199 protein-coding genes, 3 tRNA genes and 1 other annotated feature (1 of these 203 only partly in view) are annotated in these 222,631 nt (G+C 51.4%); of the genes, 124 read left to right on the top strand and 78 right to left on the bottom strand.

From position 1 onward, the window contains the following. Positions 1–437 precede the first annotated feature (437 nt). Positions 438–512, bottom strand: a tRNA-Arg gene (locus tag HMPREF3119_RS13315). A 192-nt stretch (positions 513–704) separates the two neighbouring features. Then, on the bottom strand, positions 705–1,670 hold the full coding sequence (gene dsdC, locus HMPREF3119_RS13310) for a DNA-binding transcriptional regulator DsdC (protein WP_004239828.1): 966 nt from the start codon (positions 1,668–1,670) through the stop codon (positions 705–707). A gap of 217 nt (positions 1,671–1,887) precedes the next feature. On the opposite strand from dsdC, the gene dsdX reads away from it, so the two are divergent. Beyond that, a complete protein-coding gene (dsdX, locus tag HMPREF3119_RS13305; RefSeq protein ID WP_036417779.1) occupies positions 1,888–3,225 on the top strand; it encodes a D-serine transporter DsdX in 1,338 nt (445 codons plus the stop codon). Positions 3,226–3,237: 12 nt separating this feature from the next. Further along, entirely contained in the window at positions 3,238–4,572 is a 1,335-nt protein-coding gene (locus HMPREF3119_RS13300) for a D-serine ammonia-lyase (protein WP_070579990.1), read from the top strand. A 65-nt stretch (positions 4,573–4,637) separates the two neighbouring features. On the opposite strand, the gene proC is transcribed toward HMPREF3119_RS13300, so the two are convergent. Next, positions 4,638–5,447: a pyrroline-5-carboxylate reductase gene (proC, locus tag HMPREF3119_RS13295; protein ID WP_070579988.1), complete on the bottom strand. Its 810-nt coding sequence runs from the start codon at positions 5,445–5,447 to the stop codon at positions 4,638–4,640. 182 nt (positions 5,448–5,629) lie between these two features. Here proC and mlaA point away from each other — a divergent pair, with 182 nt between their 5' ends. Beyond that, a complete protein-coding gene (gene mlaA, locus HMPREF3119_RS13290) occupies positions 5,630–6,388 on the top strand; it encodes a phospholipid-binding lipoprotein MlaA (protein ID WP_070579986.1) in 759 nt (252 codons plus the stop codon). 73 nt (positions 6,389–6,461) lie between these two features. On the opposite strand, the gene fadL is transcribed toward mlaA, so the two are convergent. Then, a complete protein-coding gene (fadL, locus tag HMPREF3119_RS13285; protein ID WP_004235077.1) occupies positions 6,462–7,802 on the bottom strand; it encodes a long-chain fatty acid transporter FadL in 1,341 nt (446 codons plus the stop codon). A 338-nt stretch (positions 7,803–8,140) separates the two neighbouring features. Here fadL and HMPREF3119_RS13280 point away from each other — a divergent pair, with 338 nt between their 5' ends. The 4 genes from HMPREF3119_RS13280 to sixA all read left to right on the top strand — a co-directional run bounded on the left by HMPREF3119_RS13280 (position 8,141) and on the right by sixA (position 12,823). Next, a complete protein-coding gene (locus HMPREF3119_RS13280) occupies positions 8,141–8,437 on the top strand; it encodes a YfcZ/YiiS family protein (protein WP_004235078.1) in 297 nt (98 codons plus the stop codon). 211 nt (positions 8,438–8,648) lie between these two features. Next, positions 8,649–9,941 carry an acetyl-CoA C-acyltransferase FadI gene (fadI, locus tag HMPREF3119_RS13275; protein ID WP_070579984.1) on the top strand — a complete coding sequence of 431 codons (1,293 nt, stop codon included), beginning with the start codon at positions 8,649–8,651 and terminating at the stop codon, positions 9,939–9,941. 12 nt (positions 9,942–9,953) lie between these two features. Next, positions 9,954–12,107, top strand: coding sequence for a fatty acid oxidation complex subunit alpha FadJ (fadJ, locus tag HMPREF3119_RS13270; protein WP_070579982.1), 2,154 nt, complete (start codon positions 9,954–9,956; stop codon positions 12,105–12,107). Between the two features lie 245 nt (positions 12,108–12,352). After that, positions 12,353–12,823 (top strand): phosphohistidine phosphatase SixA, encoded by a 471-nt coding sequence (gene sixA, locus HMPREF3119_RS13265; protein ID WP_036417769.1) that lies wholly within the window; start codon positions 12,353–12,355, stop codon positions 12,821–12,823. Here sixA and smrB read toward each other — a convergent pair whose 3' ends face one another. Beyond that, positions 12,824–13,369, bottom strand: a complete 546-nt coding sequence (smrB, locus tag HMPREF3119_RS13260) for an endonuclease SmrB (RefSeq protein ID WP_004235084.1) — start codon at positions 13,367–13,369, stop codon at positions 12,824–12,826. It abuts the gene before it with no gap. 194 nt (positions 13,370–13,563) lie between these two features. Here smrB and prmB point away from each other — a divergent pair, with 194 nt between their 5' ends. The 7 genes from prmB (at position 13,564) to HMPREF3119_RS13225 (ending at position 18,588) form a co-directional block, all read left to right on the top strand. Next, positions 13,564–14,493, top strand: a complete 930-nt coding sequence (prmB, locus tag HMPREF3119_RS13255; protein ID WP_015422786.1) for a 50S ribosomal protein L3 N(5)-glutamine methyltransferase — start codon at positions 13,564–13,566, stop codon at positions 14,491–14,493. Between the two features lie 79 nt (positions 14,494–14,572). Continuing rightward, complete coding sequence (gene aroC / locus HMPREF3119_RS13250) at positions 14,573–15,661, top strand: chorismate synthase (protein WP_004235086.1); 1,089 nt, start codon at positions 14,573–14,575, stop codon at positions 15,659–15,661. A 52-nt stretch (positions 15,662–15,713) separates the two neighbouring features. Beyond that, positions 15,714–16,514, top strand: coding sequence for a sulfite exporter TauE/SafE family protein (locus tag HMPREF3119_RS13245; protein WP_004235088.1), 801 nt, complete (start codon positions 15,714–15,716; stop codon positions 16,512–16,514). 25 nt (positions 16,515–16,539) lie between these two features. Further along, a complete protein-coding gene (locus HMPREF3119_RS13240; protein ID WP_070579980.1) occupies positions 16,540–17,091 on the top strand; it encodes an elongation factor P hydroxylase in 552 nt (183 codons plus the stop codon). A 36-nt stretch (positions 17,092–17,127) separates the two neighbouring features. Beyond that, positions 17,128–17,409, top strand: a complete 282-nt coding sequence (locus HMPREF3119_RS13235) for a YfcL family protein (RefSeq protein ID WP_036415102.1) — start codon at positions 17,128–17,130, stop codon at positions 17,407–17,409. Beyond that, positions 17,406–17,933: a GNAT family N-acetyltransferase gene (locus HMPREF3119_RS13230; protein ID WP_036415099.1), complete on the top strand. Its 528-nt coding sequence runs from the start codon at positions 17,406–17,408 to the stop codon at positions 17,931–17,933. The genes HMPREF3119_RS13235 and HMPREF3119_RS13230 overlap by 4 nt, the downstream gene beginning before the upstream one ends. Before the next feature lie 391 nt (positions 17,934–18,324). Next, the gene (locus HMPREF3119_RS13225) at positions 18,325–18,588 is read left to right on the top strand and encodes a hypothetical protein (RefSeq protein WP_004239841.1); all 264 of its coding nucleotides are present in this window, start codon (positions 18,325–18,327) and stop codon (positions 18,586–18,588) included. 95 nt (positions 18,589–18,683) lie between these two features. Here HMPREF3119_RS13225 and glsA read toward each other — a convergent pair whose 3' ends face one another. Continuing rightward, positions 18,684–19,691 (bottom strand): glutaminase A, encoded by a 1,008-nt coding sequence (gene glsA / locus HMPREF3119_RS13220; protein ID WP_004235095.1) that lies wholly within the window; start codon positions 19,689–19,691, stop codon positions 18,684–18,686. Between the two features lie 244 nt (positions 19,692–19,935). Continuing rightward, on the bottom strand, positions 19,936–21,963 hold the full coding sequence (gene mnmC / locus HMPREF3119_RS13215; RefSeq protein ID WP_070580002.1) for a bifunctional tRNA (5-methylaminomethyl-2-thiouridine)(34)-methyltransferase MnmC2/FAD-dependent 5-carboxymethylaminomethyl-2-thiouridine(34) oxidoreductase MnmC1: 2,028 nt from the start codon (positions 21,961–21,963) through the stop codon (positions 19,936–19,938). Positions 21,964–22,158: 195 nt separating this feature from the next. Here mnmC and fabB point away from each other — a divergent pair, with 195 nt between their 5' ends. The 4 genes from fabB to HMPREF3119_RS13195 all read left to right on the top strand — a co-directional run bounded on the left by fabB (position 22,159) and on the right by HMPREF3119_RS13195 (position 24,718). Continuing rightward, positions 22,159–23,373 carry a beta-ketoacyl-ACP synthase I gene (gene fabB, locus HMPREF3119_RS13210; protein WP_004235099.1) on the top strand — a complete coding sequence of 405 codons (1,215 nt, stop codon included), beginning with the start codon at positions 22,159–22,161 and terminating at the stop codon, positions 23,371–23,373. A 118-nt stretch (positions 23,374–23,491) separates the two neighbouring features. Then, the gene (locus HMPREF3119_RS13205; RefSeq protein WP_004235101.1) at positions 23,492–23,761 is read left to right on the top strand and encodes a YjbD family protein; all 270 of its coding nucleotides are present in this window, start codon (positions 23,492–23,494) and stop codon (positions 23,759–23,761) included. Between the two features lie 202 nt (positions 23,762–23,963). Continuing rightward, positions 23,964–24,260: a hypothetical protein gene (locus tag HMPREF3119_RS13200; RefSeq protein ID WP_004235102.1), complete on the top strand. Its 297-nt coding sequence runs from the start codon at positions 23,964–23,966 to the stop codon at positions 24,258–24,260. 8 nt (positions 24,261–24,268) lie between these two features. Then, the gene (locus HMPREF3119_RS13195) at positions 24,269–24,718 is read left to right on the top strand and encodes a colicin-like pore-forming protein (RefSeq protein ID WP_072144569.1); all 450 of its coding nucleotides are present in this window, start codon (positions 24,269–24,271) and stop codon (positions 24,716–24,718) included. A 627-nt stretch (positions 24,719–25,345) separates the two neighbouring features. Here HMPREF3119_RS13195 and HMPREF3119_RS13190 read toward each other — a convergent pair. Further along, entirely contained in the window at positions 25,346–26,275 is a 930-nt protein-coding gene (locus HMPREF3119_RS13190) for a DMT family transporter (RefSeq protein ID WP_070579978.1), read from the bottom strand. Positions 26,276–26,376: 101 nt separating this feature from the next. Between HMPREF3119_RS13190 and HMPREF3119_RS13185 the strand changes: the two genes are divergently transcribed. From HMPREF3119_RS13185 to HMPREF3119_RS13135, 11 genes are all read left to right on the top strand, one after another. Beyond that, positions 26,377–27,153: an AraC family transcriptional regulator gene (locus tag HMPREF3119_RS13185; RefSeq protein ID WP_004235108.1), complete on the top strand. Its 777-nt coding sequence runs from the start codon at positions 26,377–26,379 to the stop codon at positions 27,151–27,153. Positions 27,154–27,297: 144 nt separating this feature from the next. Beyond that, a complete protein-coding gene (pdxB, locus tag HMPREF3119_RS13180; RefSeq protein ID WP_064483615.1) occupies positions 27,298–28,428 on the top strand; it encodes a 4-phosphoerythronate dehydrogenase PdxB in 1,131 nt (376 codons plus the stop codon). A gap of 72 nt (positions 28,429–28,500) precedes the next feature. Further along, positions 28,501–29,511, top strand: coding sequence for an aspartate-semialdehyde dehydrogenase (locus HMPREF3119_RS13175; RefSeq protein WP_004235112.1), 1,011 nt, complete (start codon positions 28,501–28,503; stop codon positions 29,509–29,511). After that, a complete protein-coding gene (truA, locus tag HMPREF3119_RS13170; RefSeq protein WP_070579976.1) occupies positions 29,511–30,332 on the top strand; it encodes a tRNA pseudouridine(38-40) synthase TruA in 822 nt (273 codons plus the stop codon). Before HMPREF3119_RS13175 ends, truA begins: the two co-directional genes overlap by 1 nt. Before the next feature lie 45 nt (positions 30,333–30,377). Continuing rightward, on the top strand, positions 30,378–31,049 hold the full coding sequence (locus HMPREF3119_RS13165) for a DedA family protein (protein ID WP_024473359.1): 672 nt from the start codon (positions 30,378–30,380) through the stop codon (positions 31,047–31,049). A 101-nt stretch (positions 31,050–31,150) separates the two neighbouring features. Continuing rightward, positions 31,151–32,101: an acetyl-CoA carboxylase, carboxyltransferase subunit beta gene (gene accD, locus HMPREF3119_RS13160; RefSeq protein ID WP_004235120.1), complete on the top strand. Its 951-nt coding sequence runs from the start codon at positions 31,151–31,153 to the stop codon at positions 32,099–32,101. Then, a complete protein-coding gene (gene folC, locus HMPREF3119_RS13155) occupies positions 32,094–33,392 on the top strand; it encodes a bifunctional tetrahydrofolate synthase/dihydrofolate synthase (RefSeq protein ID WP_024473357.1) in 1,299 nt (432 codons plus the stop codon). The genes accD and folC overlap by 8 nt, the downstream gene beginning before the upstream one ends. After that, positions 33,382–34,074 (top strand): cell division protein DedD, encoded by a 693-nt coding sequence (gene dedD, locus HMPREF3119_RS13150; protein WP_046024472.1) that lies wholly within the window; start codon positions 33,382–33,384, stop codon positions 34,072–34,074. The genes folC and dedD overlap by 11 nt, the downstream gene beginning before the upstream one ends. Before the next feature lie 179 nt (positions 34,075–34,253). Beyond that, a complete protein-coding gene (gene cvpA / locus HMPREF3119_RS13145; RefSeq protein ID WP_004235126.1) occupies positions 34,254–34,760 on the top strand; it encodes a colicin V production protein in 507 nt (168 codons plus the stop codon). A 15-nt stretch (positions 34,761–34,775) separates the two neighbouring features. Next, positions 34,776–36,293, top strand: a complete 1,518-nt coding sequence (gene purF / locus HMPREF3119_RS13140) for an amidophosphoribosyltransferase (RefSeq protein WP_004235129.1) — start codon at positions 34,776–34,778, stop codon at positions 36,291–36,293. A gap of 23 nt (positions 36,294–36,316) precedes the next feature. Then, entirely contained in the window at positions 36,317–36,910 is a 594-nt protein-coding gene (locus HMPREF3119_RS13135; RefSeq protein WP_036417761.1) for a UbiX family flavin prenyltransferase, read from the top strand. Between the two features lie 40 nt (positions 36,911–36,950). Here the strand turns inward: HMPREF3119_RS13135 and HMPREF3119_RS13130 are convergent, their stop codons facing one another. Further along, the gene (locus tag HMPREF3119_RS13130; protein WP_004239855.1) at positions 36,951–37,862 is read right to left on the bottom strand and encodes a TIGR01777 family oxidoreductase; all 912 of its coding nucleotides are present in this window, start codon (positions 37,860–37,862) and stop codon (positions 36,951–36,953) included. A gap of 258 nt (positions 37,863–38,120) precedes the next feature. Here HMPREF3119_RS13130 and yfcD point away from each other — a divergent pair, with 258 nt between their 5' ends. Both yfcD and HMPREF3119_RS13120 read left to right on the top strand, forming a co-directional pair. After that, a complete protein-coding gene (gene yfcD, locus HMPREF3119_RS13125; protein ID WP_004235136.1) occupies positions 38,121–38,696 on the top strand; it encodes an NUDIX hydrolase YfcD in 576 nt (191 codons plus the stop codon). Between the two features lie 350 nt (positions 38,697–39,046). Continuing rightward, positions 39,047–41,128: a M48 family metallopeptidase gene (locus HMPREF3119_RS13120; protein ID WP_070579974.1), complete on the top strand. Its 2,082-nt coding sequence runs from the start codon at positions 39,047–39,049 to the stop codon at positions 41,126–41,128. A 119-nt stretch (positions 41,129–41,247) separates the two neighbouring features. On the opposite strand, the gene pta is transcribed toward HMPREF3119_RS13120, so the two are convergent. Continuing rightward, positions 41,248–43,395: a phosphate acetyltransferase gene (gene pta, locus HMPREF3119_RS13115; RefSeq protein ID WP_004239858.1), complete on the bottom strand. Its 2,148-nt coding sequence runs from the start codon at positions 43,393–43,395 to the stop codon at positions 41,248–41,250. Positions 43,396–43,467: 72 nt separating this feature from the next. Continuing rightward, on the bottom strand, positions 43,468–44,670 hold the full coding sequence (locus HMPREF3119_RS13110) for an acetate kinase (protein ID WP_004235141.1): 1,203 nt from the start codon (positions 44,668–44,670) through the stop codon (positions 43,468–43,470). A 367-nt stretch (positions 44,671–45,037) separates the two neighbouring features. Here HMPREF3119_RS13110 and yfbV point away from each other — a divergent pair, with 367 nt between their 5' ends. From yfbV to HMPREF3119_RS13090, 4 genes are all read left to right on the top strand, one after another. Then, positions 45,038–45,493 (top strand): terminus macrodomain insulation protein YfbV, encoded by a 456-nt coding sequence (yfbV, locus tag HMPREF3119_RS13105; protein ID WP_004235143.1) that lies wholly within the window; start codon positions 45,038–45,040, stop codon positions 45,491–45,493. 214 nt (positions 45,494–45,707) lie between these two features. Continuing rightward, the gene (locus HMPREF3119_RS13100; RefSeq protein WP_004235144.1) at positions 45,708–46,202 is read left to right on the top strand and encodes a YfbU family protein; all 495 of its coding nucleotides are present in this window, start codon (positions 45,708–45,710) and stop codon (positions 46,200–46,202) included. 30 nt (positions 46,203–46,232) lie between these two features. Further along, the gene (locus tag HMPREF3119_RS13095; RefSeq protein WP_070579972.1) at positions 46,233–46,901 is read left to right on the top strand and encodes a sugar phosphatase; all 669 of its coding nucleotides are present in this window, start codon (positions 46,233–46,235) and stop codon (positions 46,899–46,901) included. 116 nt (positions 46,902–47,017) lie between these two features. Next, complete coding sequence (locus tag HMPREF3119_RS13090; RefSeq protein WP_015422780.1) at positions 47,018–48,847, top strand: SLC13 family permease; 1,830 nt, start codon at positions 47,018–47,020, stop codon at positions 48,845–48,847. Between the two features lie 32 nt (positions 48,848–48,879). Here HMPREF3119_RS13090 and yfbR read toward each other — a convergent pair whose 3' ends face one another. After that, positions 48,880–49,461: a 5'-deoxynucleotidase gene (gene yfbR, locus HMPREF3119_RS13085; protein WP_004235147.1), complete on the bottom strand. Its 582-nt coding sequence runs from the start codon at positions 49,459–49,461 to the stop codon at positions 48,880–48,882. A gap of 114 nt (positions 49,462–49,575) precedes the next feature. Then, positions 49,576–50,790: a pyridoxal phosphate-dependent aminotransferase gene (locus HMPREF3119_RS13080; RefSeq protein WP_004235148.1), complete on the bottom strand. Its 1,215-nt coding sequence runs from the start codon at positions 50,788–50,790 to the stop codon at positions 49,576–49,578. A gap of 740 nt (positions 50,791–51,530) precedes the next feature. Between HMPREF3119_RS13080 and hexA the strand changes: the two genes are divergently transcribed. The 14 genes from hexA (at position 51,531) to nuoN (ending at position 68,039) form a co-directional block, all read left to right on the top strand. Then, a complete protein-coding gene (hexA, locus tag HMPREF3119_RS13075; RefSeq protein WP_004235149.1) occupies positions 51,531–52,442 on the top strand; it encodes a transcriptional regulator HexA in 912 nt (303 codons plus the stop codon). A 678-nt stretch (positions 52,443–53,120) separates the two neighbouring features. Next, the gene (locus HMPREF3119_RS13070) at positions 53,121–53,567 is read left to right on the top strand and encodes an NADH-quinone oxidoreductase subunit A (protein WP_004235150.1); all 447 of its coding nucleotides are present in this window, start codon (positions 53,121–53,123) and stop codon (positions 53,565–53,567) included. A gap of 18 nt (positions 53,568–53,585) precedes the next feature. Next, a complete protein-coding gene (locus HMPREF3119_RS13065) occupies positions 53,586–54,260 on the top strand; it encodes a NuoB/complex I 20 kDa subunit family protein (RefSeq protein ID WP_004235152.1) in 675 nt (224 codons plus the stop codon). Positions 54,261–54,338: 78 nt separating this feature from the next. After that, on the top strand, positions 54,339–56,135 hold the full coding sequence (gene nuoC / locus HMPREF3119_RS13060; protein WP_036406509.1) for an NADH-quinone oxidoreductase subunit C/D: 1,797 nt from the start codon (positions 54,339–54,341) through the stop codon (positions 56,133–56,135). A gap of 2 nt (positions 56,136–56,137) precedes the next feature. Further along, positions 56,138–56,686 carry an NADH-quinone oxidoreductase subunit NuoE gene (gene nuoE / locus HMPREF3119_RS13055; RefSeq protein WP_004235157.1) on the top strand — a complete coding sequence of 183 codons (549 nt, stop codon included), beginning with the start codon at positions 56,138–56,140 and terminating at the stop codon, positions 56,684–56,686. Then, on the top strand, positions 56,683–58,035 hold the full coding sequence (nuoF, locus tag HMPREF3119_RS13050; protein WP_070579970.1) for an NADH-quinone oxidoreductase subunit NuoF: 1,353 nt from the start codon (positions 56,683–56,685) through the stop codon (positions 58,033–58,035). Before nuoE ends, nuoF begins: the two co-directional genes overlap by 4 nt. 49 nt (positions 58,036–58,084) lie before the next feature. Continuing rightward, the gene (gene nuoG, locus HMPREF3119_RS13045) at positions 58,085–60,817 is read left to right on the top strand and encodes an NADH-quinone oxidoreductase subunit NuoG (protein WP_070579968.1); all 2,733 of its coding nucleotides are present in this window, start codon (positions 58,085–58,087) and stop codon (positions 60,815–60,817) included. Continuing rightward, a complete protein-coding gene (gene nuoH, locus HMPREF3119_RS13040; RefSeq protein ID WP_036417753.1) occupies positions 60,814–61,791 on the top strand; it encodes an NADH-quinone oxidoreductase subunit NuoH in 978 nt (325 codons plus the stop codon). Before nuoG ends, nuoH begins: the two co-directional genes overlap by 4 nt. Positions 61,792–61,805: 14 nt before the next feature. Beyond that, entirely contained in the window at positions 61,806–62,348 is a 543-nt protein-coding gene (gene nuoI / locus HMPREF3119_RS13035; protein WP_024473345.1) for an NADH-quinone oxidoreductase subunit NuoI, read from the top strand. Positions 62,349–62,361: 13 nt separating this feature from the next. Then, on the top strand, positions 62,362–62,898 hold the full coding sequence (nuoJ, locus tag HMPREF3119_RS13030; RefSeq protein ID WP_004235166.1) for an NADH-quinone oxidoreductase subunit J: 537 nt from the start codon (positions 62,362–62,364) through the stop codon (positions 62,896–62,898). Then, complete coding sequence (gene nuoK / locus HMPREF3119_RS13025; RefSeq protein WP_004235168.1) at positions 62,895–63,197, top strand: NADH-quinone oxidoreductase subunit NuoK; 303 nt, start codon at positions 62,895–62,897, stop codon at positions 63,195–63,197. The genes nuoJ and nuoK overlap by 4 nt, the downstream gene beginning before the upstream one ends. Next, the gene (gene nuoL, locus HMPREF3119_RS13020) at positions 63,194–65,035 is read left to right on the top strand and encodes an NADH-quinone oxidoreductase subunit L (protein WP_070579966.1); all 1,842 of its coding nucleotides are present in this window, start codon (positions 63,194–63,196) and stop codon (positions 65,033–65,035) included. The genes nuoK and nuoL overlap by 4 nt, the downstream gene beginning before the upstream one ends. A 19-nt stretch (positions 65,036–65,054) precedes the next feature. After that, entirely contained in the window at positions 65,055–66,575 is a 1,521-nt protein-coding gene (gene nuoM / locus HMPREF3119_RS13015) for an NADH-quinone oxidoreductase subunit M (RefSeq protein ID WP_024473343.1), read from the top strand. A 6-nt stretch (positions 66,576–66,581) separates the two neighbouring features. Beyond that, on the top strand, positions 66,582–68,039 hold the full coding sequence (nuoN, locus tag HMPREF3119_RS13010) for an NADH-quinone oxidoreductase subunit NuoN (protein WP_070579964.1): 1,458 nt from the start codon (positions 66,582–66,584) through the stop codon (positions 68,037–68,039). 43 nt (positions 68,040–68,082) lie between these two features. Here the strand turns inward: nuoN and HMPREF3119_RS13005 are convergent, their stop codons facing one another. After that, positions 68,083–69,069: an alpha-xenorhabdolysin family binary toxin subunit B gene (locus tag HMPREF3119_RS13005; RefSeq protein ID WP_004239871.1), complete on the bottom strand. Its 987-nt coding sequence runs from the start codon at positions 69,067–69,069 to the stop codon at positions 68,083–68,085. 14 nt (positions 69,070–69,083) lie between these two features. Further along, positions 69,084–70,283, bottom strand: a complete 1,200-nt coding sequence (locus HMPREF3119_RS13000) for an alpha-xenorhabdolysin family binary toxin subunit A (protein ID WP_004239873.1) — start codon at positions 70,281–70,283, stop codon at positions 69,084–69,086. 184 nt (positions 70,284–70,467) lie between these two features. Between HMPREF3119_RS13000 and HMPREF3119_RS12995 the strand changes: the two genes are divergently transcribed. The 6 genes from HMPREF3119_RS12995 (at position 70,468) to menE (ending at position 77,599) form a co-directional block, all read left to right on the top strand. After that, positions 70,468–71,799, top strand: a complete 1,332-nt coding sequence (locus tag HMPREF3119_RS12995; protein WP_070579962.1) for an isochorismate synthase — start codon at positions 70,468–70,470, stop codon at positions 71,797–71,799. A gap of 126 nt (positions 71,800–71,925) precedes the next feature. Beyond that, on the top strand, positions 71,926–73,596 hold the full coding sequence (menD, locus tag HMPREF3119_RS12990) for a 2-succinyl-5-enolpyruvyl-6-hydroxy-3-cyclohexene-1-carboxylic-acid synthase (RefSeq protein ID WP_070579960.1): 1,671 nt from the start codon (positions 71,926–71,928) through the stop codon (positions 73,594–73,596). Further along, on the top strand, positions 73,593–74,366 hold the full coding sequence (gene menH / locus HMPREF3119_RS12985; protein ID WP_004239877.1) for a 2-succinyl-6-hydroxy-2,4-cyclohexadiene-1-carboxylate synthase: 774 nt from the start codon (positions 73,593–73,595) through the stop codon (positions 74,364–74,366). The genes menD and menH overlap by 4 nt, the downstream gene beginning before the upstream one ends. Before the next feature lie 13 nt (positions 74,367–74,379). Beyond that, positions 74,380–75,237, top strand: a complete 858-nt coding sequence (gene menB / locus HMPREF3119_RS12980; RefSeq protein ID WP_004235182.1) for a 1,4-dihydroxy-2-naphthoyl-CoA synthase — start codon at positions 74,380–74,382, stop codon at positions 75,235–75,237. Further along, a complete protein-coding gene (gene menC, locus HMPREF3119_RS12975) occupies positions 75,237–76,208 on the top strand; it encodes an o-succinylbenzoate synthase (protein ID WP_070579958.1) in 972 nt (323 codons plus the stop codon). The genes menB and menC overlap by 1 nt, the downstream gene beginning before the upstream one ends. Next, positions 76,208–77,599 carry an o-succinylbenzoate--CoA ligase gene (gene menE, locus HMPREF3119_RS12970; RefSeq protein WP_070579955.1) on the top strand — a complete coding sequence of 464 codons (1,392 nt, stop codon included), beginning with the start codon at positions 76,208–76,210 and terminating at the stop codon, positions 77,597–77,599. Before menC ends, menE begins: the two co-directional genes overlap by 1 nt. Positions 77,600–77,660: 61 nt before the next feature. On the opposite strand, the gene HMPREF3119_RS12965 is transcribed toward menE, so the two are convergent. Then, complete coding sequence (locus HMPREF3119_RS12965) at positions 77,661–79,103, bottom strand: catalase (protein WP_015422776.1); 1,443 nt, start codon at positions 79,101–79,103, stop codon at positions 77,661–77,663. Positions 79,104–79,399: 296 nt separating this feature from the next. Between HMPREF3119_RS12965 and HMPREF3119_RS12960 the strand changes: the two genes are divergently transcribed. After that, complete coding sequence (locus HMPREF3119_RS12960; protein WP_004235190.1) at positions 79,400–79,939, top strand: YfaZ family outer membrane protein; 540 nt, start codon at positions 79,400–79,402, stop codon at positions 79,937–79,939. A gap of 64 nt (positions 79,940–80,003) precedes the next feature. On the opposite strand, the gene satP is transcribed toward HMPREF3119_RS12960, so the two are convergent. Continuing rightward, positions 80,004–80,573, bottom strand: coding sequence for an acetate uptake transporter (satP, locus tag HMPREF3119_RS12955; protein ID WP_004235192.1), 570 nt, complete (start codon positions 80,571–80,573; stop codon positions 80,004–80,006). 913 nt (positions 80,574–81,486) lie between these two features. Here satP and HMPREF3119_RS12950 point away from each other — a divergent pair. Together HMPREF3119_RS12950 and HMPREF3119_RS19420 are read left to right on the top strand one after the other, a co-directional pair. Next, on the top strand, positions 81,487–81,687 hold the full coding sequence (locus HMPREF3119_RS12950) for a hypothetical protein (RefSeq protein ID WP_004235196.1): 201 nt from the start codon (positions 81,487–81,489) through the stop codon (positions 81,685–81,687). A 76-nt stretch (positions 81,688–81,763) separates the two neighbouring features. Continuing rightward, a complete protein-coding gene (locus HMPREF3119_RS19420; protein WP_155275476.1) occupies positions 81,764–81,934 on the top strand; it encodes a hypothetical protein in 171 nt (56 codons plus the stop codon). A gap of 6 nt (positions 81,935–81,940) precedes the next feature. On the opposite strand, the gene HMPREF3119_RS12945 is transcribed toward HMPREF3119_RS19420, so the two are convergent. After that, positions 81,941–82,117 (bottom strand): GhoT/OrtT family toxin, encoded by a 177-nt coding sequence (locus HMPREF3119_RS12945; protein ID WP_004235197.1) that lies wholly within the window; start codon positions 82,115–82,117, stop codon positions 81,941–81,943. 1,085 nt (positions 82,118–83,202) lie between these two features. Here HMPREF3119_RS12945 and HMPREF3119_RS12940 point away from each other — a divergent pair. After that, positions 83,203–84,657: an alanine/glycine:cation symporter family protein gene (locus tag HMPREF3119_RS12940; RefSeq protein WP_004235201.1), complete on the top strand. Its 1,455-nt coding sequence runs from the start codon at positions 83,203–83,205 to the stop codon at positions 84,655–84,657. A gap of 164 nt (positions 84,658–84,821) precedes the next feature. Beyond that, positions 84,822–85,472 (top strand): CatB-related O-acetyltransferase, encoded by a 651-nt coding sequence (locus HMPREF3119_RS12935; protein ID WP_070579952.1) that lies wholly within the window; start codon positions 84,822–84,824, stop codon positions 85,470–85,472. Positions 85,473–85,507: 35 nt separating this feature from the next. Here the strand turns inward: HMPREF3119_RS12935 and HMPREF3119_RS12930 are convergent, their stop codons facing one another. Next, on the bottom strand, positions 85,508–86,119 hold the full coding sequence (locus tag HMPREF3119_RS12930; protein ID WP_004239895.1) for a glutathione S-transferase family protein: 612 nt from the start codon (positions 86,117–86,119) through the stop codon (positions 85,508–85,510). A gap of 193 nt (positions 86,120–86,312) precedes the next feature. Here HMPREF3119_RS12930 and HMPREF3119_RS12925 point away from each other — a divergent pair, with 193 nt between their 5' ends. Beyond that, positions 86,313–87,140, top strand: a complete 828-nt coding sequence (locus HMPREF3119_RS12925; protein ID WP_004235209.1) for an N-acetylmuramoyl-L-alanine amidase — start codon at positions 86,313–86,315, stop codon at positions 87,138–87,140. Positions 87,141–87,195: 55 nt separating this feature from the next. Here the strand turns inward: HMPREF3119_RS12925 and brnQ are convergent, their stop codons facing one another. From brnQ to HMPREF3119_RS12910, 3 genes are all read right to left on the bottom strand, one after another. Then, positions 87,196–88,518, bottom strand: a complete 1,323-nt coding sequence (gene brnQ, locus HMPREF3119_RS12920) for a branched-chain amino acid transport system II carrier protein (protein ID WP_070579949.1) — start codon at positions 88,516–88,518, stop codon at positions 87,196–87,198. Between the two features lie 157 nt (positions 88,519–88,675). Then, positions 88,676–89,482: a sugar-phosphatase gene (gene yidA, locus HMPREF3119_RS12915; protein ID WP_004235219.1), complete on the bottom strand. Its 807-nt coding sequence runs from the start codon at positions 89,480–89,482 to the stop codon at positions 88,676–88,678. Between the two features lie 240 nt (positions 89,483–89,722). Then, positions 89,723–90,106, bottom strand: coding sequence for a helix-turn-helix domain-containing protein (locus tag HMPREF3119_RS12910; RefSeq protein WP_015422774.1), 384 nt, complete (start codon positions 90,104–90,106; stop codon positions 89,723–89,725). A gap of 207 nt (positions 90,107–90,313) precedes the next feature. Here HMPREF3119_RS12910 and HMPREF3119_RS12905 point away from each other — a divergent pair, with 207 nt between their 5' ends. After that, positions 90,314–90,460 carry a PhoP/PhoQ regulatory lipoprotein MgrB gene (locus tag HMPREF3119_RS12905; protein WP_025154858.1) on the top strand — a complete coding sequence of 49 codons (147 nt, stop codon included), beginning with the start codon at positions 90,314–90,316 and terminating at the stop codon, positions 90,458–90,460. Positions 90,461–90,599: 139 nt separating this feature from the next. Beyond that, a complete protein-coding gene (locus tag HMPREF3119_RS12900) occupies positions 90,600–92,000 on the top strand; it encodes an amino acid permease (RefSeq protein ID WP_036417741.1) in 1,401 nt (466 codons plus the stop codon). 55 nt (positions 92,001–92,055) lie between these two features. Here HMPREF3119_RS12900 and pagP read toward each other — a convergent pair whose 3' ends face one another. Beyond that, positions 92,056–92,661 carry a lipid IV(A) palmitoyltransferase PagP gene (gene pagP / locus HMPREF3119_RS12895; RefSeq protein WP_004235223.1) on the bottom strand — a complete coding sequence of 202 codons (606 nt, stop codon included), beginning with the start codon at positions 92,659–92,661 and terminating at the stop codon, positions 92,056–92,058. Positions 92,662–93,139: 478 nt separating this feature from the next. On the opposite strand from pagP, the gene cspE reads away from it, so the two are divergent. The 3 genes from cspE to rluF all read left to right on the top strand — a co-directional run bounded on the left by cspE (position 93,140) and on the right by rluF (position 95,315). After that, the gene (gene cspE, locus HMPREF3119_RS12890; RefSeq protein ID WP_004239901.1) at positions 93,140–93,349 is read left to right on the top strand and encodes a transcription antiterminator/RNA stability regulator CspE; all 210 of its coding nucleotides are present in this window, start codon (positions 93,140–93,142) and stop codon (positions 93,347–93,349) included. Positions 93,350–93,572: 223 nt separating this feature from the next. After that, positions 93,573–94,370 (top strand): bifunctional hydroxymethylpyrimidine kinase/phosphomethylpyrimidine kinase, encoded by a 798-nt coding sequence (gene thiD / locus HMPREF3119_RS12885; RefSeq protein WP_036415055.1) that lies wholly within the window; start codon positions 93,573–93,575, stop codon positions 94,368–94,370. 48 nt (positions 94,371–94,418) lie between these two features. Then, positions 94,419–95,315, top strand: a complete 897-nt coding sequence (rluF, locus tag HMPREF3119_RS12880) for a 23S rRNA pseudouridine(2604) synthase RluF (RefSeq protein ID WP_070579946.1) — start codon at positions 94,419–94,421, stop codon at positions 95,313–95,315. Between the two features lie 143 nt (positions 95,316–95,458). Here the strand turns inward: rluF and fbaB are convergent, their stop codons facing one another. The 3 genes from fbaB to yegQ form a co-directional block, all read right to left on the bottom strand. After that, entirely contained in the window at positions 95,459–96,508 is a 1,050-nt protein-coding gene (gene fbaB, locus HMPREF3119_RS12875) for a class I fructose-bisphosphate aldolase (protein ID WP_004235228.1), read from the bottom strand. A 63-nt stretch (positions 96,509–96,571) separates the two neighbouring features. Next, positions 96,572–97,465 (bottom strand): lipid kinase YegS, encoded by an 894-nt coding sequence (yegS, locus tag HMPREF3119_RS12870; RefSeq protein WP_004235229.1) that lies wholly within the window; start codon positions 97,463–97,465, stop codon positions 96,572–96,574. Positions 97,466–97,706: 241 nt separating this feature from the next. Then, positions 97,707–99,098 carry a prephenate-dependent tRNA uridine(34) hydroxylase TrhP gene (gene yegQ, locus HMPREF3119_RS12865; RefSeq protein WP_036417738.1) on the bottom strand — a complete coding sequence of 464 codons (1,392 nt, stop codon included), beginning with the start codon at positions 99,096–99,098 and terminating at the stop codon, positions 97,707–97,709. A gap of 218 nt (positions 99,099–99,316) precedes the next feature. On the opposite strand from yegQ, the gene HMPREF3119_RS12860 reads away from it, so the two are divergent. Next, complete coding sequence (locus tag HMPREF3119_RS12860; RefSeq protein ID WP_032098393.1) at positions 99,317–100,078, top strand: hypothetical protein; 762 nt, start codon at positions 99,317–99,319, stop codon at positions 100,076–100,078. Positions 100,079–100,118: 40 nt separating this feature from the next. On the opposite strand, the gene baeR is transcribed toward HMPREF3119_RS12860, so the two are convergent. The 5 genes from baeR to HMPREF3119_RS12835 are packed head-to-tail and all read right to left on the bottom strand — an operon-like array spanning position 100,119 to position 109,657. Beyond that, positions 100,119–100,838, bottom strand: coding sequence for an envelope stress response regulator BaeR (baeR, locus tag HMPREF3119_RS12855; RefSeq protein ID WP_004235233.1), 720 nt, complete (start codon positions 100,836–100,838; stop codon positions 100,119–100,121). A gap of 14 nt (positions 100,839–100,852) precedes the next feature. Next, positions 100,853–102,214, bottom strand: coding sequence for an envelope stress sensor histidine kinase BaeS (gene baeS, locus HMPREF3119_RS12850; protein WP_070579943.1), 1,362 nt, complete (start codon positions 102,212–102,214; stop codon positions 100,853–100,855). After that, complete coding sequence (gene mdtC / locus HMPREF3119_RS12845) at positions 102,211–105,303, bottom strand: multidrug efflux RND transporter permease subunit MdtC (RefSeq protein ID WP_070579940.1); 3,093 nt, start codon at positions 105,301–105,303, stop codon at positions 102,211–102,213. The genes baeS and mdtC overlap by 4 nt, the downstream gene beginning before the upstream one ends. Then, the gene (locus HMPREF3119_RS12840) at positions 105,300–108,440 is read right to left on the bottom strand and encodes an MdtB/MuxB family multidrug efflux RND transporter permease subunit (protein ID WP_070579937.1); all 3,141 of its coding nucleotides are present in this window, start codon (positions 108,438–108,440) and stop codon (positions 105,300–105,302) included. The genes mdtC and HMPREF3119_RS12840 overlap by 4 nt, the downstream gene beginning before the upstream one ends. Further along, positions 108,440–109,657, bottom strand: coding sequence for an MdtA/MuxA family multidrug efflux RND transporter periplasmic adaptor subunit (locus tag HMPREF3119_RS12835; protein ID WP_070579935.1), 1,218 nt, complete (start codon positions 109,655–109,657; stop codon positions 108,440–108,442). Before HMPREF3119_RS12835 ends, HMPREF3119_RS12840 begins: the two co-directional genes overlap by 1 nt. A gap of 286 nt (positions 109,658–109,943) precedes the next feature. On the opposite strand from HMPREF3119_RS12835, the gene HMPREF3119_RS12830 reads away from it, so the two are divergent. Next, positions 109,944–110,303 carry a hypothetical protein gene (locus HMPREF3119_RS12830; RefSeq protein WP_004239914.1) on the top strand — a complete coding sequence of 120 codons (360 nt, stop codon included), beginning with the start codon at positions 109,944–109,946 and terminating at the stop codon, positions 110,301–110,303. Positions 110,304–110,352: 49 nt separating this feature from the next. On the opposite strand, the gene phoC is transcribed toward HMPREF3119_RS12830, so the two are convergent. Further along, positions 110,353–111,102: an acid phosphatase PhoC gene (gene phoC, locus HMPREF3119_RS12825; protein WP_004235240.1), complete on the bottom strand. Its 750-nt coding sequence runs from the start codon at positions 111,100–111,102 to the stop codon at positions 110,353–110,355. 401 nt (positions 111,103–111,503) lie between these two features. On the opposite strand from phoC, the gene HMPREF3119_RS12820 reads away from it, so the two are divergent. Beyond that, positions 111,504–111,926 carry a DoxX family protein gene (locus tag HMPREF3119_RS12820; RefSeq protein ID WP_004235241.1) on the top strand — a complete coding sequence of 141 codons (423 nt, stop codon included), beginning with the start codon at positions 111,504–111,506 and terminating at the stop codon, positions 111,924–111,926. A gap of 62 nt (positions 111,927–111,988) precedes the next feature. Here HMPREF3119_RS12820 and HMPREF3119_RS12815 read toward each other — a convergent pair whose 3' ends face one another. The 5 genes from HMPREF3119_RS12815 to speG form a co-directional block, all read right to left on the bottom strand. Then, on the bottom strand, positions 111,989–113,338 hold the full coding sequence (locus tag HMPREF3119_RS12815; RefSeq protein WP_070579933.1) for an MFS transporter: 1,350 nt from the start codon (positions 113,336–113,338) through the stop codon (positions 111,989–111,991). Between the two features lie 670 nt (positions 113,339–114,008). Beyond that, a complete protein-coding gene (mgtE, locus tag HMPREF3119_RS12810; protein WP_004235243.1) occupies positions 114,009–115,472 on the bottom strand; it encodes a magnesium transporter in 1,464 nt (487 codons plus the stop codon). 56 nt (positions 115,473–115,528) lie between these two features. Then, a complete protein-coding gene (gene ppx / locus HMPREF3119_RS12805; RefSeq protein WP_004239919.1) occupies positions 115,529–117,061 on the bottom strand; it encodes an exopolyphosphatase in 1,533 nt (510 codons plus the stop codon). An 11-nt stretch (positions 117,062–117,072) separates the two neighbouring features. After that, positions 117,073–119,145, bottom strand: a complete 2,073-nt coding sequence (gene ppk1, locus HMPREF3119_RS12800) for a polyphosphate kinase 1 (protein ID WP_015422771.1) — start codon at positions 119,143–119,145, stop codon at positions 117,073–117,075. A 65-nt stretch (positions 119,146–119,210) separates the two neighbouring features. Beyond that, positions 119,211–119,801 carry a spermidine N1-acetyltransferase gene (gene speG / locus HMPREF3119_RS12795; protein ID WP_004235247.1) on the bottom strand — a complete coding sequence of 197 codons (591 nt, stop codon included), beginning with the start codon at positions 119,799–119,801 and terminating at the stop codon, positions 119,211–119,213. A 205-nt stretch (positions 119,802–120,006) separates the two neighbouring features. Here speG and HMPREF3119_RS12790 point away from each other — a divergent pair, with 205 nt between their 5' ends. After that, positions 120,007–120,309: a helix-hairpin-helix domain-containing protein gene (locus HMPREF3119_RS12790; protein WP_004239921.1), complete on the top strand. Its 303-nt coding sequence runs from the start codon at positions 120,007–120,009 to the stop codon at positions 120,307–120,309. 36 nt (positions 120,310–120,345) lie between these two features. Here the strand turns inward: HMPREF3119_RS12790 and purN are convergent, their stop codons facing one another. Both purN and purM read right to left on the bottom strand, forming a co-directional pair. Next, the gene (purN, locus tag HMPREF3119_RS12785; RefSeq protein ID WP_070579931.1) at positions 120,346–120,978 is read right to left on the bottom strand and encodes a phosphoribosylglycinamide formyltransferase; all 633 of its coding nucleotides are present in this window, start codon (positions 120,976–120,978) and stop codon (positions 120,346–120,348) included. Further along, complete coding sequence (purM, locus tag HMPREF3119_RS12780) at positions 120,978–122,018, bottom strand: phosphoribosylformylglycinamidine cyclo-ligase (RefSeq protein WP_015422770.1); 1,041 nt, start codon at positions 122,016–122,018, stop codon at positions 120,978–120,980. The genes purN and purM overlap by 1 nt, the downstream gene beginning before the upstream one ends. Positions 122,019–122,271: 253 nt before the next feature. On the opposite strand from purM, the gene upp reads away from it, so the two are divergent. The 3 genes from upp (at position 122,272) to hda (ending at position 125,128) form a co-directional block, all read left to right on the top strand. Then, complete coding sequence (gene upp, locus HMPREF3119_RS12775; RefSeq protein WP_004235255.1) at positions 122,272–122,898, top strand: uracil phosphoribosyltransferase; 627 nt, start codon at positions 122,272–122,274, stop codon at positions 122,896–122,898. A 69-nt stretch (positions 122,899–122,967) separates the two neighbouring features. Next, positions 122,968–124,257 (top strand): uracil permease, encoded by a 1,290-nt coding sequence (uraA, locus tag HMPREF3119_RS12770; protein WP_004235257.1) that lies wholly within the window; start codon positions 122,968–122,970, stop codon positions 124,255–124,257. A gap of 154 nt (positions 124,258–124,411) precedes the next feature. Continuing rightward, complete coding sequence (hda, locus tag HMPREF3119_RS12765) at positions 124,412–125,128, top strand: DnaA inactivator Hda (protein WP_004239923.1); 717 nt, start codon at positions 124,412–124,414, stop codon at positions 125,126–125,128. Between the two features lie 3 nt (positions 125,129–125,131). Here the strand turns inward: hda and HMPREF3119_RS12760 are convergent, their stop codons facing one another. From HMPREF3119_RS12760 to HMPREF3119_RS12740, 5 genes are all read right to left on the bottom strand, one after another. Further along, a complete protein-coding gene (locus HMPREF3119_RS12760; protein WP_004239924.1) occupies positions 125,132–125,524 on the bottom strand; it encodes a hypothetical protein in 393 nt (130 codons plus the stop codon). After that, positions 125,517–126,848, bottom strand: coding sequence for a dual specificity protein phosphatase family protein (locus tag HMPREF3119_RS12755; protein WP_070579929.1), 1,332 nt, complete (start codon positions 126,846–126,848; stop codon positions 125,517–125,519). The genes HMPREF3119_RS12760 and HMPREF3119_RS12755 overlap by 8 nt, the downstream gene beginning before the upstream one ends. A gap of 65 nt (positions 126,849–126,913) precedes the next feature. Further along, positions 126,914–128,680 (bottom strand): bifunctional alpha/beta hydrolase/class I SAM-dependent methyltransferase, encoded by a 1,767-nt coding sequence (locus tag HMPREF3119_RS12750; RefSeq protein ID WP_004235262.1) that lies wholly within the window; start codon positions 128,678–128,680, stop codon positions 126,914–126,916. Between the two features lie 2 nt (positions 128,681–128,682). Then, on the bottom strand, positions 128,683–129,312 hold the full coding sequence (locus HMPREF3119_RS12745; protein WP_032098383.1) for a CDP-alcohol phosphatidyltransferase family protein: 630 nt from the start codon (positions 129,310–129,312) through the stop codon (positions 128,683–128,685). A 191-nt stretch (positions 129,313–129,503) separates the two neighbouring features. Then, the gene (locus HMPREF3119_RS12740; protein ID WP_004239928.1) at positions 129,504–130,061 is read right to left on the bottom strand and encodes a two-partner secretion domain-containing protein; all 558 of its coding nucleotides are present in this window, start codon (positions 130,059–130,061) and stop codon (positions 129,504–129,506) included. 262 nt (positions 130,062–130,323) lie between these two features. On the opposite strand from HMPREF3119_RS12740, the gene HMPREF3119_RS12735 reads away from it, so the two are divergent. After that, positions 130,324–135,615 (top strand): DUF637 domain-containing protein, encoded by a 5,292-nt coding sequence (locus tag HMPREF3119_RS12735; RefSeq protein ID WP_070579927.1) that lies wholly within the window; start codon positions 130,324–130,326, stop codon positions 135,613–135,615. A gap of 2 nt (positions 135,616–135,617) precedes the next feature. Then, entirely contained in the window at positions 135,618–136,124 is a 507-nt protein-coding gene (locus HMPREF3119_RS12730) for a contact-dependent growth inhibition system immunity protein (protein ID WP_004235272.1), read from the top strand. A gap of 39 nt (positions 136,125–136,163) precedes the next feature. Here the strand turns inward: HMPREF3119_RS12730 and arsC are convergent, their stop codons facing one another. Together arsC and HMPREF3119_RS12720 are read right to left on the bottom strand one after the other, a co-directional pair. Next, positions 136,164–136,517, bottom strand: coding sequence for an arsenate reductase (glutaredoxin) (gene arsC, locus HMPREF3119_RS12725; RefSeq protein WP_036415028.1), 354 nt, complete (start codon positions 136,515–136,517; stop codon positions 136,164–136,166). Positions 136,518–136,528: 11 nt separating this feature from the next. Continuing rightward, positions 136,529–137,992, bottom strand: a complete 1,464-nt coding sequence (locus tag HMPREF3119_RS12720) for a beta-barrel assembly-enhancing protease (RefSeq protein ID WP_070579925.1) — start codon at positions 137,990–137,992, stop codon at positions 136,529–136,531. 136 nt (positions 137,993–138,128) lie between these two features. Between HMPREF3119_RS12720 and HMPREF3119_RS12715 the strand changes: the two genes are divergently transcribed. Further along, on the top strand, positions 138,129–139,211 hold the full coding sequence (locus HMPREF3119_RS12715; protein ID WP_004239935.1) for an AI-2E family transporter: 1,083 nt from the start codon (positions 138,129–138,131) through the stop codon (positions 139,209–139,211). A gap of 61 nt (positions 139,212–139,272) precedes the next feature. On the opposite strand, the gene HMPREF3119_RS12710 is transcribed toward HMPREF3119_RS12715, so the two are convergent. The 3 genes from HMPREF3119_RS12710 to HMPREF3119_RS12700 form a co-directional block, all read right to left on the bottom strand. Beyond that, positions 139,273–140,607 (bottom strand): two-partner secretion domain-containing protein, encoded by a 1,335-nt coding sequence (locus tag HMPREF3119_RS12710; RefSeq protein ID WP_070579923.1) that lies wholly within the window; start codon positions 140,605–140,607, stop codon positions 139,273–139,275. Positions 140,608–140,773: 166 nt separating this feature from the next. Then, positions 140,774–141,244 (bottom strand): thioredoxin-dependent thiol peroxidase, encoded by a 471-nt coding sequence (gene bcp / locus HMPREF3119_RS12705; RefSeq protein ID WP_004239939.1) that lies wholly within the window; start codon positions 141,242–141,244, stop codon positions 140,774–140,776. A 37-nt stretch (positions 141,245–141,281) separates the two neighbouring features. Continuing rightward, the gene (locus tag HMPREF3119_RS12700; RefSeq protein WP_004235282.1) at positions 141,282–141,824 is read right to left on the bottom strand and encodes an ACT domain-containing protein; all 543 of its coding nucleotides are present in this window, start codon (positions 141,822–141,824) and stop codon (positions 141,282–141,284) included. Between the two features lie 317 nt (positions 141,825–142,141). On the opposite strand from HMPREF3119_RS12700, the gene dapA reads away from it, so the two are divergent. From dapA to HMPREF3119_RS12685, 3 genes are all read left to right on the top strand, one after another. Continuing rightward, complete coding sequence (gene dapA / locus HMPREF3119_RS12695) at positions 142,142–143,041, top strand: 4-hydroxy-tetrahydrodipicolinate synthase (RefSeq protein ID WP_004235284.1); 900 nt, start codon at positions 142,142–142,144, stop codon at positions 143,039–143,041. A 17-nt stretch (positions 143,042–143,058) separates the two neighbouring features. Next, on the top strand, positions 143,059–144,108 hold the full coding sequence (gene bamC / locus HMPREF3119_RS12690) for an outer membrane protein assembly factor BamC (RefSeq protein WP_004235286.1): 1,050 nt from the start codon (positions 143,059–143,061) through the stop codon (positions 144,106–144,108). Positions 144,109–144,385: 277 nt separating this feature from the next. Next, positions 144,386–145,414, top strand: coding sequence for a glycosyltransferase (locus HMPREF3119_RS12685; protein WP_036417723.1), 1,029 nt, complete (start codon positions 144,386–144,388; stop codon positions 145,412–145,414). A 21-nt stretch (positions 145,415–145,435) separates the two neighbouring features. Here HMPREF3119_RS12685 and HMPREF3119_RS12680 read toward each other — a convergent pair whose 3' ends face one another. Together HMPREF3119_RS12680 and HMPREF3119_RS12675 are read right to left on the bottom strand one after the other, a co-directional pair. Beyond that, positions 145,436–146,590 carry an MFS transporter gene (locus tag HMPREF3119_RS12680; protein WP_070579921.1) on the bottom strand — a complete coding sequence of 385 codons (1,155 nt, stop codon included), beginning with the start codon at positions 146,588–146,590 and terminating at the stop codon, positions 145,436–145,438. 51 nt (positions 146,591–146,641) lie between these two features. Continuing rightward, entirely contained in the window at positions 146,642–147,439 is a 798-nt protein-coding gene (locus HMPREF3119_RS12675) for an inositol monophosphatase family protein (RefSeq protein WP_049246305.1), read from the bottom strand. 86 nt (positions 147,440–147,525) lie between these two features. Here HMPREF3119_RS12675 and HMPREF3119_RS12670 point away from each other — a divergent pair, with 86 nt between their 5' ends. From HMPREF3119_RS12670 to HMPREF3119_RS12650, 5 genes are all read left to right on the top strand, one after another. Beyond that, positions 147,526–148,296: a DeoR/GlpR family DNA-binding transcription regulator gene (locus HMPREF3119_RS12670; RefSeq protein WP_015422764.1), complete on the top strand. Its 771-nt coding sequence runs from the start codon at positions 147,526–147,528 to the stop codon at positions 148,294–148,296. Between the two features lie 139 nt (positions 148,297–148,435). After that, positions 148,436–149,149, top strand: a complete 714-nt coding sequence (gene purC / locus HMPREF3119_RS12665) for a phosphoribosylaminoimidazolesuccinocarboxamide synthase (RefSeq protein WP_004235306.1) — start codon at positions 148,436–148,438, stop codon at positions 149,147–149,149. Between the two features lie 161 nt (positions 149,150–149,310). Then, entirely contained in the window at positions 149,311–150,198 is an 888-nt protein-coding gene (locus HMPREF3119_RS12660) for a KPN_02809 family neutral zinc metallopeptidase (protein WP_004235308.1), read from the top strand. Positions 150,199–150,301: 103 nt separating this feature from the next. Then, positions 150,302–150,754 carry a DUF441 domain-containing protein gene (locus tag HMPREF3119_RS12655; protein WP_004239954.1) on the top strand — a complete coding sequence of 151 codons (453 nt, stop codon included), beginning with the start codon at positions 150,302–150,304 and terminating at the stop codon, positions 150,752–150,754. Between the two features lie 8 nt (positions 150,755–150,762). Next, positions 150,763–152,769: a tRNA(Met) cytidine acetyltransferase TmcA gene (locus HMPREF3119_RS12650; protein ID WP_062771501.1), complete on the top strand. Its 2,007-nt coding sequence runs from the start codon at positions 150,763–150,765 to the stop codon at positions 152,767–152,769. Here the strand turns inward: HMPREF3119_RS12650 and HMPREF3119_RS12645 are convergent. After that, positions 152,756–152,953: a YpfN family protein gene (locus HMPREF3119_RS12645; RefSeq protein WP_004235313.1), complete on the bottom strand. Its 198-nt coding sequence runs from the start codon at positions 152,951–152,953 to the stop codon at positions 152,756–152,758. The genes HMPREF3119_RS12650 and HMPREF3119_RS12645 overlap by 14 nt on opposite strands. A gap of 1,531 nt (positions 152,954–154,484) precedes the next feature. Between HMPREF3119_RS12645 and mdlC the strand changes: the two genes are divergently transcribed. Both mdlC and HMPREF3119_RS12635 read left to right on the top strand, forming a co-directional pair. After that, a complete protein-coding gene (gene mdlC / locus HMPREF3119_RS12640; protein ID WP_062771503.1) occupies positions 154,485–156,113 on the top strand; it encodes a benzoylformate decarboxylase in 1,629 nt (542 codons plus the stop codon). Positions 156,114–156,294: 181 nt separating this feature from the next. Further along, entirely contained in the window at positions 156,295–156,711 is a 417-nt protein-coding gene (locus tag HMPREF3119_RS12635; protein ID WP_015422762.1) for a DUF454 family protein, read from the top strand. Here HMPREF3119_RS12635 and HMPREF3119_RS12630 read toward each other — a convergent pair. The 3 genes from HMPREF3119_RS12630 to HMPREF3119_RS12620 are packed head-to-tail and all read right to left on the bottom strand — an operon-like array spanning position 156,708 to position 158,905. Continuing rightward, entirely contained in the window at positions 156,708–157,385 is a 678-nt protein-coding gene (locus HMPREF3119_RS12630) for a M15 family metallopeptidase (protein ID WP_004239964.1), read from the bottom strand. The genes HMPREF3119_RS12635 and HMPREF3119_RS12630 overlap by 4 nt on opposite strands. After that, the gene (dapE, locus tag HMPREF3119_RS12625; protein ID WP_070579918.1) at positions 157,382–158,512 is read right to left on the bottom strand and encodes a succinyl-diaminopimelate desuccinylase; all 1,131 of its coding nucleotides are present in this window, start codon (positions 158,510–158,512) and stop codon (positions 157,382–157,384) included. Before dapE ends, HMPREF3119_RS12630 begins: the two co-directional genes overlap by 4 nt. A gap of 15 nt (positions 158,513–158,527) precedes the next feature. After that, a complete protein-coding gene (locus HMPREF3119_RS12620) occupies positions 158,528–158,905 on the bottom strand; it encodes an ArsC family reductase (RefSeq protein WP_070579915.1) in 378 nt (125 codons plus the stop codon). A gap of 162 nt (positions 158,906–159,067) precedes the next feature. Between HMPREF3119_RS12620 and HMPREF3119_RS12615 the strand changes: the two genes are divergently transcribed. Then, the gene (locus HMPREF3119_RS12615) at positions 159,068–159,625 is read left to right on the top strand and encodes a hypothetical protein (protein WP_036425756.1); all 558 of its coding nucleotides are present in this window, start codon (positions 159,068–159,070) and stop codon (positions 159,623–159,625) included. A 29-nt stretch (positions 159,626–159,654) separates the two neighbouring features. Here HMPREF3119_RS12615 and HMPREF3119_RS12610 read toward each other — a convergent pair whose 3' ends face one another. Further along, entirely contained in the window at positions 159,655–160,284 is a 630-nt protein-coding gene (locus HMPREF3119_RS12610) for a LuxR C-terminal-related transcriptional regulator (RefSeq protein ID WP_070579909.1), read from the bottom strand. 453 nt (positions 160,285–160,737) lie between these two features. On the opposite strand from HMPREF3119_RS12610, the gene maeB reads away from it, so the two are divergent. The 3 genes from maeB (at position 160,738) to htpX (ending at position 164,684) form a co-directional block, all read left to right on the top strand. Further along, the gene (maeB, locus tag HMPREF3119_RS12605) at positions 160,738–163,017 is read left to right on the top strand and encodes an NADP-dependent oxaloacetate-decarboxylating malate dehydrogenase (protein WP_004235329.1); all 2,280 of its coding nucleotides are present in this window, start codon (positions 160,738–160,740) and stop codon (positions 163,015–163,017) included. Between the two features lie 53 nt (positions 163,018–163,070). Beyond that, the gene (locus tag HMPREF3119_RS12600; protein ID WP_036425755.1) at positions 163,071–163,460 is read left to right on the top strand and encodes a VOC family protein; all 390 of its coding nucleotides are present in this window, start codon (positions 163,071–163,073) and stop codon (positions 163,458–163,460) included. Between the two features lie 342 nt (positions 163,461–163,802). Next, positions 163,803–164,684 carry a protease HtpX gene (gene htpX / locus HMPREF3119_RS12595; protein ID WP_070579906.1) on the top strand — a complete coding sequence of 294 codons (882 nt, stop codon included), beginning with the start codon at positions 163,803–163,805 and terminating at the stop codon, positions 164,682–164,684. A gap of 244 nt (positions 164,685–164,928) precedes the next feature. On the opposite strand, the gene HMPREF3119_RS12590 is transcribed toward htpX, so the two are convergent. From HMPREF3119_RS12590 to hxpB, 3 genes are all read right to left on the bottom strand, one after another. Continuing rightward, positions 164,929–166,323: an L-cystine transporter gene (locus tag HMPREF3119_RS12590; RefSeq protein WP_004235333.1), complete on the bottom strand. Its 1,395-nt coding sequence runs from the start codon at positions 166,321–166,323 to the stop codon at positions 164,929–164,931. Between the two features lie 234 nt (positions 166,324–166,557). Next, positions 166,558–167,115 carry a metal-dependent hydrolase gene (locus HMPREF3119_RS12585; protein ID WP_015422761.1) on the bottom strand — a complete coding sequence of 186 codons (558 nt, stop codon included), beginning with the start codon at positions 167,113–167,115 and terminating at the stop codon, positions 166,558–166,560. A gap of 165 nt (positions 167,116–167,280) precedes the next feature. Beyond that, positions 167,281–167,946 carry a hexitol phosphatase HxpB gene (gene hxpB, locus HMPREF3119_RS12580; protein WP_004235335.1) on the bottom strand — a complete coding sequence of 222 codons (666 nt, stop codon included), beginning with the start codon at positions 167,944–167,946 and terminating at the stop codon, positions 167,281–167,283. A 179-nt stretch (positions 167,947–168,125) separates the two neighbouring features. On the opposite strand from hxpB, the gene HMPREF3119_RS12575 reads away from it, so the two are divergent. Continuing rightward, on the top strand, positions 168,126–168,665 hold the full coding sequence (locus HMPREF3119_RS12575; RefSeq protein ID WP_004235338.1) for a YniB family protein: 540 nt from the start codon (positions 168,126–168,128) through the stop codon (positions 168,663–168,665). Between the two features lie 71 nt (positions 168,666–168,736). On the opposite strand, the gene HMPREF3119_RS12570 is transcribed toward HMPREF3119_RS12575, so the two are convergent. The 5 genes from HMPREF3119_RS12570 to HMPREF3119_RS12550 form a co-directional block, all read right to left on the bottom strand. Continuing rightward, positions 168,737–169,600, bottom strand: a complete 864-nt coding sequence (locus HMPREF3119_RS12570) for a fructosamine kinase family protein (RefSeq protein ID WP_004235340.1) — start codon at positions 169,598–169,600, stop codon at positions 168,737–168,739. Between the two features lie 193 nt (positions 169,601–169,793). Further along, entirely contained in the window at positions 169,794–170,648 is an 855-nt protein-coding gene (locus HMPREF3119_RS12565) for a metal ABC transporter permease (protein WP_004235342.1), read from the bottom strand. Continuing rightward, positions 170,645–171,520, bottom strand: coding sequence for a metal ABC transporter permease (locus HMPREF3119_RS12560; RefSeq protein WP_070579903.1), 876 nt, complete (start codon positions 171,518–171,520; stop codon positions 170,645–170,647). Before HMPREF3119_RS12560 ends, HMPREF3119_RS12565 begins: the two co-directional genes overlap by 4 nt. Continuing rightward, entirely contained in the window at positions 171,517–172,401 is an 885-nt protein-coding gene (locus HMPREF3119_RS12555) for a manganese/iron ABC transporter ATP-binding protein (protein WP_004235346.1), read from the bottom strand. Before HMPREF3119_RS12555 ends, HMPREF3119_RS12560 begins: the two co-directional genes overlap by 4 nt. Further along, complete coding sequence (locus HMPREF3119_RS12550) at positions 172,398–173,327, bottom strand: metal ABC transporter substrate-binding protein (RefSeq protein ID WP_004239974.1); 930 nt, start codon at positions 173,325–173,327, stop codon at positions 172,398–172,400. The genes HMPREF3119_RS12555 and HMPREF3119_RS12550 overlap by 4 nt, the downstream gene beginning before the upstream one ends. Positions 173,328–173,564: 237 nt before the next feature. Between HMPREF3119_RS12550 and HMPREF3119_RS12545 the strand changes: the two genes are divergently transcribed. The 6 genes from HMPREF3119_RS12545 to rplT all read left to right on the top strand — a co-directional run bounded on the left by HMPREF3119_RS12545 (position 173,565) and on the right by rplT (position 179,744). Then, positions 173,565–174,245: a transglycosylase SLT domain-containing protein gene (locus HMPREF3119_RS12545; protein ID WP_036417709.1), complete on the top strand. Its 681-nt coding sequence runs from the start codon at positions 173,565–173,567 to the stop codon at positions 174,243–174,245. Between the two features lie 453 nt (positions 174,246–174,698). Next, positions 174,699–176,252 (top strand): phosphoethanolamine transferase, encoded by a 1,554-nt coding sequence (locus HMPREF3119_RS12540; RefSeq protein WP_246829279.1) that lies wholly within the window; start codon positions 174,699–174,701, stop codon positions 176,250–176,252. 331 nt (positions 176,253–176,583) lie between these two features. After that, positions 176,584–178,515 (top strand): threonine--tRNA ligase, encoded by a 1,932-nt coding sequence (thrS, locus tag HMPREF3119_RS12535; RefSeq protein ID WP_004235354.1) that lies wholly within the window; start codon positions 176,584–176,586, stop codon positions 178,513–178,515. Between the two features lie 3 nt (positions 178,516–178,518). Continuing rightward, positions 178,519–179,058 carry a translation initiation factor IF-3 gene (gene infC, locus HMPREF3119_RS18840; RefSeq protein WP_071592720.1) on the top strand — a complete coding sequence of 180 codons (540 nt, stop codon included), beginning with the start codon at positions 178,519–178,521 and terminating at the stop codon, positions 179,056–179,058. A gap of 91 nt (positions 179,059–179,149) precedes the next feature. Next, complete coding sequence (rpmI, locus tag HMPREF3119_RS18835) at positions 179,150–179,347, top strand: 50S ribosomal protein L35 (protein ID WP_004235358.1); 198 nt, start codon at positions 179,150–179,152, stop codon at positions 179,345–179,347. A 40-nt stretch (positions 179,348–179,387) separates the two neighbouring features. Continuing rightward, a complete protein-coding gene (gene rplT, locus HMPREF3119_RS12525; RefSeq protein WP_004235362.1) occupies positions 179,388–179,744 on the top strand; it encodes a 50S ribosomal protein L20 in 357 nt (118 codons plus the stop codon). A 74-nt stretch (positions 179,745–179,818) separates the two neighbouring features. Here rplT and HMPREF3119_RS12520 read toward each other — a convergent pair whose 3' ends face one another. After that, a complete protein-coding gene (locus HMPREF3119_RS12520) occupies positions 179,819–180,103 on the bottom strand; it encodes a hypothetical protein (protein WP_070579900.1) in 285 nt (94 codons plus the stop codon). Next, positions 179,890–180,012, top strand: a sequence feature (Phe leader region). Its footprint overlaps the gene before it by 123 nt. On the opposite strand from HMPREF3119_RS12520, the gene pheS reads away from it, so the two are divergent. The 16 genes from pheS to sodC all read left to right on the top strand — a co-directional run bounded on the left by pheS (position 180,102) and on the right by sodC (position 197,402). Beyond that, a complete protein-coding gene (gene pheS / locus HMPREF3119_RS12515; RefSeq protein WP_004235365.1) occupies positions 180,102–181,085 on the top strand; it encodes a phenylalanine--tRNA ligase subunit alpha in 984 nt (327 codons plus the stop codon). The two genes, HMPREF3119_RS12520 and pheS, sit on opposite strands and share 2 nt — an antisense overlap. A gap of 14 nt (positions 181,086–181,099) precedes the next feature. After that, a complete protein-coding gene (pheT, locus tag HMPREF3119_RS12510; protein WP_070579897.1) occupies positions 181,100–183,487 on the top strand; it encodes a phenylalanine--tRNA ligase subunit beta in 2,388 nt (795 codons plus the stop codon). A gap of 4 nt (positions 183,488–183,491) precedes the next feature. After that, complete coding sequence (ihfA, locus tag HMPREF3119_RS12505) at positions 183,492–183,788, top strand: integration host factor subunit alpha (protein WP_004235369.1); 297 nt, start codon at positions 183,492–183,494, stop codon at positions 183,786–183,788. A 111-nt stretch (positions 183,789–183,899) separates the two neighbouring features. Continuing rightward, the gene (btuC, locus tag HMPREF3119_RS12500) at positions 183,900–184,910 is read left to right on the top strand and encodes a vitamin B12 ABC transporter permease BtuC (protein WP_004239981.1); all 1,011 of its coding nucleotides are present in this window, start codon (positions 183,900–183,902) and stop codon (positions 184,908–184,910) included. Next, entirely contained in the window at positions 184,910–185,683 is a 774-nt protein-coding gene (locus HMPREF3119_RS12495) for a vitamin B12 ABC transporter ATP-binding protein BtuD (protein WP_070579894.1), read from the top strand. Before btuC ends, HMPREF3119_RS12495 begins: the two co-directional genes overlap by 1 nt. Before the next feature lie 143 nt (positions 185,684–185,826). Beyond that, positions 185,827–186,972, top strand: coding sequence for a UDP-4-amino-4-deoxy-L-arabinose aminotransferase (gene arnB, locus HMPREF3119_RS19505; protein WP_004235375.1), 1,146 nt, complete (start codon positions 185,827–185,829; stop codon positions 186,970–186,972). Further along, complete coding sequence (gene arnC / locus HMPREF3119_RS19500; RefSeq protein ID WP_004239985.1) at positions 186,973–187,962, top strand: undecaprenyl-phosphate 4-deoxy-4-formamido-L-arabinose transferase; 990 nt, start codon at positions 186,973–186,975, stop codon at positions 187,960–187,962. Further along, complete coding sequence (gene arnA / locus HMPREF3119_RS12480) at positions 187,962–189,947, top strand: bifunctional UDP-4-amino-4-deoxy-L-arabinose formyltransferase/UDP-glucuronic acid oxidase ArnA (RefSeq protein ID WP_070579891.1); 1,986 nt, start codon at positions 187,962–187,964, stop codon at positions 189,945–189,947. The genes arnC and arnA overlap by 1 nt, the downstream gene beginning before the upstream one ends. Then, positions 189,947–190,840, top strand: a complete 894-nt coding sequence (gene arnD, locus HMPREF3119_RS12475) for a 4-deoxy-4-formamido-L-arabinose-phosphoundecaprenol deformylase (protein WP_004235382.1) — start codon at positions 189,947–189,949, stop codon at positions 190,838–190,840. Before arnA ends, arnD begins: the two co-directional genes overlap by 1 nt. Before the next feature lie 6 nt (positions 190,841–190,846). Beyond that, positions 190,847–192,508, top strand: coding sequence for a lipid IV(A) 4-amino-4-deoxy-L-arabinosyltransferase (gene arnT / locus HMPREF3119_RS12470; protein WP_004235384.1), 1,662 nt, complete (start codon positions 190,847–190,849; stop codon positions 192,506–192,508). 6 nt (positions 192,509–192,514) lie between these two features. Beyond that, positions 192,515–192,865: a 4-amino-4-deoxy-L-arabinose-phosphoundecaprenol flippase subunit ArnE gene (gene arnE, locus HMPREF3119_RS12465; protein ID WP_046893562.1), complete on the top strand. Its 351-nt coding sequence runs from the start codon at positions 192,515–192,517 to the stop codon at positions 192,863–192,865. Continuing rightward, complete coding sequence (gene arnF / locus HMPREF3119_RS12460; RefSeq protein WP_210388502.1) at positions 192,862–193,257, top strand: 4-amino-4-deoxy-L-arabinose-phosphoundecaprenol flippase subunit ArnF; 396 nt, start codon at positions 192,862–192,864, stop codon at positions 193,255–193,257. Before arnE ends, arnF begins: the two co-directional genes overlap by 4 nt. A gap of 194 nt (positions 193,258–193,451) precedes the next feature. After that, positions 193,452–195,149 carry a lipid IV(A) 4-amino-4-deoxy-L-arabinosyltransferase gene (gene arnT / locus HMPREF3119_RS12455; protein ID WP_051456258.1) on the top strand — a complete coding sequence of 566 codons (1,698 nt, stop codon included), beginning with the start codon at positions 193,452–193,454 and terminating at the stop codon, positions 195,147–195,149. A gap of 91 nt (positions 195,150–195,240) precedes the next feature. Further along, positions 195,241–195,726, top strand: coding sequence for a C40 family peptidase (locus HMPREF3119_RS12450; protein WP_004235392.1), 486 nt, complete (start codon positions 195,241–195,243; stop codon positions 195,724–195,726). Between the two features lie 56 nt (positions 195,727–195,782). After that, a complete protein-coding gene (locus HMPREF3119_RS12445) occupies positions 195,783–196,799 on the top strand; it encodes a lipoate--protein ligase (RefSeq protein WP_004235393.1) in 1,017 nt (338 codons plus the stop codon). A 75-nt stretch (positions 196,800–196,874) separates the two neighbouring features. Beyond that, a complete protein-coding gene (gene sodC / locus HMPREF3119_RS12440) occupies positions 196,875–197,402 on the top strand; it encodes a superoxide dismutase family protein (protein ID WP_004235395.1) in 528 nt (175 codons plus the stop codon). 52 nt (positions 197,403–197,454) lie between these two features. Here sodC and HMPREF3119_RS12435 read toward each other — a convergent pair whose 3' ends face one another. Then, entirely contained in the window at positions 197,455–197,823 is a 369-nt protein-coding gene (locus HMPREF3119_RS12435) for a helix-turn-helix domain-containing protein (RefSeq protein WP_004235398.1), read from the bottom strand. A gap of 241 nt (positions 197,824–198,064) precedes the next feature. On the opposite strand from HMPREF3119_RS12435, the gene HMPREF3119_RS12430 reads away from it, so the two are divergent. After that, a complete protein-coding gene (locus HMPREF3119_RS12430; protein ID WP_064483587.1) occupies positions 198,065–198,691 on the top strand; it encodes a hypothetical protein in 627 nt (208 codons plus the stop codon). Here HMPREF3119_RS12430 and HMPREF3119_RS12425 read toward each other — a convergent pair. The 7 genes from HMPREF3119_RS12425 to HMPREF3119_RS12395 form a co-directional block, all read right to left on the bottom strand. Beyond that, positions 198,688–199,488 (bottom strand): heme ABC transporter ATP-binding protein, encoded by an 801-nt coding sequence (locus tag HMPREF3119_RS12425; RefSeq protein ID WP_070579884.1) that lies wholly within the window; start codon positions 199,486–199,488, stop codon positions 198,688–198,690. The two genes, HMPREF3119_RS12430 and HMPREF3119_RS12425, sit on opposite strands and share 4 nt — an antisense overlap. 1 nt (position 199,489) lies before the next feature. Further along, positions 199,490–200,482 (bottom strand): FecCD family ABC transporter permease, encoded by a 993-nt coding sequence (locus HMPREF3119_RS12420; protein WP_046024513.1) that lies wholly within the window; start codon positions 200,480–200,482, stop codon positions 199,490–199,492. After that, entirely contained in the window at positions 200,479–201,309 is an 831-nt protein-coding gene (locus HMPREF3119_RS12415) for a heme/hemin ABC transporter substrate-binding protein (RefSeq protein ID WP_004239996.1), read from the bottom strand. Before HMPREF3119_RS12415 ends, HMPREF3119_RS12420 begins: the two co-directional genes overlap by 4 nt. Then, a complete protein-coding gene (locus HMPREF3119_RS12410) occupies positions 201,306–202,373 on the bottom strand; it encodes a hemin-degrading factor (protein ID WP_070579881.1) in 1,068 nt (355 codons plus the stop codon). Before HMPREF3119_RS12410 ends, HMPREF3119_RS12415 begins: the two co-directional genes overlap by 4 nt. Positions 202,374–202,480: 107 nt before the next feature. Beyond that, on the bottom strand, positions 202,481–202,669 hold the full coding sequence (gene hemP / locus HMPREF3119_RS12405; protein ID WP_032098087.1) for a hemin uptake protein HemP: 189 nt from the start codon (positions 202,667–202,669) through the stop codon (positions 202,481–202,483). 199 nt (positions 202,670–202,868) lie between these two features. Next, entirely contained in the window at positions 202,869–203,918 is a 1,050-nt protein-coding gene (locus tag HMPREF3119_RS12400; protein ID WP_032098088.1) for a 3-deoxy-7-phosphoheptulonate synthase, read from the bottom strand. A gap of 146 nt (positions 203,919–204,064) precedes the next feature. Continuing rightward, a complete protein-coding gene (locus HMPREF3119_RS12395; protein ID WP_004235416.1) occupies positions 204,065–204,928 on the bottom strand; it encodes a posphoenolpyruvate synthetase regulatory kinase/phosphorylase PpsR in 864 nt (287 codons plus the stop codon). A gap of 218 nt (positions 204,929–205,146) precedes the next feature. Between HMPREF3119_RS12395 and ppsA the strand changes: the two genes are divergently transcribed. Further along, positions 205,147–207,525 (top strand): phosphoenolpyruvate synthase, encoded by a 2,379-nt coding sequence (ppsA, locus tag HMPREF3119_RS12390; protein WP_004239083.1) that lies wholly within the window; start codon positions 205,147–205,149, stop codon positions 207,523–207,525. A 474-nt stretch (positions 207,526–207,999) separates the two neighbouring features. Here the strand turns inward: ppsA and ydiK are convergent, their stop codons facing one another. Next, positions 208,000–209,115, bottom strand: coding sequence for an AI-2E family transporter YdiK (gene ydiK / locus HMPREF3119_RS12385; protein WP_015422756.1), 1,116 nt, complete (start codon positions 209,113–209,115; stop codon positions 208,000–208,002). A gap of 209 nt (positions 209,116–209,324) precedes the next feature. Here ydiK and HMPREF3119_RS12380 point away from each other — a divergent pair, with 209 nt between their 5' ends. The 9 genes from HMPREF3119_RS12380 to HMPREF3119_RS12340 all read left to right on the top strand — a co-directional run bounded on the left by HMPREF3119_RS12380 (position 209,325) and on the right by HMPREF3119_RS12340 (position 219,996). After that, complete coding sequence (locus HMPREF3119_RS12380; RefSeq protein ID WP_070579998.1) at positions 209,325–212,393, top strand: D-2-hydroxyglutarate dehydrogenase YdiJ; 3,069 nt, start codon at positions 209,325–209,327, stop codon at positions 212,391–212,393. A 34-nt stretch (positions 212,394–212,427) separates the two neighbouring features. Next, complete coding sequence (locus tag HMPREF3119_RS12375; protein WP_049241188.1) at positions 212,428–212,853, top strand: hotdog fold thioesterase; 426 nt, start codon at positions 212,428–212,430, stop codon at positions 212,851–212,853. A 338-nt stretch (positions 212,854–213,191) separates the two neighbouring features. Next, positions 213,192–213,572 (top strand): Fe-S cluster assembly scaffold SufA, encoded by a 381-nt coding sequence (sufA, locus tag HMPREF3119_RS12370; protein ID WP_004239087.1) that lies wholly within the window; start codon positions 213,192–213,194, stop codon positions 213,570–213,572. 15 nt (positions 213,573–213,587) lie between these two features. Further along, positions 213,588–215,072: a Fe-S cluster assembly protein SufB gene (gene sufB, locus HMPREF3119_RS12365; protein ID WP_004235427.1), complete on the top strand. Its 1,485-nt coding sequence runs from the start codon at positions 213,588–213,590 to the stop codon at positions 215,070–215,072. Positions 215,073–215,123: 51 nt separating this feature from the next. Next, positions 215,124–215,870, top strand: a complete 747-nt coding sequence (gene sufC / locus HMPREF3119_RS12360; RefSeq protein WP_004235432.1) for a Fe-S cluster assembly ATPase SufC — start codon at positions 215,124–215,126, stop codon at positions 215,868–215,870. Then, entirely contained in the window at positions 215,845–217,149 is a 1,305-nt protein-coding gene (sufD, locus tag HMPREF3119_RS12355; protein WP_070579878.1) for a Fe-S cluster assembly protein SufD, read from the top strand. The genes sufC and sufD overlap by 26 nt, the downstream gene beginning before the upstream one ends. Next, positions 217,149–218,387 carry a cysteine desulfurase SufS gene (gene sufS, locus HMPREF3119_RS12350; RefSeq protein WP_070579875.1) on the top strand — a complete coding sequence of 413 codons (1,239 nt, stop codon included), beginning with the start codon at positions 217,149–217,151 and terminating at the stop codon, positions 218,385–218,387. Before sufD ends, sufS begins: the two co-directional genes overlap by 1 nt. 8 nt (positions 218,388–218,395) lie before the next feature. Beyond that, complete coding sequence (gene sufE, locus HMPREF3119_RS12345; RefSeq protein WP_004239091.1) at positions 218,396–218,815, top strand: cysteine desulfuration protein SufE; 420 nt, start codon at positions 218,396–218,398, stop codon at positions 218,813–218,815. 98 nt (positions 218,816–218,913) lie between these two features. Continuing rightward, entirely contained in the window at positions 218,914–219,996 is a 1,083-nt protein-coding gene (locus HMPREF3119_RS12340; protein ID WP_004235440.1) for a L,D-transpeptidase family protein, read from the top strand. A 140-nt stretch (positions 219,997–220,136) separates the two neighbouring features. Here HMPREF3119_RS12340 and HMPREF3119_RS12335 read toward each other — a convergent pair whose 3' ends face one another. The 4 genes from HMPREF3119_RS12335 to HMPREF3119_RS12320 form a co-directional block, all read right to left on the bottom strand. Continuing rightward, positions 220,137–220,373 (bottom strand): major outer membrane lipoprotein, encoded by a 237-nt coding sequence (locus tag HMPREF3119_RS12335; protein ID WP_004239093.1) that lies wholly within the window; start codon positions 220,371–220,373, stop codon positions 220,137–220,139. A gap of 325 nt (positions 220,374–220,698) precedes the next feature. Continuing rightward, positions 220,699–222,111 (bottom strand): pyruvate kinase PykF, encoded by a 1,413-nt coding sequence (gene pykF, locus HMPREF3119_RS12330; RefSeq protein ID WP_004235443.1) that lies wholly within the window; start codon positions 222,109–222,111, stop codon positions 220,699–220,701. A 388-nt stretch (positions 222,112–222,499) separates the two neighbouring features. Then, positions 222,500–222,576, bottom strand: a tRNA-Val gene (locus HMPREF3119_RS12325). A 29-nt stretch (positions 222,577–222,605) separates the two neighbouring features. Continuing rightward, positions 222,606–222,631: transfer RNA gene (locus HMPREF3119_RS12320), tRNA-Ser, on the bottom strand; it runs 49 nt beyond the window's last position.

Genomic DNA, 222,631 nt, shown 5'->3' with positions numbered 1-222,631 from the left:
TCACGATAAACGGGCAATACGGGAGTTTGAGCAGATGCGGGCTTCCGGAGCGGAAAGTAACAAAGGAAATGTGCTGTGAGGGTGGGCAGACGGTTATCAGCATTGTTGTTAACAACTGCTGTAAATGCGGGTGTGAATGTAAAGAGCCGGAAAAACCGGAACTGACGTGTCCGCCTGTAACGCCGAAACCTACGTGTCCGCCGGTCACTCAGACATGTACACCGCCGGATACACCGACAACACCAACATTTACTGGTGGGTTTACGCTCGATTTTTGATGCAGCTATAATTTCAAACATTAAATCAGCAATGCCCCGCTAAATTGCGGGGCTTTTTTATCCGGAGGATAGATTATAACTGCCGGGATCACGGACATTTTTTCCGAATCCGGTAAGTCTGGTGTTCATATTGTGGATACGGACAGACGAGCGGTATTTTGGTGTCCCCTGCAGGAATCGAACCTGCAATTAGCCCTTAGGAGGGGCTTGTTATATCCATTTAACTAAGAGGACATGATGTCTGATGGTATGGCCGGTTTTGCGGCGGGTCATATGTTAACGCTCAACCCCGCATTCTATCAAGTCTTTATTTCCGCTTTGTTTTTTCTTCGTTTCCGGTTACCGGTGTGTTTTTTATGTGGTGCGCCGGTCCCGGATGTGCAGATTGAACGCATTACCTGCGGGATCCCGGGTGTCCGGCTGTATTTATGGCAATGTCTTCGTAACCTTTTGTTTCAGCCACGAAATAAAGATATCTGCTTTCGGATTACGCCTGTCTCCAAGCATAGCAAAGTAATATCGCTGACTGCATGTCAGTGAAATATCGCCGAAGGGCATCACCAGCATCCTGCTCTGAATACGTTTTTCCACCAGTTGTTTACGTCCCATCGCGACACCGGCATGATTCATCGCTGCCACAATCGCCAAATCTGAACGATCAAAACACAGATTGCGCCGGTGAGGGAATAAATCAGGCTGATAGTGTTCACTCCAGGCTTTCCATTCGTCGTAATCCGAGTTACTGCTCCATGCCTGGCGGTCATGCAATAACATGCAGTTCCTGAGCTGATGAATATTGTTATGCAGCTCATAACGTTTCGCATATTCCGGGCTGCAAACCGGCACGATCGATTCTGACATCAAATCTTCGCAATAGAGATTAGGTCTTGATATATCGTCGTAATAAATTGCGATATCAATACCATAGCCGCGGAAATTGACATCATCATTACCGGTTAACAGATTCAGCTGAATAGCAGGGTATTGATCTGTAAAATCCGCTATCCCCGGAATCAGCCAGCATTGCGCCAGAGACGGGCGGGAATAGACCGTTAACTCGCCGGAAATTTCCTGATTTTTGATATCAATGATTTCCTGGTTAATGTCATCCAGGTTTTTCCGTAATGCCCAGTAGATGCGTTCACCGTCTGATGTGAGTTCAACCCGCCGGTGAAAACGCTCAAATAACCGGAAACCCAGTTCACTTTCGAGGGTGTTGATACGGTGGCTTACCGCGCCGGGCGTCAGCGCCAGTTCCTGTGCTGCCAGAGCAAATGAACAGTGCCGTGCCGCTGCTTCGAAAGTATGCAGGCGTGACAGCTGATGACCCGATACCCGCTTGTTTCGCCGCAGGGATCCCGATGGTTCATACCGGTTTATATCCGATGACATAGCCGCTCCCTTTTTATTATGCAGGATGATTTTACATAAAGAATACCGCGTTTAAGGTGAATTTATATGATGCAATTCACGGAAAAAGTGCTGATTTTGATAAATGTCACGCATTTGAGTTAACCCAGCTAACCCAAGGCCCCGGTTTCATCGTTTGTCACCCCTGAATATTTATTATCCAATGAATGCACAACAACAATATAACCAGGGGTAGGATATGGACTCTGTAATGTGGATGATCGGCACGCTGGTTTTCAGTATCTTGCTGATTATTATTTCAATTATTAAATTTAAGTTTCACCCGTTTTTAGCACTGCTGCTCACCAGCTTTTTTGTCGGTATCGCCATGAATATGGAACCGCAGGATATGGTCAGCGCCATCGAAAACGGGATTGGCGGGACACTCGGATTTTTGGCGGCCATTATCGGACTGGGAACCATACTCGGGAAGATGATGGAAATATCCGGCGCTGCTGAGCGAATCGGGATCACGCTGGAAAAATGCCGCTGGTTAAGTCCCGACGTCACCATGATATTGATTGGCCTTATCTGTGGTATCACGCTGTTTGTTGAGGTCGGGGTTGTGTTACTGATCCCGCTGGCATTTTCGATTGCCAAAAAAACAAATACCTCATTATTAAAACTGGCGATTCCGTTATGTACGGCTCTGATGGCCGTACACTGCATTATTCCGCCGCATCCTGCTGCGTTATTTGTCACCAATGAACTCGGCGCGGATATCGGAACGGTGATAGTGGCCGGGTTAGTGGTGGGGCTGGTTGCATCGCTGATTGGCGGGCCGCTGTTCCTGAAATTTTTGGGGGATCGTTTACCGCTCAAAGTTGTACCGGCCGCGTTTGCTGACCTGAAAGTCCGTGAAGAAAAAGATTTACCCTCATTAGGCGCGGCGTTATTTACGGTTCTGCTGCCGATTGTGCTCATGCTGATCAAAACAACCGCTGATTTAAACATGAGCAAAGATAGCCCGTTATTCATCTTTTTATTGTTTATCGGTAATCCGATAACTGCGATGTTTATCGCCGCTTTTGCCGCTTATTACGTATTGGGTATCCGCCGGAATATGGGAATGAGCGTCCTGCTCAGCAAAACAGAAGAAAGTTTTAGTTCGATTGCGAATATCTTGTTGATTATCGGGGCGGGAGGTGCATTTAACGGCATCCTGAAAGGCAGCGGGCTGAGTGATTCTCTGGCACTGGTGCTGTCCGGTATCGATATACACCCGATTTTACTTGCCTGGCTGGTGGCTATCATTCTTCATGCCGCAGTCGGATCAGCAACGGTCGCCATGATGGGCGCGACTGCAATCGTGGCTCCGCTGATGCCGCTGTACCCGCACATCAGCCCTGAAATTATGACGCTGGCTATCGGCTCCGGGGCAATCGGCTGCACCATTGTGACTGATTCCTTATTCTGGCTGGTGAAACAATATTGTAATGCCACGCTGGCGGAAACATTCCGTTATTACAGTGTCGCCACGCTGATTGCATCCGTTGTCGCGCTGGCCGGCACCTTTGCACTTTCCTATGTGATTTAAAAGAGAGTAATGATGACTCAGATTAATATTGAAAAGTTAATTGCTGACTATCCATTGGTTCAGAAACTGATTGATTTAAAACAGGTGGCATGGTTTAACCCCGGCGTAACCACCACGGAAGCGGGTTTGCCGTATGTGGGACTAACGCTTGAGGATGTGAAGGATGCACAAGCACGCTTAAGCCGCTTTGCCCCGTATCTGATGAAAGCATTTCCTGAAACACAGGTCATGCAGGGGATCATTGAATCTGAAGCGGTAGCGATTCCGGAGATGCAGGCAGCTCTTGCGGCACGCTATCAGACGCCGCTGACAGGGAAAATGTATCTCAAGAAAGACAGTCATCTGCCGATTTCCGGTTCGATAAAAGCGCGTGGCGGGATCTATGAAGTACTGACCCATGCGGAAAAATTAGCGCTGGAGGCAGGATTGCTGTCAACCGGTGATGATTATGCGGTGTTATTCTCGGATAAATTCAGGCAGTTTTTCAGTCAGTATCGTATTGCTGTCGGATCAACCGGTAACTTAGGGATGTCCATCGGCATTATGAGCGCGAAGCTGGGTTTCAGTGTCAGTGTGCACATGTCTGCGGATGCCAGACAATGGAAAAAAGACAAATTACGTTCTCACGGTGTCAATGTCGTTGAATATGAACAGGATTACAGTATCGCAGTGGAGCAGGGGCGTAAGGAAGCCGAAAAAGATCCGTCCTGCTTCTTTATTGATGATGAGAACTCCTCCACACTCTTTTTAGGTTATGCGGTGGCGGGTCTGCGGCTGAAAAAGCAATTTGCTGAAAAGGGAATTACCGTTGATGAGCAGCATCCGCTGTTTGTGTATTTACCGTGCGGCGTCGGCGGGGGGCCCGGCGGTGTTGCATTCGGATTAAAACTGGCATTTGGAGATGCGGTGCATTGTTTCTTTGCGGAACCGACACATTCACCCTGTATGCTGCTCGGGGTGCATACCGGTCTTCATGATGCCATCTCTGTTCAGGAAATCGGTATTGATAATATTACTGCGGCCGATGGGCTTGCGGTCGGCCGGGCATCCGGATTTGTCGGCCGGGCCATGGAGCGGCTGATCGACGGTTATTACACCATTGACGATGCGGAAATGTATAACCTGTTAGGATTGCTTGATCAGACGGAAGCTATCCGGCTGGAACCTTCCGCTTTAGCGGGCATGCCCGGTTGTGTGCATGTGACCCGGAATCAGGCGTATTTACAGGCTGAATCGCTGGCACCGGAACGGATGGCGAATGCCACACATCTGGTCTGGGCAACCGGCGGCGGCATGGTTCCGGAAGATGAGATGCAGAAATATTTATCACAGGCCAAAGGTAACTGACAGGGCGGTGAGCAACTGAACAGACCGGGACCGGCGCGATTGTTGCCGGTTCCGGTATCAGGTGATTATTTACGGCTCATTTCCTGTGATTTTTCTGTCGCACTGCGGACACCGGCTATCACCGCCTGACGTAAACCCATTTCTTCCAGTTTGATGACTGCTTCAATCGTGGTGCCGCCCGGCGAGCAGACCATATCTTTCAGTTCGCCCGGATGTTTGCCGGTTTCGAGAACCATTTTTGCCGCCCCCATTACGGTTTGTGCTGCAAACTCATAGGCTTGTTTACGCGGCATACCGCCAGCCACAGCCGCATCTGCCATTGCTTCAATAAACATAAAAACATACGCAGGAGCAGATCCGCTGACGCCGATCACGGCATCAATCAGTGATTCCGGTACTAATTCGGCATGTCCGAAACTGCGGCACAGTGACATTACCAGCTCAGTTTCTTCATCCGTCAGATAAGCATTAACGGTAACGGATGTCATCCCGGCATTGACCAGCGCGGGAGTATTCGGCATCAGACGGACCACTTTGGCGGATGACGGCAGGGCGGCTTCCAGAGCTTCCAGAGTCACACCGGCGGCCATTGAAACAATAAGGGTATCCGCTTTAAGGCAAGGGGAAATATCACGTAATACACCGGGAACGGCGTAAGGCTTTACACCTATAAAAATAATATCGGATTGTTCCGCCACCCGCTGAGCCTGTGTCTCACCGTGAACACCGAATTCCTGCGCCACGCGGTCGGTACTGGCCGGGCTGTGGTTATGTACAAAAACAGTATCAGGGGAAATAATTTTTCCTGAAATCAGGCCGTTAAGGATGGCTTTTCCCATATTTCCGCAACCAATAAATCCGACTTTTTTATTCATGATGGCTCCTGTATTGCTGACAAAGACTGACCTGAAGAGCAGGATACCACTCTGTGCTGCCGGGGTAACCCGGTAATTTCGGCATGATTTACATACACAAATATACAAAATCCGGGTAATATTGACCTATTATAGATACGTGAAACTGTAAATTTTGCTCACGTTTTGGCATGGAGAAACATATGAAGTATCAGGTAAGTGGCCTGACACTTGCTGCGGTGCTGCTGATTGGCGGGGGCGCAAGTTCGGATCAGACACCGAGAACGCGCAGTGATCCGCTTGAAGGATTTAACCGCTCAATGTTCAATTTTAACTATAACGTGCTGGATCCTTATGTGCTCAGACCGGTGGCGGTTGCCTGGCGCGATTATGTTCCGACACCGGCACGAAACGGCACCATCAACTTCCTCGGTAACCTCGAAGAACCGGCCAGTATGGTCAACAATTTTCTGCGCGGGGATTTTTACCAGGGATTTAAGCACTTTAACCGCTTCTTCCTTAACACCGTCTTTGGCCTGGGCGGCCTGATTGATGTCGCGTCTATGGCGAACCCTGAACTGGCGAAAACGGAACCGGCCCGGTTTGGTAATACCCTGGGTTATTATGGTATGGGTTATGGTCCGTATGTGGTTATTCCGGGTTATGGCGGCGCAACACCGCGCGTGGATGGCGGCGACTGGCTGGATACCACGTATCCGATGCTGAGTTATCTGACTATCTGGATGGGTGTCGGTAAATGGGCTATCGAAGGGATCGACAACCGTGCTCAGGCACTGGACGCGGAAGGTGTGCTGCATAACTCCAGCGACCCGTATCTGATGATGCGTGAAGCGTATTTCCAGCGTAATGATTTCCTGGCTTCCGGCGGGGCACTGAAAGTGCAGGAAAACCCGAATGCGGCAGCGATTGCCGATGAGCTGGATTCTATCGACAGCGAATAATGTGCTGGTGGCAGACAAATAAAAAAGTTCTGGTCAGTGACCAGAACTTTTTTTATGCATTCAGACCGGAAAATCAGAAGCTGTAGTTAAAGTTAACACCGTATAACCAGGCTTTACCGGAGGAGCTGAATTCGTAGTTTGGCATTTGCAGGTTCGGGTTACCCAATTTGCCACCGATAGCTGCAAGCTGATCTTTACTCATCAGCGGCTCAGAGATATTAACTTTACGCCCGTGCATATAGGCGACACCAACATCAACAGACGCATCTTTGTTGAAGGCGTAGGTTGAGCCCAGGCTGAACCAGATACGATCCTGGTCCGGAATAGAGATAGAGCGGTTGTTTGCCGGGACCGGGCTGTCATCAAAGGCAATACCACCACGGAAGGTCCAGTTATCATCATGATAATAAGTGGTACCTAATGCTACGCGGTATGCATTTTTGAAACCTTCATGCTTTTCAAACAGAACGCCGCCGTTACCTTTATCTGTCGCTTTCAGCTCCTGGAATGAATCCCAGCCGGTGTAAGCAAAGGTATAATGAACCGCCCATTTTGGTGCAACGCGGTGATAAGCGGAGAATTCCCAGATATCCGGTAAATTCAGATCCAGTTTACCTTTGGTGGAGCGGTCAAGAAGACCCGGAATGTTTTGGGTGAAATCACCGTCTTTAAATTTCACAGTGACTTTAGAGCGATATGTCAGACTGAAACGGTTATCTTTATCCAGCTCATATAACATCCCCGCATTCCAGCCGTAACCCCAGCCGTCTCCTTTCAGTTTGGCGAGGTTAGAGTTTGCAGGAATTTTTGCTAATGCAGGATTTTTGGTCAGCCCGGCTGCAACCTGGCCCAGCTCACCGGTATGACGCGAAATTTCCGCATCAGCATAAACGGCATTCAGTCCCAGACCAAAGCTGAAGTTATCATTCAGACGATAAGCACCGGCCACGTTAAAGTTGGCCGTCACGAGATCGGTTTTGCCGCCGATAGCACCGGCAGAGTAATTATCTTTAAATTCTGTTGCCAGACCAAAGTTTGTGGTGGTTGATGCACCGACTGACCATTTTTCATTAATCGGCATAATAAAATGCAGATTCGGGACAACCGCGCTTGGCGCGATATCTTTGGCATCAGTGCTGTTACCGGTCAGCGGGGATTTACCGCTGATATCCACTGACGGGTTGATCAGGATCGCACCGGCGGACATGGACGGGCGATCAAATAATGTCATTGCTGCCGGGTTACGGCTGCCGACGCTGGCATCATCTGCCACGGCACCTTCCCCTGAAAACGCACGTCCGAGTGCAGACGTGGAATACTCATTTAATTGAAAACCCGCCGCAAAAGCCTGAGTTGCTGTTAATGAAACTGCCACTGCCAGTGCTGAACGAGTGAACAGGTTTTTCTGGTTCATGACCAAAACCCTCTTGTTTATTTTGTTTATGTACTACTTTGGTAGTTAGAAGTAGCGCTGGATTGTATGTTTGCTTGTTGATATGACAAATCAGACCAGTTGACAGAGTATAGAATCAGCATACTGAAATGTTATTTTTTTGTACGAAAATAAGCGGATTGAGATGCAAAAATGCGATTTGGATTACAAAAATTTAACAATAACGTGGTTTTTGAGAGCAAAAAGTGGCTTTAGCCCGAGTAGATCAAACAATAGATTGAATTTTTATGGTTTACTTTGATAAATGGTATGATTCAGTACTAAGACTGCAGGCTATTTTTAACTAACGGGAGACTGAAATGGCTGACGAAAAAAAACTGTGCAGCGCAGAAGAAACCGCAGCATGCTGCTGTGTGGATGTAGGCACTATTATTGATAACGAAAGCTGCACCTCTTCTTTCGAGCGCGTATTTGCATCTAAAGCAGACGCTGAGCAGATGATGGCAGCACTGACTGCCAAAGCAAATGCAGCAGCATCTGAACCATGCAAAATCCACAGCGAATATAAAGAAACGGCTGACGGCGTTCTGCTGAAAGCGGATTTCACTTTCAGCTGCCAGGCTGAAACACTGATCTTTGAACTGGGTCTGCGTTAATTCATCAGAATAATACGCAAACTAAATTCAGGCCTCCGGTGAATGCGGGGGCCTTTTTTATCGTTTTTTTTTGTCATAAAAAGTTTATTTCCTGAGCCACCTCGCAGTTTTCAGTTATTCACATTGCGTGAATGCAACACGATGTTAACAATATCAGCAGGTCAGACCACCGGCAGTTCGTGATAACCTCTCATCATGTAAGGATGAACGAATGAAGCAGGCACAGGCAGAACGCATTGCAGTTGTTGACGGATTACGAACACCGTTTGCCCGGCAGTCCACGGTATACCGTGATATCCCGGCGGTTGAACTTGGCCGGGCGGTGGTGCAGGAACTCCTTTTTCGCCAGTCATTTCCGGCAGAACTGGTTGACCTTGTCGTTTTCGGCCAGGTGATCCAAATGCCTGCCGCGCCCAATATTGCCCGTGAAATTGTGCTCAGTACCGGGTTGCCGGTAACCACAGATGCGTATTCAGTAACCCGTGCCTGTGCCACCAGTTTTCAGGCCATCGCCAATGCGGCACAGGCGATACAGTGCGGACAGAATCAGATAGCTGTCGCAGGCGGGGCAGATTCCGCCTCTGTGCTCCCGATTGGTGTATCACGCAAACTGGCCGGAGTATTGCTGGATCTCAGTAAAGCCCGGAAATTATCGCAGAAACTCCGGTTGCTGGCCGCATTGCGGCCGCGCGACCTCCTGCCTGTTGCCCCTGCGGTGGCGGAATATTCCACTGGTCTGCGCATGGGCGATACCGCCGAACAGATGGCAAAACGTTACCATATCAGCCGTCAGGCACAGGATGCGTTCGCCCATCAGTCACATCAGGCCGCCACGCAGGCGTGGACATCCGGTGTTCTGCGCGATGAGGTGATGACCGCCCGTTTTCCGCCGTTCAGTCAGGTATGTGAAGAAGACAATACTTTGCGGAAAAACTCTCTGCCCGGCAGCTATGCACAACTGAAACCGGCATTTGATAAACGTCACGGTACAGTGACAGCGGCAAACAGCACACCACTGACAGACGGCGCGGCAGCCGTATTGATGATGACCGAAGTCCGCGCCCGTGAACTCGGGCTGACGCCGCTGGGCTTTCTGCGCAGTTATGCATTTACGGGTAACGCAGTGCAGGAAGATATGCTGCTGGGGCCGTCGTATGCCGCACCGCTGGCTCTCGATCGCGCCGGTCTGACATTATCTGACCTGACACTGATTGATATGCATGAAGCTTTTGCAGCCCAGGTTCTGACTAACCTGCACTGTTTTGCCAGTGAGGACTTTGCCCGTGAAAAACTCAACCGGACAGCGGCGTTGGGAGAAGTGGATCCGGCGCGGTTTAATGTGCTCGGCGGGTCAATTGCCTACGGACATCCTTTTGCGGCTACCGGTGCCAGGATGGTGACACAGACACTGCGGGAGCTGCAGCGGCGGGGCGGCGGTTTTGCAATGACCACGGCCTGTGCGGCGGGCGGACTCGGCGTGGCGATGATCTGGGAAACGGAATAAGACGGGAGACTGATGATGACACAACATGATGAAACACCTTCTGCCTTCCGCCTGACTGTGCGTCCGGATCACACCGGGGTCATCACGATTGATGTCCCGGGTGAAAAAGTGAATACCCTGAAGGCGGAGTTTGCCGCACAGTTTGAGGCAGTACTGCGTGATGCCCGGCAAATCCCGGGATTACGGGCAATGGTGATTATCTCCGGTAAACCGGATACGTTTATCGCCGGTGCGGACATTCATATGATAGCCGGATGTACAGAGGCCGCACAGGCGCAGGCACTGTCTGAATCCGGTCAGCGGTTATTTAATCTGATTGAAAATTATCCTCTGCCGGTCGTGGCAGCGATTCACGGTAGTTGTCTTGGCGGCGGACTTGAGCTGGCAATGGCCTGTCACAGTCGTGTTGTCACAGACAGTGATAAAACCCGGCTGGGGCTGCCGGAAGTTCAGTTGGGTCTGTTACCCGGCTCCGGCGGTACACAACGTCTTCCTGCCCTGATCGGGCTGGTGGCCGCCCTGGATATGATGCTGACCGGGCGGCAGTTACGGGCAAAGCAGGCAGTCAAAATGCGGCTGGCCGATGATATTGTTCCGCCGGACATTTTACTGGAGACAGCGGTGGCTCGTGCTTTGTCGGCAAATCCGGCACAGCGGGATCCGGTACCTTTCCGGCAGAGACTGGAAAAAATGAAGGGACTGCGGGATATCATCTTTCGTATAACCCGCAGTCAGGTTCACCGCCGCAGTGGCGGACACTATCCGGCGGCTGAACAGATTATTGACGTGGTGCAGTGCGGCCTTGAAAAAGGCCGGGAGGCCGGGTTTAAAGCCGAAGCCGCGGCATTCGGTAAACTGGCGGTTACCCCGGTATCCGGTGCACTCCGTCATCTCTTTTTTGCCTCAACCGCACTGAAAAAAGAGTCTGCCGATGGGGTAAAACCCGCAGAACTGCATCATGTGGCGGTGCTGGGCGGCGGGCTGATGGGGGCGGGAATTGCCGCGATTACCCGTCAGCGCGCAGGGCTTCCGGTCAGAATCAAAGATGTTTCGCAGGAAGGGGCAAATAAAGCACTGGCTTTTTTCTGGCAGCATCTGAGCAAACAGGTTAAACGCAGACGGCTCTCCCCGCGTGAGCGGACACAACTGATGAGCGGCATGACCGGCACTACGGATTACCGGGGATTTCACCGCATTGATTTTGTGGCGGAAGCGGTTTTCGAATCGCTGGCACTGAAACAACAGATGATTGCTGAGATCGAGGCAGTGACATCACCGGATACTATTTTTGCCTCGAACACCTCGTCACTGCCTATCCGTGATATTGCTGCCAGGGCATCACGGCCTGAAAAGGTGATTGGTTTACATTATTTCAGCCCGGCCGAAAAAATGCCGCTGGCGGAGATTATCCCCCATGAAGGCACTGATGCGGTGACACTGGCAACCACGCTGCAACTGGCGCGCAGACAGGGAAAAACAGCGATTGTGGTTGGTGATAAAGCCGGGTTTTATGTTAACCGGATTCTGGCACCTTATATTACAGAAGCGTTACGTTGTCTGACGGAAGGTGAACCGCCGGAAAAAATTGATAAAGCGCTGACTGATTTCGGTTTTCCGATCGGGCCGGTAGCACTGCTGGACGAAGTGGGCATTGATGTCGGTACAAAAATTATGCCGGTGCTGGAAGCCGCATTTGGTGAGCGGTTTGCACTGCCGCCGCAGCTGGATGCGCTTTTCCGTGACAACCGGCTGGGCAGGAAAAACAAACGCGGATTTTATGATTACACCCCGTTACCGTGGTGGAAACGCTGTGGCCGCAAGGCACCGCGTAAAGCGGATAAAGCGATTTATCCGTTGCTGGGTATCACCGTACAGGAGTGTCTGACATCACAGGAAATCACAGAGCGCTGCCTGATGATGATGTTAAATGAGGCTGTAAGGACGCTGGATGAACAGGTTATCCGTTCACCGGCGGACGGGGATGCCGGCGCGGTGTTTGGTATTGGTTTTCCGCCGTTCCTCGGCGGACCGTTTTATTATATGGACAGCGTATCAGCCGTTGTTATGACAGAAAAACTGACGGCACTGGCGGCACGTTACGGTGATCGCTTCACACCGTGTGAGGCATTACAGCAGCGGGCTGCGGATAACCGCCGTTTTTACTGAGGAAGTGCAGTGAAGTCACTGAGAACAAGGGGCGGTTGTTTCATTTTTCTGAACAGGTTCTGAACAAAATTCAGGTTTATCTCTGTGCTGAATCATTTTAATTATGATTAATTTGAGGCAGAATGCCTTTCACCTCCCCTGACGGGGACACAGAAATAACGATAATTTTAAACAGATCATTCTTTGATGTGATACGGCCCGGGGATTCAGACATGACCGTATCCGTCCTGTTCAGACGGTGACGTATGCAAGTTCTTATTATGCGACATGGCGATGCTGCTTTGCAGGCCGCCAGTGATTCAGTCCGGCCCCTTACCGCAAAAGGGATAACAGATTCCCGCTGCATGGCAAAATGGCTCGCCGGGCAGCACGTTCAGATTGATACCGTTCTGGTCAGCCCGTATCTGCGGGCAGAGCAGACACTGACCGAAATCCGTGATGCGCTGAGTTTACCTGCTCAGGAAGAGGTGATGCCGGGACTGACGCCCTCCGGGAATGCGGAGAATGTGGCGGATTATATCCGTTTTCTGGCGGAAGAAGGGCGCAATGGGGTGCTGGTGGTATCGCATCTGCCGCTGGTCGGTTATCTGGTAGCGGCATTGTGTCCGCAGGAAACGGCACCGATGTTTGCAACATCGTCAGTTGCCTGTATTGAACTGGGTGATGACGGACGCGGCACACTGCTCTGGCACCGCGGTCCCGGACAGATTGACTGATTACTCGCGCCGGGCGGTTTCAGCAATCTCAATCAGCAGCAGTAATGCTGCGGTACCGCCCCATTCCTTAGGGGCCTGGTGAAAGGCAATCACATCCGGGTGTTGTGCCAGCCATAACGGTGTCTGTTGTTTCAGTACATGCTTGCCGTGCCCGTGCATAATACAGACACAATAGGTGTTTTCACGGCGGGCTGCGGCTATCAGGGCACCGATCTCCTGTTTGGCCTGAAGCTGGGTCAGCCCGTGCAGATCCAAAAACAGCTCCGGCACATAATCCCCGCGACGCAGTTTTTTCAGCTCATACGGGCTGGCATTTTCCCGCAGATAGCGCGCCGGGCCGTCCATATCCAGGTTCGGGCGGTATTCATCAGAGAAATAGAAACTGGCATCAATCTGATCCTGCAACAGCCGTTCAGGCGCAATTTTGGTTACACCTGCCCGTGGTTTCGGGTGTACCACAATATCCTGTCTGATTTTACGTGTCCCGCTGATGGCCTCTTTGAACAGGTTCAGGTCATCATCAGTCAGGGGCGTCTTCTTTTTCATAACATCTCATCACTCAGTATTTTCCATAGTGTAACTGATTTTTTTACGGATGTTGACGCTATACTGCCGGTCTCCGCTGACAGGAGCCGCCGGAAAATTGCCGCGCATTTCACAAGATATGCTGATTTAGCAGCGACTTCATGGCAAACTACGCTATCAGATATCTTATTTTGTTTTACCCCGCCGGAGGCACTTTGGATAAAATTTACGTTGATGAAGCCGTCAGTGAGCTTCACACGCTGCAGGATATGCTGCGCTGGGCAATGAGCCGTTTTAATGCGGCCAATATTTACTATGGCCACGGCACAGATAATGCCTGGGATGAAGCCCTCCAGCTGGTACTGCCGACACTGTTTCTGCCTCTGGATTTACCCGCTGAACTGTATCAGTCCCGGCTGACCTCCTCAGAGCGTCACCGCATTGTGGAGCGCGTACTGCGCCGGATCACCGAGCGCGTACCGGTGCCGTACCTGACTAACCGTTCCTGGTTCTGCGGCCATGAATTTTATGTCGATGAGCGCGTGCTGATCCCGCGTTCACCGATTGGTGAGCTGATTAACAATCACTTTGCAGGATTGCTGGATGCAGAACCGGAAACGATTCTCGATCTCTGCACCGGCAGCGGTTGTATCGCAATTGCCTGCGCATATGAGTTCCCGGATGCGGAAGTGGACGCGGCAGACATCTCTGCCGATGTGCTGGAAGTCACAGAAATGAACATTGAGAATCATGGCTTATCTCACCGTGTGGTGCCGATGCGTTCAGATCTGTTCAACGATCTGCCCGGGGTGAAATATGACCTGATTGTCACCAATCCGCCGTATGTGGATGCGGAAGATATGAGTGACCTGCCGGATGAATTCCGCATAGAACCAGAGCTGGCGCTGGCTGCAGGCAGTGACGGACTGAAACTGGTACGCCGGATCCTCGCCAATGCGCCGGATTATATGTCAGAAGATGCGGTGCTGATTTGTGAGGTCGGTAACAGTCAGGTGCACCTGATGGCCGAATTCCCGGAAGTGCCGTTTATCTGGCTGTCATTTGAAAACGGGGGTGACGGTGTCTTTATGTTAACTCGTGATCAATTAGCAGAACATCATGACGCTTTTAAACTTTTCAAATAACCGTTCCTCCTGTAGGAATAGAAACATAAAAACAGGTTAAAACCATTCACTTGCACACAATCAGAGACAGGAAAACACGATGGCCGGAAACAGTATCGGCGAACTTTTTCGCGTAACCACCTTTGGTGAATCACACGGCCCGGCGCTGGGTTGTATTGTTGACGGCGTACCGCCGGGACTGGCGCTGACTGAAGCCGATATGCAGGCAGATCTTGACCGCCGCCGTCCGGGCACATCCCGCTATACCACGCAGCGCCGTGAGCCGGACCAGGTCAGAATTCTGTCAGGGGTATTTGAAGGAAAAACCACCGGAACCAGTATCGGGCTGCTGATTGAAAATACCGATCAGCGCTCACAGGATTACGGTGCCATCAAAGATCTCTTCCGGCCGGGACACGCGGATTACACCTATGAGCAGAAGTACGGCTTTCGTGACTACCGCGGCGGCGGCCGTTCATCAGCCCGTGAAACGGCGATGCGCGTGGCGGCCGGGGCTATTGCCAAAAAGTACCTGCATGAGAAATTCGGTGTGACAGTCCGTGCCTGTCTGACTCAGATGGGAGATATCAAATGTGATATCCGCGACTGGGCACTGGCAGAGCAAAATCCGTTTTTCTGTCCTGATGAACGTCAGCTGGATGCGCTGGATGAATTATTGCGCGGCCTGAAAAAAGAGGGAGATTCCATCGGTGCGAAAGTCACGGTAGTGGCGGAAAACGTCCCGGCGGGTCTGGGTGAACCGGTCTTTGATCGTCTGGATGCGGATCTGGCGCATGCGCTGATGAGCATCAACGCGGTGAAAGGCGTCGAAATCGGGGACGGATTCGGTGTGGTTAACCTCAAAGGCAGCGAAAACCGGGATGAAATTTATCAGACCGGCTTTACCGGCAATCACGCTGGCGGCATTCTCGGCGGCATCAGCAGCGGCCAGCCAATCATCGCGCATATTGCCCTGAAACCGACATCATCGATTACCGTTCCCGGTAATACGCTGAACCGGCAGGGCGAAGAGGTGGCTATGATCACCAAAGGGCGTCATGACCCCTGTGTCGGGATACGTGCTGTGCCGATTGCCGAAGCAATGACAGCGATTGTGCTGCTCGATCACCTTCTGCGTCACCGCGGACAATGTGCGGATGTCACGCCGCCGTTACCGGCCTGGTCATGATTTAAACAGACGTCCCGGGTATTGCGCCCGGGATTTTATTGGCAGGTAAAAAATGGAATGGTTTCAGTTCGGTGTTGAAATCTATATATTGCTGTTCTTTGTTGCTCTGATTGCCGGGTTTATTGATGCGATTGCCGGAGGCGGCGGATTACTGACAATCCCGGCGCTGCTGGCTGTCGGCGTACCGCCGGTGCAGGCACTGGCGACCAACAAATTACAGGCGGTCGGCGGCTCTTTCTCTGCCAGTTTCTATTTTGTCCGGCGCAAAGCGGTGGATCTTGCGGGGCAACGGGTGCCGATAATGATGACGCTGATTGGCGCGGTTATCGGCTCCGGGCTGGTGCAGTTTGTGAATCCGGAATTCCTCCGCCAGTTGCTGCCGCTGCTGGTGATTGCCATCGGCCTCTATTTCCTGCTGACACCCTCCATTGGTGCTGCTGACCAGAAACAGCGCCTGATGCCGTTTGCCTTCGGCTGTACCGCCGGTATCGGCATTGGTTTTTATGACGGTGTTTTCGGGCCGGGCGCGGGCTCTTTTTATGCACTGGCGTATGTGACCCTGGCCGGTTTTAACCTGGCGAAAGCCACCGCTCACGCCAAAGTGCTGAACTTTGCCTCTAACGTCGGTTCACTCTCATTCTTTATTTTCAGCGGTCATGTTATCTGGCTGATGGGCTTTGCCATGCTGGGCGGACAGCTTATCGGTGCCCGCCTCGGTGCCCGTATGGTGCTGAGCCGCGGACAAAAACTGATCCGGCCGATGCTGGTAACTGTCTCTTTCCTGATGAGCATCAAACTGATTTATGACAATCACGGCGATACTATCAGTACGTGGCTGTCTCAGCTTTTTTAATTTTCATTAGTGGTTCATATAATCAATGAGTACACATCAATATCAGCAGTTAATTGAAATTTTTGATAACGAATTTTTTGCTGATTTCAATACCCGCCTGATTAAAGGTGACGATGAGCCGATTTATCTGCCTGCAGATGATGAAGCGCCTTATAACCGTATCGTGTTTGCTCACGGTTTTTATGCCAGTGCTATCTATGAAATATCGCACTGGTGCATTGCAGGGAAAGAGCGCAGAAAGCTGGTGGATTTTGGTTACTGGTACTGCCCGGATGGCCGGGATGCACAAACGCAGTCAGAATTTGAGGTTGTGGAAATAAAACCGCAGGCGCTGGACTGGTTATTTTGTCAGGCTGCCGGTTATCCGTTTAACGTCAGTTGTGACAATCTTGACGGCGATTTCGAGCCTGATCGCGTCAAATTCCGGCGTATTGTTCACGGGCAGGTGATGGAGTATCTGGCGCAGAACTCAATACCCCCGCGTGCAGCAAGGTTTATTAATGCCCTGCAATCGTTCTACAATACGCCGCCGCTGACTGCGGACCAATTTCCATGGCCGGAAGATCCGTTTGCCTGACAAACGATTCCGGTGACTGAACTTTAAGGAACAAACATGCTTGCGGATTATGAAACGCGTATCCTCGCCCAGATTGATGACATGGTCGAACATGCCACAGACGATGAACTGTTTGCGGGCGGCTATCTGCAGGGGCATCTGACCCTCGCGGTGGCAGAGCTGGAACAGTCGGGTGATCACTCCGTTGAGGCGCTTCACAACCGGGTGGAGGAGAGTATCCGTCAGGCAATCAGTGCCGGGGAACTGACACCACCGGATCAGGTGCTGGTGCTGGAAACCTGGAAACGACTGCTGCACACCGCGCAGGAGCAGGAATGACAGCCAAACCGCAATACCGTATCCGCCAGGCCCGTCCGGCGGATGCCGCATTGTTACCGGCCGTTGAATCCTCTGCCGGTGCGTTATTTGCGACAGTGCCGGGTTATGAATGGATAGCGCGCAGTGAAGGCCATTCCGAAACGGCATTCCGCAATTATATTGCCAATGGCAATGCGTGGGTGGCGGCGGACAGTCAGGATCAGCCGGCCGGGTTTGTGCTGGTATCCAACCTCGGTACCGGGCTGCATATTGATGAGCTTTCTGTCTCTGCGGCGCATCAGCGTCAGGGGCTGGGGCGTCAGCTGATTGAGCGGGTACAGAATGTGGCGATTGCACGCGGTTGTGCGTCAGTTACGCTGACCACATTCCGGGATGTGGCCTGGAACCGGCCTTATTATGAGCATCTTGGTTTTGAGGTGTGCGATGTTTCCCGCGCACCAGCACTTGAGGCTGTTATGCTGAAAGAGGCAGAATACGGGCTGCAATTCTGTGATCGCTGTTCCATGATTTACCGGATTTTCTGAAAAAGTGAAATATCTGAAGTAATGAGAAAAGGTCGCACTAATATGCGACCTTTTTTATTTATGGTGAACTAAACATCTGACTATTAAGATGTGAGCAGATAATAATAAAAGATCTTGTGATTGTTACATTAACGGCGAAAATGGTGCCGTTTTTTTATGTCTCAGCGATGGATGTTGTTATCAGATTATAGATTTTTCTGTTCAACAGAATGATTTCTAATCATTTTCCGTATATGCAATATGATGTTTATTTCTGAGATTACAGTCTCTTTTGTTGCGATAAAGTCAACAACTACGTATATATGTTGAGTAAATAGCATAAACTATTAACTTGCTATTAACATTTATTGTGTCAAAATGTGTTCGTCCCCACAAAACACAGGTATTGATTATGTTTGAATTACAACCGAAAAACGCAGCACAACAGGCTGTGACTATTTACACGAAGATAGCGGTTGCTGCGGTGGTCTTGCTGGCACTGTTATTTTCTTTCTGGTTTAAACTTGACGGAATGAGCGTCATTGAAAGAGCAGTCCCTTCCATCGGTATGATTTTATTTACCGGATTAATAATTTTTAATGCCAAACGGGAATTAGATTCGCTGTACCGTTCAGAGGATAAATGCGCGAAAAGCGTGGTTGCCCTGAACGCCTGACAGAAACAGGATCGCATCACGCGGACTGATAAATATAAAGAAGAGACGATCACGGATCATCAGCAGCGATGCTGATGATCCTTTTTTATGTCACATTACTGATACAAATCAGCACCGGTTTCCTGAGCAATATAGCGGATAGCCGCCTGTGCCCTGACACTGTTGCCTGCTTTATCCAGCGGCGGGGAATAGACCGCCACGGCATATTTACCCGGAACCACGGCCAGAATACCGCCGCCGACACCACTTTTCGCCGGAATACCGACCTGATACAACCAGGTGCCGGAACCGTCATATAACCCGGCAATAGCCATCTCTGCCAGTACTTTGCCGGTGTTTTCGGCACTCAGTAACTGTTTGCCGTTGTACGGGGATTTACCGTGATTAGCCAGTACCGCCCCCATTTTGGCCAGATCAACGGTTGTGGCATCCACAGAACACTGACGGGTATAGAGATCAACCGCCTCATCCGGATTGCCGTATAACATGCCGTAAGACTGCATCAGCCGCGCCAGTGCCTGGTTGTGCTGATTGGTTTCGGATTCAGAGCGGTACACTTCATCGTTTACCGTCAGTTTGGTATCAGCGTAAGCTTCCATGTTCTCCATAATCTGCTGCCAGCGGTCGTCCGGGTTTTTGGCCTTGATCAGACTGACGGCGCTGATAGCCCCGGCATTGACCAGCGGGTTCTGCGGGCGATCCGGCCGCAGTTCAATTGCCAGCCCTGAGTTAAACGGTAATCCGGTGGCATTGGCGCCCAGTTTCTCCAGAACCACCTCTGAACCCTGCTGATCCATTACCATTGCGAGGGTAAAGACTTTTGACAGGGATTCCAGCGGGAACAGCTTATCTTTATCCCCGGCGCTGTAGATTTTGCCGTCCACCGTGGCAATCACAACGGCGTAATTATCGGGGCTGTATTTGGCGAGAGCCGGAATATAATCCGCCACATCACCGGCTTTTTCGCTTTTGAATTTCTGATACGCCTGCTCAGCAATCGTATCGTAGCGAACAGTATTATCGGGAATATTATTGTTCTTTGCATAAGCAGAGGTAAAACAAAACAGCGAAAAGGTTAGGGCGATAACTATTTTATTCTTCATAATCTTCTCCGGTTATTATTTCCGGATGAAGCGTATAGGCGCACTGACTTTTCTGTAAATTGATCATTGAGCAAGAGAAATTGCCGCTGACAGGCGAACAGAGCCGGTTTTTGTGAGAATGAACACAAAATGACCCGGGTTTGTGGCGGTGATCAATAAAGTCTGCTGATGAAATTTCGTTTAACCGGCGGAAAAAATATCAATAATGTGATGAAGACCAGCCCGGTGGCCGGTCAGAAGCGGGTCAGGATTTTTTCGGCAGCGGACGGCCTTTCAGCAATTTACGGACATAGAAACGGGCGGGATGAATAGCAGCGAGTGTTTCATCATCCAGCGGAAGGGCCTCACCGAAAATCTGTGCTGCCAGCACTTCAGCCGCCAGCGGGGCGGTGCATAACCCCCGCGAGCCGAGAGCGGCCAGCAAAAACAGCTGAGGCAGATGCGGAACACTGCATACGGTTTCCGGGGACGATTTTTGTTCATCCAGATGTGCATAACGTTCTGTTAATTCCGCAAAATCGGGAACATTTCCGGCCAGCGGCAGGTGATCGCGTAATGTGCAGCGGATCCCCTGACGGGACTCCCCGGCGCTGATATCCACCATCTCCGGCCAGCTGACATCCGGCAGCGAGGCGAGCAGCCGCTGTTTGTTGGCAGTTTGTTCCTCTTCGCGGTATTCCGTGCCCAAGTCGTTGCGCTGGTGGCTGGCACCAATACAGTGCAGACCGTCAGCCGGATTCACCGGGGTCAGATAACCTTCATAACACAGCACTTTTTTCAGCCCGGCAATCGCCGGTACCGATGGCACATGGCTGACCTGGCCGCGCACCGGCGTGACCGGCAGCGGGGCGGTCTGCGGGAACTGCGTGATACAGTGACCGTTGGCCAGCACCACCACATCCGCCTCTGCTGTGCTGTTATCTGCAAAGCGGAGCTGCCAGCCCTGTTCTGCCGGGATCAGCGCTTTCACCTCACAGTTTAAACGCAGATGAAGCCCTTCTTTCTGTGCCAGCGCTGCGGTATTGCGTACCAGTTCCTGCGGGCAGAGCCAGCCGCCCTGCGGGTAGTACAGGCCGTCAAAATTGACATCGGTTCCGGCAAGCTCAGAAAGCTGTTCCCGTGACAGGCGCTGCACCATTTCATCCGGCCATGGGACAGATGAAATGTTATTGATTTTTTTACTGCTTTTTTCGTGATACATCAGTTGGATCACGCCGCACCAGTCATGGTCGTATTTCACGCCCTGAGCTGACAGTGCATCATATGTGCGGCGGGCAAACGGAAATGCGGCGGTAAAAAAGCGCTCAAGCGGATCATCGCGGCCGGTCAGCAGCGGATAAAGCGCGCCCTGGCGGTTGCCGGAAGCATTGAGTGCCAGAGCCGCATCCGCGCAATATAAGGACACATCCGCACCACGGCGCAGCAGGGCGAGGGCAGAGAAAACTCCGGCTATCCCGCCGCCAATGACTGCTATCTTCTGCCGGGCAGCAGCCGGATGGCGATCAAACCAGGGTGTCACGGACGGTGCCGCGTCACGGGGATTCACCCCGGACAGGCATTCCCGCTTGTGCGCAAAGCCTTTGCGGCGCTCAACGTCAAACCCGGCCTGCTGTAAACCCCGGCGGACAAACCCGGCGGCAGTAAAGGTGGCAAAGGTGCCGCCCGGTTTTGAAAAACGAATCATCAAATCAAACAGCGACTGCTGCCACATATCCGGGTTTTTGGACGGCGCAAACCCGTCGAGAAACCAGGCGTCGATTTTGTTGTCCAGCGCGTGAGTGAGGGAAGGGAGCAGCTCATTAACATCTCCCAGCCATAAATCGAGGGTAATTTCACCGCCGGACAACTGAATACGGTGACAACCGGGTAATGGCTGCGGCCACTGAGCGCACAGCTGTAAGGAGAAATCCGCGAACTCCGGCCAGTGGCGGTGGGCGGCCTGTAAATCAGCCACGGTCAGCGGAAATTTTTCAAAACTGATAAAGTGCAGGCGCTTCAGAGGATGCACAGGATTGGCATTCCGGAACGCCAGGAAGCTCTGCCACAACGTGAGAAAATTCAGTCCGGTACCAAACCCGGTTTCTGCGACAGTACAGACCGGAGTGGTCATTTGTGAAAATCTGTCCGGAAAACCGTTTCCGTTAAGAAACACATAGCGGGTTTCCGCCAGTCCGTCATCGTTCGAAAAATAGACGTCATCAAAATGTTGCGAAACAGGTGTACCCTGTTCATTCCAGGTTAAAAGTGCAGTTTCAATTGCGGTTTTTTTCACGTTACGGCCTGAGGATTCTGTTCGGTTTTCCCTGATTTTACTCTGCTTTGCGCTGTACTGCCATGCCGGATGTGACATAGCACAACATCGGTATGTAAAGATGCGAAAAAACGTCTGATCGGACTTGTTCAGCTTACAGGTGTAAGCTAAAGTAGCGCTAAAATCCCGTACTACTTAAAATGACAGAGGTATTAAATGAAGCGTGCAGTAATCACCGGTCTGGGGATTATCTCAAGTATCGGTAATAACCGGGAGGAAGTACTGGCTTCTTTGAGAGAAGGTCGTTCCGGGATCACATTCTCAGAAGAATTTAAAGAGATCGGCATGCGCAGCCAGGTTTGGGGTAACGTCAAACTGGACACTGCGGGTCTTATTGATCGTAAAACTGTCCGTTTCATGAGTGATGCTTCTGTCTACGCGTATCTTTCCATGGAACAGGCCATTGCAGACTCCGGTCTGACAGAAGAGCAGGTATCTCACTACCGTACCGGTGTGGTTGCCGGTTCAGGCGGCGGTTCCCCGCGCACTCAGGCTATCGCGGCTGACGGCATGCGTGCCAAAGGTCTGCGTGGTGTCGGTCCTTACCTGGTGCCGCGTGCAATGGCATCCGGTGTGTCCGCAAACTTAGCGACACCGTTTAAAATCAAAGGCGTGAACTACTCAATCAGTTCTGCCTGCTCCACCTCTGCACACTGTATCGGCCACGCGGTGGAACTGATTCAGCTGGGCAAACAGGATGTGGTGTTTGCCGGCGGCGGTGAAGAACTGTGCTGGGAAATGAGCTGCGAATTTGACGCAATGGGCGCACTGTCCACCAAATACAACGAAACACCGGACAAAGCATCCCGTACTTATGATCAGGGCCGTGACGGCTTCGTGATCGCAGGCGGCGGCGGTATGGTCGTGGTGGAAGAGCTGGAACACGCGCTGGCGCGCGGTGCGCATATCTACGGTGAAGTGGTCGGCTACGGCGCGACATCTGACGGCGCGGACATGGTTGCCCCGTCCGGTGAAGGTGCGGTCCGCTGCATGCAGATGGCGATGCACGGCCTGGATACGCCGGTTGATTACATCAACACCCACGGCACATCCACACCGGTCGGTGATACCAAAGAGTTGGAAGCTATCCGTGAAGTCTTCGGTGACCATACCCCGGCACTGTCAGCGACCAAAGCCATGACCGGTCACTCACTGGGTGCGGCAGGTGTTCACGAGGCTATCTACAGCCTGCTGATGCTGGAGCACGGTTTTATCGCGCCGAGCATCAACGTGGAAAACCTCGATGAGAAAGCGGAAGGTATGGCGATTATCACCGAACCGACCGAACGCAAGCTGACGACTGTGATGTCCAACAGCTTCGGCTTCGGCGGCACCAACGCCACACTGGTTATGCGCAAATATCAGAACTGATTTTGCCCTGTTGATCAGATAAATGCCCCGGTTTAATCACCGGGGCATTTTCTTTTGCGGCAAACTCTGTCAGGGTATAACGGTACTGTTTATCCTTTTACTGCCACAGGGGTGATGAATGAAAAAGCTGACTATCGCAGAGATGACTGAGCCGCAGAAAATCCGTGTCCGCACCCGGCTGGCTCAGGAACAAAAGAAACTGGGGCGTCCGCTGACCAATGCGGAGCAGAATAAAGTCAAAGATCAGATTATCACCGAGATTTCCAAAGAAGTGGATGCCGCTGCCGCCAAAGTCCGGGCACAGAAAAAAAAGGATAAAATCAAACCCGGCGGCGGAGAAGAAACCTTTAACTGGTCAGCGAAAACCCATACGCGGGGATTGCGCTGAACCTTCCGGATAACTTACTTCCGTTTTTATTACGATAACCGCCACACGGCGGTTTTTTGTATCCCGCCTTGTTACCTTATTTTATAAGATACAGACCTGCGTAATTTTAGTTTTAATAAACAACATATTCCTGAATTACAGTGAAAAACACGGCCGGGAGCCGATTTGTATTCACTGAGCATTTTTATAAAAGGAATATGTTATGACGAATCGATACGAAGACACCACACCGTTTGAACGTGATGTGATGACCTCCATGGGATATCACTGGAAAGGAGAGGGCTGGCAAAAAGCATCAGATAATGGCGAGACTATGGTTGTTACCGGATGGACCGGGGATATCCCGGCAGACAGCAGCAGGATAACTCATATCTGGGATCAGAATATTGCGGATATGAACACATCCCCCAATCCTGTATGGGATGATGCCGATGATGGCTGGATGCATCCGGTGGATGAAGAAATCAGAAAGGAACCGGAGACAAGGCGGAACAATTAGCTGGTGCTCTGGCAGAGCAGGCAAAAGGGAAGAAAATCCGGGATATTGATGATGCATTGAAAGCTTACGAAAAATATAGGAATAACTTTAATAAGAAAATGAATTCTGAAGATCGCAGGGCTATTGTCGCGGCGTTAGAGTCAATCAAGTCAGCAGAAATCGCAAAAAATTTTACAAAATTCAGCAAGGGTATGGGGGTTCTGAGTCATGCAATCAATGCATTTGATTGGGTTGGTGAATTGATTAAATCTGTAAAAACAGATAATTGGCGGCCATTTTTTGTTAAAACCGAAGTCATCGCAGCCGGGAATGCTGCGACTGTTGTAGTTGCATTCATCTTCAGTGTATTGCTGGGAAATCCCGTCGGCCTTATAGGCTATGGTTTGATAATGGCCGGCACCGGAGTATTGATTGATGATGAACTGGCTGAAAAAGCTAATCTGTTTTGGGGGATTTAATTTATAAAAACAGAGGCTGCCTATTTCTGTGGTAGCCTTTTTATAAGAATAGCAATAATAAAAATTATTATTATAGGCAGTGATAATAAAAATACAGAGCAACCATATATGGCCAATAAACCAGTTCTTCCCGGTGTATCAATGAAAAAACCACTTTTCCAGAATTGTGGTGTCGTGAATTTAAGGAAAAAGTATTCAGTTATCCATTTTGCAACAGGATAAAAAATAAATCCAAATATGGATAATAGCAAAAAGGTCAGTCTGTATTTAAAATTATCATTCCAGCAATAGTAAAAGAAAATAGAAGTATAAAACCAGCCCCAGCACATATTTTGAATATAATATTTTTTAGTCACTGTATGGTATTCCGTCGTTTGGTGTGCCACTGACAGGACTTTAACATAGTCATATATGATAATAAGAATCAATACTGATACTGTTTTGTCACTTTGTGACGGATATGAAAAATTGCAAAGATACTAAAAAATAGCAGAGTAAAAATAAGGCATTGATAAAGTTAGTAAAAAAGGGATAACAACAAAAGAAAATTATATGATTCATCAATGAATTAATACTTTTCATTTTTGTTGGTTATCCCTGAATACCGGACCCTGATTTTGTTTTTACCTATTCCCCCGCACCACACCGCTGCGGCTGTGTTTTTTTCGTTTTGCAGCGTATAATCTGTGTCAGCGGTGTGCGCAGACGCTGCGCCATAATGACCCCGATCAGTACCACACCACCGCCGATAATATGATAGCTGTGCAGCTCTTCTTTCAGGAAGACAGCGGCGATAATGGCGGTCAGTACCGGTGCCAGGTTCATAAAGATAGAGGCGGCGTTTGCACCCAGCCGGGTAACGCCCAGGATCCACAACAGCGGCGCAAAAATAGAGGCCGCAATCCCCGCATACAATACCAGCCCGATATTATCGCGGTTCAGTGTCACATCACCGGCGCTGAGGAATACCGGGATCAGCAGCAGCACGCCAAAAACAATCTGCATATACAGCGAGTGAATGCTCGACAGCGGGATAGCCCAGCGTTTGGTCAGCACGCCGTAGAAGGCATAAGCGAGACCGGCGATAAACATCAGCATTTCACCCTGTCCCAGCCCCTGATGCAGTAAATCCGCCGGATGTCCTTTGCTGATAAGCCAGGTCAGGCCGCTCAGGGAGAGAATTGTGCCGAGCACAATACCGATGGTCGGTGCGATCCGCAGTACCGGGATACTTAACACCACGGTCAGCAGCGGGATCAGCGAGGTGATAATCCCCATAAAGGTGGCGCTGACGGTATACGCGGCGTAGTACGCCAGGCTCTGATACAGCCCCATGCCGAGAAAACCGAGGATAAACAGTTTCCACGCGTGTTGTTTGATCACCGCGCGCTGTTGCCAGATTGGCATAATCAGGAACGGCGTCATCACGGCGAGTGCCAGTGCCCAGCGGTAAAAGGAAATCGCGCCGGGGGCGATGGCACCGGCGGCCAGTTTATTCACCACGGCATTCACAGACCAGATTAATACAGCCCCGAGGGGTAAAAGCAGGTTTTTCATTCTTAAACTCATTTTCATTATCAGGCAGGTGGTGTAGTGTAATCTGTCTTAATTATTCTATATAACGATATCCCGCCAATTTATAGAGAGGATCTGACAAGATGGCCCGTAAGTCAGATATTTCATCACTGGGTGTGAAAGACCCGGTGACATTAATCTGCCGTCATGAACAGTTTTATTCGGAAACGGAGTTTGCCCTTCATCATCACCCCTTCGGCCAGTTGCTGTATGTCGCCAGCGGCGTGATGGAAATGACCGTTGAGGGACAGCGCTATCTGGCGCCGGCGGGGTTTTGTATCTGGATCCCGCCGGGAACGGAACATGCCAGTTATAACAAAGCCTGCGCCTCTTTCAAAATTATTGATATTTCGCCGCAGTGGGCACCGCAGTTACCGCAGATGGCCTGTGTGATAGAGCTGACGCCGGTGTTCAGTGCCGTGATGCAGGATTTGTTCGGCCGCAAAGTCCGTGAACCGGAAACTGACGCGGACAGACGGCTGGCGCTGGTACTGACGGATCAGCTGCTGCTGTCGCGTTGTCAGCCGACCTATCTGCCGGTCACGGATGATAAACTGCTGGCACCGGTACTCAGCGCGCTGGAGAACGATCCTTCTGATAACACGTCACTGGCGGAGTGGGCGGCGCGGCGCTTTACTTCAGAGCGGACATTATCCCGCCGCTGTCAGCAGAAACTGGGAATGTCCTTCAGTGAATGGCGTCAGCGCCTGCGTTTTCTGCGGGCGGTGGCGTTATTACAGGAAGGCCGCAGTGTGCAGAATGTCGCGCTGGATGTGGGTTACAGCTCATCATCCGCCTTTATTGCCATGTTTTCTCAGCTGGCCGGTGTCACGCCGGAGCGCTTCCGTCATCAGCCTTAATTGCTCTCTTTAGCAACAATCGGTGTTCCGGGCGTAGGTTTTATCCCGCAGAAGTGGCAAAATAGCGGCCATCCGTTTCAATTCCGGTTGTGCCGCCGTACCGACAGGTCTCCGCCGGCCGCCGACAGTATGAAGGTGAAGCCCGTGAAAATCGTTGTAGATGAGAATATGCCTTACGCCGAAACCCTGTTTTCCCGTCTCGGGGACGTGGTGGCGGTGCCGGGACGTCCGTTACCGGACGGGGTGCTGGATGATGCTGACGCACTGATGGTGCGTTCTGTCACGAAAGTGAATGCACAGCTGCTGGAAAATACCCCGGTGAAATTCACCGGTACCGCAACCGCCGGTTTTGACCATGTGGATAAAGCCTGGCTGGCGGAGCAGGGAATTGGTTTCTCCTCAGCGCCGGGTTGTAACGCAATTGCTGTGGTGGAATATGTCTTTTCTGCCCTGATGCTGCTGGCGGAGCGTGACAGTTTTCAGCTGGCAGATAAAACCGTCGGGATTATCGGGGCCGGGAATGTCGGCGGCCGTCTGGCGAAGCGTCTGGAAGCACTGGGTGTTAATATTCTCATCTGTGACCCGCCGCGTGCGGATAACGGTGATGCCGGGGCATTTTATGATATCGATACCCTGGTGGCACAGGCTGATATCCTGACATTCCATACCCCGCTGAATAAATCCGGGCCGTACACCACACTGCATCTGATGGATGAAACCCGTCTCAGTGCCATGAAAGACAACGGCATTCTGATCAACGCCAGCCGTGGTGCGGTGGTGGATAACCGGGCGCTGTTATCGGTACTGGCCGGCGGCAAACCACTGAGTGTGGTGCTGGATGTGTGGGAGCCGGAGCCGGATCTGTCAACTGAACTGCTTTCACTGGTTGATATCGGTACGCCGCATATTGCCGGTTATACCCTGGAAGGCAAGGCGCGTGGTACCACGCAGGTCTTTGAAGCCTTTGCGGAATTCACCGGACAACCACAGCAGGTTGCGCTGTCAGAATTGTTACCGGCACCGGAATTCGGCTGTATCACACTGTCAGGTAAAGTAACGCAAAGTATTCTCAAACGTTTAATGCATCTGGTTTATGATGTCCGCCGTGATGATGCGGCATTACGTGCGGTGGCCGGTGTGACGGGTGAGTTTGATAAACTGCGTAAGTTTTATCCTGATCGCCGCGAGTGGTCATCACTGACTGTTATTTGTGATGATGCACAGAGTGCGGCGCTGTTGTCTGACCTGGGTTTCACGGCAGAATACCGCGCATAAAATCATTTTTTCATCATTCTTTTTCTGACTGTACCGCGCTGACGCGGTGCAGTCTTTGTTCCGGAGATAACTATGTCAGAAGGCTGGAATATTGCCGTATTGGGTGCGACCGGTGCTGTCGGCAGCGCCGTGGTGTCATTACTGGAAGAGCGTGAATTTCCGGTGGGAGAGTTATATTTACTGGCCGGGGAGCGCAGCGCGGGAGAATCGGTGCGCATGAACGGCAAAAGCTATCTGGTTACCGAAGCCCGTGATTTTGACTGGTCACAGGTGCAGCTGGCCTTTTTCATGGCCGGTGCGGAAGCCACCGCTGCGTACTATGAAGCGGCGACGGACAGCGGCTGTATTGTGATTGACAGCAGCGGCCTGTTTGCGCTGGAGCCTGACGTGCCGCTGGTGGTGCCGTCGGTGAACCCGCAGGCACTGAGCGAATACCGCAACCGTAACCTGATTGCGCTGGCAGACAGCACTGTCAGCCAGTTACTGACCGCTATCCGTCCGCTGGTGGAAAGCGCCGGGTTATCCCGCATTAATCTGACTAACCTGTTCTCTGTTTCCCGTTTCGGGAAAAGTGCGGTGGAAGAGCTGGCAGGGGAGTGTGCAAAACTCCTCAACGGCATCCCGCCGGAAGCCGGTCGTTTCAGCAAACAGCTGGCGTTTAACCTTCTGCCATTGCTGACCGATGAGCAGGGCAGTGTGTCAGAAGAGCGCCGTATCGCGGAAGAAACCCGCAAAGTCCTGCAGGATGCCGGTCTGCCGATCAGCGTGAGCTGTGTGCAGTCCCCTGTGTTCTACGGCAACGCGCAGATCGTGCAGCTGGAAACACTGCGTCCGCTCGGCAGTGAGGAAGCCCGTGATGAACTGGAACGGGCAGAGGATATTCAGCTCTCAGAAGAGCAGGAGTTCCCGACTCAGGTGACGGATGCCTCCGGCAATCATCTGCTGAATATCGGTTGTCTGCGTAATGATTACGGTATTCCGGAAATTCTGCACTTCTGGTCAGTGGCGGATAACGTACAGTTTGGCGGCGCACTGATGGCAGTCGAAATTGCCGAGCGTCTGACGCAGGAGCAGTTTTACTGATGTCAGAGGTGACTTTACCGGCGGAAGAGGGTAAAACCACGATCGCGCTGGGCATTGAATATGACGGCAGCCGTTATTACGGCTGGCAGCGTCAGTCAGAAGTCGCGAGTGTGCAGGGCTGTCTGGAAAAAGCGCTGTCAAAAGTGGCGGCAGAGCCGGTCTCGGTTTTCTGTGCGGGCCGGACCGATGCCGGGGTGCATGCCACCGGTCAGGTGGTGCATTTTCATACGGCAGCTGTCCGGAAAGATGCGGCCTGGACGATGGGCGTAAACACCCATCTGCCGCCGGATATCGCGGTGCGCTGGGTCAAAACCGTGCCGGAAAACTTCCACGCCCGGTTCAGTGCCACAGCGCGGCGTTACCGCTATGTGATTTTCAATCACCGTTTTCGTCCGGCTATCCTCAGCAAGGGTGTGACCCACTTTCATTATCCGCTGGATGAAAAGCGGATGCATGAAGCGGCACAGAGCCTGCTGGGGGAGAATGATTTTTCCTCTTTCCGCGCGGCGCAGTGTCAGTCCAGAAGCCCGTGGCGTAATGTGATGCATGTCAACGTCACCCGTCAGGGGCAGTATGTGATTGTGGATATCAAAGCCAATGCTTTTGTGCATCATATGGTGCGTAATATCACCGGCGCTCTGCTGGAGGTCGGCTGCGGTAATTTACCGGTCAGCCGGATGGCGGAGCTGCTGGCACTGAAAGACCGGACACTGGCACCGGCGACAGCACCGGCGGAAGGTTTGTATCTGGTTTCAGTGGATTACCCGGAAGAATTTGCCCTGCCGTCACCGGCGATGGGGCCGCTTTTCCTGGCAGATTAATTTATTGGCCGGATAAGCATAAGGCTGCGTCCGGCGGGGTGAAATATGGAATATATTCAATATCTGATCGATTTTATTTTGCACATTGACTTGCATATGAAAGAGATGGTCGCGGATTACGGCATCTGGGTTTATGCGATTTTATTCCTGATCCTGTTCTGTGAGACCGGGCTTGTGGTCACGCCGTTCCTGCCGGGAGACTCGCTGCTGTTTGTGGCGGGAACACTGGCGGCACTGCCGTCTAACGACCTGAACATTCATGTGATGGTGCTGCTGATGATTACAGCGGCGATTATCGGTGACGCGGTAAACTATACTATCGGGCACTTTTTCGGGGAGCGGCTTTTCCGTAATCCGGACTCAAAAATCTTCCGTCAGAGTCACCTGCGCAAGACCCATGCGTTCTTTGAAACCCATGGCGGTAAAGCGATTATTCTGGCGCGATTTGTTCCGATTGTGCGGACATTTGCCCCGTTTGTTGCCGGTATGAGTAAAATGTCGTATCGCCACTTTGCGATGTTTAACGTTATCGGTGCAATTGTATGGGTGGTATTATTTGCCTATGCAGGGTATATCTTCGGGGAAACCAAGATTGTACAGGAAAACTTGAAATTACTTATCGTGGCGATTATTTTCATCTCCATATTGCCCGGTATTATCGAGGTATGGCGTCACCGCCGTGCGGCGAAAAAAGCACAGAAACGTGATGACGCCTGAGTGGTTTGAGCAGTTTTTTATCCACAGTGCATAAGCAATGTGGTTTAATGGCAGATAATAATTACACTGGCTGAGCCAGATTTCAGACGGAAAGGTCATTAATGAGCTGGATTGAAAAAATTCTGAATAAGACCCCAATGAACCAGACACGCAAGGCGAGCATTCCTGAAGGTGTCTGGACGAAGTGCGACAGTTGTGGTCAGGTACTGTACCGCCAGGAGGTGGAACGTAATCTTGAGGTGTGTCCGAAATGTGATCATCACATGCGGATCCCTGCACGTGCGCGCCTGCTGACGTTTCTGGATGAAGGCAGTACCACGGAACTGGGAACTGATCTGGAGCCGAAAGACGTCCTGAAATTCCGTGATTCCAAAAAATACAAAGACAGACTGGTGTCCGCCCAGAAAACAACCGGGGAAAAAGAAGCCCTGATTGCGATGAAAGGCACCCTGAAAACCATGCCGGTTGTCGCGGCGGCGTTTGAGTTTGCCTTTATCGGCGGTTCGATGTCCTCTGTGGTCGGTGCACGGTTTGTCCGCGCGGTTGAACAGGCGCTGGAAGATAACTGCCCGCTGGTCTGCTTCTCCGCAAGCGGCGGCGCACGTATGCAGGAAGCACTGATGTCGCTGATGCAGATGGCCAAAACCAGTGCGGCTCTGGCTAAAATGCAGGAGCGCGGTCTGCCGTATATCTCTGTGCTGACTGACCCGACCATGGGTGGTGTCTCCGCAAGTCTGGCTATGCTGGGTGATATCAATATCGCCGAGCCGAAAGCCCTGATCGGCTTTGCCGGTCCGCGTGTTATCGAGCAGACTGTCCGTGAGAAATTACCGCCGGGATTCCAGCGCAGTGAGTTCCTGATTGAAAAAGGGGCGATCGATATGATTGTCCGCCGCCCGGAAATGCGTGATACCGTCGCGGAAATTCTGTCAAAACTGACGAACTATCAGTTCCCGCAGGAAGGTGAAATCATTGAAATCCTGACCGCGGATGAACCTGATACCGACTTATCTTCTGAAACAGAGACTGATGTCAAAAAACACGATGTCTGATAAGCGAGAAAGACCGACAGCCGCGTCATCGATGATGACGTGGCTTTCTTATCTGGGTGATCTGCATACGCAGGTTATTGATATGGGACTGGAACGTGTCGGTGCGGTGGCGGATATCATGAATCTGCGCTATCCCGCCCCGAAAGTCATTACCGTTTCCGGAACCAACGGCAAAGGCACCACCTGCCACACGCTCGAATCCATCCTGCTGGCCGCAGGGTTGCGGGTCGGGGTGTACAGTTCCCCGCATCTGGTGAATTACACCGAACGGGTCCGGATTCAGGGGCAAAACCCGCCGGAAGCGGATTTCTGCCGTGTCTTTGCTGATATTGACGCGCAGCGCGGCGATATCACACTGACCTATTTTGAAGCGGGCACACTGGCAGCACTGCAGCTGTTCCGCGAAGCCAACCTTGATGTGGTGATTCTGGAAGTCGGCCTCGGCGGGCGTCTGGATGCCACCAATATCGTCGATTCTCATATCACGGCTATCACCAGTATCGCGCTGGATCACACCGACTGGCTCGGCGCTGACCGCGAGCATATCGCCCGCGAGAAAGCCGGAATTTTCCGCCCGCACTGTGTGGCGGTGATCGGTGAGCCGGATGCGCCTTATACTATCGCTGACGTGGCAAACAAGCTGGAAACCTCGCTGTTCTGCCGTGCCGATGACTGGTCTTACAAAGAGCAGGGTGACCACTGGACGTGGCAGTGTGAGGATGAAACCCTCGACAATCTGCCGCTGCCGAATGTGCCGCTGGCAAATGCCGCGACTGCCCTTGCAGTGATCCACAATCTGCGTCAGGTGAAAGACAAAACCGGCCGCGCCATCACCCGTGAGGCGATTGATACCGGGCTGCGTCAGGCACAACTGCCGGGCCGTTTTCAGATTGTCTCACAGCAACCGCTGACCGTGCTGGATGTGGCGCATAACCCGCATGCCGCCGGTTATCTGGTCTCAAAACTGGCACAGTTACCGCGTACTGCGCAGAGCCGTGTCCGTGCCGTGATCGGTATGCTGGGCGACAAAGATATCAAAGGTACCCTGGCTGTGCTGGGTGAGCAGGTGACAGACTGGTATGTCGCGCCGCTGACCGAACTGCGCGGAGCCCCGGCAGAACAGCTGGCGGAGCATCTGACCAACCCGCAGCAGTTTGCCGATGTGGAAAGTGCCTGGGAACAGGCGCGCCGTGATGCTTCACCGGAGGATATCGTGGTGGTGTGCGGGTCATTCCACACGGTGGCTCATGTTATGGATGTTTTAGCGAAGGAAGGTGCGGGTGGCCAGTAAATTTCAGAATCGCTTAGTCGGAACCATTATCCTGGTGGCGGTGGGTGTGATTGTCCTGCCGGTGCTGCTGGACGGCGATAAGAAATATAACGAAGACCAGTTCGCAGCCATCCCGCTTATCCCGAAAGAAGGGGAGCAGGATGAGATTGATGCGGTGAATCCGATCAATCAGACCATGCCGACGATGCCGTCAGAAGGGGCATCCAGCGCCATGATTACCGAAGCGGCACAAACCGGGACGGAAGAAGCTCCTGCGGAAGCATCTGCGGGCGGCAGTACCACCTCCAATGTACCGCCGGGTGCGGATCCGCTGCCGCCGGTGGTGATCCCGGATAAACAACCGCCACCGAAACAGGAACCTAAGCCGGAACCGAAACCTGAACCAAAACCAGTGCCTGAGCCGGAACCAAAACCTGAGCCGAAACCGGAACCCAAACCGGAAAAAGCGCCGCAGGGACAGGCTTATGTTGTGCAGCTGGGTGCATTATCTAATGCCCGTAAGGTGGAGGAGATTGTCGCCACACTGCGGTTATCCGGTTATCAGGTGTATACCGTGCCGCGTGGCAAGCTGACGCTGATTATGGTCGGGCCGTCAGCCTCGCAGGCCGAGCTGAAGTCCTCGCTGGGGGAACTGAGACAGCTTACCGGGCTGGATGGCCGGGTGCAGTCTTATAAACCGTAGCGAATTTAAGGAATTAGCAATATCCGTTAATAAAATCAGTTAACTCTTTGCGGCGATTATAATTTTTTATTTCGCCGCAATTTATTTTCGGATGGAGCAAAAATCCGTTACGCAAACGTTTTCGTTTTCTGTTAGAATGCGCCCGTCACTGATGCCGGGGCATCAATTTGGATAGTGATATGGTTTGGATTGATTACGCAATTATTGCAATTATTGCTTTCTCGGCATTAGTCAGCCTGGTTCGTGGTTTCGTTCGCGAAGCCTTATCGTTAGTGACCTGGGTCTGTGCGTTTTATGTGGCCAGCGAGTTTTTCCCGCTGCTGGCGGACTATTTTACGCGCTTTGATGACCCGCTGGTCCGCAACGGAATCGCCATTGCGATTTTATTTGTTGCGACACTGATTGTCGGCTCGGTGATTAACCATGTTATCGGTTCACTGGTTCAGCGGACAGGCTTATCAGGCACAGATCGTGTTCTCGGGGTTTGTTTTGGTGCTCTGCGCGGGGTGCTGATCGTGGCGGCAATTTTGTTCTTCCTCGACAGCTTTACGCAGATGAGTCAGAGCAGCGACTGGCAGCAGTCACAACTCATCCCCCAATTCAGTCATGTTATCAGGTGGTTCTTTGACTACCTCCAGAATGCGTCAAGTTTCCTGCCGGAGAATTTTCCTTCTCCGCCCGGCTGATGAGGAAAAAACTACATGTGTGGTATTGTTGGTATCGTTGGTTTTACGCAAGTCAATCAATCAATTTATGACGCGCTCACGGTGTTACAGCACCGGGGCCAGGATGCAGCCGGTATCGCAACCATTGACAGTAACAATGGTTTCCGGCTTCGTAAAGCCAACGGACTGGTGAAAGATGTTTTCGAAACCCGCCATATGCTGCGTTTGCAGGGCACACTCGGGATTGGCCATGTCCGTTACCCGACCGCAGGCAGCTCCAGTGCATCGGAAGCACAGCCGTTTTATGTCAATTCACCGTTCGGTATCACTCTGGCGCATAACGGCAATCTGACCAATGCGCACACGCTGAAACATCAGCTGTTTGAAACAGCCCGCCGTCATGTCAATACCACCTCCGATTCTGAAATTCTGCTCAACGTGCTGGCGTATGAGCTGGATCGCTTTGATGCTCACCCGCTGGAGCCGGATAATATTTTTGCCGCTGTCAGCGCGATGCACACCAAAATCCGCGGCGCGTATGCCTGTGTGGCACTGATTATCGGCCACGGTCTGCTGGCGTTCCGTGACCCGAACGGTATCCGTCCGCTGGTACTCGGCAAGCGTACTCTGGTTGATGGCCGTGAAGAGTACATGGTCGCGTCTGAAAGTGTCGCACTGGATACCCTCGGTTTTGAATATCTGCGGGATGTGGCGCCGGGTGAGGCGGTGTATATCACGGAAACCGGGCAGCTCTACACCCGCCAGTGTGCGGCGAATCCGTCACTGACACCGTGTCTGTTCGAGTTTGTCTATTTCGCCCGTCCGGATTCCGTTATCGATAAAGTCTCTGTCTATAACGCCCGTCTGCGTATGGGGCAGAAACTCGGTGCGAAAATTGCCCGCGAGTGGGAAGACCTGGATATCGATGTGGTGATCCCGATTCCGGAAACCTCAATGGACAGTGCGCTGGAAATCGCTCATATGCTGAACAAGCCGTACCGTCAGGGGTTTGTGAAAAACCGCTATGTGGGACGCACCTTTATCATGCCGGGGCAACAGGAGCGGAAAAAATCTGTCCGCCGCAAACTCAATGCCAACCGCACCGAATTCAAAGGGAAAAACGTGCTGCTGGTGGATGATTCCATTGTGCGCGGCACCACGTCAGAGCAGATTGTGGAACTGGCACGGGAAGCCGGGGCGAAGAAAGTCTATTTTGCTTCTGCGGCACCGGAAGTGCGTTTCCCGAATGTCTACGGCATCGATATGCCTAATGCCAACGAGTTAATCGCACATGGCCGTGAAGCAGATGAAATCTGCCGTCTGATTGGGGCGGATGCCCTGATTTTCCAGGATCTGAGTGACCTTATCGATGCGGTGCGTGAAGAGAATCCGGATATCCGGGGTCTTGAGGCATCGGTGTTTGATGGTATCTATGTCACCAAGGATATCGACCAGGATTATCTCGACTATGTGGAAAACTTACGTAAGGATGATGAATTAAAGTTGCGGGATCATAACGAAATTGAGAACCTTGAGATATATAATGAGGGTTAATCTCTTTTTTGTCAGGTGATGTTATGAAAAAACTGATTGTGGGGCTGACCGGCGCAAGTGGTGCTGTCTATGGTGTGCGGCTGCTGGAGGTCCTGCAAACGGTGCCGGAAGTGGAAACCCATCTGATTGTCAGTCAGGCGGCCCGGCAGACACTGGCGCTGGAAACAGCGTACAGTCTGCGGGAAGTGCAGGCACTGGCGGATGTGGTACATGATGAGCGTGATATCGCTGCCTGTATATCTTCCGGCTCTGTCAGAACACTGGGGATGGTTATCCTGCCCTGTTCGGTGAAAACCCTGTCAGGGATTGTTCACAGTTACACGGACACCCTGGTGACCCGCGCGGCGGATGTGGTGCTTAAGGAAGGGCGCAAACTGGTGCTGGGCGTCCGTGAAACGCCGCTGCATCTGGGACATCTGCGGCTGATGACACAGGCGGCGGAAATCGGTGCGGTGATTATGCCGCCGATGCCTGCGTTTTATCATCAGCCGGAAACGGTGCAGGATATTATTGACCAGACGGTCAACCGTGTGCTCGATCAGTTTGATATTGCATTACCGGAAGATTTATTTACCCGCTGGAGCGGGGCGAAAAATCCCCGCTCTGCACAGCCGTAATCTGAATCACCCGGCCGTTTGTTTCCGGCCGGGCTCTGCATTAATAGTCCGCCGGACTGTCCAGTAAATCCCGCAGTGCTTCTTCCAGATTAATAAACTGACAGCCGAACCCGGCTTCCTCCAGCCGTTTCGGCAGGGCATTCTGACCGCCGAGTACCAGTACCGCCGCTTCTCCCATCAGCGCCTTCACCACAAATGCCGGAACACGCAGCAGATGCGGGCGGTGCAGGATCTGCGCCAGTACCGCTGCAAACTGCTCATTATGGGACGGATAAGGCGCGGTCATATTGAACGGGCCGTTCTGTGCGGGATCGTCGAGCAGAAACAGAATGGCGCTGACCATGTCACTGATATGGATCCACGGCATATACTGACGGCCATTACCAATAGGGCCGCCAAGACCGGCGCGGTACACCGGCAGCAGTTTTGCCAGCGCGCCGCCTTCCGGGGAGAGCACAATCCCGGTGCGCAGCAGACAGACGCGGGTTTTCTCACTCTGTGCTTTCATCGCCAGGGATTCCCAGCGGTCGCACAGAGTGTGGGTGAATTCCTGATTCGGCTCGTCATCCTCCGTCACGACGGATTGTCCCTGATCACCGTACCAGCCCACGGCAGAGCCGGAGAGAAACACCGCCGGCGGCGTTTCACTGGCATTAATAAGCTCACTGAGTCGTTCGGTTATCTGCCAGCGGCTCTCACACAACAGCTTTTTCTGCTCTTCACTCCAGCGTTTATCCGCGATAGGCTCACCGGCGAGGTTAATCACCGCATCGATGTCATTCAGATGTGTTATATCATTGAGTGAATTAAGGTTTTCTGCGGCTGAGCAAAAACGGGAATAGACTTTCTGCGGTGAGCGGCTCAGAACCACCACCTGATATTTCCGGGCAATCAGTGCCTGCACCAGCGGAGTGCCGACAAGTCCGGTGCCGCCTGTGATCAGAATACGCATAGATGCTCCTTCTGCCGGTAGGTTTCTCTGACTATAGCAGTTTTTGCCGCCGGGGGATGTGATCGGCAAGAAAGAAAAACAATCATAGAACCGCTATCAATTCTTGATATACTGATTCAATGACCATAATGGCACACTATCATTATTAGTTTGGTATATAAAAGCGGTATAAAGCAGCGGCCCGCGGATTAACAGCGTGTGTCACTGAAAAAACAGAAACAGCATCCGTAATGCTGATAAAAAAGAAAAGGTTAGAGGATGGAACAAGATAGCGCTATCGAGTGGGTGGACGTGGTCGATGAGAATAATGATGTCATCGGCCAGGCAACCCGCGAGCAGATGCGGGCGGAAAACCTGCGTCACCGGGCAACCTACATCGTTGTGCATGACGGCATGGGAAAAATTCTTGTCCAGCGCCGGACTGAGCACAAAGACTACTGCCCGGGTCTGCTGGATGCCACTGCCGGCGGCGTGGTGCAGCAGGGCGAGCTGATGCTCGATTCTGCCCGGCGCGAAGCAGAGGAAGAACTCGGGATCGCCGGTGTGCCGTTTGCCGAACACGGTCTGTTTTATTATGAAGAGCCGGTCTGTCGTGTCTGGGGCGGGTTATTCAGCTGTGTGACTCACGGGCCGTTCGCGCTTCAGGAAAGTGAGGTATCGGAAGTCACCTGGCTGACCCCGGCAGAAATCACTGCCCGCTGTGACGAATTTACGGCCGATTCACTGAAAGCACTCTCACTCTGGCTGACCCGGAATAATCAGAATTATACCCCGGCAGAGCGGCAGAAGCCGGTTGCAACGCCTGAAGCTGAAATGAGCAGCGACAGCGAATAAAAAAGAATAAAAACCGGAGAAGCCTGCAATATGCAGGCTTTTTTATATTTAAAATACGGTGAAATAAAACGCAGGCAGTAAATATATCGGCAAAATAGAATATTATCAGAGACAGTTCAGTATAATTTGTATTATTCCGGTTTCTGGCTTTAATCATTTTCCTGTAGAATGCCGTTCTGAATACAGATAATAATATCAAACCATAAAAACTTCCGTTAACGGCATGAATTACAATGATTTTATGTAATAAACCTTATGCTTTATTAAAAAATATTAAATAACAAAGCCCGGTTAATAAGAATTATCCGGAAATAGACGGAAGATGATAAAATACAACCTGAACGAGAATAATGATGAGAAATAAATTAGCAGGATGGCTGTTGTTATTACCGCTGCTGCTCACCGCATGGGGTGCATTTCAGTATTGGCGCATCAGTGATGAATATCAGGCTTACCAGTATATTATGTCAGAAAAAGCGGAGCTTCAGCGTCTGATTGCGGAAGATCCGAATACACAGATTACCTACGATGACGGGGAAACTGTGTCTGCCGGTCAGCAACTGGGGATGATTAACCGTGATCTGAATAAATACAGCAGCGAAATTGCCATGATTCTGGCCAGGGCGGGTGTCAGTCTGGGAACTGTCGCCACCGGGATTTTATCACTGCTGTTTGGAGCAGGGGCGATTTATCTCTGCATCAGCAGCGGCCGGGCTGCCCGGCGCTCCCGCGATACGCTGCTGAACGTCTTTGCCCGCTGCCGCAAAATGCTGCCGTTTATCCTGACCGGGCAGATGACGCTGGTCGGCCTGAGCATCATTTGTGTGATGGCGTATGAAGCGCTGTGGTTCGCCGGTAATTTCGTGCTGAGCGGCGGCGGTGCGAAAATCATGATCTTTATTTTGATCAGTATCCTGCTGATTATCTGGTACATCATCAAAGGGCTGTTTAAGCTGCGCAAGAGTTTTGCCATGTTCCGCAGCGAACCGTCGGATGTGACAGGGCATGCCGTCAGCCGGGAGGAAGCACCGGGGCTGTGGCAGTGGGTGGATGAGATTGCCGCGAAAGTCGGCACGCCGTCGCCGGATCATATTGTTGTTGGTATGACAGAGTGTTTTTATGTGACATCCCACAGTATCAGCCTGAATGAAAATCAGCTGATTGAAGGGAAAACGCTGTACTTTCCGCTGCTCTATTCCGCACTGCTCAACCGTGAGGAAGCCAGTGCGGTTATCGGGCACGAACTGGGGCATTTCACCGGCGAAGATACCACGTATAGTCTGAATTTTGCGCCGATCTATGCCGGAATGAGCCACAGTATTTCGCTGGTGGCCAACGAGGTGCAGGATTACTACAGTAAAGTGATTATGAGCCCGTCGGTGTATCTCGGAATCTTCTTCCTTGAGCAGTTTGATTTTGCCGTCAGTCACTGGAGCCGTATCCGTGAGCTGGAAGCGGATAAAGCGGGGGCATCGGTCAGCTCACCGGCGGCTGTGGCGTCATCACTGCTGCGTATCTCTGCGGTCAGTGAGGTGATTTTGGAAACCCTGGGTGAGTTGTATGAAGGTACCCTGAAAACAGATGATTTACTGCCTGTGGTGATGGCGCGTCTGCGTGAGCGCGGTGTGCCGGAAGCCGGACAGTTCCTGAATGAGGCAACCAGTCACCCGAGCGACACACATCCGCAGACCCGTACCCGTATCGAAGCACTGTCTCAGGATCTCAGTGATGAGCTGCTGGCCGACGCTTCCCGTGAAGTGCAGTCGGATGATTACGCCAATATCGCGGACCTGTTCACGGATGCCAAAGCGATTTCCATGATGCTGACGGCGTCACTCTCCGGCATGGTCGCGGAGTACACCACACAGCGGACAGAAGCACTGGAAACGATGCTGCATGAATCTGACGCGGCAGATGAGGTGATCATCACCGAGCGGCGGAAAATGTTCCGGATGATGTTTATCTTTGGTCTGGTGGTTGCGGCCGGGATGGGTATTGCCACGGTGAAACTCGGCGCGGAAGATCTGGTAGCTTCCGGTGCGGTTCACGGCTTCTGGCTGTTACTGCTGTTCTGGGGTGTGGCCTTTATGTACCGCGACAGAGGCAAAGCACCGCTGTTTGCGTTCCGCCACGGGCAACTGGTCAGTGAAAAGCTGACACAGCCGTATCCGCTGCACTACATCGTTGATTATGACATCGCGGAAACTTCCGGTGTGGCGACACTCACACTTCATGTGGCTGATGGTGCACCGGCACCGGGTATGGCAGCAAAAAGCCGTTTCTTTAAATACGATGCCAAAAAGCAGAAGCTGATGATTATGATGGCCGGTGTCCGGATCTGGCAGGGAAAATCATTATCTCTGCAGGATTTATCAGAACTGGTACATGGTCAGTTGCAGACGGCACATGTGAAGCATGAATTGCGGCAGTAATTTTTCTGCTGAAATACAGGGAACCGCCGCAAGGCGGTTTTTTTGACAGGATGCATAAAAAAATCCCGGCGGGGAAACCCGGCCGGGATTATGGTCTGTAACTTTTCAGTCAGCAGAACTTATTTTTTCTTCGCTTCGTCCTGCGCTGCCTGAATAGCAGTCAGTGCGATGGTGTATGCGATATCGTCAACTAACGCACCACGGGACAGGTCGTTAACCGGTTTGCGCATACCCTGCAGCATTGGTCCGATAGAGACCAGGTCTGCTGAACGCTGAACCGCTTTGTAAGTGGTGTTACCGGTGTTCAGGTCAGGGAAGATGAAGACGTTTGCTTTACCCGCAACCGGAGAGTTTGGTGCTTTGGTTTTCGCAACGTCAGCCATCACGGCGGCGTCGTACTGTAACGGACCGTCGATGCACAGGTCAGGACGTTTTTCCTGAGCAATGCGGGTCGCTTCGCGGACTTTCTCAACATCGTCACCCTGGCCGGAGGTCCCGGTAGAGTAAGAGATCATCGCAACACGCGGGTCGATACCGAATGCTTTCACAGAGTCAGCAGACTGAATTGCGATTTCTGCCAGCTGTTCAGGGTTCGGATCCGGGTTGATTGCACAGTCACCGTAAACCAGCACTTCTTCAGGCATCAGCATGAAGAACACGGAAGATACCAGTGAGCTGCCCGGTGCAGTTTTGATTAACTGTAACGGCGGACGAATGGTGTTCGCAGTGGTGTGAACCGCACCGGAAACCAGACCGTCAACTTTATCCTGCTCCAGCATCATTGTACCCAGTACAACGTTGTCCTGTAACTGCTCGCGGGCAACGACTTCGGTCATGCCTTTGTTTTTACGCAGTTCAACCAGACGCGGAACATACAGCTCGCGGATGTCAGCCGGGTTAACCAGCTCGATACCGGTGCCCAGAGTCACGCCCTGTGCAGCTGCCACGCGGCGGATTTCTTCCGGATCGCCTAACAGTACGCAGGTCGCCAGACCACGTTCAGCACAGATAGCGGCGGCTTTGATAGTACGCGGCTCATCACCTTCAGGCAGGACAACGCGTTTTTTCGCTTTGCGTGCCAGTTCGGTTAACAGGTAACGGAATGCCGGTGGTGACAGACGGTTCGGACGCTCTGAATCCGCAACCAGGGAATCGATCCATTTGGTATCGATGTGGCTTGCCACGTAGTTCTGAACCAGTTCAATGCGCTCACGGTCATCAGCAGGGACTTCCAGGCTGAAGCTTTGCAGGTTCAGAGAGGTCTGCCAGGTGTTGGTGTTCACAGTGAAGATTGGCAGGCCGGTTTCGAACGCACGTTCGCACAGTTTGGCAATGCTGTCGTCGATTTCATAACCGCCGGTCAGCAGGATCGCACCGATTTCCACGCCGTTCATCGCAGCCAGGCAGGCAGAAACCAGCACGTCAGGACGATCAGCAGAGGTCACCAGCAGAGAACCGGGACGGAAGTGCTCCAGCATATGAGGAATGCTGCGTGCACAGAAAGTCACAGATTTCACACGGCGGGTTTTGATGTCGCCTTCGTTGATGATTTTCGCGCCCAGGTGGTTCGCCATGTCGATTGCACGGGTGGCAATCAGTTCGAAGTTCCACGGTACACTGCCGACAACCGGCAGAGGCAGGGATTTCAGATCATCCGCGCTCAGGTGAGCGATAGTGGCTTTGGATGAATCATCAAAAATTTCAGACAGATCAGGACGGGTACGGCCCTGCTCATCAACCGGAGCGTTAACTTTGTTAACGATCACACCGGCGATGTTGGTGTTTTTATGGCCACCGAATTCATTGCGGATCAGTTCCAGACGCTCTTTGATTTCCGCTGCGGTGTCATTGCCCGGTGCTGTCACGAACACGATTTCCGCACCCAGAGTCTGGGCGATATCGTAGTTCAGGGACTGAGCATGCGGGTAGTTGCGGGTCGGTACCAGGCCTTCGATCAGGATCACTTCCGCACCCTGAGTATGCTCGTGGTAACGGGCAACGATTTCTTCCATCAGAATATCTTTCTGATTGGTGGTCAGCATGGTTTCCACATAATCCATATCCAGCGGCTCGGCCATCTTCAGGGAAGAGTGAGCGCGTAAGATCTGGGTGGTCTGATCTTCAATACCTGCACGGCGCGGCTGTGCAACCGGTTTGAAGAAACTCAGGCTGACGCCTTTTTGTTCCATTGAGCGGACAACCCCGAGGCTGACGCTGCTTAAGCCGACACTGGTGCCGGTAGGAATGAGGATAATAGTACGGGACACATGAACCTCTTATTTTTTCACAATTCGGTGTTCAAAATAAATCCGCCGGCGGGGGCCGGCGGAGAGCAAAGATTATGCAGTCAGACGGGCTGCATCCTGTGCGATGACTAATTCTTCGTTAGTCGGGATCACCAGGGCAATGCTGCTGTCGTCAGTGGTGATTTTGCCTGCGTTACCGAAACGGGCAGCCAGGTTACGTTCGTGATCCAGTTTGAAGCCCAGCAGAGCCAGTTTTTCCAGGGTGTGTTCACGAACCATCGCTGCGTTTTCACCGATACCGCCGGTGAAGATGATCGCATCCAGACGGCCTTCCATCAGGGTTGCATAACCACCGACGTATTTCGCCAGACGGTGGCAGAATACGTTCATTGCACGGGTCGCATCAGCTTGTTTACCGTAGTTTTCTTCAACATAACGGCAGTCGCTGGTGACTTCAGTCAGACCCTGCAGGCCGGATTCTTTGGTCAGCATTTTGTTGATTTCTTCAACGCTCATGCCCATTGAATCATGCAGGTGGAAAATGATAGCCGGGTCGATATCACCGGAACGGGTACCCATGACCAGACCTTCCAGCGGAGTCAGACCCATAGAGGTGTCCACGCACTCGCCGTTAACGATAGCTGCAACAGAACCACCGTTGCCTAAGTGGCAGGTGATTACGTTCAGTTCTTCAACCGGTTTGTTCAGCATTTTAGCTGCTTCACGGCTGACGAAGTAGTGGCTTGTACCGTGGAAACCATAGCGGCGGATACCGTGGTCTTTGTACAGGCTGTACGGCAGGGCATACAGGTAAGCTTCTTCAGGCATGGTCTGATGGAAAGCGGTATCGAAAACACCAACGTTTTTATCAGCCAGGTGAGGGAAGGCTTTCAGTGCTTCTTCCACGCCTAACAGGTTAGCCGGGTTGTGCAGAGGAGCAAAGGCAGAGCACTCTTCCATTGCCTTGATAACTTCGTCAGTGACGATAACAGAGTGAGCAAATTTCTCACCGCCGTGAACCAGACGGTGGCCGATGCAGCCGATCTGTGCGGACAGCTCAGGTTTGTCGCCCATGATATCTTTCACGATGAAACGCAGTGCTTCGCTGTGAGCAGCGCCCGCGCCTAATTGTGCTTCGTGTTTAGCACCATCCATTTTCCACTTGATACGTGCTTCCGGCAGGTTAAAGCATTCTGCCAGACCCGTCAGATATTCATCACCAGTTGTAGGGTCAATGATCGCAAATTTCAGTGAAGAACTACCGCAGTTAAGTACCAGTACCAGCTTACTTGACATGGAATTACCTATAATCTTGTTGTGGATAAGTCTTATGTATTAAGACAGTGGTTAAAACGTAATCTAACTAAGCGTAGCGCAATATTTCAGCGCCGTTCATGATTAACATCATGCAATTTTTATATTGAACGATAAATCATCGCTGCAATCTGTTGTCTGAGGCCTGCTGGCGTAAAAACACACATTTTGCCCTTGAAAAAGGCGGCATCAGACAAAATAATTAACTCAGGATTATTTCACCGTGATTAAACGGGCGTAGCATACCCGCAGATGACAGCAATTTCAAAATATACTTAATCCTACAAAAATATTTTGACTGAATGTAGCCATATTTTAATTATTATGTTTTTTATTGATTGAGGTCATAATGCCTGATAACACACCGGCAAAACCGGGTCTGTTCCGCGCACTGCGTCTCGGTAAACGTTACGCCGCCACCTGGCCGGCCGCGAAACAGCTCGCCCCGGTTTTCCCGGAGAATCGTGTCATAAAATCGACACAGTTCGGTATCCGTTTTATGCCGCCGCTGTCGGTGTTTACCCTGACATGGCAGATAGCCCTCGGCGGGGCATTAGGTCCCGCAGTCGCCACCGCACTGTTTGCCTGCTCGCTGCCGCTGCAGGGGTTATGGTGGCTGGGACGGCGCGCCGCCACGCCTTTACCGGCCGGGCTGCTCAGCTGGTTTTACGAAATCCGTGCAAAATTTGCCGAAGCCGGGATTGCGATTGCGCCGGTTGAAGGCACACCGGATTATATGGCACTGGCCGAGTTACTGAAACGCGCTTTTAAGCAGCTGGATAACTCTTTTCTGGATGACCTGTAAGTTGCGCTGTTTTCCGCCCGGTTATGCGGGCGGAAGAACCCCTTCCTTTATTAATCGATTCAGCTTCTGTAACCCCCTGTTTTTCCTCTCCGTATAATTACCCGGGCGAAATTCCCCGCTGAGATCAAAAAAGGTGTGTATTTCACTATCTTATAGATTTGAGTAATGCGATGATTCTGACCATACCCCGGATTACTTTTTCAGGAGATACACCATGGAAATGACCAACGCACAACGCCTTATCCTCTCTAACCAGTATAAAATGATGGCTATGCTGGATCCGGATAATGCCGAGCGCTACCGCCGCCAGCAGACTATTATTGAGCGCGGCTTCGGGCTGCAGATGCGCGAACTGGATCGCGATTTCGGCGAGCTGCCGGAAGAAATCTGCCGCCGTGTGATTGATATGATGGAAATGTACCACGCACTGCGTATCTCCTTCGACAACCTGAAAGAAGCAAAAGATATCGACCCGCGCCGTATCCACTTCTTAGGTTTTGATGCGGCGACCGAAGCACGTTATTTAAGTTATGTGCGTTTTCTGGTAAATACGGAAGGGCGTTATACCCACTTTGACAGCGGCAGCCACGGCTTTAACTCCCAGACGCCGATGTGGGATAAATATGTCCGTATGCTGGGTGCATGGCATAACTGCCCGCGCCAGTATCACCTGAGTGAAGTGGAAATTAATCAGATCCTTAACGCATAATATTCCGGTATCCGTAACGGCGAGGCACGCATGGCACTGACTGCAAAAGGTTTTTTGTTTGATCTGGACGGCACACTGGCCGATTCCCTGCATGTGGTGGAGCGTGCCTGGCTGGCGTTTGCCCGCCGTATCGGTGCGGATGAGGATGAAGTAAAACATTTTATTCACGGCAAACCGGCGGTTGAGTCCATCCGCCATTTTCTGCCGGATGCGGATGAGAATGAAATCGCCGCGCAACTGGCGTGGGTGACAGAGCAGGAGATCAGGGAGAGTGATCAGGTCACGGATCTGCCCGGGGAGCAGGTACTGCTGGCGCGTCTGACCTCCCTTGATATTCCGTGGGCAATAGTCACCTCCGGTTCTGTGGCTATTGCCCGTCCGCGGCACAGTGCGGCAAATCTGCCGGAGCCGGATGCCTGGGTGACGGCGGATAATATCACCCGCGGCAAACCGGATCCGCAGCCCTATCTGCTGGGCGCGGAAAAGCTGGGGCTGGCGCCGCGCGACTGTTTTGTGTTTGAGGATGCCACCGCCGGTCTGCTCTCCGGGCTGGATGCCGGTTGTCAGGTAATTGCCGTGCATGTTCCTGCCGGAACACCGCGCACGGATGAACTGGCTATGCGGGTGGATTCACTGACAGAAATTGAGGTTGAGAAAGCGGCGGACGGTACGGTAACACTGACCCGCCGTCCCGGCTGACAGCCGGAACACCGCTGCACAGCACCGATCAGACGATGAGGGAAAACGGGCTGTGCGTTAACAAAAACGATGAGACAGGATGTTCGCTGTCCGGGCATTGACGAAAGAGGACGTTGGTGAATACGGAACTCGTGTGGGTGCTGACCCTGCTGTTTATCGCCATTGTTTTATTTACCACCAACAAAGTCCGGATGGATGTTGTGGCGTTGCTGGTGATCACCGCTTTCGTACTGAGTGGTACGCTGACGGTTAATGAGGCCGTCGCCGGTTTCAGCGACCCCAATATTCTGCTGATTGCCGCCCTGTTTGTGATCGGGGAAGGGCTGGTGCGTACCGGGGTTGCCTATCAGATGGGTGACTGGCTGGTGCGGGTGGCCGGTTCCGGTGAAACCCGCCTGCTGGTCTTCCTGATGGTCAGTGTTGCCGGGCTCGGCGCGTTTATGAGTTCGACCGGCGTGGTGGCTATTTTTATCCCTGTCGTGCTCAGTGTCTCCGCACGTATGAAAATCTCCCCCTCGCGGCTGATGATGCCGCTCGGCTTCGCCGGGCTTATCAGCGGCATGATGACTCTGGTGGCAACACCGCCGAACATGGTGGTGAACAGTGTCCTGGAAATGGAAGGCATCAAAGGCTTTAACTTCTTCTCGATTACCCCTGTCGGATTACTGATCCTGCTGGCCGGTGTCGGCTATATGCTGATTGCCCGCCACTGGCTGGGCAGCAAACAGCCGGAGAAAGCAGGGGACAATGTACGGCGTACCTTTCGTGATCTTATCCGTGACTACAAACTGAGTGGCCGTGCGCGGCGTCTTGCTGTGCGTAACGGCTCACCGCTGATCGGTAAAACGCTGGATGAACTGCATCTGCGTACCCGCTACGGTGCCAACGTGGTGGGGATTGAGCGCTGGCGGCGTTTCCGGCGGGTGATGGTCGGCGCGACCGGCGGTATGGAGCTGCGTGACCGTGATGTACTGCTGATAGATATGTCTGCCAGTGATATGGATTTACGCGAATTTTGTGCCGAGCAGATGCTGGAGCCGATGATCCTGCGCGGTGAGTATTTTTCCGAACACTCCCGGAACGTGGGCATGGCGGAAGTCTCCCTGAACCCGGAAAGTGAGCTTATCGGCAAAAGTCTGCGGGATATCGGCTTTCGTACCCGTTACGGGCTGAATGTGCTGGGTCTGCGCCGGGGCGGGGCCGCCCTTGACGGCAACATTGTGGATGAGCCGCTGCAGCTCGGGGATATCCTGCTGGTGGTCGGGGACTGGAAAATTATCCGTGTGCTGGCCACCAAACGGCGTCACTTTATTGTGCTCAACCTGGCGGCGGAAGCGGAGGCGGTGGTACCGGCCGCATCCCAGGCACCGCATGCGCTGTTTTGTCTGGCACTGATGGTGGCGATGATGGTCACCAATGAAATCCCGAATTTTATCGCGGCACTGATTGCCTGTCTGCTGATGGGGAAATTCCGCTGTATCGATATGGAAAGTGCTTACCGGTCAATCCACTGGCCGAGCATCATTCTGATTGTCGGGATGATGCCGTTTGCGCTGGCATTACAGAAAACCGGTGGTATCACGCTGATTGTCAGCGGGCTGATGGACGTGGCCGGTGATCTGGGCCCGCATGTTATGCTGACAGCCCTGTTTGTGCTGTGTGCGACTATAGGGCTGTTTATCTCGAATACCGCGACAGCGGTTCTGATGGCGCCGATTGCTATCCAGGCAGCGCATGAAATGCAGGTTTCGCCGCTGCCGTTTGCAATGGTGGTGGGTGTGGCGGCATCCGCTGCCTTTATGACACCGGTTTCCTCCCCGGTAAACACGCTGGTGCTCGGGCCGGGGAATTACACCTTCGGGGATTTCGTCAAAATCGGTGTGCCGTTTACGCTGGTGGTTATGGCAATCAGTATCGCGGTGATCCCGTTACTCTTTCCGTTCTGACGGTGTGCCCTGATGAAAGCACAGTTGCCCGGTTACTGGCTGATTTCATCCAGTGACAGACTGAATCCCGGAATAAACACGTCGCGGAAATAGTCCATTTCCGGGCTGCGGCGTTCTTCCAGCGTTTTTTCCAGCCGCGCTTTCGCCAGATGAAACTCGGTATTACCCGCACCAATCTCTTCCAGACACTTGAGATAGGCACACAGGGCATCGGCCTGTTTGACGATTGCCGCATCTTCCGGTGAATGCGCGTCTTCATCAATCAGCGGAGCAAAATCCGCCTGTAACTCTTCAGGGATCATGGCAATCAGTTTCTTTTGCGCCATGCGCTCAATTTTTTTGTACTCATGAGCTATCTGCGGATTGTAATACTTGATAGGTGTCGGCAGGTCGCCGGTAATCACTTCACTCGCATCATGGTACATCGCCAGCAGGGCAATTTTTTCCGGATTGAGTGTGCCGCCGAATTTGCGGTTTTTAATCACGGCCAGTGCATGTGCCACAAACGCCACCTGAAGGCTGTGTTCAGAGACGTTTTCCTGAATCACATTGCGCATCAGCGGCCAGCGGGTGATCAGTTTCAGACGGGAAAGGTGGGCAAAAAAGTAACTCATAGACAACATTCCTGGCAGCAATCTGTTGATAACAAGAGCGGATATTCTGCGGTGTTCCGGGCGGGATGTAAATAAAAACGGCTTCCCGGGGGAAGCCGCTGACAGCAGAAACGATTACTGACGGTAGTGAGAGAGGAAACGCCCGAAGCGGTTAATCGCCATCTCCAGGTCATCCTCACGCGGCAGTGTCACTATACGGAAGTGGTTCGGTTCCGGCCAGTTAAAGGCAGTACCCTGTACCAGCAGTACTTTTTCCTGTAACAGCAGGTCGAGGATCATCTTCTGGTCATCGTGAATATTAAAGCGCTTGGCATCAAATTTCGGGAACATATAGAGTGCGCCCATCGGTTTGACACAGGAGCAGCCCGGTATCTGGTTAATCAGTTCCCAGGCTTTGTTGCGCTGTTCATACAGGCGGCCGCCCGGATGAATAAACTCATTGATGCTCTGGTACCCGCCGATTGCGGTCTGGATAGCATGCTGCATCGGCACGTTGGCACACAGACGCATGGACGCGAGCATTTCCAGCCCTTCAATATACCCTTTGGCGTGTTTCTTCGGCCCGTTCAGGACCATCCAGCCCTGGCGGAAACCGGCGATACGGTAGGTTTTTGACAGGCCGTTGAAAGTGACGGTCAGCAGATCCGGCGCCATCGCGGCGATAGAGTGGTGGACGGCATCGTCATACAGAATTTTGTCGTAGATTTCGTCAGCAAAAATGATCAGGTCATTCTGACGGGCGAGTTCGACAATCTCCTGTAACAAATCTTTGCTGTAAACAGCCCCGGTCGGGTTGTTCGGGTTAATCACCACAATACCGCGGGTGCGCGGGGTGATTTTCTTTTTGATGTCCTCAATGTCCGGCATCCAGCCCTGTTCTTCGTCGCACATATAGTGGACGGCAGTACCGCCGGAGAGGGAGACCGCACCGGTCCATAACGGGTAATCCGGTGCCGGTACCAGCATTTCATCACCGTTATTCAGCAGCGCCTGCATGGACTGCACAATCAGTTCAGAAACCCCGTTACCGATATAGACATCTTCCACCGTCATATCGCGCATGCCGCGTTCCTGGTAGAACTGGACAATGGCTTTACGGGCGGAATAGAGGCCTTTTGAATCGCTGTAACCCTGGGAGCTTGGTAAATTACGGATAACATCAACCAGAATTTCGTCCGGGGCATCAAAACCAAACGGCGCCGGGTTACCGATATTCAGTTTGAGAACTTTCTGGCCTTCCTCTTCGAGACGTTTAGCCTCTTTGAGCACCGGCCCGCGAATGTCGTAACAGACATTATCGAGTTTGCTGGATTTCTTTATTATATTCATCTGTTCAGGACCTTAGCGCGTTAATCTTATATTTTATCAGGTAAAACCCGTTATAACCCACTCTACTCTTACCGTACGGGGTTTTGAAGACAGTAAACGTCTTTTGGTTAAAAACAACAGGATTTGTTTTGGAAAGGATCGGGAGTGCCGGTTAATCATTGATATGGCGGAGTATAATGCCTGATATTGTGATTAATTCAGAGCTTACAACTGGTAGGAGGAGGGGGTATTGAGTTTTGTAAAGTTATCTATCGGAAGATCATAATTGGTAAAGTAATACAGTGTTTTTACTAAATAGTCAGCAGTTGTTGAAATTGTATAATCTTTTCTTATATATTAAACCCTGATGCTGGTAATTATTAGTAGTATAACTAATAGGATTTTACGGCATAATGTGGTTTTCAGAGTATTTGACCTTAAAGTTGCAGAATAATCGGGTTTATATTGCAGCAAGGCTTATTGGCAGCATGCATTTTCGTCAGTTACAAATTGTCTTATTTCGTAATATTCGGAAAACAGTGTTGTAAGATACGAAAAATTTGTGTGTTTGTATAGCAGGTCTGCTGTTTTAGTATGCAGCATTACATAATGGAGTTACTCACAGTTACGTATTTTTGTTAGTGTTAGTTATGTTTTACTCTACCCTGATGTATAGGGTAATGTCTTCGTTGGCGAAGCAATTTTTCACGCCAATAAACACCAGGTAGTTATTAAAAATCAAAATTAGTGAAGAAAAAACAATGATAAATTCAAACCGTCCAGTGTTAAACCTGGATCTCGATCTGCTGCGGACGTTCGTGGCAGTCGCGGATCTGAACACCTTCGCAGCGGCAGCTGCGGCAGTATGCCGCACCCAGTCTGCCGTCAGTCAGCAAATGCAGCGTCTCGAGCAGCTTGTCGGGCGCGAACTGTTTGCGCGTCATGGTCGTAACAAATTACTGACCGACCATGGGTTACAACTGTTAGGTTACGCCCGTCAGATCCTGCGGGCAAATGATGATGCCACCGCATCACTGGCATACAACGACGCAGAAGGGGAGTTACGCATCGGTGCATCCGATGATTCCGTTGACTCACTGCTGCCTTTCTTACTCAACCGTATTGCATCGGTATACCCGCGTATGGCAGTTGATGTCCGCATCAAACGCAGCCAGTACATTGAAGGTATGCTGGATAATCACGAGATTGACCTGGCGCTGACCACTGCGCGTATTGCCCATCACCCGCGTACTGCTTTGCGTACCGCGCCGGTGCTGTGGCACTGTGCGCCGGATTTCCAGTTACAGCCTAATGAGCCGATTCCGCTGGTGGTGATGGACGAAACCAACCCGTTCCGTCATCTCGCGGCTGAAACCCTGGATGAGGCAGGGGTGCAGTGGCGGATTGCTTACGAGGCGGCATCACTTTCTGCTGTCCGCGCAGCAGTGAATGCCGAAGTCGGGATCACAGCCCGTCCGCTGGAAATGCAGAATGCCGACCTGCGTATTCTGAGCGTCAGCGAAGGGCTGCCGCGTCTGCCGGAAATTCAGTACTGGTTATACCGCAACAGTGACGAGCAGAGCGAGTCAGTGCTGACGGTGTATCAGGCCATTGAAAACAAGAAGACACCGTATACTGTCACACCGGTTGACGATGACAAAACAGCGGAGTAACGCTGTCATAATCTGACGCCTGACTGACATAATTTGTGACAGTCAGACACACAGCCGGGGGATCATTTCCCCCGGCTTTTTTGTATCCTCTCCCCCTTACGCGGAAATATCATATAAATGTTAACAGCATCACGCCGTGTTCAGGTTTTTGATGCCGTTTTAAGCGCCGCATCGCAGTTTTGTTTACTTGTTTGTTACAATGTTAACAAAACGCATGTTCTGTGATTGCCAAAATTAACAGTGCTCATTACATTGCAATAAAACTTTGTTAAAAACCTGACCTGTTTTCTCAGGTTTTAAGAAACGGTTATGAATTAATCATTTGTTAAATAATTTTCAGCCAAACTGTGATTGAGATCAAAAATATTGCCCCTGTTTGCCGATGGAAAGACAGGTTTTTCCTGAGATAATGGGTTAGTAAAAGCGATGTATCCGTTAATATAATAAAGTTAATTTTCAATTTAGTTACTTACTGACACGTTTTAGCGATAAAGTCGCACAACGGGTTAATCTTAAGTTGACGGTTTGTAATAAAATTGGGAAGAGCGGGGAACAATCCGGGTTACCGGCTTTCTCATCACGATAAGTGTTGTATCCGCCACTGAGTTGTTCCTCTCGTGTGTCGCTGTGGTGCTGTATGCAGGTACGGCAGGCAACACCACCTTTAATGAGTAAGCAATGAGTATGTCAACAGCCACTGAAGTTCTGGCCCATAACTGGGCATTTGCCATCTATCTTTTAGGTGCTCTCGGGTTATGTGCATTTATGTTGCTGGGCGCCCGTTATCTCGGGGGCCGTGCAAAAGCACGCGCCAAACATCTCCCTTACGAATCAGGTATTGACTCGGTCGGCAGCGCACGTCTGCGGATGTCTGCAAAGTTCTACCTGGTTGCCATGTTTTTCGTGATTTTCGATGTTGAAGCCTTATACCTTTTCGCCTGGTCTGTTTCGGTCAGAGAATCGGGCTGGATAGGGTTCACCGAAGCCGCGATCTTTATTCTGGTGTTATTGGCAGGTCTTTTCTATCTGGCACGTATCGGCGCGCTGGACTGGACTCCTGCACGTTCGCGCCGCGAGGTGAAACACCCGAGCGTTGTGAACAAAATCAATAACAATCAACCGTAGTCAATAGTGAGGCACAAGATGGATTATACGCTCACCCGCATCGATCCAAACGGTGAGAATGACCGTTATCCCCTGCAAAAACAAGAGGTTGTTAGTGACCCGCTTGAGCAGCACGTTCACCGCAGCGTGTATATGGGGAAACTCGAGCATGCATTACACGATATGGTTAACTGGGGCCGTAAAAACTCCCTGTGGCCGTATAACTTCGGTCTTTCCTGCTGTTATGTAGAGATGGTGACCTCCTTTACGGCGGTGCACGACGTTGCCCGTTTCGGTGCGGAAGTGCTGCGTGCCTCCCCGCGTCAGGCGGACTTTATGGTTGTGGCCGGAACCTGCTTTACCAAAATGGCCCCGGTTATTCAGCGCCTGTATGACCAGATGCTGGAACCGAAATGGGTTATCTCCATGGGCTCCTGTGCCAACTCCGGCGGTATGTATGACATTTATTCTGTCGTGCAGGGCGTGGATAAATTCATTCCGGTGGATGTGTATATCCCGGGCTGCCCGCCGCGTCCTGAAGCCTATATGCAGGCACTGATGCTGTTACAGGAATCTATCGGAAAAGAGCGCCGCCCGCTGTCGTGGGTGGTGGGTGATCAGGGCGTTTACCGCGCCAATATGCAGTCAGAAAAAGAACGAAAACGCGGTGAACGGATTGCAGTGACCAACCTGCGCTCCCCGGACGAAATTTAAGGCTTTCGGGCCACCGGGCGCAATATTTGCAATGTGTTGCGTCCATTGAACCCTGAACAACTGTTGTGGTGAAGAATGATGACAGAAAGTAATACGCAGACCGCACAGCGTCCCGCGTGGCAGACTCACGATTACCTGGATGATCCGGTAATTGAGGAGCTGCGCCGTAAGTTCGGTCCTGACGCATTTACGGTTCAGCCGACACGTACCGGGATGCCGGTCGTCTGGGTGAAGCGTGAGCAGCTTCTGGAAGTACTGTTTTATCTTAAATCGCTGCCGAAACCGTATGTGATGCTGTTCGATCTGCACGGGACGGATGAGCGCCAGCGCACCCATCGCGAAGGTCTGCCGGCGGCGGACTATTCCGTGTTTTATCACCTGATTTCCATTGAGCGTAACCGCGATATCATGCTCAAGGTGGCGCTGAGTGAAAACGACCTGCATGTGCCGACGGTGATTTCCGCATTCCCGAATGCAAACTGGTATGAGCGTGAAACCTGGGAAATGTTCGGTATCATTATCGACGGACACCCGAATCTGCGCCGTATTATGATGCCGCCGACCTGGGAAGGGCATCCGCTGCGTAAAGATTACCCGGCGCGGGCAACGGAATTTGATCCGTTTGTCCTGACCAAACAGAAAGAAGATCTGGAAATGGAGGCGCTGACCTTCAAACCGGAAGAGTGGGGCATGAAACGCGGCAACGAGAACGAGGACTTTATGTTCCTGAACCTCGGCCCGAACCACCCGTCTTCTCACGGTGCTTTCCGTATCATCCTTCAGCTTGACGGTGAAGAGATTGTCGATTGTGTGCCGGATATCGGCTACCACCACCGTGGTGCGGAAAAAATGGGCGAGCGCCAGTCCTGGCACAGCTACATTCCGTACACTGATCGTATCGAATACCTCGGCGGCTGCGTCAACGAGATGCCGTATGTGCTGGCGGTGGAAAAACTGGCGGGGATTGAAGTTCCGGCACGTGTGGATGTGATCCGCGTGATGCTGTCAGAACTGTTCCGTATTAACAGTCACCTGCTGTATATCAGTACATTTATTCAGGATACCGGGGCGATGACGCCGGTCTTCTTTGCCTTTACCGATCGCCAGAAAGTTTATGATGTGGTGGAAGCCATTACCGGTTTCCGTATGCATCCGGCCTGGTTCCGTATCGGCGGCGTGGCACACGATCTGCCGAAAGGCTGGGATCGCCTGCTGCGTGATTTCCTCGACTGGATGCCGAAACGTCTGGAATCCTATGTCACTGCCGCACTGAAAAACTCCATCCTCAAAGGCCGTTCCGTCGGTGTGGCCGCTTACAACGCGAAAGAAGCCCTCGACTGGGGTGTGACCGGTGCCGGTCTGCGCGCCACCGGGATTGATTTCGACGTGCGTAAATGGCGTCCGTATTCCGGCTATGAAAATTTCGATTTTGAAGTGCCTGTTGCCGCTAACGGCGACTGCTATGACCGCGTGATGCTGAAAGTGGAAGAAGTGCGCCAGAGTCTGCGCATTCTGGAACAGTGTCTGAAAAACATGCCGGAAGGGCCGTTCAAGGCGGATCACCCGCTGACCACGCCGCCGCCGAAAGAGCGCACGTTACAGCACATTGAAACCATGATTAACCACTTCCTCCAGGTGTCATGGGGTCCGGTGATGCCGGCTCAGGAATCTTTCCAGATGATTGAGGCCACGAAAGGGATTAACAGTTACTACCTGACCAGTGACGGCAGCACCATGAGTTACCGTACCCGAATCCGTACACCAAGTTATGCCCATCTGCAGCAGATCCCGTCGGTGATCAGCGGCAGCCTGGTCTCTGACCTGATTGTGTACCTCGGAAGTATCGATTTCGTTATGTCGGATGTGGATCGCTGATTATGCAAGAACTGAACCCTGAAGCAAAAAAAGCACTGCAAGGCGCAGTGAATGCGGCGCAGCCAGCCGGAAAACAGCCTGATTTTGTGCTGAGTGACGAAGAGCGCGCCGAAATCGAAGCGGAAAAACACCATTATGAAGATCCGCGTGCCGCCTCTATCGAAGCACTGAAAATTGTGCAGAAGCACCGTGGCTGGGTGGAAGACGGCGCGATTTACGCCATCAGCGATGTGCTGGGCATTCCGGCGAGTGATGTGGAAGGTGTGGCGACATTCTACAGCCAGATCTACCGTCAGCCGGTCGGCCGTCATGTGATCCGTTACTGTGACAGCGTGGTGTGCCACATCACCGGTTACCAGGGGATCAAGGCCGCACTCGAGCGCAAACTGAATATTCAGCCGGGACAGACAACCGCCGACGGCCGCTTTACGCTGCTGCCGACCTGCTGCCTCGGAAACTGTGACAAAGGGCCGACCATGATGGTTGATGAAGATACCCACAGTCACGTTACGCCTGAAGCCATTGAAACGTTACTGGAGCAGTATCCATGACAGTGAAAACGGTTTGCCGTACTGCGGAAACGCATCCTCTCACCTGGCGGTTGCGCGACGACCATCAGCCGGTGTGGCTGGATGAATACCGCAGTAAAAACGGTTATGCGGGGGCGGAACGCGCCCTGAAAGGCATGGCACCGGATGAGATCACAAATCTTGTCAAAGATGCGGGTCTGAAGGGCCGCGGCGGTGCGGGGTTCTCCACGGGTCTGAAGTGGAGCCTGATGCCGAAAGACGAGAGCATGAATATCCGTTACCTGCTGTGTAACGCCGACGAAATGGAACCGGGTACCTACAAAGACCGGCTCCTGATGGAACAACTGCCGCACCTGCTGGTGGAAGGGATGCTGATCAGCGCCTTCGCCCTGAAAGCATACCGGGGCTATATTTTCCTGCGCGGCGAGTACATTGAGGCAGCGAAACATCTGCGTCATGCCATTGAAGAAGCGAAAGCCGCCGGTCTGCTGGGGAAAAATATCCTCGGCAGCGGGTTTGATTTTGAGCTGTTTGTGCACACCGGTGCCGGGCGTTATATCTGCGGGGAAGAAACCGCACTGATTAACTCCCTGGAAGGCCGCCGCGCCAATCCGCGCTCCAAACCGCCGTTCCCGGCCAGTTCCGGGGTCTGGGGTAAACCGACCTGTGTCAACAACGTCGAAACCCTGTGTAACATACCGGCGATTCTGGCACACGGCAAAGAGTGGTATATCGGTCTGAGTGAAGGTAAAAGCACCGATGCCGGTACCAAACTGATGGGCTTTTCCGGCCGCGTGAAAAATCCGGGTGTCTGGGAACTGCCGTTCGGCACCACCGCCCGTGAAATCCTTGAGGATTACGCCGGGGGCATGCGCGACGGACTGACTTTAAAAGCCTGGCAGCCGGGTGGTGCGGGAACCGACTTTCTGACACAGGATCACCTTGATTTACCGATGGATTTTGAGCACGTCGGCAAAGCGGGCAGCCGTCTGGGAACGGCGCTGGCAATGGCGGTGGACAATGAAATCAACATGGTGTCACTGACCCGTAACCTCGAAGAGTTTTTCGCCCGTGAATCCTGCGGCTGGTGTACACCGTGCCGTGACGGACTGCCGTGGAGCGTGAAAATTCTGCGCGCAATAGAAAAAGGGGAAGGCCAGCCGGGAGACATTGAGACATTAGAGCAATTATGTCGTTTCCTGGGACCGGGTAAAACCTTCTGCGCACACGCGCCGGGCGCGGTAGAGCCGTTACAGAGTGCGATCAAATATTTCCGTGATGAATTTGAAGCGGGGATCGTACAGCCGGTTTACGGCAACGTGCAGACCATTGCCGGGATCCAGCCGAACCTGCTGAAGCAGCGCTGGTGATCCCTTACGGATTTTCGTTTAACGCCTGCATAGCAGGCCTTTTGGAAGCATGCTGACTATGGCTACAATACATGTAGACGGCAAAGAATATGAAGTCGACGGCGCGGATAACCTGCTGCATGCCTGTCTTTCGCTCGGACTTGATATTCCGTATTTTTGCTGGCATCCGGCGCTGGGAAGCGTCGGCGCTTGCCGCCAGTGTGCGGTAAAGCAATATCAGAATGCCGATGACACCCGTGGTCGTCTGGTAATGTCATGTATGACACCGGCACAGGACGGCACCTTTATCTCGATTGATGATGAAGAAGCCAAAAAGTTCCGGGAAAGTGTGGTGGAATGGCTGATGACCAACCATCCGCACGATTGTCCTGTCTGTGAAGAGGGCGGTAACTGCCATCTTCAGGATATGACCGTCATGACCGGGCATTCAGTGCGCAAATACCGCTTCACAAAACGTACTCATCAGAATCAGGAGCTGGGGCCGTTTGTTGCACATGAAATGAACCGCTGTATCGCCTGTTACCGTTGTGTCCGTTACTACAAAGATTATGCGGACGGTACAGATTTCGGGGTTTACGGCGCACACGACAACGTGTACTTCGGGCGTCCGGAAAGCGGCACGCTGGAAAGTGAATTCTCCGGTAACCTGGTGGAAATTTGTCCGACCGGGGTCTTTACCGACAAAACCCACTCTGAACGTTATAACCGCAAATGGGATATGCAGTTTGCACCGAGCGTCTGCCAGCAGTGCAGCGTCGGCTGTAACATCAGCCCGGGCGAGCGTTACGGCGAACTGCGCCGTATCGAAAACCGTTATAACGGTACCATCAACCATTACTTCCTGTGCGACAAAGGCCGCTTCGGTTACGGTTATGTCAACCGTAATGACCGTCCGCGTCAGCCGCAGCAGCGCCGTGGTGATGACTGGATCACCATCAATGCGGAGCAGGCGGAACGTGCCGCAGCAGATATGCTGTATCACGCGAAACGCACCATCGGTATCGGTTCGCCGCGTGCCAGTGTGGAAAGCAACTTTGCACTGCGTGAACTGGTCGGGGCGGAAAACTTCTTCAGCGGCCTGTCCGCCGGTGAACAGCACCGTCTGGAAATGATGCTGGAAATCTTACAGCAGGGCGGTATCTATACCCCGTCACTGCGTGAGATGGAAAACTATGATGCCGTGCTGGTGCTGGGTGAAGATCTGACTCAAACCGCTGCCCGTGTGGCACTCTCTGTCCGTCAGGCCGTGAAGGGCAAAGCCCGCGAAATGGCCGCAGCACAGAAAGTGGCGGACTGGCAGATTGCCGCTATCCAGAATATCGGTCAGCGTGCGAAATACCCGCTGTTTGTCACGGCGGTGGATACCACCCGTCTGGCAGATGTGGCGGCACTGCACTACAACGCGCCGGTGGATGACCAGGCGCGTCTGGGCTTTGCTGTTGCTAATATCATTGATAACACCGCGCCGGCAGTCACGGATTTACCTGCGGATGTGAAAGCACAGGCTGAAATGATTGCACAGGCGCTGAACGGTGCGAAAAAACCGCTGATTATCAGCGGCAGCAATCCGGGCAGTGATGCACTGATTCAGGCGGCGGCAAACGTGGCCTGGGCACTGAAAGATAAAGGTATTGACGCCGGGCTGACCTTTGTCGGCGCGGAAGCCAACAGCTTTGGTGCCGCCATGACAGAAGCGCAGCCGCTGGATAAAGCACTGGCTCTGCTGGCAGACGGCAGCGCGGATACCGTGGTGGTGATGGAAAACGACCTTTACCGCCATGCGGATAAAGCCGCTGTTGACCGTGCGCTGGATGCAGCAGCAAATGTGATTGTGCTGGATCATCAGCGCACTGACATTATGGATAAGGCTTCGCTGATCCTCTCCGCCAGCAGTTTTGCGGAAAGTGACGGTACACTCATCAACCACGAAGGCCGCGCACAGCGCTTCTTCCAGGTCTATGAGCCATCCTTCTACGACAAATCCATCATTATGCATGAAAGCTGGCGCTGGCTGACTGCCCTGTACAATGACCTCAATGAAAACACCCGTGACTGGTCACAGCTGGATCATGTGATTGATGCCTGCATTGAACAGATGCCGCACCTGGCCGGGATCAAAGATGCCGCACCGGATGCTGCATTCCGTATCCGCGGACAGAAACTGGCCCGTGAGCCGCACCGCTACAGCGGGCGTACCGCGATGCTGGCGAATGTCAGTGTGCACGAGCAGCGTCAGCCGCAGGACAAAGACACGGCGTTTGCCTTCTCGATGGAAGGGAACAACAGCCCGTCAGCACCGCGTCAGCAAATTCCGTTTGCCTGGGCGCCGGGCTGGAACTCACCGCAGGCATGGAACAAATTCCAGGCGGAAGTGGGTGGTCATCTGCGTTTCGGTGATCCGGGTGTGCGTCTGTTCAGCGAAAAAGACGGCGGTATGGATTACTTCAGTACCATTCCGGCGGCATTTGCGCCGCAGCAGAATGTCTGGACGGTTGCGCCGTATTATCACCTGTTCGGCAGTGAGGAATTATCACAGCGGGCACCAGTGATTCAGGAACGTATGACGGACAGCTATGTGATGTTAAATGCACAGGATGCACAGCAACTGAATGTGGCGGAAGGTCAGATTCTGTCGGTACAGCTGACTGACGGCGCACTGACACTGCCGGTGCGTATCAGCACACAGCTGACAGCCGGACAAATCGGTCTGCCGCTGGGTATGCCGGGCATTTCGCCGGTACTGGCGGGTGCGGCGGTTAATCTGCAGGAGGTGGCACAATGAGCAGCTGGTTTACACCTGAATTAATCGATGTGCTGATTAATGTTCTCAAAGCCGTTGTGATCCTGCTGGTGGTTGTAACCTGCGGTGCCTTTATGAGTTTCGGTGAACGCCGCCTGCTGGGGCTGTTCCAGAACCGCTACGGGCCGAACCGTGTGGGCTGGGGCGGGTCGCTCCAGCTGGTCGCGGACATGATCAAAATGTTCTTTAAAGAGGACTGGACACCGAAATTCGCTGACCGCTTTATCTTCACCCTGGCGCCGATGGTGGCATTCACCTCGCTGCTGCTGGCCTTTGCGATTGTACCGGTCAGCCCGGACTGGGTGGTGGCGGATCTCAATATCGGGATCCTGTTCTTCCTGATGCTGGCGGGACTGGCGGTATATGCTGTTCTGTTCGCGGGCTGGTCGAGTAACAACAAATACTCACTGCTCGGCGCAATGCGTGCCTCGGCGCAGACGGTCAGTTATGAAGTGTTCCTCGGACTCTCGGTTCTGGGTGTGGTGGCGCAGGCGGGTTCCTTTAACCTGCTGGATATCGTCAACTCCCAGACCACAGTCTGGAACGTTATTCCGCAGATTTTCGGCTTTATCACCTTTGCGATTGCGGGCGTGGCAGTGTGTCACCGTCACCCGTTTGACCAGCCGGAAGCTGAGCAGGAACTGGCGGACGGTTATCACATTGAATATTCGGGGATGAAGTTCGGTCTGTTCTTCGTCGGGGAATATATCGGTATCGTGACAGTTTCCGCCCTGATTGTGACGCTGTTCTTCGGGGGCTGGCACGGACCATTCCTGCCGCCGTTTGTCTGGTTCGCGCTGAAAACCGCTTTCTTTATGATGATGTTTATCCTGATCCGTGCGTCGCTGCCGCGACCGCGTTATGACCAGGTGATGTCATTCGGCTGGAAAGTATGTCTGCCGCTGACACTGATAAACCTGCTGGTGACAGCAGCCGTGATCCTGATAGCTCAATAAGGGGTGATTGAACCATGACATTGAAAGAGTTAGTGGTTGGTTTCGCCACCCAGGTACGCAGTATTTGGATGATAGGGCTTCATGCCTTCCATAAACGCGAAACCCAGATGTACCCGGAAGAGCCGGTTTACCTGCCGCCGCGCTACCGAGGCCGGATTGTGCTGACGCGCGACCCGGACGGTGAGGAGCGCTGTGTCGCCTGTAACCTGTGCGCCGCGGTATGTCCGGTCGGCTGTATCTCTCTGCAGAAAGCAGAACATGAGGACGGCCGCTGGTATCCGGAATTTTTCCGCATCAACTTCTCACGCTGCATTTTCTGCGGATTATGCGAAGAAGCCTGCCCGACCACCGCAATCCAGCTGACGCCGGATTTCGAACTGGGTGAGTTTAAGCGCCAGGATCTGGTGTATGAAAAAGAAGATTTATTAATCTCCGGTCCGGGTAAATATCCTGACTATAACTTCTATCACAAAACCGGGATGGCGGTTGCGGGCAAAGCCAAAGGCGAAGCCGACAACGAAGCCAGGCCGATTGATGTGAAAAGTCTGCTGCCATAAGGGGAGAAAATCCATGGAAATTACCTTTTATGTCGCCGGACTGATCGCCATTCTGGCTACGCTGTGTGTGATCACACAGACCAATCCGGTGCATGCGCTGCTGTATCTGATCACCTCGCTGTTGGCACTCTCTGCGGTCTTCTTTGCTCTCGGCGCCTATTTCGCCGGGGCACTGGAGATTATCGTCTACGCAGGTGCCATCATGGTGCTGTTCGTGTTTGTGGTGATGATGCTCAACCTCGGGCGGGCGGTTGTCGACCAGGAACGCAAATGGCTGTCCCCGTCTGTCTGGATGGGGCCGGGCCTGCTCTCGGCAGTTCTGCTCGGCGTGATGATTTACGGCATCAGCTCTCTGAAAGATAACGGTATCGCCGGTGAGGTGGTTACCGCAAAACAGGTGGGTATCAGTCTGTTCGGCCCGTATGTTCTGGTGGTTGAACTGGCCTCCTTCCTGCTGCTGGCGGGTCTGGTGGTGGCATACCACATCGGGCGTGACGAAAAAGCGGGCGGCGATATTGTCAGTCAGCGCAACACGGAGGAAAAAGCATGATCCCTCTGCACCACGGATTAATTCTCGCGGCTGTGCTCTTCATCCTCGGTTTCACCTGTCTGGTGATCCGCCGCAATCTGCTGTTTATGCTGATTGGTCTGGAAGTGATGATTAACGCGGCGGCTCTGGCGTTTGTCGTCGGCGGCAGCTACTGGAACCAGCCGGACGGACAGGTGATGTATATCCTGGCCATCAGTCTGGCGGCGGCTGAAGCGAGTATCGGGCTGGCACTGTTGCTGCAATTGCATCGTCAGCGTCAGGATCTGGATATTGATAAAGTCAGTGAGATGCGCGGATGAACTTACTCTTTTTAACCATTTTGCTGCCGCTGATTGGCTTTCTGTTATTAGCCTTTTCACGCGGCCGCTGGTCAGAAAATGTGTCAGCCACCATCGGCACCGGTTCGGTGGGACTGGCGGCACTCACAGCGCTGTGGGCGGGGATGGATTTCTTCGCTAACGGCGGCGGGGTGTATCAGCAGACACTGTGGACATGGATGGATACCGCTTCCTTCTCCATCCCGGTTATCCTGGTGCTGGACGGCCTGTCGCTGACCATGCTGGGTGTGGTCACAGGTGTCGGTTTCCTGATCCACATGTATGCCTCCTGGTATATGCGCGGTGAAGAGGGCTATTCCCGCTTCTTCGCCTACACCAACCTGTTTATCGCCAGTATGGTGATTCTGGTGCTGGCCGATAATATGCTGCTGATGTACCTCGGCTGGGAAGGGGTGGGGCTGTGCAGTTATCTGCTGATCGGCTTCTATTACACCAACCCGGCCAACGGCGCAGCGGCAATGAAAGCCTTTATCGTCACCCGTATCGGTGATGTGTTCCTGGCGATCGGCATGTTTATCCTGTGGGATAAACTGGGCACCCTGAGCTTCCGTGAACTGGCGGTTCTGGCTCCGCAGCATATTGCGGCCGGTTCTGACCTGATTTTCTGGGCGACTCTGATGATCCTCGGCGGTGCGGTCGGTAAATCCGCGCAGTTACCACTCCAGACCTGGCTTGCGGACGCAATGGCCGGTCCGACACCGGTTTCGGCACTGATCCACGCCGCAACCATGGTAACCGCGGGTGTGTATCTGATTGCCCGTACCCATGAGCTGTTCCTGTTATCACCGGAAGTGCTGCATTTAGTCGGCGTGGTCGGTGCTGTCACCCTGGTGATGGCCGGTTTTGCCGCGCTGGTGCAGACGGATATCAAACGTGTTCTTGCCTACTCCACCATGAGCCAGATTGGTTATATGTTCCTGGCACTCGGTGTGCAGGCGTGGGATGCGGCGATTTTCCACCTGATGACCCATGCATTCTTCAAAGCCCTGTTATTCCTGGCCTCCGGCTCGGTGATCCTGGCCTGCCACCACGAGCAGAACATCTTTAAGATGGGCGGACTGCGGAAAAAAATTCCGTTTGTCTATCTCTGCTTCCTGGTGGGTGGTGCCGCACTGGCCGCACTGCCGCTCATCACCGCCGGTTTCTACAGTAAAGATGAAATTCTGTGGGGTGCGGTGGTTCAGGGTCAGAACCCGCTGTTTATCGCCGGTCTGGTCGGTGCCTTTATGACATCGCTCTATACCTTCCGGATGATTTTCATCGTGTTCCACGGCAAAGAGCATACACAGGCGCATGCGGTGAAAGGCTTTACCCATACTTTCCCGTTACTGGTGCTGATGGTGCTCTCCACTGCAGCCGGTGCCTTTATCCCGCAGCCGCTGCACGGTGTGTTCCCGGCGGAAACCCTTACCGGTTCTGCTGACGGCAAACTGACTACCGAAATTATTTCCGGTGTGGTTGCTGTAGCGGGGATTGTGCTGGCCGCAATGCTCTGGCTGGGCCGTCGTACGCTGGTGACAGCGGTTGCGAATTCCGCGCCGGGACGTTTCTTCTCGGCCTGGTGGTTCCGCGCATGGGGCTTTGATGACCTGTATGATGCGATTTTTGTTAAGCCGTTCAAAGCGGTGGGCTGGTTGCTGCAGAGTGACCCGCTGAACAGCCTGATGAATCTGCCTGCGCTGTTTGCCCGCTGGAGTAACAAAGGACTGAGCCTGAGTGAAAACGGACAGGTCCGCTGGTATATCGCCTCTATGGGGCTGGGTGCAGTGCTGGTTCTCGCTCTGCTGTTTTTGGTTTAAATAAGGGACACATTGCGCCATGCTATTACCCTGGCTGATTTTACTTCCCTTCATCGGCGGCCTGCTGTGCTGGCAGGCTGAGCGCTTCGGCACAAAGCTGCCGCGCTGGATCGCGCTGCTGGCGATGGGGATCACGTTATTTCTTTCTCTGTATCTGTGGATGCAGGGGAACTACAGCTTAGTTAACCCGAAAGGCGTTCCGGACTGGCAGGAGCAGTATTTCCTGGAGTGGATCCCGCGTTTCGGTATCAATATTCATCTGGCTCTGGATGGTCTGTCGCTGCTGATGGTGGTGCTGACCGCGCTGCTCGGCCTGCTGGCTATCCTCTGTTCCTGGGGTGAAAACCAGCCGTATCAGGGCTTCTTCCATCTGAACCTGCTGTGGATCCTCGGCGGTGTGATGGGCGTGTTCCTGGCGATGGATCTTTTCCTGTTCTTCTTCTTCTGGGAAATGATGCTGGTGCCGATGTACTTCCTGATCGCACTGTGGGGACACAGTGGTTCCGACGGCAAAACCCGTATCGGGGCGGCAACCAAGTTCTTCATCTACACCCAGGCGAGTGGTCTGGTGATGCTGATTGCCATTATGGCACTGGCGATTGTTCATCATAACGCCACCGGCCAGTGGAGCTTCGCGTATGAAGATCTGCTGAACACGCCGATGAGTTACGGTGTGCAGTATATGCTGATGCTGGGCTTCTTTATCGCGTTTGCGGTCAAGATGCCGGTGGTTCCGCTGCACGGCTGGCTGCCGGATGCACACAGTCAGGCGCCGACAGCAGGTTCTGTCGACCTGGCGGGTATTCTGCTGAAAACCGCTGCTTATGGTCTGCTGCGTTTCAGTCTGCCGCTGTTCCCGGAAGCCTCTGCGGACTTCACACCAATTGCCATGTGGCTGGGTGTCGTCGGTATCTTCTACGGCGCGTGGATGGCGTTCAAACAGACGGATATCAAGCGTCTGATCGCCTACACCAGCGTGTCGCATATGGGCTTTGTGCTGATTGCGATTTACTCGGCGAGTATGCTGGCGTATCAGGGTGCGGTGGTGCAGATGATTGCACACGGTCTGTCTGCGGCGGGTCTGTTTATTCTGTGCGGTCAGTTATATGAGCGCCTCGGCACCCGTGATATGCGCCAGATGGGCGGTCTGTGGAAGCGGATTAAATTCCTGCCTGCGCTGTCACTGTTCTTTGCGGTGGCAACGCTCGGGATGCCGGGCACCGGTAACTTCGTCGGTGAATTCATGATCCTGTTCGGCAGCTTCGGCAGCTACACCCTGATCACCGTGATTTCCTCGGCAGGTCTGGTGTTTGCCTCTGTTTACGCACTGTGGATGATGCAGCAGGCGTATTACGGTGCACCGAAGTCGGAAGAGCCAATCGCGGGCATGAATCTGCGTGAATTTTCCATCGTGATGCTGCTGGTGGTCTTACTGGTGATTCTGGGTGTTTACCCGCAGCCGGTGCTGGATACCTCGTCAGCGGCGATGGCAAACATTCAGCAGTGGTACACTGCTTCAATTTCAAATACAGGGTTGTAACGCGCCATGACAATAACTCCTCAACAACTGATCGCACTCTCACCACTGCTGATTATCGGGTTGACAGTGGTGGTTGTGATGCTGTCCATTGCGTGGCGACGCGATCACTTTATTAATGCCACACTGACCGTCGTCGGTCTGAACCTTGCGCTGCTGTCTCTGTACTTTGTCGGACAGCAGCCGGCGATGGATGTGACACCGCTGGTGCACATCGACGGCTACAGCATGTTTTACACCGGGCTTATCCTGATTTCGTCACTGGCCACCACGACCTTTGCGTATTCATGGCTGGAGACCTATCCGGATAACAAAGAAGAGTTCTATCTGCTGGTACTGATTGCCACACTCGGCGGCATCCTGCTGTCGGGCGCGGATCACCTGGCGTCCTTCTTTATCGGGATTGAACTGCTGACACTGCCGCTGTTCGGGCTGATCGGCTATGCCTTCCGCCAGAAACGCTCGCTGGAAGCGTCCATCAAATATATGCTGATGTCAGCGGCGGCCTCGTCGTTCCTGCTGTTCGGGATGGCGCTGCTGTACGCGGAATCCGGTGACTTATCTTTTCAGGGCTTAGGCCGCAGCCTGGCGGACAGTCAGATTCACCAGCCGCTGGTTCTGACCGGACTGGGGATGATGATTGTCGGTATCGGCTTTAAACTGTCACTGTTCCCGTTCCAGTTATGGACACCGGATGTGTATCAGGGTGCCCCGGCACCGGTCTCCACCTTCCTGGCGACCGCCAGCAAGATCGGGATTTTTGCTGCGGTGCTGCGCCTGCTGGTACTCGCGCCGATGGCGGATTCCGGGACATTGCAGACCGTTCTGACGGTGATTGCGATTGCCTCAATCCTGTTCGGTAACCTGATGGCGATCACCCAGAACAGCATCAAGCGTATGCTGGGTTACTCTTCGCTCGCACACCTCGGTTATCTGCTGGTGGCCTTTATCGCGGTGAATGACCCGAAACTAGCGGAAGAAACGGCCGGTATCTATCTGGCCGGTTATCTGTTTGCCAGCCTCGGTGCGTTCGGTGTGGTCAGTCTGATGTCCAGTCCGTACACCGGGCCGGATGCGGATTCCCTGCATGCCTATCGCGGCCTGTTCTGGCGTAAGCCGGTTCTGGCTGCGGTCATGACCGTAATGATGCTGTCACTGGCCGGGATCCCGATGACGTTCGGCTTTATCGGTAAGTTCTTCGTGGTGGCGACCGCCGTGAATGCGGAACTGTGGTGGCTGACAGCCGCTGTGGTACTCGGCAGTGCAATCGGTCTGTATTACTACCTGCGTATGATGATCAGCCTCTATATCCGCGGTTCGGAATCTCCGGCCCGTATGGCACCATCCAACTGGGCGATGAGTGCAGGCGGTATTGTGGTTCTGCTCTCCGCGATTATCGTGGTCGTGCTCGGTATCTGGCCGCAGCCGTTTATCACACTGACCGGATTCGCAGTTCTGAGTTACTGATATCTGTACTGAGAAAAACCGGGCTGAAATCAGCCCGGTTTTTTTATGCCATACCGATAAAGATCGAAAAATAGCGGCGGTGCGCCAGAATAAGGCTATCGAGCCCGGGAAGAGGGACATTCTGGCTTAAATAAGGCTCATACTGACTGACACTTTGCAGCCAGTGCAATAATACCGTACTGATCCGGTTGTTAAATTCCCGCAGCTCAGGCAGTAACACCTGCGCATTACTGACTTCCTGCATCTGATCCTGCATGTGTTTCAGGTCTTTTTTCAGATTACGGATAATTTTACTGAGATCATAGATCCGTTGACTGACTGTTGTTCTGGTATCGACCAGCTGAGCATAGCTCAGCCCCTCTGTCAGAGTATTTACTACAGCGGAAATAACACGCTGGAGTTCATTGAGAATAAATCGTTCGGAAGAGGACAACTCTACATCCTTCAGTTGTTCAGCGGTTGGCAGTGTGGTTGTACCGAAGATTGACTGAAATCCGCGCTGATGAATAATCTCTTCTGACTGAATAATTACAGCCAGTTTTTCCTCCCAATACAATTTATCACAGGTAAATTTTTCAATATCCGGCAGTGCCATGGTGATCGTTTTGTCCAGATAGGACTGCTGATGTAATAATCCGCCCTGCAGTAACGGGAGCGCGGTAGTATCATATTCAGTATTAAACTGAGTATTAATCGTATTCACAGAATGATAGATGGTATTAATCTGACTGAGCAAAAACCCGTAAATTTGTTTTTCATGAGGTAGTGAAAAAGAATTAGCTTCGGTATCCGAAGAGAGGGCATTAAATAGAACATCCGGATCTAAACTATGCAGCTGAGAATAAATGGTTGCGGATTCTGATGAAATAATATTCAGCATCCGTGTCTGCCATTTTTTAATATCACGGAGCTGAGCATGCAGATCAGCGGTAGGTAATGACAATGCTTCAATATTCTTACTGATATCATTAATTTTAGCTTTAATATGTGCCAGGGTAATGTTTTCAGGATTGATGTCAGAATATATCATAATAATCTCCTTCATTATGCTGCCAGATTAGCGGTATCAAAAATAGCGACGAGTTCTTTTGCATAGCCACGAACACGCTGCCAGGGAAGTGTGATTTTTTTCAGATGCAAAGAAAATTGTAAGAGGCTGTATGCATCATTTATCTGCATAAAGGTATTCAGGGATTCAGTAATTTCTGTCAGCATGACCTGCCACATGAAATCGAGATGATCGACGGCAACATGAGCATCAGTAAAATAACCGTCCAGTGTGCTCAGTTCTTTATCCAGTCTGATAATCAGCTGTTGTATAGCTTGCCGGGAAATAACCTGTTCTTCCAGCTCTGCTACTTCTTCCAGTAATTTATTTTTACGGCGGCGTACCTGTTCGGCGCGGTAACCAAAAATACCCCCTGTGATAATCAGCCCGATAATACCGCCGACCAGACCGGAGAATGAGAGCTTCACAAACTGGCTGTACTCGCGCTTCAGAATTTCAATCTCTTCATTTCTGACCCGTATCTCAGACTGCAGTTCGCGGGTGGTGTCACCATCCCGGTTTTTTAATAATATTTTTTGTTTACGTTTGACTTCATAAATCAGAGACGGAATTTCATTCCCGGATTCATCTGTTCCGCCGGTTAATTCCAGCCGGAAGCGGGAAATGATATTTTTTACCTGCTGTGTTTTTTGCCGTTCTTCCGTAATATCGTCTTTCATGGCAGATAATATTTTTGTCAGTTCTCCGGAAATAACGTTGTCCTGCCTCCTGTAAGTGATATCTTTTAATTTATCCGCGGTTGCATCCTGTAATAAAACTTCAGCCCGGCGGATCACCGGCATTTCATTGATGGCATTCAGAATATAGTTACCGGTTGCCGTAATAGCGGCACCGGCAATTTCAAGATCAATCGCCTGTTGTTTTGTCATGGATTCAACATGCTCCCAGCTCAGAGCATGCTGATGAATATGGACAAATAAATGCTGAATATTATGAGGCTCAAAACCGGGCAGCTCTGTATCTCTGTATCCGATAAACTCAATAACATCTTCTGTTTCCCGGGGAAGGGTCATTCCGTAGTGAATATAACGTTTGATATGAACCAGATCATTATGTGTGAATATACCCGCAGGCCGGAAAGTATCGTCTTCTTCATTCAGAAGTAACTTTAACGTGGCGGGGGCAATTTCATCCGCTGTAATAATCCGGTCAACCGGCATGGTTTGTGTGTGCATAAATATCTCCCTGTAATGAGATACGTAACTCTGTGGTGAATGGGGCCGAAGCAGAATCGGTTTCCGCATTAATTGTTCAAAATGCACAACGGTGACAAGGATAAAAAAGAAGGATGGTTTTAATAATTTTTATCTCACCGTATAATCACAGAGACCCGCGCATTTTGCATATCCGGAGCAAGCAGTGACTCTTTTTTCTGATTTTATTTCTCAGGTCTGTACTGAAATAACGCATAACAAAAATAAACCCGATGGTATTTATCAGTACGCGGTGACTCTGTCGCCATTACTGGCAGCGGTATTACCCCCGTCAGCGCTGACCGGCTGGCTGAATGCGCAGACCTGCTGGCCGCAATTCTACTGGCAGCACCGCGACGGTACAGAAACAGCGGCAGTGTGCGGGGAAGTGTGTCGCTTCACGCATATCAGTGATGCTCAGGCGCTGCTGGATACCTTACCGGCACAGAGTCAAATCCGGATCTGGGGGCTGAACAGCTGGCAGTTTGATACCCCGTCTCCGCCACAGGGTACCGGCGGCAGTTATCTGTTTGTTCCCCGTGCCGAACTGCGGATATCCGGCAGTGAAACACACTTTCTGGTCAATATTGACAGCCGCCGCCCGGCGGAAGAGACCACAGAATTTCTGCGTTCGCTGGTCTGGCAGACAGAAATTCCGGCATTGAACAGCACGGTTATCAGTGCGCGGCATCAGCCGGATGAAGCGGGCTGGACACAGCTGGTGACGGATGCGGTGACAGCCATTACCGGCGGAGAAATAGAAAAAGTAGTGACGGCCCGTAAAACCGCACTGGAACTCTCCGCGCCGGTCTCTCCGGCGGCATTTATGCAGGCCAGTTGTGACTGCAATCACCGCTGTTTTCACTATATGCTTGCCACCGGACCAAATACTGCGTTTGTGGCTTCACCGCCGGAACGCCTCTATTTCAGGGCCGGAGCTCAGTTGTATACCGAAGCGCTGGCGGGAACAGTGGCAAACTATCCGGAAGATGACCGCGCGGCACAAGCGGCGCAATGGCTTCTGGCTGATAAAAAGAATGTGCATGAAAACAGTGTGGTGGTTGATGATATTTGTCAGCGCCTGCAGGGGGCAGTCAGTGCGCTGGATGTGAGTGCAGCGGCGGTGATCCGCCTGCGCAAAGTGCAGCATCTTTACCGTGTTATTTCTGCCACGTTATATGCCCCCCGTGACAGTGATTGTTTACAGCGTCTGCAGCCGACGGCCGCCGTTGCCGGTCTGCCGCGCAGTGCCGCGCTGGCCTTTTTACGGGATAACGAACCGTTTGACCGTGACTGGTATGCGGGCAGCGGCGGTTATTGCAGCCCGTCCCGCAGTGAATTTGCGGTGTCGCTGCGCTGTGCGAAAATCAGCGGCAGCCGGGTGGATTTGTATGCCGGAGCAGGCATTGTTGCCGGTTCGGATCCGCAGGCAGAGTGGTGTGAAATTGAAAATAAAGCCGCGGGTCTGAGAACACTGCTGGAGAGCGACGCTCACTGATTGTGCAATTTTCTGCTTGCCGGGGCAGAAACCGTGAAATAATCCACCGGTTTATTGAACTACATTAAGGTATTTCCTGAGTCAATCCGTAGACTACGGAGAACTACAGGTCAGGAAAGGTGAGCTATGTCAAACAGTGCATTGAACCGCCGCTGGGCGGAAGTGATTTTGGAGGCGCTGAGCCGTCACGGGCTGCGTCATATCTGTATCGCCCCGGGATCCCGGTCAACACCGCTGACACTGGCTGCTGCCGCCGATGACAAATTTATCTGTCACACCCATTTTGATGAGCGCGGACTCGCGCATCTGGCGCTGGGACTGGCGAAAAGCACCCGGCTGCCGGTGGCGGTGATTGTCACCTCCGGTACGGCGGTGGCAAATCTTTATCCGGCACTGATTGAGGCCGGGCTGACCGGCGAACGCCTCGTTTTTCTGACCGCCGACCGCCCGCCGGAACTGATTGACTGCGGTGCAAACCAGGCTATCCGCCAGCCCGGTATTTTTTCTTCTCATCCGTTTGCCGCACTGGCATTGCCGCGTCCGGTTTTTGATATCCCGGCGTCCTGGCTGGTCTCTTCCCTCGATGACATCATGAACCGCCTGCAGCACGGCGCAGCGCATATTAACTGTCCGTTTGCCGAACCGCTGTATGACGATGACGGACAGACCGGCAAAGAATGGCAGGCACAACTCGGCAACTGGTGGCAGAGTGATAAACCCTGGTTGCAGCAGACCCGTTGTACATCGGTGATCAGCGTGGATGACTGGTTCTTCTGGCGGCAGAAAAAAGGTGTGATTATTGCCGGACGTATGCAGGCCGCCGAAGGTAAACAGTTGCGTCAGTGGGCTGAATGTCTCGGCTGGCCGCTGATCAGTGATGTGCTTTCCCAGACCGGGCAACTGCTGCCGCATGCGGATCTCTGGCTGGCATCCCCGCGTTACCGCGAAGTACTGGCTCAGGCGGATGTGGTGATCCAGTTCGGCTCAAGCCTGACCGGTAAACGGCTTTTACAGTGGCAGGCTGCCTGCATGCCGCCGGAATACTGGATTGTGGATACCATCCCGGGACGGCTGGATCCGGCAAATCACCGGGGCCGCAAATTTGAATGCAGTGTCAGCGAATGGCTGGATGACCATCCGGCACAAACCCGCACACCGTGGGCTCCGCAACTGGCGGAATGGACGCGGGCACTGAACACGCATGTTACAGAAACCCTGGGCGATGGCTGGGGCGAAGCGCAGATTGCCTGCCGCCTGCCGGAACTGCTGCCGCCGCAGGGCATTTTATTTGCCGGTAACAGCCTGATTGTCCGGCTGATTGATGCGTTTGCTCAACTGCCGTGCGGTTATCCTGTGTACAGCAACCGGGGCGCGAGCGGTATCGACGGCCTGATTTCCACGGCGGCCGGTGTTCAGCGCGGCAGTGCCAAACCGGCACTTGCTGTCGTCGGGGATATCTCCGCGCTGTATGATCTCAACAGCCTGGCACTGCTGCGTTATACCTCCGGGCCGTTTGTTCTGCTGATCGTCAACAACAATGGCGGACAAATCTTTTCCATGCTGCCGACACCGGAACAGGAGCGTCAGCGCTTTTACTGTATGCCGCAGTCGGTCAGTTTTGCCGGTGCCGCGCAGATGTTCGGCCTCAGCTACAGTGCCCCGCAGGACTGGCCGTCACTGAAAGCCGCCGTCAGCAAAGCCTGGTCACAGCACTCTGCTACCGTGATTGAGGTGGTGACAAACGGCGATGAGGGCGCAAAATACCTTCAGCAGATGGTCCGTGAGGCAGCACAATGACGGTTCTGGCCGCACAGCGCTGTTATGCGGACAGGCCCGGTCCGTGGCTGGTCTGGCTGCACGGTCTGTGGGGAAATAAAGAAGAGTGGCTGACGGCAGCAGCAGAAGCCGGAAATTATCCCTCATTACTGATTGATTTGCCGGGTCACGGCGGCTCACAATCCGTCCGCGCAAAAAATTTTCCGCATGTCAGTCAGCTGATTGCTGATACCCTGGCCGCACATCAGGCAGACGATTACTGGCTGATTGGCTACTCTCTCGGCGGGCGGCTGGCGATGTATCACGCTGCATACGGCGACCGGGCAGGGTTGCGCGGTCTGATTATTGAAGCCGGGAATCCCGGGCTTGCCACACTCGATGAGCGCAATGCCCGGCTGCTGCATGATAACCGCTGGGCACAACAGTTACGTGAACGTCCGCTGGCATCGGTGCTGTATGACTGGTATCGTCAGGGCGTTTTTGCTGATCTCAATGAGGTTCAGCGACAGCAGCGGGTAGAGCAGCATCTGCATCATAATGCTTTTGCGATCGCGGATATGCTGTCGGACACCTCGCTCGGGCATCAGCCGCAGCTGGCGGAGAAACTGCATGCCCTGAATCTGCCGCTGCTCTATCTCTGCGGTGAGCGGGACAGCAAATTCCGCGCCATTGCAGAGGCACACCATTTTCCGTTACGGACTATCCAATATGCCGGGCATAACACCCATCAGGCAAATCCCGCTGCGTTTGCGGAGACAGTCCGGACATTTTTATCATTACATTCTGTTTAAGGAACTCACCGCTATGATGTATCCGAGCGAAGAAAAGCTCTCTGCCCCGGTTGAATGGGTCGACTGCACCGGCGATTATCAGGATATTCTGTTTCATAAATCAAAAGACGGTATCGCCAAAATCACCATTAACCGTCCGCAGGTGCGCAACGCGTTCCGTCCGTTAACAGTGAAAGAGATGATCAGTGCGCTGGCGAATGCCCGTTATGATGACGGCATCGGTACCATTATTTTTACCGGACAGGGCGAAAAAGCCTTCTGTGCGGGCGGTGACCAGAAAATCCGCGGTGACTACGGCGGCTACCGTGATGACAGCGGCACACATCATCTGAATGTGCTCGATTTACAGCGTGATATCCGTACCTGTCCGAAGCCGGTGGTGGCGATGGTGGCGGGGTATGCTATCGGCGGCGGCCATGTGCTGCACATGATTTGTGACCTGACCATTGCGGCGGATAATGCGGTATTCGGCCAGACCGGGCCGAAAGTCGGTTCATTTGACGGCGGCTGGGGTGCTTCTTATATGGCGCGGATTGTCGGCCAGAAGAAAGCCCGTGAAATCTGGTTCCTGTGCCGTCAGTACAATGCACAGGAAGCACTGGATATGGGACTGGTCAACACCGTGGTGCCTTACGCGGATCTGGAAAAAGAAACCGTGCGCTGGTGCCGTGAGATGCTGGAAAACAGTCCGATGGCGCTGCGCTGCCTGAAAGCGGCACTCAATGCGGATTGTGACGGCCAGTCCGGTCTGCAGGAGCTGGCGGGTAATGCCACCATGCTGTTCTACATGACCGAAGAAGGTCAGGAAGGGCGTAATGCATTCAACGAAAAACGCTCACCGGATTTCTCTAAATTCAAACGTAACCCGTAATGCGCCACGCCACACTGTACAGTTTCAGCCTGCCGATGGAGGCAGGCGTTATCCTGCGTAATCAGCGCCTGAAAACCCGTGACGGACTGCTGGTCTGTCTGCAGGAAGATGACCGCGAAGGATGGGGGGAAATTTCCCCGCTGCCGGAATTCAGCCATGAAACGCTTGCACAAGCTCAACAGGCGGCGGAAGCGTGGATTACGGCCTGGTGTCAGGGCATCAATCCGGCGGAAAGCCCGCTGCCGTCAGTCGCATTCGGGCTGAGCTGCGCACTCGCCGAGCTGGATGATACGCTGCCGCAGACTCTCAATACCCGCAAAGCGCCGCTCTGTACCGGTGACCCGGATGACCTGATCCTTGCGCTCGATGCCATGGAAGGTGAGAAAATCGCCAAAGTGAAAGTCGGGCTGTATGAGGCGGTTCGTGACGGTATGGTGGTCAATTTACTGCTGGAGGCGGTGCCGGATCTGCGTCTGCGCCTGGATGCCAACCGCAGCTGGACCCGTACCAAAGCGGATGGTTTCGCGAAATATGTGGCACCGGAGCACCGCACCCGGATTGATTTTCTCGAAGAGCCGTGCAAAACGCCGGAAGAATCCCTGTGTTATGCGCAGGATACCGGTATTGCTATCGCCTGGGATGAATCTGTCCGTGAACCGGGCTTTACGGTAACAGCACAGCCCGGCGTGGCAGCGATTGTGATCAAACCCACGCTGACGGGCAGTATCGCCCGCTGCCGTGAACTGATCACAGCGGCGCACCGCGAAGGGTTGCAGGCGGTGATCAGCTCCTCGGTGGAGAGCAGTTTCGGCCTGACACAACTGGCCCGTCTTGCCGGATGGCTGACGCCGGATACCCTGCCGGGGCTGGATACGCTCTCCCTGATGCAGTCACAGCTGGTGCGTCCGTGGCCGGGCAGTACACTGACACTGATAACCGCAGATCAATTAACTCAGACAGGACAATGGTAATGACGGCAGCACAATGGCCGTGGGTTGCGCATGCTCAGCAGACACCGGATAAAACTGCGCTGCGCTGTGCGGACTCATCGCTGACATGGACAGAACTGGCAGCTCTCGCGGATGCCCGCGCCGCCGGGTTTTATCAGCAGGGATTGCGGGAAAGTAACTGCGTGGTGCTGCGCGGCAAAAACAGCACAGAGCTGGTAATCGATTTTCTGGCGCTGCTGCGCTGCGGGGCAGTGATTCTGATACTCAATCCCGCATTACCGCGCGGGTTACAGACAGAACTGGTCGCGTCTCTCGATGCGGATTATGTGTGTGACCGGAGCGACGGTACAATCGCGCTGCCGCTGAAAACACTGGATCCGTCTGTGACCGGCATGGCTCCGCCGGACGTGATCCCGCATCCGAAACGGCTGGCAACGCTGATACTGACCTCCGGATCCACCGGGTTACCGAAAGCCATTGCCCACCGTCCGGTCGCACATCTGGCTGCGGCGCAGGGCGTGGTTTCACTGCTGGACTATCAGGCAGATGACAGCTGGCTGTTATCACTGCCGCTGTGTCATGTTTCCGGACAGGGGATTCTCTGGCGCTGGCTGCTGCAGGGCGGGGAAATGGTTCTCAGGGCGGAGGGGGAAACGCTGGCGGAATCGCTGCGCGGATGTACTCATGCTTCTCTGGTACCAACACAGCTCTGGCGTCTGCTGCAGTCACCGGACACACTGCCGCCGCTGCGGGATGTTCTGCTCGGTGGTGCGGCTATCCCTGTTGCGCTGACGGAAGCAGCGGAAGCCCGCGGGATCCGCTGCTGGTGCGGCTACGGTATGACCGAATTTGCCTCAACTGTCTGTGCCAAACGGGCGGACGGCAAACCGGGTGTCGGACATCCGCTGCACGGCAAAGATATCCGCCTGGATGAACAACAGCAAATCCTGGTTAAAGGTGACAGTTTTGCCGCCGGTGTCTGGCTGAATGGTGCACTGCATACACTGCCGTCCCATGACGGCTGGTATCCGACCCGCGACAAAGGCCATATGCAGGACGGTGAGCTGGTGATCGACGGCCGGCTGGATAATCTTTTCTGCTGCGGTGGTGAGAATGTGCAGCCGGAAGTGACAGAAAAGCAGCTTATGTACTATCCGCTGATCACGGAGTGTCTGGTGGTACCGGTCAGCAGCGAGGAGTTTGGTGCTGTACCGGTGTATCTGATCCGTGATTATGATGACTGGACAGACGAACAGCGTCAGCATTTCAGTGACTGGTGCCTGGCGGAACTGCCTGCATTTATGCGCCCGGCGGCCTGCTATGCATTACCGGAAGCGGATGCGGCCGGTGGTATCAAACGCGCCCGCGCACCGCTGATTCAGATGGCGCAGGATCGTTTTCATACCAACTGAGTTCATATAAAAAAACCGCTGCGGTCAGTGAACGCAGCGGTTTTGTCATGTTATCACACGATTATTTTTTCAGTTTTGCGATCGCGGCTTCCACACCGGCACCGTACTCCGGATGTACCTGTTTAAACAGTGCTATCTGGCGGGCTTGTGTTTCTTCGGCTGCCTGCACCAGTTCACCGGCGATACGGGCAAACATACGCTGATGCTCGGCGTCGCTGAGTAATTCATACAGCGCACGAGGCTGGCTGAAATAATCGGTATCTTCGCGGTGGTTCCAGTGGTCGGCGGCACCGTCCACAGACAGTGGCGGCTCGCTGAAATCCGGCTGCTCCTGAAAGAGACCGGCACTGTTCGGCTCATACGTTTCCGCATTACCGCTGTTACCGTCGATACGCATTGCACCGTCACGGTGATAGTTGTGGAACGGGCAGCGTGGTTTATTGACCGGGATCTGATGGTGATTGACCCCTAAACGGTAGCGGTGAGCATCGCCGTAGGAGAACAGACGGCCCTGCAACATTTTATCCGGTGAGAAACCAATGCCGGGAACCACGTTGGCCGGGCTGAATGCCGCCTGTTCCACATCGGAGAAATAGTTTTCAGGGTTACGGTTCAGCTCGAAATAACCGACATCCATCAGCGGATAATCCGCATGCGGCCATACTTTGGTCAGGTCAAACGGGTTATACGGTACTTTTGCCGCATCAGTTTCCGGCATCACCTGAATTTGCAGGTTCCAGCGCGGATAATCGCCTTTCTCGATCGCATTGAACAGATCACGCTGTGAGCTTTCACGATCTTTCCCGATTAACTGTTCTGCTTCATCATCCATCAGGTTGGCAATACCCTGCTGGCAGCGGAAATGGAATTTCACCCAGAAACGCTCGTTATTACCGTTGATAAAGCTGTAAGTATGACTGCCGAAGCCGTGCATATGGCGGAAGCTCTGCGGCAGACCACGGTCACTGACATCGATGGTCAGCTGGTGGAGGGATTCAGGCAGATGAGAGAAGAAATCCCACTTATAAGCCATATTGCGCAGGTTGGTGCGCGGGTCACGTTTCACCACGTGGTTCAGATCCGGGAATTTCAGCGGGTCACGCAGGTAGAACACCGGCGTGTTGTTACCGACCATATCCCAGTTACCTTCCTCGGTATAAAATTTCAGGGCAAAGCCGCGGATGTCGCGCTCTGCATCTGCCGCGCCGCGCTCACCGGCCACGGTGGAGAAGCGGGCAAACATATCGGTTTTTTTACCGACCTGAGAGAAAATTTTTGCGCGGGTAAAACGGGTAATATCATGGGTTACTGTAAATGTACCGAACGCACCGGAGCCTTTGGCGTGCATACGGCGCTCAGGGATCACTTCGCGGTCAAAATGCGCCAGTTTTTCCAGAAACCACACATCCTGTAACAGCATCGGGCCGCGTTTTCCGGCAGTCATGACATTGTTGTTATCAACGACGGGTGCGCCCGCAGCCGTTGTTAATCCTTTCTTTTTCATCACATATCTCCAGTCGGTAAAGGAAAAAAGACACTGATTGCAGAAATTGGCGCGATGTGCAAAATCAGCATGGTAAGTCATAAATTGCACTGAGCATTGTTGTTTTTATCTGTATTTATAACTTGGTATAAAATATAGCACTGTCATAAAAAGAATGTGTCGATTTGATGGATTGGTGTGACCTATTGATGGCGGATATAGATAACTTTACATAAAAATCAGAATATTAACTTTCAAACGGTGACAGTTTCGGGGAAAATGCCCGAAACCCTGTCTGAATTTATGTGGTGGCAAAAATGAAAAAATATAAAGCAGCTGTGGCTGCAACACTGATGCTTGCGGCAGGTGCTGCAAACGCAATCTCTATGGATGTTGAAGCCGGTAAGAAATTTACTGATATCAATGTGGGCTTAGGTGACCCGTACTCCGGTCTGTCATTTGACGGTAACTGGGCGCGCAGTGATCACCAGGGGCAGTTAGGCGGCGCGCGTGCCAAATTTGCTTTCCCGCTGGGCCCGGTTTCCGCGAGTGTCGGCGGTAAAGCGGTTTACATCGACCCTGAAGTGGGTAAGAAAGGTATGGCCGTGGCTCCGGGTGTCGGTGTGGCATGGAGCATTCTGCCGTCAGTACGTGTTTACGGTGAGTTTTACGGTGCGCCGTCAGGCCTGACTTCCGGTAACGACTCTTATAAAGAAGCGGATGTCGGTGCAAACTGGACAGTATTTGCCCCGCTGAATGTCAAAGCCGGTTACCGTAAGATTGAAGTTGAATCCAACAGCGGTCATGAAAACCGTATTGCGGATGGCGCTTATCTGGGCGCGGGTCTGAGTTTCTGATCCCCGTTTTGCAGACAAAAAAACCCGTTCACTGAACGGGTTTTTTTATACAGAAATCGTGTCATCAGGCGTGACGTTCACCGATTGGTAAAATTGTCCGGCCATACTGTTCATTCAGAACTTCAGCCATTGCCAGATAAAATGCAGTCGCACCACATAAAATACCTTCATAACCGGCAAATTTCAGTAATGCGGCATTACCGGTAGCATTACCGATAACGAGCAGGGCAAATAAAATCACCAGTAAAAAGAAAACCGCGCGCAGTGTCAGGTTTGCTTTCAGTGTGGCAATAAACATAAAGAACGAGAAAATACCCCACAGTGCCAGATAGACAGCCAGGAATTCATGACTGGTTGCTTCACCGAATCCCATTGACGGCATCAGCAGTATGCCGACCAGACTTATCCAGAAAAAGCCATACGACGTAAAGGCAGTCGCACCGAACGTATTTCCTTTCTTAAATTCAAAAATACCCGCGATGACCTGCGCAATACCACCGTAGAAAATCCCCATGCTCAGAATAACAGAAGCCATCGGGAAGAATCCGGCGTTGTGGACATTCAGCAGGATAGTCGTCATACCAAATCCCAGTAAGCCCAGCGGGCCTGGATTCGCAATACGGTCAGAGCTCATAGAACCTCAATCAGATAAATAAAGGAGAGACACACTATTCAAAGGCGCGGATGATAAGGGGAAATGTACAGAAATACAACTATAAAAAACTGATTTTTGCAGGGTAAATGTTAAATATTAATATATTGTAAAACAAGATGTCTTGTTTACGGCAGATTTGTTTAAAAATATGGCAGATCGGGTGTGTTTACCCGCTGTTCAGAATAACCTGTTTTTTTGACCGGTAATAAGTGTATTCAAATTATGATTAGGCGTAATTACGATGAAATATTTTATTATATTATCTAAGTAAGGAAATAAAAATAATAGTATGGAACGGCTTGTTTATTACTGTTATTAATAAAAGAATGATTAACTAAAGTATTATAAATACGTATTAAGCGAGTGGTGTATATCGGTTAATACTTATATCCCTGTATTGTGTAAATGCCTTTATTTCCACACAAACAGTAAAGGAATAATGTGAATCACTGCCTGTTGAGGGAGTATTGAGATTTTATATGATTATAATAATCCATAAATGAGTATGGCGAAGTGATTTAATGTATTTATTTACCGGGAAAAAGGACGTTATTTATGCGGGTAAAAATTTATAAATTTATGTATTTTAATAGCGAAAAAGCACATATCGCATGATATAGTATTAACCAATAAACAACCGAAAAGTAACAATTCGTAGCAATGATAACACAAAATTAGTATAACTATTTGATAGTAGTTAATTTTCGCTGTTTTCAAAAAAATGTTCTCCGGAATAATATGTTTTTCTTTGAACATTAAACGTAATGTGACGATAATAAATCACAGGGAATTTTTAGATAATTCTTACCGGGGTGTCAGTCAACAGCAATGCCCTGATGTCTTAATTAAAGACGGAAAGGCAGTAGTTATATTAAAATAAATAGGCACAAATATGATTTCAGAACGAGTTAGCGACGCATATGTTTATGGTGAAATTTGCCAGGCAATCGGCAGAGCCGCTGTCCTTTTATGCAAAAGTGGCGAGCCGGTTACTAAAGAAGCCATTCAGGTGATGCTGGAAATATATTGGGAACAGCAGAATGATGACTTTATGAATGTCATCTATGAAAAAGCCATCAATGCACTGGACTGATTGTTATCAGCCATTATTCTCAATAAAGGAGAACTCAGCCGCATAATCCCTCCCTTTTTGTGGTTGCGGTTCTCTTTTGTTATTCCGTCTTTTCCTTGCCCGTCATATCCGCCGCCGTATTTGTCAGCGCGGCTACACACGGGTACCTGAAATAAATGCATTATGGCAGCAGCATGGCAGTTTTCTGACATGGGGGCGGCTGATGCTTTTTTGTCTGGTGATGACAGCGGGAATATTGTGGGTTTAAAACCTGTCAGAACAGAGAGAATAAAATAACCACCGGTAATGACATCGGCCAGGTGAGGGCTATCAGCAGGCAACTGAGCAGGCGGAAAAACGGGTTCGGATCTTTTGTCAGGAAAAAAGTCAGAATGAATGAAAGAAGACCACCTGTTGCGTAGATAGTCAGTAAAATCTGTGCAGAGGACATAACGGTTACATTAGTTAAACTGATGCGGGTAGTGTACCTCACCCCGCGCGATAAATCATGGCGGATCTGCTGCCGGCACCGGAATTTTTATGATTTTCCGTGCCGGCAGCGGTGTTTTACAGCCCGGCTGATAAGAAAATGCTCCCGTAAGGGAGCAAAAATAAAGAAAAATAACGAAGAAATGCACGATTATCTGTTCTGATAATAATGATTAATGACAAAATTACTACACGGTTATTCCTGTCTTTATGCTGAATGCCGGGTCGGATCACATTTTCAGTCGTCGTAATCAGATATAGCAGACAAAAAAATTGCCGGTCAGCTGACCGGCAAAAATATATTAAGAGCAATGTATACAATCCGGTATATAACAGATTATATAACGCTATGTTAGCGGAAACGGGTCTGTGGTGAAAGCTTTTTTTCACAGGAGTGTGTTACAGAGCAAAGTTTGGCCCGGAATCAGAGCCCGCCTGAGGTAAGCAGTGATCGGCAGGCTGACGGGCATCCCCGGTGTTGCTGCATGTTTCAGGTAATGAAAAAAGGTATATTATTTTGTAATAACCGACGTTTTTATTTCACGGTTTAATTTTTTATCTGAATTTTATTATTATCATTTCTGTTTTTCTCTGTGAGAACTTTAAATTATCCAATTCTGTAAAAATAACGATTAATTAAGAGGGCTATTTTAATATTGATTTAATCATGTGTTTTAATATCAGAAAATAAAACAGAATAGGGCGCTAAATTGAAAGTATCAGTTAATGAATAAGAATATAAAATAAAAAAATTATAACATCATGAAAACAAAGGCGTTATGTGTGTTTTTGATGGATTTCATTGAGTTAATAGTTCGGATTAAACGCTGTATTAATGCGAAAAAGTAACGCTGATAAATAGAACAAAAAAAAGAAATAAAAAAATATACAGGGAAATATTTCTTATGGTAAAGTCGGGCTGATTCTTAATAAGAGGTGTCTTTTTTTTAAACAATCACTGTCAGATATGACAACACGGATACTACCTGTCATTCGTTAAGGGGCTTATTCGCCGCAAATCAGCACAGCAATATAAGAGGTATAACTTTGACCGATATAATTAATACATTAAACGGACTGCTCTGGAACCACCTGCTCATCTATTTATTACTGGGTATCGGACTGTACTTCACATTTCGTACCGGATTTATCCAATTCCGTCACTTCGGACACATGTTCAGCGTGCTAAAGCACAGTAAGAAATCGGATAAATCCGGCATCTCGCCGTTCCAGGCGCTTTGTACAAGCCTGGCCGCGCGGGTCGGTACCGGAAACCTGACCGGGGTGGCTATCGCCCTGACTGCAGGTGGCCCCGGTGCTATCTTCTGGATGTGGGTGGTCGCCCTGATCGGGATGGCAACATCCTTTATCGAAAGCACACTCGCACAGCTTTATAAAACACGGGACGACCAGGGAAATTATCGCGGCGGACCGGCGTATTATATGGAACGCGGACTGAAAGCCCGCTGGATGGGCGTGTTGTTTTCTGTCTTCCTGATCATCGCGTTCGGGCTGGTCTTTAACGCGGTTCAGGCTAACTCGATTGCCCAGGCGTCCAAAATGGCCTTTGGTGCGGATGCCGGTTATGTCGGTGCCTTGCTGGTGGTTATCTGCGGCGTGATTATTTTCGGCGGTCTGCGCTCGATTGCCCGTGTGGCGGAGCTGGTGGTGCCGGTGATGGCGGTTGCGTATCTTATCCTCGCTTTCTGGGTGATGGGGCATTACGCCGAGCGTCTGCCGGATGTCTTTATGCTGATTATCAAAAGTGCCTTTGGTTTACAGGAAGCCGTTTCCGGTGCTGTCGGTTACGGCGTGGCGCAGGCCATGATTAACGGCGTGCAGCGCGGTCTGTTTTCGAATGAGGCCGGTATGGGCTCCGCACCGAATGCAGCCGCTTCTGCAGCACCGTTCCCGCCGCATCCGGTTTCTCAGGGGTACGTACAGATGCTGGGAGTCTTTATGGACACACTGGTTATCTGCAGCGCCACCGCGATGATTATTCTCTCCTCAGGTGTACTGGATAATCCGCCGGGCGATATCAACGGTATTGAGATCACACAGCTGGCGCTGAGTTCGGTTGTCGGCAGTTGGGGATCCACCTTTGTGGCCGTGGCTATCTTCTTCTTCGCCTTTACCTCCATTATTGCCAATTACGCTTATGCGGAGAGCAATATGGTGTTCCTCGAGCATAAACACACCAAAGGGTTGTTTGTGCTGCGTCTGGCTGCGCTGGGAATGGTGATGTTCGGGGCACTGTCAGAAATGCCGCTGGTCTGGAAAATGGCTGATTTCTCGATGGGGCTGATGGCGGTGACTAACCTGATTGCTATTCTGTTGTTATCCGGCGTTGCATTTAAGCTGGCGAAAGATTATAACCAACAGCGCAAAACGGGGAAATTACCGCAGTTTGATATCAACCTTTATCCTGAAATCCGTAAACAGGTCGAAGACGGCATCTGGGAAGAAGTACCGGAACCGCTGGTCGAACAAAAGGTTAACTGATGATGACACCCGCAAATGCGGGTGTTTTTCTGTATGGGAGAGAGTGATGGACAATCCCCGGCTGAAACGGGCGAGGATAACCCGGCGTGATGTGCTTTGAACGCGAGTGCATCACCACAGAATAGCGTTCTGTGGTAACTATCCATTAAATAATGAGATTTACCATGAAACAAAAGCATTGGTCCGTTTGCGAACGGCTGCATGAAACCGTTACAAACCCGAATATTCATATCAAAGGTACGCACAGTTATTACAGCGATTGCTGGGATAATGGCTTTGAAGCTTCTGTTGTCCGCTATTTACAGGGCGATGAAATCAGCCGCGACTGGCAGCTCAGCTGGAAAGTAGATGAGCTGTATATCGGGGATTATGTCTGTATCGGGGCAGAAGCTGTGATCCTGATGGGAGGCAATCATACACACCGCCATGACTGGTTCAGCCTCTATCCGTTTCCGGAGATGATTGATGAGGCTTATATCGGTAAAGGGGATACCCGGATTGGTGATGGTGCCTGGATAGGCATGCGGGCCATGATTATGCCCGGTGTGACTATCGGGGAGGGCGCGGTGATTGCAGCGAACAGTGTGGTTGTCCGCGATGTCCCAACCTATGCTATCGTTGGCGGTAATCCGGCTGCCTTTATCCGCAGCCGGTTTGATGAAAGTACCATCCGCGAATTGCTGGCGCTGTCTCTTTATGACTGGCCGCAGGCGAAGTTTGATGCCCTGAAACCGCTGATTTGTTCGGCAGATCTTGCCGGGCTGAAAGCAGCGTCAGAACAGTATGACATAAGAGAAAAACTCACTCAGTCATAACTGACTTATTGAATACCCGCTGCGGCGGGTATTTTTTATCGTGCGTTTTCAGCCGCCTGTTGTTCCCGCTGACGGGCACGTTGCAGCGCCGGGCGCTTTTCCAGCTCGCCGGTGTAATGCACCAAATCCTCTGACAATACAAAGCCCAGCATCATTGCCCAGCGTGAGATATGAAATAAGAAGATATCTGCCACAGAAAAATCATCATTGCACAGCCATGTTTTTCCGCTGATCTCCTGCTCAATCACCTTAATTGCCCGCAGAAAATCCGCTTTTGCCGGTTCAATTGCCCCCGGCTGCCGCATAGCTTCCGGCAGAACCACGGCGTGTCTCAGTATGATCCAGAGCGGACCTTCCAGCTCCGAAATAATATAGGCAAGCCACTGATTTACGATGGCCTGTTTTTTCGGATCCTGCGGGTAAAAGCGGCCATTGCCGTAGGTTTGTGCCAGATAAATGCAGATAGCGGAGGATTCAAAAATAACCAGACCGTTATCAGACAGTGCCGGGACTTTCTGGTTTTTCCCGGGGACCTGCTTTTCAGCAGACATCACATCGGTAAAGTGACACTGATAATCAAGACCCAGCTCTTCTGCCATCCAGGTGGCGCGGATTGAGCGCGACTTCGGGTAGGTGTAAATATCCATTTTATTCTCCGTGTGAATAAAAAGCTGAAAAACATCATGATGATTCGCTTTCAGAGCATAGCACTGCCGCAGTGAAGTCGTCATAATACACGGCCGTGATATTATGTCCGTTGTGAATAATGCGGTCGTGATATTTCCGGGAAAGGGGCTGTACCGGCATTGTGCCGGATAACATTGTACAGGACAAAGAAAGATGTGGCGTAGTGTGTGTCTGGTGTGTGCGCTGATACTGACAGGATGCAGTAATCAGAGCCAGTATATTGATCGCGGTGAGTATATTGTTGATCAGCGAAGTATCAAAGAGCCGTGGCTATCCAAACCGAATAATTATCTGGTTTTCCATTATACCGCACTGAATGATGAGGCATCGCTGCGTGTGCTGACTGCCGGCGGGGTGAGTGTTCAGTATCTGGTGCCGACAATCCCTGCGGTACGTGACGGTAAACCGGTGGTATTGCAGTTGGTGCCGGAGGGCAATGAAGCCTGGCATGCGGGGAAAAGTCACTGGCGCGGGGAAAGCAGCCTGAATAAAAGCTCGATCGGCGTGGAAATTGTCAATCCGGGCACAGTGAAAATGTCTGTCGGGCAGCGCTGGGTGCCGTATCAGACTGCACAGATAGACCTGATTGTAAAACTGGCACAGGATGTGATAGCGCGGCATAACATTGCCCCGCAGAATGTGGTGGGGCACAGTGATATCGCGCCGCAGCGCAAACTGGACCCGGGCCCGATGTTCCCGTGGGAATATCTGGCAAAACGCGGGGTCGGCGCCTGGCCGGATGCTTCTGATGTGAAACGTTTTCTCGGTAACCGGCATCCGTCGGATAAAATCAGTGTCGGTGAATTACAGCAGGCACTGAAAAAATACGGCTATGAGATTCCGCTGACCGGTAAGGCTGACGGGAAAACCCGCAATGTGATTAAAGCGTTCCAGATGCATTTCCGCTCTCACAAGGTGAACGGGGAAGCGGATGCGGAAACCCTGGCACTGGTGAAAGCATTGCTGAAGAAATATAACTGACAACGTATCAGCGGCAGGAATAAAAAAGCCCGGTCAGATAACCGGGCTTTTGTGTTTACGCGGCCGCATCCGGCTGTGGTTTTGCCGGTCTCATATTGCCGGCAACAAATGAGATGATAAAGGCAATCACGCCCGGCAGTAACCAGCCGATCCCTTCCTTAAACAGCGGCATCCGGTGTAACACTGCCAGCACATTTTCACTGAGCAGACCGATGTTATTCAGGGTGTCGAACGCACTCATCACCACCAGCACCGCGACAGTAAAGCCGTAGGTAAAACGCGGATTACGCATTTTGCGGCGGGCAAACTGCAGGAACACCAGTGCAACGGTGGTCGGGGAGATCAGCAGCAGCACCGGAATGGTGACGCGCAGCAGTGTATCAAGGCCGAAGGTGGAGACAATGGTGGTCAGCAGTGTGGATACCACCACCCAGAAACGGTAGTCCAGACGCGGGTTGAATGTCGCGAAGAAATCCGCACAGGCACTGGTTACGCCGACAAAGGTGGTCATACTGGCGAGCAGTACGATACCGCACATCAGCCAGGTACCGAGCGCGCCGTAAAGGGCATCGACATAGCGGGAGAAAATCTGTCCGCCGTTGGTGGCTGTCTGTGAAACCGCATCACTGGTCGCACCCAGATAAAACAGGCAGATATAGAGTGCAGCCAGCAGCCCGACTGCAATCAGCCCGGCTTTGATAGTGATAACCACCACGTCCTGCGGCGAAGTGACCCCGCGTGAAGCCAGCGCGCGGGCAACAATACCGCCGAACGCCATTGCGGACAGCACATCCATGGTCTGATAACCATCGACAATACCGGAGAAGAACGCAAAATCCACATACTGATTGATCGGTTCATTAATCGGGGAGAGCGGGGTGCGCACCACGGCGATCCCCACGGCAACCAGCAGGAACAGCAGGGCCGGGGTCATAAACTTACCGATGGCGCTAATCATCGTTCCCTGTTTAAGCATAAAAAACATAGAAACGAAGTTAAACACAAAGGCAAAAATCAGATGGCTGGCGGTGCTTTTCTCAACGAAACCGAGCGGCAGAAAACCCAGTTCATACGCGGTGTTGGTGACACGCGGCATGGCGAATGTTGAGCCGAGGATCAGATAGAGCGCCACCCAGAATGTCATAGAAACCCAGCGCGGCAGATCGACAGAAAGCCGCTCACCACGGCCTTTGACCGCAACAGTAATCAGGGTAAGAAACGGCAGAACGACGCCGGTGACGATAAATCCGAGGGAGGCACTGAACCAGTCAGTTCCCGAGTGATAACCCGCCATCGGAGGAAAAATTATGTTGCCCGCACCCAGGAAAAGCGCAAAAACCATCATCCCGAGAACGAGCATGTCTTTTGTTGAAAACATAAAACAACCTGTACATGTTAAAATTAAATACTGTGATTTAGTTATTTTTTAAATGAAACCGTTAAAATAGTAACAAAATGCAGGTTGATTAAAAGACTCAGAAGAGTAAACGGAACAAATTCATTAATTAGGGGAATTTGAAAAAATATAATCCCGGTCACACAAACTTTTCTATGGCTGCCGCCACACCATCCTCATCATTTGAGGTCGTCACATATCCGGATTTTTGTTTAATGTGGTCGGCGGCATTGCCCATTGCGACACCCACTCCGGCGTATTCCAGCATGGAAATATCATTGTTCTGATCGCCGATACACATGACTTTGTCCGGTGTCAGCCCCAGTTTTTCGGTGATTAGCGCAACTGCCTGTCCCTTCGTGGCGTTTTTGGCCGAAATCTCCACAAAATGCGGTGCCGTCCGCAGAATATTGTAGCTGTCAAAGGAGACCTGCGGGATATAACCGGCGGCTTCATTCAGGCGCAGCGGGTTATCAATCATCATAAATTTGCTGAACTGCATTTCGCTGTCCATTTCCGCCAGCGGACGATAGTGCAGCTGTGTTTGTGTCAGGTACGCATCCATCAGCGTGTAGTGGCTGATATCACGGTTTGTGGTAAACATTTCACCGTTACTCAGCACATGGAAATGCACGTTAATATCCCGGGCCAGCGCCTCAAAATAGCGGTAATCCTCAAAATCCATCAGCGTTTCAATCACCGGCTCGCCGGTTTCGGCATCATGGATCACCGCACCGTTGTTACTGATGCAATAATGATTTGCTTTATCCAGCCCAAGCTCCCGGAGGTAGGGCAGGATGCCGTTAAACGGGCGGCCGGACGTCAGGATAACATGCAGACCTTTCTCTCTTGCGCGGGTGACAGCAGCACTGACAGCGGGGGTAATCTGATGGTGAGAGTTAAGCAGGGTGCCATCGAGGTCAATGGCGATAAGTTTTACGGACATGCAGGCTCCTGAAAACAGCGGCAACAAAATAACAGACAGTTAAAATGTTATGCCGCCATTTCGGGGGGATGTCAATAAAACCGCCTGTTGCGCGATAAGATTGCCGTTATTCATCAAAAACAGCCGGATACACCGTATGTTGTGCTGTGGCAGGGATTTGTCCTGCCAATCTGAATGCTGAATAAGATAGCTAAAATCATATGGCTAAATATAGTTTTGTTATTAATTGTTTAAGTTGCCTTAGTTACAGTCATGACTGAAATGCCACGGCTCTTTGATATCCAGAGTGATATCCGGGTTCTGGCGGTAGTCGTAAGGGGTGATGTTATATTCTTTGCGGAACATATAGGTGAAATGAGATTGCGACCCGAAACCGAAATCAAGGGCGATATCAAAGATAGTCTGTTCACTCCGGCGCAGGGCGTTAACCGCACCGGCCAGACGGCGCTGACGGATGTATTTGCCGAGCGAGATCCCGGCAACTTCTTTGAAGATCTTCTGCATATGCCAGAGCGAGTACCCGGAATAGGCAGCCAGTTCTTCGAGGTGGATAACACGACCTGTGTGGTTTTCTATCCATTTACTAAGTGCGCACACAAGTGCGACATGATTATCTTGCGGCATTGATGATTTCGGCTCAGTTTCAGGGTTTTCCAAGTATACAAGTTTATTTCATTATGACAAAACAGGGTGTTATCTGTTTATGCGCTTCCTGCTGATGAAATGAATTTTTTTGTGAAACAGCACACTCATTCCGCTAAAGTATGTGACGATACCGGAATGTAACGAAATCTTTTAAACGGGTATAATTCAGATGAAAATAGGCGAAACATGAAAAAAATCATAATTATCCTGCTGCTGATTGTTGCCGGTGTATTTTTTTATATTGCGGCGCTCGATAAGTACTGTGATCAGCGTGAGGATTTTATGCTGGGAATCTGTGAAATTACGAAATTTATTCCGTCAGACAAGGGCTGAGTTTTGCCTTTTCCCTCTGATTATCTTGTTGCTAACGGTATTCAAGGCAGCAAAATGATGTTTTAATAACGGGCTTAAACTTTTCAGGATGCAGTGATGCACGACGCAGAATAATAATATAGCCGTTACAGAGGATCTAATGTCAGAAGTACAGCAGGAGCAGACGCTCAAGCGCGGATTAAAAAACAGACACATACAGCTTATCGCATTGGGTGGTGCTGTGGGTACGGGGCTGTTTCTGGGAACAGCCACAACGATTCAGATGGCAGGGCCTTCTGTCCTGCTCGGTTATGCAGTCGCCGGGTTTATCGCGTTTCTGATCATGCGCCAGCTTGGTGAGATGGTGGCGGAAGAGCCGGTTACGGGGTCATTCAGTCACTTTGCCCATAAATACTGGTGTGGTTTTGCCGGCTTTTTATCCGGCTGGAACTATTGGGCGATGTTTGTTCTGGTGGGTATGGCGGAACTGACGGCGGTCGGCGAGTATATTAAATTCTGGTGGGATGTCCCGACCTGGATCTCTGCGGCAGTTTTCTTTGTGCTGATAAACCTGGTAAACCTGGTGAACGTCAAGGTTTACGGGGAAACCGAATTCTGGTTTGCCATGATCAAAGTGGTGGCCATTCTTGGTATGATTGCCTTTGGTGCTTATCTGCTGATCAGCGGTAACGGCGGCCCGGAAGCCTCTGTCAGTAACCTCTGGGAGTTCGGCGGATTTATGCCGCACGGCTGGGGCGGGCTGATTTTCGCGATGGCTATCATTATGTTCTCCTTCGGCGGCCTCGAGCTGGTCGGCCTGGCGGCAGCGGAAGCGGAAAACCCGCGTTACAGCATTCCGAAAGCTATCAATCAGGTGGTTTACCGTATCCTGATTTTCTATATCGGTTCCATTACCGTTATCCTTTCTCTCTATCCGTGGACAAAAATTGTCGAGAACGTCAGTCCGTTTGTGCTGATCTTCCGTGAAATCGGCCATGCCTTTGGTGCTGCGGATTCTGTGCAGGGCAATATCAATCTGTGGATTGCTCATGTGCTGAACGTGGTGGTACTGACTGCCGCTCTCTCTGTTTACAACAGTGGTGTTTACAGCAACAGCCGCATGCTCTACAGCCTGGCACGTCAGGGTAATGCGCCGGCATTCCTGAAACGCATCAGTCCGCGTGGTGTACCGGTGAACTCGATTATTCTGTCCGGTCTGGTCACCTCAGTGGGGATCCTGATCAACTATCTGCTGCCGAAAGAAGCGTTCTCGCTGCTGATGTCGCTGGTGGTTACCACACTGGTGATTAACTGGATCATGATCTGTATCTCCAACCTGAAATTCCGTCAGGCGAAGATGAAAGAGGGTGTGGAGCCGTTCTTTAAGGCACTGTGGTATCCGTGGGGCAACTATATCTGTCTCGTGTTCCTGGCCTTTATCCTGGTACTGATTGCCCTGATGGATGGTCTGCGGATTTCAGTGATCCTGCTGCCTTTCTGGATTGGCTTCCTGTGGCTGACATACCGCTATTATGAACGCCGCCGTGCAGCGAAAGCATAATGTCAGGCAATAAAAAACCGTGGAAAAATCCCCGGTTTTTTATGTTTAAAAAGGCTTAAAACTGCCAGCGGGCCCACATAAACAGGACGTTACCGTTATTGTAAGTGCCCGGAATATAAGTGGCCTGAATCGCGAGGCGGTTATATTCCACCGACGCCAGCGGCAGCGGTACCGGGATCGGGATATAGTGATAGTCATCCCGCGCCGTCACGCCAATGGTAAAGCCGACACCGGCTTTGAAACCATCCTGCCCGTGCGGCATCCACATCTTCTGGAATCCGTAACCGACAATCGGCTCCCATTTATTGTGTGAATCCTTAAATGCCATGGCGTACAGGCTGTGCCAGTCATTATCCTCATCATAGTAGGACTTGCCGAACCCGGCACCCCACGGCTTTTCATTGTATTTATCAGTTTTTTCTTTGTCGTAGGTCAGGCGGTTATGCCATGTCCAGAACGGGACATATAAATCATACTGGTCTGATTGCCAGACGTTGGTAACGTTGCGTTTAAACGTTCCCCACAGTCCTTCTGAAGCTGCAGTATCATTTGTGACGCTGTCACTTTGGTGTGTGTCCTGTTCCTGTGCTGCTGCGGGCTGTGCGGCCATCAGCAGAGAGGTGAGCGTCAGGGCGCTGATTGTGCTTAAAGAAAGCTTCATGAATGACTCCTGGTGTGACAATAATCATTTATCCTAAAACGATTATTTTGCTCATAACAAATGATGCTAATTAGTAGACAACAATTATAGTAACATAGATTTCATATTATTTTTATACTGCTAATCCGGCTTAAATCTAAACAAAATATCAACGGCTACCGGAACCAGGCAGATTCTTAGTCCGGAAATAATGAAGTAAGGCAGCTTATCGTTCTTGCAGGAAAGGAACAAAGTTGTAATTTTTTTATATGTTTAAACACAAGCGGTTATCAATTTTCCGTATAAATTTACCTGAACATGTTATTAATATTTCTAAATATGTGCACCAGATCTTCCCGCTGAAAAAATCGCTTGATTTCCGACCTGTCCTATGTGATAACTCAAATGGGTAAACGAGGTACGCTTCTGTTTTTTAAGCAGTAACGACTAGTTTGTATACGCCGGTTATCGGCAAATTTGTAGGATAGGAATTTTATCAATGGCTAAACTTAAAGGCACCGTTAAGTGGTTTAACGAATCAAAAGGTTTTGGTTTCATCACTCCAGCTGATGGCAGCAAAGACGTGTTCGTACACTTCTCTGCAATCATGACCGATGGTTTCAAAACACTTGCTGAAGGCCAACAAGTTGAATTTGAAGTGCAGGATGGTCCTAAAGGCCCTGCTGCTGCCAACGTCACTAAAGCATAATTATCTCCGGCAATAAAATTGCCCCTGATAGTTGGTTTTACCAGCGTGGTCAACGCGACAGCCTGATAGCCGTTTTAACGACGAGTGTATATCACTGACGCAAATTCAGACCCTGTGCCCTTGCGGGCATGGGGTTTTTTATTGCCTGCTCTGCGGTGGTTTCCTGTCACCGGATGCGTATAATTCACTATACAGAGTGGTACAGCAAAACAGGAGATATCAGGTGAGAATCAACGCATTAACCATTGCAGGAACGGATCCGAGCGGCGGCGCGGGTATCCAGGCAGATTTAAAAACCTTTTCTGCACTGGGCGTTTACGGCACCACGGTAATAACAGCGCTGGTGGCACAAAATACCTGTGGCGTAAATTCTGTTCATTCTGTTCCGCCGGAATTTGTCGCAGCACAACTGGATGCGGTACTGACGGATGTCAGAATTGACAGCGCCAAGATTGGTATGTTGTCTGACGGCGGCGTGATCCGCACCGTGGCTGAGAAACTGCGTCAGTATCCTGTGCCGTACGTGGTACTGGATACAGTCATGCTGGCGAAAAGCGGCGATCCGCTGCTGAAAGCCGAAGCGGTTGATTTACTGATCTCTGAATTATTACCTCACGTTTCGGTTATTACCCCCAATCTTCCCGAAGCGGCGGCATTGCTGAAAACGTCCGTCGCCACAGATGAAAAAATGATGCAGCGGCAGGGCGAGGCACTGATGGCCGCCGGGGCAAACGCCGTATTGTTGAAGGGCGGACATCTGGATAACGCCGAAAGCCCTGACTGGCTGTTTCTGCCGGATGGCCGCCACCGCTTTACCTCAACCCGTATTCCGACCAAAAACAGCCATGGCACCGGCTGTACATTGTCTGCGGCAATGGCGGCACTGCGGCCTCAGTGTGCGGACTGGGCGGAAACCACGGAGGCGGCAAAACAGTATCTGCACGGGGCGCTGGCGGCGGCAGACAGCCTGGAAGTGGGGCACGGACATGGCCCGGTTCACCATTTTTATCAGTGGTGGTGATATCACACGATAATTGGTGTATATTGCGCGCTTTTCAGGGGGGAAGATATGGAAACGGGTTCATCTGTGCGTCTTAATAAATACATCAGCGAAAGCGGCATCTGCTCCCGCCGGGATGCGGACCGCTATATTGAGCAGGGATTAGTCCTGATCAACGGCAAACGTGCGGCTATCGGCTCACAGGTGATGCCGGGTGATGTGGTTAAAGTCAACGGACAACTGATTGAGGCGCGGGAGCAGGATGATCTGGTGCTGATTGCCCTCAATAAACCGGTGGGTATCGTCAGCACCACCGATGAAGGCGAGAAAGATAATATTGTCGATTTCGTCAATCACAGCACCCGTATCTTCCCTATCGGCCGCCTGGATAAAGATTCACAGGGATTGATTTTCCTGACTAACCACGGCGACCTGGTAAACAAAATTCTGCGTGCCGGTAACGATCACCAGAAAGAGTATGTGGTGACGGTAAATAAACCGATCACCGATGATTTTATCCGTGGTATGGGCGCGGGTGTGCCGATCCTCGGTACGGTGACCAAAAAATGTAAAGTGAAGCAGGAAGCACCCTTTGTTTTCCGCATCACGCTGATTCAGGGGCTGAACCGTCAGATCCGCCGCATGTGTGAGCATTTCGGTTATGAAGTGACGAAACTCGAGCGTGTTCGCATCATGAATATCAGCCTGACCGGGATCCCGGTGGGGGAATGGCGTGATTTAACGGATGACGAGCTGCTCGAACTCTTTGATGCGATTGAAAAATCCTCATCTGAAGATAAAAAAGTCAAAAAGCCGGCTGCAAAACCACAGAAGCGCGATAACAAAATTAAAGTTGCTCCGCCGGTTTATCCGGGCTCTGACAAACAGCAGAAGAAGAAAGAGAGCAGCAGCGATAGTAACCGCCAGCGCTTTGCTCAGGCAGGACGGAAGAAGAAGAAACGATAATTATCTGTCTGCTGAAAAGTAATCTGCAGTACAGGTAATAAGCGGATAACGGGCATGCTTTTCGTTTTGCCCGTTATCAGCAGCTCCCCGGAACAAACAGGGAGCACAAAAAAATCAGGCCGGTTATCCGGCCTGTTCTGCATTTAAGCAATCGTCACTTTCTTATCGAGATACACATCCTGCACTGCATTAATCAGTGCCACCCCGTCTTTCATCGATTTCTTAAAGGCTTTACGGCCGAGGATCAGCCCCATACCACCGGCACGTTTGTTGATCACCGCAGTACGGACCGCATCCGCCAGGTCATTATTACCGGATGCACCGCCGGAGTTAATCAGCCCCGCACGGCCCATATAGCAGTTCGCCAGCTGATAACGGACCAGGTCAATCGGGTTATCCGTGGTCAGTGTGCTGTAAACGCGCTCATCAGTATGGCTGAAGCCGATAGCTTTAAAGCCGCCGTTGTTTTCCGCCATTTTCTGTTTGACGATATCCGCACCGATAGTGGCCGCAAGATGGTTTGCCTGGCCGGTTAAATCCGCGCTGGCATGATAATCCACCCCGTCTTTTTTGAAGGCCGGGTTGCGCAGATAAGCCCACAGCACGGTCACCATGCCCAGTTCATGGGCGCGTTCAAAGGCCGCAGAGATTTCTTCTATCTGACGGCGGGATTCCGGTGAGCCGAAATAAATCGTCGCGCCGACAGCCACAGCGCCCATTTCGAAAGCCTGTTCAACACTGGCATACAGTGTCTGATCATACTGCGCAGGCAGGCTCAGGGTTTCATTGTGGTTGATTTTGACAAGGAACGGGATGCGGTGTGCGTAGCGGCGGGCAACAGAAGCCAGTACACCGTAGGTAGAGGCAACACAGTTACAGCCTGCCTCGATAGCCAGCTCGACAATATTTTTCGGATCAAAATAGAGCGGGTTAGCGGCAAAAGAGGCTGCGGCAGAGTGCTCAACACCCTGATCCACCGGCAGAATAGAAAGATAACCGGTACCCGCCAGACGGCCGTGATTAAACAGTGACTGCATGGAGCGCAGCACGGTATTCGGCCGGTTATTATCAATCATCACGCGGGTGACAAAGTCATCGCCCGGCAGATAAAGATTGTCTTTGGGAATGGTGGTGCAGGTGTGTTCAAGAAGAGATGATGCATCATTGCCTAACAACTTAACGATATCAGTCATGGTAAGTAAACTCCGATTCCTGTAGCGTGTTATAAAATTGTCACGGATTGTCGTGGATTGTGTTTAAGATAACAACCCGCAGTGTGGCGGTAACCGGCACTGGATCGCTTCAGGCAGCACGGAAAAGGTGAATTGCTGACCAGTCAGCGGTTCGCCGTCGAGATTAAACACCATCTCATGTGCCGCGCTGATGGTGATCCGTGTGCTGCGCTTCATGATGACGCCTTCCGCCTCACCCTCATTAAAGAGGCTGTTCCAGAGTGAGCGCGGCCAGTTGCGTTCCGGCAGAATACTCAGGTTGAGCAGACCGTCATTGATCCGCGCATCCGGGCACAGTTTATGTCCGCCGCCCGCCTGGCAGCCGTTGCCGACACCAATCACCAGCGCGTCATCCTGCCAGTGGAAATCATCACAGCTGATAGTACAGTGATCCGCTTTCAGCAAATCGCTGCGTGTCAGGCCGTGGAGAAAATAGGCGGCACCGCCGAAGGTGCTTTTCAGGGCTTCCGGGGTATCTGTGGTGATTTTCGGGCCGAATCCGCCCGTAGCCATATTGATAAAATAATGAGATTCATTGATACAGCCGATATCAATGGCGACCGGACTGCCTTTGGCGGCCAGAAGCAGGGCTTTGGTTTTATCCGCCGGTATTCCGGCTGCGGTGGCAAAATCATTGGCGGTGCCGAGCGGCAGAATGCCGAGAACCGGGCGTTTTTCAGCCGGATAAGTCATCAGGGCACTGCATACGGCATTAATCGTGCCGTCGCCTCCGGCTGCAATCACGGTTGCCGCTTTCAGCTGACGGGCTTCGCGGACAAAACGGGGAATATCCTCCGGCTCCCACGTCACCCGCACCTGAATGTCCTCACCGCTTTCCCGCAGGTGCCGGACAGCCTGACGAATACCGTCATCACCGGCACGTTTTCCGTTAAGAACCACTATATGCGTTTCCGCCATATCAGACTCCGTGTTCAGATTACGTCTTTTAAAGATAACAAACACGGACAGTTTATGCCGGGAAAAATGGGCGGAGAAAAAAGAGAAGGGCACAAAAAGAAAAGGTTGGCTCAAGGGAGATTGAGCCAACCAAGGAGGTGGTTCCTGGTATTACATGTTGCGTTTTAGTTCTTCATTTTCCTGTCCGATACTACGAAATAACTAACGTGATTGTTGTGATCGGATTCGAAAATTCAGAATTTTACCCGTTGGTGGCCGCAGCGTCGGTAAATTCCGGCATATGCGGATTACGGGTGCTGGTGCCCGGTAAGTTACGGATCAGCAATGCAAATTCCAGGTTTACATCATCCGGTACCGGCAGATAAACAATATGACCGTTACCCGGCGCGACTTCGGTGGCTTCCCCTTTGCGGTTATTCATGGCATCGAGGGTAAAGCTGATATTGCCGTTAGGCGTCATCAGTTCCAGGCTGTCGCCGACGGAGAATTTGTTTTTCACATCCACTTCAGCCAGGCCGTTCACGCGGTTGCCGGTAAACTCACCGACAAACTGCTGGGAATCAGAAACGGAATAACCGTACTCATACGTCTGATAAGAGTCATGGGTATGGCGGCGCAGGAATCCTTCGGTATAACCGCGGTGTGCCAGGCCTTCCAGCGTGGTCAGCAGCGACGGGTCAAACGGTTTTCCGGCAACAGCATCATCAATAGCACGGCGGTAAACCTGTGCGGTACGGGCGCAGTAATAGAAGGATTTGGTACGGCCCTCGATTTTCAGGGAGTGAACACCCATCTGCGTCAGTTTTTCGACGTGCTCGATAGCCCGCAGATCTTTGGAGTTCATAATATAAGTACCGTGTTCATCTTCGAACGCGGTCATATATTCGCCCGGACGCTGTGCTTCCTCAATCAGGAATACTTTGTCTGTCGGGGCACCGGCACCGAGGGTCGGCTCAATGTTTTTCACCGGAATCGGTTCCTGCTTGTGGACGATATTACCGACCACATCCTCTTTGCCTTCCTCGACTTTATATTCCCAGCGGCAGGCATTGGTGCAGGTACCCTGGTTCGGGTCACGTTTGTTGATATAACCGGAGAGCAGGCAACGGCCGGAGTAGGCCATGCACAGTGCACCGTGAACAAACACTTCCAGCTCAATTTCCGGTACATTTTTGCGGATATCGGCGATTTCTTCGAGTGACAGTTCACGGGAGAGGATCACACGGGTCAGGCCCATCTGATGCCAGAATTTAACGGTTGCCCAGTTCACGGCATTGGCCTGAACGGATAAATGGATATCCATCTGCGGGAAATGCTCGCGCACCATCATGATCAGGCCGGGGTCAGACATAATCAGTGCGTCCGGACCCATGGCAATCACCGGCTCCAGGTCACGGATAAAGGTTTTCAGTTTGGCGTTATGCGGGGCGATATTGACCACGACATAGAATTTCTTGCCCAGTTCGTGGGCTTCCTGAATGCCTTTGGCGAGGTTTTCATGGTTAAATTCGTTGTTACGGACACGCAGGCTGTAACGTGGCTGTCCGGCATAGACCGCATCCGCACCATAGGCGAACGCATAGCGCATATTCTTCAGCGAGCCCGCCGGAGAGAGTAATTCGGGTGTAAACATAATGTATTCCGATCTGAGTTCAAGTCAGAACCTTCCCCGGAGGGGGAGGCGTAATCAAGGCGTTGGATTCTAGCGCGTCATCCGCCCGGTATCAAATGAATTACTGAAAATGGCATGAATATCGGATAACGATTTGATATAGTTTCGTTAAATTCAGTTGCGCGGCGGATAATTTCTGCCGCACTATCATTTACTATAGCCTGTTACAGCGTGGATACATGGAAAAACGTCATATTGCAGTCTGGATCGGTTTGGTTCTTAACCTGATTTTCCTGGGGATTATCTCCTATATTCCGTCGGCACTTGAGCCGTACCGGGATCAACTGGATTATCAGATGCAGCAGATGATTGAAGTCTTACCGTACGTGAAAATTCTGATGACCGGCGGGATGGCCGCACAGCTGGCCAGTCTGGCATTCTTGCGTAACCAGCCGAAACTGGGCCTGGTTCTCGCCATGATCGGCGGTATTATTTTTATTCCGCTGGGCTTTGTCTTTATCGTCGGTTACCTCTACGACTACAACCGCGTGGTCTACCGGTCACTGAAAACAGTACCGAAACTGGCACAACTGCCGTTTGAGGTCCTGCTGAAATTCAATAAACAGCGCCAGATCAGCATGGCGGTGCTGTACGGAATTCTCGGCGTGGCACTGCTGGTGTTCGGGATGGATATCGGCGGCATTATGGTCGCGGTGGCGATTGTGCTGGTGATTAACGCGCGGCGTATCCAGTATTATCCGATGCTGGCGATTGCCGGTGATAACCTGCTGTTTACCCCGGGGCAGTACGCGGTCTGCTATGAAGCGCCGCTGAGTGCTTTCACTGTGATAACAGACAACCGCGCTGCGCTGAAACTGCATATCAGAACAGCAGAGCTGGATCGGACATTCCGTATTGCAAAAGCGGATTTATTACAGGATGAACAAAATACGCTTGATAAAATCCTGGCACGGCTGAAGCGTCCGTCCGTTATTCAGTAATCAGAGAAACAACAAACGGCGGATATTCCGCCGTTTTTTATCAGATAATGGTGGCGGCAATAATCTCTGCCGGACCGCCTTCCCAGCGGTAACCCAGCCCGTAGACGGAATGAATAAAATCGCGGTCACCGTCTAATTGTCCGAGCTTGCGGCGCAGATTTTTGATATGGCTGTCAATCGTGCGGTCAGTGACCACGCGGTAATCATCATACAGATTATCCAGCAACTGATTGCGTGACAGTACGGTGCCCGGCTGTGACACCATGGTGCGCAGCAGGCGGAATTCAACCTGAGTGAGATCCAGGCTTTGTGTCCCGAAACGCACCTGATAATTCACCTCATCAATAGTCAGGGTGTCACATTTATCCTCTGAGGTATCGTTACTGCGCTGACAGCGGCGCAGAATGGTTTTGATCCGCGCCACCACCTCACGCGGACTGTAAGGCTTGCAGACATAATCATCCGCACCGATTTCCAGCCCCAGCAGGCGGTCAATCTCTTCGGTTTTTGCCGTGACCATCATGATGGGCACGTCACTGAACTGACGGATTTCACGGCAGAGTGTCAGGCCGTCTTTCTCCGGCAGCATCAGATCCAGCAAAATCAGATCCGGTTTATTTTCCTGCACCCAGGCCGTAACTTCGCCGCCGCGTGCCAGCCAGTGCGTGCGGTAATGGGCGGCGTGCAGGTAATCTGTCAGTAACTGAGCCAGTTTCGGCTCATCTTCCACAATAAGAATCAGTTCAGCATTTTGTTCCATGCAGTCAACTCCTGTCAGTCAGGGCGGGGCAGGATCAGAGTGATGGTCACGCCGCCGAGCGGGGACGCGGATGCACTTATCTGCCCGTGATGCGCTTCCGCGATTTTATCACAAATCGCAAGGCCGAGTCCGGATCCGCCGCTGGCCCGGTTGCGGGAGGATTCGCTGCGGTAGAAACGCTCAAAAATCTGTGAAAATTGTTCTTCAGTCAGCCCCGGTGCACTGTCTGACCAGTCGATGCGGATCTGTGTTTCATCCTGCCGCCCGCGTACCACAATCTGTCCGCCGCTGTCGGTGTAACGCAGGCTGTTTTCCAGCAGATTATGGAACAGCTGGCCGAGCCGCGCATCATCCCCGAAAATCATCAGGTTATCCGGCAGCTCCGTTGTGACGGAGAGACCTTTTTCCTGCAACCGGTGGCGGAATACGCCGATAGACCGGCTGATCACATCGGTCAGATTGCATAACTCTTTGCGGTAAGAGAGTGAGCCGCGATCGGATAATGACAGCTGATGCAGGTCGCTGACCAGTTTTGTCAGAGTCTGCACTTCCGCCAGCAGAGACGCCAGGGTTTCCGGTGTCGGCTGGCGGATCCCGTCCTGAAGAGCTTCCAGTTCACCCTGTAACACCGCCAGCGGAGTACGCAGTTCGTGTGAGACATCCGCCATATAGTCGCGGCGCATCAGCTCATTTTTCTCCAGCGCGGAAGCGAGCTGATTAAAGTCATTGGCCAGCTGCGCGATTTCATCTTTGCCGTGAACCGGCACGCGGCTGCTGAAATTACCCGCTGCCAGCTGATGTGTGCCTTCTGCCAGCCGTTTGACCGGACGCAGGAAGCCGCGCGTCAGCAGCCAGGTGACTACCAGAGTCACCAGCAGCACCAGCGCCGAGACTATCCAGCTGGTGCGTGCCTGCTGATGTGAAAAGCTCTGGTCGGCGGCACGGTTGATATTGTCATCCGCCGGCATCACCACCCAGCCGACGATATTATCATTGTATTTTACCGGTTTGCGGTAGAGTTCGCCGGGGGGGACCGGGCCGTGCCCGAACAGGCGGCGGTCATCCTCATCCAGCAGCCAGAAACGCATTTTCCAGCCGCGCTCCATATGCTCCATATGGCGGTCGGTATCCAGCGCCCGCAGTGCCTGCATAAAACCGCGCTGATTATTGCGCAGAAAATACCAGCTGCCGTAATCGGCATATTGTTCAGCGACAACATCGGCGATCATCTCCGTCCGGTCTTCGGCGGAGCGCTGAAGATAGCCGAGAAAGCCCTGCTCAAAACTGAAACGGATAGCCAGATGCATGGTCAGCACCACCAGCATACAGGTGGCAAAAATGGCGAGAAACAGTTTGTGACCTATTCCGGTTTTCATGCATTTCCCTCCGTACTGATAACGGATTGCCCGGCGGATTCTCCGGTTTTTTTGCGGCGCAGCCGGTCAAAGAACAGGTAAATCACCGGCGTGGTATAGAGTGTCAGGATCTGACTGACCAGCAACCCGCCGACCACGGTTATCCCGAGCGGCTGGCGCAGTTCCGCACCGTCTCCGCTGCCGAGCGCCAGCGGCAGCGCACCGAACAGGGCGGCCAGCGTGGTCATCAGGATCGGACGGAAGCGCAGAAGGCAGGCCTGGAAAATCGCATCCCGCGCACTTTGTCCGCCGCGCTGGGCGGCAATGGCAAAGTCCACCATAATAATGGCGTTTTTCTTCACGATCCCTATCAGCAGCATAATTCCTATCAGGGCGATCAGACTGAACGGCGTGTCAAAGAAGCGCAGCGCCAGCAGTGCGCCGACCCCCGCCGAGGGCAGGGTGGATAAGATGGTCAGCGGATGAATAAAGCTCTCATACAGCATGCCGAGCACCAGATATACCGTGATAATAGCGGCGATAATCAGCAGCACCTGGGACTGTAATGTCTCCTGGAACAGCTGCGCGGTTCCGGCAAAAGTACCGCGCACCCCGGACGGCACACCCAGCTCCACCATAGTGCGTTCGACCGCCGCCACTGCGTCTGACAGGGAATAGCCTTCCGCCACGTTAAAGCCGATCGTCGAGGCCGCTGACAATCCCTGATGGTTAACACTCAGCGGCGCATTCGCCGGACGCCATTGTGCGAAATACGCCAGCGGAACCGGTTGTCTCTCTTTATTGATGACAAACATTTTATCCAGCGCGCTGACATCCTGGGTATATTGCGGCGCGACTTCCATCACCACTTTATACTGGTTCAGCGGCTCATAAATGGTGGAGATCTGCCGCTGACCGAAGGCGTTATTCAGCAGGTTATTGGCATCATTAACACTGATGCCGAGCTGCGCCATCACATCACGGTCATAGGTCAGCGCCATCTCCGCGCCTTTATCTTCTTTATCTGAGTTTACATCGGTCAGTTGCGGCAGTTCGCCGAGCGCCTTGCGGATTTTCGGCTCCCATTCACGCAGCAGGGATAAATCATCCGCCAGCAGGGAGTACTGATAACTGGAGTTAGACTCTCGGCCACCCACGCGCACATCCTGCACCGGGATCAGAAACAGATTGGCACCCGGTTCATCCGCGAGAGTGACGCGCAGCCTGTTAATGACATCCTGGGCGCTGTCTGTCCGCTCATCCAGCGGATTGAGCGAGATAAACATAAATCCGCTGTTCACCCGTCCGCCGCCGGTAAAACCGGTGACACTGGCGACATCTTTATCACTGTGAATGCGCTGCATAAAGGTGCGCATTTTCTGCTCCATCGACTGGAACGAAATGCTCTGATCAGCGCGGACAAAGCCCAGCAGCCGCCCGGTATCCTGATCCGGGAAAAAGGTTTTCGGCACAGAAATATAAAGCCAGACCGCGAGAGCAATGGTGCCGGTGAAAATCAGCAGCACCCAGCGGCTGTGTGCCAGCACCACGGTCAGGCTGCGCCCGTACCATTGCTGGATGCGGAACAGGATCCGGCCTGCACCACGTTTACGCTCCCGTGCCGGTGCTGCGCGGTTTTTCAGCAGATGAGCACAAAGCATCGGGGTGAGTGTCAGCGAGATCACCAGTGAGATAGCAATGGCGGTGGTCAGGGTGATGGCAAATTCGCGGAACAGCCGCCCGACGAGGCCATCCATCAGCAGCAGCGGAATAAACACCGCCACCAGCGAGATACTCATGGAAAGCACGGTAAACCCGACTTCGCTGACCCCCTTGAGCGCCGCTTCTTTCGGTTTCAGGCCGTTTTCAATATGACGGGCGATATTCTCCAGCACCACAATCGCATCATCCACCACAAAGCCGGTAGCGACGGTCAGGGCCATCAGTGACAGGTTATTGAGGCTGAACCCGCACAGATACATGGCACTAAAGGTGCCGATAAGAGAAACCGGCACGACCAGCGCCGGGATAATAGTGGCGCGTCCGGAACGCAGAAACAGGAACACCACCAGGATCACCAGCCCCACCGCAATGGTCAGTGCGCGTTCCACTTCGGTCAGTGAGGCGCGGATGGTGGGTGTGCGATCCTGGGCAACCTGCAGATCCACGCTGGCGGGAATGGTATCCTGCAATACAGGCAGTTGCTCGCGGATACGGGCCACGGTGGCGATAATATTGGCACCGGCTTCACGGCGGATCACCAGCAGAATCGCTGGCTTGCCGTTGCTCATCCCGGCGGCGCGGACGTTTTGTACCGAGTCTTTCACGGTGGCGACATCGGCCAGCCGTACCGCCGCGCCGTCATTGTAATGCACAATCAGCGGACGATAATCCTCCGCCGTTTTCAGTTCACTGTTGCTGTCAATCTGCCAGCGGCGTTCATTGTCAGACACCGATCCCTGCGGACGCAGCACGTTGGCATCGCTGATTGCGTTGCGGACACTGTCAAGGGAAACCCCCTGGTTAAACAGCTGTGACGGATTAAGCTCCACCCGCACGGCAGGCAGCGAGCCGCCGCCGACTGAAACCTCACTCACGCCTTCAATCTGTGACAGGCGCTGTGCCAGCCGGGTGGAGGCGATATCATAGAGTTTGCCGGTATCGAGGGTGTCCGATGTCAGCGTCAGGATCATGATCGGCGCATCGGACGGGTTGGATTTATAGTAACGCGGCCGCGACGGCATCCCGGACGGCAGCAGGTTCTGCGCGGCATTCAGTGCCGCCTGTACATCGCGGGCAGCACCGTTGATGTCGCGGTTAAGCTCAAATTCCAGGGTAATACTGGTACTGCCGAGGGAACTGGAGGAGGTCATTTCCGACACCCCGGCTATCTGCCCGAGCGAGCGCTCCAGCGGCGTGGCGACAGAGGATGCCATGGTTTCCGGCGAAGCACCCGGCAGTGATGCCGAGATATTAATCACCGGATAATCCACCTGTGGCAGCGGTGCCACAGGCAGGAACAGGAAGCTGATCGCCCCGCACAGGGTGATGGCGAGGCTTATCAGCGTCGTGGCCACCGGGCGGGCGATAAACAGGGCGAACAGCCTCATGATGAGGCCCCCGTGTTGTCATTTTCCGGGGTAAACCGGGCGTTATCGCGCCAGTGAGACAGGCGGTCAAACAGCAGGTAAATCACCGGGGTGGTAAAGAGGGTCAGGATCTGGCTCATAATCAGCCCGCCGACCATACAGACCCCCAGCGGCTGACGCAGCTCGGCACCGACCCCGGTACTGAGCATCAGCGGTACTGCACCGAACAGCGCGGCCATGGTGGTCATCAGGATCGGGCGGAAACGCAGAAGACATGCCTGATAAATCGCATCATACGGCGACAGCCCCTGTTCGCGCTCTGCCGCAAGGGCAAAGTCAATCATCATAATGGCGTTTTTCTTCACAATCCCGATCAGCAGAATAATACCGATAATCGCGATCACATCCAGCTCATTACCCGCCATAATCAGTGCCAGCAGGGCACCGACCCCGGCGGTGGGCAGGGTGGAGAGGATAGTAATCGGATGAATAAAACTCTCATACAGAATGCCGAGCACAATATACATTGCCACGACAGCGGCAAGGATCAGCCACAAGGTATTGGACAGGGCATTTTCAAAGGCGAGGGTCGCCCCCTGGAATTGTGTGGTGATATCTTTCGGCAGGCCGATACGCTGCTCCGCTGATTTCACCGCATTCACAGCCGCTTCCAGTGAACCGCCCGCCGGGATATTAACGGAGAAGGTGGCGGACGGGAACTGAGCCAGATGATTGATCGCCAGCGGCCCGAAGCGCTGCGAGACAGTGGCAAAGGCTGACAACGGCACGGAGTTGCCGTCTTTATTGGTCAGGCGGATGCTGCTGAGGGCATCTGCGCCCGGTGTCAGCGCGGTGTTATTTTCCAGCACCACGCGGTACTGACTGGCCTGGGTATAAATCGTGGAGATCAGCCGCTGACCGAACGCATTGTACAGCGCGTTATCAATATTGGTCATGGTCAGCCCCAGCCGTGACGCGGTGTCACGGTCAATATCGATATAGGCAACCAGTCCTTTGTTCTGCCAGTCATTGCCGGTGTCAGTCAGGGCATCACTGCTCTCTAATTCTGTCATCAGACGCGGCACCCACAGATCCAGCTCCTCCAGGGAATTCGCCTGTAAGGTAAACTGATACTGCGTGCGGGAGGTCTGGGTATCGATAGTCAGATCCTGAGACGGCTGGAGATACAGTTTCACGCCGGGCAGGGAATCAGCTTTCTCCTGTAACCGCGTGATGATAGCTTCCGCGCGGTCAGCCCGCTCAGACAGCGGTTTCAGGGTGATTTGCAGGCGTCCGGTGTTCAGTGTGGCATTGCTGCCGTCGATACCGGCAAAGGCGGCGATATTGGCGACCGCGGGGTCATCCGCCAGCAGACGGCTGACCGCCTGCTGTTTCTCACTCATGGCCTGAAACGACACAGACTGCGGCGCTTCCAGCGTGCCCTGAATCAGTCCGTTATCCTGGATCGGGAAAAAGCCTTTCGGAATAAACAGATAGAGCATGACGGTGATCGCCATGGTACTGAACGCAACCCCGAGTGTCAGCCACTGATGGCGCAGCACCCATGTCAGCCAGCGGCCGTAACCGGCAATCACCCGCTCAAAAAAGCGTTCAGTGGCGCGGTTAAAGCGGTTATGACGGTGAGCGGATTCAGGTTTCAGGAACCGGGCGCACATCATCGGTGTCAGTGTCAGTGACACCACACCGGAAATCAGGATCGCCACCGCAAGGGTGATGGCAAACTCACGGAACAGGCGGCCGACGATATCCCCCATAAATAACAGAGGGATTAATACGGCAATCAGCGAGAAGGTCAGTGAGATAATGGTAAAGCCAATCTCACCGGCACCTTTCAGGGCAGCGGTCAGCGGCTTGTCGCCTTTTTCCAGATAGCGGGCGATGTTTTCCACCACCACAATTGCATCATCCACCACAAACCCGGTGGCGATAGTCAGTGCCATCAGTGTCAGGTTATTGACGGAAAAGCCGCAGAAATACATCACCGCGAACGTACCGACCAGCGAGAGCGGTACTGCCACTCCCGGGATCAGGGTCGCGGCCATATTGCGCAGGAACAGATACATCACCATGATCACCAGCGCAATCGCCAGGAACAGTTCAAACTGCACATCTTTGACCGAGGCGCGGATAGCATCTGTCCGGTCAGTCAGAACCGTTACGGTGACGGATTCCGGCAGGGTTTCCACCAGCTCCGGGATCAGAGCACGGATGGTATCGGTGGTGGAAATCACGTTTGCGCCGGGCTGGCGCTGCACATTAATGACAATGGCCTGTTTATCATTAACCCAGGCACCCAGCTGAGTGTTTTCCGGTCCTTCCTGTACGGTTGCCACATCCCGCAAACGGATCGGGGCATTGTTTTTGTAGCTGACAATCAGGTTCTGATAATCTTCCGCCGATTTCATCTGGTCGTTAGCGGACAGCGTTACCGAACGCGCCGGGCCGTCGAGGCTCCCTTTGGCGGAGTTGACGTTGGCGTTGTTAATTGCGGTGCGGATAGTTTCGCTGTCCAGCCCGTAAGCGGCGACAGCATTGGCATTTAACTGCACCCGCACGGCAGGGCGCTGGCCGCCCGCGAGTGTTACCAGCCCGACCCCTTCCACCTGGGAGATTTTTTGGGCGATGCGGTTCTCCACCATATCCTGTAACCGCGTCATCGGCATGGCATCGGAAGTAACGGCAAGGGTCAGTACCGGCGGATCCGCCGGGTTCACTTTGCTGTAAATCGGCGGATAAGGCAGATCATTCGGCAGCAGATTGGTTGCCGCGTTGATGGATGCCTGCACTTCCTGCACCGCCACATCAAGCGGCAGGGAGAGCTGGAACATCAGGGTAATAACAGAGGCGCCGCCCGAGCTTTGCGACGACATCTGTTTCAGTCCGGACATCTGCCCGAACTGGCGCTCCAGCGGCGCGGTCACGGCGGAGGTCATCACATCCGGACTGGCACCGGGATAGAGTGTCACCACGCGGATAGTCGGGTAATCCACTTCCGGCAGCGATGAAACCGGCAGCATACGGTAGCCGACAATCCCCGCCAGCAGGATCGCCAGCATAAACAGGCTGGTGGCGACCGGACGCAGAATAAACAGGCGGGACGGGCCGCCGGCACGGGTTTCAGGATTGTTTCCGGACATCAGGCCTTATCTCCGGCTGCGGCTTTTTTCTCACCGGACACCACTTCCACCTGCGCGCCGTCAGTCAGACGGTCGATTCCGTCTGTCACCAGGGTATCACCGGCGCTGACGCCGCTTTTGATCACCACGCGTTCCGGGGTCTGTAATTCCACATCCACAATCTGTTTGCGGACTTTATTTTCGGCTTCCAGCAGCCAGACATAATTGCCTTCCGTTCCCATCTGCAGTGCAGCATTCGGGATCACCACCGCATTCTCCAGCTGGCCGACCTGCAGCAGCACATTGACAAACTGGTTCGGGAACAGCAGGTCATCATCATTGGTAAACCGTGCTTTGGCTTTTACTGTGCCGGTGGCGGCATCTATCTGGTTATCCAGGGTCAGCAGTTTGCCCTGAGCCAGGCGGATGCTGTTATCTTTGCTCAGCGCGGTGACCGTGAGTTCGGGCATAGTGCGCTGCGCCATGCGGATCAGCGGAATATCATTTTCCGGAACGGTAAACAGTACATCGGCAGGTGCGGTCTGGTTGATCACCACCAGCGGCATGGCAGTTCCGGCGGTAATAAAGTTGCCGGTATCCACCTGACGCAGACCCATTTTTCCGCTGATAGGCGCGGTGATGCGGCTGTAGGTCAGTTGCAGTTTCGCGCTGTCGATAGCGGCCTGATCCACCTTAATACCGGCTTCCGCCGATTTGACGGTTGCCTGCTGGGTATCCAGCTCCTGTTGCGAAATCACATTAGTGGTCGCGAGTTTTTGATAGCGGCTCAGGTCACGGCGGGCATTGGCGAGCGTGGCCTGATCTTTGGCGAGCTGTCCCTGAGCCTGGGCCAGCTGGATCTCAAACGGACGCGGGTCGATAGTGAACAGCAAATCACCGGCATTCACTTTCTGACCTTCCTCAAAATGGATTTGCATCAGTTGCCCTTCCACGCGGCTGGTCACCGTCACAGAATTTGCCGCCTGCACAGTACCGAGAGCTGACAAGGTACGGGGAATGGTCTCCGAAACGGCTTTGGCTACCTGCACCGGTGCCAGCGGCAGGCGGCCGGGACGGTTGCTGTTTTTGCCTGCGGAAGCCCCCGGTTTTCCGGCAGCGGGCGGGGTGGCCGGTGCCGCAGAGTTAAAGTAATGATAGGTACCGTAACCGGCTGCGCCCAGAAGGAGAACGGCAATCGTAATGCCTGTGCGTTTCTTTCTCTTTTGTACATTATTCATTATGGGATTACTCATCATTCCTTTTTACCCGGTACTGCCGGGGTACGCGTAAGGGCACAAAACAGCCTGAAATATGATGGGGATAGTGTACCGGTAAATCTGATCGTAAAAATGGAAGAATTGTGAAAATAACGTTGATACAGGTAAATATACGTGGTTTCAGCGGAGTCTGCCTTTATGTCAGCCACTTTATCATCCCTTAAGGAAATATTACCGGTGCGGTTTACTCAGTTTATGATGTGCAGTAATATTACGCATTCTTAACAAGCTGATAATACACACTATAATGATGAAAAACAGACTTATTCTTGTCTCTGCACTGCTGCTGTCCGGTTGTTCTTCTGTCTGGGTGGAAGTTCCGGGCGGCTCTGAATACACACGGGCAGAGGCAAATGCTTTCTGTGAACCGGAATCACATAAGCTTTATCCGGTCAAAAATGAAGTTGCCCAGCGCAGTGTGATGCGGGATGTGGAGAAACGCTGCAAAAAAGACGATGACTGCGGTAACAGCAAAACCTACAAAGAGCAGACACCGGTAACGGAAAGTTATGTGATGGATGTGAATGAAGACAGCCGCAACCGCTATTTCTACAACTGCATGAAAACAAAAGGCTGGGATCGGGAAGACCGCTGGATGTGGGAATAAACAGGGATTTCAGGGCAGATATTGCACTGCCCTGACCAGATATCACTGCTTATTTCTGTGATTTTTGCGCAAATTCCTGTTTGGCTTTCGCTAACTGCGCCTGAAATGCCGGATCGGAATGTAATGTCGCGACAGCGGCTGAACCGACAATCCGCGCGGCATCCACATCACTCTGCCAGTGATAGCCGCAAATCACCCGGCTCTGTCCGAGCTGATAACCCCGTTCCAGAATCGCATCCTGATTTGCCGGGTTCACTTCCGCCAGCACCAGTGCCGTTGCCCAGCCGATAGACGTATGACCGGACGGGTAAGATCCGTTGGTGGAGAGTTTTTTCTGATCTTTGGTATTACAGGTTTCTGTGCCGTAAAACGCAAACGGCCGGATGCGCATGTAATGTTCTTTGGCGGAGCGGGTGGCAAGGTCACCGGCATCCTCAATCATATTGGTCAGCAGTTTATAGAGCTCCGGAGAGTCTTTTTCGGTTATCGGATAGCCGAAAGCCCCTGAAAATGCGGTTGCCACACCCCCTGCGGCCAGATCAGCATCTGCCTGTGCCTGTTTTCCGCGCTCGGTATTGCGCAGCATACGGCCTTTCTCATACATTGCCTGATCATTTAAAAACTGAATACTGCCGACTTCCGGCGGTGGCGGTAACAGTTTCAGGCTGTCGATAGCCTGTTCATTTTTCAGATAATATAAATCCGGCTTGGTGGTGGCATCGTTGCCTGCCGGGATCGCGGCCAGTGCGGAAAGGGAAAACAGTGAGAACAGACAACCGGCGATAATATTCTTCTTCATGACATCTCCTTATCAGATACAACAGTATTACTCAGAAACCTGTTTGCCAGTGTAGGGCGGAGAGATGCAAATTGATGTTAACTCTTTCAAAAAAGTGTGACGAAACAGACGGAAGACAGGTAAGTATTTTTGATGATGATTTTCAGATAATTTGACAGAAACAGCATGGCTTTTGTTAACGAACGGATAAATAAGACCTGACCGATAGTATTGAAAAAGATAACACACAGATATTATAAGAAAATATAAAGCATTGGGTTTTGTTTTTGCCAGCATATTCTTAACAATTAAAATGAATGAAATTTTCCGGAATTCACTGTCACTGAATGTTGCCGCTACCGCTTTGCGTATCACTGCGTATACTCACAATGAGTAAGATTCTCATTCAACAGGGGTATATTATGACTGGTCTAATCAACAGGCTGTTATCACACGACGATGCAGGGAAATTATTACTGCGGCTGGCGGTCGGCGGATTAATGTTGTTTCATGGTATCGGTAAATTACTCACCGGTGCGGCGGGGATAAAAGGGCTGCTGGCCTCTTTCGGGTTACCGGAGTTTATTGCTTACGGTACCTATTTCGGGGAAATTGTCGCGCCGGTCTTTATTATCCTCGGCATTCTGACCCGTCCGTCCGCATTGCTGGTGTCTTTTACCATGGTCGTTGCCTGGCTGATGATCGGGGTAAATAAAACCTTTATGCTGGATCCGACAGGGGCGTGGGCGATTGAAAGCCTGATGTATTTCTTTATCAGCGGTATTGCACTGGCCTTTATCGGCCCGGGTAAATATTCGGTAATGAAAAACCCTGCCTGGCGCTGATTCGGAAGACGGAAAAGAAAAAGGGCGGATAATCATCCGCCCTTGCTGTTTTACCTGTTTCGTTAAGACTGTTGTGCTGCGACAGTTTTCACATTCTGTGCTTTACGCGCTGTCCAGCCTTTGTGTGCCAGCGGTAAGAAACCGATGATAATCGCCAGTACGGACACGCCTGCCACATAATACGCCGGTGCCATTGCACTTTTCTGTAACCAGGCACCGGTCAGCATCGGCGTTAAGCCGCCGAATACCGCGTAAGCCATGTTGTAGGCAAAAGACAAACCAGAGAAACGGATTGCCGGCGGAAATGCCCGCGTACTGATGATTGGTGTGGTGGCAATCGCACCGACAAAAAAGCCCATCACCGCATAGTTAATCACCAGCGAAGCCGCCGCAATATCCGGTGACAGTGCACTGTAGAAGTGGAATGCGGTGATCGCTAATCCGCCCCAGGACAATGCCAGTGTCACACGGCTGCCGATCTTATCTTCCAGCCAGCCCCAGAAAATACAGCCGAGGGTTAAGGTCAGTGTGGCCACGCAGTTTGCCTGTAATGACAATGTGCGATCAATGCCGTACATCTTTTCAACCACAACGGACGGGGTCATCAGGATGATCACCACGATAGCGGTGGATAATGACCAGGTCAGCCCGGCGGTGACAAAACAGGCCATTTTATGGTTTTTCAGAACTGTTTTTACCGGCATCTCTTCGGACAATGTCCGTTTGGCCGCCATCTCTTTAAAGATCGGGGTTTCCTGCAAAAAGCGGCGCAGATACACCGAAATCAGGCCGAACACACCACCGAGGATAAACGGAATACGCCATGCCCATGCAGTCACTTCCGCCGCAGTATAAGAAGCCTGAACGGCGATAGCGACCAGCGAGCCGAGCAAAATACCGCCGGTGATCCCGGAGGTCAGCGTACCGACACCCAGCCCGTAGCGCTGTTCCGGTGTGTGTTCAGCGATAAATACCCATGCGCCGGGCATTTCACCGCCGATAGCCGCACCCTGTAAAATCCGCATCAGCAGTAACAGGACAGGTGCTGCCACACCGATACTTTCATAGGTCGGCAGCATACCGATAACCAGTGCCGGCACCGCCATCAGGAAGATACTCAGGGTAAACATGCGCTTGCGGCCGATAATATCGCCGAAATGCGCCATAATGATCCCGCCGAGCGGGCGCGCCAGGTAACCGGCGGCGAAAATTCCCAGCGTTTTCATCTGGGCGATAAACTCGTTATCACCCGGGAAAAACAGGTGGGTTAGTGTTCCGGTAAAAAAGACAAATATGACAAAATCATAGAATTCAAGCGTGCCGCCGAGGGAAGATAATCCCAGTGTTTTATAATCGTTTTTATTTAATGGCCTTGCCTGAGGCTGACTTAATGGCGATGTATCGGTTGTCATAATTATGTCCTTTTATTTACTCATTTATTCAATGACGGGGGTCGTGTCATTTTTTTTCTCATTTGTGTTTCCCAAAAGAGAGGTGGCGGCAACAGCATCCCGGTTATCACAGGGATAACCGGAAATAAAAAACGGGAATTGTCTGTTACCGGAGGGTATGCTTTGTTATAGCAAGAAGTTCCGTATATTGTAAACAGCATCGGCCAAAACAAGATGAACATTCTTGCTGTATGCCATAAGATGGATTATTGAACTAAATATGATTTGCGTCACGGATGATAACGTTAAGGAATCCGGAATGACAGCATATTATGAAAACCGGAACAGATAATTAGCGGAATAATTAAAGGTTCAGCCCTTATTATTATTTACCAGTAATACGGGTTTATAAAATACGATTAATAGCATTATATGAATAAGGCTTATCAATATACCCGTGAATTAATAGCGGTAAATAAATATAAATAAGTGTGAGCGGCATGAGGATTATTTCAGAGCAGCAGTACAGAAGTGATCATATTCACCGGATATTGTCAGTCCGGCATCATAATACTCTGTGGCGGGGTGATGACAAGAGGGCAGAAACGCAGCCGGAAGAGTCAAAAACGGCCACGGAGAGCAGAAGCAAAACTTCTCTTTCCGTGGCCGCAAAGGACTATCTGAGCAAAAATCAGACCAGGAACAGGGTGGCGAGACCTAAAAAGATGAAAAATCCGCCGGTATCGGTGATGGCGGTGATCATCACACTGGAGCCGAGTGCCGGGTCGCGTCCGAGTTTCATCATCGTCAGCGGGATAAGCACACCCATGATGGCGGCCATCAGCAGGTTAAGCACCATAGCCAGCGTCATTACCGCACCCATAGCGATATCGCCGTAGAGCAGGTACGTAACGACCCCCATAATCCCGCCCCAGACCACGCCGTTGATAAAGGCAACGCCCAGCTCACGCAGCAGCAGGAAGGAAAAACTGCCTTTCTGGATCTGGTGAAGCGCCAGGGCGCGGACAATCATGGTAATGGTCTGGTTACCGGTGTTACCGCCGATACCGGCAACAATCGGCATCAGGGTGGCGAGTGCAACCAGCTGGGAAATGGTATGCTCAAACACGCCAATCACGCGGGAAGCGACAAACGCGGTACAGAGGTTAATCGCCAGCCACGCCCAGCGGTTTTTCACTGCCTGGCCGACCGGGGCAAACACATCCTCTTCCGGACTTAAGCCCCCCATACGACGGATGTTTTCTTCACTTTCTTCATTCAGGTTATCAACGATATCCTCAACGGTGAGCCGTCCGAGCAGCCGCCCGTTATTGTCCACAACCGCGGCGGAAATTAAGTCATAACGTTCGAATGCACCGGAAGCATCTTCGCCTTTTTCATCCGGCAGGAAGGTGACCGGCTCGGTTTTCATCACATCAGAGACCAGTTTGTCCGGCGACTGGGTGAGAATGGTGGTCAGCGGCAGTTCGCCCTGCAAAATATTATTGCTGTCAATAACAAAGATTTTATCGGTGGCTTCCGGGATATTGCTGCGGTAGCGCAGAAAACGCTGAACCGTTTTCAGCGGAACATTGCCGCGCACGGTGACAAACTCAAAGTCCATCATCTGCCCGATACTGTCCGCCGGGTACTGAAGAACGGTGCGGATGCGGTTACGCAGACTTGGTTCCAGATAGGTCAGCAGGCGGCGCATGGTATCGCGCGGCAGGTGCTCGGCGATATACGCCTGCTCATCCACATGCAGGGTGGCAACGGCACGCAGCAGCTCTTTGTCTGACATATCTTTAATCAGACTGTCCCACACGGACACAGAGGCTTCCACCAGCACTTCCCCGCGCTGGTGGTTATCAATCAGATGCCAGAGCGCGAGACGCTCATCATAGGGCAGGGCTTCCAGCATATCCGCAAGGTCAGCGGCGTGGAGGTCAGTCAGCAGATTTTTGACTAACTTCGATTTTGAATGCAGTTCATCATCACTGAGCCTGGCATGTTCATCGGCGGTGCCCAGAATGGTTTCCACAAACTGTGAGTCGTTGAGGAACAGAGGCAAAACCTGCTGACGAATGTGGGCCAGCCGCTGGGAGTGCGGATTGACCGGTGATGAGTTATCAATGGAGAAACTGTGTTCAGACATGATTTTCCTTTACACATAAAACTTTTAAACAAATAAGACCGGCCGGGGATTCTCTGTCAGACGTCTTCTTCTTTTATACCGAGGTGCCAGCCGGGCACATCATCCCAGTAAGCCTGCTCTTTTTCCAGATCAAGCTGCATTAATGTGTTGATAGTCAGATAGCGGCGCGGAAAAAACAGGGTCCAGTGTCCTTCATTGGTCTCCAGACGCAGTGAGGAGCGTTTGGTGGTGGACTGGCGCTGATTATTCAGTAAGACCGCGAGGCGCAGGATCTGTATCAGGGGGATGACCTGTTTACGTTTAAACAGTGTGAATTTCGGGATATCGTCACTTTTTACCGCTTTGCGGTGGTAACGTACCAGTGTGGCGAGCAGCAGTTGCTGTTCCTGGGTGAATCCCGGTAAATTGGTGTTCTGCAGAATATAGGCCGAATGACGGTGCAGGCCGGAAAGGTTGATGCTCAGCCCGACTTCATGCAGCCAGACCGCCCAGACCAGAATGGCTTCCAGCTGCGGATCAACCAGGGACGGATTCTGCTCCGCCCACTGACGGTACAGGTTTTTCATGGTGGTGAGGACACGCAGTACCTGGGCGTTATCCACGTTATAGTGTTCCACCAGGCTTTGCGCGGTACGCTGGCGGATGTCCTGATGGCGGAAACGGCCTTCCATCTCATACAGCACCCCTTCGCGCAGGGCACCGGCAGACAGGCGCAGTTCAGTGATTTCCAGCGCGTCAAACAGACCGCACAGAATTGCCAGGCCCGGCACAAACACTTTTTTGCGGTCGTCAGACAGCCCCGGTAAATTCAGGGTATCAAACCGTTTGTAACGCAGCACCTGTTTGACCAGCATTTCCAGGCGGACAGGGGTGATAATACCGTCCCGTTCCCCCAGTTCACGCAGGATCTCACAGGCCGCTTTGATGGTGCCGGATGCGCCGAGGCATACATCCCAGCCCTGCACACGGAAAGCAATCGCCAGGTTTTCCAGTTTGGAAACGGCCATCAGCCTGGCGCGGTTAAAGTTGGCCTCGGTGATTTTACCGTCCGGAAAAAACTGACGGCTGAAACTGACACAGCCCATACGGCGGCTTTCGATTAAAATCGGTTCAAAACGTTCGCCGATCACCAGCTCTGTTGAACCGCCGCCGATATCAATCACCAGTTTGCGGCCTTTTTCCGGTTGTGTGTGTTCAACACCCATAAAAATCAGGCGTGCTTCTTCGTGACCGGAAATAATTTCAATCGGATAGGGGATAACGGACGCGGCGCGTTCGAGAAACTCGTGCGCATTGACTGCCTCACGCAGACTGTGTGTCCCGACAATCGTGACCTGTGCGGCGGGAAAGCCCTGAAGGCGCTCGGCAAACAGCGCCAGGCAGGCCAGCCCGCGCTCCATGGCTTCTTCGCTCAGCTCATTCTGATCATTTAAGCCTTCAGCCAGATACACCCGCTGTTTCAGGCGGCTGAGAACCTGGAGTGCGCCGTTGACAATACGGGCAATCACCATATGAAAGCTGTTCGACCCGAGGTCGATAGCTGCAATTTCCAGCGGACGATCTTTTTCAGTGATCAGTGATAATGGCATGCACGGGCCTTTTAATTATCCGGTTGTTCCAGGGAACGAATATAGTCATAAACTGCCATCTGCGAGCGGACTTTCCGCTTGTTGCCGCGCGGCACATAATGGTTGGACATCTCTTTGTCGAGATAACGCGCCTTCTCATTATCACTGAACTGAATATCCAGAATATCGAGCACCCGCCGGCGCAGCACCGGATCCAGCAGGCGAACCGCCACTTCAATCCGGTAATCGATATTGCGGGTCATCCAGTCCGCAGAGGAGAGATAGACTTTTTCGTCCCCTTTGTTGGTGAACACATACACCCGGTCATGCTCCAGGAAACGGTCAACAATACTGGTCACCTGGATATTCTCACTGTACGGCACCTGTCCCGGCACCAGTGCGCACATGCCGCGCACCAGCAGACGGATTTTCACCCCGGCTTCTGAGGCATCATAGAGACGCTCACTCAGCTGCTTATCCACCAGGTTGTTGATCTTCAGTGTAATTCCGGCTTCATAACCGGCCAGTGCATTGGCAATTTCATCATCAATCAGCTGATTCAGCATTGCCCGTGAATTCTGCGGCGACACCATCAGGTTATCAAAGGAGACCGGGCGGTACGGGTTCTCAATAAAGTTGAACACGCGCCGGACTTCATTGGTGATCTCTTCGTTGGCGGTCAGCAGCGAGTAATCCGTGTAGATACGCGCGGTTTTTTCGTTGAAGTTACCGGTGCCGATATGGGCATAACGGCGGATCACATCCCCGTCTTCCAGCCGCGAGATAATAAACAGTTTGGCGTGGATTTTCAGCCCCGGCGCGGAGAAAATAACATGCACCCCGGCTGCCGTCAGGTGTCTCGCCCAGTGAATATTGGCTTCTTCATCAAAACGTGCCTGTAATTCCACCACTACGGTGACTTTTTTACCGTTGTGTGCCGCGTGGATCATGGAATCGATAATGCGGGAGTCCTTGGCGACACGGTAGATATTCATCTTGATGGAAATCACGCTCGGGTCAAAAGAGGCCTGGCGCAGCAGTTCCAGCACATGCTCAAAAGTGTGATACGGGTAATAGAGCAGCACATCCCGTTCGCGGATAGCATCAAACCCGTTGCGGTGATGATCAAACCAGACATGACGCAGACGCGGCAGCGGTTTGTTTAATAAATTCTTATTGCCTTCATTCGGGAAGCGGATGAAGTCCTTGAAATTATGATAGCGACCGCCGGCAATGACGGAATCATCATTGGTCAGGCCGAGTTTTTCACGCAGCAGCGTCACCATTTCATCCGGCATATCGCGCTGATAAACAAAGCGCACCGGCTCAGCGGTCAGACGCTGTTTCAGGGTGGAGGACATCAGCTCCAGCATCCCGGATTCCATTTCGGTGGCGAGGTCATATTCCGCATCGCGCGTCATTTTCATGGAATAGGCATTGAGGGCATCGAAATCGAAGAAGCCCTTGAAGATTTCATCCAGGCAGTAGCGCAGAATATTGTCGATAAGGATCATCGACTGGCGGCGGCGGCCGTTTTCGGTCGGCAGATTAACAAAACGCGGCACTTTATCAGACGGAATTTCCAGCAGTGCATAGCGGGTCTCACGGCCGGATTTGACAATCTCCACCACCAGATAGGTGTAATCGTCTTTGAGGAATTCGACCAGATCGGTGCTGGTCTGGATCATAATCGGCGTGATGTGCTGGCGCAGATGCTGACGGAAATACTGACGCAGCCAGATTTGCTGTTTCGGCGAAATCTGGCGTTCGTTGATCAGGAAAATCTGGTTACGTGCCATTTCCAGCAGCAGGTCGTTATACAGGGTATCAAATGCCTGATCCTGTTTTGCCACTTTGTTTTCAATTTTACGCAGCAGATGGCGCCCGCTGGCGCCGGAACCACGCTGTTCCTCATTAATCAGGATGCGGCGTTTCACATCCGCATAGCGGACTTTATAAAACTCATCTAGGTTATTTGAGTAAATGCCCAGAAAACGCATGCGCTCAATCAGCGGGTTGCGTTTGTCGGCGGCCTCCTGAAGAACCCGCTCGTTGAACGACAGCCAACTGAGTTCTTTTTCCATATAGAGCCTATCTTGGGACATTGTTACTCCGGAACGGGTTACTCTGAATCAGGGTTGAACACAGCGTACAGTTTACTAAAAAATCGTTACAGGTTCTGCTTTACGCGGGCATTTTTTTCAACGTAGCTTTCCGCATCCGCAGATTTATTTTTCATGACCAGATATTCCGGCTGAAAAATACACATACGGATGGCAGTGCGGTATTCCCCGTTGACGAAAAACTCATCAATTAACTGGCCTTCGGTATGAAAACCGAGCTTTTTATAGATGTGGATCGCTTTTTCGTTTTCGATATCCACAATCAGATACAGTTTATACAGATTGAGGACAGAAAACGCATAATCCATAGCCAGACGGGCAGCGCGGGACGCAAATCCGTGACCCTGATGTGACGGGGCGATAATAATCTGGAATTCAGCGCGGCGGTGTACATGATTGATTTCCACCAGTTCCACCAGCCCGATCTTGGTGCCGTCGCTTTCCACAATGAAGCGGCGTTCTGACTGATCGTGAATATGCTTATCGTATAAATCACTTAATTCAATAAAGGCTTCATACGGCTCCTCAAACCAATAACGCATAATGCTGGCGTTATTATCCATCTGATGAACAAAAGCTAAATCCTCACGCTCAAGCGGGCGCAGTTTTACAGGCGGAACAGCAGTACCACCGGACATAAATCACCTCGATATTGGTTGTATTTTATCAGTCAGTGTAACACATAACAGAAACGGAATTATCCGGGGATCCGCTTTTCCGCGTCACGATGGGCACAGCCGTGTAAAATTATGGCAATTACGTGTTATTTGAGTACCGGTCACAGCAGACAGATGATAAAGTATGTGGTAGTACGCATATCATTAATAAATACCGGATATTTCCATGAACCCGACAAAAGTGTGCCGCACCCGTCTTTATACGCTTACCGACCTGCCGAATATCGGCGAGGCGATGGCGGAAGATCTGCGTCTGTTGGGGTATGAGACGCCGCAGGATATTACCGGTTCAGACCCGGTGATTATGTATGAAATGCTCTGCGCGGTAACCGGCGTCCGTCAGGATCCCTGTGTTATTGATGTGTTCTGGTCAGTCACTGATTTTCTTGCAGGACAACCGGCACAGCCGTGGTGGAATTATACCGGACAGCGCAAAGCGTATCTTAATGAGATGGCGAAACTGCGGTAGTTATGAAAAACGCCCGGAAAAACCGGGCGGAGAGAATCAGAGCGTATTGTGAAAATATAATTTCCCGTCCAGATATATCCCGTCTTCTTTCAGTGCCAGACGCCCCTGCACAAACCAGTTAACCACCTGCGGATAGATGCGGTGTTCTTCCTGTTGTATCCGGGCGGTGAGAGTGTCTTCAGTATCATCCGGCAGAACGGCAATGCGTGCCTGTAAAATGACCGGGCCGCCGTCCAGCTCTTGCGTGACAAAATGTACAGAGGTACCGTGTTCGGCATCGCCGTTCTCCAGCGCTTTGCGGTGTGTATGCAGACCCGGATATTTCGGCAGCAGAGACGGGTGGATATTGAGCATTCTGCCGTGGTAATGGCGGACAAAGGCGGGTGTCAGAATCCGCATATATCCGGCGAGGATCAGTAAATCCGGTTGATACTCATCAATCTGTGCCTGCAATGCGGCATCAAAATCATCCCGTGAAGAGAATTCCGCCGGACTGAGTGCCAGTGCGGGAATACCGGCCTGTTGTGCGCGGAGTAACCCGTAAGCGTCCGCTTTATTACTGAAGACCGCAACAATTTCCGCATTGAGAGCTTTTGAATTGCAGGCGTCAATCAACGCCTGCAGATTACTGCCGCTGCCGGAAATCAGGACAACAAGGCGTTTTTTCATCAGCGGATGATGACCTGTGGTTCATCTTCACGGCAGACCGCGATATCACCGATCAGCCATGCATTTTCACCCGCCTCTGTCAGCAGGGCGAGGGCGGCAGGCACAGACGCTGCCGGCAGCGCAATCACCATACCGACACCACAGTTGAAGGTGCGGTACATTTCATAGTCTTCCACATTCCCGGCTTTTTGCAGCCAGTTAAAGACAGACGGCCACTGCCAGGATGAGGCATCAATCCGCGCCTGGGTGCAGGCCGGTAATACACGCGGGATATTTTCCCAGAAACCGCCGCCGGTCAGGTGGGCGATGGCGTGAACATCGGTGTTTTCGATCAGTTTCAGCACAGATTTAACATAGATTTTTGTCGGTGCCAGCAGATGATCCGCCAGTGATTTGCCGTCAAGCTCTGTGGCTGCCGGGTCAGTTTTGCTGACCTCAAGGATTTTGCGGATCAAAGAATAGCCGTTGGAGTGCGGGCCGCTGGAGGCCAGTGCTATCAGCACATCACCGGCGCGGACTTTGCTGCCGTCGATGATTTCTGATTTTTCCGCCACACCGACACAGAACCCGGCCACGTCATAATCATCGCCGTGATACATGCCCGGCATCTCAGCGGTTTCACCACCGACCAGCGCACAACCCGCCTGTTTGCAGCCTTCGGCAATACCGGTGACCACCCGGGCGGCAGTATCGACATCCAGTTTGCCGGTCGCGTAATAGTCGAGGAAGAAGAGGGGCTCAGCACCGGCGACCACCAGGTCGTTCACACACATGGCGACGAGGTCAATACCGATAGTGTCATGACGCGCCAGATCCATCGCCAGGCGCAGCTTGGTGCCGACGCCGTCGGTGCCGGAAACCAGCACCGGTTCTTTATATTTCTGCGGTACCGCACACAGCGCACCGAAACCACCCAGCCCGCCCATAACTTCAGGACGGCGTGTCTCTTTGACAACATGCTTAATACGGGAAACTAAGGCATTACCGGCATCAATATCAACACCGGCATCTTTGTAACTCAGGGAAGTTTTGTCAGTCACTGCGGCCCCCAACGGCGATTGCAAGTAAGTGGGTGTATCGAAAACGCGGCTATTCTAACAGGCCACGCAAACGTTTGCGAGAGGATTTACGCCGGTTTTTGTCAAAATGCGTCAGATCACACTTATTCATGTAACAAACATGAAACGCGTGATAATTGACTATAATCAACAAATCCGGGGTGGCGCTGCGAAAGAAAAGCGGTATAATCTCGCGATTTTTTTGTCCGCCAGGGCTTACACAGTAGGAGAACCCATGAAAGTCGTCGAGGTAAAACACCCGCTCGTTAAACACAAACTTGGCCTGATGCGAGATCATGATATAAGCACAAAACGCTTTCGTGAACTGGCCTCAGAAGTCGGTAGCCTGCTGACCTATGAAGCAACTTCAGACTTAGAAACTGAGAAAGTGACAATTGACGGCTGGTGTGGTCCGGTCGAAATTGAACAAATCAAGGGTAAAAAGATTACCGTTGTGCCAATCCTGCGTGCGGGTATCGGTATGATGAACGGTGTGCTGGAAAGCATCCCGAGTGCCCGTATCAGTGTTGTCGGTGTTTACCGTGATGAAGAAACACTGGAGCCGGTACCGTACTTCCAGAAATTAGCCTCTAATATTGAAGAGCGTATGGCGCTGGTGGTTGACCCGATGCTGGCAACCGGCGGTTCAATGATCGCTACCATCGATCTGCTGAAAAAAGCAGGTTGCACCGCGATTAAAATCCTTGTGCTGGTTGCAGCGCCGGAAGGTCTGAAAGCGCTGGAAAAAGCCCACCCGGATGTTGAGCTGTATACCGCATCCATCGACGATCACCTTAACGAACACGGTTACATTGTGCCGGGCCTGGGTGATGCGGGCGATAAGATATTTGGTACGAAATAAGTTAATGAGCCGACTTGATAGTCGGCTTTTTTTTGGCATATCCCTGAGTAATCATTTAAGAGGTTTAAGATGACGCGCCGCGTTATTGAAGTCGATGAACGCCCACCACTGCTGGTCACCATTCCGTTAAGTTTACAGCACCTGTTTGCGATGTTCGGTGCTACCGTTCTGGTGCCGATCCTGTTTCAGGTAAACCCGGCCACGATCCTGTTATTTAACGGTATCGGGACGCTGCTGTATCTGTTTATCTGTAAAGGAAAAATCCCGGCGTACCTGGGCTCAAGCTTTGCCTTTATTTCACCGGTGCTGATTTTACTGCCGCTCGGGTATGAACTCGCTCTCGGCGGGTTTATCATCTGCGGGCTGTTATTTATGCTGGTGGCGGGGATTGTCAAAATCGCCGGACGCGGCTGGATCAACGTGCTGTTCCCGCCTGCGGCCATGGGTGCGATTGTGGCGGTCATCGGTCTTGAACTGGCAGGAACCGCTGCCGGTATGGCCGGGCTGAAAATCGCGGATGGTGCGTCTCCGGACAGCACCACGCTGATTATCTCCCTGACCACTCTCGGGGTGACGATTCTCGGCTCTGTGGTGTTCCGCGGCTTCCTGGCGATTATTCCGATCCTTATCGGAGTACTGACCGGGTATGCGCTGGCCTTCTTTATGGGCGCGGTGGATTTGACCCCGGTAAGTGAAGCTCCGTGGTTTGCACTGCCGACGTTCTACACACCGCGTTTTGAGTGGTTCGCTATTCTGACCATCTTACCGGCCGCGCTGGTGGTGATTGCCGAACACGTCGGTCACCTGGTGGTCACGGCGAATATTGTCAAACGTGATTTGATGAAAGACCCGGGTCTGCACCGTTCGATGTTTGCCAACGGCTTCTCGACCGTACTGTCCGGCTTCTTCGGCTCCACACCGAACACCACCTACGGCGAAAACATCGGCGTTATGGCCATCACCAAAGTGTACAGCTCCTGGGTTATCGGCGGGGCGGCGGTACTGGCGATTCTGCTCTCCTGTGTCGGTAAACTGGCGGCAGCCATTGCTGCTGTGCCGGTGCCGGTGATGGGCGGGGTATCACTGCTGCTGTACGGGGTTATCGGTGCATCCGGTATCCGCGTGCTGATTGATTCCAAAGTGGATTATAACAAGCCGCAGAACCTGATCCTGACGGCGGTTATCCTGATTATCGGTGTCAGTGGTGCAACCATTCATATCGGTGCGGCTGAACTGAAAGGGATGGCACTGGCAACGGTTGTCGGCATTGGTCTGGCACTGGTGTTCCGTCTGGTGAATATTATCCGTCCGGAAGAGCGGGTAGTGGATGTGAATCTGGATGAAGTGAAGAAAGACTGATTCTGATAGCAGAAAAAAGCCGCAGTGACTGATGAGCCCGTAAAGCCGGGCATGTAGGTTCTGCGGCTTTTTCCGTCACTGAGTACGGGAAGTATGTTGTTAAGGTTCATTTAGCCGGTGAATTTATGTTAAACTAACGGTGTTTGTTCACCCGTTGGCCGAGGTAACTCTGAACACGCCATCTCAGCTGTCATTACCGCTCTCTCTCCCTGATGATGAGACTTTCAACAGTTTCTACGCAGGGGAAAACGCATCCCTGTTATCCGCTATTCAGGCGGCTATCAATCAGCCGCACGGCAGCTATCTCTATTTCTGGTCCCGTGATGGTGGCGGTAAAAGTCATCTGCTGCATGCGGCCTGTGCCGAAGTCTCTTCCAAAGACCGGGCGGTCGGCTATGTACCGCTGGATAAGCGTGCCTGGTTTGTGCCGGATGTGCTGGAAGGCATGGAGCATCTGTCGCTGGTCTGCATTGATAATGTACAGTGTATTGCGGGGGATGAAGAGTGGGAAATGGCGCTGTTTAATCTCTATAACCGTATTCTGGAGACCGGCAAGACCTGTCTGCTGATCACCGGGGACAGACCGCCGCGCCAGATCCCGCTGCAGTTACCGGATCTCGCTTCCCGTCTTGACTGGGGGCAGATTTACAAACTTCATCCGCTTAGTGATGACGAAAAAATTCAGGCACTGCAACTGCGGGCAAAGCTGCGCGGGTTTGAGCTGCCGGAAGATGTCGGGCGCTTTATCTTAAAACGCCTCGACCGTCAGATGCGCACACTGTTTGATATGCTGGACAGGCTTGATCATGCCTCGATTGTTGCTCAGCGCAAACTGACCATTCCGTTTGTCAAAGATATCCTGCGGCTGTGACCATCAGTTAAGCAGGGCAATCACCGTCACCCCCCACTGGAGCACCATGCAGAGAGCGCCCTGCTGAAACAACCGTTTTGTGCCGCGCCAGCGCTGTGAGAAGTGGGTGTGCTGTGCTCTGCCCGGAAACAGTGTCGTCAGGGATTCATCAAAAATATCGGTATCGGACGATTGTGCCAGGCGGCGGAACAGATGGTGATCCAGCCACAACCGGAAGATAAAATACATGGCGCACAGAAAGAACAGGATCCCCGCCGCCATCGGATATTCACCGGAAAAACCGGAAATATAAAGCAGAAACTGCGTCAGAAAGGCCATCACCGATAAGGCAGCCAAAAAACGCCAGCCCGCCGTAAAAATCACAATTATCTGTTCGTCATGAGGTCTGTTATTCATCGTTTTTTCCGTAACGGGCTGCCCAGCGGGTCAGGGCGGCAATTGTCTGTTCCCGCAGAACAATTTGTGGCCGGGCCTGTCTGACGGCCGCCAGCGCCTGCTCCACATTGTCTGCCAGCCCGGCACGTATCAGCCAGGCGACCACGACGGTAGTACTGCGGGTGTAACCCAGTTTACAGTGTACATAAACCTGACCGGATTGCGCCAGGCGGCTGAGATTGTTCACCGCCGTTTCAATCTGCATCTCTGTCAGCGGAAACAGATCCAGCTGCGGCTGACAGTGATAAGCCAGCCCGGCGGTATAGCGGCTGCGGGGAAATTCCCCTGTCATATCCAGTACGGCGGCAGCCGTCAGTGGTGCGGCAGGATAACCACCCAGCGCGATATGCTCATTGACCACACTGGTGTGACGGGACCGTTTTGCATACCAGTAATAGCTGATTTGCGCCGCAATCCGGTATGGCAGCAGCAGGAGTGCGGCAGAGGGTGAAATGCGCCCGGCGCTGTCCTTCTGAAACACTGATGCGCCGGCCCCGAGATAACCCGCCGTGATGCATAAAAATGCCAGCCCCGGCCACAGCAGCCACCAGCCCTGACCACCTATCACGACAGCCGCTGTTATCAGCACCAGCGAAATAACGGCGTACCGTCCGGCCAGCTGATAGCCGCGGCGGATACGGTGCGGGGCCCACTGCCAGCGTGTACTTACCGGCAGCAGATAGCTTATCACCACACCGGTGGCGGCACCGGTGATCACATCAATAAAATGGTGCTGCCAGGTTGTCAGTACAGAAACTAAGATCAGAATTGACCACAGGTGCAGAAGCCATTGCCATTTCTGCGGTGTGTGCGCCCGGAAGCGCAGCCACAGCAGCCACAGCAGAATGATATGCAGAGAAGGGGCCTGGTTAAACGGCAGATCAAACATCTCCAGCTGGTCAAACATCCAGCCTGCGGTACCGTCTGTCTGCGGACGGAGAAAACTGAATTTCAGCGGAAAGATCAGGAACCCGGCGCAGGCTGTCAGTGACGCAACTGCCAGCCGAAGCCCGTGAATACACTGTTCGCGCAGAGAGGTGCAGATAAACAGGGATAATCCGTAGAAGAGATCGATGCTCCAGTACGGAATAATTGTCCACGGCAGAAACGGAATATGTGTTTCCCAGCTGAACGCAAAAGAAGGGACTGACGGCAGCGAAGCGGTATAGGTATTGACCTGTCCGTAAGTCAGAAAAAAGAAAGGTGCCAGAAACAGCAGCCAGAGCAGGGCAAATCCCCACCGTTTACGGCGGGAAGCGGGCAGCGGCAGTGCGGCATCAGACATAATTTTTCATTCCCTGTAAAACAGAAGATGCGCAAAAAGGCGCATCTTCATCAGTATGATAACAATCAGCGGCGTCTGGCGACTGAGACACTGAAAATACCCCAGTTATCAATGAGCTGATCCAGTTTTTCAAATCCGGCCTCATCCACCAGCGCATCCATTTCCCCCTGGCTGCGGCAGCGCATCACCCAGGCTTTTCCGCCCTGATGGCTCGGCAGAACGCGGGCTATCATTTCTACCTGCGGGTGCCACGGCTGACAGGTGTAGACAAGATAACCGCCGCTTTCAATCGCCTGCGCCAGCCCGGCAAGGGAATCGCGCAGCAGATGGTTTTCCGGGAACAGTTCATATAACCCGCTCACCACACCGAGGGTCGGTTTCGGGGTGACCGCCGCCAGATCGGCGGTATCAAAGGCATTGCCCTCTTCAAAACGGATTTTGTCTTCCAGGAAGCGCTCTTTGATCTGTAAACGACCCTGTTCCACATTGATGGTGCTGTAATCGCGCATCAGAACAGATTCTATCCGGCTGTAATCATTAATTGCATCAAAGAGATAGCGGCCCTGACCGGCAGCGATATCCATGATCCGCACCGGCTGACCCTCTTCCTGCAATGCCCGGATGGTGCGGCGCAGAATTTTCTCAATATTCACTTTGCGTTGGCGGATCCCCTGCCAGCCGATACTGTTGAGATACTGGCGGTCAACAATGCGGCCGAAAATGCCTTTGCCCTGAGCCTGGTTACGGTAGACATAATCGAGGGTGGATCCGGAATCAAAGCCTTTATCGTAGCCGATACTGACGCCTTCCGAGGCTTTGCCGAGGGTGGACATCGCTTTGCTGAGCAGTTTATAACCGAGATTTTTCGGGCAGTAATCCGGCAGCGGAACCTGCAATTCACGATAAGCATCGGCACCGGCGCTGCACACATCCTCAAACCGGTAATCGTGCTGATAGCGCGGCTGTTCAAACAGGGTGGTGACAAAGCGGCGGATTTCCGCCAGCGGGATATGACGATCTTTTTCGCCCAGAGTGTCGTGATAAAACCCCGGCAGAATATGTTTTTCTTTATACGGGGTGTTAAGCCGCGCATAGAACTGATTCTGCGGCTTGCGGTGCACCACGTGGTCACTGCCGGAGATAAACAGCTGAGTCGGCACTGTTATCGCGGCAGCATCCGCCACCAGACGGTCAGCGGTTTTGTAGAGCTCCAGCAGGATATTGACGGCAATCGGCCGGGTGATCAGCGGATCCCGCTCAAATGAAGCGATACGTACCGGGTCGTGGGTGAGATATTTGGCTTTAACGTAGGAATTAACATAAAACAGCCCGCGAATTTTCTGCATCAGCGCCAGTCCGCTGCGGGCAAACGGCACATAGAGTTTGACTTTAAAGGCCGGAGAAGCCAGTACCAGACCCCGGATCTTCGGTGCGAAATCATGCACCCAGCCGGTCAGGGTGACTGCGCCGACACTTTGTCCGAGCACGACCATGTTCTCGATAGGAATTTCATACTCAGATGAAATGAAGTTAATAAATTCATTGATGTCGCTGATAGATGTGCCCATCGACGGGCTGTAGCCTCTGGGCCCGTCATTGCGGCCGTGACCTCTGGCATCCCAGGCAAATACCGCGAAATCAGGTAACGCCAGCTCATCCGCAAGATGTGCCACACGTCCGGAGTGCTCATGACCCCGGTGAAACAGCACAATGGCTTTCTTTTCTGCGGTTGCGGAAGGCCAGTAACGGAAGAATAACCGCTGCTGGTCACTGGTGGTAAAGTGAGATTCAATGGATTCACGCTGAGTCGGATAATCAGAAGATACACTCATAATCAGTCCTTTTGAGATGCGCTTTGTTGCGCAGATTCCTGCAACGCACGCCGGATACGGTGATAACAGGTAAGAAGCAGCAGGGCGGCAAAGACCGCAAACAATACAGGAAACAGGACGGAGTCAAGGGATGCGGGAAAAACCGCCGCCCACAGACCCAGTGCGCCGAACAGAAAGGCGCGGTCACTTTTTCCGGCAGGGCCGTCATAGCGGCGTGATGCCCCGATAGTTTGTGCCAGTACACCAATAAATTCAGTCAGTACAGAGAGAAACAGGGTCAGCAGTATCCAGATGGCGGCTCCCGGAAACAGCAGGACAAACGGGAAATAAAGAATCGTATCGGATACCACATCGCCCAGTTCATTGAGGATCGCGCCGAAGCGGCTTTTCTGGTGATGTTCGCGGGCCAGCATGCCGTCAATGGCATTGAGCGCCATCCGGATAAACAGCACCGGCGGCAGAAGCAGAAACAGGCGCGGATCGGGAAACAGGATCAGGATGAAACCGGTAAGCAGGGAAAGGAACATCGCCGCCAGCGTGACCTGGTTGGCCGTGATTCCGGCATTAAACAGGCGGATTACCACGGGACGCAGCAAGTTCTGAAACTTCGGTTTTAGATCATAAATGGTCATTTTTTTCCCTGATGATACACAGTCAGTTATCTGTATTATCAATACGTTATTCTGTGATCGCCGCAATAAGAGTTTTCTTAAGTTAATACGGTGTGATCACAGGGCTGTGTTGTTACAGGTATGACAGTCTGCGGCAGGGAAAGTTTCTGATAAAAGCAATACCGCCGTGAAAACGGCGGTATAACAGGGGGTCAGCGCGGTGAATTTACGGAAATATTATGACTGATGCCGGTCAGACGTTCTGATGCATGCAGCGGTTTGCGGGCATCAAAAATGACCTCATTATTTTTTGCAGCATTGATAACCACCGGCAGTGTTTCGCGGTGAGAATAGAGTGAGGTATTGGTTGAGCTGCAATCCTGACAGATCACACCATTCGGGTTAACAATCACCAGACTGGCCTTGCCGCCGGCGACAAAGGTATTACCGCGCAGGTGGGTTTTATTGTCGCCGATCACTTCATTAATAATGGTGTTGGCATTTTCTTTATTATGAATGACGAGGCCTTTCTTGCCGACATTATAGTCAGTAAAAATATTATGCGAGATCCCGCGGTTATCCGGTGATGTAATCACCAAAACCGGTTTCCCTGATTTATCTTTAAACAGCGATGTTTCCGCTTCCGGACTGGCTACCCGGATTTTATCGCCGTTACGGTAGGTATATTCTGTGCTTCCCGGTCCGGCGGCAACAGCAGCAGAGAATAATGCAACGGAAATGAATGATAACGCCGTTAATGTTTTTTTCATGATTTATTCCTTTAATCATTATATTAAGTGTAAATAACCAAACGAACTTTACCACTTGAAATAAATGACGATTTCATAAAAAGAACATAAGATCTAAAAATAGATAAAGTTATAAATTAATAAATAAAAATACAGGGTATTTGTTTCAGGAATGAATTAATTATTATTGATAAGGTCATCATGAGTATCAGCAATGATTGTTCATAGGATATCTTCCGGTGAGTGTATGACTGTATTGCTTAATTAACACACCGGAGGTGTTATGTGCTTTATTAATAAGATGAAAAAATTATTTATTATATTATTTTCTGTTTTTCCCTATTATATATATGCATCAGAAATAACTCCGGCTAATAACCGTTTAAAAGTAAATGTCAAAAGAGATATAACTATTATTGACATTTCAAGGCCGGATGGAAATAGATTGTCACATAATCAATACAGTAAGTTTAATGTTTCTGAAGTCGGCGTGGTATTAAATAACGGAACAGAAGACAGTCAATCTTATCTGGCAGGTGAAATAGAGGGAAACATAAATCTGCGGGGGAGTAGTGCCAGTTTAATTATTAATGAGGTAATCAGTGATGGTCTATCTGACTTTTCGGGGGCTATGGAGGTTTCCGGTAACCCGGCATCAGTTATTATTGCTAATCCCAATGGTATTACCTGTGATGGCTGTCATTTCATTAACACGCCAGATATTACACTTGCCACGGGGAATGTGAATTTTAATCCTGAAAATAAATTTTCATCTCTCAATGTAAGAAATGGATCAATCACGATAAATAAAAAAGGGATGGATACATATGCACAAAAAAATACTAATCTTATCAGTGCTGATACGAAAATAAATGGAAAGATAAATACAAAAAATCTTTTTATTATAAATGGTACAAATAAAATTAATTACCAGGATGGTATTCAGGAATCTATATCCGGTTTTATGGGGAATCAATCATCATCAGTAAATATGACTGAGGAAGGTGGGATTTCGGCTGAAAAAATTCGCATTATTAATACAAGCAGTGATGGCAATGTACAACTAAATAATATTGAGTCTGTTAATAATGGTATAAGTGTAGCAGCAAAAAAATCGGTATTATTATCCAGAGATATAACATCAAAAGAAAAAATAAGAGTAATAGCCGATAACATTATTATAGGAGATAAAGCAAAGATTACTTCCGGTCATGACACTACTCTTATATCAAATTATATTTTAAATGCCGGAGAGGTTATATCAAAAGGTAATGTACGTATTTTTTCTGATGTTGTTAATAATCAGGGTCACGAAGCAATTATACAGGCAGAGGAAAATTTATGGATACAAAAAAATCCGGAAGGTGATTTTAGCAGGAGTGTTGTTAATAAATCAGCGTTACTAAAGTCTGAACGTGGTAATTTAATTATAAAAGCGAAGACATTAACTAATGTCAGTAACTCTGAGCCTGTTGAGTTTTTTAAGATTCCGGCAGAATCTACCGAGGTTCGCAGCGTCGGGAATCAGTTGCGTTATTTGCCTATGTGGCGGCGAGATGGGTTATTGATTGTATATCCGGAATTAAAAAACTTTAAATATGAAAAATGGTTTGATGAAATAGATTTACTAGCTAATGACAGTGTTAATGTTGAAAAATATGCAGTGAGATATAAGAGTGATTATCATCCTGCGTATATAGATTCCGGTAAAAATATATATATAAATGCGAATCACTTTGACAATAATGATTCATTTTTATCTGCAGGGGGAAATATAGTTTTAACCGGCAAGGATATCAATATTAAAAATCATGGTCTGGGTATTTTAAAACTATGGGAAAGATATGAACCGGAAGATATAAACAGTGAATGGCTGCGTTTTTTTGTTGAGCCGGATACTATTCCCCCCGGGGTAATGGTTAATGATATTAAAATTCCCTTTCAGAAAAAGGAGCAATTTTATACATGGATTAGCCATGGGGTGGCTGACAGTCCATCTGTAAGTTCAGAAAATCTGATTATAGATTATAGCAATACAATTAATGTAGAGAGTAAGATCCCTGAAAAACACTATCCGGTAAATGAGATTATCAGAGATAGTTTTAGTCATCATTTAGCTGCAGAAAATATATTGTTGAATTCTTCATCAATAGATTTGAAGTCAAAAATAGGTGCAATTAATAATTTAAATGTTCAGGCTAAAGAGAAAATTTATTCACGTGAAAGTACATTGGTAGCGGGTAAGTCATTATCATTAACAGCAGATAGTATTGAACTTGAAAATACCAATATAAAGTCCGGTGAGCTGTCTCTTATTGCAAAGAAAGGCGATGTAATATACTCAACAGGAATCAGGCCTGTATTTACATCTGACATTTCTGCGCTGCCTCTGTTACATGCACCTGGTGGCATCTATGCAGATGCAGGAGGTGATATTACATTCAAAAATATAGCATTCACATTAAATAGTCATGTGGATTTATCTTCCCGAAAAAATATACTGATTGATTTTGATCCGAAAACGATATCAGGAATATCCACAAAAAAGGCAGATTATGAAATAAAATCACTGTCAGATAAATTTCAGGAATGGACACTTTCAGATTATATCACCCTGAATGCCGGAAGTGATATTGCTATTAATGGTACAGATATTAGCAGCAAAAATGATATAGGTTTTTATTCCGGCGGAAATATAGATATTACCTTTGATAAAAAATGGGAAGGCCGTAGTGATATCTATGCAAGATATTTAAGGCCCAAAATACGCATTCATTCAGAAAGAAACTTTATTATTAACTCTGCCGGAGATGTAAATCTATTGAATGCAGGCCTGCATGCTGATGAGTCTTTATTATTGTTTTCTGGCGGGGAGTTTAGCCTGGCAGGGATTCCTTATTCAGCAATAAGGTATTCTTATGATGATTACATTGATAATCGCTATGTAAGTTCTTATCTTACAGCAAAGAAAAATATTACATTAGTGGCGGAAGGTGATGTTAATCTGCATGCAGCAATACTCTCCTCTGATGATGATATATATATTCATAGCAGTGGAAATATTCAGTTGGGATCTGAAAAAATACACTATCGTCAGAAAAGACGTGATTATCTGGAAGATACATATCGCCATGTCAGTACACTGGTAAAAAGCAAGAATAAATTAACACTATTGTCTGAAGGCAGTGTTTTATTTCAGGGTGCTGAGCTTATTTCTGATGGTGTAATGGATATCTCGGCAAAGGGCGGGTATTTATATGCACAGGCAATGGAAGAAACGAGTCATTATGAAGATAAGAAAAAGAAATGTAATCGTTGGACATTCTGTATAACAAAAAAAGAAGTTACAAAGGTAAAGCATGAAGTAAAAAATAAAACGACAGAATTTACATCGAAAGAAGATATTAATTTAATCGCCCTGGATGATATCACACTTGAAGCTGCAAAAATTTCAGCAGCTAAAAATGCCAGGCTGAAAAGTATCTCAGGGAAAATTAATTTTAAAGCTGTTAACGACTCACTTTATGAGCAAACCGTCAGCCATTCCAGGGGGTTCTACATTACCCGCCGTGATCAGGGGCACTCGCTGAGCCGCTGGCGGTTACCGCAGATTTATTACGGCGGAAATTTATCTGTTGATGCAGCAAAAGGCATAACCGCAGACAGTAAAACATTCAGCATTCCTGAATTTAAAGAATCCGCAATGATGCTGAGCAGCCATACCGGAACCGGTTGGCTGAAAGAACTGATAACCCGCGATGATGTTCAGTGGAACCGGGTTGCTGATGCCTATCAGCGCTGGGACTATAAAGAGCAGCACCTTAATCAGGTAGCATCAGCTGTTCTGGCTGTTGCCGTCACCGCTGCGACATCGGGCTCCGGGCTGGCAGCGTGGGCGGGGAGTACCGCATCTTCCGCAGCCACAGGAACGGCTGCCGCTGTTATTTCCGGAGCCGCGCATTCCGGAATGATAGCACTGACAACACAGGCAGCGGTTGCACTGGCGGAGAATAAAGGCAATTTATCTGAAACATTTAAATCTCTGGGGCGCAGTGAAAGTGTTAAGTCTGTTATTGGTCAGATGGTTGTCGGAGGGGCGTTCAATGGTCTGGATAAATCGATGGGCTGGCAGAACGGAAATCCGGCACAATCGCGGATTCCGTTACTGAGTGACGGAGATTGGCACAAGGTTGCACAGCGCGTTTCCGCCCAGTCTGTAATCAGCTCAGCGGTGGGTTCGGCAGTATCAGAAACAAGTTTCAGGGAGAACTTTATTAGTGCGCTTCTCAGTAACACGGGAAGTCAGTTTAATGCTGAGGGCGCAAAATTAATTGGTGACCACGGTGAAATATTAACGGAACCGGGCAAAGCAATTACGCATGCTGCGGTTGCTGCTGTCAGAGCTGAGCTGACCAACCGGAGTGTCAGAGGAGCGGTTACCGGGGCGCTGGCAGCGTCGGCAGCCGGTATTATATTAGGCGATTCTTTAGATCAGACAGCGCAGGAACATGAACAACAGGCACAGCTGGCCCGGATGACAGGTGCTGTTGCCGGATTGATTGCAACAGGCCATATCAACGGGCTGACCACTGCGGCGGATGCTGCTGAGATCGTTGAACGTTATAACCGTCAGTTTCATTTGCAGGAATTAAAGGCGATAGAGGAACTGGCTGACGGTGATAATTTTAAAAAAGAGCGCCTGCTTGCAGCAGGTTGCCGTCTGATCAACTGTACTGTGCAGGAATCTGCAAATTCACCGGATAAATTACGTTTTGATGCGTTAATGGCAAAATATCCGGAGACATATCTTGAAGATAATTTACTGACAAATTACTGGGTGACAAAAGCGGATGACGGCATTCGTTATTATCCCTGGTCAGTTGCACCTGAAAAAGTACAGCTTTTTACTTACAGTGAAACTGAACGACATGATGATATTGATGATTTTGTCCGTAATCAATATGCGGAATATATAACAGATTTTACCGGTCTGAAAAAAGCAACTGCCGAAATTATTATCGACAGTATATTGATGTCATCAGTGAATGGCAGGAGAGGTAATCCTGCCAGAATGCATAAACATATCAGAAAGGTCAGTTATGCAGATTTAAATCAAATCTATACCATCGATAAAAAGGGCAATAAAATCCCGATGAAGTGGTATCAGTCAGGTTCCTCTGTCAACCAGCAGGGTATGCCGTTTGAGCATTATATTGGTACACAATTACCGCCAGGCTCAAAACTTCCGGATAGATTCAAAACCTTTGATTATTATGACAGTAAAGATAAAATAGCGATTAGCGTAAAAACTATTAACACTCAAACAGATAGTAGACTAAATAAACCTGATGCCATAAAATATATCATCAATGGCTATGTTAATAAGATGACTCAGTTCTCCGAGCATACTAAGGATAGAACAAATTTAACATCGGATATAATAGATAAAAAAGTATTACACATTGGCCTTCCGGAGAAAACAACTGCGGAACAATGGAAATCAATCAGTAATGCAGTAAAGAACGCAAATGATAAAAATATAGATATCAAAATAACCATTATAAAAGGTGAGTAAAGATGAACCAAAATACTGAACAGGGGTTGAATGCCAGAATAGGTTTTAATGGCGATTTTTATCATGTTGATACCATGTCCGGGCATGGTATTTTAATTGTGGATAACCTGTTTGAGTCTTGTCTGTTATCAAAAGATACCACAGCGGAAATGCTCGGTTTGTGTTTAAAGAAATGCCTGAAACAAAGCCGGATAGTAGATCCGGGAAATTATGATTTCTTTGACTATAAAAAAGTAAAAGAAAGATATGAAGAATGGATTAAAAACATCATTCAATTGCGCGGATATAAAAATAAAAAAACACTTTTTAAACAAATGAATACATGTAATGCAAGGCAGGTTGGTGACCTTATTACAATAAAACCTTCAAACCATATTAAACTTGAAGCTTGGGACGGTGATGGTATATCAGAAACTGATTATGTCATTATTCCGGTATCGGCTTCAGATGAAGAGTTGGGTAATGCCGTTATCGAGGCGTTTTCCCGATGTAAGGGAAGGCAATTCTGAGCTCTGTCCCCGGCGGTCACCGGGGACAGATGATCAGGTTCAGATAATCTCCAGCACCTGCTCCGGCGGACGGCCGAGACGGGCTTGTTTGCCTTTAATCACCACAGGGCGTTCAATCAGCTTCGGGTTGTCATGCATGGCCTGAATCAGTGCATCCTGATCAGTGACCGCCGCCAGTCCCAGCTCACTGTAAAGGGCTTCTTTGGTGCGCATCAGTTTGCGGGCGTCATCAAATTTCAGCTCACGAAGCACGGTTTTGATGTCCGCTACTGACGGCGGAGTGTCCAGATAGAGCATTACTGCCGGAGACACGCCGTTTTCTTCCAGCAGTGCCAGAGTTTCACGGCTTTTGGAGCAGCGCGGGTTGTGCCAGATGGTAACAGTATCAGTCATGGTTTCCCTCATCATTTAAATTGTTTGAATTGCAGCTGTAACTGGCGGATCTGGTCAATCCGTGCATCATAACGGGCCTGATCATAACTGCCGGGTTTCGCCTGACGGGCGGCTTCGGTCAGGCTGTGGATAGCACCGTCAAAATTGCCCATTAAGTTCTGATATTCCGCCCGTGCGGCCAGTTCGTCCGTGCGGCGGCCGGCTTTTCCGCCTGCTTCTGCCAGCAGATCCCAGCCGCTCGGGTCAGCAGGGTGATCAAAGGTATAATTGCGCAGAATCTTAGTTGCTTTATCATATTGTTTATTCTGAATATAGGCATTACCGAGGTTTATCTGATATACCGAATTCCCCGGTTCCCGTTTCAGGGCATTTTCCAGCCTGGTCACCGCCTGAGAGGTTCTGTTCAGACCGATATCCACATCTGTCATGACATCGATAAACCAGACATTGTCAGGATCGGCAGCCAGTAATTTCGACAGAATTTGTGAGGCGGGTTCATATTTGTTGTCACGGTAGAACAGAATGGCACGGGCATAATCCGCCGCCATTTGTTCTTTACTGTTGCCTTTGCTGTAGTTATCAATCATCTGGTCAGTCGCATTGCGCAGCGGCTGGCCGCCGTACATTGCCATCGCCCGGGCGCGCGCCAGCAGGAAATCAAAGGACTGTGGCGGATTTTTACGCGGCATCTGACCGGCACGGCTGCGCGCATCCGCCAGACGGCTGTCCGGCAGGGGGTGAGTAAGCAGCATTTCCGGCGGTTTGGAGCTGTAACGGGACATATCCACCATGATGGTCATAAAGTCCGGCATACCCTGCGGGTCAAACCCGGCACGGCTCAGTGTGCCCATGCCGATGCGGTCCGCTTCCTGCTCGTTGGATTGTGTAAAGCTGATCATATTCTGCTGGATCCCGGCCATGGTCGAGGTCATGGCGGCGGCACCGACCGGGGTGCCGGTCATCAGAAGCAGGATAGAGCCCAGAGTGGCCGCCCAGGCCAGCGGTGCTTTGTTCTGCTGATCTTCCATCATCCGCGCCAGGTGGCGCTGGGTAACGTGAGCGATTTCGTGCGCCATCACAGAGGCGAGTTCACTTTCTGTCAGGCTGTAGCGGAACAGGGAGGTGTGCAGAACCACATTGCCGCCGAAGAAGGCAAAGGCGTTAATGTTCGGGTTGGCTATCAGGAAAAAATTAAACGGGGTTTTGACCGAGTCAGCGTTTGAGACCAGACGCTGGCCGAGATTATTGATATATTGCAGCAAAACAGGATCATAGACCATCGGGGAGCTGCTGCGGATCATCCGCAGATAAAAGTCCCCCATCAGGTTTTCCTGTCCGATACTGAGTGTACCGCCGGCGGTGGTGCCGATTTCAGGTAACGCATCCTCAACCGCAGCCTGTGCGGCAGGCAGTACCGGGAAGGTCAGGGCAAGGCTCAGTAAGACGGCTAACGGTTTTTTCAGAAACGTATTCATAGGATGACGCTTTCCCCGTTGATTATCACTGGTAATAATTCGTGTATCATAGCAAACACTCAAGTAAAATCCTCACACAGTCTGCCCGGTGGGCAGGATTTGTCATATTTTTGCCGCTAATCCCGGGAGCAGAACAATGTTAGATTTGATCATTCAGTGGTACCGACGACGTTTTGCCGATCCGCAGGCAGTTGCTTTGACCGTTATTTTACTGGCGGGTTTCGGAATTATTTATTTTTTCAGCGGTATCTTAGCGCCGCTGCTGGTGGCAATTGTACTGGCGTACCTGCTGGAGTGGCCGATTCATCAGATGGAAAAACGGGGCTGCTCGCGCAAGCTGGCGATTATGCTGATCCTGACGCTGTTTATCGGGGTCAGCGTGCTGGTGATCTTTATCCTCGCGCCGACGGTCTGGGGACAGGGGCGCAATCTGCTGCTGGATATGCCGAATATGTTCAGCCGTTTCAATGAGTTCGCCCGTGAACTGCCGAACCGTTTCCCTGCGCTGATGGATGTCGGGCTGATGGATATGATCCTCGATAATGCCCGCAGCAAGCTGCTCTCAGTCGGGGATTCAGTGGTGAAAATGTCGCTGGCGTCACTGGTGGGATTACTGGCGCTGACCATTTATCTGATTCTGGTGCCGTTGATGGTGTTCTTTTTACTGAAAGATAAAGAACAGCTGCTGCGCGGTTTTCAGCGTATTCTGCCGCGTAACCGCTCACTGGCCGGGAAAGTGTGGGTGGAGATGAATCAGCAGATTTCCAACTATATCCGCGGCAAAGTCACCGAGATGATTATTGTCGGTGTTTGTACTTATATCGTCTTCGCGGTGGTCGGCCTGAATTATGCGTTACTGCTGGGTGTGCTGGTGGGGCTGTCAGTCCTTATCCCGTATGTGGGGGCGGTGATTGTGACGGTGCCGGTGGTTCTGGTCGGGCTGTTCCAGTGGGGACTGGATTCGGATTTCTGGACCATGTTTATCGCCTATCTGGTGGTGCAGGGGCTGGACAGCAATATCCTGGTGCCGATCCTCTATTCTGAGGCGGTGAACCTGCATCCGCTGGTGATTATTTTGTCGATTATTATTTTCGGCGGATTATGGGGATTCTGGGGCGTATTCTTTGCTATCCCGTTAGCAACCCTGATTAAAGCAGTGATTCATTCCTGGCCTGAAGAGGTTGCTGAAGATAATATACAATCAGTATCAAAGGAATAATCAAAAAATAAAAAGTGATGTTTTTATAAAACATCACTTTTATATTCATACCGCTATTCGGTCAGATATCAAAATTATGGGTGGTAACTGACACGTTCTCATTCCGGGAACCATTGCCATAAACACCAACAATACCATGTATTGCAGAGTCAGCATCTGTTCTCAGATAATGGTCATTATAGAATTGTACTGAACCGGCAGTGACATTCATTTTTCCGGTAAACATTATGCCATCGTTTTTAATGTGTACGGCGTCATGCTTTCCTGCAATATTGAATTGTCCGGTTGCAAATGTGGCACCGGTATCATTACTGACAGATAAGGTATTATCTCGCAGATAACCCTGATATGCATTATTTTTCAGGTCAATCATATGGTTGATGTTATGACTGTTAATGGACATATTTTGGGCATAAAAATTATTTGGTTTTTCCCCTGCTGTAGTATTGTAAATGGAGAAATTGCCATTATAATCAGCAGTCAGATTTTTTGTACTAATCTTTTGATAATTAGAAATACTACCATTTTTTGCATTAATATTAATATTTGATGCTTTAAGATAACCATCATTAATAAGTTCAGAATGTAGTAAGTTTAAGTTAACCTCCGATAATATAATATTACCGTTATTTGTTAACGTTGCATTTTTGGCATTGACGGTCATTTTACCGCGTATTTTAGTATCGCTGTCGATCAATGAATTCGAATATGAGCCTGAACTATTAACTACTTCCCCCGGGGTTAATTTAACATCAGAAATCTGAGAGTTAAGATTATTTTTAAGATCGATATTATCTGCACCAATATTAATCGTTGTATGCGGTGAATTAACATAAGAGCTGTTGATTTCAACGCTGTTTCCCGTTAATGTCAGGTTGCTTTTTATCGCATTTTTTTTGACATTACTAACGATAACATTATTCGTTATTTTTTTAAAACCGATTAGTTTTCCTGTAGTAACATCAAGTGAAGTATTTCCGGCTAATAGTGTCAGGTGGCTAACATTAGATACACCACAGCTGTTACAGTTAACGCCATTCGGGTTAGCAATGACCAGACTGGCTTGTTTACCAATAATGGCCATAGTGCCATCGAGCTGACTGATATTGGTTCCGGTTACTTCGTTGATAATCACACGAGCTGATGGTGAATTATCAATATTCAGGCCATTTTTTCCGACATTGAATTCAGTAAAGTAATTGTGTGAAATACCATTTGAATTTGGTGTGCTGATTGATTGTGTCGGTTTATTATCCTTAATCCGGATATTAACTTCGGGTGATGCCTGATCTACCGTGATTTTATAACCATCACGATAGGTGAAATCTTGTGTCGCCGCCGATAAATAAGCAGGTGATAAAAATAATAATACGGTAGCAATTTTGGTTAACTTCATTAAGTATCCCTTTTAATAGCGTGACATCATTGTCAGCAGAGATACAATATCATATTAACTTAATTACAAAGTACTAATATCCAGAATATGTATTTTTTTTAAAAAAACATCAGGAATATAAAAAACACTACCGGGAGATAGTGTTTTTATCATTCCGGCAAATAAATCAGCTGTGAGCTTTGAGGTATTCAAGCACAACCTGATCATGGTCGCTGGTTTTGAATTTATCAAAAACATGCTCGATTTTACCGTCAGCGCCGATTAAGAAGCTGATGCGGTGAATACCGTCATAGGTTTTCCCCATAAACTGTTTTTCACCCCAGACGCCAAATGCTTCAGCAACCGCGTGGTCTTCATCTGACAGCAGGGTAAAATTCAGTAACTCTTTTTCCGCGAAACGAGACAGTTTTTCGGGTTTGTCTGTACTGATCCCCAGCACTTCAACATTGAACTGTTTCAGTTCATCCATATTGTCGCGCAGACCGCATGCCTGGACAGTACAGCCCGGCGTCATGGCTTTGGGATAAAAATACACCAGCACACGCTGACCGGCATAATCGGCCAGGCTGATTGATTCACCATCCTGGTCGGGAAGGCTGAACAGGGGCGCCTTATCACCGGCGTTCAATGGGCTCATTACACACTCTCCGTAAACGTAATAATAAACACAAACATTAATGATTCATCAGGGTAATAGTGCCTTCGGCCTGTAACTCAGCACAAAGACGGTAAAACTGCTGCTGCAGCACCGCGTTGTTTTCCCCTGTCGGGTGATGCGCGGTGATCTGAATCTCCAGCAGTACTGCGTCTGTATCATCCTCCGGCCGGGTTTTGGACACCAGTTCAGCCAGGGTGTAATCCAGTCTCATAAACAGATTGGTAAAGCGTTCCACCAGCCCGGCGGCATCAGGCACGGTGACCTGCGCACTGACACCGGTGGTGGCCGCAGGCTGATGCCCGCGCTGTGTCCGTTTCATGACCGTCAGCAGGTCAAGTTCCGCCGCCAGTACCGGCAGGGTGGCCTCCAGCATGGCAATGGCATTCCAGCTGCCTGACAGCATCATAATAAACGTGAACTCCTCACCGAAAATCGCCAGACGGCTGTCTTCGATATTACAGTCACACTCTCCGGCATGACGGGTAATCGCATTCACAATCCCTGCGCGATCCCGTCCCAGTGCAGTGATAACCAGATATTGCTGATCGCGTTGCGGCAAACCCTCATTCCTCTTCATGACACCGTGAATGTGTTAAACATAAAGAAAGATAAGGCCGATAGCAATAACCTGTTGTGTGCTCTGCGGTAATAATCAAATGATTGCGGCATATCAAACCTGCCGGATACAGACACGTTATCATGTGTTCCGCCGTTTTACCGGTGAAAAAAGCGGACATTATTACTTCTTTTTAAGGTGTGCCGCTAGGTATTAACAAAATTCATTAAAAACGTACAGTTAGGGTGTTTTTTTCTGCGCTCTGAACAAGTACCATTAAAATGTTGTCCTATATTTATCCGATTATGAGGGTTTCGTACATGTCACACATAAATGACGTTTTAAAAGGCAGTATTGTTGCGATGGTTACACCACTGGACACACAGGGTCGTGTTGATAAGGCGGGGCTCCGGAAATTAGTGGATTACCATGTCGCGGCAGGTACGTCCGCCATTGTGGCTGTCGGAACCACCGGGGAGTCCGCCACACTGTCACATCAGGAACATGTGGATGTGGTACTGGCGACACTGGAGTTCGCGGAAGGCCGTATTCCTGTTATTGCCGGTACCGGCGCTAACGCGACCAACGAAGCGGTCTGGTTTACTGAGCAATTTGAAAACAGCGGCGTGGCGGCATGTCTGACCGTTACCCCGTATTACAACCGTCCGTCACAGGAAGGTCTGTATCAGCACTTTAAAGTGATTTCAGAGAATACCGCATTACCGCAAATTCTGTATAATGTGCCAACGCGCACCGGCTGTGATATGTTACCTGCAACTGTTGCCCGGCTGGCAAAACTGGACAATATTGTGGCAATTAAAGAAGCGACCGGGAACTTAAGCCGTGTGAATGAAATCAAAACCCTGGTGAATGATGAAAACTTCATTCTGCTCAGCGGTGATGACGCGTCAGCACTGGATTTCACCCTCCTGGGCGGCAAAGGTGTGATTTCTGTGACAGCCAACGTGGCTGCGGCAGAGATGGCACAGATGTTTGATCTTGCCCTGCGCGGGGATTTTGACCGTGCGCGTGTGATTAATAATCAACTGATGGACCTGCATCACACATTATTCTGTGAGCCAAGCCCGTCACCGGTAAAATGGGCCTGTCATCAGCTGGGTCTGATCGCAGAGCAGACACTGCGTCTGCCGCTGTTACCGCTCACGGAAGCGGGGCAGAATACGGTCGGCCGTGCCATGAAGACGGCGGGCATACGATAATATTTTAGGGAATCTGAATGGCAACACTACTGCAAAAATCAAAGGTTACGAAGCTCGCTGGTCTTTCCGTGGTTTTATTACTGGCAGCCTGCTCCGGCGATCAGAACTATAAGCGCCAGGTCAGCGGCGATACTTCGTACCTGGATGCGCCGCAGTTACAGGCGCTGAATGTTCCTCAGGGGATGATCCTGCCGTTACAGAGCGGCCAGTATGATATTCCTCAGGTTAAGCAGGATGGTGCGACCGGTCTGGCGCTGGACATCCGTCCGCCGGTACAGACTGTCAGCCTGTTAGCAGGTTCCCGTACTGAAACAGCAGGAGACGCAAGCCGTCTTCTGCTGGAGAATTCAGCGGAAAACAGAACGCTGTGGGCTCAGATCAACCGCGTTCTGGCCGATCGCTCAGTGCCGGTCAGCCAGCGTGATGAAGCCGGTGGCGTGATTGTCACTGACTGGATTGTCTGGCAGCGTGCGGATGAAGACCTGCCGTTACAGTCCCGCCAGCGCATCAAAATTGAACCGGCCGGTTCACAGGTGGCAGTTGTTGTGACCAGTGAAGGTCTGAAACAGGGTGAAAACCCGGTGACAGATAAAACAGAAATTACCCGTTATAACAACCTGACACTCAACGAGCTGGTGGACGGCCTTGACCGTATGCGTAATGCCGCACGTCAGGAAACCAATGCGTCACAGTATGCGGCTCCGGATGTTCAGAGCGGCAGTGATAAAACCGGTCTGCCGCAGATTATTGTCCGCGCGCCGTTTGATGTGGTCTGGTCCCGTCTGCCGGTTGTGCTGGAAAGCGTCGGCATGAAAGTGGGTGACCGCACCCGTTCGACCGGGAATATTGAAGTGACATACAAAGGGCTGAGTTCTGCAGAGTGGAGCAGCCTGGGTATGGATGATCCGTCAGTGGCCGAAGGTGATTACACCTTACAGGTCGGTGACCTGGATAACCGCAGCAGCCTCCAGTTTATCAGTGCCAAAGGGAAACCGCTGACACAGAAAGAAAATGATGAAATGGTGAAAGCGCTGGAAGCGGCATTCAGCAAATCATCTGTAAAATAATATATTCACGCAACATATAAATGCGTAAATATAATTATCGGTACCGGTCATTGTTAATGGCCGGTATTTTTTTATATCGTTATTATTTTGTAATAAATTGATACACAACCTAATCATTTTTAAGATAAATTCTTATTTCTCTGTCTTACATATCGCATTATTAGCCACGTTTATGCCAGGCTCTCCGGTTATATTTAAAAACTTATAATTATTTTTTCGCTATATTCAGCCGCATTGTCTGCTGAATATCAGGCTACCCGGAATTGACAGGGCTGACATGGATTTATCTTCGGACTCTTCACGACCTTTACTGAGCATTGTTGTTGCCGTCTATAACGGGGAAAAATTTCTTCCTCAGTTTTTTGACTGCCTGCTGAAACAAACACTTCCTGCCTGGGAGCTGATCCTCGTTAATGACGGTTCCAAAGATAATACGGATGCTGTGCTGCGTGAATGGCAGGACAAATTCCCGTCTGTCACTATTCTGGAACAGGCAAATCAGGGCGTTTCTGTGGCGCGGAATACCGGTTTTGCCGTGGCAAAAGGGCAATACATCACGTTTCCGGACATTGATGATGTGATTCACCCGCAAATGTACGGCCGCCTGCTGGAAATTGCGCTTGCCGGAAAACTGGATGTGGCAACCTGCAATGGTACCTATGTTTATGAAGACGGGCGTGAACCACGGCCGATTTTCCCGCCTGATCGTCTGCGTTCCACCGGCGTTCTTTCCGGGCCGGACTGGCTGAAACGGGCACTCAACTCCCGTAAGTTCCTGCATGTGACCTGGCTGAACCTGTACCGCACTGATTTTCTGCGTGAGCAGGGCTATTATTTTGAGCCGGGGCTGCACCACCAGGATATTCCGTGGACAACCGAACTGCTGATGACCGCAGCGCGGGTGGAATATATTGATGAACGTTATTACGATTATCTGATCCATTCCGAATCGGTATCGCATACGCCGCCTGATGACAAAATCCGCGTACGTACAGTCCATAATTACATGAAAATTCTGGAAATGCTGAATGATATCAATCAGCGCCATGCGGATGTCGCGAAGCAGATCCCTGCCTGTCACTGGCAGATTTCCAAAGAAGGGCTGGGGATCCTGCATACCATCAGTGAGATAGAATCTCCGGAGGTGAAACAGGAGATTGTGCGTGAACTGTTTGATCGCGGGATCTGGTCACTCATCTGGGATAACGCCAAAGATTTGCGGCTGCGCTGGCGGCTGGCACGCCGTTATCCGCGTCTGAAAGCGATTCTGAAAGACGCCGCGGAGAATACAGCAACACCGGCCTGACGGCCGGTGTTTTTACATCGGTTACATCCGGACTTTGCGCGACAGCAGCGCGACCAGCAACAGCAGCGCGACCACGGCCAGCAGTGCAGCGGGCAGGGTGAAGCGGTAAGCAATCAGCCCGACAGACGCCGGTCCTGCCAGAATACCGAGATAACCCAGAGTGGTTACCGCCGGGACGGCAACGGCCTGCGGCATACTGGTCTGGCGGCCGATAGCGGAAAACATCACCGGTACCACGTTGGCACATCCCAGGCCGATCAGCCCGTAACCGGTGAGCGCCAGAAGCCAGTTGTCACTCAGCACACTCAGCAGAAGACCACCGGCAGCCAGCAGGGCGCCCCACAGCACCACCTGCGGCCGTCCGAGTACCGCAACAATTTTGTCGCCGGTCAGCCGCCCGAGGGACATCAGCACCGCGAAGCAGGCAAAACCCAACCCGCCCATGCTTTCCGGCACATGACGATACTCTGTCAGGAAAACCGCACTCCAGTCCAGCACACTGCCTTCGGCCAGAAAGGTGGCGAAGCAGATAATCCCTATCAGTAATACCGCACCGCGCGGCACAGCAAATGCAGGGCCTTCTGACGGCCAGGCGTAATCCAGCATGCCTTTATAACTGAAAGCCAGCAGCAGAAGACAAATCACCGTTACGGCACCGGCCGCCTGTAATGCGCCCATTCCCGTCAGCATAAAGCCGCTCATGGCTCCTGCACCGGCAATGCCGCCGACACTGTAGAACCCGTGAAAGCCGGACATCATTGGTTTTGGTGCCGCTTTCTCAACAATAATGGCCTGAATATTCATGGCACAGTCGGTAATGCCGATCCCCATACCGAAAATAATCAGCGTCAGAGCCAGTAACCCGGTGTGATTAATGACCGCCAGCAGTGGCAGGGCTGCACTAAGCAGGAGAACGGAAACAGTCATCACCCGGCGGCAGCCGAAACGGGTGGTCAGTACACCGGTCAGCGGCATGGCGACCAGCGCACCGCCGCCGAGACAGAGCAGTAATAACCCGAGAACCCCGTCATTCACGCCGGTGTTCAGTTTGGCAAACGGCACCAGTGCTGCCCAGGCCGCGGAGGCAAAACCGGCGACAAAAAAGAGCGCGCGGGTGGCTATCTGTTCCCGTTCCGCCGGTACGGCGGGCGGTGTTACTGTAATTACATCACTCATTCACAACAACCTTTGTAATACGAATTTATAATCATAATCATTATACGATTATTAAATATTTTTGTTCAGAATAGTCAGCACCTGCTGATGGAGACGCGGACAACCACTGGCGAGAACAGCTCCGCCCTGTATGGCCGGTCCGCCGTCAAGGGTTGTCACACAACCACCGGCCTGCTCAATGATCGGGATAAATGCAGCGATATCATATGGCTGAAGGGCGTAATCAAAGCACAGGTCGATTTTACCTGCCGCTACCATCGCCATGGCATAGCACTCGCCGCCGAAACGGGTCATTAAGACCTTTTCCATCAGATCGGCCAGCCGGATTTCCGGGAAACGGGGCATCGGCTCCGGTGAATTGGTGTGCAGAATGGCATTGGCCAGGGTGATGTTTTTGCGGGTTTTCATCACATATGTCCCGTGCGGGCTGCTGTGCCAGCTGCGTTCACCGTCTGCCCAGAAACGCTCGCCGGTGCAGGGCTGGCTCATCATTCCCATAACAGGTGTTCCGCGACAGGTTAATCCGACCAGTGTTCCCCAGACCGGCAACCCGAGCATAAATGGGCGGGTGCCGTCCACCGGATCAAGGATCCACTGATAATCCCCTTCGCCGGTCAGACCGAACTCCTCACCTAAAATACTGTGCTGCGGATATGCTGCGCTGATCATTTCCCGCAGTGCGATTTCAGCCTGCCGGTCTGCATCCGTTACCGGATCAAAACTGACACCTTCTTTGATTTTGGTATCGACGGACAGTGTATGCCCGGGTAAAAAACGCGGTAACGTCTCTTGTGCTGCGCGGTTGGCTAACTGATGAAAAAATGCGATATCCGGATGATGTGTGTTCACAGAATGACCTCAGCAGTGACAGGGTTTTGATTGACCCGCAGGGGATGCCCGTTTATGATGCTTTATGCAATTTACAGGAGAAATATATGCTCGATTATGCAGCTTTTCCGGAACAACGGCAAGCCCTGATCCGACAGTTATTACACAGTGACGGCCGGGTACAGTGCAGCACACTGGTTGATCAGCTTGGTGTATCAGAGCACACCATCCGCCGTGATTTGCAGGTTCTGGCGGATGAAGGGCTCTGTAAACGGGTGTACGGCGGTGCGGTCAGTGTACTGGGCGATGTGGCGGATTTTCAGCAGCGGATCGGGCAGAACAGTGCAGAAAAAGAAAAAATTGCGCTCGGTTGTGCAGGATTGATCCGCAATCACAGCACGATCTTTCTGGACGGGGGGAGTCAGAACCTGTTGCTGGCACAGCACATGCCGAAAGATTTTTCCCTGACCGTGATAACACATAGTCCGCTTATTGCAGCCGCACTGAGTGACTACCCGCATTTTGAGCTGATTGTGCTGGGCGGAAAGCTGCACCGCGCTTCCGGCACCTGCATCGGGGCACAGGCACTGGAGCAGCTGTCTTATCTGAATATTGACCTCTGTTTTCCCGGCGGATGCGCACTGGATGCGGACAGTGGTCTGACGGTCACCGGATTTGAGGAAGCCGCTTTCAAACGGGCACTGATAAGACAGAGCAGTCTGACCGTGGCCGGTGTGACCGGTGACAAACTCAGCCGTATTGCACCTTACCGCGTGGCGGCATGTGAGGAACTGGATCATGTGGTGCTCACTTTGAAGGTTCCGCAATCTGCCCGTGACCTGCTGACAGCCCGGGGTTTATCCCTCATTATGGTGTAAACACACTTCTGCCGGACAACACTCTCTTTCCGGGTCTGTATCTTTTCTTACGCAAACGATTGCTTATTGCATCGTTCTGAGGGAGAATATTGTCCGTCAGGCGATACGCCTATTATTAATCCTGTCTGGAGAGTGCAAGATGCAAAAACATGCTGAACTGTATCGTGGGAAAGCCAAAACGGTCTACACCACGGATAATCCCGATCTGCTGATTCTGGAATTTCGTAATGATACATCAGCACTGGATGGTGAGCGCATCGAGCAGTTTGACCGCAAGGGCATGGTCAATAATAAATTCAACCACTTTATCATGGGTAAACTGGAAGCTGCCGGTATCCCGACGCAGATGGAACGCCTGTTATCTGATACCGAAATTCTGGTGAAAAAACTGGATATGGTGCCGGTCGAGTGCGTCATCCGCAACCGCGCTGCCGGTTCACTGGTGAAACGTCTGGGCGTGGAAGAGGGTATGGTGCTGAATCCGCCAATCTTCGATCTGTTCCTGAAAAATGACGCCAAACATGACCCGATGATCAATGAATCCTACTGCGAAACCTTCGGCTGGGTCAGCCGGGAAAATCTTGCGGAAATGAAGCGCCTGAGCTACATCGCCAATGACGTATTATCCCGTCTGTTTGATGACGCCGGTCTGATCCTGGTGGATTTCAAACTGGAATTCGGTCTGTATAAAGGTCAGGTAGTGCTCGGCGATGAATTTTCACCGGACGGCAGCCGTCTGTGGGATAAAGAAACTCTGGATAAAATGGATAAAGACCGTTTCCGTCAGAGCCTCGGCGGCCTGATTGAAGCCTATGAGGAAGTGGCACGCCGTCTGGGTGTGAAACTGGATTAATCATTCATCTCCTGAATTCATGGCCGGTGATAACAGAACCCGCGTATCACCGGCATTAAGCTGATTTATCACTCCCCTGAAAGAAAGAAGCATTTTTCCTCACTTCATTTTCTCTGTACTATGTAGTTATCCGACTATTATCCGATAAGCAGAGAATCATCATGCGTTGGCAAGGGCGTCGCCAGAGCGACAATATTGAAGACCGCCGCAGTGCGGGGGGCAGAATTCCGGGCGGATCCGCAGGCGGGCCGCGTATTCCGCTGCCGCGCGGCAAAGCCGGACTGGTTGTGGTCGTTATCGTGGTCGTGGCCGGTTTTTACGGCATTGACCTGACCGGCCTGGTTACCGGTGACCCGGTCAATATCGGGCAGACCACCTCACAGCAGCGTCCGGCACAGAACAGTGCACAGGAGCAGAAACAGGCGGAATTTACCGGCGTGATGCTGGCGGAAACCGAAGCGGTCTGGGGACAAAAATTCGCACAGATGAACCGGCAGTACCGCGAGCCGAAACTGGTGCTGTACCGGGGCGCAACACCGACCGGTTGCGGTGCAGGGCAGGCTGTGATGGGGCCGTTTTATTGTCCGGCAGATCAGAAAGTCTATATCGACCTCTCTTTCTACGATGACATGCGCACTAAATTAGGGGCGGGCGGGGATTTCGCGCAGGGCTATGTGGTCGCTCATGAAGTGGGGCACCATGTTCAGCATCTGCTCGGTATCGATCGTCAGGTACGCGAGCGCCAGCAACGCAGCAGTCAGAAAGAGGCAAACCGCCTGTCAGTGAAAATGGAATTACAGGCTGACTGTTTTGCCGGGATCTGGGGCCATGAGATGGAAAAAGCCGGGATCCTCGAAAACGGTGATCTGGAAAATGCTCTGAATGCGGCGCAGGCCATCGGCGATGACCGTCTGCAAAAACAGAGTCAGGGACGGGTTATTCCGGACAGCTTCACACACGGAACATCCGCACAGCGTTATGAGTGGTTCAAACGCGGTTTTGACAGCGGTAATATTGCGCAATGTGACACATTTTCCGCACTGAAATAAGCCTTTCTGCCGGTTTTTCCTGCAAAACCGGCAGAGTTTGATTATCATCGTATAACGGCATACTATTGGCGGCTTTCATTCCCCCCGACACGCAGGATCTGATATGAGTAATATTGACCCGACCCTGATTATCCTCCTGGTCTTAGCCGGGCTCGGGCTTATCAGTAATAACATGACGGTAACCCTGGCTATTCTTTTTCTGCTGGCTGTGCGCATCACGCCGCTCAACGGCTATTTCCCGTTTGTGGAAAAATATGGCCTCAAGCTGGGGATCCTCATTCTGACCGTCGGTGTGATGGCACCGATTGCCAGCGGTAAAATCAGTGCCAATGACGTTTTAGGTTCCTTTCTGAACTGGAAATCCCTGCTGGCGATAGTGATCGGCATACTGGTGTCCTGGCTGGGCAGCCGGGGCGTTACACTGATGAGTAACCAGCCGTCCACGGTTGCTGGTTTGCTGGTGGGTACCATTATCGGTGTCGCACTGTTCAGAGGGGTTCCGGTCGGACCGCTGATCGCGGCGGGGATCCTGTCACTGCTTGTCGGTAAGATGTAGCGGTTCCCATGTTACCCGCACTGTTTCACGCCTGCACAGAACAGCTCCGCATACAGGGTATTCGCCGTCTGTGGGTACTGAGCGGCAGTGACGACTGGTGTGAATCCCGGTTACAGGAAATCAGAGACGCGGCGCCCGGAGACTGGCCGATCATTTCCGCTCAGCTGCCCGGCGGCACAGTGGCAGAGAAAGCCCGTCTGTTGCTGGGACAGGAGTTCCGTCACGGCGTGTTTGATGCCCGGCGCGGGCTGCACAGTGAAGCACTGGCTATGCTGGCCGGCACATTACAGGCGGGCAGTTGGCTGATCCTGCTGCTGCCGCCGGAATCACAATGGCAGACCCGGCCGGATGAGGACAGTCTGCGCTGGAATGACGGCGGACAGATGATCCCCGCGCCGCATTTCATGCGCCACTTCGCCCGTACACTTATCCATCCTGCCCATCTCTGCCGGTATGAAGACCAGCCATTTGATATGACCCTGCTGCCGCCGCAAAACGCGTGGCAGCCGCCGGATGGCACACCGACCCCTGCGCAGCAGCAGATACTGGCACAGCTCCGCCGTGCGGAAAGCGGCATTTTCTGTCTGACCGCGGCCAGAGGACGGGGCAAATCCGCCGTGGCCGGTCTGTTCCTGGCAGAATCGCCGGGCCGTCATTTATTATGTGCCCCGGCAAAAGCCACGGTCACGGTGATACAGCGCTATCTTCATGATTCACAACAAACGGAATTTATCGCCCCGGATAATTTACTGACACTGGCGGAAACGGCGGATGTCAGCACATACGGCTGGCTGGTGATCGACGAAGCGGCGATGATCCCGTTGCCGCTGCTCGCGCGTTTTACGGCGGTATTTCCCCGTGTGCTGCTGCTGACCACTGTTCAGGGTTATGAAGGCACAGGGCGGGGATTTTTACTGAAATTTTGTCACTCACTGCCGCAGTTTACCGCACTGACGCTGACGCAGCCGGTACGCTGGGCGGAGCATGACCCGGCGGAAACCTGGCTCGATAAGGCACTGTTGCTCACCGAGCCGGCAGAAAAAATCATACAGACGGGGAAGTGTGAATATCAGTCCGTAACACAGCAGGCGTTATGTGATGATCCGGATTTATTGTCCGGGTTTTACGGCCTGCTGACGGCAGCGCATTACCGGACATCCCCGCTGGATCTGCGGCGGCTGGCCGATGCGCCCGGACAGCATTTCGCGCAGTTCCGCCACCGGCAGCAGGTGACTGCGGCGCTCTGGCTGACCGACGAGGGTGGGTTACCGGCAGCACTGACACTGTCTGTCTGGGCGGGCACGCGGCGGCCACGCGGAAATCTGCTGGCACAATCGCTGGCGGCACACAGTTATTTCCCGCAGGCGGCACAACTGCGTTCACGCCGTATCAGCCGGATCGCCGTACATGCAGGCTACCGGCGCAGTGCGCTGGGACGTCAGTTATTACAGCGGGCGGCTGACGCAGCAAAAAACAGCGGTATGGATTATCTGTCCGTCAGTTTCGGCTATACCCCGGAACTGGCTGCGTTCTGGACATCCTGCGGCTTTCGTTTTGCCCGAATGGGGACACACCCGGAAGCGGGCAGCGGATGTTATACCGCAATGCTGCTGCTGCCGCTGACGCGGGCCGGACAGGCACTGGCGGATGACGCAGAACAGCAGTTTGCCCGGGATTGCACTGTTTTTTCTCAGATATGGGGATTTTCACCGGTACCGCCGGAGCAGGCGGAATCACTCAATGAATGGGAATGGCGGATGCTGGCCGGGTTTGCGTATGCCGCTAAACCACAGGCGGTGGCAGATCCTGCATTGGTACTCCTGCAAAGGGAATACCCGGCACAGACAGCGGAATTGTCACAGTTGCTGTCCGGTAAACCAGAGATACTGAAAGCTCGCCATATCAGCGGAAAAAAGGCATTACTTAGTGTGCTGAGACAGGAAACAGCAGTGATACTGCAGATACTGCGCCCGCAGTGGGCGCAGCAGACAGCAGAAGAGATCAGGACTTTTTAGATTTATTATCCGGCCAGTCATCCTCATCATCCCACTGTGCGTTATTATCACGGTGAGGCGGCAGTTCCCTGCGGTTCTGCAGATATTTTTTGTGATCCACGCGTTTGAGATCTTTAATGGCGTTCAGGATCACGCCGACAAACAGCACCAGGATGACCCACCAGTAGTCTGCTAACCAATGCATTGTTGTTACCTTTTTTTGTCTTTATTTATCAATAAATCAGAATGGATAAGTCACTATCATTCAAAATGAGTTTAAAACCATTACCCAACGGGTTGTCTCCCCGGTTAACTGAGGTGTCTTCCCCGGCTTTCACGAACTATCCGGAAACGGTTGTGGTCGTTAATTCTTTCCTGAAAGATGAAGCTATAAGGTTATCACATCCGCCATACACGGAATAACATTTCTTAATCACATCTTCCGGGGACATGCCAGGACATTCAGGCGGATATCGCCACCCTTGCCGCATATCGGGCAAGGCATAAAAATAGCACAGCGATGCACGCCACGTCAGAACCGTACGCAGCGCGACACGGTTTGGTTATCATGTTGTTTACCTGCAGATATACCTGAAAAATAACAGGTACATTGAAATTTTATTGATGCTGATTAAAATATATTTAGCGATAACAATGAGGAGTAATTTATGGAAGCTTTTGCTTTATTACCTTTGATTACAGCAACCATTCCCGGCGGTATCTTTTTTCTTCCTGTCACATTTATGTTTATTTCCGTCTGACGGACACTAAGGCAGTTATGTTCCAACTGCCTTTTCCATAAATTAATGGCGTATAATTTCACTACGGAACAATGCCCGCACCCCGGACCGGGGTAATGCTTTCTGTGCATATTCAGGAATGCCATCATACAGTTTTTGCCGGTATGTTCCCAGCATATCGGTGATACGCTTTACCTGGTTATATTTCAGGTAATTATATATTACCAACCCGCTCAGGTGGTTTTTAAATGGGTTTATTTATCAATACATTGAATCTTAAATATGACTTTTTTCATCCTGTATGACTAATGCACTATTGTTACCGCTCTTATTTATTAACATCCGGGTTAAAAGCCGATACCTGTACCGATTCCCACAGAAGCGCCTTCAGAACCTCCGGATGCACCGACACCAACCCCGGCACAGCCTGAAAGAAGAATAACGGCAATAAAGCAGAATATTTTCAGCATATGACCTCTGCACATAAACAGTCTGAATAGTTCGGATAGTATACCGGAAATAAAAAAAAAGCTCTCTGCATCCGCGGAGAGCTGAAAAAAAGCAAAATAACCAATTGGTACCACGCGGCAGACAATAACAGCTCTGAGTTAAACGGAACTGTAACGGACTAACAAACTGCCAGCATGTTATCGCGTTGTTTACTCTCAACCGGCCCCGTCAGGGGTATTACACTGACCTTTTATGATGGGGTTATCTGGTCTTACCTCTATCTTTCTGCTTTATATCAGAAATAATAATTCTGCCGGTCTGATAATCAGGAACAGGGCCATAAAGCCGCAGTTTGATCTTTATTTTCCGCTGTAATAGAGTCCGGAATATCGGAATTTTTCACTGTTCTGTTAATTTATATTTACGATGTTTATCATTGTTATTTAAGTGAAAATTATCGTCAGACAGATAAAGTGGTCAGCATGCTTTTTCCATTCGCCGGTATATCCGGTATCAGCAGAATAATGATTTCACAGGAGCATTACGATGGGAAAAACAATCCGTCAGGTGACATTTGAATTACTCCGGCAACTGAATATCACGACTGTTTTTGGTAATCCCGGCTCGACAGAAGAAACTTTCCTGAAAAACTTTCCGGCAGATTTCCGTTATATCCAGACACTGCATGAATCGTCTGCGGTCGCCGCTGCGGATGGTTATGCGCAATCCACCCGTAATGTTGCACTGGTCAATGTGCATACCTCCGCCGGGCTGAGTAACGCGATGAGTAATATTCTTACCGCGTATATGAACCGCACGCCGCTGATTATTACCGCCGGTAACCAGACCCGCAACATGCTGCTGATAGAGCCGTGGCTGACCAATATTAAGCCGGAAACACTGCCGGAGCCGTGGGTGAAATGGAGTTATCAGCCGGTGAGGGCGGAAGATGTTCCGGCGGCCTTTATGCGGGCGTATGCGATGGCACTGCAACCGCCGGCAGGCCCGGTATTTTTATCGATCCCGCTGGATGACTGGGATAAACCGGCTGAAGCGGATGCGGCGGTTGTCCGCAGCGTGTCTCACCGTATCAGTGCCGACCCGGTGCGGATGCGGGAGTTTGCGCAGAGTGTGTCAGGGGCGAAAAATCCGGTACTGATTTACGGCTCATCCCTTGCGCGGGGGGAGGGCTGGGAGGCAGGGATCCGGCTGGCGGAAAAACTGAATATCCCGGTGTATTCGGCACCAGCTTCCGAGCGCCCGCCGTTCCCGGAATCTCATCCGCTGTATGCAGGCGGCCTGCCGTTTGCCATGAAACCACTCTCGGACAAACTCGCCGGGCATGATGTGGCGCTGATCATCGGTGCGCCGGTCTTCCGCTATTACCCGTATGTGGCCGGTGACTATATCCCGCCGGGACTCCGGTTGCTGCATATCACGGATGATCCGCAGGAAGCCGGTCGGGCGCCGGTCGGAGACAGCCTGTTATGTGATGCGGTACTGGCGGTTGAGCAGTTAACTGAGCTGGTGAGTGCACGACCGGCACTGGCAACTGCCGTCAGTAAACAACCGCACGGTATGGCGCCGCATCCCGCCGCGCCGGAAGCTGCGTCAGACGGGCTACTGAGTGCTTCACAGCTGTTCCGCGCGGTCAGAAGTGCGATGCCGGAAGAAACGATTCTGACCGAGGAATCCCCCTCTAACCTCGGCGAACTGCATGCTGCCTGGCCGGTGGATAAACCGGACTCATTTTACACCTTTGCCAGCGGTTCACTCGGCTGGACATTACCGGCCAGCGCCGGGATTGCCCTCGGTGAACGGGACAGCGGGCGTAACCGGCCGGTGGCGGCGATTATCGGTGACGGCTCCATGCAGTACTCTGTGCAGGGATTATGGACTGCCGCACAGCATCAGTTACCGATCCTGTTTGTCATTCCGGAAAACAGGCAGTACGGCATTCTGAAATCTTTCGCAGTGCTGGAAGATACGCCGGGGGTGCCGGGTCTGGATATTCCGGGGCTGGATATTGCGGCTCTTGCCACCGGTTACGGCTGCACCGCAGTCCGGGCAGAAACAGAGGCTGAGGTAATTGCGGCCTGCAAAGCGGCATTACAGCGCAAGGGGCCGACAGTGCTCGTTGTGCCGATCCGGCCGTCAGTACCGCCACTGATGTGATATCAGTATCAATCATTTGATTTTCTGCCGGTAATAATACTGAAAGCAACCTGAGCGGCTCTCTGTGCGGAACAGAGAGCCGTTTTGTCAGTGGATTATCATTTGTGATCACAAGCCGGTTGAATAAGGTGTTACACAACGATAACATTGAGTTGCATTCTCATTACCGGAGACTCAGGACGTGAAGCCGTTCACCCGCATACTGCTGCTGTTATCAGGCTGGATTGCCGTCATACTGGCAACCCTCGGGGTTGTGCTGCCGGTATTGCCGACGACGCCGTTCCTGCTGCTGGCTGCGTGGTGTTTCTCCCGTTCATCTCCCCGGTTCCATCACTGGCTGCTGTACCGTTCCTGGTTCGGCGGGTATATCCGCCACTGGCAGACACACAAAGGCCTGCCGCGCAAGGCAAAACGGCGTGCAGTAATCGTGATCCTGCTGACGTTTGCGGTGTCGCTCTGGCTGGTGAAACTGATTTATATCCGGCTGTTACTGCTGTGTATTCTGGTCTGGCTGCTGATCTTTATGCTGCGCCTGCCGGAAACAGATGAAATGACGCCGGAGAATACCCCGGCGTCAGAGGAGAAATCACCGGATTAATCGCTTTCCGGTAATGTGACATATTGCTGATAAATTGCGTCAAGATTAGCCAGTAACCATGTTTTACCGGCGATGTCCTGTGTTTTCAGTACTCTTTCAAGCGTTTCCGGGGTGTAAAGCTGCTCCGCTTCATAAGAGAGCGGCCAGTAGCTGATATGCCACGGTTCATAAGCCACACCACCGGTCTGACGCTGTGTGAACGGCAGATAAAAATCAAACTGTGCCATATTATCCGCCAGCCAGGCGGAAAGGGCGGCAAAATAGCCGCCTTCCTCGTATTCCCGGGGCTCAAGCTGAAGAGCAATATCAGCAGGCAGACGGAACGGATCGTAATAATCGACCTCTGTTCCCCAGTGATGACGGCTGGCACCCGGAATGGCAGACCAGCGCAGAATCGCCTGACAGCGCTCCGCCTCTGACAGCCCTGAGACATCCAGCGGGCGGTTTTCTGCGTCATTCACAGTGCGGACCCCGGCAAATTTTTCATTCCAGATAATCTGCTGACGGGAAAAATCGCGGAAGGAGCTGGCGGGCATCAGTTTAAATCCGGCGGTTGCCGCCGCTTTCTGCATGGCAAGAAACGCTTTGGTGGCATTAAATTGCAGGTGATGATTACCGGCAAAATTAATGACATGATCACGGGTCTGCCCGGTCAGCATTTCAAAGGTCATCATAGCAGTATCTGCTCCATAATCCGTTGATAGATACGGCTGAGTTGCTGCAAATCAGCGGCGCTGACGCATTCATTCACTTTATGAATGGTGGCGTTGATCGGACCCAGCTCCACAACCTGTGTGCCCATCCGCGCAATAAAGCGTCCGTCAGAGGTTCCGCCGCTGGTGGAGAGCTCTGGTGTCAGATTACAGTACTGACCGATAGCACGGCAGACTGCACCGGTCAGCAGGCCTTCCGGGGTCAGGAACGGGTGTCCGGACAATGACCAGTGAATGGTGTGTTTCAGCTGATGTTTTTCCAGCAGCGCGGCAATCCGCGCTTTCAGTGATTCAGCGGTGGATTCGGTGCTGAAACGGAAATTGAACTGAATAAACAGATCACCGGGAATGATGTTGTTACTGCCGGTACCGGCACGGATATTGGCTATCTGCATGCTGGTCGGCGGGAAAAACTGATTGCCGTTGTCCCAGTGTTCAGCCACCAGCTCCTGTATAAACGGCGCGGCGCGGTGAACCGGGTTATCAGCCAGATGCGGATAGGCGACATGGCCCTGGGTGCCGTGAATCGTCAGGTTTGCGGTAACGGAACCCCGGCGGCCGTTTTTAATCATATCCCCTAATTGGGACTGGCTTGACGGCTCACCGACCAGGCAATATTCCACCTTTTCATGGCGCGCCATCAGCGTTTCCACCACTTTCACGGTGCCGTTGACGGCTGACGCTTCTTCATCTGAAGTGATAAGAAAAGCAAGGCGTCCCGGATAGTCCGGATAACGTTCAGTAAAACGCTCGGCAGCAACAATCATGGCTGCCAGCGAACCTTTCATATCGGCAGCACCGCGCCCGTACAGCATGCCGTCAATCAGTGCCGGTTCAAACGGCGGGGTGCGCCAGTGGCTGAGGTCACCCGGCGGAACGACATCGGTGTGACCGGCAAAGGCCAGTGTTGTGCCGCTGCCGCCCCGGTATGCCCAGAAATTCTGTGTGTCGCCGAAAGGCATGTATTCGACGGTAAACCCGGCGGCAATCAGGCGTTCAGCCATCAGTGCCTGGCAGCCTTTATCATCCGGGCTGACAGATTCCCGGCTGATAAGCTGTTTTGCCAGTTCTGTTACAGGACAATGCATGGTGTTTCCTTTGTATCAGGCAGGAAGACTGAAAAACTGCTGATAATCATCAGCTTTAAAACCAAGGTGATAACGGCCGTCCGCAGAGATCAGCACCGGGCGTTTGATCAGCGCCGGTTTTTCTGACATCAGACGGATGGCGGACTGCGCATCTGTCACCGCATCCTGCTCTGTTTTATCCAGCTGACGCCAGGTGGTGCCGCGTTTGTTGAGCAGCAGTGTCCAGTCAATATGACGGGCAAATTCACTGAGCAGTTCTGTATCTGCGCCATCCTGCCGGTAATCATGAAACTCATACGCTATCTGATGAGCATCCAGCCATGCCCGGGCTTTTTTCATCGTGTCGCAGTTTTTAATCCCGAAAATCCGGCAGACGGAGGTTGTATTTTTCATCTTTTATCCTTTGTCGTGAACACGAAAAATAGCATAATGCGGGAATTTGATGCAGTTATCCAGAATCTTACGTGCAGAGAGTATTCGATAAATGCAAAAAAGTGGGGTAGCATTACGCCATAACCATGACAAAAACATCCGGAAGATGTTGAGACAGGATCGATGAAAGAGTACTTAGCCGGAAGCACGCTGTTATTTGCCAGCTTTACCCTCGCGGGACAAACGGACGTGTATCTGAATGAACTTCAGCTCAAATTTACGGAAAACAGCGAACTGTGCCTGGATGAACACAAATGGCCGCAGTTCAGCTCAAGTCAGTCAGAGCCATGGATGATTTCACGGCTGAATGCGCTGGCTTCCGTCGGTTTTATCAGTGCGACTATTGAATCGTCCGGTGTGGAATATCAGCTGACGGACAAAGGTAAAGACGCCTGGCAGGCGCACGAGGATTTTTGTTACGGCGCACTGCGTATCAGTAAAATTAAGGCGATAGAGCCGCAGGGCAACGGCATCAGTACCGTGTACTTTTACTATGGTGTGACCGGTATGCCGGACTGGGCACGGGATAAAAATATCCGCTACGCCTACAGTGAAGTGGATACGATCCTCCGGGGGATGAATAAAGAGGTGATCCAGGTGGATGTCCGTGAAAATCCGGACGGCACACTTGAACTGCTCAATTACCCGACACCGGCGAGTATCGACGAAGAAAGCGAGTAACCCCCGGACAGCCATCCCGGGGATCCCTCTCAGCGGGGCAGCCGGTATTTCAGATAGAGCAGGCTGGCGGCGAGCCGTGTGGAGACATTCAGCTTTTTCAGTATATTGCGGATATGAACTTTCACTGTCTCTTCCGAAATAAACAGCGCCCGTGCAATTTCCTTATTTTTCATCCCGCAGGCCAGTTCTTTGAGAACATCGGCTTCCCGTTGTGTCAGGTAACTGACCGGATCGTGATAGTGTTCACGTTCCTGCAAAATTTTATAAATCGCCTCACTGAAAATCTTTTTTCCTTTAAACGCATTTTCAATCTGACTTAATAAATAATCAACATCGCAATTTTTTAATAAATAACCATCAGCTCCGGCATCAATAGCAGCGTATATATCATTCCGTTCCCGTGATTGTGAAAACACCAGGATATAACTGGATATTTTTTTGTGGCGTAATTTTTTAATAAAATCAATACCGGAAAAAGCACGGACATTGATATCCAATATAATCATTCTGGGGGTATGCTGATGGATATGGCTGAACAGACCATTGTTATCAGTAAATTCCGGCATGATGGTTAACGCATAATCCGGCTGTAAAAGCATTTTAAAACCATAACGTAACAACGGATGGTCATCAATAACCATAATAGTGTGATGAGGCATAGAGTTCTCCCTTGCCGGGTGTACGGTATGAGATGATATTAATTAAAACGATTTAATTGATATATTAATTATTAAAATACAAAATATACCATAATCGCCAGGACAATTAATTTTTACGCAAAAGTGTTATATGTGCAAATAACAAAGTATTTAAAAATAATAATGTCCCTAATAACATGAAGCATATTATAGGGATGAAGTTCATGGTTTAAGACAGGAAGATATAATTGGCGGTATAGCCGGAGAAGGCCGCTATTATCAGATAACCAATAAGAGATATGTTGTTTTTTTCAACAGGTTCAGCACATTAACTACATGAATATTACACTTTTTTCACTATTCCGCTATTTATCAGTATACTGATTATGTAGCGCTGAATAACGTGACCGGCGGCAGAGCTTACACCGCCGGTCCGCCCTGACCCTGTTATTAACGCCTGTAAAGGATCCTGAAATGGACGAACAATTAAAACAAAGTGCCCTTGAGTTTCATCAGTTTCCCTCTCCCGGTAAAATTACCGTCACCCCGACCAAACCGCTGACCACCCAGCGTGATCTGGCTCTGGCCTATTCGCCGGGGGTTGCGGCTCCCTGCCTCGAAATCGCGGATGACCCGCTGGCAGCTTATAAATATACCGCCAAAGGCAACCTGGTCGCGGTAATCTCCAACGGTACGGCGGTGCTCGGCCTCGGTAATATCGGGGCGCTGGCCGGTAAGCCGGTGATGGAAGGAAAAGGGGTTTTATTTAAAAAATTCTCCGGTGTGGATGTCTTTGATATTGAAGTCAATGAGACCGACCCGGACAAACTGGTGGATATTATTGCCTCTCTGGAGCCGACATTCGGCGGCATCAACCTGGAAGATATCAAAGCACCGGAATGTTTCTATATTGAAAAGAAACTGCGCGAACGCATGAAAATCCCGGTCTTCCATGATGACCAGCACGGTACCGCGATTATCAGTACTGCAGCTGTACTCAACGGACTGCGTATCGTCAATAAAGCGATCGGCGATGTCCGGCTGGTGGTCTCCGGTGCGGGAGCTGCCTCTGTTGCCTGTATGAACCTGATGGTGCTGCTGGGCCTGAAACGCGACAATATTATTGTCTGTGACTCGAAAGGGGTTATCTACAAAGGCCGTGAAGCCAATATGGCGGAAACCAAAGCGGCGTATGCTATTGATGATAACGGCATGCGGACACTCGCGGATGCGATGCCGGGCGCGGATATTTTCCTCGGCTGTTCCGGCCCGGGCGTGCTGACACCGGAGATGGTCAAAGGTATGGCGCGTGACCCGCTGATCCTGGCACTGGCTAACCCGGAACCGGAAATTCTGCCGCCGCTGGCACTGGCCGTCCGTCCGGATGCCATTATCTGTACCGGGCGCTCGGATTATCCGAACCAGGTCAATAACGTGCTTTGCTTCCCGTTTATTTTCCGTGGTGCGCTGGATGTCGGCGCAACAGCGATTAATGAAGAGATGAAACTGGCCTGTGTGAAAGCGATTGCCGATCTGGCGCTGGCGGAGCAGAGCGAGCAGGTTGCCTCCGCTTACGGTGGTCAGGAATTATCTTTCGGCCGTGAATATATTATCCCGAAACCGTTTGATCCGCGTCTTATCCTGAAAATCGCCCCGGCTGTGGCAAAAGCGGCGATGGAAACCGGTGTGGCGACGCGCCCGATTGAGGACTTCAGTGTCTATCTGGAACACCTCAATGAGTTTGTCTACAAAACCACCCTGTTTATGAAGCCGATTTTCTCCATGGCACGTAAAGATCGCAAACGTATCGTGCTGGCCGAAGGGGAAGAGCCGCGCATGCTGCATGCGACACAGGAACTGGTCAGCATGGGGCTGGCGTATCCGATCCTGATTGGCCGCCCGGATGTGATTGAAATGCGAATCAAAAAGCTGGGACTGCAGATTGTGCCGGATCAGGATTTTGAAATCGTTAACAATGAAAGTGACCCGCGTTTTGCTGAATACTGGCAGGAATATTATCAGCTGATGAAGCGCAAGGGCGTGACTCAGGAACAGGCCCGCCGTGCCATTATCACTAACCCGACCAGTATCGGTGCCATCATGGTGCACCGTGGTGAGGCGGACGGTATGATCTGCGGGGTGGTCGGGGATTATCACGATCACTACCGGATTGTGGAAAATGTGTTTGGTTTCCACGAAGGCGTGCACACGGCGGGGGCAATGAATGCGCTCAGTCTGCCGACCGGTAACACTTTTATCGCCGATACCTATGTGCATGATGAGCCGACTGCCGAACAACTGGCGGAGATCACCCTGATGGCCGCCGCAGCGGTGCGCCGGTTCGGTATCGAGCCGAAAGTGGCGCTGTTATCCCGCTCCAGCTTCGGCTCGTGTCCGTCGCCGTCCGCAGAGAAAATGCGTGATACCCTGGCGCTGATCCGTGAACGGGAACCGTCACTGGAAATTGACGGGGAAATGCATGGCGATGCGGCGCTGGTGGAAGCTATCCGCCGTGATCTGATGCCGGACAGCCCGCTGAAAGGCGCGGCAAATCTGCTGATTATGCCGAACGGGGAAGCCGCCCGTATCAGTTATAACCTGCTGCGTGTGACCACCTCGGAAGGGGTGACGGTCGGTCCTGTGCTGATGGGGATTAACAAGCCGGTGCATATTCTGACGTCTATCTCCTCCGTGCGGCGTATCGTCAACATGGTGGCACTGGCAGCGGTGGAAGCGCAGACTCAGCCTCTGTAAAACAAAGCGTGTTAATCAAACGCCCCGGCAACGGGGCGTTATACAGGAAAGATATGCTGAAGATTGAAAAAGTGGATCATATCGCCGTGATTGCTTCTGACCTCACGGCCAGTCTGGCGTTTTATTGTGATGTGCTGGGATTAACCGTGCTCAGTGAACACTACCGTGCGGAACGGGATTCTTACAAAGTGGAGCTGGCACTTAACGGAGAGTATCTGCTGGAGCTTTTTACCTTTCCGGCAAGTCCGCCCCGGGTATCACAGCCGGAAGCTTGTGGTCTGCGTCATCTGGCATTTGCAGTGCAGGATCTGACCGCATGGGAAACACACCTGAAACAATGCGGTGTCCGTTGTGACAGCATCCGCACGGATGAATTTACCGGCAAATCATTTTTCTTCTGTTTTGACCCGGATAATCTGCCGGTGGAGTTTTATGCCCGCTGACGGATAAAAAAAAGCCAGCGCGATGGCTGGCTGAGAAACTTCGAAATACTGGAAGCAATGTGAGCAATGTCGTTTGCCAATACCTTAGTAATTTACTCAGGTACCGACAACGAGAATGATAATTTTTACCATTTAAAAAGTAAAGTATTTTTTTAATAAAAAACGCTGATTATCTGCACAGTAAACCAAACCGCACAAAACAGCAAAAGGTCACTTTATTAAAATTAAGTGTAAAGTTGTTTAATAATTAAAGTTATTCGGTTAAAAAGCCTTGAAATATGGCAAAATGCCCCTATTTTCTGAGGCATATGATGGGCACACTATTTAAAGGATCATACTGATATGATGCGAATTGCATTATTTTTACTCACAAACCTGGCCGTAATGGTTGTCTTCGGCATTATTCTGTCGCTGACCGGCGTTCAGAGTCAAAGTGTGACCGGACTGATGATTATGGCAGGGTTATTTGGTTTCGGCGGCGCATTTGTGTCTCTTCTGATGTCAAAATGGATGGCACTGCGCTCTGTCGGCGGGCAGGTGATCACCAATCCGTCCACTCAAACGGAGCGCTGGCTGGTGGAGACGGTACGCCGTCAGGCACAGCAGGCCGGTATCGGCTTGCCGGAAGTGGCGATCTACCACGCGCCGGATATTAACGCCTTTGCAACCGGCGCACGCCGTGATGCGTCACTGGTGGCGGTCAGCTCCGGGTTACTGGAAAACATGAGCCGCGATGAGGCGGAGGCGGTTATCGCCCATGAAATCAGCCATATCGCGAATGGTGACATGGTGACCATGACGCTGTTACAGGGCGTGGTAAACACCTTTGTTATCTTTATTTCCCGTATTCTGGCACAACTGGCGGCAGGTTTTATGTCAAACAACAATGACGAAAACGCCGGCAGTCAGGGCAACCCGATGATTTATTTCGCGGTATCGATGGTACTGGAAATTGTGTTCGGTATTCTGGCCAGCATTATCACCATGTGGTTCTCACGCCGCCGTGAATTCTATGCGGATGCGGGCTCTGCAAAACTGGTGGGCCGCGAGAAGATGATCGCCGCACTGCAACGTCTGAAAACCAGTTACGAACCGCAGGAAGAGGGCAGCATGATGGCGTTTTGCATCAACGGCCGCAATAAATCATTCAGCGAACTGTTTTTATCACACCCGCCGCTGGATAAGCGTATTGAAGCACTGCGCAGCGGTGAGTTTCTGAATTAATCACTACATACTGATAAAAAGGCCGTAACGCCTGGCGTTACGGCCTTTTTTATGCCTGTCTGCGGAGCAGCAATAATGCAGAAGGCAGCATCCGAAAACATAACGTGACAGGCGGATCCGATGATTAACCCGGCGGTGTGACGCGGGGGAAGTCTGCAGGAGCCATGGTGATATCAATAAAAAGCCCGTATTCATATCCTGAATACGGGCTTTCTGTTATCTGATGATAATCAGCGGCGGGATATTATCCCTGCTGTAAATCTTCGTCGTTATCATTATTAAACAGGGTTTTGTCTGTTTGGCCCAGGATCTGGCTGGTGACTGTCCCGGCAGTCATAGAACCACTGACGTTCAGGGCGGTACGGCCCATATCAATCAGCGGCTCGACAGAGATCAGCAGCGCGACCAGAGTGACCGGCAGACCCATTGCAGGCAGAACAATCAGTGCCGCGAAGGTGGCACCGCCGCCGACACCGGCAACACCGGCTGAACTGACGGTGACGATACCGACGAGTGTGGCAATCCACAGCGGGTCAAACGGGTTGATACCCATGGTCGGGGCAACCATCACCGCCAGCATGGCCGGGTAAATCCCCGCACAGCCGTTCTGACCGATGGTGGTACCGAAGGAAGCTGCGAACCCGGCAATAGAATCAGGAATACCGATACGGCGGGTTTGTGCTTCCACACTCAGCGGAATACTGGCCGCACTTGAACGGCTGGTAAAGGCGAAAGTCAGTACCGGCGCGATTTTACGGAAGAAACGCAGCGGATTGATACCGGCAGCGCCGACAATCAGGCCGTGAACGACGAACATCAGCAGGATCGCAATATAAGAAGCAACGACGAAAGTCCCTAATTTAATGATGTCCTGAATGTTTGAACCGGCAACCACTTTGGTCATCAGAGCAAATACGCCGTACGGGGTAAAGCGCATCACCAGACGCACCAGTTTCATCACCCACGCCTGCAGGATATCAATCGCGCTGAGCACTTTGGCACCGCGCTCTTCGTTGTCTTTAATCAGCTGAAGTGCAGCCACACCCATAAAGGCGGCAAAAATCACCACGCTGATGATGGAGGTCGGGTTAGCACCGGTCAGGTCAGCAAACGGGTTTTTCGGAATAAAGGACAGGATCAGCTGCGGCACGGTCAGGTCAGACACTTTGCCTGCATACTGGGATTCCAGCTGGGTCAGGCGTGCGGTTTCTTTCACACCCTGAATCAGACCATCTGCGGTTAAGCCGAAAGCGAGGGTGATCAGAATACCGATTAAGGCGGCAATTGCTGTGGTGATCAGCAGGGTGCCGATCGTCAGCACGCTGATTTTACCCAGCGATGATGCCTGATGCAGACGGGCAACCGCGCTGAGAATAGACGCGAAGACCAGCGGCATAATCACCATCTGTAACAGCTTCACATAGCCGTTACCGACGATATCAAACCACGGCAGCGCCTGTTTTACTGCGTCATGCTCCGTACCGTAGAATGCATTCAGCCCGAGGCCGAACAGAACACCGATCACCAGACCGGTGAGTACCTTTTTGGACAGACTCCAGTCCTTATTACTGCTGAGCTTCATCAGCACCAGCAGCAGAATAACGAATATGGCGAGATTGCTGATTAATGGAAAGTTCATCCCGGTCTCCGATACCTGTTGGTATGTTGTTATAGTGTGTTGACTAAATCGCATACAGTTATGCAGATGCTAAAACTGTAAAGGATGCGTTATAGATTAACAGGAGTTTTCTGCAGTACTTATAATTAATCTGCATTATTTATAGCTATATTGTAGATCACAGTGGTTGATTTAGCCTGAATCGTCATTAAACGGATGTTTTTCTATAGCTGATGGTTATATAAAACGGATTATTTATAGCCTGGCCGATATCTGAGCCAGTATCAGTTCCCGGACATGATCCCACCAGACCTCCCAGTGAGCAGGCAGATAGAACGAGGCCACCAGTACAACCAGCGCCACACTGCGTTCCGCCCGTTTATTGGCTTTGCTGCCCAGCAGCGGGATGCAGAAACGCCAGCGTACCGGCCATAACAGCGGGATCCCGGCGGTCGTCAGCATATCCCCGGCCAGGTGGCTGAGATACCCGACAATCACGGCCTGATAAAAATCCGCCGGAACAGACCAGCTGACCGGCAGTTGTGTGCGGAACAGAATAACGCCGGTCAGAATTGCCAGCAGACTGTGGGTGAAACCCCGGTGGCCGCACAGGCGGGAGATTGGCACTGAAATAAAGCGAACCCACTGACCCAGCATGGATTTAGGATGATCGATATCCGGCAGCAGAGCACCGGCGAGGGCGCCGGGGATCAGGTGCAGCCAGTCCCCCTGACTGATATCAGGCGAAATCTGAAGCTGATGAACCATCACTACAGAAGCGACAGAGAAAAGCAGGTGACCCTCAGCTGTCATGATACCGGGTAAATACTCAGGTGTTTATTTATACAGTGTTACAGTATAAAGTCTTTTATGACGCCCGGCCAGAGGGTAAGAAAGAAAAAGGCTTATTTATTAATGAATAACTCCGGAATATTTCACTAACGGAGCAGGGCGGGATATTTCCCGCCACAAAAATAATCAGCGGACCATAGCCGCAGTCAGTTCGCTGAGCGATGACAGGCGGTAATCTGCCAGTGACCAGCGCGGGTCGGCGGCCATTTCAGCGGACGGAACCACAATGGAGCGCATGCGGGCGGCTTTACAGGCAATCATACCGTTAACGGAATCTTCCAGCGCCACGCACTGCACCGGCGGAACACCCAGTGCTTCAGCGGCATTCAGATAAACCTGCGGATGCGGCTTGCTGTAGGGCAGATCACCGGCAGACACCACCGCATCAAAATAATGGCGGATATTAAACATCTCCAGCACAGATTCCAGCATATAGAGCGGCGAAGCGGAGGCCAGGGCGATTTTCAGTCCCTGTGACTGACACAGAGACAGCGCATGTTCCACACCGGGCAGAAGCGGACGCTCTTTTTCCACCATGGCAATTGTGGAATCAATAATCCGCTGAATGACCTCTTCTTTAGAGGGAGTCTGCCACGGCGAAACCTGATACCACAGCTCCACGACCTGGTCGATACGCAGACCCAGCAAATCGGGCAGCTTATCCCGCAGTGACATATCCAGGCCGATGCTGCTGAAAACCTGATTTTCGCTCTGAAGCCAGAATGGCTCGGAGTCAATCAGTAAACCATCCATATCAAAAACAGCGGCCTGTACCGGTAAGGTGTGGGACATAGTGTAGCTCCTGAGATCCTGCAATGAATTAAAACATTCTCTGATTGTAACAAGCCGGGGCAGAGAGTTCATTAAGTGACTTAATAATTTACGGGGTAAAAAAGTCCGGAATAATGATAATGATCTTCTCCTGATTTCTGCGCTATGATTACAGGGAAAAAATCAAATGAGGAAAGCGCATGACGCTGCAACAGGCACGCTGGGTTGCTGTATTTAAACGGGTGGCAGGCTGGGTGGTTTTTATTCCGGCCCTGATCTCAACCATTGTTTCGTTACTGAAACTGGCTCATCAGCAGAGTACCGGCAGTGATAAAATTAATGCCGTTATCGGGGATTTTATCAATGTGGTGACGGAAATGATCCGTGTGAATACACCGTTCCTGAACACATTCTGGAATAACTCCCCTGTACCGGATAAATTACTCGGTTTTGAAGGTCATAATCTGAGTTTTTTACTGATTTATATCCTGATGTTTGTGGGGCTGGCGCTGAGTGCATCCGGTATCCGTATGTCCCGGCAGGTAAAATTTATCCGCGAGAATATTGAAGATCAGGCCATTATTGAAAATGCCAGAGAGAGCGGAAAAACACCGGCGGATTTAATCGCCAAAATACGTATTCCGAATCACACTATTTTCCGGCAAATTTTTGTGCTGTACGTGCTGCCGGTATTTATCGGCGCAATTGCGTGGTTCTTAATTAAGTTCCTTAACTGGTAAGCAGAACAGCCTGAATAAAAAATACCCCGCAGAGTCTCTGACGGGGTATTTTTTTGTCTGTAAGACAGGGATTAACCAGCGAGAATATCGTCAATAATCGTCTGCGCACTCTGATAATAACGATCGCCAAACAAATGACTGCGGTGAAGCTGATAATAGAGCTGATAGAGCGGCTGGCGCTCTAAGAAACCACTTTCCAGCGGCCAGACCTGCTGATAGCCGTCGAGGATTTGCATCGGCAGCTCAGGGAAAAAAGAGAGCATCGCCAGATCACACTCACGATCACCCCAGTAACACGCCGGGTCAAACGCGACTGTTCCGCCGTCAGCCACCGCCGCACAGTTTGACGGCCACAGATCGCCGTGGAGCAGGGATGGCTGCGGCTGGTGGTCAGACAGCTTTTGCTGTACACGCCGGATAATGCTGTCAATATCGCCGAAGATGATACCTTTTTCTTTCGCCAGCTGTAACTGCCAGCCAATCCGTTTTTCAGCAAAGAAAGAAGCCCATTTTTTATCCCAGGCATTCGGCTGGGGATTGGTACCCAGCAGGTTATCTTCATCGAAACCGTAACGGGGCTGTTCATGCCACTGGTGCAGACGCGCCAGCTGCTGCCCGAACATATAGGCGGAATGGGAATCAAAAGGCTTCAGCGGCAGATATTCCATAATCAGGAAGCTGAACTCTTTTGTCGACCCGACACCATAAACGGCGGGGGTTGTCAGTGTACGGCTGCGGCTGAGAGCATCAAGCTGCTCCGCCTCGGTTTTGAATACCTGCAACATGTCACGCCGGTTATATTTGATAAAAACCGGATGATCGCCGTAACGGGCACTCCGGGAACGGTGGATTTCACCGCCATCGAGTTGTTTCTTGTCAGAGAACGAGTGTTCGCCGAAATGTTCACTGAGTATACGTCCTGCTGCCTGCCACATGAGCCACCTCACTAAGCCGTCTATCAGTCAGTCTATCTTACCGCCGGAAAATAAAAGAAAAAAGCGGACATCTCACACAAATTACACAGTAAGAGCAGGGAAATACAGAAAAGGACAAAAACGGATGGCTGTTTCGGAAGAGTCCGGAAGCGGGGGATATCCCGGTGACAGAATATCCCCCGTGAACAGAAGGTCAGGCAACCTGTCTGCGGCGTTTGAGGGCGGATAACCGCAGCTGGTTATAAATCAGTGCCAGCACAAAATAGAGTGCCTGAACCAGGACAATACAGGCACCGGTGGCGCCGTCGATATGGAAGCTGACGACAGTGCCGATATAGCTGGAGCTGACAGAGACCAGAATCGCCACCAGGATCATTTTGCCGAAGCTGCGGCACAGCAGGAAGGCGATGATACCCGGAGAAATAAGCATAGCGATTACCAGAATGATCCCGACCGCCTGGAGAGAGGCGACGATGGTCAGTGCCAGCAGTGATAACAGCCCGTAGTGCAGCATGCGGACCGGCAGTCCGATAACCCGTGCCTGGTTGGGATCAAAGCAGTACAGCATGAAATCTTTGTATTTCACCATCAGTACCACCATGGTCAGCCCCGCGATAATCAGGGTCTGACGCAGTTCAGCCTGCGTGATCCCGAGGATGTTACCAAACAGAATGTGGGTCAGGTGTTGTTCGGTATCAATACGGGTAAACAGCACCAGACCGAGGGCAAACATACCGGAGAATACAATCCCCATCACGGTATCTTCTTTGATCCGGCTGTGTTCTTTAAGGTAACCGGTGGCAAAAGCACAGAAAAGCCCTGATACAAACGCACCGATAATCAGCGGAATGCCCATCACAAAGGCCAGCACAATACCCGGCAATACCGCATGGGAAATGGCATCCCCCATCAGCGACCAGCCTTTGAGCACCAGAAAGCAGGAGAGAACGGCACAGACCGCGCCGGTCAGAATAGCAGCAAACATAGCCCGCTGCATAAACGGAAAGGCAAACGGGTCAATAAACAGAGAGGTCAGAAAATCACTCATGAGTTTGCCTCCTGACGCAGTTTTGCTGATTCACGGCGGGCACGGCGGCGGGCAGAGAGCATGCCGTGTTTTGGTGCGAAGAAGAAGGCAATCAGGAAAACAATAGTCTGTAAGGTCACAATCATGCCGCCGGTCGCGCCGTTCAGAAAATAACTGATGTAGGCACCGGCACTGCTGGTGACTGCTCCTAAAACGACGGCGATAATCAGTAATTTTTTAAACTGATCGGTTAACAGATAGGCAGTGGCTCCCGGGGTAATCACCATCGCAATCACCAGAATCGCCCCGACTGTCTGGAGTGCCGCGACAGTACAGGCACTGAGCAGGGTAAAGAAAATAATTTTCAGTGCCAGCGGGTTCAGGCCGATTGAGCGGGCATGGGTTTCATCAAAGAAAACCACCAGCAGATCTTTCCAGATGAACATCAGCACGAGGAAAGAAACAGCAATAATAATTTCCACCTGCAGCATGTCTTCATCGGCAATCCCGAGGATATTCCCCATAATAATGGTCTGTACATTCACAGAGGTCGGGTTCAGGGAAACGATCAGCAGACCGGCGGCAAAGAAGGTGGAAAATATAAACCCGATCACCGCATCTTCCCGCAGGCGGGTCAGATGCCGGACAAAGGTCATGGAAAGGGCAGCGAGCATCCCGGTGAAGAACGCACCGACAGAGTAGGGGAAACCGAGAGCGTAAGCCCCCGCCACACCGGGAACCACAGAGTGGGAGAGGGCATCTCCCATCAGTGACCAGCCCTTGAGCATCAGGTAAGCGGACAGAAAGGCACACACCGCGCCCACAATACCGCTCACCCAGATGGCTTTCACCATATAGTTGTATTCAAACGGCTGAAGTAACAGCTCTGTCATGGCTGCTCTTCCTTACTGCCGGTCTTCACCGTCAGATTATCCTGATGGCCGTAGAAGACAGCGGCGCGTTCGTCATCGGTAATAACGGTCAGTGAACGCGGGTCATCGTCGTCATGCAGATCCGGCCCGGACAGATTGATATGACGCAGCACTCCGCCGAAGGTTCTTTCCAGGTTTTTCTGGGTAAACGTGGTGGCGGTCGGGCCGCTGTCGAGTACAGTACGGTTTATCAGAATCACATGGTCACAAAACTCCGGCACACTGCCGAGGTTGTGGGTGGAGACCAGCACCAAGTGCCCCTCTTCGCGCAGTGAGCGCAATAAATCGATAATGGCATTCTCTGTTTTGACATCCACGCCGGTAAACGGCTCATCCAGCAGCAATACTTTGCCGTTCTGTGCCAGGGCTCGGGCCAGAAACACACGCTTTTTCTGACCGCCGGAAAGCTCGCCTATCTGACGGTGACCCAGCCCGGTAAGGCCGACACGTTCCAGTGCATCGGCGACAGCTTTTTTGTCTTCTTTACCGGGAATGCGCAGAAAACCCATTTTTCCGTAACGGCCCATCATCACCACATCAGAGACCAGGACCGGAAAGTTCCAGTCCACTTCTTCTGTCTGCGGGACATAGGCAATCACATTCTTTTTCAGCGCAGCACGCACCGGTTCATCATTCAGTGTCACCCGGCCCTGTGTCGGTGTGACCAGCCCCATAATAGTTTTAAACAGGGTGGATTTACCGCTGCCGTTAATACCGACGAGGGCGCAGATAGAGCCGCCCTCTATGCTGAAACTGGCATCAAAAATCGCGGTATGGCCGTTGTTATAAGTGACAGTGGCGTTATCGACAACCAGCTGTGGTTTGCTGAATTGATCACTCATTGATGAAATCCTTTGGCGATAGTATCTACAGTGGTATTGAGCAGATCAATATAGGTCGGAACAGGGCCGTCAGCGGCAGACAGGGAGTCCACATACAGTACGCCGCCGTACTCTGCACCGGTTTCTTTGGCGACCTGTTTAGCCGGTTTGTCGGAAATGGTGCTTTCGCTGAATACAACCGGAATTTTATATTCGCGGACGGTATCAATCATGTGGCGGACCTGTTGCGGTGTACCTTGCTCTTCTGCGTTAATTGGCCACAGGTATACTTCCTGAAAACCGTAGTCATTGGCCAGATAACTGAATGCGCCTTCACTGGTCGCCAGCCAGCGCTGATTTTCCGGGATATTGGCCAGACGGGCACGGAGCGGGGCATCAAGTGCTTTTATCTTCGCGGCATACTCAGCCGCATTTTTATTGTAGGTTTCCGCATTCGCCGGGTCATGTTTTACCAGCGCAGCCCGGATATTTTCGATGTACATCAGGGCATTGGTCGGGGACATCCAGGCATGCGGGTTCGGGTTACCGTTATAGGCGCCGCCACGGATGGAATTAGGGGTAATACCTTCGGTAATGACAACCGCCGGGACATCCTGTAAATTTTCAAAGAAGCGCTCAAACCAGCGCTCCAGATTCAGGCCGTTCCACAGGATAAGATCCGCATCCTGCGCCCGCATAATGTCTTTCGGGGTTGGCTGGTAGTCATGGATTTCGGCACCGGGTTTGGTGATGGATTCCACAACAGCGGCATCACCGGCCACATTTTGAGCCATATCCTGAATAATGGTGAAGGTGGTTACGACCTTAAATTTTTTCTCCGCTGCAGCGGCATACCCGCCGACCGCGCACAGGGTAAGCAGCAGCACAGCATGGCGGAATATCTGTGTCAGGGACGGAAGGGAAAAGGTATTTTGTTTTTTGTTCATTTTATCAGCCTGCCTGGTTAAAGTGTGACAATCACTAAGGATATCGTTATTGATAATGATTATCAATATCATTTGATGTTGTCAAGCACTTCCGCAATATCTTTATAACATTCAGTACGATCGATTCACACTATGCTATGAATCACATAAAATGTAAAAGTTAAGTAAACTCCTTTTGGTTTATGTGTGTTTTCAGTATTCTTAGCTTCGTCAGAATGCCGGATAAAGGGTAACAGAGTGAAAAAAACCGTTAGTGTGATTGCTTTAGCATTATTGTTGGCGGGCTGCTCAGGAAGCAGCAAACAGTCCCGTACCGGTTCCGGTGGCTGGATAACGCCGCCATCGTCCGGCATCAGTGATTATTCCGCCTATCCGGCAAAGGGCAGTGGCGTCTATCCGGCCACTCCGTTTGATCAGTTTATCCGCCAGGCATCCAACCGTTATGAAGTCGATGAAACACTGATCCGCGCCATTATTGAGGTGGAATCGTCTTACCGGCCGGATGTGATCAGCAAATCCAACGCTGTGGGTCTGATGCAGATTAAAGCCTCAACCGCCGGGCGCGATGCCTACCGTGTGAAGGGCCGTAACGGCGAGCCGAGCACCCGTGAACTGCTGGATCCGCAAACCAATATCGACATCGGTACCACCTACATCCGGATTATCCGTGACCAGCATCTGGCCGGCATTACTGACCCGCAAACTCTCAATTACGCAACGATTGTCTCTTATGTTAACGGCGCCGGCGCATTGCTGCGTACGTTTGATAACAACCGGGCACTGGCGATTGAAAAAATTAACGCGCTGTCAGCCGATGAATTTTATGAGCATGTGCAGAGCAAACACCCTGCGTCACAGGCTCCCCGTTATCTGTGGAAAGTGAAAAACGCGTACCGCGCACTGGCGATGGCTGACTGATCCTCTGATTTTTTCCTTCATAAATTATTTTTCCGTTGCAGTGTGAATCTGCAGCGGAATTGTCCCGCTGCAAAAAATCCGTCTGATATTTCGGTATGACACGTCCGTCTTCTGTGTATAAAAAGCATACGACCTGCATCATTAATAATGAAGAAAAGAATGAGGGAGTATGAGGAATTGCGTGTTGTGCGGAAAAAATGAAAAAAAAAGCCCTGATTCAGGATCAGGGCAAGAGAAATACCAAAAGTTCACTTATCTCTACTACGGACGGAGTATAACGGACAACATTTTACAATTGGTGAATTAACAATGATAAATTGTATCAATGTTTTACCTGGTAGTTTTGTGGTGTGAATAATTGAGGGCTGTGATTGTTACAAAGCGGTCGTCCCCGGAGGAAAGTCCCGCTATAATGCGGGACTTTCTCTGTACTGATAATTAAAATTGCCGGGTATGATGACAACACGTATGTTACGGATTTTTATTGCGACAGCCGGACTTTTTCTGTTTCTGTCGGTTCTGCATTTAAGTTTTGGTTATGAATATAAGTTTATTTATGTTCTCAGTGCGGCAGCACTGTTTACATTTTGCCTGTCATTCAGCCGGGTGCTGTATGTTCTGCTGCTGACGATATATTTACTTTTGGGCCTTATTTACGGGGCGGTGGGGATCAATTACGGTTATCCCGATGTGAATGCGGTTGGTTCACTGATGTATACGGATAACGGTGAATCACTGGAATATATTGCCGGGCTGCCTTTTAAAACCTATCTGTATCTTGCCGGGCTGCTGGTATCTGCAGGTTGTGCACTGCTGATGAAGCCGCTGAAAAAACGTCATCAGCGAATTGTATTGTTTACCGTCTTTTTTATTACCGCATTCTGGTCATCCTCAAAAGATTATATTCAGGGAAAATCGGAAGGATTTGTCTCGGTATTTAAGTCCGGTTTACCGGAAATTCGTTTTTTCCGTGACAGTTATGAAAGCTATGTGCAAATCCGCAAAGATAATCTGCGTTATGCCAAGGTTATTGAAACCAGTGATCACTGGGATCCGCAAGTCACAGAGACTGGTTATGACACCTATATTCTTGTCATCGGTGAAAGTGTCCGCAAAGATTTTATGCATGCATTCGGTTTTGAATTACACCCGAATACACCGTGGATGAGCAGCCGCAACGGCCTGTTTTTCGATAACTACATTTCTGCGTCCGGCTCCACCACGCTGTCTCTGACAAATGCACTTGCGGTCCGTGAAGGGAATGTGACAAACCTGAGTGATAACCTTGTCGCACTGGCGAATAAAGCCGGCTTTCATACATACTGGATTTCAAATCAGCATATGAAAGGCATTTATGATTCTCCGGTGGGAATTATGGGGAAAAAAGCCGGTTTTTATTATTTTCTCGCCCCGAACCGTTCGGATAAAGGCGGGCCGGATGAAATGCTGCTGCCGTTCGTCCGCGATGCGCTGGCAGAGAAGAACGGTAAAAAACTGATTGTGGTGCATTTAATCGGTTCTCATCCGCAACCCTGCGGAAGACTGACTGAAAATTTCGATAAATTTATCGGTTCCCGTAATATTTCCTGCTATATCAAAAGTATTGAGAATACCGATAAATTACTGTCCGATATTGCCGCGATGGCAGGGCAGGAGCATCAGCGCTGGACAATGGCTTACTTCTCTGACCACGGTCTGCTGTTTACGGATAAGGGCACAGAGAATACCAATCTGACACACGGCGACAGCATGAAACAAAATTTTCAGGTGCCGTTTTTTATTACTGCATTTGATGCACAGTCACAAAACCGCATAACACATTTCCGCAGCGGATTATCGATGCTGCCTCTGCTGAGTCAGTGGATGGGCATTAAAGAGGCCAAACTGGATAATCATTGTGACTGGTTGCGGGATACCGAATGTGCCGGCCAAAAGAGTGTGGTGAATTTTAAAAATGAACTGAAATCATTTGATTCATTACCTGAAGATAATCTGGTTCTTCCCTGAAAACGGCCTGCGGCGGATTCTGACAGTACAAAAAATGATTTAAAATCCGCCGCAGGCACTGTTTTAAAAAGGAAATGTTCATAATTTCTGCATTCTTTGTGACACGGCACACTTTTTCAGATACCTGGTCACATAAATCTATTAATCCTTATTTGCTGTGCTAGTATGGATTTTGAGTTCCGGCAAGGGCGCCCGGCAGATTATGATCCGCAGGTGTGACCCGGCTTGCAATGTACGCAAGAAATTGCCGGTAACGTACTGAAAATCAAATAAATGAGATTTCTATATGTGATCTTACGTATGGGTCACCACTGTAGATAAGGATTTAAAAATGCCTGTAATTACTCTTCCTGACGGCAGTCAGCGCCAGTTTAACCATCCTGTTTCTGTCCTTGATGTTGCGAATGATATCGGTGCCGGTCTGGCGAAAGCCTGTATCGCGGGTCGTGTCAACGGTACGCTGGTCGATGCCTGCGACATGATTGAACACGATGCAAATTTAGCCATTATCACCGCCAAAGACGAGGAAGGACTGGAAATTATCCGTCACTCCTGTGCTCACCTGTTAGGTCATGCCATCAAACAATTATGGCCGAACACCCGCATGGCGATTGGTCCGGTAATCGATAACGGTTTCTATTATGACGTTGATCTTGATGAGTCACTGACCCAGGAAGACCTCGAGAAACTCGAACAGCGGATGATGGAACTCGCCAAAAAAGATTATGACGTCGTGAAAAAACGCGTCACATGGGGCGAGGCCCGCGAGACGTTTGTTTCCCGCGGCGAAGATTACAAGGTTGAAATTCTGGACGAAAATATCGGTCAGGATGAGCATCCTGCACTGTATTTCCATGAAGAATATGTCGATATGTGCCGTGGTCCGCACGTACCGAATATGCGCTTCTGCCATAACTTCAAATTGCAGAAAGTGGCCGGTGCCTACTGGCGCGGCGACAGCGAAAACAAAATGCTGCAGCGTATTTACGGCACAGCGTGGGGCGATAAGAAGCAGTTAGCCGCTTATCTGCAGCGCCTGGAAGAAGCCGCAAAACGTGACCACCGTAAAATCGGTAAGCAGCTTGACCTGTATCATATGCAGGAAGAAGCGCCGGGTATGGCGTTCTGGCATAACGACGGCTGGACAATTTTCCGTGAGCTGGAAGTGTTCGTCCGTGTGAAACTGAAAGAGTATGATTACCAGGAAGTGAAAGGTCCGTTTATGATGGACCGCGTTCTGTGGGAAAAAACAGGACACTGGGAAAACTACAAAGAGCACATGTTCACAACTTCTTCTGAGAACCGTGAATACTGCATTAAGCCGATGAACTGTCCGGGTCACATTCAGATCTTCAACCAGGGTCTGCGTTCTTACCGTGACCTGCCGCTGCGTATGGCGGAGTTCGGCAGCTGCCACCGTAACGAATCTTCCGGTGCACTGCACGGTCTGATGCGTGTCCGCGGCTTTACTCAGGATGATGCGCATATCTTCTGTACAGAAGAGCAGGTAATGGACGAAGTCAGTTCCTGTATCCGCATGGTCTATGACATGTACTCCACTTTCGGCTTTAAAAAGATTGTGGTTAAACTGTCCACCCGCCCGGAAAAACGCATCGGTTCTGATGTCCAGTGGGACAAAGCCGAAGCTGACCTGGCAAGTGCACTGAAAGAAAACAACATCGAATTCGAATATCTGCCGGGCGAAGGTGCCTTCTACGGGCCGAAAATTGAATTTACTTTGTATGATTGTTTGGATCGTGCATGGCAATGTGGTACAGTGCAGCTCGATTTCTCTCTGCCGGCTCGTCTGGGGGCAACTTATGTTGCCGAAAACAATGAACGAGTGACCCCGGTGATGATTCACCGCGCGATCTTAGGCTCGATGGAGCGCTTCATTGGTATCCTGACTGAAGAAACTGCCGGTTTCTTCCCGACATGGTTAGCGCCTAACCAGGTAGTAGTGATGAACATCACTGATTCTCAGGCCGATTATGTCCAGAAAGTCGTCAAAGAACTGCAGGATGCCGGAATTCGTGCAAAAGCAGACTTGAGAAATGAGAAGATTGGCTTTAAAATTCGCGAACACACGCTACGTCGTGTTCCGTATATGCTGGTCTGCGGTGATAAAGAGATGGAAACAGGCGAAGTGTCTGTTCGTACCCGCCGCGGCAACGATCTTGGCAGCATAAACGTGAGCGAATTTAAAGACGCACTGCTTGAAGAAATTCGCAGTCGCAGACTTGAAGAACAACCGGAGGAATAAGGTATTAAAGGCGGAAAAAGAATTCAAACAGCACGTCCGAACCGTATCAATACGGAAATCCGTGTCAATGAAGTTCGTTTAACTGGTCTTGAAGGCGAGCAGCTTGGTGTTGTCAGCCTGAGAGAAGCTCTTGAGAAAGCCGAGGAAGCCGGGGTTGATTTAGTTGAAATCAGCCCTAATGCCGAACCGCCCGTTTGCCGTATCATGGATTACGGCAAATTCCTCTACGAGAAAAGCAAATCGGCTAAAGAGCAGAAGAAGAAACAAAAAGTTATTCAGGTTAAGGAAATCAAATTCCGTCCTGGCACAGATGAAGGCGACTATCAGGTCAAACTACGCAACCTGGTTCGTTTTCTTGAAGATGGCGATAAAGCCAAAATCACACTGCGGTTCCGTGGTCGTGAAATGGCGCACCAGCAGATTGGTATTGAAGTGCTTAACCGCATCAAAGACGATCTGAGTGAATTAGCTTCCGTCGAATCCTTCCCGTCGAAGATCGAAGGTCGCCAGATGATCATGGTGCTCGCTCCTAAGAAGAAATAGTCCGGCAATCCAAGTAATAAATGCCGGGGGCAACCCCGGCTTTTATTCGCCGGATTAATTCGTTGTTTAACAATGCGAAGTGGAAATAAAAATGCCAAAGATTAAAACTGTACGTGGTGCAGCTAAGCGTTTCAAAAAAACCGCTAAAGGTGGTTTCAAGCGTAAGCATGCTAACCTCCGTCATATCCTGACTAAAAAATCAACTAAGCGTAAACGTCATTTACGTCCGAAAGGTATGGTCTCCAAAGGGGATCTGGGTTTAGTTGTCGCTTGCCTGCCATACGCATAAGCAAGTTTTTTAGCAAAGTTTACGACTTTAGGAGATTAGTATGGCTCGTGTAAAACGTGGTGTCATTGCTCGCGCACGTCACAAAAAAATTCTGAAACAAGCGAAAGGTTACTACGGTGCCCGTTCGCGCGTTTATCGTGTTGCCTTCCAGGCAGTAATCAAAGCTGGCCAGTATGCTTACCGTGACCGTCGTCAGCGTAAGCGTCAGTTCCGTCAGCTGTGGATTGCACGTATCAACGCAGCAGCTCGTCAGAATGGTCTGTCTTACAGCCGTTTCATCAACGGTCTGAAAAAGGCATCCATCGAAATCGATCGTAAGATCTTAGCCGATATCGCTGTATTCGATAAAGCCGCATTTACTGCGCTGGTCGAAAAAGCAAAAGGCGCTCTGGCGTAATTGTTCAGACAGAAGAGGGAGCTTGCTCCCTCTTTTGCTATCCGGCAGAAAAAATCTGCGGAATGAATAATTTGTCATTGTATATCCGCATATTTTTCGCGTAATATGACAAAATACATCCGGTTAACTGATAAATAGTTGAGAAAATGAATAATATCGTTTCTTTCCGCTTCTTTTTTTACTTTAGCGCCTGAACTCAGGGGGCTTTGCGCGTAAAAAAGAAACGAAAAGTAACGCCGTAAGCCTCCAGTTTGGAGGCTTTTTTGTTTCAGGGGCTTGCCGGAACGGGTGAGATAATCACGTCCGGCAGCACCGTCGTCATAATTGAAGACCACAGGGTCAGAGGAATAGGAAAACATGCCACATCTCGCTGAACTGGTTGCTCAGGCAAAAGCAGCCGTCGAAGAGGCAAAGGATGTTGCAGCGCTGGAATCGGTACGTGTTGAATACCTGGGTAAGAAAGGGCATTTAACCTTACAGATGCAATCGCTGCGGGATCTGCCGCCGGAAGATCGTCCTGCTGCGGGTGCAGTGATTAACGAAGCCAAACAGGAAGTTCAGACCGCACTGAATGCCCGTAAAGATTCTCTGGAATCTGCGGCGCTGAATGCCCGTCTGGCTGGAGAGCGGATTGATGTCTCTCTGCCGGGACGCCGCATGGAAAATGGCGGTCTGCATCCGGTCACCCGTACCATTGAGCGTATCGAAACCTTTTTCGGCGAACTGGGCTTTTCTGTTGAATCCGGCCCTGAAATCGAAGACGACTATCATAACTTTGACGCACTGAATATTCCGGCACACCATCCGGCGCGTGCTGACCACGATACCTTCTGGTTTGATGCCAAACGTCTGCTACGTACGCAGACCTCCGGCGTGCAGATCCGTACCATGAAAGATAAACAGCCGCCAATCCGCATTATTGCGCCGGGCCGTGTTTACCGTAATGACTACGACCAGACTCACACCCCGATGTTCCATCAGACAGAAGGTCTGATTGTGGATACTGATATCAGTTTCACCAATCTTAAAGGCACACTGCATGATTTCCTGAATCATTTCTTTGAAGAAGAAGTGCAGGTGCGTTTCCGTCCGTCCTACTTCCCGTTCACTGAACCGTCAGCGGAAGTGGATGTGATGGGTAAAAACGGCAAATGGCTGGAAGTGCTGGGCTGCGGGATGGTGCATCCGAATGTGCTGCGCAATGTCGGTATTGACCCGGACATTTACTCCGGTTTCGCCTTTGGTATGGGGATGGAGCGCCTGACTATGCTGCGCTACGGCGTGAGCGATTTACGCGCATTCTTCGAAAATGACCTTCGTTTCCTCAAGCAATTCAAATAAGGCGGGATACTCTCATGAAATTCAGTGAACTCTGGTTACGCGAATGGGTAAACCCGGCTGTCAGCAGCGACGCGTTATCTGATCAGATTACGATGGCCGGCCTGGAAGTGGACGGCACAGAAGCCGTTGCCGGTCAGTTTAACGGTGTGGTTATCGGGGAAGTGGTTGAGTGCGGACAGCACCCGAATGCCGATAAACTGCGTGTGACAAAAGTGAATACCGGCGGTGACCGCCTGCTCGATATCGTCTGCGGCGCACCAAACTGCCGTCAGGGGCTGCGTGTGGCTGTTGCGACAGTCGGTGCGGTCTTACCGGGCGATTTTAAAATCAAAGCTGCCAAACTGCGCGGCGAGCCGTCAGAAGGTATGCTCTGCTCATTCTCTGAGCTGGGTATCAGCGCTGATCACAGCGGTATTATTGAATTACCGGCAGATGCGCCAGTCGGTACCGATCTGCGCGACTATATGAAGCTGGATGATACCGCGATTGAAATCAGCATCACGCCGAACCGTGCGGACTGCCTGAGCATCCGTGGTGTGGCCCGTGATGTGGCGGTTCTCAATAAGATGGATTATCAGGCTCCGGATATGTCCCCGGTCGCCGCTGTCCATCAGGACACGTTCCCTATCCGTGTTGATGCGCCGCAGGCGTGTCCGCGTTTTACCGGACGTGTGATTAAAAACGTCGATGTGACAGCAAAAACTCCGCTGTGGATGGTGGAAAAACTGCGCCGCGGCGGCATCCGTTCTATCGATCCGGTCGTGGATATCACCAACTACGTTCTGCTGGAGCTGGGTCAGCCGCAGCATGCTTATGATCTGGATACCCTTGAGGGTGAACTGATTGTCCGCATGGCAGAGCAGGGTGAGAAACTGACGCTGCTGGACGGCAACGAAGTCACACTGACAGATAACATTCTGGTGATTGCAGATCGCCGTGGTGCGCTGGGTATGGCCGGTATTTTCGGCGGCGAGCACTCTGGTGTGTCTGACACCACTAAAAATATCCTGCTGGAAACCGCATTCTTTAACCCGCTGGCTATCACCGGCCGTGCACGTCAGTATGGTCTGCATACCGATGCTTCACACCGCTTTGAGCGCGGCGTGGATCCGCAGTTACAGCGTATCGCGGCTGAGCGTACCACCCGTCTGATTCTGGATATCTGCGGCGGTGAGCCGGGCGAAATCATTGAAGTGGTTTCTGAAGCAGATTTACCGAAAGCGGCAACGATTACACTGACCCGTAACAAGCTTGACCGTCTGATCGGCCATTATGTGGATGATGCGCAGGTAACGGATATCCTGACCCGTCTGGGCTGCGATGTGAAAATTTCTCAGGATCAGTGGCTGGTGACTGCGCCGTCATGGCGTTTCGACATGGAAATTGAGGAAGATCTGGTGGAAGAAGTGGCCCGTATTTACGGCTACAACAATATCCCGGATGTTCCGCTGCGCGCTGACCTGATTATGACCTCCCGTCACGAAGCACATCTGCCGCTTAAGCGTGTGAAAACACTGCTGGTTGACCGTGGCTTCCAGGAAGCTATTACTTACAGCTTTGTCGATCCGAAAATCCAGACCCTGCTGCACTCGGGTCAGGACGCGATTATTCTGCCGAACCCGATTTCTGCAGATATGTCAGCCATGCGTCTGTCATTGCTGACCGGCCTGTTAAGCACTGTTGTGTACAACCAGAACCGTCAGCAGAGCCGTGTCCGTCTGTTTGAATCCGGTCTGCGCTTTGTACCGGATGCGGCCGCAGACCTCGGGATCCGTCAGGAAACCATGCTGGCAGGCGTTATCGCCGGTAACCGTAATGAAGAACACTGGTCATCGGAAAAACAGGTCGTTGATTTTTATGATTTAAAAGGTGATCTGGAAGCCATTTTGGAATTGACTGGCAAATTAGATCGTGTATCGTTTAAAGCAACGACAAATCCGGCCCTCCATCCGGGACAAGGTGCTGAGATTTATCTGGAAGATGAGCATATTGGTTATATCGGTGTGGTTCATCCGGAACTGGAGAAAAAACTGGATCTCAACGGCCGTACGGTTGTCTTTGAAATCCGCTGGGACGCACTGACAAACCGTATTATTCCTGAGGCTGAAGCAATTTCACGCTTCCCTGCGAACCGCCGGGATATCGCCATCGTTGTGCCGGAAAACGTCGCTGCACAAGACATTCTGAACGAATGTAAAAAAGTTGGCGTAAATCAGTTAGTTGGCATAAACTTATTTGACGTGTACTGTGGTAAGGGTGTTGCTGAGGGTTATAAGAGTCTGGCGATCAGTCTGACCTTACAGGATACAGAGCGTACACTTGAAGAAGATGAAATTGCAGCAACCGTAAACAAATGCGTTGCCGCGTTGCAACAGCGATTTAAAGCATCCTTGAGGGACTAAACCTATGGCGCTTACTAAAGCTGAAATGTCAGAAAATCTGTCGGAAAAACTGGACCTGAGCAAACGCGATGCGAAGGACCTGGTAGAACTGTTTTTTGAAGAGGTACGCCGTTCTCTTGAGAATGGTGAGCAGGTGAAATTATCCGGTTTCGGAAACTTTGATCTGCGGGACAAGAATCAGCGTCCGGGCCGTAACCCTAAAACGGGTGAAGATATTCCTATCACAGCCCGTCGTGTTGTCACTTTCCGTCCGGGGCAGAAACTGAAAGCCAAGGTCGAAAAATCGACACCGAAAGAGTAAGACCTGAAACGACCTCTTATGAGGTCGTTTTCTTTTCTGTGGTTTGTCAGACATTAACCTCCTTCTGACTCAGGTATACTATCTCCCGTCTTGATTAATGACAGGGATCTCATGCATATTCACAACCCCATCACGAAGCTGGTACAGACGCGGAAAAAGCGGGATGTACAGCGCATAATTCTTCTTTCTGTTACCTTGCTGATAATGATCGCCGTTGCACTGTGCGCCGGTGAGATGTGGATTTTACCGGACCAGTGGTTATCTGAAACCGCGCAGTTATTTGTCTGGGATCTGCGTTTCCCGCGTGTGCTGGCGGTGATTGCGGTGGGGGCCGGGCTGGCAATGGCCGGTGCGGTGATGCAGGCCATTTTTGAAAACCCGCTGGCGGAACCGGGGCTGCTCGGCGTGAGTAACGGTGCCGGGGTGTTTGTTGTCTTTATCGTCCTGTTTTTCAAAGGCATGCCGCCGCTGTGGGTGCTGGGGGGCGGGGCGGTGATCGGGGCGACACTGCTGACACTGATTTTACTCTGGTTTGCTCATTTCCGGCGACTGAGTAACAGCCAGCTGCTGCTGGTCGGCGTGGCTCTCGGGGTTATCTGCGGCGCATTTATGACCTGGATGGTGTATTTCAGCACCAGTCTGGATTTACGCCAGCTGATGTACTGGATGATGGGAAGTTTTTCCGGGGCGGACTGGCGGCTCAGTCCGTTGCTGGCGGCGATAGCGGTGGTGGCCGTGTGGCTGCTGTGGCAGGCACCGGTGCTTAACTATCTTGCGCTGGGCGAGGTTAATGCCCAGCAGCTCGGGGTATCGGCACACCGCTGGCGCAATGTGTTTATTATTGCCGTCGGGTTGCTGATCGGCCTGAGTGTGGCGGTGGCCGGCGCTATCAGCTTTATCGGGCTGATTATCCCGCATATGCTGCGGCTGATGGGTATTACTGATCACCGGACATTATTACCCGCCTGTGCATTATTTGGTGCCGTCAGTCTGTTGCTGGCGGATTTATGCTCACGGCTGATTTTATCCAATGCCGAAATTCCGATCGGCGTGGTGACTGCAACCATCGGCGCACCGGCCTTTATTTATCTGCTGACCCGGCATCACGGAGGACGCCGCTGATGGATAATCTGTTACTTGATGTCAGCGGGATCCACATCGGCCGCCGTCTTACCTGTGATGCCCTGCAATTTTTTGCCGGACAGCAAATCCATCTGCTGGGACCGAACGGCTCCGGCAAGAGTACTCTGCTGGCCGCACTGGCGGATGCTGTGCGTTATGAGGGGCAAATCCGCTACCGCGGTACGAACTTAAAATCGATCCCCAAACGGCAGCAGGCACAGTTCCGTGCGTATCTGACCCAAACCACCGATTGTGTCCCGGTGATGACGGTGTTTCAGTATCTGCAGCTCTATATGCCGGCGGTGCAGGAAAATACACAGCTTATTTATCAGTTGTGCGGCGATTTTCAGCTGGAGCTGTTACTGCCGCGTATGCTGACGCAATTATCCGGCGGTGAATGGCAGCGGGTGAAAATAGCGGCGATATTTCTGCAATTATGGACAACGGATGACTTGTCCGGGAAATACTTATTACTGGATGAGCCGCGTAACCACCTGGATATTACCCAGCAGGCGATGCTGGATAAATGGATAGCCCGGTTTTGTGAACAGCAGGGAACGATTATTACCAGCGGTCATGATTTAAACCACAGTTATCTGCATGCCGATGCGGTGGTGTTACTTAAAGCCGGTCAGTTACTTGCCGCCGGTGAAACTCAGATAATTATGACTGAAGATATCTTGAGCGAACTTTTTCAGTCTGAAATAAAAAGTATCAGACCAATACAAGAAACACAGTGGCAAATAACAGATTGGCATCAACAACGGCGCTGATTTTTGTTATGCTGTCACATATATTTGTTGTTATGTAGTCGCTGTAAAGATGAAGAATTGTTTAAACGAAGCCCTGGTGTTGAGCGTCAATTGAATCAATTCAGGATATAATCATCACTTCCGATTCTTATTAGGTTGTATTTATGCTTGAGTTTCTTCCGTTTTCCCGGCCAGCTATCGGCGAGTCAGAGATCGCGGCTGTTGAAAAAGTACTGCGTTCCGGCTGGATCACCACCGGCCCGCAAAATCAGCAGCTGGAAGCGGATTTCTGTCAGCGTTTCGGCTGTAAACACGCCATTGCTCTGGCATCCGCAACTGCCGGTATGCATGTTGCGCTGATGGCACTGGGTGTCGGCCCGGGAGATGAAGTGATCACGCCTTCACAGACCTGGGTTTCCACCATCAATATGATCGAGCTGCTCGGCGCGGTACCGGTGATGATTGATGTTGACCGCGACACACTGATGATTCAGCCGGATGACGTCCGTACGGCGATTACCCCGAAGACCAAAGTCATCATTCCTGTTCATTATGCCGGAGCGCCCTGTGATTTGGTTGCTTTACGTGCTATTGCGCAGGAACACAATATTTTCCTGCTGGAAGATGCCGCACATGCCGTTGGTACCCGTTACCGTGACGAGTGGATCGGCGAAAAAGGCACCGCTATTTTCTCTTTCCACGCGATTAAAAACGTCACCTGCGCGGAAGGCGGATTAATTACTACAGATAACGATGAACTTGCACAGCGTATCCGCTGTCTTAAGTTCCACGGGCTGGGTGTGGATGCGTTTGACCGTCAGATGCAGGGCCGCAAACCGCAGGCAGAAGTGGTCGAACCGGGGTTCAAATATAACCTGTCAGATATCCACGCCGCGATTGCGGTGGTGCAGCTGAGCCGGATGGACGAACTGAACGCACGCCGCGCACACCTGGCACAGCTTTACCGTGAAGCCCTGGAGGGGCTGCCGGTTAAATTGTTATCCGTGCCGGATTACCCGCATCTGCATGCCAATCATCTGCTGATGATTCGTGTGGATAAAGCGGTCTGCGGCATCGATCGCGATACCTTTATGGAGCAGTTAAAAGCGGTCAATATCGGGACAGGTCTGCATTTCCGTGCAGCTCATACCCAGAAATATTACCGGGAACGGTACCCGTCATTATCACTGCCGAATTCGGAGTGGAACACCGCGACATTATGTTCGCTGCCGTTCTTCCCGGATATGAAAGACAGTGATGTGACCCGTGTGACAGACGCAATCAGAGCTATTCTTGCGGAGCAGAAATAAGTGTCATTTAACGAAATTAAGAAAGTCTCAGTGGTAATTCCGGTTTACAACGAGGAAGAGAGTCTCCCTCAGTTGCTGGAACGTACAATCAAAGCCTGTCAGTCGCTGAAGCAGGCGTATGAAATTGTGCTGGTGGATGACGGCAGCCGTGACCGTTCAGCAGAAATGCTGACGCAGGCGGCAGAGATCCCTGAAAACCATGTGGTTGCTGTCCTGCTGAACCGTAACTACGGCCAGCATTCCGCAATTATGGCGGGTTTCAGACAGGCCGGTGGTGATCTGGTGATCACCATGGATGCGGATTTACAGAATCCGCCGGAAGAGATCCCGCGTCTGGTTGAAAAAGCAGAAGAGGGCTATGACGTGGTCGGCACACGCCGCGCAAACCGTCAGGACTCCTGGTTCCGCAAAACCGCCTCAAAAATGATCAACAAAATGATCATCGCCGCAACCGGCAGCGCTATGGGTGACTACGGCTGTATGCTGCGTGCGTACCGCCGTCATATCATCGATGCGATGTTACAGTGTCATGAGCGCAGCACCTTTATTCCTATTCTGGCAAATACCTTTGCCCGTAAAACGATTGAGATTGATGTTAAACACGCAGAACGTGAGTTCGGGGACTCAAAATACAGTTTCCTCAAACTGATCAATCTGATGTATGACCTGCTGACCTGCCTGACTACCGCGCCGCTGCGCCTGTTAAGCATTGTCGGCAGTATCATCGCGGCGTCCGGTTTCCTGCTGGCGCTGTTACTGATTATTCTGCGCGTGGCTTTCGGCGCGCTGTGGGCGGCAGAGGGAGTGTTTACCCTGTTCGCCATCTTATTTATGTTTATCGGCGCACAATTCGTGGCAATGGGTCTGCTCGGGGAATATATCGGGCGGATTTATAACGATGTTCGTGCACGTCCCCGGTATTTTATTCAAAAAGTGGTCGGCGCTCAGGCGAAAGAGACCAGTGAAACTGAAACTCAGGAAAAAAACTAATGAAAGCAATCGTATTTGCCTACCATGATATTGGTTGTGTCGGATTGAAGGCCCTGAAAAAAGCGGGCTTTGATATTCAGGCCGTCTTTACCCATACGGACGACCCGGGTGAAAACCATTTCTTCTCATCGGTGGCCCACGTCAGCGCGGACATGGAATTGCCGGTTTATGCCCCTGAAAACGTTAACCACCCGCTGTGGGTGGATCGCATCCGTGAACTGAAACCGGATGTTATTTTCTCTTTCTACTACCGCGATATGCTGAGCGAAGAAATTCTGGCGCTGGCACCGAAAGGCGCATTTAACCTGCACGGTTCTCTGCTGCCGAAATACCGCGGCCGCGCACCAATCAACTGGGCTGTGCTGAACGGTGAAACCGAAACCGGTGTTACCCTGCACAAAATGGTTGCCAAAGCCGATGCCGGCGATATTGTCGCACAGGAAAAAGTCACTATCGGTGGTGACGATACTTCCCTGATTGTTCACGGTAAAGTCCGTGAAGCCGCAGAAACACTGCTGAACAAAACTTTACCGCTGATTGAGGCCGGTACTTATAAAACCACCGCTCAGGATGAATCTCAGGCAACATACTTCGGCCGCCGTTGTGCGGAAGATGGTCTGATCGACTGGAATCAGCCGGCTGCACAGATCCACAACCTGGTCCGTGCGGTGACAGAACCGTATCCTGGTGCATTCACCTTCCTGGGTGAGCGCAAAATGATCATCTGGCGCAGCCGCGTGCTGGCCGATAACAAAGGCAAACGTCCGGGAACCGTTATTTCTGCGGAACCGCTGGTGATTGCCTGCGGAAACGGCGCGCTGGAAGTGATCAGCGGCCAGGGGGAATCCGGCCTGTATGTGCAGGGTGCCCGTCTGGCAGCGGAAATGGGTATCGTAACTGATGTCCGCGTCGGCCCGAAAGCCACTGCGCAGGTTGCCCGCCGTAAGCGTGTGCTGATCCTGGGTGTGAACGGTTTCATCGGTAACCACCTGACAGAACGTTTGCTGGAAGACGGCAACTACGATATCTATGGTATGGATATCAGCTCTTCCGCGATTGATCGTTTCATCGGTGACGAGCGTTTCCACTTTATTGAAGGCGATGTCAGCATTCACACCGAGTGGATTGAGTATCACATCAAAAAATGTGATGTCATTCTGCCGCTGGTGGCGATTGCCACACCAATCGAGTACACCCGTAACCCGCTGCGCGTGTTCGAGCTGGACTTCGAAGAAAACCTGAAAATCGTCCGTTACTTCGCGAAATACAACAAACGTATCATCTTCCCGTCCACCTCCGAAGTGTACGGTATGTGTGATGACAAAGAGTTTGACGAAGATAATTCACGCCTGATTGTCGGCCCGATTAACAAACAGCGTTGGATCTACTCCGTTTCCAAACAGCTGCTTGACCGGGTTATCTGGGCATACGGCGCGAAAGAAGGTCTGAAATTCACGCTGTTCCGTCCGTTCAACTGGATGGGACCGCGTCTGGACAGCCTGAACTCCGCGCGTATCGGCAGCTCCCGTGCTATCACTCAGCTGATCCTGAACCTGGTGGAAGGTTCGCCGATTAAACTGGTTGACGGTGGTGAGCAGAAACGCTGCTTTACTGATATCCATGACGGTATCGAAGCCCTGTTCCGCATCATTGAAAACCGTGACGGCAAGTGTGACGGCCAGATCATCAACATCGGTAACCCGGTGAACGAAGCGAGTATCCGCGAACTGGCAGAAATGCTGCTCGACTGCTTCGAGAAACATCCGCTGCGTGATAACTTCCCGCCATTTGCCGGCTTCCGTAAAATCGAAAGCAGCACTTACTACGGTAAAGGTTACCAGGACGTGGAGCACCGTAAACCAAGCATCAAAAACGCTGAGCGTTTACTGGACTGGAAACCGACTATCGATACCCGCCAGACTGTGGAAGAGACTCTCGACTTCTTCCTGCGCGGTGCGGTTGAAGAGCTGAGGAACGACGAGTAATGAAAAATGTCGGCCTGCGGGTTGACGTGGATACTTACCGCGGCACACTGGAAGGTGTGCCGCAGTTACTGAAGGTATTTGCGCAGCACGATATTAAAGCCAGTTTTTTCTTCAGCGTCGGGCCGGACAATATGGGGCGTCACTTGTGGCGCCTTTTGCGTCCTAAGTTTCTGTGGAAAATGCTGCGCTCCAATGCGGCTTCATTATACGGCCTGGATATTCTGCTGGCCGGTACAGCGTGGCCGGGTAAGAAAATAGCCCGTGACCTGGGTTACCTGATGAAACAGACGCTGGATGCCGGTCATGAAGTCGGCCTGCATGCGTGGGATCACCAGGGCTGGCAGGCGAAAATCGGCCGCTGGACACCGGCACAAATCACAGAGCAGATTCGTCTGGGTACCGATGCCTTATCACAGGCTACCGGGCAGCCGGTGCAGTGCTCTGCGGTGGCGGGCTGGCGCGCGGATGAACGGGTGATTGAAGCCAAACAGGCATTTGGTTTTGCCTACAACAGTGATTGCCGCGGAACGCATCCGTTTCGTCCGCTTCTTGCAGACGGGACTACCGGAACCGTGCAGATTCCTGTTACACTGCCGACCTATGATGAAGTGGTAGGGCCGCAGGTGGCTGATGCGGATTTCAACGACTTTATCCTCGATGCAATCAGACGGGATCAGGGCGTACCGGTCTATACTATCCACACAGAAGTGGAAGGCATGTCCAAAGCCGCACAGTTTGAGGCATTGCTGGATCGGATTAAAAACGAGGATTTCCGCTTTTGTCCGCTCAGCGAACTGCTGCCGTCTGATTTATCAACATTACCGACAGGCAAAGTGGTACGGGGTGATTTCCCCGGCCGGGAAGGGTGGCTGGGCTGCCAACAAGAGGGATAGCATTACATGCTGAATAACCGGGCGAGTAAAATCGGAGCCTTTCTGCTGGCTCTTTTTTTCGTGTTAACTTACCTTTTCCCGATCAATGATCGTCTGCTCTGGCATCCGGATGAAACCCGGTATGCGGAAATCAGCCGTGAAATGGTGACACAGGGTGACTGGGTCGTTCCCAAATTACTCGATCTGCGTTATTTTGAAAAACCGGTGGCCGGTTACTGGGTGAATAACGTCAGCCAGCTGGTCTTCGGTCATACCAATTTTGCTGTCCGTGCAGGTTCTGTCTTCAGCATCCTTATCAGCACTCTGCTGGTTTACTGGATGACCCTCCTGATGTGGCGCAACCGTCACACGGCATTTGTTGCGTCGCTGGTCTTTGTCTCCATGTTTCTGGTGTTCAGTGTCGGCACATACAGTGTGCTCGACCCGATGTTTGCCATGTGGGTGATTGCCTCGATGGCCTTCAGCTTCAGGGCACTGAAAGCCGAAAATGTGAAAACCAGAATAACCTCCTGGTGCCTGCTTGGTCTGGCCTGCGGTATGGGCTTTATGACCAAAGGCTTCCTTGCGCTGGCGATCCCGGTGGTGGCTATGCTGCCGGTGATGCTGTACCAACGGCGTTTCCTTGAGTTACTGAAATTCGGCCCGCTGGCGGTTTTCTGCGCAGTGCTGATCAGCCTGCCGTGGGCGATTGCGGTTCATCAGCAGGAGCCGGATTACTGGCGCTATTTCATTGTGGTGGAGCACTTCCAGCGTTTCTCAGGTGAAGATGCCCAGCACGCCTCGCCGGTCTGGTACTACATCCCGGTGATCCTGCTCGGTTGCCTGCCGTGGCTGGCGTTACTGCCCGGCGCATTGTTTAAAGGCTGGAAAGAGCGGCGCAATAATCCGCCGATGTTTTTCCTGTTCTGCTGGTTTGTTGCCCCGTTCCTGCTGTTCAGTATTGCCAAAGGTAAACTGCCGACCTATATGCTGCCGCTGATGGCACCGCTGGCTGTGATGATTGCCAAATACGGCGTTGACTGTGTGCGTAAACACCGGATGAAAGCATTACAGGCGAACGGTATTCTGAACCTGACCTTTGGTGCAGTGGCGGTCGCCGGGCTGATCGTTGCCAGTTATCTGGTGAAAAAACCAATCTATCAGCCGGATGAATGGTCCAAAGTGGTACTGGGCATTGTCGCCTTTACTATCTGGGGCATAATCGGGTATCTCTGTTATCTGCTGAAAGCAAAACACTGGCTGTGGGCGGCTTCCTGCTCACTGGTGATCAGTCTGACATTCGGCAGCGCGGTGCCTGATCGTTCCGTGGATTCCAAACTGCCGCAGGCGTTTATCCGCCAGAATATGACTGATCTGGAAAAAAGTCCGTTTATTGTCAGTAACAGTGTCGGCATCGGTGCCGGGCTGGCCTGGGAACTGAAACGCGGTGATATTTATCTGCTGAATAATTCCGGTGAGCTGACTTACGGCCTGAAATATCCGGACAGCGAATACCGGTTGCTGAATGATGCGACGTTCGCTGACTGGCTGGCGGAAACCCGCAAAAAAGGGCAGGTCGCACTACTGGTAACAGATAAAAATGACACCTACGATGCCAAACTGCCGCCGGCGGACAAACGGACTGAAAACAGCCGGATGACCCTCTATATCTATGATAAACAGCCATAAGGTGTGATGGTGTTCGGGCAAATTGTTTTACTGATTATTGTCAGTTTTCTTACCTGCGGCGGCCAGATCTGCCAGAAACAGGCGGTGGATGTCTGGCAGGCGGCGCAGGAAAATGCAAAACGCAGAGGCCTGTACTGGCTGGCGCTGGCGGTGTTTCTGCTTGGCCTGGGGATGCTGCTGTGGCTGAAACTCCTGCAGGTGATGCCGCTGAATATCGCTTATCCGATGCTGAGTATCAACTTTGTGGTAGTCACCCTGGTGGCACAGTTTTTATACGGTGAGCGGGTGACCCGCAAGCACTGGTGCGGTGTGGCCGCGATTGTCACCGGCGTGATTCTGATGGGAGCGGGACACTGATGCGCGGATATCTCTGGGTGCTCGGCAGTGTGCTGTTTGTCACCGCCGCTCAGCTGCTGCTGAAACTGGGCGTGACACAATTACCCGATATTGCACTGAGCTCACAATGGCTGGATATCCGCTGGCTGTTATCTCAGTGGCGGCCGTTTGCAGTCGTTTTCGCCGGATTGGCGGGGTATGTTCTGTCAATGGTGTGCTGGCTGCTCGCGCTGCGGGATTTGCCGCTTAATAAAGCCTATCCGCTTATCAGTCTGAGCTATGTGTTTGTCTATCTGCTGGCTGCCTTTCTGCCCTGGTTTAATGAAGGTGTGTCGCTGATAAAAAGCATCGGTATTATTTTTATTCTGTTTGGTGTGCGTCTGATCCACAGCAAAGAGAAGCCGGCCGCATAGTCACGGGGCGGTTTACTGTTTTATTAAGCCGGCATTAACCGTTAAGCCTGAATTAATCCTCCCTTTTATTCTTTCTTGTATAACAAAAATATCCTGTTCTTCCGTGAATTATTCTGCAGGGCTCTGGTCTTAATGGAAGTAACAGAGATGGTTACCTTATTGTTATAAAATTGTATCCTTGTCCGGAGGTTATATTGGACGTTAACAGCCGTAAGTCCGCGTTTAATGTGGCGTATCCGTCTGCCGCAATGTGGACTGTGTTATTTCTGTTGTTTATTGCAGTGACCTATTTTATTCCTTTGGAATTCCGTGCGTTATGGCAGCCGGATGAAACCCGCTATGCGGAAATAAGCCGGGAAATGCTGGCTGACGGCAACTGGGTGGTGCCGCATCTGCTGGATATCCGCTATTTTGAAAAACCGGTGGCGGGTTACTGGGTAAATAACATCAGTCAGATGCTGTTCGGTCACACACAATTTGCAGTGCGTTTTGGTGTCCTGTTCTCGACGATGATCAGCACATTGCTGGTTTACCGGCTGGCAATGAAAATGTGGGATGAGAAAGTCATCGCCCGTACAGCGGCCTTCCTGTATGCCAGTATGTTACTGGTGCTTGCTCTCGGAACCTACAGTACGCTGGATCCGATTCTGACCATGTGGGTCACACTGGTGATTTACCTCAGTTATGGCCTGACTACCGCACAGTCACGCCGTGCATTGCTGGGCTACTGGATCACCTTCGGGCTGGCCTGCGGCATGGCGCTGATGACAAAAGGCTTTCTGGCATTGGTGCTGCCTGTTATTGCACTGATACCGGTGCATATTTTCTACCATCGCTTTAAAACCATGCTCTGTTATTGCTGGGCGGGAATTGCGGCTGCCGGGCTTATCACGCTGCCGTGGGCGCTGGCGATATATCATGCCGAGCCCGATTTCTGGCGCTATTTTGTGATGGTTGAGCATATCCAGCGTTTTATGAGTAAAGAGGCGCAAAACCTCTCGCCGTTCTGGTTCTTTATTCCGATTCTGTTTGCCGGTGTTTTACCCTGGAGTGGTTTTTTATTCGGGGCATTAAAACAGGGCTGGCAACAGCGCCGTGAAAATAAGCCATTATTCTTCCTGTTGTGCTGGACAGTATTACCGTTCTTATTTTTCAGTATCGCCAAAGGAAAATTACTGACCTATATTCTGCCGGTTATTGCACCACTGACGATCCTGATGGCAGCGTATATCCATACTCTGATTAAGAAACAAGCCGTTTCAATCTTTAAACTGAACGCGGTGATCAATATTATTTTTGGCGGTTGCGCCGTTATTGCCCTGCTGGTAATCAATAATCTGGAAAATACCCTGGTGTATTCTGCCGCTGAGCGCGGTAAATTTATCGGCGCCATTGCGATTTTCCTGTTCTGGATTGTGGTTTCAGCGCTAACCCTGATAAAAGGGTGCCGCTACTGGATGCTAGCGGCATTTTGTACCGTGGCGATCAGTTTATCAGTCAGCTCACTGTTACCGGAGCGGACTGAACGGGCAAACTTACCGCAGATCTTTATTCAGAAGAATGCCGCATTGCTGAAAGATGCCCGTTATATTCTGGTCAATAGTGTTGGCATCGGTACATCAGCAGCATGGGAATTGCAGCGCAGTGATATTTATATGTTTGATCGCCCGGGAGAACTGAAATACGGGCTGAGTGACTTATATCCGGATACCCGGGAAAGGTTCATTTCGCATGATGATTTCGAATCCTGGCTGAAAAATGCTCGTAAAACCGGTAATGTTGCGCTGATTCTGCGTGATCGTCACGGGGTGGATGAGAACGATGTCTCACCGGCCGATGAAATGGTCACTGATGAAAACCTGACATTACTGTATTACCGGAAAATGCCTTAACATCCGGTAAAATACGGCAAATATTGACTTTCACCCGCAGATATTAATACAGTAATGCGGGTTGAAGGTCTGCCGCACCGGGGATAATACAATGAAAATCATATTCCGTTCTCTGCTTTTTATCTGCGTATTAGCCGTTGTCGGCTGTTCATCAACGCCGCGTAAATATCATGCGCCGCCGATAAAAACAGAATTATCGGACCCGATTATGGTGATTGCCCAGTTGCGGGAACAATTATCACAATGGTACGGCACACCATATCATTACGGCGGAATGGATTTAAACGGTATTGATTGTTCCGGCTTTGTCTACCGGACATTTAATGACCGCTTTGCTATTTCTCTGCCGCGCACCACCAAAGCGCAGACAACCTACGGCACCCGGATCGATGTTGAGGATTTACAGCCCGGTGACCTGGTATTCTTTAAAACCGGCGGCGGTGAGAACGGGCTGCATGTCGGCATTTATGATTCTGACCGTGCCTTTATTCATGCCTCGACCAGTAAAGGAGTGATGCGTTCCAGCCTGGATAACGTTTACTGGAAAAAAGTCTTCTGGCAGGCGCGCAGACTTTAAAATCACCGGGATAAATATGCTATCTTATCGGCAGCCTATTTTTTCCGGGGGACAACATGTCGTCACTTCGTCTTTTTATTTCTGATTCCTTTGATCCGTGGTTTAACCTTGCCGTTGAAGAGTGTATTTTCCGGCAGATGCCTGCTGACCAGCGCGTGCTGTTTTTATGGCGCAATAATGACACCGTGGTTATCGGCCGGGCACAAAACCCGTGGAAGGAATGTAATACCCGCAAAATGGAATCTGACCATATTAAATTAGCACGGCGCAGCAGTGGCGGCGGGGCGGTATTCCACGATAAGGGAAATACGAATTTCACCTTTATGGCCGGGAAACCGGAATATGACAAAACGGTTTCCACCAATATTATTCTCAGCGGCTTATCCCGGCTCGGCATTTCGGTATCGGCATCCGGCCGTAATGATTTGGTGGTTAACTGCGAAGACGGTGAGCGGAAAATTTCCGGCTCGGCATACCGGGAAACCAAAGATCGCGGCTTCCATCACGGCACGGTATTAATTAATGCAGATTTAAGCCGTCTGGCGGATTATCTCAATCCGGATCCGAAGAAATTGCAGGCCAAAGGGATCACTTCTGTCCGCTCGCGGGTGACCAATCTGACGGAAATTATTCCCGGGATTGACCATGAGCAGGTGTGCGAAGCGATTAAAGCTGCGTTCTTCGACTATTACGGCGAAAAGGCAGAGGCGGAACTGATTTCACCGGATTCACTTCCTGATCTGCCGGGATTTGCCGAGACCTTTGCCAGACAGAGTAGCTGGGACTGGAATTTCGGCAATGCACCGGCCTTCAGCCATCTGCTGGATACCCGCTTTAAATGGGGCGGGATTGAACTGCATTTTGATGTGGAGCGCGGCATGATCAGCCGGGCGCAGATTTTTACTGACAGCCTTGACCCGGCCCCGCTGGAGCAACTGGCACAACTGCTGACCGGTCAGCGGTACAGCGCTGATGCTGTAACGGCGGTATTCACTGAGCTGATGGCCGGTTATCCGGACATGCACGATGAGCTAATTCAGTTGCGGGACTGGTTGGTGGCAGAGCTTCAGTAAAATATGCCGTTAATCTGAAAGACAATCCGGGTCGGTGCCGTAGGATAGGTGAGGAATAATAAACTGAAGGAGCATATGATGAAAAAACTCATTCCGTTGTTAATCCTGATGGGGGCATCAACCTCCCTGGCTGCAACTGAGCGCGTTACCCTGCATGAAGCGACAGAAAAAGGTGCCGGTAAGGTTATCGGCACTATTGATATTCAGGAAACGGATTATGGTTTGCTGTTTACACCGGCGCTGAATGGGTTACCGCCGGGCGTGCACGGGTTTCACATCCACGAAAATCCGTCCTGTGATGCTGCAGAGAAAGAGGGTAAACCGGTACCTGCCCTGGCCGCAGGCGGCCATTTTGACCCGGCAGGTACAAAAGTTCATGCCGGGCCATATGCTGACGGCCATTTGGGCGATTTGCCGGCACTGTATGTGACTGATGACGGGAAAGCGACCACGCAGGTGCTGGCACCACGCCTTAAAAAACTCAGAGAGATCAAAGGGCATGCCATTATGGTTCATGCGGGCGGTGACAATCATTCAGATTCACCGGCACCATTAGGTGGTGGCGGCGCTCGGATTGCCTGCGGCGTGATAGCAGCAGAATAAAAAATATCCCCGTTTGGCCGGTTGCGGCAGGCGGGGATATTTTTTCAGCTGTTTAGTGTGAACCGCACTCCATAAAACAGCGCGGTTCCGGCAACTGACCGTGATCACGGAATTTTGCCGGTGTGGTATTGAAATGTTTTTTAAAGATGCGGGTAAAGGTTGCCTGTGAGCTGAAGCCATACTGCAACGCGATATCCAGAATAGACATATCGTTATCGCGCAGAGATTTAGCTGCTTCCAGCAGGCGGCGCTTACGGACATACTCACCTAATGTGCATCCCTTGATATCTTTGAAAATACGCTGGAGATGCCATTTTGAATAACCGCTCTTATCCGCAATAGTATCAATCTTGATCCCTTCATTGCGCTGTAACTGGGTTTCCAGCCATTTGATAATATCGTTCACTACACTTTCTGACATGTTCACCTCCCAAAATCGGGCTTACAATCTATAAATTTTAATAGTCACATATGTTATTAACCATATTTTATGAATTTTCCAAGAATTGTGTAGGCAAATCGTGCCTTTCATGATTGAGAATCATTATCAGACCAATAGATGAAACCAATTGTTTTATTACCAGCATATAGCACCATATGTCACCAATTATAGTTTCAATATCGATAGAATCTTCCGACGATAAATATAATTCAGGATGGTTATGTCACAGCAATTTCGGTTTCTTTTTGGGGCAATGGGACGTTTTTTTATGCTGGCACTGATTATGGCTGCCAGTACAGGTCTGTTGTTTGTTGATATTCTGGTTCTTAAGAATGATTTGGGTGAAGACTCGGTGACAGAAATTGTTGCTGAGGTGATGCTGCTGGCAGTGATTGTGCTGTTTTTCCGCAAAGGGCTGCGGGAGCCGGAGGACAGGGCGGGCTTTTTTCTGATAGCCGGATTTTTTGCCAGTATGCTGATCCGGGAATTGGATCAGATTTTTGACTATATTTCCCACGGGGCATGGTTCTGGTTTGCTGTTCCGGTTTCACTGATTGCGATTATCTATGCTTTTCTGCATCCGCGCACGGCGGTTAACGGGCTGTACCGTTTTGTCTCTCATCCGGCATACGGCATGATGGTTACCGGTTTGCTGGTGGTGCTGGTTTTTTCCCGCCTGTTCGGTATGGGAATTTTATGGCGCGGTATGATGGGTGATGATTTTAACCGGCTGGCAAAAAACCTGGCCGAAGAAGGCTGTGAATTACTCGGCTACACCTTATGTCTGCTTTCGGCAATCATGTTTTGCCGCAAACAACGGGTTACGGCAAAACCTGATCAACATTAAGGTGCAAGTAACACAGATGTATTGCCGGTAAGCGGATGGCGGAGCGTTATCAGGTCTGCCTGATAAGTTTCCGCCAGTACCGTTTTTTGCAGCACCCCGGCCGGTGTTCCCTGACGGACAATGCGGCCGTTATTCAGCATTATGACGTGATCAGCATATAAAGAGGCCAGATTCAGGTCATGCAGAATGCAGAAGACCGCCAGGGAGGTTGCACTTACACGCTGTTTCAGCATCCGCATCAGGTGTTGCTGGTGATGAAGATCCAGTGCTGCAGTCGGTTCATCCAGTAATAACAGACGAGGGAGAGGCAGCGGACAGCTTAGTTGCATCAGTGCGCGCGCCAGATGAACCCGCTGTTGTTCACCACCGGAAAGCTGATACCAGCGTTTCTCCAGCAGTGGTTCACAGGCCGTCAGGTGTATCACTTCATCTGTGGTTGATTGGTGTATGTACTCTCTGTGCAAATCCCCCAATGCAATAATATCTCTGACCCGGTAGGGGGCAGAGATAACACTTTGTTGTGTCATGACCGCCCTGATTTGTGCCAGTGCACCGGCAGACCAGGACGCCATTGGTTTTCCGCGCAGCATGATCTGACCACTGTCACAGCGATAATAGCCGCTGAGTAAACGAAGAAAAGTTGATTTACCTACGCCGTTCGGGCCGGTAACCGCAGTGATGGTTCCGCAGTGCAAAGTCAGGGAGATATCACTGACTACCGGCTGTCCGTGACGGGAAAAACTGACATTCTCTGCAACCAGCACCGGTGGCGGATTATTGACGGTTATACGGGGCATATCATTCCTTCACAGAGAAAATCAGCCAGAGAAAATAGGGTGCACCAAGTAATCCGGTCAGTAATCCGACCGGGATTTCTGCTGGTACCACCAGTGTGCGGGCGAGTGTATCGGAGAGCAGTAACAGCAGTGCACCGGCAAGGGCTGATGTCACCAGCAGAAGCCGGTGGTGCCAGCCGAAAATCATACGCATCAGGTGCGGGATAACCAGGCCGATAAAACCGATAATCCCGCTCAGTGCCACGGCAATCCCGGTGAGCAGGGCACTGATCAGCAGGACACACTGTTGTGTCCGGCGGACATTCACTCCGGCATAATGCGCTTCTTCTTCTCCCAGCTGAATCATATCCAGCGGACGTGCCAGTCTGAATGCGGCATAAAACACAGGGAGTGCCAGTACGATAGCAGGCAGAAGCAGAGTCCAGCTGATGTGCCCGGTGCTGCCCATCATCCACAGTGAAAACTGACGTAATTCTTTATCATCACTCAGATAATTGAGCACGCCGACAAAGGACATACTGATTGCGTTAACGGCAATACCGCACAGTAACAGACGCAGCAAAGGCTGACGGCGGCGGTTGAGCAGAAAAATCAGTCCGCTGATACAAAGTGCACCGCTGAAGGCAGTAATAATATGCAGATACAGTGTGACCGCACCATTCAGATAAGGCGCGATAAAGACAATCCCCAGTGCCACCGCAACGGCTGCGCCGCTGCTGATCCCGAGCAAACCGGGGTCTGCCAGCGGGTTGCGGAATAATCCCTGTAATAATACTCCGGCGGTGGCCAGTGCCATGCCCACCAGAACTGTCAGAACAATCCGCGGCAGACGGACAGATAACCAGATCTGCCAGAGTTGCGGGGTTACTTCACCCCGCAGGAATGCGCTGACAGAAACCGGCAGTCCGCCGGTATTCATGGCCGTCAATATCATGATCACCAACAGAAAACAGAGGCACAGGCGGCGCAGATGAAAGGCGGGCGGATTATTCATAACACGGCTGCTGCCTCCATCGCTTCACGTAACTGATGCAGTGTATCCGGGGTTTGTAACCCGAAGCCGAGAAACCCCATATCATCAGCCACCAATACCCGCTTATGTTTTCCGGCAGGTGTCTGAGCCAGCCCCGGTAACTGCCAGAGATTGCCGGTGCTGCCGAGAGAAGCCAGACCGCTGCGGGTGATCACCACTAAATCGGGCTGAGCGGCAATCATTCCTTCTGCTGACAGCGGGCGATAACGGCGGAAAGAAGCGGCTGCGTTTCTTCCGCCTGCACTGCGGATAAGGCTGTCTGCCGCCGTATCTGTACCGGCTGCCATCGGAGCAGTACCGGCGTGGCTGAGCAGAAACAGTACATTCACCGGCAGTGGTGTCTGCGGTACAGCATCCAGTTTCCGGTTAATGTCAGCGACCAGTACAGCGGCGGCTGACTGTAAGGCCAGAGCCTCCGCAATCTGACGGACTTTCGCGGTAATAGCCGGTAGTTCTGCCGCAGCACTGACAGTGACGACAGGGATACCCGCCGCGCTGATCTGCGATAAAACGGCAGAAGGATAAGCCAGTTCACTGGCGAGGATCAGTGAAGGCTGAAGCGACAGCAGACCTTCCGCATTCAGAAGCCGCAGATAGCCGACATCCGGCAACTGAGTGACCTGCGGCGGATGCTCGCTGGTGGTATCACGGGCAATTACCCTGTCACCGGCACCGAGTGCAAAAACAATCTCCGTGACATCACCGCCAAGGGTAATAATGCTGCCCTGCATACTGCGTGCAGGTGGAAAAAAACAGAGCAGCAGTAGCAGGAGGACATATTTTTTCATGCCGCCGCCTCACCGCTGCAGTCTGTCAGCAGGGCATTAATCTGACTGCGCCAGATCGTTTGTTCCGGTTCACCCTCGGTGCGCTGTCCGAACAGCTGGGCGATAGCCTGACCGTTTTTATCAAATAATTCCAGGCTGGTGACAATACCGTCTTTGGTGGGTTTGCGGGTAATCCAGGATTCCGCAACAGCCGATTCGATCAGATGGAGAGTGAACGACGGATTGAAAATATTGATCCAGTGCTGTCCGTCGCGGGGGCTGATATAAGGTTCAACCCGGCCAATGGCGCCGGTAAAAATCTGTACACAGCCCCGGTTGGCGACAAAGATCATAATGTCATTCTGTTCTTCCGTACACTGAGTGAGCAGGCGTGATAACGCGCTGTTATCCACCCGCTGTGCCAGGGTGTTATCCACACAACGGAATGCCTGCAAGCGACTGATATTAAATCTTTTTAACAGAACAAAAAATTGGTGAACATCCGTCATTTGCTGCCAGTGACGGGTAAATTCAGCCTGCTGCTCCGGTGTCAGTGATGTGCAGGCCGGGATGACAGCCGGTTCCGGAACAACCGGCGGGTTATCATACGCGGCGAACTGTGCTGTCAGGTGATGCCAGACCCCCATATCGGTATCAGCAGTGGTATAAATTTTGTGGACAGCATCCCCGCGGCGATCAAAAAACTGAAGGCTGTGGCGCAGGCCGCGCGAGGTATTTTCCGCGAAGGCAAATACCGTCTGCCACTGAGACAGGAAAAAGCGTAAATCCAGCCCGTACGGGTTCAGCAGCAGGCAGGCGTGTTCCCCGAATTCAGCATTATCATAGGTGCCGGTATGTTCATGTACCGCGTGGTCATTGCGGGTGATGCCTTTCAGTTCCCCGGCGGTGCCCAGCATCCGGAAAATGGCGGGGATATCCGGGGTGAGGCGGCAGGCATCATAACCGGTCCGGCAGTGTGCCAGTTCTGCCTCGGATATGCCCATCTCAGCGGCGATATCACGGGCGTGGATAAGATGTCCCTGTTCTTTCAGGGCAAGGTAACGGGAGAGTGTTTCACTGTGCATAGCAGATCCTTACTTTTTCGTGATCTGCACCAAACGGGCGCAGACCGGATAACCGGTATTAAAAAGTAAGCTGGCTGCCTTAAGAAAACAGGTGGCTGGCCTGTGTGTTATTTGGTCAGAATAAGTTTTCCGTTTTTAGTCCTGCGCAGGTGATATTCCTCATTCTGATGGCGGATAATAATCCGCTGCTGCGGCCCCAGGAGTGCTTCACTGCTGATAACCGTGATTTTATCTGTTGCTGTATTTTTATATCCGGTAAGTACGGATATCACAGAATTCTGATTATTTTCAGTCATATAATTTTATTTGATATCAATTCGCATTCGCAAATTATTATCAGCAGCTGACGAGAGTGGTTCAAGTGATTTTTTCCGAGAGAGGGAATTTACACGGAAAAAGTGAGCGGCATCTCAACTATATGGGGAAGGAATGATAACTGCGGGTGATGAATAAACAGGATGCGGGTGCATCCTGTTTCGTAACAAGGGAATAGTTTCAGCTGAAACGGGCATCCGCCGCATCAGCCAGAATATCCAGCATGGTGACGGTATCTGCCCAGCTCAGGCACGGATCGGTAATTGACTGCCCGTAAACCGGCGCTTTGTGATTCACCAGTTTTTGTGTGCCTTCCTGAATAAAGCTTTCGGCCATAACACCGGCGATAGCCCGCGAGCCGTCTTTAATCTGCTGTGCGACATCTTTGGCGACATCCAGCTGACGGCGGTGGATTTTCTGACAGTTGCCGTGGCTGAAATCAATCACCAGATGTTCCGGCAGATCAAACTGGCGCAGTTGATCACAGGCGTGAGCAATATCACCGGCAGCATAGTTCGGTGTCTTACCGCCGCGCATAATAATGTGCCCGAACGGATTGCCTTTGGTCTGATAAATCGTCATCTGCCCGTCTTTATCCGGTGACAGGAACATATGACCGGCCTGTGCGGCGCGGATGGCATCAATCGCAATTTTGATATTGCCGTCAGTACCGTTTTTGAAGCCGACCGGGCAGGAGAGTGCGGAGGCCATTTCGCGGTGGATCTGGCTTTCCGTGGTCCGGGCACCGATAGCCCCCCAGCTGATAAGATCCGCAATATACTGCCCCGTGACCATATCAAGAAACTCGGTGGCTGTCGGGACATTCAGTGCATTAACGTCGATCAGCAGTTTGCGCGCCAGCCGGATACCTTCATTGACCTGACAGGAGTTATCCAGACGCGGATCTGAAATCAGTCCTTTCCAGCCGACCACGGTACGCGGCTTTTCAAAATAGGTGCGCATCACAATTTCAAGGCGTGAGCTGTATTTCGGCAGCAGTTCGCTCAGGCGCTGTGCGTAATCCAGTGCGGCGATCGGGTCATGCACGGAGCAGGGGCCGACAATCACCAGCAGACGCGGATCATCGCCGGTTAAAATACGTTCAATGCGGGTTCGTGATGTGGTGACATTCTTATTAATTGCTTCTGTGGCCGGAAACTCACCGGCCAGCGCAGACGGGGTGATCAGTTTGTCTATCGCCCGTGTGCGCAGTTCATCCGTTTTTTCCATAGATTAGTGCTGTCTCTGAATTCGGTCAGTTGCTGTGTTAAACCACAGTGATACCGATCACAATAAACGAAAACGTGATGATTACAAGATACAATTGCAGAAAGTGGATCACCGCGGGAATGTGATCCACTTAACCGTTTCCGCTGTCAGAACATACGGCGGTTTAATCCCAGAGAATCGATGATTTTTGTCGATATCTCTTCCACCGAATAGTTGGTGGTATTGAGGTAGCTGATTTTGTGTTTGCGGTACAGCGCTTCCACCTCTGCCAGCTCCATCCGGCACTGACGGATTGAGGCGTAGCGGCTGTTTTCACGGCGCTCTTCGCGGATAGCAGCCAGACGCTCGGGGTCAATGGTCAGACCGAATAACTTATTATTATACGGCTTCAGGGCCGCAGGCAGCTGCAGGTTATCCATATCATCTGCGGTGAACGGATAGTTGGCGGCCTGGATACCGAACTGCATGGCCAGATACAGGCTGGTCGGGGTTTTACCGCAGCGGGAAACGCCGAGCAGAATAACCTGCGCCTGATCCATATTGCGCAGGGAGACACCGTCATCATGTGCCAGTGCGAAATCAATGGCTGCGATACGGGCATCATACTGGCTCAGATTGCGCTTGGATAAGCCGTGGGTCCGGTTGAATATCGGCTGCGGATCCATCTGAATCTCTTTCTGAATCGGCGCGACCAGGGTTTGCACTATGTCCTGGCAGCAGCCCTGACTGCCGGTGATGGCTTCGCGCACGTCCTGACAGATAATGGAGTAGAACACCAGAGGGCGTAACCCGGTGGTTTCAAAAATGGTATCGATTTTTTGTCTGATTTCCAGCGCGCGCTCGACAGTTGCCACGAACGGCAGGGTGTAAGCGATAATATCAATAGGGAACTGTGACAATACAGCATGACCTAATACTTCCGCCGTAATTGCCGTTCCGTCAGAAATAAAGAAGACACTCCGTGTTTCTTTATTTTGTGTATCAGAAGATGAGCCGGTTGTGATAGACATGTTATTTATTTTCCTATGTTTTTTGCTGAATCGATAATCCTGAGCAACGGCACAAATAAATTAAAACATGATTATAAAGGATAAAAAAATATTGTAATCGGGTTGATCGATTCACCTGTCTATATTCTTACAAACATTGTGATAATCTGTTTCTGATGCTCAGCAGAGCCCGTATTTCCGATTTTACCTTCTTTTGAATGTTAAAAGGATTGCTTGCAATGTCCAACAATGGTCAAACCCCGTGTAATGTACTTTGGTATAACCAGTTAGGTATGAATGACGTACCCCGTGTCGGTGGTAAAAATGCGTCTTTAGGCGAAATGATAACCAATCTTTCCGGATTAGGCGTGTCTGTTCCCAATGGTTTTGCCACCACGGCACAGGCCTTCAATGACTTTCTTGAGCAAAGTGGCGTCAACCAGCGCATTTATGAGCTGCTGGATAAAACGGATGTTGACGATGTCAACCAGCTGGCGAAAGCCGGTGCGCAGATCCGCGCATGGGTAATTGATACCCCGTTCTCCGCGGAATTTGAGCAGGACATCCGTCACGCGTATGAGCAGCTGTCCGAAGGCGAGAAAGGCGCATCTTTTGCTGTGCGTTCTTCCGCAACGGCTGAGGATATGCCGGATGCCTCCTTCGCAGGACAGCAGGAAACCTTCTTAAACGTGCAGGGTATTGATGCGATCATGGTCGCCATCAAGCACGTATTTGCCTCATTATTTAATGACCGCGCGATTTCTTACCGCGTGCATCAGGGCTATGACCACCGTGGTGTTGCACTGTCTGCCGGTGTTCAGCGCATGGTGCGTTCTGACCTCGCGTCTTCCGGCGTGATGTTTACTATCGATACCGAGTCCGGTTTTGACCAGGTTGTCTTTATCACATCCGCTTACGGGCTGGGTGAGATGGTGGTACAGGGCGCGGTAAACCCGGATGAGTTTTATGTCCACAAACCAACCCTGGAAAAAGGCCGTCCGGCTATTGTCCGCCGCACCATGGGTTCCAAGAAAATCCAGATGGTTTATGCGGATGACACCAGCCACGGCAAACAGGTGCGTATTGAGGATGTGGATGCAGAAAAATGCAAACGTTTCTCACTGACCGACAGCGAAGTGGAAGAACTGGCAAAACAGGCCGTTACCATTGAAAAACACTACGGCCGTCCGATGGACATCGAGTGGGCGAAAGACGGTAACAACGGCAAACTGTATATCGTTCAGGCGCGTCCGGAAACCGTCCGCTCTAACCAGCAGGTGATGGAACGTTATCAGCTGAACGGCCAGAGTAATGTGCTGGTTGAAGGCCGTGCAATCGGTCACCGTATCGGTGCCGGTGTGGTCAAAGTTATCCATGACCTGAGCCAGATGGATCGTATTCAGCCGGGTGATGTGTTAGTCACTGATATGACTGACCCTGACTGGGAACCGATCATGAAGAAAGCGGCGGCGATTGTTACCAACCGCGGCGGTCGTACCTGTCACGCGGCAATCATTGCCCGTGAGCTGGGGATCCCGGCGGTGGTCGGTTGCGGCGATGCCACCGAACTCCTGAAAGAAGGCCAGGAAGTGACGGTTTCCTGTTCTGAAGGGGATACCGGTTACGTCTACGGCGGCAAACTGGATTTTGATATCCACTCTTCTGAAATCGATAAAATGCCGGAAGTGGGCACCAAAATCATGATGAACGTCGGTAACCCTGACCGTGCATTTGACTTTGCCTGCCTGCCGCATGAAGGTGTCGGCCTGGCACGTCTGGAATTTATCATCAACCGTATGATTGGTGTGCACCCGCGTGCACTGCTGGAATTTGATCAGCAGACTCCGGAATTACAGGCTGAAATCCGCAGCATGATGCAGGGCTATGATGATCCGGTTGAATTCTATATCGGTCGTCTGGTTGAAGGGATTGCCACGATTGCAGCGGCGTTCTATCCGAAGAAAGTGATTGTCCGTCTGTCTGACTTTAAATCCAACGAATATGCCAACCTGGTCGGCGGAGATATCTACGAACCGCATGAAGAGAACCCGATGCTGGGCTTCCGTGGTGCAGGCCGTTATGTGCATGATGATTTCCGTGATTGTTTCGCTCTGGAATGTGAAGCAGTGAAACGTGTGCGTAATGATATGGATCTGACTAACGTCGAAGTGATGATCCCGTTTGTCCGTACTGTGGCACAGGCAGAAGCCGTGGTGAATGAACTGGCGGTTCATGGTCTGAAACGCGGTGAAAACGGCCTGCGTCTGATCATGATGTGTGAAATCCCGTCAAACGCACTGCTGGCAGATCAGTTCCTCGAGTATTTCGATGGCTTCTCTATCGGCTCCAACGACATGACACAGCTGACACTGGGTCTGGATCGCGATTCCGGTGTGGTTTCCACTCTGTTTGACGAGCGTAACGATGCGGTGAAAGCGCTGCTGTCGATGGCTATCAAAGCGGCGAAAGCACGTAACAAATATGTGGGAATCTGTGGTCAGGGGCCATCCGACCACCAGGATTTTGCTGCCTGGCTGATGGAGCAGGGAATCGACAGTGTTTCTCTTAATCCGGATACTGTAGTGAAAACCTGGATTTCATTAGCAGAAAATCACTGATTCAATCATTTAAAATGATTAAAAGCCCGGATTATTTCGGGCTTTTTTTTCGTATTCAGTGTTAGAATGTCTGTGCGCACTTAAGGCAAATCAAAATAAAACCAAATCAGATACCCTGAATTACAGGCAAAAAAAAAGCCTATCATGGGCTGACAGGCAAAGACTACACACAGCAATATTTGTATTCGGAAGGTATCATTGTAATGAATAACAATACCTTTTAATTCGTTACTTGATGGCTGATATATTAAAATAATTAAGATATGCCTGCATTAAGAATTGTCTCAATATATATATTTACTGATTGTTAGATAAGTGAAATATATTCAGAACCTCTGTCCGTATCCGGAATAAGTCCGGTGCAATTCTCTCAATGTATATTAATATTTCAAATTATTAATGCTATTTATGAACCATATTTGAATAATTAATTAAATATATCAGAGGTGCACTTCTGCACCTCTGATTAAAAACTTATTCTTTTTCTGAGAGTTGTTCTTCCATATAAGCGCGAACCTCGGTCAGGTCATCTGACGGCTTCGGCACATCATTCATCCACGCTTTCAGCAGTGTGTAAGAAACTGCCAGCACGACAGGGCCGATAAAGAGCCCGATCATTCCGAGCGATAACATCCCGCCGATAACGCCGGTCAGAATCAGTACCATCGGTAAATCCGCCCCCATTTTGATGAGGTACGGGCGCAATACACCATCCATGGTGGCAACAATACCGGCCCAGACAATCATGACGACAGCCCAGGTGGTATCTCCGGTCCAGAACAGATAAATGATGGACGGGATCATAATCAGCAGCGGTCCGAGTTGTGCCACACAGCAGATAAAAATAAGCACCGTCAGGATGGCGGCAAACGGCACACCGGCCAGCCCCAGCCCCAGACCACCGATAATTGCCTGAGTTAGTGCGGTGACCACCACACCCAGTGCCACGGCGCGTACAGACATCGCTGCCAGCAGTACGGCGGCATCGCCGCGCATGCCGGCGAGGCGCAGAGCAAAGTGACGGAAACCGCGCATCGCTTCTTCACCCTGAAGATAGAGCAGAGCACTGAACAGCAGCATAATCGCCAGATGGAACAGGAATTTACCGGCACTCAGCAACTGAGTCAGGAACCAGGCCGCGCCCTGTCCGAGGTAAGGCTGGATTTTGGCCATCATCGCGTTGCCGCCGCTGGCGACCAGGGTTGTCCAACTGGCAAACAATTTCGGCCCGATAACCGGGATTGAGTCAAGCCAGTAGAGCTCCGGCAGTGTCAGCTGCCCCGGGGATTTGACCCAGCGCATCAGCGGCTCGCTGTTCTCGACAATACTGTTGATAAGCAGCGCCAGCGGAAAGACAAACAGCAGAATAATCAACATGACCATCACAGATGCGGCTATCCAGCGGCTGTTACGGACACGGCGGCGGATTGCGGTATAAACCGGCCAGGTGGCAATCACTATCATACCCGCCCAGACGAAGCCCGGAAGAAACGGACTTAATACCCAAAAACTAATGACAATGAGAATTGATATCGCTCCGACGGCGAATATTAGTTTAGGTAAATCATAACCCGGTTGCGATTTTTCCACGGATAAGTTTCCCTTTGTAAATGAATTAACTGGTTGTTCCCGATAAAGGAGCGCAAATATTGCGTTATTTTATTGCAGGCGCAAAATGAATACATTGTGTGTTAAGGTGAATATTCTCGCATGAATCATGCATCAGAATGAAGAGTTAACCACATAATTATATTGTCAGATTTGCAATGTGACCATTTATGATAAAAGAGCCGCAGATAATGATCCCACGATTAACGCAATCCCCACAGGTAAGCCCGGCGGTTGAACGTTATATTCACGCCCTCAATGAAAGCGGATTTACCGGCGATACCACCACCCGTTATGGCGATCGGCTGACACTCGCGACCGACAACAGTATTTATCAGCTTCTGCCGCAGGCAATCGTTTTCCCGCGTTCGACCGCTGATGTGATTCTGGTGATGCGCCTTGCCGCACAGGATGAATTCCGTTCGGTTACCTTTACCCCGCGCGGCGGCGGTACGGGCACTAATGGTCAGTCGCTGAATAACGGTGTGGTGATCGATTTATCCCGCTATATGAACCGCATTCTTGAAATTAACCCGGAGCAGGGCTGGGTGCGGGCGGAAGCGGGTGTGATTAAAGATCAGCTCAATGCGTATCTGAAACCGTACGGCTATTTTTTCGCGCCGGAGTTATCCACCTCCAACCGCGCCACTCTCGGCGGAATGATTAACACCGATGCTTCCGGCCAGGGCTCGCTGGTGTACGGCAAAACCTCTGACCATGTGCTGGGGCTGCGCTCGGTACTGCTTAGCGGTGATCTGCTGGATACCGCGCCGCTGCCGGTCAGCGAGGCGTGGCGCTGTGCACAGGAGGAAAGTGCGGCGGGGGAACTTTACCGCACCACACTGGAGAGTTGCGAAACTCACCGGCAGACCATTCTGGACAGCTTTCCGAAGCTCAACCGCTTTCTGACCGGTTATGATCTGCGCCATGTCTTCAGTGATGATATGCAGACCTTTGATCTGACCCGCATCCTGACCGGCTCGGAAGGCACTCTGGCGGTGATCACTGAGGCAAAACTCAATATCACGCCGATCCCGGAAGTGCGCCGCCTGGTGAATGTCAAATATGATGCATTTGATTCCGCACTGCGCAATGCCCCGTTTATGGTGGAGGCTCAGGCGCTGTCAGTGGAAACCGTGGATTCAAAAGTGCTGAATCTGGCGCGGGAAGATATCGTCTGGCATTCCGTCAGTGAATTGATCACGGATGTGCCGGATAAGACCTTGCTGGGATTAAATATTGTCGAATTCTGCGGTGATGATGAAGCACTGATTGACGGGCAGGTTGCGTCACTGTGTGAACGCCTGGATTCATTAATGGCAAATAATGAAGCGGGTGTGATTGGCTATCAGGTCTGCCGTGAACTGAGTGGTATTGAGCGTATTTATGCAATGCGCAAAAAAGCGGTGGGTCTGCTCGGTAACAGTAAAGGGGCGGCAAAACCGATCCCGTTTGTCGAAGATACCTGTGTGCCGCCGGAACATCTGGCGGATTACATCACAGAGTTCCGCGCGCTGCTGGACAGTCATCACCTGGAATACGGCATGTTCGGTCATGTGGATGCGGGCGTATTGCATGTGCGTCCGGCGCTGGATATGTGCTCTCCGGAACAGGAAATGCTGATGAAGCAGATTTCCGATGATATTGTCGCGCTGACTGCCAAATACGGCGGGCTGCTGTGGGGTGAGCACGGTAAAGGGTTCCGGGCACAGTACAGTGAGGCTTTTTTCGGTGACACGCTGTATCGCGAACTGCGCCGTATCAAAGGGGCATTTGACCCGGAAAACCGGCTCAATCCCGGCAAAATTTGTGCGCCGTTAACCAGTGACGCACCGATGATGCAGGTGGATGCGATCAAGCGCGGCACCTATGACAGAACAATCCCCGTTGAGGTCAGAAATACGTTTTCCGGCGCGATGAACTGTAACGGCAACGGCCTGTGTTTTAATTTTGATGTCAAAAGCCCGATGTGTCCGTCAATGAAAGTGACGCAATCACGCTTTCACTCGCCGAAAGGCCGTGCCGGGCTGGTGCGCGAATGGCTGCGGCTGCTGACAGAGCAGGGCACGGACCCGGCGCTGTTATCACGGGCCGTACCGCAGAGCCGGATCTCTCTGCGTGGTCTGATTGAAAAAATTGGCAATACGCGGCGGGCATCCCGCGGGGAATATGATTTCTCCCATGAAGTGAAGGAATCGATGTCCGGTTGTCTGGCCTGCAAAGCCTGCTCCACACAGTGCCCGATTAAAATTGATGTACCGGAATTCCGCGCCCGGTTTCTGGCGCTCTATCACGGACGCTATCTGCGCCCGCTGCGCGACCATCTGGTGGCGAATGTGGAAGCCGGTGCACCGCTGATGGCGAAAGCGCCGAAGATGTTTAACTTTTTCCTGAAACAGCCGTGGGTGCAGAAACTCAGTGAAAAAACAGTGGGTATGACCGATTTACCGCTGCTGTCGTCACCGTCACTGAAACAGCAGCTGGCGGGGAGCAACGCGGTTTCCGTCACCCTGGAAATGCTGGAAAGTATGAGTGAGGAACAGCGCCGCGCCGGGCGCTATCTCTTTATCGTTCAGGATCCGTTCACCAGCTATTTTGACGCAAAAGTGGTGGCCGATTTTGCCGCACTGACGGAAAAGCTTGGTTTTCAGCCGGTGCTGCTGCCGTTCAGCCCGAACGGAAAAGCGCAGCATATTAAAGGTTTTCTCGCCCGCTTTGCCCGTACGGCAAACAAAACGGCGGATTTCCTCAACCGGGTGGCACGGCTCGGCTGTCCGATGGCGGGTGTCGATCCGGCGCTGGTGCTCTGTTACCGCGATGAATACAAAACTGTTCTGCCACCGGAGAAACAGCAGTTTCGCGTGATGTTAGTCCATGAATTTCTGACAGAATATGCGGATTTATTACCGGTGAAAGATATCAGTGAGGATACTCCCCCCTGGTATCTGTTCAGCCATTGTACCGAGGCCACTGCACTGCCGGACAGTGTGAAAATCTGGCAGAATCTGTTCCGTCGGTTTGGCGCAACACTGCAGTCTGTCAGCACCGGCTGCTGCGGTATGGCGGGGACATACGGCCATGAGATGCCGAACCTGGCGCGCTCGAAAGGAATTTATCAGCTTTCCTGGGCGCAGCCGTACCAGTCACTGCCATCAGAGCGCTGTCTGACCACCGGATACTCCTGCCGCAGTCAGGTAAAACGGATGGAAGGCAAAGTGATGCTGCACCCGTTGCAGGCGCTGCTGACACTGGTATCCTGACAGCGGGATAAAACACGACGCGGAGAGCTTATTAATGATATGGAAACGACCTGCAACACCGGCAGAACTGAATCGCATCTCGGAAGGGAATATGCTCAGCCACCTGGGCATTGTCTTTACGGCAGTTGAGCCGGAGCAGTTAATCGCGACGATGCCGGTTGATGAGCGGACAAAACAGCCGCACGGCCTGCTGCACGGCGGGGCATCGGTGGTACTGGCGGAAAGCCTCGGCTCTGTGGCCGGTTATCTGTGCAGTGAAGGGGACGAAACCGTGGTCGGTGTTGAGATTAACGCCAACCATGTACGTGCGGTGCGCAATGGCGTTGTTACCGGTTATTGCAAGGCGATACACCTCGGACGCAACCAGCAGGTCTGGTCTATTGAGATTTTTGATGAGCAGCAGCGGTTATGCTGTATTTCCCGTCTGACCACCGCGATTCTGCGCGGGTCAAAAAACTAACATCTGAGCAACATATCAGCCGGTATTAGGTGAATTCCGCCCGGAATTTCCGTGTACCGGCACTTCTCTGCAAAAGTCGCATTTATAATGATCCTTTTGTGCCATTGATACTGTACTGCCCGGTACGGTAATAAGTATTTATCATTGATAAATAATCTCTTTTATAAACAAAAGATTAATTCATTTTCCGCTCAAAAATGATAACGCCTGCCTGACAGGTTTGTCTATTATTTAAGCAGTAATCGGAATATCCTTTCAAAGCAAGTGGTTGAAGTGAGAAATATTATCATTAACATGATGTTTACGGAGAGCTCCCGTCGAATTTTATGAGGTCAATAATGACAACGCACAGCACCAACCCGGTGGAAACTTTTTCACTGAATGATAATGACTGGACAGGTATCACACTGACAGCGGCCGCTGCAAAGCGGATTGTGACACTGATGAAAAACACCCCGGACAGTATCGGGCTTTGCCTGAGTGTCAAACAATCCGGTTGTGCCGGGTTTGGTTATGTTTTTGAAATGATTAATCAGGCGGATGCAGAGGATATGTTGTTTGAGCGCGACGGCGCCCGGCTGTATGTCCCGCGCAAAGCCATGCCGTTTATCGACGGCACAGAAGTGGATTTTGTCCGTGAAGGGCTGAATCAGATATTTAAATTTAATAATCCGAAAGCTCAGCATGCCTGCGGGTGTGGTGAAAGCTTCGGGGTTTAAGAGCGAAGCCATATTATGTCTCAGAGCAATGCAGAGATTGGTGAAGACGTCCAGACCTGGCTGAATGACGGACGCTATAAAGAGGGCTTCTTCACTAACGTCGCCACGGATGAACTGGCGAAAGGGATCAACGAAAATGTGATCCGCGCCATTTCCGCCAAACGAAATGAACCGGAGTGGATGCTCAATTTCCGGCTGGAGGCTTTTCAGCACTGGCTGGGGATGGAAGAGCCGCACTGGCTGAAGGCGAAGTATCCGCAGCTGGATTATCAGGATTACAGCTATTACTCCGCGCCGTCATGCGGCTCGTGTGATGATACCTGCGGCTCACAGCCGGGGGCAGTGCAAAGCCCGGCGGGCAGTTTCCTGACCAGTGAAGTGGAAGAAGCCTTTGAAAAACTCGGCGTGCCGGTTCGCGAAGGGCAGGCGGTGGCGGTGGATGCGATTTTTGACTCCGTATCCGTCTCAACCACTTACCGTGATGAGCTGAAAAAACACGGTGTGATTTTCTGCTCGTTCGGGGAAGCGATTCACGACTATCCGGAACTGGTGCAAAAATACCTCGGTACCGTGGTATCCAATCACGATAACTTTTTCGCCGCACTTAACTCGGCGGTTGCCTCTGACGGCACCTTTGTTTATGTCCCGAAAGGGGTGCGCTGCCCGATGGAATTATCCACCTATTTCCGTATTAACGCGGCCAAAACCGGCCAGTTTGAACGCACCATTCTGATTGCGGATGAAGGCAGTTATGTCAGCTATATCGAAGGCTGCTCCGCACCGGTGCGTGACACTTATCAGCTGCATGCGGCGGTTGTGGAAGTGATCATCCATAAAGATGCGGAAGTGAAGTATTCCACTGTTCAGAACTGGTTCTCCGGCGGTGACAGTGAAGGCGGCATCCTCAACTTTGTCACCAAGCGGGCACTGTGTGAGGGTGAAAATTCCAAAATGTCATGGACACAGTCTGAAACCGGCTCTGCTATCACCTGGAAATACCCGAGTGTGATCCTCAAAGGGGATAACTCTGTCGGTGAATTCTTCTCTGTTGCCCTGACCAACGGCACACAGCAGGCGGATACCGGTACCAAGATGATCCACATCGGCCGCAATACCAAATCCACAATTATCTCGAAAGGGATTTCCGCCGGGAGAAGCCAGAACAGCTACCGGGGACTGGTGAAGGTGCTGCCGGGGGCGGAAAACGCCCGTAACTTTACTCAGTGTGACTCAATGCTTATCGGCACAGAGTGCGGCGCACACACTTTCCCGTATGTGGAAGTGATGAATAACAGTGCGCAACTGGAGCATGAGGCCACCACCTCGCGTATCGGTGAAGACCAGCTGTTTTACTGCTTACAGCGCGGTATCAGCGAAGATGACGCCATCTCAATGATTGTAAACGGTTTTTGTAAAGATGTGTTCTCTGAGCTGCCGCTGGAATTTGCCGTGGAAGCACAGAAACTGCTGGCGATAAGCCTGGAACACAGTGTCGGTTAATCCATCAGAATCAGCGCCTGCGGGATAACCGGCGGGACGGAGTAGTACATTATGTTAAGTGTAAAAGATTTGCATGTCAGCGTGGAAGGTAACGAAATCCTCAAAGGGTTATCACTGGACGTGAAACCGGGGGAAATCCACGCCATTATGGGACCGAATGGTTCTGGTAAAAGTACCCTGTCTGCCACACTGGCCGGCCGGGAAGAGTATGAAATTGACAGCGGATCCGTCACTTTTAAAGGTAAAGACCTGCTGGAGCTGGCACCGGAAGATCGTGCCGGTGAAGGCATTTTCCTCGCCTTTCAGTACCCGGTGGAAATTCCCGGGGTAAGTAACCAATTTTTCCTGCAAACCGCAGTTAATGCAGTGCGCGAGTATCGTGGTGAAGAGGCGCTGGACCGCTTTGATTTCGCTGATTTTATCGAAGATAAAATTGAGTTGCTGAATATGCCGCAGGATCTTCTGACGCGTGCGGTGAACGTCGGGTTCTCCGGCGGTGAGAAAAAACGTAATGATATCCTGCAGATGGCCGCCCTTGAGCCGTCACTCTGCATTCTTGATGAAACGGATTCCGGGCTGGATATTGATGCCCTGAAAACCGTGGCCAACGGCGTGAATCAGCTGCGCAGCCCGGAACGCGCCTTTATTATTGTCACTCACTATCAGCGCATCCTGGATTATGTGAAGCCTGACTTTGTTCATGTGCTGTATCAGGGCAAAATCATCAAATCCGGTGATTTCTCACTGGCGAAAAAACTGGAGGAGCAGGGATATGGCTGGCTTATTGACCAACAGTGAACGCGCGCTGAAACGCCGCGAAGTCAGTGAGCGCAATCTGGCCGCAATGGGGCGGATAGAACAGCTTATCGCGCAGCATCCACTCTCCGGGCACGCCGCGCAGCACTGGCAGCAGGCACAGAAAACCGGCTTCCCGGCCTTTCATCAGGAAGACTGGCATTATACGTCGCTGACACCATTGCTGGAGGCAGATTATCAGGATAAGACCGGAACACTGAACGTCTTACCGGAGGCGGTGCTGACCTCACTGAATGCATACCGCATAGTGCTGGTGGACGGTGTATTTGCGCCGCAGTGGAGTGATACTGATACAGGTGTGTTTGAGTTGTCAGTGGCTGACCGTCACAATGAATTCCCGGCACCGGTTAACGGCGAGATTTTCCTGCACCTGACTGAAAGCCTGGCGCAGACACCGTTAATTATCCGCGTGAAAGCCGGCGCACAGGCGGAAAAACCCCTGTACATCGTGAATATTTCAACGGCACATAATGATTCCCTGAATATGCGCCACAGCCGCTATCACCTCGATATCGGTGTGAATGCGGCTGTCTCTGTGATTGAGCACTTTATCAGCCCGGATGAACAATCAGCCCATTTCACCGGGGCGCGGATGACCGCGAACGTGGGAGAAAACAGTGATTTCCGCCATCTGAAACTGGGGTTTGAAAACCCGCAGGCGTACCATTTTGCCCATAATGATTTGGTGATCGCCGCCCATGCCCGTGTGGAAAGCACCAGTTTTCTGCTCGGCGGTAAACTGACCCGGCATCACACCAGCACACAGCTTAACGGCGAAGGTATTGTGCTGGCCATGAACAGCCTTGTGCTGCCGAAACACGGCGAAATCGCTGATACCCGCACGTACCTGGAACATAACAAAGGGTATTGTGAAAGCCGCCAGCGCCATAAAACCATTGTGATGGATAACAGCCGTGCGGTATTTAACGGCATGATTAAAGTGGCACCGCATGCACTGAAAACAGACGGCCAGATGACCAACAATAACCTGTTACTGGGCCGGAAAGCGGAAATCGATACCAAACCGCAGCTGGAAATCTATGCCGATGATGTGAAGTGCAGCCACGGTGCGACGGTCGGGCGGATTGATGAGGAACAGCTGTTTTATCTGCGCACACGCGGGATCGCGGAAAAAGCCGCGAAGCAGATGATCATCCTCGCGTTTGCTGCGGAACTGACTGATGCGATCAGCGATGAAGTCCTGAATAACGTGGTGATGGTGCGTATCCGTCAGTCGCTGGATCAGGGGGATAAACAGTAATGAGTTATTCAGCACAACAGCGGCGGGCAGACTTCCCGGTACTGGCCGGGGAGGTGAACGGCAAACCACTGGTCTACCTCGACAGTGCCGCCAGTGCCCAGAAACCTCAGCAGGTGATTGATGCGGTGAGTGATTTTACGTCTCACCATTATGCTGCGGTTCACCGCGGCATTCACACATTAAGTGCAGAGGCCACGGCTGCCACGGAAGCCGTGCGGCAGAAAGCGGCGGCGTTTATCAATGCGCCGCAGACGGAAGAGATTATTTTTGTCAAAGGCACCACCGAAGCCATCAATCTGGTGGCAGACAGTTTTGGTCGCGCATTCTGCAATGATGGTGACAATATCATTATCACTGAGATGGAACATCACGCCAATATTGTGCCCTGGTATATGCTGGCGGAGAGTGCGGGGATTGAGATCCGTGTATTGCCGATGGCGGATGACGGTACTCTGGTGCTGAGGAAACTGCCGGAACTGATCGATAACCGAACCCGACTGCTGAGCTTTACCCATCTCTCTAATGTGCTCGGCACCGTGAACCCGGTGAAAGCGATTATTGTTCAGGCACGTGAACTGAGCCGTGCTGCCGGGGGAGAACTGGCAGTGCTGGTGGACGGTGCTCAGGGCGCAATGCATCAGCCGGTGGATGTGCAGGCGCTGGATTGTGATTTTTATGCGTTCTCCGGCCATAAGCTGTACGGACCGACCGGCATCGGTATTTTGTGGGGACGCAAATCCCTGCTGGATAACATGCCTCCCGGCGAAGGCGGCGGTGCCATGATCGCAGAGGTCAGCCTGACGAACGGTATTACCTATGCGGATGTACCGTGGCGTTTTGAGGCGGGAACGCCCAATATCCAGGGTATTATCGGCCTGGGAGCTGCGCTGGATTACCTGAATAACATCGGTATGGCGGAGATAGCTGCGTATGAACACACTCTCATGCAGTATGCGCTGACGCGGCTGGCAGAGGTGCCCGGCATTATTCTGTACGGCAATGCACTGCGGGAAGGGGTGATCGCCTTTAACCTCGGAGTGCATCACGCTTTTGATACCGGTGCATTTCTGGACCGCTACGGCGTGGCTGTCCGCACCGGGCATCACTGCGCACAGCCGCTGCTGGCGCATTATGGTGTCAGTGCCATGTGCCGTGCCTCACTGGCGCTCTACACCACGGAAACGGATATTGATATACTGACGGACGCACTGAAACGTACCGCAAAACTGCTGGGTTAAGGATCCTGATGAAAATTACGCTGCCGGATCAGGCAAAATTACTGCGCAATTTCTCCCGTTGTCATGACTGGGAGGAGCGTTATCTGTATCTGATTGAGCTGGGGGACAAATTACCGGCGCTGACAGAAGAGCAGCGGCAGCCGCAGTATAAAATATCGGGTTGTCAGAGTCAGGTCTGGATCATCATGCAGCAGGACGAGGAAGGGCGGGTCTGGTTCGCCGGTGACAGCGACGCCGCGATTGTCAAAGGCCTGGTGGCGCTGGTTATCGCGCTGTATCAGGGAAAAACGCCGGCGGAAATCCGTGATCTGGATATCGCGCAAATCTTCTCGGAACTGGCACTTTCTGTCCATCTGACCCCGTCCCGTACTCAGGGACTGAACGCCATGGTCAGAACAATCATACAAAACACGCAGCAAATGAGATAAAACATCGTTCCCTTTTACTTACTCTGCTAATAATATATTACCTGGCGTGGCCGGAAAGCGGCCACGTATTTTTTTATACCATCAGCTGAGGATCTGGAATGAAACGAATTCTCCCGTTGCTGGGCGGGCTGTTGTTAGCGGTTACTGCGTTAACAGCCCGGGCAACCGAATATCAACTCCCTGCGGATAAGGGCCGGGTCATCGGTGAAAACGTCACCTATGTTGTGCCGGATGACGGACGCTCACTGGAAGCGATTGCCGCCGAATACGGTATCGGCCTGCTGGCGATGCTGGAAGCTAACCCGGGGACGGATCCGTATCTGCCGAAACCCGGCAGCGAACTGATTATCCCGTCACAACTGATCCTGCCGGATACCCCGCATCAGGGTATTGTGATTAACCTGGCGGAACTGCGTCTGTTCTATTACCCGCAGGGCACCAATACCGTACGGGTCTACCCTATTGGTATCGGTCAGCTGGGGCGTGATACCCCGGTTATGACCACCTCAGTTTCCCAGCTGATCAAAGATCCGACCTGGACACCAACCGCGAATATCCGCAAAGCCTATGCGGCTCAGGGGATCACGTTACCGGCAGTTATCCCGGCCGGTCCGGAAAACCCGATGGGGCTGTTTGCTCTGCGTCTGGCGCACGGTCGCGGTGAATACCTGATCCACGGCACCAATGCGGACTTTGGTATCGGTATGCGTGTCAGCTCCGGTTGTATCCGTCTGCGTCCGCATGATATTGAAGCACTGTTTAAAACCATTCCGAAAGGTACACGGGTTCAGATCGTGAATGAGCCGGTGAAATATGCCGTTGAACCGGATGGTCAGCGCTATGTGGAAGTACATCAGCCACTGTCCCGTAATAAAAATGACGATCCGCAGACCATGCCGATTGCGCGTTCAGCCGGACTGACCAGCTTTATTCAGTCTCCGGACACTAACAGCGCCATCGTTGAGCAGGCGATTGCACGCCGCTCCGGTATGCCGGTCAATGTCAGCCGTGATGCGGAGTATAAGCAGGAAGCGGCACCGGCAGAGAAAACCAACTTTGCACCGGTGGAAATGGATGAAGAAGCGGAAGTGAAGGCACTGAACCTGAAACCGGCCGATTTTGCACCGGGTCAGTTAACCCAGCCGGGTCCGATTGTCCGTGAGGAAAACAGCGCAGAGTAATATCGCTTTTACGCTGTGACAGATGAAAACCGCTTCCGTTGTGAGGCGGTTTTTTTACGCCCGGCATAAATCGCAGGCATAAAAAAATGGCGTAACATAATTTATGCTACGCCACCTGTTCTTCAGATCGTGATTACAAATTATTTTTTGTAAGAACGAACCTGGTTGTCTAAGCGCTGGTTAGCGCGTGCTGCTTCGTCTTTAGCCTGCTGAACATCAGCGCGGATTGCGTTAACGTCGTTGCTCAGTTGATCAACTTTGGCATTCAGCGTCTTAACGTCGTTGTCCAGTTGGTCAAATTTAGCGTTAGAAGAACAACCTGCTAATAATGCAGAAGCTAAAACTACAGCACCTAATACAATCTTAGAACGACCCATTTTAATACCCTCTAGATTAAAGTTAATCACCAAGTAGCAGTAATGATATTACACATTTCAATAGGGAAAGAGAATAGAAATTCAGCGTTTACAAAGATTATTTTCCTGAAACCGCAAAATAAATCAAAAAAAAACGGCAATTGCGTAATTCTCAACCAAATAATCTGATGCGGAGACAGATACAGCAGTGCGGTATTATCCCGTATTCAGAAAGCGGCAATTATTCTGCGGCCCGTTGCTTCATTTCATGTTCCCCTACAGTTTAGAATAAAAAAAGCACCCGTGCAGCGGGTGCTCTCATTAATTCAGATAATGCTGAAAAATATTACAGTAATTGTACGGATGAGGTATTGGTGGTGCCGCTTGGTACTAACGCACCGGATACCATCACCACGATTTCACCGTTGGTGGCCAGACCGCTTTCCAGCGCGGCTTCGCGGCCGATACGGTAGAAATCATCGGTTGATAAGATTTCGTTCACCAGTTTGGTGGTCACACCTTTCACCAGCAGTAACTGACGGGCAGTGGTTTCGTTGGTGGTCAGCGCCAGAATCGGGGCTTTCGGGAAGTATTTACGGACAGACTTCGCGGATTTACCACCGGCGGTTGCCACAACAATCAGCGGGGCATCCAGGTTTTCTGACATTTCAACCGCACCACGGCAGACTGCTTCAGTCACACGCAGTTTTTTACCGGCCTGTAAATCGCCGAGACGGCTGTGCATCACGCGATCAGTACGCTCACAGATAGTTGCCATGATGCTGACAGCTTCAACCGGATATTTCCCTTTCGCACTTTCACCGGACAGCATAACCGCATCGGTACCGTCGAGGATGGCGTTGGCAACGTCACCGGCTTCCGCACGGGTAGGGCGCGGGTTTTTGATCATGGAGTCAAGCATCTGAGTCGCGGTAATGACCACTTTACGTGCAGTATTACATTTTTCGATCATCAGTTTCTGCGCGAAAATCACTTCTTCAACCGGAATTTCCACACCCAGGTCACCACGGGCAACCATGATACCGTCAGAGGCTTCGAGGATTTCATCGAAGTTGTTCATCCCTTCCTGGTTTTCAATCTTGGAGATGATCTGGATATGTTCGCCGCCGTTGGCTTTGAGGTGAGCACGGATTTCGTCCACATCGGCACGTTTACGGATAAAGGAGGCGGCAACGAAGTCAACATTCTGCTCGCAGCCGAAAATCAGATCCTGTTTGTCTTTTTCTGCCAGAGCCGGGAGGCCGATAGACACATTCGGCAGGTTAACTCCTTTGTTTTCACCGAGGTCACCGTTATTCAGAACTTCACAGATAACCTCTGTTGCGGTGGTTTCTTTGACACGCATGCCGATCAGACCGTCATCGACCAGAACGATATTGCCCGGTTTCAGATCCTGCGCGAAGCCCGCATAAGTGACGGCAACACGCTCATTGTTACCGATGACAGATTTATCCGTGGTAAAGGTAAAGGTCTGACCCGCCACCAGCGCGACATCATTGCCGCCTTCCAGTTTAATGGTACGGATTTCAGGGCCTTTGGTATCCAGTAAAATGGCTGCTTTCTTACCGGTACGCGCACAGACAGCACGCAGATTTTTGATGCGCTGACCATGTTCTTCGTAATCGCCGTGGGAGAAGTTCAGACGCATAACATTCATGCCGGCATCTAACAGTGCTTCGAGTTTCTCTTCTGATTCGGTTTTAGGTCCGATAGTACAAACAATTTTGGTCTTTTTCATGACAGCCCATCTACAGTTATTGAGAGTAAATAGTGAACAACCGCCTGTATTCACACCGCATGAGTAAGAACAGGCAATTGTCGTGATCCCCGGTTATTAAAATTAGTCGTTTTTGTAAAAAAACAGATTTAGTATAGCGTGTTTTTTATCACGCCTCTCTGTTTCAGTGCTTGTAAATCAGCAAGCTGAATCCATTCAACAACTACGCAGGCATTATAGAGGGTTATTAGTGTGATTTGAATCATAAAATCAGAAATAAATTAACATTCTTGCGGTAACGCAAGAAAACAGCTGTATTGATACGCAGAAGTACAATGAAAACAGAAGAGGGTAACTGACTGAAAATCGGATGAACTGAAAAGGGAGGTAAAACGGAACTGCTGATAAATGGTGCGTCCAAGTGGACTCGAACCACCGACCCCCACCATGTCAAGGTGGTGCTCTAACCAACTGAGCTATGGACGCACTGTGTGAAAATTGCTTTGCGAAGTAAATGGTGCGTCCAAGTGGACTCGAACCA

Origin of the sequence: Morganella sp. HMSC11D09 (assembly GCF_001807955.1) — a bacterium.
Lineage (GTDB): Bacteria > Pseudomonadota > Gammaproteobacteria > Enterobacterales > Enterobacteriaceae > Morganella > Morganella morganii.
Note: the sequence above shows the minus strand (reverse complement) of the source record. Positions and strands in the feature narration are given on the sequence as shown.

What these genes read in the sequence shown, in the direction of transcription:
- dsdC (WP_004239828.1), bottom strand. Translation starts at nt 1,670, where the DNA reads ATGTCATCGGATATAAACCGGTATGAACCATCGGGATCCCTGCGGCGA.
- dsdX (WP_036417779.1), top strand. Translation starts at nt 1,888, where the DNA reads ATGGACTCTGTAATGTGGATGATCGGCACGCTGGTTTTCAGTATCTTG.
- HMPREF3119_RS13300 (WP_070579990.1), top strand. Translation starts at nt 3,238, where the DNA reads ATGACTCAGATTAATATTGAAAAGTTAATTGCTGACTATCCATTGGTT.
- proC (WP_070579988.1), bottom strand. Translation starts at nt 5,447, where the DNA reads ATGAATAAAAAAGTCGGATTTATTGGTTGCGGAAATATGGGAAAAGCC.
- mlaA (WP_070579986.1), top strand. Translation starts at nt 5,630, where the DNA reads ATGAAGTATCAGGTAAGTGGCCTGACACTTGCTGCGGTGCTGCTGATT.
- fadL (WP_004235077.1), bottom strand. Translation starts at nt 7,802, where the DNA reads ATGAACCAGAAAAACCTGTTCACTCGTTCAGCACTGGCAGTGGCAGTT.
- HMPREF3119_RS13280 (WP_004235078.1), top strand. Translation starts at nt 8,141, where the DNA reads ATGGCTGACGAAAAAAAACTGTGCAGCGCAGAAGAAACCGCAGCATGC.
- fadI (WP_070579984.1), top strand. Translation starts at nt 8,649, where the DNA reads ATGAAGCAGGCACAGGCAGAACGCATTGCAGTTGTTGACGGATTACGA.
- fadJ (WP_070579982.1), top strand. Translation starts at nt 9,954, where the DNA reads ATGATGACACAACATGATGAAACACCTTCTGCCTTCCGCCTGACTGTG.
- sixA (WP_036417769.1), top strand. Translation starts at nt 12,353, where the DNA reads ATGCAAGTTCTTATTATGCGACATGGCGATGCTGCTTTGCAGGCCGCC.
- smrB (WP_004235084.1), bottom strand. Translation starts at nt 13,369, where the DNA reads ATGAAAAAGAAGACGCCCCTGACTGATGATGACCTGAACCTGTTCAAA.
- aroC (WP_004235086.1), top strand. Translation starts at nt 14,573, where the DNA reads ATGGCCGGAAACAGTATCGGCGAACTTTTTCGCGTAACCACCTTTGGT.
- HMPREF3119_RS13245 (WP_004235088.1), top strand. Translation starts at nt 15,714, where the DNA reads ATGGAATGGTTTCAGTTCGGTGTTGAAATCTATATATTGCTGTTCTTT.
- HMPREF3119_RS13240 (WP_070579980.1), top strand. Translation starts at nt 16,540, where the DNA reads ATGAGTACACATCAATATCAGCAGTTAATTGAAATTTTTGATAACGAA.
- HMPREF3119_RS13235 (WP_036415102.1), top strand. Translation starts at nt 17,128, where the DNA reads ATGCTTGCGGATTATGAAACGCGTATCCTCGCCCAGATTGATGACATG.
- HMPREF3119_RS13230 (WP_036415099.1), top strand. Translation starts at nt 17,406, where the DNA reads ATGACAGCCAAACCGCAATACCGTATCCGCCAGGCCCGTCCGGCGGAT.
- HMPREF3119_RS13225 (WP_004239841.1), top strand. Translation starts at nt 18,325, where the DNA reads ATGTTTGAATTACAACCGAAAAACGCAGCACAACAGGCTGTGACTATT.
- glsA (WP_004235095.1), bottom strand. Translation starts at nt 19,691, where the DNA reads ATGAAGAATAAAATAGTTATCGCCCTAACCTTTTCGCTGTTTTGTTTT.
- fabB (WP_004235099.1), top strand. Translation starts at nt 22,159, where the DNA reads ATGAAGCGTGCAGTAATCACCGGTCTGGGGATTATCTCAAGTATCGGT.
- HMPREF3119_RS13205 (WP_004235101.1), top strand. Translation starts at nt 23,492, where the DNA reads ATGAAAAAGCTGACTATCGCAGAGATGACTGAGCCGCAGAAAATCCGT.
- HMPREF3119_RS13200 (WP_004235102.1), top strand. Translation starts at nt 23,964, where the DNA reads ATGACGAATCGATACGAAGACACCACACCGTTTGAACGTGATGTGATG.
- HMPREF3119_RS13190 (WP_070579978.1), bottom strand. Translation starts at nt 26,275, where the DNA reads ATGAAAAACCTGCTTTTACCCCTCGGGGCTGTATTAATCTGGTCTGTG.
- HMPREF3119_RS13185 (WP_004235108.1), top strand. Translation starts at nt 26,377, where the DNA reads ATGGCCCGTAAGTCAGATATTTCATCACTGGGTGTGAAAGACCCGGTG.
- HMPREF3119_RS13175 (WP_004235112.1), top strand. Translation starts at nt 28,501, where the DNA reads ATGTCAGAAGGCTGGAATATTGCCGTATTGGGTGCGACCGGTGCTGTC.
- truA (WP_070579976.1), top strand. Translation starts at nt 29,511, where the DNA reads ATGTCAGAGGTGACTTTACCGGCGGAAGAGGGTAAAACCACGATCGCG.
- HMPREF3119_RS13165 (WP_024473359.1), top strand. Translation starts at nt 30,378, where the DNA reads ATGGAATATATTCAATATCTGATCGATTTTATTTTGCACATTGACTTG.
- accD (WP_004235120.1), top strand. Translation starts at nt 31,151, where the DNA reads ATGAGCTGGATTGAAAAAATTCTGAATAAGACCCCAATGAACCAGACA.
- folC (WP_024473357.1), top strand. Translation starts at nt 32,094, where the DNA reads ATGTCTGATAAGCGAGAAAGACCGACAGCCGCGTCATCGATGATGACG.
- cvpA (WP_004235126.1), top strand. Translation starts at nt 34,254, where the DNA reads ATGGTTTGGATTGATTACGCAATTATTGCAATTATTGCTTTCTCGGCA.
- purF (WP_004235129.1), top strand. Translation starts at nt 34,776, where the DNA reads ATGTGTGGTATTGTTGGTATCGTTGGTTTTACGCAAGTCAATCAATCA.
- HMPREF3119_RS13135 (WP_036417761.1), top strand. Translation starts at nt 36,317, where the DNA reads ATGAAAAAACTGATTGTGGGGCTGACCGGCGCAAGTGGTGCTGTCTAT.
- HMPREF3119_RS13130 (WP_004239855.1), bottom strand. Translation starts at nt 37,862, where the DNA reads ATGCGTATTCTGATCACAGGCGGCACCGGACTTGTCGGCACTCCGCTG.
- yfcD (WP_004235136.1), top strand. Translation starts at nt 38,121, where the DNA reads ATGGAACAAGATAGCGCTATCGAGTGGGTGGACGTGGTCGATGAGAAT.
- HMPREF3119_RS13120 (WP_070579974.1), top strand. Translation starts at nt 39,047, where the DNA reads ATGATGAGAAATAAATTAGCAGGATGGCTGTTGTTATTACCGCTGCTG.
- HMPREF3119_RS13110 (WP_004235141.1), bottom strand. Translation starts at nt 44,670, where the DNA reads ATGTCAAGTAAGCTGGTACTGGTACTTAACTGCGGTAGTTCTTCACTG.
- yfbV (WP_004235143.1), top strand. Translation starts at nt 45,038, where the DNA reads ATGCCTGATAACACACCGGCAAAACCGGGTCTGTTCCGCGCACTGCGT.
- HMPREF3119_RS13100 (WP_004235144.1), top strand. Translation starts at nt 45,708, where the DNA reads ATGGAAATGACCAACGCACAACGCCTTATCCTCTCTAACCAGTATAAA.
- HMPREF3119_RS13095 (WP_070579972.1), top strand. Translation starts at nt 46,233, where the DNA reads ATGGCACTGACTGCAAAAGGTTTTTTGTTTGATCTGGACGGCACACTG.
- yfbR (WP_004235147.1), bottom strand. Translation starts at nt 49,461, where the DNA reads ATGAGTTACTTTTTTGCCCACCTTTCCCGTCTGAAACTGATCACCCGC.
- HMPREF3119_RS13080 (WP_004235148.1), bottom strand. Translation starts at nt 50,790, where the DNA reads ATGAATATAATAAAGAAATCCAGCAAACTCGATAATGTCTGTTACGAC.
- hexA (WP_004235149.1), top strand. Translation starts at nt 51,531, where the DNA reads ATGATAAATTCAAACCGTCCAGTGTTAAACCTGGATCTCGATCTGCTG.
- HMPREF3119_RS13070 (WP_004235150.1), top strand. Translation starts at nt 53,121, where the DNA reads ATGAGTATGTCAACAGCCACTGAAGTTCTGGCCCATAACTGGGCATTT.
- HMPREF3119_RS13065 (WP_004235152.1), top strand. Translation starts at nt 53,586, where the DNA reads ATGGATTATACGCTCACCCGCATCGATCCAAACGGTGAGAATGACCGT.
- nuoC (WP_036406509.1), top strand. Translation starts at nt 54,339, where the DNA reads ATGACAGAAAGTAATACGCAGACCGCACAGCGTCCCGCGTGGCAGACT.
- nuoE (WP_004235157.1), top strand. Translation starts at nt 56,138, where the DNA reads ATGCAAGAACTGAACCCTGAAGCAAAAAAAGCACTGCAAGGCGCAGTG.
- nuoF (WP_070579970.1), top strand. Translation starts at nt 56,683, where the DNA reads ATGACAGTGAAAACGGTTTGCCGTACTGCGGAAACGCATCCTCTCACC.
- nuoG (WP_070579968.1), top strand. Translation starts at nt 58,085, where the DNA reads ATGCTGACTATGGCTACAATACATGTAGACGGCAAAGAATATGAAGTC.
- nuoH (WP_036417753.1), top strand. Translation starts at nt 60,814, where the DNA reads ATGAGCAGCTGGTTTACACCTGAATTAATCGATGTGCTGATTAATGTT.
- nuoI (WP_024473345.1), top strand. Translation starts at nt 61,806, where the DNA reads ATGACATTGAAAGAGTTAGTGGTTGGTTTCGCCACCCAGGTACGCAGT.
- nuoJ (WP_004235166.1), top strand. Translation starts at nt 62,362, where the DNA reads ATGGAAATTACCTTTTATGTCGCCGGACTGATCGCCATTCTGGCTACG.
- nuoK (WP_004235168.1), top strand. Translation starts at nt 62,895, where the DNA reads ATGATCCCTCTGCACCACGGATTAATTCTCGCGGCTGTGCTCTTCATC.
- nuoL (WP_070579966.1), top strand. Translation starts at nt 63,194, where the DNA reads ATGAACTTACTCTTTTTAACCATTTTGCTGCCGCTGATTGGCTTTCTG.
- nuoM (WP_024473343.1), top strand. Translation starts at nt 65,055, where the DNA reads ATGCTATTACCCTGGCTGATTTTACTTCCCTTCATCGGCGGCCTGCTG.
- nuoN (WP_070579964.1), top strand. Translation starts at nt 66,582, where the DNA reads ATGACAATAACTCCTCAACAACTGATCGCACTCTCACCACTGCTGATT.
- HMPREF3119_RS13005 (WP_004239871.1), bottom strand. Translation starts at nt 69,069, where the DNA reads ATGATATATTCTGACATCAATCCTGAAAACATTACCCTGGCACATATT.
- HMPREF3119_RS13000 (WP_004239873.1), bottom strand. Translation starts at nt 70,283, where the DNA reads ATGCACACACAAACCATGCCGGTTGACCGGATTATTACAGCGGATGAA.
- menD (WP_070579960.1), top strand. Translation starts at nt 71,926, where the DNA reads ATGTCAAACAGTGCATTGAACCGCCGCTGGGCGGAAGTGATTTTGGAG.
- menH (WP_004239877.1), top strand. Translation starts at nt 73,593, where the DNA reads ATGACGGTTCTGGCCGCACAGCGCTGTTATGCGGACAGGCCCGGTCCG.
- menB (WP_004235182.1), top strand. Translation starts at nt 74,380, where the DNA reads ATGATGTATCCGAGCGAAGAAAAGCTCTCTGCCCCGGTTGAATGGGTC.
- menC (WP_070579958.1), top strand. Translation starts at nt 75,237, where the DNA reads ATGCGCCACGCCACACTGTACAGTTTCAGCCTGCCGATGGAGGCAGGC.
- menE (WP_070579955.1), top strand. Translation starts at nt 76,208, where the DNA reads ATGACGGCAGCACAATGGCCGTGGGTTGCGCATGCTCAGCAGACACCG.
- HMPREF3119_RS12965 (WP_015422776.1), bottom strand. Translation starts at nt 79,103, where the DNA reads ATGAAAAAGAAAGGATTAACAACGGCTGCGGGCGCACCCGTCGTTGAT.
- HMPREF3119_RS12960 (WP_004235190.1), top strand. Translation starts at nt 79,400, where the DNA reads ATGAAAAAATATAAAGCAGCTGTGGCTGCAACACTGATGCTTGCGGCA.
- satP (WP_004235192.1), bottom strand. Translation starts at nt 80,573, where the DNA reads ATGAGCTCTGACCGTATTGCGAATCCAGGCCCGCTGGGCTTACTGGGA.
- HMPREF3119_RS12950 (WP_004235196.1), top strand. Translation starts at nt 81,487, where the DNA reads ATGATTTCAGAACGAGTTAGCGACGCATATGTTTATGGTGAAATTTGC.
- HMPREF3119_RS12945 (WP_004235197.1), bottom strand. Translation starts at nt 82,117, where the DNA reads ATGTCCTCTGCACAGATTTTACTGACTATCTACGCAACAGGTGGTCTT.
- HMPREF3119_RS12935 (WP_070579952.1), top strand. Translation starts at nt 84,822, where the DNA reads ATGAAACAAAAGCATTGGTCCGTTTGCGAACGGCTGCATGAAACCGTT.
- HMPREF3119_RS12930 (WP_004239895.1), bottom strand. Translation starts at nt 86,119, where the DNA reads ATGGATATTTACACCTACCCGAAGTCGCGCTCAATCCGCGCCACCTGG.
- HMPREF3119_RS12925 (WP_004235209.1), top strand. Translation starts at nt 86,313, where the DNA reads ATGTGGCGTAGTGTGTGTCTGGTGTGTGCGCTGATACTGACAGGATGC.
- brnQ (WP_070579949.1), bottom strand. Translation starts at nt 88,518, where the DNA reads ATGTTTTCAACAAAAGACATGCTCGTTCTCGGGATGATGGTTTTTGCG.
- yidA (WP_004235219.1), bottom strand. Translation starts at nt 89,482, where the DNA reads ATGTCCGTAAAACTTATCGCCATTGACCTCGATGGCACCCTGCTTAAC.
- HMPREF3119_RS12910 (WP_015422774.1), bottom strand. Translation starts at nt 90,106, where the DNA reads ATGCCGCAAGATAATCATGTCGCACTTGTGTGCGCACTTAGTAAATGG.
- HMPREF3119_RS12905 (WP_025154858.1), top strand. Translation starts at nt 90,314, where the DNA reads ATGAAAAAAATCATAATTATCCTGCTGCTGATTGTTGCCGGTGTATTT.
- HMPREF3119_RS12900 (WP_036417741.1), top strand. Translation starts at nt 90,600, where the DNA reads ATGTCAGAAGTACAGCAGGAGCAGACGCTCAAGCGCGGATTAAAAAAC.
- pagP (WP_004235223.1), bottom strand. Translation starts at nt 92,661, where the DNA reads ATGAAGCTTTCTTTAAGCACAATCAGCGCCCTGACGCTCACCTCTCTG.
- cspE (WP_004239901.1), top strand. Translation starts at nt 93,140, where the DNA reads ATGGCTAAACTTAAAGGCACCGTTAAGTGGTTTAACGAATCAAAAGGT.
- rluF (WP_070579946.1), top strand. Translation starts at nt 94,419, where the DNA reads ATGGAAACGGGTTCATCTGTGCGTCTTAATAAATACATCAGCGAAAGC.
- fbaB (WP_004235228.1), bottom strand. Translation starts at nt 96,508, where the DNA reads ATGACTGATATCGTTAAGTTGTTAGGCAATGATGCATCATCTCTTCTT.
- yegS (WP_004235229.1), bottom strand. Translation starts at nt 97,465, where the DNA reads ATGGCGGAAACGCATATAGTGGTTCTTAACGGAAAACGTGCCGGTGAT.
- yegQ (WP_036417738.1), bottom strand. Translation starts at nt 99,098, where the DNA reads ATGTTTACACCCGAATTACTCTCTCCGGCGGGCTCGCTGAAGAATATG.
- HMPREF3119_RS12860 (WP_032098393.1), top strand. Translation starts at nt 99,317, where the DNA reads ATGGAAAAACGTCATATTGCAGTCTGGATCGGTTTGGTTCTTAACCTG.
- baeR (WP_004235233.1), bottom strand. Translation starts at nt 100,838, where the DNA reads ATGGAACAAAATGCTGAACTGATTCTTATTGTGGAAGATGAGCCGAAA.
- baeS (WP_070579943.1), bottom strand. Translation starts at nt 102,214, where the DNA reads ATGAAAACCGGAATAGGTCACAAACTGTTTCTCGCCATTTTTGCCACC.
- mdtC (WP_070579940.1), bottom strand. Translation starts at nt 105,303, where the DNA reads ATGAGGCTGTTCGCCCTGTTTATCGCCCGCCCGGTGGCCACGACGCTG.
- HMPREF3119_RS12840 (WP_070579937.1), bottom strand. Translation starts at nt 108,440, where the DNA reads ATGTCCGGAAACAATCCTGAAACCCGTGCCGGCGGCCCGTCCCGCCTG.
- HMPREF3119_RS12835 (WP_070579935.1), bottom strand. Translation starts at nt 109,657, where the DNA reads ATGAATAATGTACAAAAGAGAAAGAAACGCACAGGCATTACGATTGCC.
- HMPREF3119_RS12830 (WP_004239914.1), top strand. Translation starts at nt 109,944, where the DNA reads ATGATGAAAAACAGACTTATTCTTGTCTCTGCACTGCTGCTGTCCGGT.
- phoC (WP_004235240.1), bottom strand. Translation starts at nt 111,102, where the DNA reads ATGAAGAAGAATATTATCGCCGGTTGTCTGTTCTCACTGTTTTCCCTT.
- HMPREF3119_RS12820 (WP_004235241.1), top strand. Translation starts at nt 111,504, where the DNA reads ATGACTGGTCTAATCAACAGGCTGTTATCACACGACGATGCAGGGAAA.
- HMPREF3119_RS12815 (WP_070579933.1), bottom strand. Translation starts at nt 113,338, where the DNA reads ATGACAACCGATACATCGCCATTAAGTCAGCCTCAGGCAAGGCCATTA.
- mgtE (WP_004235243.1), bottom strand. Translation starts at nt 115,472, where the DNA reads ATGTCTGAACACAGTTTCTCCATTGATAACTCATCACCGGTCAATCCG.
- ppx (WP_004239919.1), bottom strand. Translation starts at nt 117,061, where the DNA reads ATGCCATTATCACTGATCACTGAAAAAGATCGTCCGCTGGAAATTGCA.
- ppk1 (WP_015422771.1), bottom strand. Translation starts at nt 119,145, where the DNA reads ATGTCCCAAGATAGGCTCTATATGGAAAAAGAACTCAGTTGGCTGTCG.
- speG (WP_004235247.1), bottom strand. Translation starts at nt 119,801, where the DNA reads ATGTCCGGTGGTACTGCTGTTCCGCCTGTAAAACTGCGCCCGCTTGAG.
- HMPREF3119_RS12790 (WP_004239921.1), top strand. Translation starts at nt 120,007, where the DNA reads ATGAACCCGACAAAAGTGTGCCGCACCCGTCTTTATACGCTTACCGAC.
- purN (WP_070579931.1), bottom strand. Translation starts at nt 120,978, where the DNA reads ATGAAAAAACGCCTTGTTGTCCTGATTTCCGGCAGCGGCAGTAATCTG.
- upp (WP_004235255.1), top strand. Translation starts at nt 122,272, where the DNA reads ATGAAAGTCGTCGAGGTAAAACACCCGCTCGTTAAACACAAACTTGGC.
- uraA (WP_004235257.1), top strand. Translation starts at nt 122,968, where the DNA reads ATGACGCGCCGCGTTATTGAAGTCGATGAACGCCCACCACTGCTGGTC.
- HMPREF3119_RS12760 (WP_004239924.1), bottom strand. Translation starts at nt 125,524, where the DNA reads ATGAATAACAGACCTCATGACGAACAGATAATTGTGATTTTTACGGCG.
- HMPREF3119_RS12755 (WP_070579929.1), bottom strand. Translation starts at nt 126,848, where the DNA reads ATGTCTGATGCCGCACTGCCGCTGCCCGCTTCCCGCCGTAAACGGTGG.
- HMPREF3119_RS12750 (WP_004235262.1), bottom strand. Translation starts at nt 128,680, where the DNA reads ATGAGTGTATCTTCTGATTATCCGACTCAGCGTGAATCCATTGAATCT.
- HMPREF3119_RS12745 (WP_032098383.1), bottom strand. Translation starts at nt 129,312, where the DNA reads ATGACCATTTATGATCTAAAACCGAAGTTTCAGAACTTGCTGCGTCCC.
- HMPREF3119_RS12740 (WP_004239928.1), bottom strand. Translation starts at nt 130,061, where the DNA reads ATGAAAAAAACATTAACGGCGTTATCATTCATTTCCGTTGCATTATTC.
- HMPREF3119_RS12735 (WP_070579927.1), top strand. Translation starts at nt 130,324, where the DNA reads ATGTGCTTTATTAATAAGATGAAAAAATTATTTATTATATTATTTTCT.
- HMPREF3119_RS12730 (WP_004235272.1), top strand. Translation starts at nt 135,618, where the DNA reads ATGAACCAAAATACTGAACAGGGGTTGAATGCCAGAATAGGTTTTAAT.
- arsC (WP_036415028.1), bottom strand. Translation starts at nt 136,517, where the DNA reads ATGACTGATACTGTTACCATCTGGCACAACCCGCGCTGCTCCAAAAGC.
- HMPREF3119_RS12720 (WP_070579925.1), bottom strand. Translation starts at nt 137,992, where the DNA reads ATGAATACGTTTCTGAAAAAACCGTTAGCCGTCTTACTGAGCCTTGCC.
- HMPREF3119_RS12715 (WP_004239935.1), top strand. Translation starts at nt 138,129, where the DNA reads ATGTTAGATTTGATCATTCAGTGGTACCGACGACGTTTTGCCGATCCG.
- HMPREF3119_RS12710 (WP_070579923.1), bottom strand. Translation starts at nt 140,607, where the DNA reads ATGAAGTTAACCAAAATTGCTACCGTATTATTATTTTTATCACCTGCT.
- bcp (WP_004239939.1), bottom strand. Translation starts at nt 141,244, where the DNA reads ATGAGCCCATTGAACGCCGGTGATAAGGCGCCCCTGTTCAGCCTTCCC.
- dapA (WP_004235284.1), top strand. Translation starts at nt 142,142, where the DNA reads ATGTCACACATAAATGACGTTTTAAAAGGCAGTATTGTTGCGATGGTT.
- bamC (WP_004235286.1), top strand. Translation starts at nt 143,059, where the DNA reads ATGGCAACACTACTGCAAAAATCAAAGGTTACGAAGCTCGCTGGTCTT.
- HMPREF3119_RS12685 (WP_036417723.1), top strand. Translation starts at nt 144,386, where the DNA reads ATGGATTTATCTTCGGACTCTTCACGACCTTTACTGAGCATTGTTGTT.
- HMPREF3119_RS12680 (WP_070579921.1), bottom strand. Translation starts at nt 146,590, where the DNA reads ATGAGTGATGTAATTACAGTAACACCGCCCGCCGTACCGGCGGAACGG.
- HMPREF3119_RS12670 (WP_015422764.1), top strand. Translation starts at nt 147,526, where the DNA reads ATGCTCGATTATGCAGCTTTTCCGGAACAACGGCAAGCCCTGATCCGA.
- purC (WP_004235306.1), top strand. Translation starts at nt 148,436, where the DNA reads ATGCAAAAACATGCTGAACTGTATCGTGGGAAAGCCAAAACGGTCTAC.
- HMPREF3119_RS12660 (WP_004235308.1), top strand. Translation starts at nt 149,311, where the DNA reads ATGCGTTGGCAAGGGCGTCGCCAGAGCGACAATATTGAAGACCGCCGC.
- HMPREF3119_RS12655 (WP_004239954.1), top strand. Translation starts at nt 150,302, where the DNA reads ATGAGTAATATTGACCCGACCCTGATTATCCTCCTGGTCTTAGCCGGG.
- HMPREF3119_RS12650 (WP_062771501.1), top strand. Translation starts at nt 150,763, where the DNA reads ATGTTACCCGCACTGTTTCACGCCTGCACAGAACAGCTCCGCATACAG.
- HMPREF3119_RS12645 (WP_004235313.1), bottom strand. Translation starts at nt 152,953, where the DNA reads ATGCATTGGTTAGCAGACTACTGGTGGGTCATCCTGGTGCTGTTTGTC.
- mdlC (WP_062771503.1), top strand. Translation starts at nt 154,485, where the DNA reads ATGGGAAAAACAATCCGTCAGGTGACATTTGAATTACTCCGGCAACTG.
- HMPREF3119_RS12630 (WP_004239964.1), bottom strand. Translation starts at nt 157,385, where the DNA reads ATGATGACCTTTGAAATGCTGACCGGGCAGACCCGTGATCATGTCATT.
- dapE (WP_070579918.1), bottom strand. Translation starts at nt 158,512, where the DNA reads ATGCATTGTCCTGTAACAGAACTGGCAAAACAGCTTATCAGCCGGGAA.
- HMPREF3119_RS12620 (WP_070579915.1), bottom strand. Translation starts at nt 158,905, where the DNA reads ATGAAAAATACAACCTCCGTCTGCCGGATTTTCGGGATTAAAAACTGC.
- HMPREF3119_RS12615 (WP_036425756.1), top strand. Translation starts at nt 159,068, where the DNA reads ATGAAAGAGTACTTAGCCGGAAGCACGCTGTTATTTGCCAGCTTTACC.
- HMPREF3119_RS12610 (WP_070579909.1), bottom strand. Translation starts at nt 160,284, where the DNA reads ATGCCTCATCACACTATTATGGTTATTGATGACCATCCGTTGTTACGT.
- maeB (WP_004235329.1), top strand. Translation starts at nt 160,738, where the DNA reads ATGGACGAACAATTAAAACAAAGTGCCCTTGAGTTTCATCAGTTTCCC.
- HMPREF3119_RS12600 (WP_036425755.1), top strand. Translation starts at nt 163,071, where the DNA reads ATGCTGAAGATTGAAAAAGTGGATCATATCGCCGTGATTGCTTCTGAC.
- htpX (WP_070579906.1), top strand. Translation starts at nt 163,803, where the DNA reads ATGATGCGAATTGCATTATTTTTACTCACAAACCTGGCCGTAATGGTT.
- HMPREF3119_RS12590 (WP_004235333.1), bottom strand. Translation starts at nt 166,323, where the DNA reads ATGAACTTTCCATTAATCAGCAATCTCGCCATATTCGTTATTCTGCTG.
- HMPREF3119_RS12585 (WP_015422761.1), bottom strand. Translation starts at nt 167,115, where the DNA reads ATGACAGCTGAGGGTCACCTGCTTTTCTCTGTCGCTTCTGTAGTGATG.
- hxpB (WP_004235335.1), bottom strand. Translation starts at nt 167,946, where the DNA reads ATGTCCCACACCTTACCGGTACAGGCCGCTGTTTTTGATATGGATGGT.
- HMPREF3119_RS12575 (WP_004235338.1), top strand. Translation starts at nt 168,126, where the DNA reads ATGACGCTGCAACAGGCACGCTGGGTTGCTGTATTTAAACGGGTGGCA.
- HMPREF3119_RS12570 (WP_004235340.1), bottom strand. Translation starts at nt 169,600, where the DNA reads ATGTGGCAGGCAGCAGGACGTATACTCAGTGAACATTTCGGCGAACAC.
- HMPREF3119_RS12565 (WP_004235342.1), bottom strand. Translation starts at nt 170,648, where the DNA reads ATGAGTGATTTTCTGACCTCTCTGTTTATTGACCCGTTTGCCTTTCCG.
- HMPREF3119_RS12560 (WP_070579903.1), bottom strand. Translation starts at nt 171,520, where the DNA reads ATGACAGAGCTGTTACTTCAGCCGTTTGAATACAACTATATGGTGAAA.
- HMPREF3119_RS12555 (WP_004235346.1), bottom strand. Translation starts at nt 172,401, where the DNA reads ATGAGTGATCAATTCAGCAAACCACAGCTGGTTGTCGATAACGCCACT.
- HMPREF3119_RS12550 (WP_004239974.1), bottom strand. Translation starts at nt 173,327, where the DNA reads ATGAACAAAAAACAAAATACCTTTTCCCTTCCGTCCCTGACACAGATA.
- HMPREF3119_RS12540 (WP_246829279.1), top strand. Translation starts at nt 174,699, where the DNA reads ATGATGACAACACGTATGTTACGGATTTTTATTGCGACAGCCGGACTT.
- thrS (WP_004235354.1), top strand. Translation starts at nt 176,584, where the DNA reads ATGCCTGTAATTACTCTTCCTGACGGCAGTCAGCGCCAGTTTAACCAT.
- rpmI (WP_004235358.1), top strand. Translation starts at nt 179,150, where the DNA reads ATGCCAAAGATTAAAACTGTACGTGGTGCAGCTAAGCGTTTCAAAAAA.
- rplT (WP_004235362.1), top strand. Translation starts at nt 179,388, where the DNA reads ATGGCTCGTGTAAAACGTGGTGTCATTGCTCGCGCACGTCACAAAAAA.
- pheS (WP_004235365.1), top strand. Translation starts at nt 180,102, where the DNA reads ATGCCACATCTCGCTGAACTGGTTGCTCAGGCAAAAGCAGCCGTCGAA.
- HMPREF3119_RS12520 (WP_070579900.1), bottom strand. Translation starts at nt 180,103, where the DNA reads ATGTTTTCCTATTCCTCTGACCCTGTGGTCTTCAATTATGACGACGGT.
- pheT (WP_070579897.1), top strand. Translation starts at nt 181,100, where the DNA reads ATGAAATTCAGTGAACTCTGGTTACGCGAATGGGTAAACCCGGCTGTC.
- ihfA (WP_004235369.1), top strand. Translation starts at nt 183,492, where the DNA reads ATGGCGCTTACTAAAGCTGAAATGTCAGAAAATCTGTCGGAAAAACTG.
- btuC (WP_004239981.1), top strand. Translation starts at nt 183,900, where the DNA reads ATGCATATTCACAACCCCATCACGAAGCTGGTACAGACGCGGAAAAAG.
- HMPREF3119_RS12495 (WP_070579894.1), top strand. Translation starts at nt 184,910, where the DNA reads ATGGATAATCTGTTACTTGATGTCAGCGGGATCCACATCGGCCGCCGT.
- arnB (WP_004235375.1), top strand. Translation starts at nt 185,827, where the DNA reads ATGCTTGAGTTTCTTCCGTTTTCCCGGCCAGCTATCGGCGAGTCAGAG.
- arnA (WP_070579891.1), top strand. Translation starts at nt 187,962, where the DNA reads ATGAAAGCAATCGTATTTGCCTACCATGATATTGGTTGTGTCGGATTG.
- arnD (WP_004235382.1), top strand. Translation starts at nt 189,947, where the DNA reads ATGAAAAATGTCGGCCTGCGGGTTGACGTGGATACTTACCGCGGCACA.
- arnT (WP_004235384.1), top strand. Translation starts at nt 190,847, where the DNA reads ATGCTGAATAACCGGGCGAGTAAAATCGGAGCCTTTCTGCTGGCTCTT.
- arnE (WP_046893562.1), top strand. Translation starts at nt 192,515, where the DNA reads ATGGTGTTCGGGCAAATTGTTTTACTGATTATTGTCAGTTTTCTTACC.
- HMPREF3119_RS12450 (WP_004235392.1), top strand. Translation starts at nt 195,241, where the DNA reads ATGAAAATCATATTCCGTTCTCTGCTTTTTATCTGCGTATTAGCCGTT.
- HMPREF3119_RS12445 (WP_004235393.1), top strand. Translation starts at nt 195,783, where the DNA reads ATGTCGTCACTTCGTCTTTTTATTTCTGATTCCTTTGATCCGTGGTTT.
- sodC (WP_004235395.1), top strand. Translation starts at nt 196,875, where the DNA reads ATGATGAAAAAACTCATTCCGTTGTTAATCCTGATGGGGGCATCAACC.
- HMPREF3119_RS12435 (WP_004235398.1), bottom strand. Translation starts at nt 197,823, where the DNA reads ATGTCAGAAAGTGTAGTGAACGATATTATCAAATGGCTGGAAACCCAG.
- HMPREF3119_RS12430 (WP_064483587.1), top strand. Translation starts at nt 198,065, where the DNA reads ATGTCACAGCAATTTCGGTTTCTTTTTGGGGCAATGGGACGTTTTTTT.
- HMPREF3119_RS12425 (WP_070579884.1), bottom strand. Translation starts at nt 199,488, where the DNA reads ATGCCCCGTATAACCGTCAATAATCCGCCACCGGTGCTGGTTGCAGAG.
- HMPREF3119_RS12420 (WP_046024513.1), bottom strand. Translation starts at nt 200,482, where the DNA reads ATGAATAATCCGCCCGCCTTTCATCTGCGCCGCCTGTGCCTCTGTTTT.
- HMPREF3119_RS12415 (WP_004239996.1), bottom strand. Translation starts at nt 201,309, where the DNA reads ATGAAAAAATATGTCCTCCTGCTACTGCTGCTCTGTTTTTTTCCACCT.
- HMPREF3119_RS12410 (WP_070579881.1), bottom strand. Translation starts at nt 202,373, where the DNA reads ATGCACAGTGAAACACTCTCCCGTTACCTTGCCCTGAAAGAACAGGGA.
- hemP (WP_032098087.1), bottom strand. Translation starts at nt 202,669, where the DNA reads ATGACTGAAAATAATCAGAATTCTGTGATATCCGTACTTACCGGATAT.
- HMPREF3119_RS12400 (WP_032098088.1), bottom strand. Translation starts at nt 203,918, where the DNA reads ATGGAAAAAACGGATGAACTGCGCACACGGGCGATAGACAAACTGATC.
- HMPREF3119_RS12395 (WP_004235416.1), bottom strand. Translation starts at nt 204,928, where the DNA reads ATGTCTATCACAACCGGCTCATCTTCTGATACACAAAATAAAGAAACA.
- ppsA (WP_004239083.1), top strand. Translation starts at nt 205,147, where the DNA reads ATGTCCAACAATGGTCAAACCCCGTGTAATGTACTTTGGTATAACCAG.
- HMPREF3119_RS12380 (WP_070579998.1), top strand. Translation starts at nt 209,325, where the DNA reads ATGATCCCACGATTAACGCAATCCCCACAGGTAAGCCCGGCGGTTGAA.
- HMPREF3119_RS12375 (WP_049241188.1), top strand. Translation starts at nt 212,428, where the DNA reads ATGATATGGAAACGACCTGCAACACCGGCAGAACTGAATCGCATCTCG.
- sufA (WP_004239087.1), top strand. Translation starts at nt 213,192, where the DNA reads ATGACAACGCACAGCACCAACCCGGTGGAAACTTTTTCACTGAATGAT.
- sufB (WP_004235427.1), top strand. Translation starts at nt 213,588, where the DNA reads ATGTCTCAGAGCAATGCAGAGATTGGTGAAGACGTCCAGACCTGGCTG.
- sufC (WP_004235432.1), top strand. Translation starts at nt 215,124, where the DNA reads ATGTTAAGTGTAAAAGATTTGCATGTCAGCGTGGAAGGTAACGAAATC.
- sufD (WP_070579878.1), top strand. Translation starts at nt 215,845, where the DNA reads ATGGCTGGCTTATTGACCAACAGTGAACGCGCGCTGAAACGCCGCGAA.
- sufS (WP_070579875.1), top strand. Translation starts at nt 217,149, where the DNA reads ATGAGTTATTCAGCACAACAGCGGCGGGCAGACTTCCCGGTACTGGCC.
- sufE (WP_004239091.1), top strand. Translation starts at nt 218,396, where the DNA reads ATGAAAATTACGCTGCCGGATCAGGCAAAATTACTGCGCAATTTCTCC.
- HMPREF3119_RS12340 (WP_004235440.1), top strand. Translation starts at nt 218,914, where the DNA reads ATGAAACGAATTCTCCCGTTGCTGGGCGGGCTGTTGTTAGCGGTTACT.
- HMPREF3119_RS12335 (WP_004239093.1), bottom strand. Translation starts at nt 220,373, where the DNA reads ATGGGTCGTTCTAAGATTGTATTAGGTGCTGTAGTTTTAGCTTCTGCA.
- pykF (WP_004235443.1), bottom strand. Translation starts at nt 222,111, where the DNA reads ATGAAAAAGACCAAAATTGTTTGTACTATCGGACCTAAAACCGAATCA.